Origin of the sequence: Dyadobacter jiangsuensis, from assembly GCF_003014695.1 — a bacterium.
Lineage (GTDB): Bacteria > Bacteroidota > Bacteroidia > Cytophagales > Spirosomataceae > Dyadobacter > Dyadobacter jiangsuensis.
This window is the reverse complement of sequence record NZ_PYAS01000003.1, coordinates 115,343-346,028: the sequence shown is the minus strand read 5'-3', so window position 1 is coordinate 346,028 and position 230,686 is coordinate 115,343. Positions and strand designations below refer to the sequence as shown.

The 230,686-nt window shown below is 52.3% G+C and carries 171 protein-coding genes (1 of these 171 only partly in view); 76 read left to right on the top strand and 95 right to left on the bottom strand.

Annotated features, from left to right (window positions below):
* From CLV60_RS07415 to CLV60_RS07405, 3 genes are all read left to right on the top strand, one after another.
* Positions 1-2,134 carry the 3' portion of an ABC transporter permease gene (locus tag CLV60_RS07415; RefSeq protein ID WP_106594735.1) on the top strand. The gene continues 278 nt to the left of window position 1, outside the view, so the window shows 2,134 of its 2,412 coding nt (coding positions 279-2,412); the start codon falls outside the window, past its left edge; its stop codon occupies positions 2,132-2,134.
* 50 nt (positions 2,135-2,184) lie between these two features.
* Positions 2,185-2,751: a Crp/Fnr family transcriptional regulator gene (locus tag CLV60_RS07410; protein ID WP_170118728.1), complete on the top strand. Its 567-nt coding sequence runs from the start codon at positions 2,185-2,187 to the stop codon at positions 2,749-2,751.
* Positions 2,752-2,813: 62 nt separating this feature from the next.
* Positions 2,814-3,182, top strand: coding sequence for a VOC family protein (locus CLV60_RS07405; RefSeq protein ID WP_106594733.1), 369 nt, complete (start codon positions 2,814-2,816; stop codon positions 3,180-3,182).
* 70 nt (positions 3,183-3,252) lie between these two features.
* Here the strand turns inward: CLV60_RS07405 and CLV60_RS07400 are convergent, their stop codons facing one another.
* The 5 genes from CLV60_RS07400 to CLV60_RS07375 all read right to left on the bottom strand — a co-directional run bounded on the left by CLV60_RS07400 (position 3,253) and on the right by CLV60_RS07375 (position 12,580).
* Positions 3,253-4,809, bottom strand: coding sequence for an alpha-amylase family glycosyl hydrolase (locus CLV60_RS07400; RefSeq protein WP_106594732.1), 1,557 nt, complete (start codon positions 4,807-4,809; stop codon positions 3,253-3,255).
* Positions 4,810-4,823: 14 nt separating this feature from the next.
* Positions 4,824-5,870: a SusE domain-containing protein gene (locus tag CLV60_RS07395; RefSeq protein ID WP_106594731.1), complete on the bottom strand. Its 1,047-nt coding sequence runs from the start codon at positions 5,868-5,870 to the stop codon at positions 4,824-4,826.
* The gene (locus CLV60_RS07390; protein WP_106594730.1) at positions 5,867-7,444 is read right to left on the bottom strand and encodes a RagB/SusD family nutrient uptake outer membrane protein; all 1,578 of its coding nucleotides are present in this window, start codon (positions 7,442-7,444) and stop codon (positions 5,867-5,869) included. The genes CLV60_RS07395 and CLV60_RS07390 overlap by 4 nt, the downstream gene beginning before the upstream one ends.
* 18 nt (positions 7,445-7,462) lie before the next feature.
* The gene (locus CLV60_RS07385) at positions 7,463-10,432 is read right to left on the bottom strand and encodes a SusC/RagA family TonB-linked outer membrane protein (protein WP_106594729.1); all 2,970 of its coding nucleotides are present in this window, start codon (positions 10,430-10,432) and stop codon (positions 7,463-7,465) included.
* Between the two features lie 267 nt (positions 10,433-10,699).
* Positions 10,700-12,580, bottom strand: a complete 1,881-nt coding sequence (locus tag CLV60_RS07375; protein ID WP_106594727.1) for a helix-turn-helix domain-containing protein — start codon at positions 12,578-12,580, stop codon at positions 10,700-10,702.
* 202 nt (positions 12,581-12,782) lie between these two features.
* On the opposite strand from CLV60_RS07375, the gene CLV60_RS07370 reads away from it, so the two are divergent.
* Positions 12,783-16,811, top strand: coding sequence for an ATP-binding protein (locus CLV60_RS07370; protein ID WP_106594955.1), 4,029 nt, complete (start codon positions 12,783-12,785; stop codon positions 16,809-16,811).
* On the opposite strand, the gene CLV60_RS07365 is transcribed toward CLV60_RS07370, so the two are convergent.
* Positions 16,812-17,435, bottom strand: coding sequence for a DUF3455 domain-containing protein (locus CLV60_RS07365; RefSeq protein WP_106594726.1), 624 nt, complete (start codon positions 17,433-17,435; stop codon positions 16,812-16,814). It lies immediately after the preceding gene.
* A 231-nt stretch (positions 17,436-17,666) separates the two neighbouring features.
* Here CLV60_RS07365 and CLV60_RS07360 point away from each other — a divergent pair, with 231 nt between their 5' ends.
* Both CLV60_RS07360 and CLV60_RS07355 read left to right on the top strand, forming a co-directional pair.
* Complete coding sequence (locus tag CLV60_RS07360; RefSeq protein ID WP_106594725.1) at positions 17,667-18,968, top strand: vanadium-dependent haloperoxidase; 1,302 nt, start codon at positions 17,667-17,669, stop codon at positions 18,966-18,968.
* A gap of 154 nt (positions 18,969-19,122) precedes the next feature.
* Positions 19,123-19,935, top strand: coding sequence for a class I SAM-dependent methyltransferase (locus tag CLV60_RS07355; RefSeq protein ID WP_229210863.1), 813 nt, complete (start codon positions 19,123-19,125; stop codon positions 19,933-19,935).
* A 67-nt stretch (positions 19,936-20,002) separates the two neighbouring features.
* On the opposite strand, the gene CLV60_RS07350 is transcribed toward CLV60_RS07355, so the two are convergent.
* The 15 genes from CLV60_RS07350 to CLV60_RS07280 form a co-directional block, all read right to left on the bottom strand.
* Complete coding sequence (locus CLV60_RS07350) at positions 20,003-21,439, bottom strand: NADH-quinone oxidoreductase subunit N (protein WP_106594723.1); 1,437 nt, start codon at positions 21,437-21,439, stop codon at positions 20,003-20,005.
* Positions 21,429-22,940: a complex I subunit 4 family protein gene (locus CLV60_RS07345; protein ID WP_106594722.1), complete on the bottom strand. Its 1,512-nt coding sequence runs from the start codon at positions 22,938-22,940 to the stop codon at positions 21,429-21,431. The genes CLV60_RS07350 and CLV60_RS07345 overlap by 11 nt, the downstream gene beginning before the upstream one ends.
* Positions 22,937-24,826, bottom strand: a complete 1,890-nt coding sequence (gene nuoL, locus CLV60_RS07340; protein ID WP_106594721.1) for an NADH-quinone oxidoreductase subunit L — start codon at positions 24,824-24,826, stop codon at positions 22,937-22,939. Before nuoL ends, CLV60_RS07345 begins: the two co-directional genes overlap by 4 nt.
* A gap of 22 nt (positions 24,827-24,848) precedes the next feature.
* Positions 24,849-25,160, bottom strand: coding sequence for an NADH-quinone oxidoreductase subunit NuoK (gene nuoK / locus CLV60_RS07335; RefSeq protein WP_106594720.1), 312 nt, complete (start codon positions 25,158-25,160; stop codon positions 24,849-24,851).
* A complete protein-coding gene (gene nuoJ / locus CLV60_RS07330; protein WP_106594719.1) occupies positions 25,157-25,717 on the bottom strand; it encodes an NADH-quinone oxidoreductase subunit J in 561 nt (186 codons plus the stop codon). The genes nuoK and nuoJ overlap by 4 nt, the downstream gene beginning before the upstream one ends.
* 3 nt (positions 25,718-25,720) lie before the next feature.
* Entirely contained in the window at positions 25,721-26,236 is a 516-nt protein-coding gene (nuoI, locus tag CLV60_RS07325; RefSeq protein ID WP_090383672.1) for an NADH-quinone oxidoreductase subunit NuoI, read from the bottom strand.
* Between the two features lie 18 nt (positions 26,237-26,254).
* Positions 26,255-27,208: an NADH-quinone oxidoreductase subunit NuoH gene (gene nuoH / locus CLV60_RS07320; RefSeq protein ID WP_106594718.1), complete on the bottom strand. Its 954-nt coding sequence runs from the start codon at positions 27,206-27,208 to the stop codon at positions 26,255-26,257.
* Entirely contained in the window at positions 27,205-29,901 is a 2,697-nt protein-coding gene (gene nuoG / locus CLV60_RS07315; RefSeq protein WP_106594717.1) for an NADH-quinone oxidoreductase subunit NuoG, read from the bottom strand. The genes nuoH and nuoG overlap by 4 nt, the downstream gene beginning before the upstream one ends.
* A 6-nt stretch (positions 29,902-29,907) precedes the next feature.
* Complete coding sequence (gene nuoF, locus CLV60_RS07310; protein ID WP_106594716.1) at positions 29,908-31,176, bottom strand: NADH-quinone oxidoreductase subunit NuoF; 1,269 nt, start codon at positions 31,174-31,176, stop codon at positions 29,908-29,910.
* A gap of 4 nt (positions 31,177-31,180) precedes the next feature.
* Positions 31,181-31,660: an NADH-quinone oxidoreductase subunit NuoE gene (gene nuoE / locus CLV60_RS07305; protein ID WP_106594715.1), complete on the bottom strand. Its 480-nt coding sequence runs from the start codon at positions 31,658-31,660 to the stop codon at positions 31,181-31,183.
* 18 nt (positions 31,661-31,678) lie between these two features.
* Positions 31,679-33,436, bottom strand: a complete 1,758-nt coding sequence (gene nuoC / locus CLV60_RS07300) for an NADH-quinone oxidoreductase subunit C/D (protein WP_106594954.1) — start codon at positions 33,434-33,436, stop codon at positions 31,679-31,681.
* A 1-nt stretch (position 33,437) separates the two neighbouring features.
* Complete coding sequence (locus CLV60_RS07295; RefSeq protein WP_106594714.1) at positions 33,438-34,076, bottom strand: NADH-quinone oxidoreductase subunit B; 639 nt, start codon at positions 34,074-34,076, stop codon at positions 33,438-33,440.
* On the bottom strand, positions 34,057-34,506 hold the full coding sequence (locus CLV60_RS07290; RefSeq protein WP_106594713.1) for an NADH-quinone oxidoreductase subunit A: 450 nt from the start codon (positions 34,504-34,506) through the stop codon (positions 34,057-34,059). Before CLV60_RS07290 ends, CLV60_RS07295 begins: the two co-directional genes overlap by 20 nt.
* A 95-nt stretch (positions 34,507-34,601) precedes the next feature.
* Positions 34,602-35,033, bottom strand: a complete 432-nt coding sequence (locus CLV60_RS07285) for a CBS domain-containing protein (protein ID WP_106594712.1) — start codon at positions 35,031-35,033, stop codon at positions 34,602-34,604.
* Positions 35,034-35,150: 117 nt separating this feature from the next.
* Positions 35,151-35,492, bottom strand: coding sequence for a VOC family protein (locus CLV60_RS07280; protein ID WP_106594711.1), 342 nt, complete (start codon positions 35,490-35,492; stop codon positions 35,151-35,153).
* A gap of 191 nt (positions 35,493-35,683) precedes the next feature.
* Between CLV60_RS07280 and CLV60_RS07275 the strand changes: the two genes are divergently transcribed.
* From CLV60_RS07275 to CLV60_RS07260, 4 genes are all read left to right on the top strand, one after another.
* Positions 35,684-37,006: a hypothetical protein gene (locus CLV60_RS07275; RefSeq protein WP_229210862.1), complete on the top strand. Its 1,323-nt coding sequence runs from the start codon at positions 35,684-35,686 to the stop codon at positions 37,004-37,006.
* Between the two features lie 307 nt (positions 37,007-37,313).
* Positions 37,314-37,574, top strand: a complete 261-nt coding sequence (locus CLV60_RS07270) for a hypothetical protein (RefSeq protein WP_106594710.1) — start codon at positions 37,314-37,316, stop codon at positions 37,572-37,574.
* A complete protein-coding gene (locus tag CLV60_RS07265; protein ID WP_211302207.1) occupies positions 37,571-37,846 on the top strand; it encodes a Txe/YoeB family addiction module toxin in 276 nt (91 codons plus the stop codon). The genes CLV60_RS07270 and CLV60_RS07265 overlap by 4 nt, the downstream gene beginning before the upstream one ends.
* A gap of 131 nt (positions 37,847-37,977) precedes the next feature.
* Positions 37,978-39,177, top strand: coding sequence for a dipeptidase (locus CLV60_RS07260; protein WP_229210861.1), 1,200 nt, complete (start codon positions 37,978-37,980; stop codon positions 39,175-39,177).
* Positions 39,178-39,245: 68 nt separating this feature from the next.
* Here the strand turns inward: CLV60_RS07260 and CLV60_RS07255 are convergent, their stop codons facing one another.
* A complete protein-coding gene (locus CLV60_RS07255; RefSeq protein ID WP_106594708.1) occupies positions 39,246-39,935 on the bottom strand; it encodes a DUF1345 domain-containing protein in 690 nt (229 codons plus the stop codon).
* Between the two features lie 179 nt (positions 39,936-40,114).
* On the opposite strand from CLV60_RS07255, the gene CLV60_RS07250 reads away from it, so the two are divergent.
* Both CLV60_RS07250 and CLV60_RS07245 read left to right on the top strand, forming a co-directional pair.
* Positions 40,115-41,947: a CHAT domain-containing protein gene (locus CLV60_RS07250; RefSeq protein WP_106594707.1), complete on the top strand. Its 1,833-nt coding sequence runs from the start codon at positions 40,115-40,117 to the stop codon at positions 41,945-41,947.
* Positions 41,948-41,953: 6 nt separating this feature from the next.
* Positions 41,954-44,899 (top strand): ATP-binding protein, encoded by a 2,946-nt coding sequence (locus CLV60_RS07245; protein WP_106594706.1) that lies wholly within the window; start codon positions 41,954-41,956, stop codon positions 44,897-44,899.
* On the opposite strand, the gene CLV60_RS07240 is transcribed toward CLV60_RS07245, so the two are convergent.
* Positions 44,851-48,030, bottom strand: coding sequence for a DUF7379 domain-containing protein (locus tag CLV60_RS07240; RefSeq protein WP_106594705.1), 3,180 nt, complete (start codon positions 48,028-48,030; stop codon positions 44,851-44,853). The genes CLV60_RS07245 and CLV60_RS07240 overlap by 49 nt on opposite strands.
* A 258-nt stretch (positions 48,031-48,288) precedes the next feature.
* Between CLV60_RS07240 and CLV60_RS07235 the strand changes: the two genes are divergently transcribed.
* The gene (locus CLV60_RS07235) at positions 48,289-52,344 is read left to right on the top strand and encodes a caspase family protein (RefSeq protein WP_106594704.1); all 4,056 of its coding nucleotides are present in this window, start codon (positions 48,289-48,291) and stop codon (positions 52,342-52,344) included.
* On the opposite strand, the gene CLV60_RS07230 is transcribed toward CLV60_RS07235, so the two are convergent.
* The gene (locus CLV60_RS07230) at positions 52,341-56,186 is read right to left on the bottom strand and encodes a caspase family protein (protein ID WP_170118727.1); all 3,846 of its coding nucleotides are present in this window, start codon (positions 56,184-56,186) and stop codon (positions 52,341-52,343) included. The two genes, CLV60_RS07235 and CLV60_RS07230, sit on opposite strands and share 4 nt — an antisense overlap.
* Before the next feature lie 172 nt (positions 56,187-56,358).
* Between CLV60_RS07230 and CLV60_RS07225 the strand changes: the two genes are divergently transcribed.
* Complete coding sequence (locus tag CLV60_RS07225) at positions 56,359-57,144, top strand: hypothetical protein (RefSeq protein WP_106594702.1); 786 nt, start codon at positions 56,359-56,361, stop codon at positions 57,142-57,144.
* Between the two features lie 64 nt (positions 57,145-57,208).
* Here CLV60_RS07225 and CLV60_RS07220 read toward each other — a convergent pair whose 3' ends face one another.
* On the bottom strand, positions 57,209-57,532 hold the full coding sequence (locus CLV60_RS07220) for a winged helix-turn-helix transcriptional regulator (protein WP_106594701.1): 324 nt from the start codon (positions 57,530-57,532) through the stop codon (positions 57,209-57,211).
* Positions 57,533-57,644: 112 nt separating this feature from the next.
* Between CLV60_RS07220 and CLV60_RS07215 the strand changes: the two genes are divergently transcribed.
* Positions 57,645-58,088, top strand: coding sequence for a DUF6194 family protein (locus CLV60_RS07215; RefSeq protein WP_106594700.1), 444 nt, complete (start codon positions 57,645-57,647; stop codon positions 58,086-58,088).
* Positions 58,089-58,090: 2 nt separating this feature from the next.
* Here CLV60_RS07215 and CLV60_RS07210 read toward each other — a convergent pair whose 3' ends face one another.
* The 6 genes from CLV60_RS07210 to CLV60_RS07185 form a co-directional block, all read right to left on the bottom strand.
* Positions 58,091-62,872, bottom strand: a complete 4,782-nt coding sequence (locus CLV60_RS07210; protein ID WP_106594699.1) for an SH3 domain-containing protein — start codon at positions 62,870-62,872, stop codon at positions 58,091-58,093.
* Positions 62,873-62,896: 24 nt separating this feature from the next.
* A complete protein-coding gene (locus tag CLV60_RS07205) occupies positions 62,897-64,216 on the bottom strand; it encodes a hypothetical protein (RefSeq protein ID WP_106594698.1) in 1,320 nt (439 codons plus the stop codon).
* Between the two features lie 36 nt (positions 64,217-64,252).
* Entirely contained in the window at positions 64,253-64,564 is a 312-nt protein-coding gene (locus tag CLV60_RS07200; RefSeq protein WP_106594697.1) for a hypothetical protein, read from the bottom strand.
* Positions 64,565-64,587: 23 nt separating this feature from the next.
* Positions 64,588-65,844 (bottom strand): hypothetical protein, encoded by a 1,257-nt coding sequence (locus tag CLV60_RS07195; protein WP_211302206.1) that lies wholly within the window; start codon positions 65,842-65,844, stop codon positions 64,588-64,590.
* A gap of 9 nt (positions 65,845-65,853) precedes the next feature.
* Positions 65,854-68,376: a hypothetical protein gene (locus tag CLV60_RS07190; RefSeq protein ID WP_146151527.1), complete on the bottom strand. Its 2,523-nt coding sequence runs from the start codon at positions 68,374-68,376 to the stop codon at positions 65,854-65,856.
* A gap of 85 nt (positions 68,377-68,461) precedes the next feature.
* On the bottom strand, positions 68,462-68,911 hold the full coding sequence (locus CLV60_RS07185; protein WP_106594695.1) for a response regulator transcription factor: 450 nt from the start codon (positions 68,909-68,911) through the stop codon (positions 68,462-68,464).
* Between the two features lie 173 nt (positions 68,912-69,084).
* Between CLV60_RS07185 and CLV60_RS07180 the strand changes: the two genes are divergently transcribed.
* The 3 genes from CLV60_RS07180 (at position 69,085) to CLV60_RS07170 (ending at position 74,580) form a co-directional block, all read left to right on the top strand.
* Positions 69,085-70,125 (top strand): methyltransferase, encoded by a 1,041-nt coding sequence (locus CLV60_RS07180; protein ID WP_106594694.1) that lies wholly within the window; start codon positions 69,085-69,087, stop codon positions 70,123-70,125.
* Between the two features lie 320 nt (positions 70,126-70,445).
* The gene (locus tag CLV60_RS07175) at positions 70,446-71,969 is read left to right on the top strand and encodes a sulfatase family protein (RefSeq protein ID WP_106594693.1); all 1,524 of its coding nucleotides are present in this window, start codon (positions 70,446-70,448) and stop codon (positions 71,967-71,969) included.
* 229 nt (positions 71,970-72,198) lie between these two features.
* Positions 72,199-74,580: an ABC transporter permease gene (locus CLV60_RS07170; RefSeq protein ID WP_106594692.1), complete on the top strand. Its 2,382-nt coding sequence runs from the start codon at positions 72,199-72,201 to the stop codon at positions 74,578-74,580.
* 17 nt (positions 74,581-74,597) lie between these two features.
* Here the strand turns inward: CLV60_RS07170 and CLV60_RS07165 are convergent, their stop codons facing one another.
* The gene (locus CLV60_RS07165) at positions 74,598-76,178 is read right to left on the bottom strand and encodes a Na+/H+ antiporter (RefSeq protein ID WP_106594691.1); all 1,581 of its coding nucleotides are present in this window, start codon (positions 76,176-76,178) and stop codon (positions 74,598-74,600) included.
* 151 nt (positions 76,179-76,329) lie between these two features.
* Here CLV60_RS07165 and CLV60_RS07160 point away from each other — a divergent pair, with 151 nt between their 5' ends.
* The 4 genes from CLV60_RS07160 to CLV60_RS07145 are packed head-to-tail and all read left to right on the top strand — an operon-like array spanning position 76,330 to position 81,071.
* Positions 76,330-77,280, top strand: coding sequence for a tyrosine-protein phosphatase (locus CLV60_RS07160; protein WP_106594690.1), 951 nt, complete (start codon positions 76,330-76,332; stop codon positions 77,278-77,280).
* Between the two features lie 55 nt (positions 77,281-77,335).
* On the top strand, positions 77,336-78,430 hold the full coding sequence (locus CLV60_RS07155; protein WP_106594689.1) for a PCMD domain-containing protein: 1,095 nt from the start codon (positions 77,336-77,338) through the stop codon (positions 78,428-78,430).
* Positions 78,431-78,447: 17 nt separating this feature from the next.
* Positions 78,448-79,191, top strand: coding sequence for a porin family protein (locus tag CLV60_RS07150; protein WP_106594688.1), 744 nt, complete (start codon positions 78,448-78,450; stop codon positions 79,189-79,191).
* Positions 79,192-79,208: 17 nt separating this feature from the next.
* Positions 79,209-81,071, top strand: coding sequence for a M61 family metallopeptidase (locus tag CLV60_RS07145; protein ID WP_106594687.1), 1,863 nt, complete (start codon positions 79,209-79,211; stop codon positions 81,069-81,071).
* 35 nt (positions 81,072-81,106) lie between these two features.
* On the opposite strand, the gene rph is transcribed toward CLV60_RS07145, so the two are convergent.
* From rph to CLV60_RS07130, 3 genes are all read right to left on the bottom strand, one after another.
* Positions 81,107-83,704 (bottom strand): rifamycin-inactivating phosphotransferase, encoded by a 2,598-nt coding sequence (rph, locus tag CLV60_RS07140; RefSeq protein ID WP_106594686.1) that lies wholly within the window; start codon positions 83,702-83,704, stop codon positions 81,107-81,109.
* A 1-nt stretch (position 83,705) separates the two neighbouring features.
* Positions 83,706-84,164: a MarR family winged helix-turn-helix transcriptional regulator gene (locus tag CLV60_RS07135; protein ID WP_106594685.1), complete on the bottom strand. Its 459-nt coding sequence runs from the start codon at positions 84,162-84,164 to the stop codon at positions 83,706-83,708.
* Between the two features lie 135 nt (positions 84,165-84,299).
* A complete protein-coding gene (locus CLV60_RS07130) occupies positions 84,300-86,708 on the bottom strand; it encodes an ABC transporter permease (protein ID WP_106594684.1) in 2,409 nt (802 codons plus the stop codon).
* A gap of 440 nt (positions 86,709-87,148) precedes the next feature.
* Here CLV60_RS07130 and CLV60_RS07125 point away from each other — a divergent pair, with 440 nt between their 5' ends.
* From CLV60_RS07125 to CLV60_RS07075, 12 genes are all read left to right on the top strand, one after another.
* Entirely contained in the window at positions 87,149-87,826 is a 678-nt protein-coding gene (locus CLV60_RS07125) for an RNA polymerase sigma-70 factor (protein WP_106594683.1), read from the top strand.
* 45 nt (positions 87,827-87,871) lie between these two features.
* A complete protein-coding gene (locus CLV60_RS07120) occupies positions 87,872-88,915 on the top strand; it encodes a FecR family protein (RefSeq protein WP_106594682.1) in 1,044 nt (347 codons plus the stop codon).
* Between the two features lie 20 nt (positions 88,916-88,935).
* Positions 88,936-90,498: a carboxypeptidase-like regulatory domain-containing protein gene (locus tag CLV60_RS34610; RefSeq protein WP_229210860.1), complete on the top strand. Its 1,563-nt coding sequence runs from the start codon at positions 88,936-88,938 to the stop codon at positions 90,496-90,498.
* Positions 90,495-92,312 (top strand): SusC/RagA family TonB-linked outer membrane protein, encoded by a 1,818-nt coding sequence (locus CLV60_RS34605; RefSeq protein ID WP_229210859.1) that lies wholly within the window; start codon positions 90,495-90,497, stop codon positions 92,310-92,312. The genes CLV60_RS34610 and CLV60_RS34605 overlap by 4 nt, the downstream gene beginning before the upstream one ends.
* Positions 92,313-92,343: 31 nt before the next feature.
* Positions 92,344-93,957: a RagB/SusD family nutrient uptake outer membrane protein gene (locus CLV60_RS07110; RefSeq protein WP_106594681.1), complete on the top strand. Its 1,614-nt coding sequence runs from the start codon at positions 92,344-92,346 to the stop codon at positions 93,955-93,957.
* Between the two features lie 5 nt (positions 93,958-93,962).
* On the top strand, positions 93,963-95,060 hold the full coding sequence (locus CLV60_RS07105) for a glycoside hydrolase family protein (protein ID WP_106594680.1): 1,098 nt from the start codon (positions 93,963-93,965) through the stop codon (positions 95,058-95,060).
* Between the two features lie 101 nt (positions 95,061-95,161).
* A complete protein-coding gene (locus CLV60_RS07100; protein WP_106594679.1) occupies positions 95,162-97,168 on the top strand; it encodes a beta-L-arabinofuranosidase domain-containing protein in 2,007 nt (668 codons plus the stop codon).
* A gap of 27 nt (positions 97,169-97,195) precedes the next feature.
* Positions 97,196-99,169, top strand: coding sequence for a glycoside hydrolase family 127 protein (locus tag CLV60_RS07095; protein ID WP_106594678.1), 1,974 nt, complete (start codon positions 97,196-97,198; stop codon positions 99,167-99,169).
* An 89-nt stretch (positions 99,170-99,258) separates the two neighbouring features.
* Positions 99,259-99,852, top strand: coding sequence for a Crp/Fnr family transcriptional regulator (locus CLV60_RS07090; protein WP_106594677.1), 594 nt, complete (start codon positions 99,259-99,261; stop codon positions 99,850-99,852).
* 112 nt (positions 99,853-99,964) lie between these two features.
* Positions 99,965-100,822, top strand: coding sequence for an SDR family oxidoreductase (locus CLV60_RS07085; protein WP_106594676.1), 858 nt, complete (start codon positions 99,965-99,967; stop codon positions 100,820-100,822).
* Between the two features lie 99 nt (positions 100,823-100,921).
* Positions 100,922-103,789 carry a DUF6493 family protein gene (locus CLV60_RS07080; protein ID WP_106594675.1) on the top strand — a complete coding sequence of 956 codons (2,868 nt, stop codon included), beginning with the start codon at positions 100,922-100,924 and terminating at the stop codon, positions 103,787-103,789.
* Entirely contained in the window at positions 103,786-105,126 is a 1,341-nt protein-coding gene (locus tag CLV60_RS07075; protein WP_106594674.1) for an SWIM zinc finger family protein, read from the top strand. The genes CLV60_RS07080 and CLV60_RS07075 overlap by 4 nt, the downstream gene beginning before the upstream one ends.
* Positions 105,127-105,177: 51 nt before the next feature.
* On the opposite strand, the gene CLV60_RS07070 is transcribed toward CLV60_RS07075, so the two are convergent.
* Complete coding sequence (locus CLV60_RS07070; RefSeq protein ID WP_106594673.1) at positions 105,178-107,616, bottom strand: ABC transporter permease; 2,439 nt, start codon at positions 107,614-107,616, stop codon at positions 105,178-105,180.
* Between the two features lie 294 nt (positions 107,617-107,910).
* Here CLV60_RS07070 and CLV60_RS07065 point away from each other — a divergent pair, with 294 nt between their 5' ends.
* Genes CLV60_RS07065 through CLV60_RS07055 form a run of 3 tightly spaced genes read left to right on the top strand, consistent with a single transcriptional unit; the run spans position 107,911 to position 111,332 of the window.
* A complete protein-coding gene (locus CLV60_RS07065) occupies positions 107,911-108,300 on the top strand; it encodes a YybH family protein (protein ID WP_106594672.1) in 390 nt (129 codons plus the stop codon).
* Positions 108,301-108,332: 32 nt separating this feature from the next.
* The gene (locus CLV60_RS07060; RefSeq protein WP_106594671.1) at positions 108,333-110,264 is read left to right on the top strand and encodes a hypothetical protein; all 1,932 of its coding nucleotides are present in this window, start codon (positions 108,333-108,335) and stop codon (positions 110,262-110,264) included.
* Positions 110,265-110,288: 24 nt separating this feature from the next.
* Entirely contained in the window at positions 110,289-111,332 is a 1,044-nt protein-coding gene (locus tag CLV60_RS07055) for a ferritin-like domain-containing protein (protein ID WP_106594670.1), read from the top strand.
* Between the two features lie 78 nt (positions 111,333-111,410).
* Here the strand turns inward: CLV60_RS07055 and CLV60_RS07050 are convergent, their stop codons facing one another.
* Both CLV60_RS07050 and CLV60_RS07045 read right to left on the bottom strand, forming a co-directional pair.
* Entirely contained in the window at positions 111,411-112,328 is a 918-nt protein-coding gene (locus tag CLV60_RS07050; RefSeq protein WP_106594669.1) for a VOC family protein, read from the bottom strand.
* A gap of 165 nt (positions 112,329-112,493) precedes the next feature.
* A complete protein-coding gene (locus tag CLV60_RS07045) occupies positions 112,494-113,072 on the bottom strand; it encodes a hypothetical protein (protein WP_106594668.1) in 579 nt (192 codons plus the stop codon).
* A 259-nt stretch (positions 113,073-113,331) separates the two neighbouring features.
* On the opposite strand from CLV60_RS07045, the gene CLV60_RS07040 reads away from it, so the two are divergent.
* On the top strand, positions 113,332-113,733 hold the full coding sequence (locus CLV60_RS07040) for a DUF3574 domain-containing protein (protein WP_229210858.1): 402 nt from the start codon (positions 113,332-113,334) through the stop codon (positions 113,731-113,733).
* Positions 113,734-113,754: 21 nt separating this feature from the next.
* Here the strand turns inward: CLV60_RS07040 and CLV60_RS07035 are convergent, their stop codons facing one another.
* Positions 113,755-115,035 (bottom strand): M14 family zinc carboxypeptidase, encoded by a 1,281-nt coding sequence (locus CLV60_RS07035; RefSeq protein ID WP_229210857.1) that lies wholly within the window; start codon positions 115,033-115,035, stop codon positions 113,755-113,757.
* 177 nt (positions 115,036-115,212) lie between these two features.
* Here CLV60_RS07035 and CLV60_RS07030 point away from each other — a divergent pair, with 177 nt between their 5' ends.
* Positions 115,213-115,686 carry a hypothetical protein gene (locus tag CLV60_RS07030; RefSeq protein WP_106594667.1) on the top strand — a complete coding sequence of 158 codons (474 nt, stop codon included), beginning with the start codon at positions 115,213-115,215 and terminating at the stop codon, positions 115,684-115,686.
* Positions 115,687-115,749: 63 nt separating this feature from the next.
* Here the strand turns inward: CLV60_RS07030 and CLV60_RS07025 are convergent, their stop codons facing one another.
* Both CLV60_RS07025 and CLV60_RS07020 read right to left on the bottom strand, forming a co-directional pair.
* Complete coding sequence (locus CLV60_RS07025; RefSeq protein ID WP_106594666.1) at positions 115,750-116,601, bottom strand: glycosyltransferase family 2 protein; 852 nt, start codon at positions 116,599-116,601, stop codon at positions 115,750-115,752.
* 39 nt (positions 116,602-116,640) lie between these two features.
* Complete coding sequence (locus CLV60_RS07020; protein WP_106594665.1) at positions 116,641-117,111, bottom strand: Lrp/AsnC family transcriptional regulator; 471 nt, start codon at positions 117,109-117,111, stop codon at positions 116,641-116,643.
* 107 nt (positions 117,112-117,218) lie between these two features.
* Here CLV60_RS07020 and CLV60_RS07015 point away from each other — a divergent pair, with 107 nt between their 5' ends.
* Entirely contained in the window at positions 117,219-118,133 is a 915-nt protein-coding gene (locus CLV60_RS07015; protein WP_106594664.1) for a DMT family transporter, read from the top strand.
* A 201-nt stretch (positions 118,134-118,334) separates the two neighbouring features.
* Positions 118,335-118,793 carry a hypothetical protein gene (locus CLV60_RS34120; protein WP_146151526.1) on the top strand — a complete coding sequence of 153 codons (459 nt, stop codon included), beginning with the start codon at positions 118,335-118,337 and terminating at the stop codon, positions 118,791-118,793.
* A gap of 237 nt (positions 118,794-119,030) precedes the next feature.
* Here CLV60_RS34120 and CLV60_RS07005 read toward each other — a convergent pair whose 3' ends face one another.
* The 4 genes from CLV60_RS07005 to CLV60_RS06990 form a co-directional block, all read right to left on the bottom strand.
* Positions 119,031-119,444 (bottom strand): rhodanese-like domain-containing protein, encoded by a 414-nt coding sequence (locus CLV60_RS07005; RefSeq protein WP_106594662.1) that lies wholly within the window; start codon positions 119,442-119,444, stop codon positions 119,031-119,033.
* Positions 119,445-119,670: 226 nt separating this feature from the next.
* Positions 119,671-120,258 carry a DUF6134 family protein gene (locus CLV60_RS07000; RefSeq protein WP_146151525.1) on the bottom strand — a complete coding sequence of 196 codons (588 nt, stop codon included), beginning with the start codon at positions 120,256-120,258 and terminating at the stop codon, positions 119,671-119,673.
* A 316-nt stretch (positions 120,259-120,574) separates the two neighbouring features.
* Positions 120,575-121,405 (bottom strand): sterol desaturase family protein, encoded by an 831-nt coding sequence (locus CLV60_RS06995; RefSeq protein WP_106594660.1) that lies wholly within the window; start codon positions 121,403-121,405, stop codon positions 120,575-120,577.
* Positions 121,406-121,759: 354 nt separating this feature from the next.
* Positions 121,760-122,596 (bottom strand): SDR family oxidoreductase, encoded by an 837-nt coding sequence (locus CLV60_RS06990; protein ID WP_106594659.1) that lies wholly within the window; start codon positions 122,594-122,596, stop codon positions 121,760-121,762.
* 241 nt (positions 122,597-122,837) lie between these two features.
* On the opposite strand from CLV60_RS06990, the gene CLV60_RS06985 reads away from it, so the two are divergent.
* The 4 genes from CLV60_RS06985 (at position 122,838) to katG (ending at position 128,836) form a co-directional block, all read left to right on the top strand.
* Positions 122,838-124,730 (top strand): hypothetical protein, encoded by a 1,893-nt coding sequence (locus tag CLV60_RS06985; RefSeq protein ID WP_106594658.1) that lies wholly within the window; start codon positions 122,838-122,840, stop codon positions 124,728-124,730.
* Between the two features lie 97 nt (positions 124,731-124,827).
* Positions 124,828-125,403 (top strand): Crp/Fnr family transcriptional regulator, encoded by a 576-nt coding sequence (locus tag CLV60_RS06980; RefSeq protein WP_229210856.1) that lies wholly within the window; start codon positions 124,828-124,830, stop codon positions 125,401-125,403.
* A gap of 123 nt (positions 125,404-125,526) precedes the next feature.
* Positions 125,527-126,348, top strand: coding sequence for an SDR family oxidoreductase (locus CLV60_RS06975; RefSeq protein WP_229210855.1), 822 nt, complete (start codon positions 125,527-125,529; stop codon positions 126,346-126,348).
* Between the two features lie 214 nt (positions 126,349-126,562).
* Complete coding sequence (gene katG / locus CLV60_RS06970) at positions 126,563-128,836, top strand: catalase/peroxidase HPI (protein ID WP_106594656.1); 2,274 nt, start codon at positions 126,563-126,565, stop codon at positions 128,834-128,836.
* Between the two features lie 55 nt (positions 128,837-128,891).
* On the opposite strand, the gene CLV60_RS06965 is transcribed toward katG, so the two are convergent.
* The 14 genes from CLV60_RS06965 to CLV60_RS06900 form a co-directional block, all read right to left on the bottom strand.
* Complete coding sequence (locus tag CLV60_RS06965; RefSeq protein ID WP_106594655.1) at positions 128,892-130,427, bottom strand: AMP-binding protein; 1,536 nt, start codon at positions 130,425-130,427, stop codon at positions 128,892-128,894.
* Positions 130,408-131,421: a hypothetical protein gene (locus CLV60_RS06960; protein ID WP_106594654.1), complete on the bottom strand. Its 1,014-nt coding sequence runs from the start codon at positions 131,419-131,421 to the stop codon at positions 130,408-130,410. Before CLV60_RS06960 ends, CLV60_RS06965 begins: the two co-directional genes overlap by 20 nt.
* The gene (locus CLV60_RS06955) at positions 131,418-132,071 is read right to left on the bottom strand and encodes a diacylglycerol/polyprenol kinase family protein (protein ID WP_106594653.1); all 654 of its coding nucleotides are present in this window, start codon (positions 132,069-132,071) and stop codon (positions 131,418-131,420) included. Before CLV60_RS06955 ends, CLV60_RS06960 begins: the two co-directional genes overlap by 4 nt.
* Before the next feature lie 19 nt (positions 132,072-132,090).
* Complete coding sequence (locus CLV60_RS06950; protein ID WP_106594652.1) at positions 132,091-133,188, bottom strand: DUF3419 family protein; 1,098 nt, start codon at positions 133,186-133,188, stop codon at positions 132,091-132,093.
* Positions 133,185-135,665 (bottom strand): PEP/pyruvate-binding domain-containing protein, encoded by a 2,481-nt coding sequence (locus tag CLV60_RS06945; protein ID WP_106594651.1) that lies wholly within the window; start codon positions 135,663-135,665, stop codon positions 133,185-133,187. Before CLV60_RS06945 ends, CLV60_RS06950 begins: the two co-directional genes overlap by 4 nt.
* Positions 135,665-136,636 carry a UbiA prenyltransferase family protein gene (locus tag CLV60_RS06940; protein ID WP_106594650.1) on the bottom strand — a complete coding sequence of 324 codons (972 nt, stop codon included), beginning with the start codon at positions 136,634-136,636 and terminating at the stop codon, positions 135,665-135,667. The genes CLV60_RS06945 and CLV60_RS06940 overlap by 1 nt, the downstream gene beginning before the upstream one ends.
* Positions 136,633-137,910: a hydroxymethylglutaryl-CoA reductase gene (locus CLV60_RS06935; protein WP_106594649.1), complete on the bottom strand. Its 1,278-nt coding sequence runs from the start codon at positions 137,908-137,910 to the stop codon at positions 136,633-136,635. Before CLV60_RS06935 ends, CLV60_RS06940 begins: the two co-directional genes overlap by 4 nt.
* Before the next feature lie 95 nt (positions 137,911-138,005).
* Positions 138,006-139,325: a serine hydrolase domain-containing protein gene (locus CLV60_RS06930; protein ID WP_229210854.1), complete on the bottom strand. Its 1,320-nt coding sequence runs from the start codon at positions 139,323-139,325 to the stop codon at positions 138,006-138,008.
* Positions 139,326-139,406: 81 nt separating this feature from the next.
* Positions 139,407-144,728: a S8 family serine peptidase gene (locus CLV60_RS06925; RefSeq protein WP_106594647.1), complete on the bottom strand. Its 5,322-nt coding sequence runs from the start codon at positions 144,726-144,728 to the stop codon at positions 139,407-139,409.
* 415 nt (positions 144,729-145,143) lie between these two features.
* Positions 145,144-146,307: an erythromycin esterase family protein gene (locus CLV60_RS06920; protein WP_170118726.1), complete on the bottom strand. Its 1,164-nt coding sequence runs from the start codon at positions 146,305-146,307 to the stop codon at positions 145,144-145,146.
* A gap of 186 nt (positions 146,308-146,493) precedes the next feature.
* Positions 146,494-147,390 (bottom strand): histone deacetylase family protein, encoded by an 897-nt coding sequence (locus CLV60_RS06915; RefSeq protein WP_106594645.1) that lies wholly within the window; start codon positions 147,388-147,390, stop codon positions 146,494-146,496.
* 226 nt (positions 147,391-147,616) lie between these two features.
* Entirely contained in the window at positions 147,617-149,329 is a 1,713-nt protein-coding gene (locus CLV60_RS06910) for a SusD/RagB family nutrient-binding outer membrane lipoprotein (RefSeq protein ID WP_106594644.1), read from the bottom strand.
* Between the two features lie 23 nt (positions 149,330-149,352).
* Entirely contained in the window at positions 149,353-152,664 is a 3,312-nt protein-coding gene (locus CLV60_RS06905) for a SusC/RagA family TonB-linked outer membrane protein (protein ID WP_229210853.1), read from the bottom strand.
* A gap of 90 nt (positions 152,665-152,754) precedes the next feature.
* Entirely contained in the window at positions 152,755-152,946 is a 192-nt protein-coding gene (locus CLV60_RS06900; protein ID WP_106594642.1) for a hypothetical protein, read from the bottom strand.
* A gap of 444 nt (positions 152,947-153,390) precedes the next feature.
* Between CLV60_RS06900 and CLV60_RS06895 the strand changes: the two genes are divergently transcribed.
* The 3 genes from CLV60_RS06895 (at position 153,391) to CLV60_RS06885 (ending at position 159,392) form a co-directional block, all read left to right on the top strand.
* Positions 153,391-156,570, top strand: coding sequence for a SusC/RagA family TonB-linked outer membrane protein (locus CLV60_RS06895; RefSeq protein ID WP_106594641.1), 3,180 nt, complete (start codon positions 153,391-153,393; stop codon positions 156,568-156,570).
* Between the two features lie 19 nt (positions 156,571-156,589).
* On the top strand, positions 156,590-158,137 hold the full coding sequence (locus CLV60_RS06890; RefSeq protein ID WP_106594948.1) for a SusD/RagB family nutrient-binding outer membrane lipoprotein: 1,548 nt from the start codon (positions 156,590-156,592) through the stop codon (positions 158,135-158,137).
* A gap of 217 nt (positions 158,138-158,354) precedes the next feature.
* Entirely contained in the window at positions 158,355-159,392 is a 1,038-nt protein-coding gene (locus CLV60_RS06885; protein WP_106594640.1) for an alpha/beta fold hydrolase, read from the top strand.
* A 6-nt stretch (positions 159,393-159,398) separates the two neighbouring features.
* Here CLV60_RS06885 and CLV60_RS06880 read toward each other — a convergent pair whose 3' ends face one another.
* Positions 159,399-160,979, bottom strand: coding sequence for a glycoside hydrolase family 28 protein (locus CLV60_RS06880; protein WP_229210852.1), 1,581 nt, complete (start codon positions 160,977-160,979; stop codon positions 159,399-159,401).
* A 133-nt stretch (positions 160,980-161,112) separates the two neighbouring features.
* Here CLV60_RS06880 and CLV60_RS06875 point away from each other — a divergent pair, with 133 nt between their 5' ends.
* A complete protein-coding gene (locus CLV60_RS06875; protein ID WP_106594639.1) occupies positions 161,113-161,931 on the top strand; it encodes a hypothetical protein in 819 nt (272 codons plus the stop codon).
* 1 nt (position 161,932) lies between these two features.
* On the opposite strand, the gene CLV60_RS06870 is transcribed toward CLV60_RS06875, so the two are convergent.
* A complete protein-coding gene (locus CLV60_RS06870; protein WP_106594638.1) occupies positions 161,933-162,853 on the bottom strand; it encodes a helix-turn-helix domain-containing protein in 921 nt (306 codons plus the stop codon).
* A gap of 171 nt (positions 162,854-163,024) precedes the next feature.
* On the opposite strand from CLV60_RS06870, the gene CLV60_RS06865 reads away from it, so the two are divergent.
* Positions 163,025-166,084 carry a sensor histidine kinase gene (locus tag CLV60_RS06865; protein ID WP_106594946.1) on the top strand — a complete coding sequence of 1,020 codons (3,060 nt, stop codon included), beginning with the start codon at positions 163,025-163,027 and terminating at the stop codon, positions 166,082-166,084.
* Positions 166,081-166,710, top strand: a complete 630-nt coding sequence (locus CLV60_RS06860; protein WP_106594637.1) for a response regulator — start codon at positions 166,081-166,083, stop codon at positions 166,708-166,710. Before CLV60_RS06865 ends, CLV60_RS06860 begins: the two co-directional genes overlap by 4 nt.
* Here the strand turns inward: CLV60_RS06860 and CLV60_RS06855 are convergent.
* Positions 166,703-167,059: a winged helix-turn-helix transcriptional regulator gene (locus CLV60_RS06855; protein ID WP_106594636.1), complete on the bottom strand. Its 357-nt coding sequence runs from the start codon at positions 167,057-167,059 to the stop codon at positions 166,703-166,705. The genes CLV60_RS06860 and CLV60_RS06855 overlap by 8 nt on opposite strands.
* Positions 167,060-167,163: 104 nt before the next feature.
* Here CLV60_RS06855 and CLV60_RS06850 point away from each other — a divergent pair, with 104 nt between their 5' ends.
* The 3 genes from CLV60_RS06850 (at position 167,164) to CLV60_RS34210 (ending at position 168,778) form a co-directional block, all read left to right on the top strand.
* Entirely contained in the window at positions 167,164-167,916 is a 753-nt protein-coding gene (locus CLV60_RS06850; protein WP_106594635.1) for an SDR family NAD(P)-dependent oxidoreductase, read from the top strand.
* Between the two features lie 123 nt (positions 167,917-168,039).
* Positions 168,040-168,591 (top strand): DUF6934 family protein, encoded by a 552-nt coding sequence (locus tag CLV60_RS06845; RefSeq protein ID WP_106594634.1) that lies wholly within the window; start codon positions 168,040-168,042, stop codon positions 168,589-168,591.
* A gap of 31 nt (positions 168,592-168,622) precedes the next feature.
* Complete coding sequence (locus CLV60_RS34210; RefSeq protein WP_170118725.1) at positions 168,623-168,778, top strand: hypothetical protein; 156 nt, start codon at positions 168,623-168,625, stop codon at positions 168,776-168,778.
* 29 nt (positions 168,779-168,807) lie between these two features.
* On the opposite strand, the gene CLV60_RS06840 is transcribed toward CLV60_RS34210, so the two are convergent.
* Positions 168,808-169,299, bottom strand: a complete 492-nt coding sequence (locus CLV60_RS06840; RefSeq protein WP_106594633.1) for an SRPBCC family protein — start codon at positions 169,297-169,299, stop codon at positions 168,808-168,810.
* A 118-nt stretch (positions 169,300-169,417) separates the two neighbouring features.
* Positions 169,418-170,032: an FISUMP domain-containing protein gene (locus tag CLV60_RS06835; RefSeq protein WP_106594632.1), complete on the bottom strand. Its 615-nt coding sequence runs from the start codon at positions 170,030-170,032 to the stop codon at positions 169,418-169,420.
* A gap of 147 nt (positions 170,033-170,179) precedes the next feature.
* Between CLV60_RS06835 and CLV60_RS34205 the strand changes: the two genes are divergently transcribed.
* Entirely contained in the window at positions 170,180-170,329 is a 150-nt protein-coding gene (locus CLV60_RS34205) for a hypothetical protein (RefSeq protein ID WP_170118724.1), read from the top strand.
* Positions 170,330-170,341: 12 nt separating this feature from the next.
* Here the strand turns inward: CLV60_RS34205 and CLV60_RS06830 are convergent, their stop codons facing one another.
* The 4 genes from CLV60_RS06830 to CLV60_RS06815 form a co-directional block, all read right to left on the bottom strand.
* Entirely contained in the window at positions 170,342-170,815 is a 474-nt protein-coding gene (locus CLV60_RS06830; RefSeq protein WP_106594631.1) for a GNAT family N-acetyltransferase, read from the bottom strand.
* 89 nt (positions 170,816-170,904) lie between these two features.
* Entirely contained in the window at positions 170,905-171,738 is an 834-nt protein-coding gene (locus tag CLV60_RS06825; protein ID WP_106594630.1) for a DUF2306 domain-containing protein, read from the bottom strand.
* Positions 171,739-171,822: 84 nt separating this feature from the next.
* The gene (locus tag CLV60_RS06820; protein WP_106594629.1) at positions 171,823-172,425 is read right to left on the bottom strand and encodes a Crp/Fnr family transcriptional regulator; all 603 of its coding nucleotides are present in this window, start codon (positions 172,423-172,425) and stop codon (positions 171,823-171,825) included.
* A 22-nt stretch (positions 172,426-172,447) separates the two neighbouring features.
* Complete coding sequence (locus tag CLV60_RS06815) at positions 172,448-173,452, bottom strand: virulence RhuM family protein (protein ID WP_106594628.1); 1,005 nt, start codon at positions 173,450-173,452, stop codon at positions 172,448-172,450.
* A gap of 241 nt (positions 173,453-173,693) precedes the next feature.
* Here CLV60_RS06815 and CLV60_RS06810 point away from each other — a divergent pair, with 241 nt between their 5' ends.
* From CLV60_RS06810 to CLV60_RS06800, 3 genes are all read left to right on the top strand, one after another.
* Positions 173,694-174,683, top strand: coding sequence for a TonB family protein (locus CLV60_RS06810; RefSeq protein ID WP_106594627.1), 990 nt, complete (start codon positions 173,694-173,696; stop codon positions 174,681-174,683).
* A gap of 102 nt (positions 174,684-174,785) precedes the next feature.
* On the top strand, positions 174,786-175,535 hold the full coding sequence (locus tag CLV60_RS06805; protein WP_106594626.1) for an OmpA family protein: 750 nt from the start codon (positions 174,786-174,788) through the stop codon (positions 175,533-175,535).
* A 132-nt stretch (positions 175,536-175,667) separates the two neighbouring features.
* Positions 175,668-176,657: a beta-ketoacyl-ACP synthase III gene (locus CLV60_RS06800; protein ID WP_106594625.1), complete on the top strand. Its 990-nt coding sequence runs from the start codon at positions 175,668-175,670 to the stop codon at positions 176,655-176,657.
* Between the two features lie 68 nt (positions 176,658-176,725).
* Here the strand turns inward: CLV60_RS06800 and CLV60_RS06795 are convergent, their stop codons facing one another.
* The gene (locus CLV60_RS06795) at positions 176,726-177,142 is read right to left on the bottom strand and encodes a LytR/AlgR family response regulator transcription factor (protein ID WP_229210851.1); all 417 of its coding nucleotides are present in this window, start codon (positions 177,140-177,142) and stop codon (positions 176,726-176,728) included.
* Between the two features lie 338 nt (positions 177,143-177,480).
* Between CLV60_RS06795 and CLV60_RS06790 the strand changes: the two genes are divergently transcribed.
* From CLV60_RS06790 to CLV60_RS06780, 3 genes are read left to right on the top strand one after another with little or no spacing between them, the layout of a single operon-like run.
* A complete protein-coding gene (locus CLV60_RS06790; protein ID WP_106594623.1) occupies positions 177,481-178,551 on the top strand; it encodes a sensor histidine kinase in 1,071 nt (356 codons plus the stop codon).
* Entirely contained in the window at positions 178,548-179,627 is a 1,080-nt protein-coding gene (locus CLV60_RS06785) for a sensor histidine kinase (protein WP_106594622.1), read from the top strand. Before CLV60_RS06790 ends, CLV60_RS06785 begins: the two co-directional genes overlap by 4 nt.
* Positions 179,624-180,421, top strand: a complete 798-nt coding sequence (locus CLV60_RS06780) for a LytR/AlgR family response regulator transcription factor (RefSeq protein WP_106594621.1) — start codon at positions 179,624-179,626, stop codon at positions 180,419-180,421. Before CLV60_RS06785 ends, CLV60_RS06780 begins: the two co-directional genes overlap by 4 nt.
* Positions 180,422-180,428: 7 nt before the next feature.
* Here the strand turns inward: CLV60_RS06780 and CLV60_RS06775 are convergent, their stop codons facing one another.
* Entirely contained in the window at positions 180,429-181,028 is a 600-nt protein-coding gene (locus CLV60_RS06775) for an RNA polymerase sigma factor (RefSeq protein ID WP_106594620.1), read from the bottom strand.
* A 332-nt stretch (positions 181,029-181,360) separates the two neighbouring features.
* Here CLV60_RS06775 and CLV60_RS06770 point away from each other — a divergent pair, with 332 nt between their 5' ends.
* The gene (locus CLV60_RS06770) at positions 181,361-182,434 is read left to right on the top strand and encodes a sensor histidine kinase (RefSeq protein WP_106594945.1); all 1,074 of its coding nucleotides are present in this window, start codon (positions 181,361-181,363) and stop codon (positions 182,432-182,434) included.
* Between the two features lie 12 nt (positions 182,435-182,446).
* Positions 182,447-183,175 carry a LytR/AlgR family response regulator transcription factor gene (locus CLV60_RS06765; protein ID WP_106594619.1) on the top strand — a complete coding sequence of 243 codons (729 nt, stop codon included), beginning with the start codon at positions 182,447-182,449 and terminating at the stop codon, positions 183,173-183,175.
* 203 nt (positions 183,176-183,378) lie between these two features.
* On the opposite strand, the gene CLV60_RS06760 is transcribed toward CLV60_RS06765, so the two are convergent.
* From CLV60_RS06760 to CLV60_RS06735, 6 genes are all read right to left on the bottom strand, one after another.
* Positions 183,379-184,503 (bottom strand): mannonate dehydratase, encoded by a 1,125-nt coding sequence (locus CLV60_RS06760; RefSeq protein ID WP_106594618.1) that lies wholly within the window; start codon positions 184,501-184,503, stop codon positions 183,379-183,381.
* A gap of 6 nt (positions 184,504-184,509) precedes the next feature.
* Entirely contained in the window at positions 184,510-186,045 is a 1,536-nt protein-coding gene (locus tag CLV60_RS06755; RefSeq protein WP_106594617.1) for a SusD/RagB family nutrient-binding outer membrane lipoprotein, read from the bottom strand.
* Positions 186,046-186,064: 19 nt separating this feature from the next.
* Complete coding sequence (locus CLV60_RS06750) at positions 186,065-189,517, bottom strand: SusC/RagA family TonB-linked outer membrane protein (RefSeq protein ID WP_229210850.1); 3,453 nt, start codon at positions 189,515-189,517, stop codon at positions 186,065-186,067.
* A gap of 32 nt (positions 189,518-189,549) precedes the next feature.
* Positions 189,550-190,569 carry a FecR family protein gene (locus CLV60_RS06745; RefSeq protein ID WP_106594615.1) on the bottom strand — a complete coding sequence of 340 codons (1,020 nt, stop codon included), beginning with the start codon at positions 190,567-190,569 and terminating at the stop codon, positions 189,550-189,552.
* A gap of 44 nt (positions 190,570-190,613) precedes the next feature.
* Positions 190,614-191,300, bottom strand: coding sequence for an RNA polymerase sigma-70 factor (locus CLV60_RS06740; RefSeq protein WP_106594614.1), 687 nt, complete (start codon positions 191,298-191,300; stop codon positions 190,614-190,616).
* 266 nt (positions 191,301-191,566) lie between these two features.
* Positions 191,567-192,247, bottom strand: coding sequence for an outer membrane beta-barrel protein (locus tag CLV60_RS06735; RefSeq protein ID WP_106594613.1), 681 nt, complete (start codon positions 192,245-192,247; stop codon positions 191,567-191,569).
* Between the two features lie 99 nt (positions 192,248-192,346).
* On the opposite strand from CLV60_RS06735, the gene CLV60_RS06730 reads away from it, so the two are divergent.
* Positions 192,347-192,715, top strand: coding sequence for a VOC family protein (locus tag CLV60_RS06730; protein WP_106594612.1), 369 nt, complete (start codon positions 192,347-192,349; stop codon positions 192,713-192,715).
* Position 192,716: 1 nt separating this feature from the next.
* Here the strand turns inward: CLV60_RS06730 and CLV60_RS06725 are convergent, their stop codons facing one another.
* The 3 genes from CLV60_RS06725 to CLV60_RS06715 form a co-directional block, all read right to left on the bottom strand.
* The gene (locus tag CLV60_RS06725; protein WP_106594611.1) at positions 192,717-193,397 is read right to left on the bottom strand and encodes an outer membrane beta-barrel protein; all 681 of its coding nucleotides are present in this window, start codon (positions 193,395-193,397) and stop codon (positions 192,717-192,719) included.
* 139 nt (positions 193,398-193,536) lie between these two features.
* Positions 193,537-194,421, bottom strand: a complete 885-nt coding sequence (locus CLV60_RS06720) for a dihydrodipicolinate synthase family protein (protein ID WP_106594610.1) — start codon at positions 194,419-194,421, stop codon at positions 193,537-193,539.
* A gap of 53 nt (positions 194,422-194,474) precedes the next feature.
* Positions 194,475-194,936 carry a cupin domain-containing protein gene (locus CLV60_RS06715; RefSeq protein ID WP_106594609.1) on the bottom strand — a complete coding sequence of 154 codons (462 nt, stop codon included), beginning with the start codon at positions 194,934-194,936 and terminating at the stop codon, positions 194,475-194,477.
* 101 nt (positions 194,937-195,037) lie between these two features.
* Between CLV60_RS06715 and pdxR the strand changes: the two genes are divergently transcribed.
* The gene (gene pdxR / locus CLV60_RS06710) at positions 195,038-196,468 is read left to right on the top strand and encodes a MocR-like pyridoxine biosynthesis transcription factor PdxR (RefSeq protein WP_106594608.1); all 1,431 of its coding nucleotides are present in this window, start codon (positions 195,038-195,040) and stop codon (positions 196,466-196,468) included.
* Positions 196,469-196,562: 94 nt separating this feature from the next.
* Entirely contained in the window at positions 196,563-197,606 is a 1,044-nt protein-coding gene (locus tag CLV60_RS06705) for an FUSC family protein (RefSeq protein WP_106594607.1), read from the top strand.
* Positions 197,607-197,738: 132 nt separating this feature from the next.
* On the opposite strand, the gene CLV60_RS06700 is transcribed toward CLV60_RS06705, so the two are convergent.
* Positions 197,739-198,752 carry a sugar phosphate isomerase/epimerase family protein gene (locus CLV60_RS06700; protein WP_106594606.1) on the bottom strand — a complete coding sequence of 338 codons (1,014 nt, stop codon included), beginning with the start codon at positions 198,750-198,752 and terminating at the stop codon, positions 197,739-197,741.
* Between the two features lie 24 nt (positions 198,753-198,776).
* A complete protein-coding gene (locus CLV60_RS06695; protein WP_106594944.1) occupies positions 198,777-201,515 on the bottom strand; it encodes a PQQ-dependent sugar dehydrogenase in 2,739 nt (912 codons plus the stop codon).
* A gap of 180 nt (positions 201,516-201,695) precedes the next feature.
* On the opposite strand from CLV60_RS06695, the gene CLV60_RS06690 reads away from it, so the two are divergent.
* On the top strand, positions 201,696-202,460 hold the full coding sequence (locus tag CLV60_RS06690) for an NUDIX hydrolase (protein WP_106594605.1): 765 nt from the start codon (positions 201,696-201,698) through the stop codon (positions 202,458-202,460).
* Between the two features lie 194 nt (positions 202,461-202,654).
* Here the strand turns inward: CLV60_RS06690 and CLV60_RS06685 are convergent, their stop codons facing one another.
* Positions 202,655-202,897, bottom strand: a complete 243-nt coding sequence (locus CLV60_RS06685; protein WP_106594943.1) for a hypothetical protein — start codon at positions 202,895-202,897, stop codon at positions 202,655-202,657.
* Positions 202,898-203,369: 472 nt separating this feature from the next.
* On the opposite strand from CLV60_RS06685, the gene CLV60_RS06680 reads away from it, so the two are divergent.
* From CLV60_RS06680 to dgoD, 4 genes are all read left to right on the top strand, one after another.
* Positions 203,370-204,653, top strand: a complete 1,284-nt coding sequence (locus CLV60_RS06680; RefSeq protein WP_106594604.1) for a Gfo/Idh/MocA family protein — start codon at positions 203,370-203,372, stop codon at positions 204,651-204,653.
* 53 nt (positions 204,654-204,706) lie between these two features.
* Entirely contained in the window at positions 204,707-205,384 is a 678-nt protein-coding gene (locus CLV60_RS06675; RefSeq protein WP_106594603.1) for a hypothetical protein, read from the top strand.
* A 161-nt stretch (positions 205,385-205,545) separates the two neighbouring features.
* Positions 205,546-206,184, top strand: coding sequence for an START domain-containing protein (locus tag CLV60_RS06670; protein ID WP_106594602.1), 639 nt, complete (start codon positions 205,546-205,548; stop codon positions 206,182-206,184).
* Between the two features lie 30 nt (positions 206,185-206,214).
* On the top strand, positions 206,215-207,363 hold the full coding sequence (gene dgoD / locus CLV60_RS06665; protein WP_106594601.1) for a galactonate dehydratase: 1,149 nt from the start codon (positions 206,215-206,217) through the stop codon (positions 207,361-207,363).
* A gap of 94 nt (positions 207,364-207,457) precedes the next feature.
* On the opposite strand, the gene CLV60_RS06660 is transcribed toward dgoD, so the two are convergent.
* Positions 207,458-208,225, bottom strand: a complete 768-nt coding sequence (locus tag CLV60_RS06660; protein WP_106594600.1) for a phytanoyl-CoA dioxygenase family protein — start codon at positions 208,223-208,225, stop codon at positions 207,458-207,460.
* Positions 208,226-208,486: 261 nt separating this feature from the next.
* Here CLV60_RS06660 and CLV60_RS06655 point away from each other — a divergent pair, with 261 nt between their 5' ends.
* From CLV60_RS06655 to CLV60_RS06645, 3 genes are read left to right on the top strand one after another with little or no spacing between them, the layout of a single operon-like run.
* On the top strand, positions 208,487-210,223 hold the full coding sequence (locus CLV60_RS06655) for a sensor histidine kinase (protein ID WP_106594599.1): 1,737 nt from the start codon (positions 208,487-208,489) through the stop codon (positions 210,221-210,223).
* Positions 210,220-210,972, top strand: coding sequence for a LytR/AlgR family response regulator transcription factor (locus tag CLV60_RS06650; RefSeq protein WP_229210849.1), 753 nt, complete (start codon positions 210,220-210,222; stop codon positions 210,970-210,972). The genes CLV60_RS06655 and CLV60_RS06650 overlap by 4 nt, the downstream gene beginning before the upstream one ends.
* A gap of 28 nt (positions 210,973-211,000) precedes the next feature.
* A complete protein-coding gene (locus tag CLV60_RS06645) occupies positions 211,001-214,099 on the top strand; it encodes a T9SS type A sorting domain-containing protein (protein ID WP_106594597.1) in 3,099 nt (1,032 codons plus the stop codon).
* Here CLV60_RS06645 and CLV60_RS06640 read toward each other — a convergent pair.
* The 7 genes from CLV60_RS06640 to CLV60_RS06610 are packed head-to-tail and all read right to left on the bottom strand — an operon-like array spanning position 214,096 to position 220,977.
* Complete coding sequence (locus CLV60_RS06640) at positions 214,096-215,145, bottom strand: hypothetical protein (RefSeq protein WP_106594596.1); 1,050 nt, start codon at positions 215,143-215,145, stop codon at positions 214,096-214,098. The genes CLV60_RS06645 and CLV60_RS06640 overlap by 4 nt on opposite strands.
* 5 nt (positions 215,146-215,150) lie before the next feature.
* The gene (locus tag CLV60_RS06635; RefSeq protein WP_106594595.1) at positions 215,151-216,758 is read right to left on the bottom strand and encodes a flavin monoamine oxidase family protein; all 1,608 of its coding nucleotides are present in this window, start codon (positions 216,756-216,758) and stop codon (positions 215,151-215,153) included.
* Complete coding sequence (locus CLV60_RS06630) at positions 216,755-218,287, bottom strand: polyamine aminopropyltransferase (RefSeq protein WP_106594594.1); 1,533 nt, start codon at positions 218,285-218,287, stop codon at positions 216,755-216,757. The genes CLV60_RS06635 and CLV60_RS06630 overlap by 4 nt, the downstream gene beginning before the upstream one ends.
* A complete protein-coding gene (locus CLV60_RS06625; protein WP_090387275.1) occupies positions 218,288-218,494 on the bottom strand; it encodes a DUF350 domain-containing protein in 207 nt (68 codons plus the stop codon).
* A gap of 24 nt (positions 218,495-218,518) precedes the next feature.
* Positions 218,519-218,701 (bottom strand): hypothetical protein, encoded by a 183-nt coding sequence (locus CLV60_RS06620; RefSeq protein ID WP_106594593.1) that lies wholly within the window; start codon positions 218,699-218,701, stop codon positions 218,519-218,521.
* A 12-nt stretch (positions 218,702-218,713) separates the two neighbouring features.
* The gene (locus tag CLV60_RS06615; protein WP_106594592.1) at positions 218,714-220,591 is read right to left on the bottom strand and encodes a DUF4178 domain-containing protein; all 1,878 of its coding nucleotides are present in this window, start codon (positions 220,589-220,591) and stop codon (positions 218,714-218,716) included.
* A 2-nt stretch (positions 220,592-220,593) separates the two neighbouring features.
* Positions 220,594-220,977 (bottom strand): S-adenosylmethionine decarboxylase family protein, encoded by a 384-nt coding sequence (locus tag CLV60_RS06610; RefSeq protein WP_229210848.1) that lies wholly within the window; start codon positions 220,975-220,977, stop codon positions 220,594-220,596.
* A gap of 127 nt (positions 220,978-221,104) precedes the next feature.
* Here CLV60_RS06610 and CLV60_RS06605 point away from each other — a divergent pair, with 127 nt between their 5' ends.
* Both CLV60_RS06605 and CLV60_RS06600 read left to right on the top strand, forming a co-directional pair.
* Complete coding sequence (locus CLV60_RS06605; protein WP_106594591.1) at positions 221,105-221,989, top strand: alpha/beta hydrolase; 885 nt, start codon at positions 221,105-221,107, stop codon at positions 221,987-221,989.
* Between the two features lie 45 nt (positions 221,990-222,034).
* Positions 222,035-222,967: an alpha/beta fold hydrolase gene (locus CLV60_RS06600; RefSeq protein ID WP_106594590.1), complete on the top strand. Its 933-nt coding sequence runs from the start codon at positions 222,035-222,037 to the stop codon at positions 222,965-222,967.
* Positions 222,968-223,071: 104 nt separating this feature from the next.
* Here the strand turns inward: CLV60_RS06600 and CLV60_RS06595 are convergent, their stop codons facing one another.
* The 5 genes from CLV60_RS06595 to CLV60_RS06575 all read right to left on the bottom strand — a co-directional run bounded on the left by CLV60_RS06595 (position 223,072) and on the right by CLV60_RS06575 (position 230,540).
* Positions 223,072-223,779 (bottom strand): hypothetical protein, encoded by a 708-nt coding sequence (locus CLV60_RS06595; protein WP_106594589.1) that lies wholly within the window; start codon positions 223,777-223,779, stop codon positions 223,072-223,074.
* A 158-nt stretch (positions 223,780-223,937) separates the two neighbouring features.
* Positions 223,938-227,057, bottom strand: coding sequence for an efflux RND transporter permease subunit (locus tag CLV60_RS06590; protein WP_106594588.1), 3,120 nt, complete (start codon positions 227,055-227,057; stop codon positions 223,938-223,940).
* Positions 227,058-227,321: 264 nt separating this feature from the next.
* Positions 227,322-228,410, bottom strand: coding sequence for an efflux RND transporter periplasmic adaptor subunit (locus CLV60_RS06585; protein WP_106594587.1), 1,089 nt, complete (start codon positions 228,408-228,410; stop codon positions 227,322-227,324).
* A 15-nt stretch (positions 228,411-228,425) separates the two neighbouring features.
* Positions 228,426-229,676 (bottom strand): TolC family protein, encoded by a 1,251-nt coding sequence (locus CLV60_RS06580; RefSeq protein ID WP_106594586.1) that lies wholly within the window; start codon positions 229,674-229,676, stop codon positions 228,426-228,428.
* Positions 229,677-229,844: 168 nt separating this feature from the next.
* Positions 229,845-230,540, bottom strand: coding sequence for a response regulator transcription factor (locus CLV60_RS06575; protein ID WP_229210847.1), 696 nt, complete (start codon positions 230,538-230,540; stop codon positions 229,845-229,847).
* Positions 230,541-230,686 lie beyond the last annotated feature (146 nt).

The following is a 230,686-nucleotide window of genomic DNA, read 5'->3' as shown; positions in this document are numbered from 1 at the left end:
GCACGTTGCCGTATCGTGGGACACGGAAGATTACTCACTGAGCTCAAACGGAAACAAGTTCAGAAAGAAAGGCCGGTTTATGGAGCCCGACGGCGCCAAAATCCTGTCGCTTCAAATGGTTGCCGGGAGTGTAGCCGCACTCAACAACCCGTCACAGATCTTGTTATCCGAATCTGCCGCGGCCTCGATATTTGGGTCAACCCAGCCCATTGGTCAACTTTTGAAAATAGACAATGAACTGGACGCAACGGTGGCCGGGATTTATAAGGATTTCCCTCAGAATTCAGATTACTACAATTTATCGTTCGTCGCTCCCTGGAAACTGTTCGCGTCGGCCCGCAGGAGACAATGGGTTGATAAGCTCAGAGACAACTGGAATGTCAACACTTTTGAAATACTCGTCCAAACGAGGAAAAATACCACCGTAGAGGCTGCCTCCGAAAAAATAAAGCAGGTATTGAATCAGCATTTAACCAACACAGCCGGCACTGTATCCCTCATTTCGTTACATCCCATGGATAAATGGCATTTGTATTCTTCCTGGGAAAATGGCGTGAACACCGGAGGGCACATTTATTACATTAAGCTGTTCTCAGCCATCGCCGCCTTTGTGCTGTTGCTGGCTTGCATCAACTTTATGAACCTGAGCACAGCCCGCTCCGAGCAACGAGCCAAAGAAATCGGTGTCAGAAAGGCCGTGGGATCCAGGAGGGTTCAACTCATTTTTCAATTCATCTTTGAATCACTCACGGTGGTGGTTCTGTCATTTGTGATCGCATTACTGCTTGTTGAGGTGACATTACCTGCATTTAATGCGATTACCTACAAGCAGATCGAATTCATTTCGCCAGGCGGACTGGCATTTAACCCCTATTTCCTGCTGGCCGGTCTCGCCTTTTGCCTATTGGTGAGTTTCGTTGCCGGTAGTTATCCCGCCCTTTTCCTGTCTTCTTTCAAGCCCGTCAAAGTATTGAAGGCTGGCGTGGCGGGTGTTGGCAAGCTTTCTTCACGGCCTAGAAAAGTGCTTGTAGTGCTCCAATTCACCATCTCGATTTCGCTGATCATTGCCGCAGCGGGCGTTTTTCGGCAAATGCAGTTCGGGCAAAGCAGGGCCACAGGTTACGACAAGGCCGGATTACTCTTTGTGAAGATTCCACCGGGAAGCCCTGGCTTGGATGCCTTGAAAAATGAGCTGCTACATTCCCGCATCGTGTCGTCCGTTGCCCAATCCTCAGGGCCGGTCACCGATGTGCTTTCCAATGCGGACGGCTTTACCTGGCAAGGCAAATCGCCGGGTGATCGCGAGGAGTTTGCCGTGATCGCGGCGTCGCATCAATATGGCAGGACAGTCGGTTGGGAGGTTGTGCAGGGACGTGATTTTTCGGAGGCCTTTGTTTCCGATTCGTCGGCAATTATTATCAACCAGTCGGCAGCGAAGTACATGGGACTCGATAACCCGGTCGGGAAAACCGTCAGATGGAAAGACGGGACCTTCAATGATTCGGAATATCACATTGTGGGCGTGATACGCGATATGGTCATGCAATCACCCTATGAGCCGGTGAAACAGACTATCTATTTCATGACCTACGCCCCTAATTATTTGTATATCAAACTAAAAGCCGGAAGAACCGAAGAGAATCCTGCTTCTAAACTGGGCGCGTTGTTCGATAAACATTTGCCCGGCCACGTGTTTGATTTTCAATTCGCGGATCAGCAATATGACTTAAAGTTTGAAAATGAGCAACGCATTGGCAAGCTTACGGTTCTGTTCGCGGCGATCGCCATTTTCACTTCCTGTTTGGGACTGTTCGGCCTTGCGGCGTTCACCGCCGAGCAGCGACGGAGTGAAATCGGCATACGAAAGGTACTCGGCGCTTCGGTTACAGGCGTATGGGCATTGATTGCCAAGGACTTCGTATACCTGACGGCTATCGCTGCTGCCGTTGCCACTCCGGTAAGTTATTATTTCCTGATGAAAATGCTGGAAAACTATCATTATCGCTCAACCATCCCCTGGTGGATCTTCGGCGGATCGGCGGCCCTGGCACTCCTGCTCTCCATGCTAACCGTGAGCTACCAGGCCGTAAAAGCCGCATTGACAGATCCGGCGAAAGTGCTCCGCTCGGAGTAACGCATAACGGCAAATCTCGTATTTTCGGGTATCGTAAACGACGAATGCCTATGTATGGAGATATTTTAAGAGCGACGGGAACCTACCGGGACAGTGAAGTTGAGCTCTTTGAGAAGGAGGTTCGATTGCGCGAGGTCGGGAAAAATGAATTGCTGCTTCGGAAGGGGGAAATAGCCAGAACCGTCTGTTACCTGCTGGAAGGGGCCGTCCGCCAGTACGATATCTTGCCCGAATTGGAACATAACATAATCGATCTCCACCTTGCCGGTGAATGGTTCTTCAACCATGAGAGCCTGATCTCGCAGCGTCCGTCCGCGTTGTTCATGGAGGCATACACCGATTGCCGTTTCATCGAAATCAGCCTGGAAACGATTCACTACCTAACGGGCAAGTCGCTCGCGTTTTTACAACTCAACAAGGTTTTGGAAAGCGCTTTTCAGCGAATGCATTTTTTTGATCAGTCCATGACGCCGGTGGAAAAGTACCGGCACCTACTCGATAACCGCCCGAGGTTAATACAGACATTTCCGCTCAAAATCATCGCGTCTTACCTTAAAATTACACCGGAAACCCTCAGCAGGGCCAGGAATGCGATAGCGAACGGTGTCATTTCTTGATTTCGATCAAGTGGCGGAGTCCTGCCTATGCCCTACTTTTGACTGGAAATATTGCATATCCTATGGAACACAAAGCATTGTCAATCCGCCCGTTCATCGGGGCTACCGATTTCGAAGTTTCACGCGCCTTTTACCGCGACCTTGGATTCCAGGAAGTGGTACTTTCTCCCGCTATGTCGCTGTTCAAAAGCGGCGACTATGGTTTTTATCTGCAAAATGCATTCAACAAGGACTGGATCGATAATACGATGGTCTTTCTCGAAGTAGAGAATGTCCAAATTTTCTGGGACGACCTTGTCAAGCTCGACCTTCCGGCGAAATACCAGAATGTGCGCCTAACCCCGATCCGGGTCGATTATTGGGGCCGCGAATGCTTCGTCCATGATCCCTCGGGGATACTGTGGCATTTCGGGGAGTTTTTTAAGAAATAAACAAAATCCCGGAACCAGTGGTTACCACCAATTCCGGGACTGCTTAGATTAACTTCACTCCTGCCCTGACTTATCGCAAAATCACCGAGCCATAGGCCGGAATTTTAACCGCCTTGCCGATCACTTCGATCTTTTCAGAAGACCCGAACAGCAGCTTCTTGCCCGAGGCGGATGCGGGCAGTTCTACGGTCTTTTCGCTCCCGCTCACATTGTGCACGATCAGCAGGTCCCCGCTCGTATGCGGGCGCGTGAATGCGATGATGTGCTCCTGCGCGATGCCCGCGTCACCCAGGTTCACGGGTGCTACCTGGCGCAATGCGGGATACTCGTGACGCAGTTGGAGGAGTTTTTTATAGTGATTGTAAATGGATGAAGGGGCCTTCATCTGGGCTTCCAGGTTGCGGACTTTATCGTCGGTGGAGTATGACGGTTTCATCCAGTGTGTGCGCAGCTTGTCTTCTGCGGGGGCCTTCCACAAAAACGGTTCTCGGATGTTCTCGTCAGGTTTGTTGCCGAGCATACCTATTTCTTCGCCGTAGTAGAGGTAGGGTTCACCAGGCAGCGTGAGCAGCAGGCTTGCGGCGAGTTTCATCTTCGGAATATCGCCATTCACAGTGGTCCCGATGCGAACATGGTCGTGGTTGTTGTTGAAGACAGCGTCGATGAAGTCCGGATTCGCTCTTTTGTAAACCGCATGCGTTTGTTGCAATTGCTTGATCAGGTCAATTGATTGTCCCGTTTTGAGCATTTGGTGAATAGCCAGTGCCGCGTCGATGTTGAAGTTGGCGGGAAGACCTTTGAAATAGGGCGCAACTTTCTCCGGCGTCGACCAAACCTCTCCTACCAGGTAAACATCCGGCTTGATGCTACTGACCTTTTTGCGGAACTCGATCCAGAATGCATGGCTTTTTTCAGCCTCCCAATCGGGATAAATGTGCTTGGCGGCGTCGAGCCTGAACCCGTCCACGCCGACTTCGTTCAGCCAGAACCGGGCCACGTCGTAAATCTCCGCACGCACTTTGGGATTATCAAAGTTCAGATCCGGCATACCGCTCCAAAAGAGACCGTAGTACTTTTCATCACCACCCTCTTTCACCGCATGCCAGGGATTCACCTCCCACGAATCACCCGATTTCTCGCGCGTCGCAATGCCCAGCGAATCGATCGTCTTTTGCGGAAGCCACACATAGTAATCGCGGTAAGGACTCTGCTTTCCCTGCCGTGCCTGCTGAAACCAGGGGTGCTGATCGCTGGTATGGTTCACGACCAGGTCTTTGATGATCCGGATGCCCCGCTTGTGCGCTTCCGAGAGCAGCCTTTCGAAATCAGCCATGGTACCATATTCGGGATCGATCTGCCGGTAGTCGGTCACATCATATTTGTGGTAAGTCGGCGATTTGCAGATGGGCGTGAGCCAGAGCGCATCTACACCCAGGTCTTTCAGGTAATCCAGTTTGGAAGTAATCCCGTTGATATCCCCTATTCCGTCTCCATTCGAATCGGCGAAGGAGCGGACGAATATTTCATAGCAAACGGCGGGAGGATTGCTTTGCTGCGCCTGTGCCGCGGCCCCTGTGAGGAGCCACAGCACGGCAAAACAGCATCTTTTGACCTGCTTAAAATCCATGAATCTGATGAGCGTTATTTTTTCGTGATAGAATAAGTATAGTTACCCGCATTGCCCAGGTTGAGGCTGATGATGTACGTGCCGGCCGCATCGACTTTGATATTCCCATTGTCGAGTGTATCGGGTACGCCGTCGGCATTACCGTCGCCATATGCCAGGGTCCAGTCGTCATTCGCCCGGAATTTGATTTCTCCCTGGGTAAGCGCTACCTCTGCAGTCCATGCGCCGGTTTTCGGGTCGTAGGTCAGGTCCTGGTCCTTATCCCAGCCGCCTTTGGTTGCCGAGCCCAGTACACCCCAAATGGTTTTGAGCGACGACCAGGTGCTATTGTTCAGATCCGCTTTGAGCAGGTAGTAGCCCGAGCCTTTCTGCGTCAGGTTTCCACTGGTTCCCAATTTCCCGGGGCCTCCGCTACCGTAGTCGCCCTCGTTCCAGTTCGGCGCATTGGTAAATTTAAACTCCGTCGTTTCATCCGGAAAGTAAACGTATCCTTCGAATTTTTTATCGTCCTTCACCGACACCAGCTTCGGCGCCTTGTCGGGTGCCCAGCCCTGGTGGCTGCCCGGCACGTAAATCGCGGGGTATACAATTACTACAAAATACGGCTTGATGGATAGCGCCTGGGTAGCCGAGACCGTATTCATGCGTTCGGCCGAGGTCCCCAGTGACGATATCACCCGCGCTTCCACGTCCGCCGCCTGCCCGGCTGTGAGTTTGAGTTTGTTGATCATCAGCCCGTTGATCTCGCTGGTTGTAAACCCTTTTTTCAAAGTGCTGCCGGCATTGATTTCCACCGGCTTCTGAAAATTGTTACCTTTTTTATCCAGCTGAATGGTGTAGCTGATCACACTGGCAAAACCGTAGTCCACGGGTGTCCAGGAGAAAACGACGGCTTCTTTCTCGGCATTGACGCTGTTCAGTTCCAGCACCGGCTGGTTCACGGAAAGCACCGCCGCGGAACCTGGCGTGGCAATGGTTTTGATTTCATCCTTTTCGCAGGCCGACATCACGGCGATTGCCATCAATGAGGCCAAAACTGATATGCTGCGGTACTTCATCATGGGTTCTGTTGGAGGTTAGGGTTTGCAATGAGGTCTGTGGCAGGGATCGGGAACAGGTTGAAACTTTCCGAAACCCCTCTCCCGTCTTTTACTCCCCCCTTCCAGGGCCAGAGATAGCTGCCGGAAGTCAGTAATCCGTACCGTACCAGATCGGTGCGGCGGTGCGCCTCCCAGTAGAATTCCCGGCCGCGCTCATCGAGAACATCACTAAGGGTAATGGCCGTCACATTGCCGCTCGCATTGCCGTAGGCGCGCTCGCGCAGTTTGTTATAATACGCAACGGCAGTGGCTTCGTTGCCTCCTGTTCCACCGCGCTTCACGGCTTCGGCGTAAGTCAGGTACATTTCGGCCAGGCGGAAAAGCGGGAAATCGACCGATGAAAACGAGTTGCCCGAGGATGGCACAATGGCGCCCGACCGGGTAATATTCCGGAATTTGGTAATGGCCAGGCCGTCGGTGAAAACGGAAGGATCGTCCATTTCGATTTTCTGCCCGAAAAACATCGCGCGCTTGTCTTTCTTGCCGCTGTAATCGCCGAAGCGCAACGGAAGGTTTTTGGTAGCGCGGTTACCACCCCAGCCGCCGTTGGGAATACCAAACGACGACGGGTTCATCGCCGCATTGATACCCGCATTGATGATAAAGGTCGTGCCGCCATTGTTCTGGGTTTTGATCCCGTCATAATTGATGGACAGCAACACTTCCGGATTATCTACATCATTATCGCCCAGGAATAAGTGCTTGTACTCCGGCATAAGTGAGTAACCCGATTTGATCACCTTTTCGGAATAGGCGATCGCATCATTGTACCGTCCCTGCCCTTTGCCCAGGTACACCTCCGCATTCAGGTACAGGCGTGCGAGCAACGCCCAGGACGCGGCTTTGTCCACACGGCCATATTCGTTTTTTCGCGGCTCTGCCAATGTGGCTTCCGCTGCTTTGAGCTCCGACTCCACGTAAGCAAACAAGTCGGCGCGTTTGATCTGCGGCGGAATGTATTTGCCGATGGGGTCTTTTTCTGTCACAAAAGGAGGATTACCGAAAAGGTCCATCAAAACCCAATACTGGAATGCTCTCAAAAACTGCGCTTCGGCACGGTACCGGCGAATCTCCTCCGCATCCTGCCCGCCAATGCCCCTGCCGGCCAGCTTCTCATCCGACGATTCGCGGATAAACTCGTTGCAGACCGTCACATGAAACAGGCTCCGGTTGTAAAGCGCGCTCAGCAATACGTTGCTCGCGGTCCAGTTCAGGTTATGGAAGTCGGGAATGCCGGGATCGTTCCATACACACGCCGCCTCATCGGTAGTAAGCTCCTGGGCGTTCCAGAAGAGCCTTAGAAAATCGGCCTGTCCCGGGTCGATACCCGCGAGGTCGGATGCATTGATCCCGTTGTTACCGGCCAGCGCGAAGCTCCCGTACACCTTGGCCAGTACTTGTTTGTAGTCCGCGGGCGTTTTGTAGGCAATGTCTGCTGTGATGGAGTTCGTCGGCGAAAGGTCGAGGTCTTTCGTACAGGATACGGCCCCTCCTACCAATGCCGAGCATAGTAATGTTTTATATAAGAATTTCATAATCAATACATTTAGCGATTAAAAGTCCAGATTCAGGCCCAACACAAAAGTCCTTGGCCGCGGATAGAGGTTGTAATCGATACCACCGTTGATCTCGGGATCGAGGCCTTTGTATTTGGTTACAACAAACACATTCTGGCAGGTGGCATTGATCCGCAGGTTCATGCGGTTGCCCAACACGCGGCCCGCATTGTAGCCGATGCCCACGTTGTCCATGCGCAGGAAAGACGCATTCTGCACATAGTAATCCGACTGGTAACGGTTGTTGAAGAAGTTGGTATTGTAAATGTCCGTGGTACTGTTGCCGAGGATGTTGTTCGGGTTCAGGATATTCCTTCTCACACCGAAGTTCGAGGCCACGTTGTTGTACATGTAGTTGCCGATGTTGGCGCGCAGAATGGTGCTCAGGCTCCATTTGTCGTAGGTAAGCTGCGTATTAAAGCCCAGCATGACCTTCGGGAATGGAGATTTGTAACGATACTGGTCTTTTTGGTTGATCGCCCCGTCCCCATTCAGATCTGCGTAAACACCTTCCAGCGGCTTTCCGTCCTGGTCGTACACCTGCTTGAAAACATAGTACGAAAAGGTATTATAGTTGACCGAATGAATCTGAATGCTCTGGCCCGTCCCGCCGGTGATGCCGCCGGTTTGGTTACCCGCAAATTCCGGATCGCTCACGGCCGTCAGGTTGGTAATCTTGTTGTTGTTGTAGGTAACATTGAACCCCACATTCCAGCTCAGTTTGCCAGTGGCGATCGGCGTGCCGTTCACCGCGAACTCCACACCCTTGTTTTCGATATTACCGACGTTGGTCAGGATCTGGTTGCTGAAATTCGAGCCGATTGGGATCGGTACGGTGTTCAGCAGGTTTTTCGTCTTTTTGTAATACACATCCAGGCTACCCGACAGGCGGTTGTTGAAGAACCCGAAATCCAGGCCCGCGTTGGCCGTTGCAGTCTGCTCCCATTTGATGTTCTGATCGTACGCGGCCGGAGCGGTCATGTTGTAAAAGGTATTTCCAAACTGGTATTGAGAAGCATTGGAGCTCACCGAGTAGATCCCGAGGTAGGAGTAGTTGGCGATGCCGTCCTGGTTACCGGTGATCCCGTAGCTGAGCCGCAGTTTGAGGTCGGTCAGGGCGCTTACAGGCTTCAAGAAATCCTCCCGGTTGATACGCCAGGTCAATGCTACCGACGGGAATACCCCCCAACGGTTTTCAGGCGAGAAGCGCGACGAACCGTCCGTCCGGATCGAACCCGCCAGGATGTATTTATCGTCGAACGTGTAAATCAGCCTTCCGTAGTACGAAATGAGCGTATTTTCGGGGATATCGTATTCAAACTTCGGTTGCGAGCCTTCCACAATTTCGCCATTGGCGCTGAAATTGGGATAGAAATAATTTTTAGTCGCATTGTTGTAGTAACCATAACCGGCCGTAGCGCTTACATTACTTTTAATACTTTTGAGATCCTTCGCGTAACTAAGGTAAAACTCGGCGACCTTGTTGTTCACTTTTTGCAAATACTTGTTATTCTGGCCTTTGGTAGTGAAATTCTGCGCAGCATATTCCGGTACGAATGTCGTCCCGCTGCCTTTCGAAATGTCGTAACCCAGGTTCAGGTTCGCGTGGAGATCGGGCAGGAAGTGGAATTTGTAGTCGAACTGCGCATTTCCGAAGCTGCGGTTGACCGTACCATTGTTGTCCTGCTGGCGGATCAGCGCCACAGGGTTTCTCGGCGCATTCGGGTTGAGTGTCGCTTTCCCGGCGTCGTCTTTCGTTACCCATTCGAAATAACCGCCAAACGGGCTCGATTCGTCCATAACCGCCTGCGTAGGATCAAACTGCACGGCATTGATGATCGCACCCTGATTCGCGAAATGCGACTTTGTTTGCGCCCCTTTCAGGTTCAGATCGATTTTAAGGTGCTTGTTGAAGAACCGCGGGCTGATGTTGATCGAAGCCGACGGGCGCTGCATTTTGTCGGTGATCAGGATACCGTTTTGCAGCAAATACCCCAGCGAAACGCGGTAAGGCATGCTTTTCAATGCGCCCGAAATACTGAGGTTATTGTCGGTGCTGATGCCGGTGCGGTAGATTTCGTCCTGCCAGTCGGTTTTGGCTGAACCCAGCAATGCTTTCTGGGCATCGGTACCGTTCGTTTCCACGTAAGTCCTGAACTCGTCGGCGCTGAGGGCATCCACCGTTTTGATAATTTTCGAGACCGCCAGTTGGCTATTGAAATTGACCACCGGCGTTCCGCTCTGACCTTTTTTGGTGGTGATCAGGATAACGCCATTGGATGCACGTGAGCCGTAAATGGCCGTTGCCGAGGCGTCTTTGAGCACGGTAAAAGTCTCAATATCGTTCGGGTTGATGAGGCTGAGCGGGTTCGGTGCGCCGCTGAGGCTGCTGCCGCTCAAAGGAACGCCGTCGATGACGATCAGCGGGTCGTTGCTCGCATTCAGCGATGCGCCCCCGCGGATGCGGATCGTACTTCCCGAGCCGGGCTGTCCGTTGTTGGACGTGATCGATACCCCGGCTACCTTTCCCACGATCAGCTGCTCGGGGCTTTGGATATTGCCTTGCTGGAAGTCCTTCGATGAAATGCTGGTGATCGAGCCCGTGAGCTCCTGCTTTTTCTGCGTACCGTACCCAATCACGACCACTTCCGACAGTTCTTTGGAATTATCTGCCAGCGTAACATTAACAACGGATTCGGTTCCAACAGGCACTTCCTTCACCAGCTTGCCTACGAAGCTGAATACAAGCGTTGCACCGGCCGGCACATTGGAGAGGGAGTACTTTCCTGTTTCGTCGGTCTGGGTGCCGAGCGCGCTGTTCTTGACCACGACCGTAACGCCGGGTAATACCGAGCCGTCGTGCTCGTCGGTAACTTTTCCGCTGACCGTGCCTTGCGCCATAAGCGCGACATTCCCGAGCAGGAGCAGAAGGGCAAAACAGACCGTCTTTTGGTAAAGCTGTTTCATCGTAAAGGGATAAAATGTGATTGATTGCTTTCGAACACTTCGAGGTACCAATCGGATAAATCCAATTATTTATCGAAATATTTCCTGGCAAAACTATCCCCTTTCGAAGCCGCTGTCGTTCCACTTCCGGTTTTCAGCGATATTTTTGAAAACAATGCATTATTACACCATAATAATCTCAATTACAGTTACTTAAATATATAACTACAAGCTCCACTTTATAAAATGGCACTTATTTTCCTGATAATTTAAACCCAAAAAAGTCAATTATTCCTCGGGACGGCTCGCATTATAGTAGTCGCGCGGGGTCTGTCCGGTGATTTTTTTGAACGACCGGTTGAATGCCGTTTTGGAGTTGAAGCCCACCTCGTAGGCAATGCTCAGCAGCGTGTAGTTTTTGAATTTGGGATTATCGACCCGCTTCTTGAAATCCTCAATGCGATAGGAATTGATGAAGTCGAAAAAGTTTTTTTCGAAGCCGTCGTTGATCACCCGCGACAGGGTGTGCTGCGACAATTTCAGCTTGCCGGCCAGTTCGCTCAGCGTCAGTTTCGGGTTGGTGAACGGCTTTTCTTTGGCCATATACTCCTCCACCAGCCGTTTCAGGTCGGTGATATCCTCGGACTGTTCCGGCTTCTTGTCGGCGACGCTCTCCTGATTTTCCGCTTCTTCCACGCTCACACCGGCATCAAAAATCGATCGTGGCTGTGGTGATATTTTAAAGATTTCGGGCTGGTGAATCGCGAAATACCCCACAAAATAGGTGATGGTAGAAAAAGCCAGCCAGATAGCATCCACGCTGCCCTCCACGATTTGCGTGACGTCGAAATCAAAGCAATAGCCCAGGCCCAGCATGATAAAAAGGAAATACCACAGTCCGAGGCAAAGCGCCTGGATAAACAGCACCGTATTGAGGTAATGCAGGTTTTGCTCGTACGAAAAATGGCTTTGGTACTGCTCCCGGTAAAAGCGGAAGGTCTTGCGGAAGAGGAACCAGAAATAGGTATTCCAGCCGAGCGCTAGCAGGCCGGTACCCAAAAACACCCCGAACAGGCTCCGGTCGCGCACGAGGAACAGCAAATGCAGCTCCCTGTCGCTGATCAGGAAAAACGGCAGGTACACAAAGCATTGCAGCAGCACCGGCAGAAAAAGCGCAACCTGCCGGAATGGCTTAACGGATTGGTTGAACAGCAGCCGTTGGAGGTAAAAATAGAATGCGGGCACATAGAGAAAGAGAATGAAGTCCGGCATGAGCAGGATTTTCCCGAATGCCTGCGCTGCCTCCCGGTAGCCGCCGATCGTCCGCAGCAGGATCATCAGCGAGGCCACCCCGATCGTGATCACCAGCCAGCGGTTGGCCGGCCGGTTGTAATTCTGCATGGAAGGGATCGCGATGATGAGCAGAATGCCCTGAAAAACCGAGAACAGCAGCAGCAGATCGTACAGCGAGTAGAAATGGAATGAGGCCGAAAGGTCTTCCCAGCCGTCTATTTCCACATTGATAGACATATGATCCACTTTCGAATCGCGGTAGATCGTCCGGTTCGGTCGCGCTTTGCCGCTCTCCCGCCCTTCGATCGACTTCCAGCTGCCGCGCGTGAACTTGTATTCGACCGGGTCCTTATCGGTGTAAATGGTAGTCCGGTAGGTGCCGTCCACGTTCCTATACACCTTGTAAAGCGGGTTCGCGGGTTCCCAGTCATTGAAATTCCCGGAAATGAATATCTCTGCGTCGTGCGGTGTATTTTCCGGAAGTTTGTTGATAATGAAGGTATATACGATCTTTTTTTCCCAGCCCGCAATGCGGATCCTGATCAAATGCGGATCGGCCTCTTTCGATGCGTCGTAAACCCGGTCAGCAAGCGGAGTCCCCGAAGAGTCGCCCTCTACCATGGTCCAGTTACCCTGCGTGATCTTGTACTCAAACCTGGCCGGGACTTTCGGAATATCGATGTAATACTTTCCTCCCTGATCTCTTCTGAATTTGTAGTTCGGGTCTCCCGGACTCCAGTTATTCAAATCCGAGGCAAGGAAAAGTGACGAGGACGGGGAAATCAGCGGCGGCGACTCAACAATTTCAATTCGAAGCTGAGCAAACGCAGCTCCGCATACGAGGGTCAGGATAGCGGCTAACAAAAGCTTATACATGCACAAATCAAAGCAAACATTTGCTAAAAAACTATCCGTACGCGTTTTGCGCCCGGACCCGTTAAGTAAGTTCCTGCGCGGGTCGATCCGCCGTACATTGCTCCTGCCTTCAAAATACAATACTTTTACCTCCTATTCACAACGTATCGTACTCATCAAGTGCAGGTTTGGGCTCGTTATGCCAGGCTTTACCATCCGACCTATGAAAAAAATACCCCTGCTTTTCGCCCTGGCGCTGGGCCTGAACGCAGCGGCACAAAAGCCCGGTTCTCCGCTTGCAAAGATCTGGCAGCAGAGCCTTCCATTCATTACCAACTATTCCACCGACGAGTACAAGGCCGCATTCCAGAACTGGGCGCTGGTGCAGGGAAACAATGGCATTATCTACGCTGCAAACAACTCCGGCGTGCTCGAATATGATGGCGTGACCTGGCAGCTCATCCCTACCACCGATGGCAATCCGGTACGGTCGCTGGCGAAGGACCCGAAAGGCCGTATTTACGTCGGCGGATCGGGAGAAGTGGGCTACCTGGCCGAAAACAGTCAGAATAAAATGGTTTTTCACTCCCTGAAAAACAAGCTCAGCCCCTCCGACCGGAACTTCGGGAATATATGGTTTACATTCGCCGGCAAGGGTTCTGTCTATTTCGTTTGCGACCTGCATATTCTTGAATTCACGGGTGGGAAATTCAAAGTATGGAAAAGCGACATCGGCACACTCGGGTTCGCCTGGCTGGTCAATGACGCCTTGTACGTGAGCGTGAGCGAGAAGGGCCTCTACAAAAAAGAAGGAAATTCGCTGAAACTCGTCGAAGGCGGCGAGGCATTCAAAGGAATGGGGCTGACAAGTTTATTGCCGTTCGAAGGCAAAAAACTGCTGGTAACCGGCCTCACCAAGGAGTTTTATATCTACGACGGGACAAAACTCGAACCGTTGATGAAGGACGGCCAAAGGGTTCGCATCAAAGATGCCGTGTACCACAGCGCACAGCTCAGTAATGGAGACTATGCTTTTGCTACTACCGGGTCGGGCTTTTACCTGATGCAACGCGACGGCACCATCCGCAACAACATCTGCCGCAAAGAAGGGCTGTCCAGCGATGCCGTATATGCCGTTTTCGAGGATGCCGAAAAGGATTTGTGGCTCGCCACCGACAATGGGATCAGCCGCCTGGAAATCAGTTCGCCGCTGCGGGTGCTGAACGAAAATCACGGCCTCGACGAGAATCCGATGGACATTGAAGTCTTTAACAATAAGTTATTTACCACCAACAGCAAAGGCCTTTTCGAGCTGAACAGCCCGCCTTCGCAAGGTATTTCCAAACCCTATTTCAAAAAAATCGCCGGAATAGACAACCTGACGATGCATTGCCAGACTTTTGGAAATGAACTGATCGTATCCAACTACGACGGCGTTTTTGTACTGAATCAAAACGGGAGCCGGTCGCAAATAGCGAAAGAGAATGTAGTACGCGTAGAAGAAGCGCGATCCCCGCAGGTCCCTCCGCATTTGCTCGTGGGCCTGGAAGGCAACGGACTTACGGAACTGCTTTTGAAGGATGGCAAATGGGTACAGGGCGGCCGGCGTGACGATATGAAATTCTATTCCGAAAGCTTCGCGCGCGGGGCCGACGGTACCATTTTCATCAACAGCCGGCGAAACGGAATTTATGAAATAGCCTGGCAAACGCCGGGCGCCATGCATTCGCTGGCCGATCCGTTCAAGCTCATCCACCACGGTCCCGAAAACGGATTGTCGTCCAACAAAATCCGCTGGCTGGAAAAGGTTGGCAATACAGTCTACGCCTCCACCGACGAGGCAATGCACCGCTTTAACCCTGCCAAACGCAGGTTTGAAGTCGACTCGGTACTTACCGCCGGTGTGGCGCCGTACAAGGGCGGGTGGATCAACGAAATCGTCGCGGGCCGCGATGGTACCATGTGGTTTACACTCTATCACAACTACCAGAGCCAGGTATTTGAATATGCCCAGGGCAGGCTCCAAAGGCTACCCGTTTCGGGACGGCTATCCGATGCGCTCATTTCCAAAATGCACGACAATGGCGACGGGTTCATGGTTTTCGGATCCAATAAATGGCTGGTACTCTTTGACAAAAGCCTTGAAACAGGCGTCAACAAGCCATTCAAAACGCTGATCCGCCGGATTTCGGTCGACCAGGATTCGTCGGTGAGTTTCCGGGGTGCTTCGCCTGAAATGGCTTACGGGCATCGGCTGCGATTCCAGTTTGCATTGCCTAGCTACGATCTTTCGACCAAAAACCAATTTCAATACTTCCTCGAAGGCTTTCACGAGAAATGGTCGGCCTGGTCGGGTGAATCGTTTGTTGACTTCACCAACCTGCCCGAAGGAAATTATGTATTCCGGGTGCGCGGCAGAGACGTATATGGTAATGCGGGAGGCGAAGATGTATTAGCCTTCAAGATTCTTCCGCCCTGGTACCGTACCTGGTGGGCATTCGCCATTTACGCGCTGCTCCTGGGCGGCATGGCGGTCGTGCTGGTTCGGTTCCGGGAAAGGAAGCTGAAAATGGAAAAACTCGTGCTCGAAAATACCGTCCGCGAACGCACCGAGAAAATCCTGCTCCAAACCGAAGAGCTGAAAGAAATGGACCGCATGAAATCCCGCTTTTTTGCGAATATTTCCCACGAATTCCGGACGCCGCTGACGCTGATTCTCGCCCCCCTCGAAGAAGAATTAAGCAAAAAGCCCCCCGCCGAGCAAGGTAAGCTCCTCACCATGAAGCGCTACGCCAACCGCCTGCTCGAACTCGTGAACCAGCTATTGAACCTCTCGAAGCTGGAAGCCGGTAAAATGGAGCTTCAAATACAAAAAGGAGAGCTCCGCCAGTTTCTGAGTGTGCTGTCGTCCTCCTTCGACTCGCTGGCGCAGCATAAGGAAATAGCCTTTGAAAAAGCGATTGCTGTGCCGGAAGGCCCCTTCTGGTTCGACCCCGACAAGCTGGAAAAGGTGATTATCAACCTGTTGTCTAATGCATTCAAATTCACGCCAGCCGGCGGCTCGGTAAAAATTGCTGCGCATATTACCGACAAGGCAGGGAAGCCGGTGCTCCAAGTCTCGGTGTCGGACACAGGCCGCGGCGTCGCGCCGGAAGAACAGAAAAGGGTGTTTGAATCATTTTACCAGGCCCGACAGACCGTCGAAAACCAGGATGGCGGCACCGGTCTGGGGTTAGCATTTGCCAAAGAGCTTGTTAAACTGCACAAAGGAAGTATCTCACTCCAGAGCGAAGTCGGCAAAGGTTCGGTTTTCTCCATTGAGGTACCAGTGCACAAGGAGGGTTACGAGGCCGGCCAGATCATTGAAAACGGGTCTCTCCCCTACACACTTCCTACTGCACATCCGGCCGACCAGGCTCCGGAAGTACCGATATTAAACGAAGCAAAACGCAAGGAGCGCCGCACAGCCGGCAGTGGAGCTACCGAGGAAACGGTACTGATCGTGGAGGATAATGCCGAATTACGCGATTACATGGCCTCTTTGCTGGAAGGCCAATACACCGTTTTCAAGGCACCCGACGGCGTGGAAGCGCTCGCGTGCGCACGTAAGGTGTTGCCAAGCCTGATCATTAGCGACCTGATGATGCCCCGCATGGATGGTATCGAGCTCACGGCCGCCGTCAAATCCGATGAACGGACGAGCCATATCCCGGTGATACTCCTTACCGCAAAGAGCGGCCAGGAATCCCGCATCGACGGATTAAAAACCGGGGCCGACGACTACCTCACCAAACCTTTCTCGGTGGAAGAACTGACTGTCCGGGTTGCAAACCTGATCGAACTCCGGAAAAAACTGGCTGAACGCTACCGCGAACGTATCCGGGTACACGTCACGGCCTCGGAGGAAATGTCGCTCGACGACAAGTTTCTGATGAAAGCCAAGGAGATTGTGGAGGCCAATATGGAGGATGTACTGTTCTCGGTTGAGAAAATGGCGGAGGAAATGAGTCTTAGCCGCACGCAGCTTTTGCGGAAACTGAAAGCGCTCACCGGTTTGGCCCCGAACGACTTTATCCGCGACATGCGCCTGCAAAAAGCAGCAGAAATGATCCGCCAAAAGGCTGACACGATCACGCAGATCGGTTATGCGGTGGGGTTCAATGACCAATCGTATTTCAGCAAAAGCTTTAAAAAGGAATTCGGGGAAACCCCCACGGAATATGCCGCGAGGGTTTCGCAAAAAGAAGCGTAATTAGGGAATGCGTTTGACGAACCGGTAAACCGCGGTGTAAGGCACATCGGCGGTGGCCGCCGCATCTGTCGGAGGGCTTACCGGCGCTCGCCCGCCGGTTGTCGCGATCCTGAATATATACCCTACTCCCTGAAAAATGCCCGTTGGCTCCTGGCCTGCTTTGTTGGTCAGCAGCAGCCAGTCGATGCTCTTCGGATCTTTGGAATAGGTTTTGGCAGGACTGAATGCCTGCCCTGCGATCATGTAGCCGGGGCCATTCAGTTTCCAGGTAGGACCGACGAAATGGCTGCCTATTTTCGCATTGGACGCATCGTACAGATCCGCCTCCGGCGCCACAAAAACCCATTGGTACTGCACCGGGCCTGCTCCATCCTTCACTTGCGCCTTGTATTTCTGCACGCCCACGGCAAAGTAAGTAGCCACGCGCTCATACCCTTTCGGATTCGAAGGAAGCGCAAATGACGCGGGCATCGTGAGGTTTTCACTAAGCATAATGTGGTCTGCGGGAGTGAGTACCGGCTTGGGGTGATCATCGTAATCCGAGCAGGCGATCGAAAAGGCCATCAGGATAACGCATGCGAGAATACGGCCGCCGGAGCCCCGGAAAATGTTACTGTTTTTCATAGCTGTTTTTAATGTAAATGATTGATATAAGGCCGGTTTGAATCAGCCGACGGCAAAACTATATGCCCTTAACGGGCCCGGATTGTAGGCAGGATGCAAATCCAGGTAGATATGAGCGGCTGTTTTCAGGGTCCTATGCAGCGACGCATAATTACCTGGATATGCGTCGCCATTACAAGTTTTGGCCCCTCTCACCGATGCAATTTTGCAGCCTCAATAATCTATTATCACATGAAAAATGTAACATTATTAAAACGCGTCAGACAATCGGCCTTCGGGCTGCTTGCCTGCACAATGCTCACCGTCTCGTGCACGGATCACGACGGTCCCCAGATTCCGGCCGAGCAGCCTGCTTCCTCCGAGGTAGTCACGTCGTGGCTCACCATGCAGTTGAAAATCGCGCAGGTCATGCCCGCCTCCCCGCCTGTGACAGCCCGCAGATGGGCGTACAGCGGTGTCGCATTGTGGGAATCATTGCAGCCTGGTTTGCCGGGGTACCAGTCGATCGCGCCGCAGCTCAATGGCCTTCCCGCATTGCCGAAGCCGTCGGGATCATTAACCTATTACTTCCCGGCCAGCGCCAATGCAGCCCTTGCCGCGATCAACCGCGTGATTCATCCGGGCATCTCAGCCGCTACGCTGGCACGCATCGATTCGCTGGAAGCGGCCAATCTGGCGAAGTACCAGGCGCACCAGCAACCCGACGTGCTGGCCAACTCCGTCGACTTCGGGAAGAAAATCGCGGCAGCCGTTTTTGAATGGGCCAAAACCGATGGCTATGACAACGCTACTCCGTATACGCCGCTCAGCGGACCGTCCTACTGGAAACCTACGCCGCCTGCATTCGCACCGGCTATTCTGTCCAACTGGGGCAAAGTACGCACGATTGTGCCCAACAGCGATGCAGGCGCGGAACAAGGTGCGCCCATACCTTATTCGGAAGATCCCGCATCAGCGTATTACAAACAAGTGGAGGAGCTGTACACCATTTCGCAGTCGCTCACGCAGGAGCAGCGCACCATCGCGACCTATTGGCCCGACAATTCATGGCATAACATCCTGAGCCAGGTCCTGGCCATCGAAAAACCGGGGCTGGCTGCGGCTGCCAAAGCTTTCGCGCAATTGGGCATCGCCATGTCCGACGGGGCCATCAGTCTTTGCAAAGGTAAATATGTGTATCACGGCGTGCGCCCGGTGACCTACATCCGCACAGTGATGAACCATCCTGATTGGAACACTGTGATTCCAACGCCTCCGCATCCGGAATATCCCTCGGGTCACTCGGTAATGTCGGCAGCCGCTGCGGAAGTTCTGAGCCAAATTTTCGGACAGAACTACCATTTCACCGACAAGCCGTACAACCTCCCCGCATTTGCGCCGAGAACTTTCAACTCATTTGAAGAGGCGGCTTCCGAAGCCGCGGTTTCGAGGGTGTATGCCGGCATTCATTTCCGTAAAACCTGTGAAGTAAGCCTGCTTCACGGAAAAATCGTGGGGCAGAATGTGATCGCCAAGTTGAAGTTCAAACCGTAAAGTATATCGGGTTGCGCCCGATATCGATTCAGCCATGAAAATTCTTAAATTAATGACAATTCTTCTCGCGCTTTTCCTCTCCTGCATGCACTATTGGAGAGTCGTTTAGCCAAAAATCAAAACAGTATCTATTTAATCTAAAATGAAAAATAAAATGAATGCAAACAAAGCACTTTGGGAAAAGGGTGACTTCACCCGTCTGGCAGAAACAATGCGTGAAAGCGGCACTGCGCTGGTAGCAAAATTAGGAATCACCAAAGGCCAGGAAGTCCTCGACCTCGGCTGCGGCGACGGCACTACCGCCATACCTGCCGCGCGGCTGGGCGCCAATGTCCAGGGCGTGGATATCGCCCGGAACCTCGTAGAAGCAGGTAATGCCCGCGTAAAGGCCGAAGGGCTGACCAATATCACCTTCCGCGAAGGCGACGCGATCAACCTCGAAGGCATCGAGGATCAGTCGTTCGATGTGGTGGTGAGCATTTTCGGGGCCATGTTCGCGCCCCAGCCGTTTGATGTGGCGAAGGAAATGTTTCGCGTAACGCGCCCCGGCGGGAAGATCGTGATGGGCAACTGGATCCCCGGCGACCCGACGCTCGTAGCCCAGATCCTGAAAGTAAGCTCTGCCTACACGCCCGCACCGCCGGAAGGGTTTGTGAGCCCGATGCTCTGGGGTGTGGAAAACAATGTAACCGAGCGCTTTGTAGCGGCGGGCGCATCGCAGGAAAATATCTCTTTCGAAAGGGAAACATTCACCTTCCGGACGCCCGTCCCTCCGGCAGCATTTCTTGAAACTTTCAGGAAATACTACGGGCCTACGATGAACGCATTTGAAGCAGCGGAAAAGAACGGCAAAGAGGCCGATTTGCACCAGGAGCTGGCAAATTTGTTCGAAAGCCAAAATCAAAGTCCAGACAAAAATGCCACTTCGATTCCCGCCACATTCCTGAAAGTGACGGTTCGTCGTTAAGATAACCATTTGCAGGGCCTGTTCTCATTTTGCGAAAGCAATCCGACGGACAGGCCCTTTTTCATGGCTATTTCAATTGAAGCCCCTGCACGACGCCGATCGCGGTATCAGGGTAAACGCCGAGCCAGATCAGCGCAAAAGTGAGAATGGAGAGAACTGCCATGCTGATTCCCAGAAAAACGGGATATCTGGCCGGAGGATCCGGCAGCAAGTCGCGTGTACCGGCAAACAGCATCGTAACCACCCGGAGGTAGTAGTACAGCCCCACCACGCTGCTCAGCACCAGCACCACGGCCAACAGCCAGAAACCCTGCCCGATACCGGTGGTGAGTACATAAAATTTCCCCGTAAAACCCGCCGTGAGCGGAATACCCGCCAGCGAAAACATGGCGACGGCCAATATACTCGCCAATGCGGGATGCTTCCAGAATAATGCCTTGTACCGGTCCAGATCATCGGCATCGGTTTCCGAATCGGAGAGAATAGTAATCACCCCGAAGGCGGCAAAAGTCGTGATAAAGTAAGTAAGCAAATAAAAACTGACGGCCTGCAGGACCACAGCGCTGCCGGGGATGAATGCAACCAGCAAATATCCCAAATGTGCAATCGACGAATACGCGAGCAGCCGCTTGATATTTTTCTGCCGCAGTGCCAGCAGGTTGCCCGCCACCATCGATGCAATGGCGATGGTAATCATGACCATCTGCAAGGGCTCCGATTGGAACCCGTCGATCGCGATGAAAAAGCGCAGCATTGCCGCCACGACCCCACCTTTGGAGGCAGTGGCAATAAATGCCGTAACCGGCACAGGCGCGCCTTGGTACACATCGGCGGTCCACATATGAAACGGCACTACCGCCAGCTTGAAGCCCAGCCCGACCAGCATCAGACCTAATCCGGTAAGCAGCAATGGCGGTACGCTTTCGGCCGCGACCACATCGGCCATTCCTGCAAACGACATCGTACCCGTTTCCAGATACACCAGGGCCATTCCAAAAAGCAGAAAAGCCGACGAAAACGCCGCCAGCACCAGGTATTTGATGCCCGCCTCAATGCTGTGGTTGCGCGTACGCAGGTAGGCAATGAGCGCGTACAAGCCTATGGTCAGGATTTCAAGCCCCAGAAAGACGGATACGAAATGCTCGCTCACCGCCAGCACGCAAGCGCCCAGCGTACACAGGAAAAGCAGCACATAATACTCTTTTGGTCCTTCTTCTTTTTCCTGAAAATAGATGTAGGAGAACACATTGACCACCAATCCCGAAAAGATGATCAGCCCGGTCATAAAAGCGCCGAAGCTATCCATCATAAACAGCGAACCCACCTCGTAGGGGAGCATTCCGCGGATATTTAGCAAACAAATGAATGCTATTACAAAAAGCAGCAGACTCACCAGCTGGATGATCCGATGGCTCAGCCGCGCCACGATCAGCAGCATCACCAGTACCGATGCGCCTGCCAGCACCATGAGCGGCATCAGCGCAGAGAAATCATTATTTGACATAAGACTGATGATCTGCGGCCATATGATGAACATCCATAAACCGAATAAGCTCCGTGATGGCAGGCTTGGCCGTGTCGATCACCGGCTGCGGAAACAGCCCGAGCCAAACTACCGAAACCGTGAGCGCCGCCATGATCAGCATTTCCCTCAATGAAAAATCGGGAACGGCTTCCATCGTCCTGCGCGGGCCCAGGAATATCTTCCCAACGATGCGCAGGGAATACACTGCCGAAAATATCAGCCCGGAGGCCGCGACAACGGTGACCCAGGGCTGCGCCTGAAAAACACCGAGCAGGATCAGAAATTCGGCGACGAAGTTTCCCAGGCCCGGCAATCCGAGCGAGGCCATCGCAAATACCAGCCCGATGGTACCCATCTGAGGCATTGGCCCCCAGAGCCCCCCCATTTGTTCGATATCGCGGGTATGCAGCCGCTCCTTGATCATCCCGGCCATTAAAAACAAAGCGCCGGTGCTCAGAGCATGGGTAACAAGCTGCATGACCACTCCTTGAAGCGCCAGTTCATTCAATGCGAAAATGCCGGTGATCACAAAACCCATATGGCTCACGCTCGTAAATGCGACCAGCCGTTTCAAATCGGTCTGCGAATAGGCCATGACTGCGCCATAAATGATACCCGCGACACCGAGCACCATAGCCGGCACGGCCACGTCCGTCACCACTTCGGGGAACATGGGTACCACAAAACGCAGCATACCATAGGCACCGGTTTTCAGCAGTAATCCGGCCAAAATGAGACTTCCTGCCGTAGGCGCCTCCCCGTGGGCGTCGGGCAGCCAGGTGTGAAATGGAAATACGGGCAGCTTGACGGCAAAGGCGATCATAAAGCCGGACATCAGCCAGAAAGCCGTTTTGAATGGGATTACAGTGTCAATCAGTTCAAAATACCCGAATGTGTAAACGCCGGTATCCTGCCCATGGATGAAATAGAGGCCCAATATGGCCAGGAACATCAGCAAACCGCTTGCCTGCGTGAAAATGAAGAATTTATAAGCTGCATATACCCTGTTTTCACTTCCCCATATACCAATCAGAAAATACATCGGAATGAGCATCACCTCCCAGAAGAAGTAGAACAGGAACATATCCATGGCCATAAATACCCCCGCCACGCCTGCCAGGATCCAGAGCAGGTTGAAATAGTAAAAGCCCCTTCGCTCGCGGATTTCATCCCAGGAACAGAGTACGGCGAGCACGCCCAGAAAAAAGGTCAGACCCAGTAAAAGCAAGCTCAGCCCGTCGACCGCCAGGTGGAAGGTTATGCCAAAAGAAGGAATCCACGCTTTGCGGTAGTCCATCAGCCATTGCCCGTCCGTCAGCGAATGCGGCGAGGTATTGGCCCACAGCAATATCACGAGTAACAGACCTGTGACGCTGGCCGCTAATGCGATCCACCGCGGAAGGTGCCTGTTCCATTCTCCTGCGATCACCGCCGCAACGGCGCCGACCATTAAAACCGTGATTAATAGGACCAGTATCATAGCATTATCTGAATACCCAGGATGAGAATTGCACCAACCACCAGCCCCATGATATACCACCGAAGCGAGCCGGATTGCGTTCGTGAAAGCAGCTTGTACATTTCACCGGTCGCCGCAGCGATGCCGGTGTACAGCCTGTCGGTAACATCCGACTTATTGACTTTGGAAATAAAAATGAATGGCTTCACCAGCACCCGATCGTACAGCGCGTCGAAACCCCAACCCGAAAACCAGAAGCGGTGGAGGCTTGCCAGCAAGCCGTTCCGGCGAAGGTTTTCGATGCGTGCAGGTTGCTGATAGTAGTAATGATAGCCAAGAAATATACCACTCAGGGTAGCCAGTGCCGCCAAAAGCTGAAACAGCCATTCCGATGGAATATTATCCCGCATAACCGTTTCCGGCAATACCGGATGCAACAAATCCGAGAAAAGCGTAAAATGCCCGAAATTATGCGGCAGCTCGATAAACCCGGCAAAAACAGAGAATACCGCGAGCACCACAAGCGGCATCGTCATGCGCCTGCCCGGCAAATGCCCGACCGGCGTGTGCGATTCTCCCCAGAATGTCAGGATCATCATGCGCGTGGTGTAGGCAGCGGTAATCAATGCACCGGAAAGGGCTACCATCCATAATACAGGGCTCCCGCCGTTGGCCGTCCAGGAGTACCAGAGTATCTGATCCTTGCTATAAAACCCTGCACTGATGAGCGGCACCGCCGCCAGGGACAGAGCACCGGCCAGGAATGTCCAGAAAACCACCGGCATTTTGTCTTTCAACCCACCCATTTTAAACATATTATGCTCATGATGAAGGGATTCAATGATGGCTCCCGCAGCGAGGAAGAGTAATGCTTTGAAAAATGCATGAACCATAAAATGGAATATCGCAGCCGTCCAGGCGCCCACGCCCAATGCGAGGAACATATAGCCGATCTGGCTGATAGTTGAATAGGCCAGTACGCGCTTGATGTCGTACTGGGTGAGGGCGGTAAGCCCGGCGAGCAGCAGGGTCGCGGCCCCGATGACGGCAATCACCAGACGAGCCGTTTCGGAGAGCGCGAAGATCGCATGCATACGCGCTACCAGGTACACGCCGGCGGTCACCATCGTGGCCGCGTGTATGAGCGCGCTCACGGGCGATGGCCCCGCCATGGCGTCGGGCAGCCAGGTTTGTAGCGGAAGCTGGGCCGATTTGCCGAGGCCTCCGGCCAGCAGCAATAGCGCAGTGATCGTTACAACGGTACTGTCAGGCTGCCAGATGGTTGTAGCATTGGCCCCGATATCGGAGATAACGAGGGTACCGGCCTGTTGGAAAACCATGAATAGACCAATGGCCATGGCCGCGTCGCCGATCCGGGTGACGGTAAATGCCTTTCGTGCCGCATTGCCGTTGGCGGGCTGCTCGTACCAGAAGCCGATCAGCAGGTAGCTGCACAGCCCTACCCCCTCCCAGCCCAGGTACATCAGCAACAGATTATCGGCCAGCACCAGTACCAGCATCGAGAACACAAACAGGTTCATGCTGGCAAAGAAACGGGCATAGTCCCGGTCCGCCTCCATGAATGCGGTGGAATAGATGTGGATCAGCGCGCCGATAAAGGTGATGACAAAAACAAAAACCAGGGAAAGGACATCGAGCGTGAGGGTAATTTTCGCACTGAACTCGCCCACCTCGAACCACGTCCATAAGGTCTGAGTGTATACGGCGTTCGCAGGCATACCGGCCAGAAACGCGCCCCCGACAATGATGGTTACCAACGCGGAAAGGCAAATGCTGCCCGCTCCGACAATCGCCACAGATGCTCGGGTGAGCTGTTTCCCCGCCAATGCGAGGATCAGGAATCCGCCGAGCGGAAGGGCGGGTATGAGCCATAGATACTTGTCCATGCGCTTTCAGGTTACGGGCTGCTCACCCATTCATTTCTCTCAGATTATCGATATCCAGCGATTTGTGCTGGTGGTAGATTTGCAGGATCAGCGCCAGGCCGATGGATACCTCGGCGGCGGCCATGGCCAGGATGAACACGAACATCACCTGGCCGTCGGGCTGCCCCCACCGCGAGCCTGCCGCCACAAATGCCAGCCCCGACGCATTGAGCATGATCTCGACTGACAAGAGCATGAAAATGATATTCTTCCGGATGATCACCCCGACGATCCCCAATGCAAACAGCAGGCCCGCCAGCAATACCACCACTTCGATTGAAACAGTTGTTTTCATAGCACCGCTTCTTCGTGTTTCTCCTCTTCTTTTTCCTTTTCTTCCTGCAAAAACCGGTGCAGTACCAGTTTTTTATGGCGGCCGATATGCGCAGCCCCCACCACCGCGGCCATGAGCAGCATCGCTGCCAGTTCAACCCCTAACAGGTATTCGTGGTACAACGACAGGGCCAGTTCACGCGGGCCTACCACAGCCGGGCTGTATGCCCCCTGCCCGGACGATAACACGAGCGCCAGAAATTCGGCAAACAATATCGCGGCTAATGCGGTTGGTCCCATCCACACTTTGGGTTTCAGCCACTTTCGTTCCTGCTCGGCGGTCTCCTTGCCAAGGTTCAGCAGCATCACCACGAATATGAAAAGGACCATAATCGCCCCCGCGTAAATGATGATTTCCAGCAGTGCAGCGAACGACGCGCCAAGCAGGTAAAAAAGCATAGCATGCGCCAGCAGCGACACATTCAGGTACAACAGCGCGTGAACGGGGTTATGCCGTGTGATAACCATTAAAGTGGCTACCAGGGCGACGGTACCGGCGATATAAAAAGCGATTTCCATAGTTCAGGGGATCAAACTGCGTATATCAACGGGCGGTTCTTCGTTGGCACCCTCGCCTTTGCCTTTTACACCCGCGGCGAGGCCGGCCACTTTGTAATAGTTGTAACCCGGGTACTTACCCTGGCTGTCGATCAGCAGATCTTCTTTTTCGTACACCAGGTTCTGCCGGTTGTATTCGCCCATTTCAAAATCGGGGGTGAGCTGAATCGCGTACGTCGGGCAGGCTTCCTCGCAGTAACCGCAGAAAATGCATCTCGAAAAATTGATCCTGAAAAATGCGGGGTACCGTCTGCCGTTTTCATCCTCGGTCGCTTGCAGGGAAATGCAATCGACCGGGCAGGCCGCGGCGCAGAGGTAGCAGCCTACGCAGCGCTCGCCCCCGTCCGGGTCACGCGTGAGCACGATCCGCCCCCGCCAGCGCGGGTGCAGCACTACTTTTTCTTCCGGATATTGAATCGTCTCGCGCTTCCTAAACATATGCAGGAAAATGAGGCCGATCGATCTGAGTAAGCTGATCATGACGCATTGGGTTAATGGTTAGTTTTTCAGCAGGGTAAATCCGCCGGTAATGAGCAGATTGAGCAAGGCAATGGGCAGGATAATTTTCCAGCCATATTCCATCAGCTGATCGTACCGGGGCCGTGGAAGCGAAGCGCGCAGCAGGATAAAGAATATAATAAAAACGAATGTTTTGAGGGTAAACCATACTACCGGCGGCAAAACCGGCCCGAGCCATCCTCCAAAGAAAATAGTGACCACCATGGCGGAAATCAGGATGATACCCAGGTATTCCCCAATGAAGAACATCCCGAATTTCATACCCGAATATTCGGAGTGGAAACCCGCCACGAGCTCGCTCTCCGCCTCGGGGATATCAAAAGGCAGCCTGTGCGTTTCGGCTATCCCGGCTGTCAGAAAGAGTACAAACGCAACCGGCTGCGTCACCACAAACCAGAAGTCCTTCTGCGCCATTACAATGTCCGTCAGCCGGAACGAGCCCGAAAGCATCACCACACCCATCAGAGAAAGACCCATAAAAACTTCATAGCTGATCATCTGCGAGGCCCCGCGCAAGGCGCCCAGCAGCGAGTATTTATTGTTGGAGGCCCAACCGCCAAGCACAATGCTGTAAACGCCCAGCGACGACATCGCGAGAAAGAACAACAATCCGATGTCCAGATCGGCCACCAGAATGTCCGGCGCGAACGGTACCACCACAAAACTCAGCAGCACAGCCGCCGCGACAATAGCCGGGGCAAAAACGAAAACGGCTTTCTCGGCAAACGGCGGAATCCAGTCTTCTTTAAAAAACAGCTTGATCGTGTCGGCCACGACGATAAACAAACCGAATGGGCCTGCCCGGTTGGGACCGTAACGGTCCTGCCAGAGCGCGAGCATCCGTCGTTCGAGCCAGATCAACCAGGCCGCGATCGTGGTCAGCGTAAAGAGGATGATGACGATCATCAGCGTATATTTCAGAATCTCGTTCATACGGTTGCATTGGTTAAGACACCTTTCGCAGGCCATGCGATACCCGATAGCGAGGGCAGGTTGTACGGCAACCCGGCCAGGCCTTCTGGCAATTCATTTTTCAGGGTTACCGGCAGGTCAAAAACCTGGTCACCTATCCGCATTTTTAAAATAGCTCCTTCCGAAACATGCAGGCGTTCGGCGTCCAGGCTGTTCAGAGCAATGTAGGGGCGAGGAGAACGGCCTTCCACGGATGGCGACAACACGCTAAGTTCGTCCGAACCGAAAATGTGCGTCAGCGGTACCAACGCCATTTCATCCATTTGTCGCTTAAATGCAGCTGGACTAGCGCTATGAAAACCGTTTGAAAAATGCACAGCATTGCCCAACAGCCGCACACCAGGATCGCCTCCGCGCAGCGGTCCGCCCGCTTCGCTTTGGTACTTGTGCACCGATTGGCCTGAGTTCCAGCCCGGCGACCAGTAAAAGGGTGTTAATGGTGCCGGCGGCATCCCGCGGTAGCCCTCCATCGTAAACGAGAGCGGCGAATCGGTGTCTACCGGTGGTTTGGGTTCACTCACGGCCACATTGGCAAGCATCGCGGTACGACCGCTGAACCGGTGCGGCTCCCGGGGAATGCGCTGGCCGTTAATCCGGAAATCGGATAGCGGCGCCGCCATTTCCGCTCCTTTGAATTGCGGCATGGCGTTCACGAGTTCTTCCAACAGATTGTCCAATTCCCGAAGTTCGTCGGGTTTCGTGCCTTCGCGGAATTGCCGGAACTCGTCGAGCCAGCGCCAGCTTTCGCGGATATGCTCGTTTTTAGGCATAAAAACCTGAAAAAACCGCTGTGCGCGTTCCTCGTTGTTGACGAGCGTTCCTTCTCCCTCGGCAAAAGTAGCGGTCGGAATCAGCACCGTTGCCTTGCGGGCGGTGTCGTTTTCAAGATGGTCGAGTACCAAGCTGTTTTTAAATGCATTGAAGAAACGGTCGATCTCAGACCGTTCCGCCCGGCGGTACAGATCATTTTCCAGAACGACCGCCGTGGCGAATTCCCCGGTCTCCGCAGCTCTCATCGCCATGGCCAGCGACGGTGCCTGCATCATGGCAAGCCCCGCGGAATTGCATTCGGGCAATACAAAGCACAGTCCGGCTTTTTTCTCCGCTTTTTCCAATGCCTGCCCGATTTGATAGGCGGCCTGGATAATGTCTTCATTGAAAAGTGATGTTCCCGATACAATCAGCGGCCTTTCCGCCTTTTGGAGCAGATCCGCCATGCGCCTGGCCGATTCCTTCGTTTGCGCAGGGAGTCCTTCCGGCTCGGGTACACTGCTTTCCATATAATGGGCAACAGCAAAGCCGAATCGTGCAATATCCTCCGGCGCCGCATGAAGCATACCGGACGCGACTTCATCAAGCTTGGTATTGACAGGATATGCCATGAAAAGTTCTCCCTTTTCATCCTGGATCATCTCCCTGATCGCGGCATCATTCCAGAGCGGGATGTTGGATCCTGCGATATTTTCGAGCGGTTTGGTGCGGACCGCCTGCCTTAATGCCAGTGCAAGCCGCGGAGCAGAATTAGTTGGGTCTTCACCCAGTACCAGCGTCACGTCGGCATATTCGGTTTCTTTCAGCGAGGGTGTATAAACGTGCCCGCTGTGCTGGATCGCCAGTATTTTACGGAGCAACCCGGCTTCGTTTTCGGAAATGCCCTGATAAAAATTCTCCTCACCCACCAGCCGCCGCAATGCGAAATTCGCTTCCAATGAGGCCCGCGGCGAGCCGATACCGAGCAGCTTACCTCCGGTCAGAATACCGCTGAGGCTTTCGAACAGATTCCGGCCTTCTTTTTCCCCACGGATTACCGGCTGCCTTACCCTTCCGGGGTCATTGACAAACTCATAGCCGTACCGGCCGCGGTCGCAAATGAAATAGCCGTTGACAGCGCCATTGAACCGGTTGGTAATCTGCCGGAGCGCTCCATACCGTTCACCGGCGATGATATTGCAACCCAGGCTGCAATGCTGGCAGATGGACGGGGCCATTGTCATATCCCATTTACGGGTATAATGCTCCCTCAGCGTTTTATCCGTAAACACGCCGGTAGGACAAACCTCCGCCAGGTTTCCGCTGAACTCGTTTTCCAGTACCCCATCTTTTTCTCTTCCAAAATACACGTGGTTATGCGCCGCAAATACGTCCAGGTCTTTTCCTCCCGCATAATCCTTATAAAACCGGACGCAGCGGTAACACTGGATACAGCGGTTCATTTCGTGGTGCAGGAATGGCCCGAGGTACTGGTTTTGGTAAGTCCTTTTCGGGAAACGGAAACGCCGGTAAGCATGGCCGGTCATGACGGTCATATCCTGTAAATGGCACGAACCGCCTTCATCGCACACCGCGCAGTCGTGCGGGTGGTTGCTCATGAGCCATTCGATGTTTTGCGACCGGAAATCGTGCGCAGCGGTGTCATTCAGGGACAGGTACATATTATCCCGCACCCCTTCCATACAGGCCATCACCAAACGCCCGGTCTTGTCATTTTCATCCTTGAAAAGCTTGACGGCGCACTGGCGACACGCTCCCACCGAGCCCATCGCCGGATGCCAGCAGAAATAAGGCAGGTCAAGACCCAGTGTGAGGCAGGTTTCGAGCAGGTTTTTACCCGGCTTTACGTCATAAGGCTTCTGATCGATGTAAATGCGTACCATGATAATTTACCGCCAGGGGCATTTTTTTTGATCGATATGCTTTTCGAAATCCTCTCTGAAATATTTCAGCGCGCTTTGCAGCGGCTCCATCGCGCCCGGTGCCAGCGCGCAGAACGTATTCCCCGGCCCCAAAAGCCGCGTGTGCGTTTCGAGCAGCTGCAAGTCTTCCGGCCTGCCTTCGCCGCGTTCGATGGATAGTAGTATTTTTTCCGTCCATGGTAGTCCCTCGCGGCAGGGCGTACACCATCCGCACGACTCCTGCGCGAAGAAATGTTCGAGGTTATGCACAAATCCCACGGGACAGGTGTGGTCGTCGAGGATGATCATCGTGCCGGTACCGAGCCTGCTTCCCGCAGCGGCCACGGATTTGTAGTCGAGGTTGATATCGAGATGTTCTTCAACGAGAAAGTCGGTGGAAGCTCCTCCCGGCAATGCCCCCCTGAAACGATATCCGTTAGCCATTCCACCGGCGCAATCCTCGATCAGCTCGCGCATGGAAACGCCCATCGGCAGTTCCCATAGACCTGGTCTTTTGACCCGCCCGCTCACGCCGTAAATCTTCGTACCGGCATCATTGCCTTTGCCCAGGCTTTTGAACCAATCCGGGCCATTGTTGATAATGTGCGGGATATTGCAAAGTGTTTCGACGTTATTGACGATCGTAGGCTTGCCAAACAGCCCGCTTACCTGGGGGAAAGGCGGCTTGGCCCTCGGCGTAGCCCTTTTTCCTTCCAATGCATTGAGCAAGGCGGTTTCCTCCCCGCAGATGTAACGGCCGACGCCGGTGTGCAGGTACATTTCCAGGTTGTAGCCCGTTCCCAGGATGTTTTTGCCCAGATAACCCGCCGCATAGGCTTCCTCCATAGCGTGCGTGAGCAGCCGACCAGCCTTTTTATAAGCCCAGCGCAAAAAGATGTACGAAATATTGGCCTGGATCGCGAAAGCCGAAATGATCATGCCCTCGATGAGCTGATGCGGGTTACCCTCCATCAGCATCCGGTCCTTGAATGTACCGGGCTCCATTTCGTCGGCGTTCGCGATCAGGTATTTGACCGGATAATGCCCGTTCATCGGTACAAAACTCCATTTCATGCCCGTGTTGAAGCCCGCTCCTCCCCTGCCTTTCAGATCCGACGCCTGCACCGTGTTCGTAATCGACTCCGGGGACAGCGAAAGTGCTTTCCTCAATGCCTGATAGCCCCCGTTCTTTTCATAATCGCGGAGATTATAGCAGGGGCGGTCGAAGCTGATATGCTGGGTGAGAGGCGTTTCCATGGCGTCAGTGGTATCGGTCCAGTATTTCGTCCAGGCTTTCTTCCGTCAGGTCGCGAAACAGCTCGTTGTTGATCATCAGCGCGGGCGCGTGGTCGCAGGTACCCAGGCAGGCATTAGGCAGGAGCGTGAAACGGCCGTCGGGGGTCGTTTGCCCGAAACTAATGCCCAGCCTTTCTCGGATTTGCCCGTATATTTTTTCATAACCCATCACATAGCAACTGATGCTGTCGCATAGCAGAATGACATTTCTGCCGACGGGCCGTCTGAAAACGAGGTTGTAAAACGTTGCCACGCTGTCGAGCTCTTCCGGCGATATTTCCAGGTAACCGGCAATGGCTTGCAGGCTGTCGTCGGAAATCCATCCGCGGTGGTGCTGCACGATTTTGAGCGCTTCGATAGCCGCCGCGCGCCGCATGGGTACGAGCGCGATCTCATGGTCAATCTCCGCCATTTCTTCGGGTGTGAGTGTCTCCTGGGCGATCATGACAAAATAGTTTGTTGATTATCGGTCTATATCAGCCAAAACATAATCGATACTGCCGAGAATGGACAGCAGGTCGGCTACCGTGTAACCCTTACTGATATACGGAAGCATTTGCATATGCGGAAACGACGGAGTCCGGATCCTGACGCGGTATGCCGACGTGCTTCCGTCGCTGGTCAGGTAATAACTGTTAGCGCCTTTGGTGGCTTCGATGCAGCTCATGGCTTCGCCAGCGGGAATTACCGGCCCCCAGCTCACATTGAGGAAATGGGTAATGAGCGTTTCGATATCCTGCATCGTGTTTTTCTTAATGGGCGGCGTCGTGAGCGGGTGATCCGATTTGTAGGGCCCCTCCGGCATGTTATTCAGGCATTGCTCGACGATTTTCAGGCTTTGCCACATCTCCTGCACTCTGACCACGGCACGGTCGTAACAATCCCCGTTCTGAGCGGTAGGAATGTCGAAATCAAAGTTTCCGTAACCCGAATAGGGTTGCTTTTTCCGGAAATCCCATTCAAACCCGCACGCCCGCAAGCCCGGGCCGGTTACGCCCCATTCAATCGCTTCTTCGAGTGTGTATATGCCAATACCCACGGTACGGGCCTGGAAAATGCTGTTACGCATCACCATCTGGTCGTATTCCCGGAGGCGTTTGGGAAAGTAATCGACAAAATCGCGCACCAGCTTGTCCCAGCCGGCGGGCAGGTCCTGTGCCACGCCCCCGATACGGAACCAGTTGGGGTGCATCCGCGCGCCGCAAACGGCTTCAATAATATCAAATATCTTTTCCCGGTCGGTGAACATATAGAATACCGGCGAGAGCTGCCCCAAATCCTGGGCGAATGTGCCGTACCATACCAGATGGCTGGCAATGCGGAACAGCTCACACAACATCACCCGTATCACTTCGACGCGTGGGGGTACCCGGATGCCCGCCAGCTTTTCCACCGCGAGCAGATAGGCCAGGTTGTTCATCACGCCACCCAGGTAATCCACCCGGTCGGTATAGGGTATGTAGGTGTGCCAGGACTGTCGTTCACCCATTTTCTCGGCCCCGCGATGGTGGAAGCCGATGTCGGGTACAGCGTCGACGATGTCCTCGCCGTCGAGCTGTAAAATAATGCGGAGCACGCCGTGCGTGCCGGGGTGTTGCGGTCCGAGGTTGAGGAACATGAAGTCGGCATCTTCGCTGTGCCTTTTCAAGCCCCATTCTTCGGGATTGAATTGCAATGCTTCCTGCTCACGGTCCTGCTTTTCCTCCCAAAGCCGGAAGGGCCCCATCTCGGTCGCGCGAGCGGGATGTTCTTTTCTCAAAGGATGGCCGTCCCAAGTTAACGGCATTAATATACGTCTCAGGTGCGGATGGCTTTCAAACCGTATTCCGAACATATCGAAGACCTCCCTTTCATACCAGTTTGCATTTGTCCACAGAGAGCAAATCGACGGAATGGAGGGGTACTCTCCGTGCAAGGCCACTTTAATGCGGATAAACCGGTTCCTACCGAACGAGAGCAGATGGTAAATAACTGTAAAATCCGGCGGTACAGACCCGTTCAGCGCCGCTTTTGCCCTGCTGCGCTCATCAATGGCGCTGAGGTCGAAAAGCATGCCGAATGGTCGGACAATCCCCGTTTTAAGGTGTGTGAGCAAAGCCACTACCTGCTCTTTCTTGACGCGCAGCGTAGTAACCCCGTCGGTGTTTATTTCAATTTTAAAAGCTGTGTCGCCCAACGCGGCCCTCAGCTCTTCTACGAGACCGGAATCGATATCTTCCATGTCAAACAGTGTCAGGCGTACGAAAATCAACGATCTTCTTCCTCTCCTCTTTCTTTTCCATGCGCATTACAGGCTTTTCGGGCCTGATAACGCCCTGGGGACCAATTGCCCAGCTGAGCGGCCTCTGCTCCTTTCCTACCGATTCGGACAGCAGCATGAGTCCTTGCATAAACGCGTCGGGCCGTGGCGGGCAGCCCGGTACATACACGTCCACGGGAAGGAATTTATCTACACCCTGCACCACACTGTAGATGTCGTACATCCCGCCCGAATTGGCACACGAACCCATGGAAATCACCCATTTGGGCTCCATCATCTGCTCGTGCAGCCTTTTGATGATCGGCGCCATTTTCACAAAAACAGTACCGGCGATCACCATCACATCGGCTTCCCGGGGAGTACCCCGGATTACCTCCGCGCCAAATCTTGCTACATCATATTTGCTCGTAATGCTGGTGGCCATCTCCACGAAACAGCATGAGAGGCCGAAATGGAACGGCCACATGGAGTTACGCCGGCCCCAGGCCAGCAGGTCCTGGACAGTCGTGAGCATAACACTCTGCCCCACAGCCTCTTCGAATGAACCCGTTCCCTGCGTTGCCGCCGTGGGATCGGACGGTTTACTTAGCCACCAGTTCATGGTACGCTTGCCCTTTGGGCATTTTACGGTAAGCTTTGAGTATTTTCTTCCCGTCGGGCCCGAAGTTCAACGCACCGATGCTCCATTCGTAGATCAGCACGGCGAACAGCAACCCTATAAAAACACAAATGCCGAGGTACCCTGGCCAGCCGAGTTCACGGAATGCCAGAGCCCACAGCACGATAAATACCACCTCGATATCGAATATGACAAACATCATCGCAATCAGATAGAACTGCGCCGAGAAGCGCAGCCGCGCGGAGCCGGTTTCGAGAATCCCCGATTCATAGGGCTGCTCGGACGCCGCTGTGCGATGCCGTTGACCGAGAAAGTAAGAAAGCGAAATTATCAATGTCAGTAATGCAAAAACCAGTAAAGTATATAGCCAAAAAGGCCATCCTGGCGTGCCAGACGCATTTAAACGATCCATAAGCAATCCAATTTAGAAAACGGGAACAGCAACAAAACTGTATTCTCTCAGATTGGCGTGATAAAATGGGTAAGATGTTGGAAATGAAGAAATGCTCAGATGCCCGTAATGTAATGTTTCAGGTTGTCGATCACGTATTCCTGATCCTCGATGATGAATTTGACTACGTCTCCAATGGAAATGATACCTGTGAGTTTTTCGTCGTCGATAACCGGAAGATGCCTGATAAATTTGTCGGTCATGCAAGCCATGCAGTCTTCAATAGATGTATCCGAGGATACCGTAAGGGGATTACTTGTCATGATTTCCCCCACCAATAAATCTTTAGAGGCCTTACCTCTCAGGATAACTTTACGTGCGTAATCCCTTTCTGTGAAGATTCCAACGACGTGCTCCCGTTCCATTACCAGCAACGCGCCGATGTTTTTTTCAGCCATCAGTTCCAGAGCTTCGAAAACAGTGTTGTCCGGCCGAATGGACACTGGTCCTGTCTTCTTTGTTTCGAGAATATTTCTGACTTTCCCCATAATTAGCTCCCGCCTCCAAACGGATTCAGCGATAAATTTTGGTTAACATAAATATATTTACCAAATCATTAAAAAGCTAATATTCAAGCATTTTTTTATATTTTTTCACGAATACCCTTACTCGCTCCAAACAGCCAGCACATTGCCGTCAGGGTCCGCGAAATGGAACCTTCTGCCTCCCGGGAAGGAGAAAATATCGACGGTGATGTTACCTCCGGCGACGATAACCTTATCTTTCACTCCTTCCAGATCTTTGGTATACAGTACTACCAGCGGATTTCCGCCAGCAGTCTCCTCCGGATTCCTGTGAAAGCCGCCGAATAGTGCGCCGTCTTCAAATGCGGTATAATCGTCGCCGTAATCGGTAAAAGTCCAGCCGAAGGCACTGCCGTAAAAAGCCTTGATGACGTCAATGTGCTTGCAATAAAATTCGATGTAGTTGATGGATATCCGGCTCATGGTTTTTGGAATAATTTGTTGATACCTTTTTTGCAAATGTATCATTGTGATCCCCTTGTTCAAACAGACTGCGCCAGTTATTGGATAGCGGGGAAAATTACCGGCCGATATCGATAATTTCTGCCTCAAAAGGGTATCCGGGACCACTTCCGGCCTCTTTAAGGTAATTCCTAAATACTGCAACCTTAAAAATGATGAAAAAGAAACAAACCGGTGCTTCACTCCTGACCAGGCGTGAAATGCTCGGCATTACCGGTATGGCAGGTCTGACGGCCTTCGCCGGCATTGCAACCGAAGCCGCCGTCCCACAAACCGCACAAGCCAAGCCGCGGATAGCCTGCCTGGTCACCTATTGGGGCGCTACCAGGTCCCATGCCGACTGGATCATTGCGAAACTCATGGACGGCTACTGGTGGCAGGGCGCCCACACACCTTCCGGAATCGAAGTGGTGTCGGTTTACATTCACCAGTTCGACAGCAGCCTGCTGGGCCAGAAAGTGTGTAAATCCAAAAACATTCCGATCTTCAAAACGGTCGGTGAGGCGGTTACGTTAGGCGGTAAGGAACTTGCTGTGGATGGCGTGGTGATCGTCGGCGAGCATGGCGATTACGCGACCACGCTCAAAGGCCAGTGGATGCTACCGCGTTGGTGGATTTACCAGCAGGTAATCCGGGTTTTCGAGCAGAGCAAGCGCTCGGTACCTGTGTTTAATGACAAACACCTCTCATACAGCTGGGACGAAGCCAAATGGATGTTCGACAAATCCCGCGAGTTGGGCTTCCCGCTGACCGGCGGCTCTTCCATACCCGTCCACTACCGCAAGCCCGACATAGAAATCGACGTCGAAACTCCTATCAAAGCCTCGGTGATGCTCGGCGGAGCGCCGGATGAGGGCGCGCTGTTCCATTGCGTGGATGTGTTGCAGGCTTTTGTAGAACGCCGGAAGGGTGGCGAAACGGGCGTCAAATCGGTACAATGCATCCGCGGACCGGAAACCTGGAAATGGACGGAAAAGAATCCCTGGGCGGCCAAACTCCTGGAATCCGTTCGGGCCAATATGAACCTCAAACCCGGACATTTTCAGGCGATCGAAAAACCGAACGTCTGCATCGTCGAATATAACGATGGCACGAAGGCTGCCATTTACAATGCCCGGGACGTCGGCTGGACCTACGCCGCCGAGATCGCAGGAAGCAAAGAACCGACGATCATTTCGATGCTCGAATGGCCGGGGCCGTTTTCCCAATACCACGCCTCCAACTCGCAGCCGCACTGGATCGTGGAAACGATGGTAACCAAAAAGGAGCCATTCAATGCGGAGCGGCTGCTTTTATCGACGGGGATTACCGCATTCAATATGGAATCCAACTGGCAGAACGGGGTATACGCTCCGGTCGGCCGCCGCATCGAAACGCCATTCATGAACATGACCTACCGCTCCACGCGCGGGGCGCAATTCAACAAAGGCGAGCGCCCACCGAATGTACCGTATATGCGGGGGTTCGCGGAGTAGTTTGGGATGATTGAATGATCCGCCGTGGAACGGGGAATGATCGAATAAAAATGCCGTCAGGCATGTAACATCGGTAGCAAATGCATGTTTTAGATGCTTTGAAATGCCCCTGGGCATGTAACAACCGGGCATATGGCTAGCGCTAATACTTTGCTGTTGCATCCCTGACGGGATTTTTACAACGCGTGGCCTATTGTTGCTACCGATGTTACATCGCTACGCGATTTGTACTTTAAGAATATGGTCGCTCATTATCCAAATAAATCAACCATAAAAACTTATATTTGTGTACCAAAAAAAGTACACAATGGCAATCATAGAAACGACTAGCAGGCAGTTCAGGGAAAGGCAAAAAGACTTCTTTGAGATGGCCGACAAAGGAGAGAAAATAGTCATCAGAAGAGGGCGCAAGCAAACTTATGTGCTTACCCCTGTCTCCGAAGATGATCTCTATTTCTCCCCTGAAATGATCCAACGCATAAAAGATGCGCAGCAAGAGATCCGGGAAGGCAAGTCCACCGTAATCAAGACTAAAGAAGAACTTGACGCATTTTTTGAAAATCTGTGATATACACCATCGTTTTTTCAGACAAAGCAAAAGAAGATTTGCAGTTCCTGAAAAGATCTGAACCACAGGCGTATAAAAAAGCAAAACTGTTAATAGAAGAACTTGCGGAGCATCCTAAAACAGGACGTGGAAAACCGCAACTCAAAAAGCATAACCTCGCAGGATTGTATGCAAGGAAGATAACCGATAAGCATAGACTCCTGTATTCAGTTGACGACCATACCGTCACAGTAGACATTATTTCATCCAGAGGTCATTACGACGATAAATAGTGCATGATGTTTTTGTACTTTCTTGCAATTCGACCCTGAGAAGACGAAAACGACATCAAATGAGACGCAGAGACGTTATTAAGACCTTGACCCTTTTGCCGACGGCCGGCAATGTTTTTCCCATAAAATCAATGCTACCCGTTCCCGGTAGCGAAAATAGTAACCCGGTGACCTCCCCGAAACCCATGCCCGACCTGCACCGCAGCGCATTCGTCATGGATGGGCATACGCATGTCATGAGCCGCGAGCTCATACTGAAAACCGACATCGGTCAGCGGTACCCGGATGGGACCGTCGACCTGCCAAGAGCCAAAGAAGGTGGGCTCGACGCGATGTTTTTCTCCGTTTACACGCCTGAAAACTATTACCCAGGCAGGTTCGAAACCAAGAATACGTTCAGGGTAGTGAACCTGGCATTGGATCAGATCAAAAAGAACAATGCGGTAATAGAGCTGGCATTGACCGCCTCGGACATCGAACGCATCAATAAAAAAGGTAAAATGGCCGCTTTTCTGGATCTGGAAGGCGGTTATGACCTGTACGGCGATCTCGACCTGCTGCGTGCGCTCTACAAGCTCGGCTTGCGTTCGATGCAGCTCACCGCGCACAGTACCACCAATGCATTCATCGATGCGTGTAATGACGTGTACACCTGGGGAGGCATTAACGATCACGGGAAAGCCGTGATCAGGGAAATGAACAATCTTGGCATGGTGATCAACGTGGCCCATGCATCCAACGACGCCATCCTGCAATCGGTAGCGGCCAGCCGTCACCCGGTGATTTACAGTCACGGTGGTTTTTACAAAATAGTGGACCATCCCCGCTGTATTTCCGACGAAGCGGCCAAAGCCATTGCCACAAAAGGCGGTGTAATCGGGGTGCATTTCGGCAGCCTGTTCAATAATCCGAAATACTGGGCGTGGCAGAAATCGAACAACCCGGTTAAGGTGCAGCCGAGCCCGCAGCCTAAAACACCGCGAATCCTGAGCTCCCAGGTTACGACGCAAACCATTGAGGACGTCGATAAGGAGTTCGCACGCGAGCTGCCATTCACTTACAATGGTACCATTCCCGACGAATACTGGATGCATGTAGACCAGCTAGCCAGGGTGATCGACTATGGCGTAAACCTCGTTGGCGAAGACCATATTGCCCTCGGTTCCGATCTGGACGGCGGCCCCGAGCTGCCCCGGGAGATCAAGGACATCAGTGATTATCCGCAGATAACCATCGCCATGCAAAAGCTGGGTTACAGCGATCAGCGAATCAAAAAGATCCTGGGCCTTAACTGGCTCCGGGTAATCAGACAGGTTACTGAGGGGAAATAATGCAAGTGAAAAGGAGTCATTCTTTACAGAGTGACTCCTTTTTAACAGTAGCCTCCGGGCGGCGTTCATTATCTGTTTTGGATCAATCCGGACACCACATTAATGGTCAGAGCTACCAGGAGTGTATTAAACACGAAAGACAAGAGGGCGTGAACGAGCGCGAGCCTTCGGATTTCCCTGGAAGAAATGGTCACATCAGAGACCTGAAAGGTCATCCCGATCACAAACGAGAAGTAGGTAAAATCGAGGTAATCGGGTTCTGTATCGCCGGGGAAGTCCAGCCCTTTCTTTTGCTGCTTCTTCCCGTCGCGCTCATCTTTGGAGGTGCGGTAGTAGAGGTGAGCGTAGCGCAACGTGAATATGGTGTGAACCAGAATCCACGAGCAAACAATGCAGGAGAACGAAAGGACAAAATGGAGGGTCAGCTCCGACCATGAGGCCGTTTTGCCTGCGGCGTAAAGCAAGTATAATATGGCAAAAAGACTCACAAACGAGGCGACCACGACAAAGAGGAAAATCACGACACGACTCGAATCCTGACCATCCACCTCCCGCCTCACCTCCGCCGGGTGCGAGCTGAGAATGGTTACCCAGGCCAGGCCCAGATGTACCGCACCGTACGCCAGCCAGCCGATCATCCAGTTGACGGGTTTTTCTACAACAGAACTGGTCAGCACCACAGCCAGCGAACCAACCAGCAACGCGATACCCAGCTTATGATGGGCATCCAGCCGGTTAATGAATGTAATGACTCGCATAGATTGTCGGGAATGCTTTTTCAAAAAGGGAAATATAATTTATTGTCAACAAAATTGCTCAAAATACGCAAGGAAGGCCAAAACCGCTTAATAACATTTCCCAGAAAAAGTAGAACTACTTTGGTATTGTTATTTACCTTATAGTTTTGTAGCTGATAAGCCTAAATCCTTCCCGATCAATGCGACCTCCTGTTATACTCTGCGCGTTTTCAAATTCCGGTGACGCATACCTCTCTCAGCTCGAAAAGGAAAAAGAAGCCATTTCGGATGCTTTGCGTGAGCGGCAGGGGAAGGGCCATCTGCTGCTGGATACCGACCCCAGGACGATCAAAAAGCTGCGCGACCGCTTGCTGCTGTACCAGCCGCAGGTTGAAATAATCCATTATGCAGGGCACGCCAGCGGCAGCCAGCTGCTGATGGAGGACGCCACCGTATACGGGGCAGGGTTGCTCCAATCGATCCGTCTGCAAAAGAACCTGCAACTTGTCTTTCTTAACGGATGCTCTACCCAAGAACAGGTAAACCAGCTCCTCGATGCCGGTGTGCGCGCCGTCATCGCGACCAGCGTCGATATCGGCGACGACACCGCCACCCGCTTCGCCGAAGATTTTTACCAGAAACTGGCCGGCGGGTATTCGATCGACGAAGCTTTCAAACTGGCAACAGAGGTAGTTACCGCCAAAAACAATGCGACATTGACTACCGAAGAACATCAGGACCGCGGCATTGCAAGAACAATCAAAGCACCGAATACTGGACCTGTGTGGGGGCTTTATCTCCACAAAAACCACCCGGACGCCGCCGGCCACCGGTTATCGGAAAAGAGCTTCTACGAACTGCATATCAAAAGCCAGATCGACTCCAATTTCAATACATCCGAGGACGCGATTCTCGCTTCGCTCTACAATGTACTGATGACGTTCAGCGATGAGCTTCCGATGTTCGAAGACCTGGAAAAAAAGTACGGTGAACAATGGGACCCGAAGAGGTTCGATGTCCGGGAGGTCAAAAACGCGATCATCAACAGCCTGCCCTCGCCTATCGCGGAACAGGTTCGCAAATTGCTCGTGACCGAAGACGAGCCCCTGGCCAGCGAACGCCTGCGGTTTTTGATCAACACCTACTCGGTGATGGCCGACCTGCTGCTGTTTATTATGTTCTCCCAACTTTGGGAAGCGCTGGTGCAGGGCAAGGTGCCGGTTCTGGAAGACCGGCTCAAAGAGCAAATCAGCGCATTCTTCCTGCTCGATCACCAGGACAGGCAAGCCTACGACGTAATTCCGCTTGTGCGGCTCATACACGACAAGTTGAAAGCCCACGACGTGCCGTTGTTTGTAAGCGAAATGTCGCACCTGGCCGACCTTATGGATGAGCGTGACAGCGAATTTTTCGGAGCTTACCTGAATATCACACGCATTAAAAGTAAATACCGGGACCTGGCCATCATGGAAGAGCTCGACGACCGCGAGTGCCGTGAGGATTGCCAGAAAGCGGAAGCCAGCCTTTGCATTATGTTTAAAGAGCTCGGTTTCTGTGCGCGCTACAAGTTTGCGACGATCAAGAATATTTACATTAATAAAAAGAAGAACCAACCGGCTGTGTACCAGCACAAGATGGTGAAGCTGGATTATGTGCTCGTAGGGTTTACCGACAAAATGGAGGATTTCGAGAATTTCACAGACTCCAACTCGGTCGTGATTTATAAAATCGAAGACAAGAAACTCTCCGCATTTAATCTGTACCCATTCGTGATCGACATGAATGCATTGATCAGCGAAAAGCTTTCCAAGATTTACTTCTTTTATAATTATGATAATAAAGCTACCGCCACTACCTGCACCTACAATTTCATCAAGAATATCAACGAAAAAAAAGACCGTCTGCAAATCCCGGCATTGCCCAGCTTTTTAAAGACCAAAACCGACCTGAAAATATCGCAGGAGGAGCTGGAAACGATCGGGCCGGATATTCTTCAGAGCGTGGAAGGTTTTATCTCCTATTTCAAATCCTGACAGACCATGACCCACTCACCATTCAAGCTGCTCGACTCGTTCGAGAAAAGCGAACGCAGCGCATTTTTTGAAAGAGAGGAAGAAATCAGGATCATTTACAACTACATCCACGAATCCAACATCGTGCTGGTGAACGGTCCGTTGGGAACCGGGAAATCCAGTATCATCAAATGCGGGCTCGCCAACTGCTTCGAAAAAACCGACTGGCTCGAAATATTCGTCAGGCGCTACGACGACATCAACATTTCCCTCAGAAAGGAGATTAACCTCAAAAACAAGCAGGATTTTCCGCTCGATTCCGATATTCTCGAATGCCTCCGCTCGCTTTACCTCGATTTTTTCAAACCGATATACCTGATCTTCGACCAGTTCGAGGAGATATTCATTTTAGGAAGTACGGAGGAGCAAGAAACGTTTTTCAACGAACTCAGACGGATACTCGATGCGGGCGACATTCCGTGCAAGGTGATTTTCATCATGCGCGAGCGCTACATTGCGCAATTGCAGAAATACGAGAGCATTGTACCGGAGCTATTCGACAAGCGCGTGCTGGTCGAGCGGATGACCGACAACGATATCAAGAATGTGATCCGGAAATCCTGCGAGCATTTCGATATTGAAACCGACGAGACCACCATCGATGCGATCGTCAGAAATCTCAAAATCGACGATAACCTGATTGAACTGCCGCACCTTCAAATTTACCTCGACCGCCTTTGGCACAAGGCGCCCGGCGCGCGCAAAAGTTTCAAAACGAGCTTGCTGACGGAAGTGGGTAATATCCAGAATGTCCTCAAACAATTTCTGGAAGAAAGAATAGAGAGTACGATATCGGAAGTATCCGCGGTGCATGCATCGGTAAATTACAACACGATCCGCGACGTGCTTTACTGCTTCGTGACCGACGAGGGTACCAAGCGCCCGCAAAAGATCGAGGATATTATTTCGCAAGCCGCTCCGTTGGATATCGCCACGGCGATTGTCAAGTCATTGGCTACCAAAAACATTCTCCGGCTCGACAAATACGGTGGTAACGGGACCGACAGCATCTATGAAATTGCACACGACAGCCTGGCCAAGATCATTTATGACAAATTCAGTCTGGAAAATTCGCACATCGCCCGCACCATCAAGACGATTAAAAATGCCTACCTGAAATACGAACAATCCAATAAAATATGGTTTCTGAGATCGTACCTCGACCGCAACGATTTGCGGGATATCCGTCGTTCGACCAAAGACATTAAGGAAAATGTAGCCCTGAGCAAGCAGCCTACGGCCGAAGAATGGAAATTCGTGGCCGACAGCAAACGCCGGCTCACGACCATCTACGCGCTCAGCTACGGCGCCGGTGCCTTGTTTCTATTAACCATACTGACCTTTTTGGCGGTGTGGAGCTCCGAGACCAGCACGCGCTACCGGCTGCTGATTAACCTGGCCCGTTCGAAAACTCAGCAATACATTCTCTACAAACAATACGAAGAAAACAGTATGCTCTCCGGCTTCTTCGGCGACGGCATGTTTAACGAAATTAAAAGGTATCCCGAACACGAAAACCTCTATTTCGCTTCCATATTCAATGTGGAACCTATTACGGATATGGCTTTTGCACACGTTGGTAAGGACAAAAAACTGCTGATTATCGCCGGTCCTAACACTGTGAGTTTGTATAACGAGCGTTTGGGCACGCTGGAAAACCGGTATAATGTGGTCAGGCACCGTTGGACCCGCGACCGCTACAACCACGGCATCACCGTAACCCTCAATAGCCACGATACCACGCTGGTCAGAATTTCCTTCGATAAAGGGAAAATGCTGCTCATGAAAAGGATCATCGATACGACGCGCATCGGGGAATCGTTCAGGCTGACGTCGGAAGGGATTTTAAGCGACAGCACGCAGTCGCTGTATGATATCGACAATGAATACAGCTACAACTCGCTCCGGCGCTTCCCGCACGACTCGGTGATTGCGATTTCCGATACGCGAATGGGCATTACGAGGTTGTTCTGGACGGGTACCAAAAAGATCGAACCCAGTACGCGCCTTTTGCCTGAAACCAAAGTGCGTTTCCTGCTGCCGCTGGATGCCGAAGACCTTGAATATTTGAAACGAAATTCGAGCATCGGGGCCAAGGAAGATTTGTGGACCTACCTGGAAAATGAATACCTCACGTCGATTGACCGGCTATCGAGCCATTTCTTCTCCTCCGAAAACTCGGGCTCGCTCGTTCATTTGAAAGGCGTATTGAGCGCATTGACGCGGCAGGTGGAGGGGCAAGATCACTATGGCCTCTGGATGGCGCTGTCCCGCAAAATAAGCGCCGATGGTAACCGACGCCTGAACGAGGTGTTCTGGGATGCACGCGTTGAACTCGAAACCAAGATCCAGAAAATGCGGGAGGACGAACGCAATGCACTTTTCACCTTCGTACGCACGCAATCCAAACGTTACGCGAGTGACGACCACATTCTGTTCCTGGAAGACATGCGGGAAAGGCTTCCGAATGATCGCTGCCTGAACCACTACCTGTCGATCGTCTACAACAATGCGTCCTGGTACCGGCTCTTCGATGGAGATTTCAAAAAGTCGATTGAATATGCCAAAAAAGGCATGGCTGTGGGCATCGCTGCCAAATCGCAGTTGCATTACATCTACGTGAACATGGCACATGCCTACCTGCTTTCCGGCAATGCAGCAGAGGCCAGGAAATACTACCGGCAATACGCGGCCAGCAAAAATTTCAGTGAGAAAAACTGCGCCTATGCCGATACTACCATCTATAACCGGGATGTAATGATCGCTGATTTGCAATCGTTTACCAGAAAGAAAATGATTCCCGACACGCTGCGTGATGACGTTATCTCGATCATCAACATGCTCAACACCATTGAGATACCCGGCTACAAGAGTCTGGCCAGCGCGTTAACCGATTCGTCGATGACAAAATAGTTGAGATGATGGCACGACACCTTTTGCGGTACGGCGGCGGCTTTCGCCTGAAAGATGCTGTCCGTGCTTACCGCAATATCATTGACCGTGTTCTTGTAAACCCACGTGCCTATTTGCGTTACTACCTTTTCCATCAGAGGCAGGCCGTTGCTGGCGTGCAAATAGGCGTCGAGATCGCCGCCGACGATGAAATAGGGAATCGGCGCCATATTTTTCCGGGCCAATTTTTTGATAAAATCGCTGCCGCTGTCCATTTGTGCCAAAGTGAGCAGCACCTGCTTGTTCCCTACTTTGAGCACGGACGACAGAAAGCCCGTAACTGCGCTTACCTGTGGAGGGAACAGCTTGGTACCCAGGGCCAGCGCCACCGACGCCCAGCTAACGTATCCGGGAATCTCTCCAAACTTGCTGCCGCCATTCGGGGTGCCTGCCATAATCAGCTTATCGACAAACTTGTCGCCGCCCAGCTCTTCGATCATGTATCGTGACACCAGTCCGCCCATTGAATGCGCGACCAATACCAGCTTTTTTCCATCATTTTCATGAAATCCGAGGGCGGCGAGCTTGCCTTTCAGGATCGCTGCGATTTCCTCGATCGGCGTATTGAGGTTTTCGTAGTCGTAGGTCATCACGAGGTCATAACCGCCATCGATCGCCATTTTGAAAGTCTTGGCCATGTCCTCGGTATCGCCGATAATCCCGTGCACCAGCAGTAACACCGATTTGGCCTGCTTCACCTTCCCTTCCAATCCTTCACTTTCGCGCACAGCATTATTGGCATAATTTACCCAGCGCAAACGGTTCGGGTCTGTCTGAATGCCTAGCTTACCCGCGAATTTCAGGAACACCATCCGGAAAGCCCCTCCCAGGCTGCGGGTCTTCTCCACCGCTTCTTCGGGAATGGTATCCACGCTGACCTGCATCACGCCCGGTTCGGTGATCGCCAATTCGCCCATCGGGAGAAAGTCCTCGCCGTCGAAAAAGAATGGTAATACCAGCTCATCCTCCCGCTCGGGGCGAATGTCGATAATCAGCGGCTTCTCTTTCAGGGCAGCGGCATTATTCAATTCCACCACCTCGGCAATACTGCGGTCCTCCCCTCTGGTGCCTTCGTCGAAGTTCACGATCTGGAACCATGGATTGCCCGCTGAATATGCCTCGTTGATGACCGGCCTGTCCACACTCCTGGTCTTGGAAACAAGCGGCGCCCAACCGAGCTTTCCACGAAATGAATCGTGCGGCCGAATCGTAATACCTTTGCCAATAGCCACTTCCTGCGCACCGAGTTGCTGCCCGGCCTTTTTAACCAGCCTGATACTGACGGCTTTCGTGATCCAGTCGGGCTTTCCTCCGCCAATCCCTTTCGATTGCCCCAACCCCCTGCTGCCCGACGGCGCGACGGTGGCCCCTATTTGCAGCGGTTCCTGTACAAACAGGCTGCTGTCAATGGCTTCGGAAGAAACAATCAGTTTCAGGGTGTCGATCTCCTCGTCGCTGTTGAGCGTAAAAACGTCACTCGTGAGCACGATGGATGTGTTGGGCGGCACGGGCTGCGAATCGTTGAAAATGACGGTCACACCGTAATCGGGAGAAAGATAAAGCAGAGAAGCGTACAACGTCCGGGCTGTGCCGTTACGAAAATTGACTTTGAATGGAATGTCCTCCCCATCATGATCGAGCGTGATCAGCGTATCCGAAAATACGCCGGTAGTCCCACCCTGTTCGACTTCCACATTGAAGGTGATTTGCCCCGGCTGAATGGCCGATTGCGCGTGCTGCAAAGCCAGCAGGCGTTGCCAGCGGGCAAGCGTTTGCAGGACGTTCAGCATATGAGTTGCCGCAAATTTATCGGTTCCCAGCACGGTTTGGATCATCACGTCGCTTCCGGCGTGGTAAACCGCGATATTCCCGTTTGCTATTTTCAGCTCAAATAAAGCGGCCGCGGGCACATCCGTCAAAACTACGCCCGATTCGGCGGCACCGGCCAATGTTTCCTGCATCACTTGTGCCACCGCGCCATCGCCATAAACGAAGAATGGCTGCAAGCGGAGCGATTCGGGCTCTCCCCAGTATACGCTGTTCGCGTCGAGGGATAATGCCCCGACTTGCAATGTACTTTCCGTCACGTTCAGCACATCCAGCACGGCATTGCCCACAGGCTCGCCGTCCGCCACCGTATCATATATTTTAATGCTGACAGGCTCTCCCACCCGCTGCTCGATGCCCATCCCCGCGCCCAGGTCGATCGTCCACTTGCCCGCCTTCATGTATACGCGGTAGCGCGTGAGGCGTCCGCTGTCGACATTTCTTCCGAGGAAACCCTGACTTACATTGAAAACGCCGATGGACTCCATCTGCGGTGTCTGGTTTTTCAAGGTATTCCGGATGAAGGCCCTCACCTGCACAAACAAGTCTGCGTAGGTAACCTGCCCGCCGCTTTTGCCCAATACAGAAATTAGCGATTGCGTAAACTGCCCGTGCCCGTTGTTCTCCCAGGCACGCTCCACACGGTCGCATGCGGCAAGCAGCAGGTGGTCGGAAGAAGGGATATTGACGTTACCCCGCTGCACATAAGCACCATCCAGGTAACTTTCAAGAGGCCGGACGTCGGAAGTACCCTTTTCAAACCGCGGCTGCATTTGCAGAAACTGTTCGAGCTCCCTCGTGACCGACCCGGAATGGCAGGAATCTGCGATCACGACGATCCGGGGTTTACGAGCGCCCACTTCTTCCAGCAAAAGCGCTATTTCCTTGTCAGCCAGGTCATATTTCCCCGGCTCTCGGCTATCATGCAGTACCCAGGTTTGCTCCTGGAGATCGGACGTCGCCGCCTGAAATTCATGGGCGGTAATGCCTGTGGAGCCGTGCCCCGAGTAATAGACTACCGCCATATCTTCCGGCCCCGCCTGGGTAAGGTGCTCCCGGAAGCCGGCGATCACCTTCGCACGCGATGCATTCGCGTCGGTAAGCACGAGTATTTGACGATCATCCGCGATCAGGTCGCCGTAATTTTCCTTCAAAAACTTCCCAAAATCGGAAACATCGTTCACACAGCCGTTCAGTGATCTGATCGGCGGATTCGAGGTGGTACTGTACTCATTAATGCCGATCAGCAATGCGAAGATTTTCATAAGACTAAAGGTTGGGTTGGGAAGATGGCCGTGTTGCAAGAATGAGCCGGTAATCAGCGGACGATGGCTCGAATTGCCTGAAATTACCTTCGCGATGAATTAAAATCAACACCGGCAATGCTTTATTATCGAACGGGAAAATAGTGTCTTGAAAATACCCCGGCTGTTACCGGGCCCGGTAAATAATTTCTTCGACAGCCACCCCGAACACCCCGGAAAAATACCGAAATTGAAAGTTTAGTAAGCGAAATTACCAACATGGGCATCGGGACAATTACCCCTCGACAGCATAAAACAAGACGGAACCGGCTGTTTTTCGTCGCGATCGACAAGTACGATCACTGGACACCGCTCCAATACCCGGTATCCGACTGCCAGCGTTTTTTTACGGTACTCAAAGATTTTTACGGCTTTTCCGACGAAAACTTCGTGATCCAGCCACTTTTCGACGACAATGCCAAAACAGACATTGTTTTCGATGAGATCTGTTACCTGGCCGACAAGGACGAAAACGGGGAGCTTCGCATCCGGCCCGACGAAAACCTGATCATCTATTTTTCGGGACACGGCCACTTCGACAAGAACAAAGAGGGCTACTGGGTCCCTTCCGATGCACCGGTACTTTCGGAAAGGCCGAGCGATCTGAAAAAACTGATTTCGGTGAGCGAGGTGATCAGGATACTCTCCAATATCAAAGCGCACCACATTGTCCTGATCGTCGACGCCTGCTTCTCGGAGGCTTTTGCAACGATGGAAATCGATGTGGCGCAGCAAAGCCAATCGGCCGAAGCGGAAGAAGTTCCCTCGCGGTGGGTGCTAACCGCCGGGCGCAATGGCGTGGTACCCGATAAAAGCCCGTTTGCGGATGCGCTCATTGATATTCTCCATGCTAATGCGGACGACAGCATGTCCATCAACTGGCTTGGGGCCCAAATCACCAAGCAGGTACGCGACCACGGGTTTGCGATAGAACCCCTATGCAAAAGCCTCGTCAACCAGAAATACAAACTGGGCGAATTTTTCTTCCACCGCACCGCCAAGGTGGTTGACCCAGCCACGCCATTCGACAATGCAAACCTGCAAAATACCTTGCGGGCAGGCTCCAAAGCACAATTCGAGCGGCTTCAAAAAGGACGTTACAAATACCTGAATATCGAGAGCATCCTGGTTTCGGAGATCAATCTGGGTAAATATCTCGATGTGCAGGTCAGAACCGACACGCAGGTTGCCTCGCTCGAACTGGCGGTGAATGCTTTATGGGAAAACAGAAAAACGCAGGCGCTGCTCGTGGGCGACGGCGGTATGGGCAAAACGGTGTCGTTGCTGTTGCTCTGGCGTGACCTCCTTTTTGAAGAAAACGGCCCCGTTCCCGTTTTCATTCCGCTGAACGAATACAACTCGGCATCCGAAGCCGAGCGCGGCGACTTTGTAGCGAGGTACATTTGTAAAAATCTGCTCAATATCCCCGAGCCGCCCGCCGAAACGACAAATGCGCTTTGGAAGCTGTTTGAAACACCCCGGGAAGGGAAACCGTCGATTATCCTGCTGCTCGACGGCCTCAACGAAGTTACCGTTCCGAAAGGCCGGTTGATGGCTACCGTGAACGACCTCGCAGCCCGGGCAGGCGGCACGCAAATGGTGATATCGTCCAGAAACAAGCAGATTGACAAACTGGATCTAGCCAGCGAGAATGCCGCGTTAATGCAAATCCTGCCCCTCACGCAGGAAACCGTGATCGCTTACCTGAAAGAGAAAGGACAGGAAATACCTGCGAACAAAGATCTGCTGGGACTCTTCGCGAACCCGATGATGCTTACGCTGTATTCCGGGGCCAATAATATTGCATTGCGTTTCAAAGACGACGACCGCTTCCATTTCAAAAAAGTGACCACCTATGGCGAGCTGCTCTGGAATTTCAATGAAGCCCAGCTGGCGCAGCTGACCGACGCCAACGACGAAGCCGACATCCGTTACCAGAATTTTCTACTGCGCGTGCTGGTGCCCTACATCGCGTACAGAATGGAAGATAAAGGCAAATACGCTATTACAATCCGCAAACTCAGCGATCCCACTTTCAATTTCAAAACGTTACTCGACGAAGCATTCGCCGAGCTCGACACTGAAGAATTGACCGAATTGTATCCCGAGTTCGAAGGCAAACGCAGGGAACTGGGCCTGGGAGTACTCACCGGATTGGACGAAAAAGAGCAACGCTCGGGCAAAGTAAAGCAGTTCCTCGTCGAACGCCTCCGCGTGCTGGTCATGGAAGGTGACGATCTCCGGTTTTTACACCAGAATTTCAGGGATTTTTTCGCGGTATGTCATATACGCAACATGACCGAGGCTGCTATGGTGCGGCGCGTCCTGCCGGATGTGTTTTTTAGGAATTACATTCCGGTATATCTGCGTCGATTGCTGGGGGAAATAGAAGGAGAGCATCAATCGGTACCTGCCTGGAGTGCCGCCAAAGGCCGCCTGGAACTGGTTGAGAAGGAAAACCTGCTGTCGCGCCTGATGGATTTATGCCGGACTGATTCGGGCATCACGGCAGGCGACGCAGAACGTGCATTTGTGATCCGGAATGTGATGACAATCTGGCTTGATTTGCGCCAGAGCCTCGCCGGTGCCAATCTCACCTGCCTCGACTTGCGCCAAATCCAGTTTAACGGCCTTCCGTTGACGCGCCATCAAGGCAACGCTTACCTTCCGGCGCGTTTTGAAGGCAGCATCCTCGATGGCGACAGCTTTCTTTTTAAAGGGCATTATGGGCAAATCAACCAGGTGCATTACAGCAATGATGGTAAAAAACTGCTGACAGCCTCGGACGATGGTGCCATTAAAGAATGGCTTACGGCTACGGGCAAACTTTTACAGACATTTTCCGGCCATACCGACAAGGTAGTCTCGGCCAGATACAGCGCCGACGGCCAGAAAGTGGTTTCAGCATCCTATGATACGTTCGTCAAAGAATGGTCGGTCAGCACAGGCACTGAACTGGCTAGCTACGAACATCTGCATTCGAAGGTCAATAATGCGGTGTACTCGCCGGACGGGGCCAAAATTCTCACCTGCGCCGACGATAAGCTGCTCAGGGAATGGAGTATTGCAACACGGGAATGCACAGCAACTTACACTGGCCATACCAAGAATGTGTCGGCAGTGTGTTACAGTCCGAAAGGGGATAAAATCCTGTCGGCTTCGGCGGATGCTACCGTCCGGGAATGGTCCGTCAAAACAGGAGAATGCCTGAGGATACTAAAAGGACATACCGAAAAGGTCAACAGTGTTTGCTACCATCCCGATGGATTGCAGGTATTGTCCGCCTCCGACGACCGTTCGATCATCGAATGGGCTGCGGAAAGCGAAACTCCTTCGCGCTTTTTCAAAGGACATACCGACCAGGTATATCATGCCGTTTACAGTGCCGACGGCGAAAGAATCCTTTCCACATCGAAAGACAAAACCATGCGGGAATGGTCGGTCAAAACCGGCCTGGAAAGCCGCAGTTATCCGGGGCATACGGATAAGGTTAATTTTGCCTGCTATTCTCCCGACAAACCAAGGGCCGTTTCCGCTTCCGACGACAAATCGATCCGTGAATGGAGCCTCGAAACCGGCGCTCAGCTCTTCGCGATCAGCGGGCAGTCCGACTGGGTGGTGAACAAATGCGTCGTTAGTCCGGACTCTCAAAAGCTGCTTACCGTTAACTACGACCGTACTTTCAGCGAAATACACATGGCGTCGGGCATTGCCTTGCAGGCATTTCGCGGGCATGAAAAGTGGCTGCACCGCGCAAGGTACAGCTCCGACGGAGCGAAAATCATCTCTACATCCGACGACCTCACGATCCGCGAATGGCTGGTTTCCACCGGCGAATGCATCCGCATTTACAAGGGGCATTCACTGGGCGTCGAGGATGCCGTTTACAATGCCGACGGTACGCAAATATTCTCGCGGGATTTCGGGCATAACTTCCGCATTTGGTCGGTAATTAGCGGTGAGTGCCTGGAAGTCGTGGACGACGAAGCGAAAAAAAAGCAGCTGCTATCGGATATGCAGCTGCTTGTATCGGAGGCCGCCAAGCCATTCAGTATCAAATGCAGGTACTCGGAGATTACCGTGAAAGACGCCGCTTCAAAGCCCCTGCTTTCATTTGTGAACGTTTCGGGACTCCTCGTGCAGGGCTGCGATTTCCGGAATGTTGACCCGGCCTCGAATTTCTCCGAGGCCGTCAGGAAAAACCTGAGAAGTTACGGCGCGATTTTCAGCGACGAAGGCGAGGCCGCGTGGAAGCGCGCGATATCGGCCGGTTAGTTGTCCACCAGCCCATCGATCACATTCAGAAAACTACCGGCAACCGCCTGAAAGCCATGCTTGTTCGGGTGGATTTCGTCATACCACTGGTCGTCGGCCACGAGTCCGCGTGCGTTGATGTAGTGCACGTTCGGGAACTCGGCTGCGACCGCACGCAGGCGATCGTTGAACTCGTTGAGAATGTAGCTGATCACCCCTTTGCGGTCGGTCTGGCTCGTCATACCCTTTTCAATCATGTAGCGTCCCAGCCAGCCTTTGTCGGTTTTATCCAAAGGGGTAATGTAGTCGTAGCCATGGCAAAGCGCGTGAATATCAGGTCGTAACGCAAACAGCTCGTTGAACATTTTACGGTAAATCACCTGTAAATTATCCAGTTCGGCAATGAGCGATGCTTCGAGGTAATCCTGTGGCTGCAATCCCGTCGCATGAGGCCCGGGCTTGATATGGCTTCGGAACTGCTCTCCCAGCACATCGTTTCCGCCACCACTGATCAGGAAGAACCGCGGAGATTTGTCTTCCACGGCTTCCAGCCATTCTCCTTCCCGGTCGTAATTCGCGAGCGTATCGCCCGCCGCCGCCACGCAAAAGATCGGATAGATTTTCGACAGGTGATCGATCGTGTCGACTACCAATGGATGCTGAAACCAGGAATCTCCCTCGGACACGATTTTGGGCGCTTTCGGAAATCTCAGGCGCATGATCCGGTATTTGGAGTTGCGGATCAGCCGCGCTGTTTTATTCGCCACGTCCAACAGTCCGTCACGGATGAAGCCCTTTTCATCCAAGTGCGCATCGCTTTGGCGCAGCTGTACATCGGGTTTCAGCTGATATTCCGGCTGCAAATCCGGGCGGGTTTTAACCTCAAAATAATTACCCAAAGCATACTCGGCCAGGTTCTCGTCTTCCAGCATTCTCGCAAGGTCTCTTTCAGCAATGATGTTGTATTCCGGGTTGGTATATTCCAACGTCAGCAGCTGCGTCGACCAGCTTGCCGCCACACTCTTGTCGGTTTCCCGCGCGCCTCCGCCAATGCCGCGTGTCGATCCCTTTTTGCCGACCGTGAAAGGTGCCGGCAGGCTTTCAAGGGTCAGTTCCTCGATATTCGAGAGGTCTTCCGCACTGACGATAAATTGCAGATATTCTGCATTTTTAGGCCAATTATACAACTGTACATAGGTATCCAGCGAAATAGGGATGGTCGTTTGCCCATTGTAACTCAGCTCTTTGGAAGCACCGGGATCCAGCGGGGTAACCATGGGATCCAGCAGGCCCAGTGAGGCACCGAATCCGGCATCCAGAAATACACAGCAGCAATACAGTTTGCGATTGCTCGTATTCGTGATTTTGATCCCGATGCTACCTTTCCATTCGCCGTCTACTTGCTGGTAATGCAGCCTTACTACACCATTATCGGCCCCGATAGGCTGCCCATCGCCATCGCTCACCTCGATCCGCAATGGCGTACCGACGGCAGCATCATTTTGAAGATTTTTCAGAAAATGCCAGTTGGAAATATGTTTGAGGTCCTTCACCAATTCGGACGCAAAAGCCTCCGAATCCAGCTCTATCTGCTCCACAACCGGACGAAAAGTATCAAAAGGCTTCGTCAAAACGGCACGCCCGTTCCGGAACGACAAGGTATAGTCGGCATCGGCCTCCTTCGCTTCCAGCCTGGCCTGAGCCGGGATTTCCGACATGAGCTTTTCCGTAAGCAAAAGACTATCCGTCAGGATATTATCCACATTATTGAGATGAATTTTGAGTTGCTGGCTCATCAAGCCTTCCACATAGCCCTGGTAAACCTTGGAGGTGTCGAGTTCCGACTCAACGGCATTGTCGAATGCCAGGATGGTGGTATCAGCACCGATCGACCTTACTTTGGCTTCATAAATTTTTTCATCGGCCCTTACGGTAATGCCTTTCGTGGAGCGTCCTATGCCGTGAATGGCGCCGCGTTGCAGCACCCAGTTTCCGGCACCGTCACGGATTACGTCGGCATAGGTAGTGTTGCCCGCTCCGCCGGGCTTGTTGAATACGTTGTTCAATGCAAGCTCACGGTGGTATGCCGGCGGGATATACATGACCGGCGTCTGCTCGAAGGCATTGTTGAGCATCTGTTTGACGCGCCCATGCAATGCCGAATACGACAGTTGCCCGCCGGTAGCTTCCAGCGATTTGAGCAGGTACTTGGTAAAAACCCCTTCGCCGCTTACTTCCACCGCCGATTCGTCCGACTCGCATGCCGAAAGGCTCACGTGCCTGGCCGGCGGAAGTACTGCATCGATATGTTTCCCGGCAAAATCGGCAGGAGAAAGTTCAGCACCGAAAATGAATTTTTCCCAGGTCCGCTGCGGAAAAACATAAGGTATCCTGCGTTCGATCACCTGTTCATAGGTCGATTTGATCAGTCCGGCATTGCGGGTATTGTCGCCGGAGTGGCAGCAATCCGAGATCACGGTGATGTGCGCGCCGGTTTTTGAAACCTCGTTGATTAGATACCGCAATTCCTTGTCTGATACGAGGTAGTCGTTGTCATGGTTCTCATCGTAATAGCTCACCAGGCATTCCAGTTTGCCATCCTGTTCGCTCGTCCAGACGGCCACATCTGCAACCTCCTGCGTGCCGTGGCCCGAATAGTAAAACACGATCACATCGTCTTTACCCGCCTTACCCAGTTCCCGGAAGGCCTTCACGATCTCCGTTTTCGTTGCCTGCTGATTGGTCAGAAACTGAATATGCTTTTGTTCAAACGACGTGTCATTGTCCAGATACCGCCGGACTTTTGTCGCGTCCGCGACGCAACCCCTCAGTTTTGGAAAAGCGACTTTCTGATTCAGTACCACCCGGTCTTCATAAGCATCAATTCCCACCACCAATGCGTACAGATTCGGCTTCACTACCGCGCCCTCGTCGTTGTTGAAATGCGACTCGAAATCCTCCGGCGGGGCTACTTCCACGCCTCTGGGCTCCGTCCATTGCGTTTCAAGCGCCGCCTCGTCGGTAATAAGCCCCTCTTCTGGCGCAACCACAGCCTCACGCGTAGCGCTCGCGGGCTGGTATGCCGGTGCCTGTACGCCCGAGATCACCTGCTGCCAGTCGAACGCCGGACCGAGGTCCCATTTTCCGCTGGTGCGGTAATTGACGTGGGACACAATGCCTTTAAAAGAAAGTACATCCTGCGTGCCCTGGTACCGCACCGGTTCATTGAGAAACTGGCGCGGAATATTGTATTTCTTGGTCAAAAAACGCAGCAGGATAATCAGGCTCTCGTATTGTTTCTGGGTATAGGACGCATAGTATCGCTGGTCGCGGAAGGGCTGGTTCAGTTTCTGGTATGCTTCGGTCTGCGTCAGCGGGCAGTACAAATCAATGCGGCCGGGATTTTCTTTGGGCCGCGAATAAATTGTTTCAAGGTTGGCGCCCCGTTCAACCAGATAACCATAATTGATGATCTCGATCGCGATGGTGACCTTGTCCTGCGCATTGCCCGTGCCCGCGTTGCCAATGCCCGCACCTATGTGCCCCGACCAGTCTTTGGACGGAAATAGCTGGTAAATGGTACCGTCCCGCGCAATCACAAACGGAACTGACACCCGGAAGTTCTGCGTGGTGAGCGTATTAATGCCGCCGCTGAGGTTACCGGCCGTGAAATGGAGCACAATGCGTTGCTTCGGATGCGGCGGCTCCGGCGTGTTGAAATATCCCGAACGGCCATTGGGTTTGCAGAACACTCCCTTCAATGAGAGGTTTTCACCTGCCACGGGCACCGTAAATGGCGTAAACGTATAATCGGTCCGGTTTTTGAATGCCGCCTCGTCGGCAGCGAGCGTATCATAGCGCATGGGAAAAGAGGAATAAGGTTGGGAAAAGCAGAGACGGGACGATTTACCAAAAACAGGAGGCATTATGAAACAATTTCCTCATGATTTATTCAATGGTTTCGTAGAAATAATCCTATCTTTCCACTCCGTGCGTAGCGCTGAAATACCGTAAACTTTTAACACTATCACCCAAATGGAATCCATCGATCCAAAGCAGTACATTAAAGAACTTGCACTTCAAAATTCCAGAGAATCGTTCATTACCGAAAGCGAACGCGAAATACTCTCGAGAGATCTCACCAGCACCGAAATCGACACGCAAACCAATGTCGAGCAGTCGTTTATGAACGACAAAAGCCTGGTATCGTTTGTATCGGAAGTGTCGGACCAGCGGCGGCAGGACGTCCTGCATTCCGTGCTCCTGGCGCAACTGGCGGCCAACAAGAAATTTCCTGAAGAAGACCAGATCAAAGACTGGTATGATGAATTCGTCAATGTGCTGAGCAACATCGGCTGGGCCTTCCAGTCCGCGAGTTTCACGCCATTCACCTCGGAGGGTTCCACCATCGAGGTCGACAAAGCCATCATCGACCTCGTGGCCAGTGCCGTCGGCGGCTCCGCGCTTGTACCGCTTGTGACCAAAACGCTGGATGCGATCAAAGGCCTGAGCGATACCAGCGGCAAATTCATCGCATTCGAAAAAAATACGCATACTGCCACCAAAGGCGCATTCCAGATCGGGATTGCCAAGGAAGTGAACGACACGGTCGCCCTTCAACTGGGCACGTTCCTGATCACCTCTTCGGACACGATCAAGCAGATCCTGTTTTTCAAATCATCCACCAGCCGGACGACCCTCGAATTCTGCTCACGCGTGGGTACCCTGGATGAAACCACGTACGCAACCGTCCGCGACGCGGTTCAGGCCAAACTGGGCTTGAAAGCGACTGATTTTATCGCTGGGATTGATTTGAGCTAAAACGGCATTTCAACAAACCGCATTTGTGCAGCGCTCCGGCACGAGCGTTGCACAAACAGTTACGTCACATCTGGCTGACCGACCATTGCTGTACCGCCACAATCACCGGCTGCAAAGCCCTGCCCTTCTCGGTAAGGCTGTATTCCACCGTTGGGGGAACTGTGGCATATGCCTGCCTGTGAACGAGTTCTTTGGATTCAAGGAGCTTCAATTCCTTTACCAGCATCCGCGTATTGATTCCCGTCACGGCCCTTTCCAACTGCTTGAACCGCATCGTTCCTCCCATCAGGGTATTGATGATCGACATCGTCCATTTACCTGAAATCAGGTCCATCGCCGCCTGGAACGGACATTCAGCGCCGGGCAATTCCGTTTTTTCTTCGATCATAAGAACCTGTAATTCAGCAAGACTTTACTTTTTGTACGCAAGGAACAAAAGGATAACTACTTGCAAAAGTAACCGTATGCCGGCAATTTCGCATTAAACAAACAACCAGGCTATGTTATTGACAACTATCCGAGACCGGATCAAAAGCGAATTTGAAAATGTACGCGATGTAGAGGCCGGCGGCGATTTTTTCTTCATGTATAAGGATGAAGAGAAATTCCCTTTTGCCACCATTGTGACGAGCGACAACGACTTTGACAGTGTATCTAATCTCAACCGGGATGGCTTTTACCGACTCAATATCGGTATCGACAAAGCCACGTTTCAACAGCTATTCGCTTCCATACCTGCCAAAGCGGGAATCGGCGGCTACGTGGATTCCGGGATTGATTTCACCGAAGTCAATACCCTCTTTCCCCATCCATTCTACGGAACAATGTATTGGGTAAGCATCGTCAATCCTGCTGAGGATTCGTACCCGCAGCTGAAAGGGTTCCTGGATTATGCTTATGAGAAAGCCAAAATGAATTACGAGAAGGGCCATCCTGCGGCCTAACCTCAACCAACCTGAATATGCAAATGATTATCATTATCAGGAAACACATACCCCAGCTGCGGCACAAGCGAACTTAGCCGGGGATCGATCAGCAGGGTACTGCTTACGCTGCTGAATTTTTTCAAGTTTTTCCGACCGAAGAAATCGCTTTGCAGCGGCAGGCCGAAGCCCAGCCCTTTTTTGTAGGCTGCCGGAAGAGTCGTCAGGTATGTGAGGATATTGACTACCATATCCACGGCCCCGCCGGATTCGAAGCTTCCTCCGCGGAAGTTGATGTCGATACACCTGCCGACGCAATGCCCGGTGCATTTGCCGTTGGAGGGCTGCCGGATAAAACTGCCGATCACGATGTCGCGGAAATTGGCGGCTTTGGCACATTCGCAAATGTGCGCGATGACGAGCAGCACTTTGACGACGGATGTTTTTGGATTGACCTGGTGTACTTGTGTACCGCTGGCGATCCGTTCGAGCTGGTCTTTCGAGCCGAATTGCCGGTTGGTTTGCACAAATCCCTCCGCCACGATATCCAGGATCTTTTGTGCATGTTGCCGGTTGGTATCGAATATGCTTCCTGGTGTTGCCGGCTGAGTTGGCTGAGCCGGAGCGTCGGTAATGCCTAGCGCGGCTTTCATGCGCGCCCATGTGAGGGGGCCAATAATGCCGTCGGCCCCGGACTCGGAAAAACCCTGCTGCAATTGCCATTGCGATACCGCTTCGGCAAAGGCTTCTTCGCCCAGACTGACATTCGAATTGCCGGTGAGCGGCAGCAGCAGCGCATTAATAGCGTCATAATGCGTTCCCCAGCCCAGCGAGTCGGCATAACGGCGGTTTTGGGCAATTGCTTTCGAAATGTCCCTTACCTGATTTTCAATATCACCGTAAAGATCTTCCGATTCAGGGCCGTCGGATTCGTAGTCCTCCGTTTGGGCATATTCACTTTCCATACCATAAAATGTCGCTTCATCCATGGCCTCCCGGTGCCGCATTTCATTGACGGGGATATCGTATTGTTCGCTTTCGACGTATTCGTGGGTAATGGTCGGGTGGCCGCTTACCGGGACGTACCCGCCGATATTTTCACAGATCACCTGCCCTATCCCGATCGTCCGGAGATCGAAGTGCATAATATCCCCGCTGGCTCTCGGGCCGAAATCGGTGGCGCCCCACGCGAGCCCGGCTACCTGCCTGAGCGCGTACACGAGGTCGGTATGGAGGTTCAGGAAACCGTTGAGCGCGACCTTACCGCTGAATGTCGCCGATGCGCGCCAATAGGCCAGTTCGGAGGCATTACGGCGAAGGTAATCGATGAACTCGTCGCTATGGGTTTTCAGCTGCCGGTGAACGGCCCGCGTATCATCGCCATGCGCCTGGGCAATCGAATGCAGGTATTCGAAAATATTGGCACCCGGTAGCGACTGATTGCCAGCCGCATTACGAAGCGCCTGGATCATCCTGACCCGTTCTTTCAGCAGCTCTTTGTCGTATTGAATCCAGCCCGCCCCGATCCAGGGATTGGCATAGGCATGAATATCGATCGCAAGGCCAAAGCCGTGCAGCGCCTCTTTCTCTTTCGAAAGCCTGGCACCGCTGTAACGGGTATCCGCCGTAAAACCGAGCGCCTTGCCCAGTGCGGCAGGAGTAAGTCCTTTGTATGCGGTTTGATTTAAAAGCCACTGTTCGGCTTCTTTCATTTTCCGGTACAGCAGCAAATGCACGCCGTCGGTGAGCTTTACGCCCAGCCAGGCCGGTTTAACAATATATTGAAACCAGTTGGCGGCGCTGAATTCGTTGTTCGTCAACGGACCTATCCGCGATTTGATCACCGCCCTGTTCAGCTGGCCCTGGCCGTAAAAACCGGCGCTATTGAGCGGGTACTTCAATTTATGTTCAAAAAACCCAAGCGTTTCAAATGTCGATGGCCCCAGAATACCATCCTGATCGACCTCGGCCAGGTAGTTGGCGATCTGGAACTGGTGGACGGCCTCGGTAAAAACAGCGTCGGCGACCGTCGCAGAGGTAATTATGTCGAACGCCCTGGCCGCATTGGAAGTATTGTAAGCGTCGAGCATCTCCCTTATGGCATTCAAATCGACGGTTTGGGCCAGCTTCGCTCTGATATCCGCGAACGGAATGCCCGCCTTGGTTATCTGTGAAGTATTCGTAGTCGTGCATTTCTTATTGGTAACGGGGTCGAGCACCGAATAGGTCTTGCCTGCGTGTGTGAGGCTCAATTTCGGTTTACGGCGTCCGGCTTCATCCTCTTCCGCCCAGGCCGGTGCATTGCCTGTCAGGTTGTCGAGCAGTTCGGCGGTTTCTTTCACGATCAGTTTCACCTTCCGCAGCCTATGGTTTTTCAATGCTTTCCGGAACGATTCGAGGACTTTCGGATCGATCGACTTCGATACGATCAGGCGCCGCTCGGCTCGGGTAAGGAGCAGCCGCTTGATGTCCGCCATCGTCCGGACATCCTTGTAGAATTTAAAATTTTCGATTAGCGCCTTTTTTAATGTGTCATTCTCAAATGCTTTGTCAATGGCATTTCCTATCCATTGCGCACTCATTTGCGGGCCGGATAGCGTCATGCCCAGTTTCGGACTTCTGCCCCCTTTCACTTCAATCACATAAATACGCACACGATCTCCGCTGACCGAAAATCCGATGAGGTCGATCCCGTGCCCGGAGCCATTGTACTGCCCGGGAATAACATGGTCCATTTGTACCTTCACTCCGCCGCCAAGGTCCATGCCGTCGTTGATCAGCATTTCCCGCACCAGTTCTTCGGCCTCTCCGCCGGTTTTCAAACCCAGGTCAACATCCTCCGCCTCAACCCAATCCTCAAATTCGTAATCAATTTCCTGGTCGGCTGCCGGTACGATCAGCTCCATTCCCGCAGCACTCACTTCCTTGATCGAATCAATAGTGCCGAATACGGCGTGGCTTAGCTCGATGTACGCATAGTAATCCTGGGCTTTACTGAAACCGTTGATAGCTTTTTTCAATGCCGGAGCGGACACCATCTTCCGGATCTTCATCAATGCGGCCGATTTGGAGAGCAACTCTTCTATTTTTCTGAATTTAGCCGCGAATCGTGCAGGAACACTTGCGCCGGAAGTCAGGATGAAAATGACTACTTCAAACAAAATCCAACCCACCAGTTTACCGATCGAATAGAGCTTTTTCCTCGGGTCGATGGCGTTGAGGTCGCTTCTGATTTCATCGACTTTCTCCCCGACTATGTCCTTGATAACCTGCCAAACGGCAGAAGCCGCGTCCGCGAGCGAGAGTTCCGAAAACTCCTTGTAGAGATCGTACAACTGCTCGAACAGCGCGCCTGTGAAAATACTTTTGATAAAATCCCATAGCCCTTTGACCGTATCGATCGCCGAGTCGATAAAACCGTCTGCGATCCCTTCCAGAAACCCGACAATGCTCTTTCCAACCACGATCGCCGCATTCTTCCAGTCGGGACGGACGCCTACGATCCGGCTGTCGCGGAGCATTTTAATGTAGGTCTCGTTAGGAAAGTAAATAAACCTGTTCTCTTTCAACCGGATGGTTTCATAAATCGTACGGGTTTCGGCCATGTCGCGGTCGAGCACGTGATTGCGCCACCAGGTGGTACTTTGTCCCTGGTAATCCAGCGCGTCGCCGTCCGCATTGAGGATACTGAATGCATGGATGATCGTGCGCCGGTCGTTACCGATCTCGATTTCATAATTGGGATAAAACCGTTTTACCAGCGTATCCAGCGCGTCGTTTTTCTTCACCAGGTAAGCGCCTGGCGGCGTTTTGATGGTTACGGACTCCGGCGCCTTGGAGGTATCCGGGGTGGCCAGGTAGTATTTCTGAATCCAGCCCGACTGCCCCTTTTGCGTAAGGATTTTTACCCAGTCCTGTTCAGATGCGATGGTCGAAAAGCCGATCACCGTCACACGCTCGCCGTGGGGATACACGACGTCATTCCGCTTGTGAGCCGTACTCGGCTTGTCGTGAAGGTAAATCCCAGGATTCCCTTTCACATAGGCAGTATAGTTAACGGCAGTCTCTGCAGGTGCATTAGCCTTTTTGGATTTTTCCGCTTCGGCCAGCACAAACGTCCTGATCGCCGCCCAGGTCTTTTCGCCCAGCCGTCCGTCGATCATATTACCCTTGAAACCCAGTTTGGGCTGCCACAATGCCACCGCCTTTGCAAACAGCTCCTGGTTCGGGGATTCGTTATGGAAACCCAGCACTTTCAGTATTTCCAGCTCAAATTTCTCCCATCCCAGTATTTTGGCCAGCTTTTCATTGGCTACCACAGCTGTTTTGAAATTGACACCGGAAAATGACGCCTGGCGGATGATCGTTTTCAGCATCGCCGTCCACGTCGAGGGCCCCAGCATTCCGTCCGCGGGGTGCAGGTCATTGCCGCTTTGCCATTCGGCCACCGCATAGGCGAAATTCTCCTGCGTCGGAGAGCTGTTGGGATAGCCCAGCAATACATTGATTTCGATCTCAAAATACGACCAGCGCAGCTCGGCGGCGTACCGGTCATTCCATTCGATCGCCTTCGGCAGATTTACCTCTTCGTCCAGGAGCGCCTCGCCAGAATACAGGTTCTGTAAATCCCAATCCTGCTCCTCGTCCACGATAATAGCCTCCGACGATTCACTTTGAAGGTCCTCGTCGTCGGTGAGCCAGAAATCCGCGATCGGCGCGCCGGCAAGCATTTGGTCGATGCTTTCATATTCGTTACCTGTTTCGCTCCCGGTTTCGGGAACAAAATCAATGAATGGAGATTGCATAAGATCGGAATTTACAGGTGGCTGTTAATTGAGCGCGGGGTTCACACGGGCACCGTTCGACTGCACGCGCACAGTACCGGTAATGTTGGCCTCCGGATTTTTGATTTTGTGCCCGGTGGCTTTCTCCCAGTTGTTGATCACCGTCAGGATATCCAGCAACGCGTCGCGTTCCGCCGGGTCGGGCGTCACGCCCGGTAGTCCCCGCTGGCTTTCGATCACATTTCGGATCCAAACCGACGGAGCGGTGAGTTCGAACGTCCCAAACTCGATATTCCTCAGTATAGTGGCCATAGGTGCCGCCATATCAAACAATGCCTGCGATTTCTTGTGCGCTTCGAGCCCTACTTTCTTACCAATATTGTCCAGCCGTTCGGAAGCCGTGTTGGCCTGGCAACCCAGGAAGTTCACCAGCGGGCTGTCGGTCGAGACGATGTACATCAGCCAGGTCATGAATCCTACGCTCGCATATTCCTGCCGCGACAAGTTCATATACCGGTAATTCGACAGCGTAAGCGTACCGTTACCGCCGCGGCGGGCCAGCAGGATTTGCCGGATTTTGGTAGCCATATCAATGATTCGCTGATAGTCGGTGGTATTGGCACCGCTGGTATTGTTGGCATTGATGTATGCCTGCCAAAGTTCCGCAAGAAGCTGTTCAAACAGCAGCACAAATTCCCTGTTCGCAGTTTTGGCTTTGTAGTAAGCAAACTCCGCATTGGAAGGATCGCCAAATGCCAGTTCCATCCCAAACATCCGCTGGTACGCGTTCCGGCGCTCCCCTTCCGGCCCGAAGCGCAGGTCGCCCGCAATGTTCCGGTAGCTGGTGTTGGACAGGGTCTTGAAGAAAAGGCTTTCCGTATTATTGATCCACTGGACGGCCTGTTGCTGCATGGGGTCTGTTGCGCTGGCCACACCTAATACTTCGTCATGCTGAAACAAGTGGATGAGTCGGCCGATGATCTGCGCGATACGCGTGTTCTCGATCATGTACGCGTATATGAGATGGTACGGGGGCGCATCGGTGCCCTCGAAAGCGGGCGTACCGTCCGCTGTCAGCAGGTTGATCGGGCCCCTGGTCATATCGAACCAATGTCGCTGGATGGCCTTGTCGATCACCGACGGATCTTCGTAAAAGATGTAGTTGTCCCGGGTAGCGGCATTGTATGAGCCTGTATCCGGAATCACCGGAAGCACTACAGGCGGCGTGATGAGCGGAACGGTATCCCTGCCGGGAATACCTGGTCCAACGGGTGCTGCCGCGGCGTAGTCGCTGAGCAGCGCCGGATAATTATCCCGCACATTCTCCCTATTCGTCGTGAAAATGAGATGATCTATGAAATCCATGTCTGATTTTTTTAAAGTGAATGAATACCTGAAATGCTAATTGTCACCCGGTTTGAGGTAATTGCTCCGCGTACTCAGGTACGTCTTGTTCCGCCGGTCGTACTCCTTGCGGGTGGCCGCGGTTGCCTTTCCCGTAGCATGCTGCTGCCGGCTGACGATATAAGCTTCCCGTTTCTTTTTTACATCTTCGAGCAAACTGGCATAGTCCATTTTGTTCCTCACCAGCTCGGCGTACACGGCCGGGTCGGTATTACAGTCCAGGGACAGCAGTGCCAACGCATTTTCGATGTTTTCGATGAAACCGGTCATGCTCTGGATGTCCCGGTCGAAGCTATCTAACTGATCCATAAAATATCCGTTTAAAGGTTTTTCTAATTCATTTCAACCGAGAAGCCCAGCTTGGTCATCCAGTCTTCCTGCTGCTTGTACAGCGCGGGCAGGTCGCCCGTACCCACCCCTATTTTGTAACCATTCAAGGCGAGCAACCGCAGGCATTCTTTCCAGATCCACGCATGAGAAGTAAATAGCGCCGGGCCGGCCAGGTATTCGAGCTTGGACAGTTCCAGCGGCCCTGCCCGGTTGGGGTTAATCAGTTGCGATAATGATTTGCCGTCAAATGCCCGGTGGCCGGACCTCAACAGGATATTCACCACGTCGGTGAGTGCTTCCATGCATTTCCGGATGAGCGGTACCGAAGCGAAACTGACGAGTTCGATGTCGTAGTCGTTTTTGAATGCATCGAGCAGCGCGTCCCACGGGCCACTGCCATAAAACTCCCGGCACATGGTAACGTTCAGCATTACACGCAGGTAAGAAATCGGGTGTGGGTCGTTGGCATGAAATGCGAACACGCTGGCCGGCGACCCGCTGACGACATCGCTCAGAGCTGCCACCGCCGCGAAGCCGGTATGCACAAAGGCAAATGCGTCGGCTGCCATTTCAGAAGCCCAGCTGCTGAATGCGTGGGCCACTTCTGGCGGATAACCCGAGAGCTTGTTCTGCAACGCCAGGGCCAGTTCTTCATTCCAGCCCAGGATATGCGCTACCTGGTGACCCGTCTCGTGGATAATCGCGGTAGGCCTGTACAAGTTATGCTGGGTAACTTTGATCGCCGCCACCGGGCTGATCCGGCCATCCCAGAGCCGCAAGCCCGCTTTGAGGATCGAGGCACCCACGCCTTTGTCCACGTAAGTCAGTACCAGCGGTGTTTTCCGGCCCAGCGGTTGCAGGAGATCCTGCATACTTTTGATACATAATATATCACATGCCCGTAAAAGCGCCGCCAGCCTGGGGTTCGTGCGCGAGTTGATCGCGACGGTATAAAACTGGATCGTTTCTTCCGCTTTCAGGTATTTGTCCCGCAGTTGCAGGACGCCCCGCCGCACACTGCGCTGGTTATCCGGTCCGCTGCCCGTTTCGAGCTGCTGTTTCAAACCATTTGCAAATGCAATTACCTCATCGATACTTTGCTTGAAGGATGCTCTCAACAGCTGTTCCATGGTATGATCAATGCCCTGCCAGGCGGCTGCGGATGCCAGGTTTTCCAGCACCGCCAGCCGGTTGGCTGCCATGAGCCAGTGGTTGATCTGCCGCGTCAGCGACCTGTTGATGGATTCGGTTGCGTACATGAGGCCCGATCAGTCAAACTTTTTATCCGCTACAATGCTTATCTCCGGCGCCGTCAGGTTCGGGAACGAGAGGTCGGAAAGGTTTCCCAGCGACAAATTGCCGCGAATGGCGCTGATGACCGCCTTAATCGCCGACATTCCCTGTACGTTCGTCCACACGAGCTTGATCGTCACGCCATCCTGCGGTGCCGCCTGGGCGGTTTTGAACTCCGCGGCACGGGCCTTGAAGAAGGCAGCTACCGCATCGTAAGCCTTTCCGCTTAGTTTCTCGGTCATGGCCTCCACGATTTTCCCGATCATATCTTTTCCGGCAAGCTTGCCCAGCACATCCAGCGGCGCAAATTGCTCCTGCTGGTCGCCGATATGCTCGAAGTAGAGCTCCGGCACGGCTTCGTGCACAATCTTGACCTTACTCCCGATATTTTTCTTCAAAATATCCCCCAGCACGCCTTTTACCGCATTGCGAACGTGCATTGCAGCAGTGAGAAAATCACTTTTATTGAGGTTTTCGACAATCCCGCTCGCATCCTCCTCGCTGAAATAGTAATTCAGCCGGATCTCCGATTTGACAAAATTGAGCACCACCTGCACATCCGCCGATCTGCTTTCGGTGCCGGCCACCGGCTGTCCGTTTTCGGTAGTCTGGTGGTCTGTCCTTTTCACTTGCGGAATGCGCAGGCGCGCCCCGTCGATTTCGAGGTAATAAAAGCGCTGGCCTGCGGTCGCCCGGAAGCGTGTTGCCGTTTTGCGCGTCGGTACGCTGCGCCCCAATGCCGGTTCTTTCAGCAGCATCGCCGACGCCTCCGTACTCAGGGGCAACAACTGCACCCAGGCCCTCGGCTGCCGGGCATTCAGCCCCGGCAGGTTCTCGAACCTGCTGATAGTCGACAGTTTCCCACCCGAAGCAATCTCGTAAATGTGCACTTTCGCCTTCACCGGTTTGGCAGTATCGATGCCGTATTTGTCTTTCAGGAAATTGCTCAGCGGCAGGTTCCGGTACGTTTTTACCGTGGCAGCGGCTTTGGGATCGATCATGATCTCATATACGTGCGTAAATTTTTTATACAATTTCACAGCTCCGGCCCTGGGCATGCTCACCCACAGCGCCTTTTGCCTGGTAGGCCGCAATTCCTCGCGGATGTATTGCGGCGGGAAATGGTCGGCCGCGGCCTGCTCGAACGCTTCCAGCAAATGCATCGTCAGCGCTTCCTGGTCATTCAGGGCTGCTTCGTCCAGGCCTGTCATATGCTGGATCGTACCTTCCACCGTGTTGGCAATGGCTTCATAGGCGAGGTCCGTTTTGCCGGTTTCAGCCGTTTCGAAACCGATCGCACTCATGCCCACATCAATAATGCTTGCCGCGAGCGGCTTGGCCACATTGGCGGGCACATATTTTTCCACCAGTTTGGCGAGTAACCCCGCCAGGAAATTGATCACCTTCTGGCGACCGATAATGGTCAGCGCCATCTTGATCACCGGCTGCAAGGCAATCAGCGCCGCGGGCAGGAACCGTTCGATCGCCGGCGCCGGGCTTTCTCCCGGTTGCAGCGATTTCAATTCGCCGATAAACTGCTCCCGCGCTGCTGGGTAGCTTTGTTTTTCTACATAACCGCCTGTTTCGTAGCTCGTGAGCCGTTCGATGTTATCAAAAGACAGTTCATATTCCGCAACGATATGGTCGGTTTCACTTTCATTTGAGGAAAAAACCAGCTGTGCGATGTGGTTGTCGAACTCCATTTGCACCGCTTCCAGGTCAGCCTCGTGCTGGCCGGCGTCGCCGGCTGCTTCCGCTTCCAGGTTCAGGTATTTTTTGGATAATGTCTGCGCATAAGGACGCAGGTTCTGTGGCAGCTTGCCGATCGCGAACTTCAATACCTTTTCCAGCAAAGGCTTAACCAGCCCTTTGATTTTATTCAGAATCACATTCACAGGCAATATCTTACCCACTGCCGCAACACCCTTCTTGGCCAGGTCGATGCCCGTTTTTACAGCAGATTTGACTTTATTAAAAATCTTGCCGAAAAACTGCTCCTGCACAGGACTGAATGCGCCATGATTGAATTCCATCCGGTCGAAATAACTTTCCAGTTCCGCCATCGAATGGTCGGCCAGATTGTTGCCCGTAAAATGCTCCGATACCTTGTCGATCATGCCGGTTGTCTCCCGCAGCAACGGTTCGAAATACTCGTTGGCCTGGCGCGTGACAAACGGAATGTAGTTGCTTCCCATGGCGAGCTCGTTGGAAACCTTGCTGCGCCACGTATCCTCCACCTCATTGGCGAGTTCGTATAATGTTTCGGTAAATTCCGCGTCGTTCAGTTCGGAGAGTAGACTGACATACCCGGCACTCAACGGCCCGGCCGCGTCGCGGTCGGTGGTTTCGTAGGTCCTGGAAAACGGGCTGTCGATCTCAAAAATATAATTGTTCCCCTGGGGGCCGGTTTCGGCCGGGGCTTCTTCCTGTTCCCTCACAAAGACATCCGCGAAAGGAGTTTCGTATTGGCTGAGTACGCCATTCATGTTTCGATCCATAATCAACAATTTTAGGGATGATGAAAGTCACCCTGTAAAATTGCCCGGATCGCCGACCGTTTTCAATCCCACTAAAGGGGGATTTTCAGTCCTTGTCCGAGAAGGTCTCATGGTAATGGTGAATCAGTGCGGCCGTATTTTTCGCTCCTGTTTTTTCAAGAATGTTCTTACGGTGCGATTTCACGGTTTCGTAGCTAATGAAGAGCTTTTCCGCGATTTCATTGTTGGTGAGACCCTGCATAATCAGGCTGAGCACCTCTATTTCGCGGATACTGAGGTTGGTCGGTTTTACCTCGGCTTTCTTTGCCGCCAGCTTCCCGATCGAGAAGAGAAACAGTTCGGGGTTGTTGGTTTGTATTTTAATGCCCAGCTCGAAGGAGGAAACCAGGCTTTTGCCTACGGTAAGGATTTCCTGAATTTTGGCGAGAAGCCTTCTTTCCGTATCGTTATTCCATTCCTCGGAAGAAAAGAAGGAGATTTCCTCGCTTTTCTCTTCCTTGAATGTGCATACGTTAAGACTGAGCCTGGCTGCCATTTCGAAGAAATTTTACTTTCGCAAACTATTTCGGCAGGTTAGGTAGAGACTAATTTAGCCATTTCATCCGCTTCATCCTCCATTGCAATCAAGTATCTATTTACCGGTGAAGGCACAGCAAACTCCTTGATTTATTTCATATTTTTATTAGATAAATCAAACCCCGCTCTATCATGAACACAGCACCTGAAACTCATCAGATTACCCCGTCGCGGATCATGGAGACCGCAACGGCTTTCTTTGCATCCAAAGCGCTACTCAGCGCTGTCAAACTGGGTGTTTTTACCGCGCTTGCAGGCAAATCGCTCTCCGGCAAGGAGATTCAGGACGCATTAAATTTGCACGATCGTGGCGTTTACGATTTCCTCGATGCGCTCGTAGCCCTCGACTTCTTAAACCGTGAAGGTTTGCTGGATACCGCCCGTTATACCAATGCCCCCGAAACCGAACTTTTTCTCGACCGGAACAAGCCAACTTACATCGGCGGATTCGTGGAAATGGCCAATGACCGTCTTTACCCTTTCTGGGGTTCGCTGGAAGAAGCATTGCTTACCGGCAAACCGCAGAACGAGATCAAACACACGGGCAGATCGGTATTTGAAGAATTGTACGCCAAACCCGAACGTCTGAAACAGTTCATAGATGCCATGTCGGGTATTTCGATCGGCAATTTCATGGCGCTCTCCCGGAAGTTTGATTTTTCGACCTACTCCACATTGTGTGATATCGGCGGGGCTGCCGGCATACTGTCGGTGGAAGTGGCGCGTCAGCATCCGAATATGTCCTGCACCTCGGCCGATCTGCCGGCTGTCGAGCCCATTGCAAAGGAATACATTGCCTCCAAGGGCCTGAACGGGCGGGTAAGCACGGTAAATATTGATTTTTTCAAAGATGAGTTTCCCAAAGCGGATGTAATCACCATGGGCATGATCCTGCACGACTGGGATTTGGCCAACAAAAAAATGCTGATCCGCAAAGCTTACAATGCCCTTCCGGAAGGCGGCGCATTCATCGCGATAGAGGCGCTGATCGACGACGACCGGCGAAAAAACGCATTCGGCCTGCTGATGTCGCTCAACATGCTGATCGAATTCGGGGTAGCATTCGATTTCACCGGCGCCGATTTCGAAAAATGGACGAAAGAGGCCGGTTTCCGGAGGGTCGAAGTGATCCCCCTCGCAGGGCCGTCCAGTGCGGCGATTGCTTATAAGTGAGGTGTTATGACGGCCGACCGGCCATGATTATGTCATGTGTAGTCATGTGTAGTCAGGTGTAGTCAAGAATAGTCAGGAATAGTCACTGAAATACAATACTTGACCACTCATGACAACACCTGACCACGCTTCACCACTACCGTCGCAAAAATGCAATCGGCGGTCGGTCGTCAGCCGTCGGCGGTCACCATTCCCCAACCGTTAACTAACAAACCCCTACTCCGCGGTTAACTTCTTCTACAATTTGACTTTGAAACTAAAATTAGTTCGATATTACTCGCACTAATGCCAACGTCATCTTCTATTCAACAACCGCAAAAATGACTTTTAAAGAACGCCTCAGTAACCTGTCCGGTAACCCGGATATTCTCATCATCCTGACAGACCAGGAAAGAGCCACACAACATTTTCCCGAAAACTGGGAACAGGACAATCTCAAAACACTCACATTCCTGAAAAAGAATGGTTTCAGCTTCGACAGGGCATTCTGCAACACCTGCATGTGCTCGCCCAGCCGCTCGACGCTGCTTACCGGCCTCTACCCTGCCCAGCATCATGTAACGCAAACCCTCACCGAAGGCGGCAGGTATTCACCGGCAGAAGTCGAGCTGGATAATACCCTGCCCAATATCGCCCGCATGCTATTTGAAGAGGGCTATGACGTGCAATACCGGGGGAAATGGCACGTCAGCAAAGGTTCGGATGGCGGCAGCCCGGCGGCTTCCGACATTGCGATGTACGGTTTCAGAGGCTGGATCGCGCCGGACGCAGGTGAGGACACTGCGCCCGAGAATTTCGGCGGCGGATTTGCCAATCACGACAAGGCCTATGTGCAGCAGGCCATTGCGTACCTGCAAAGCGTCCGCGCAAGAAGACAAAAAGGCGATAAGCAACCCTACTGCCTCGTGGTGTCGCTTGTGAACCCGCACGATGTGCTTTGTTATCCCAAAGGCTTCAATTACGGCTACGGCAACGATTTTCTGAATGGGCCTATCGGACTACCGGCGACCGTAAACGAAGACCTCGCCACCAACGGCAAGCCTTCCGCGCAAGCGCAGGTGAAAGCGACGGGCGCATTGAGCCTGGGCCCGCTCAATACGCAGGAAAAGCAAACCAATTACATCAATTTTTACGGAAACCTCCTGCGTGTAGTCGACACCGAGATCGGCTTCCTGATCAAGGAACTTTACCAGGAAGTGGAAGGCAGCAAACTCGCCGACCAGGCGCTGGTGATCCGGCTCGCCGATCACGGCGAAATGGGTATGGCGCACGGAGGCATGCGGCAGAAAGCATTTGTTGCGTACGAAGAGGCTACCCGGATCCCGATGGTTATTTCCAATCCGGTACTCTTCCCCGAAGATGCGAGCCATAAATCCACCGAACACCTGTCGTCGCTGATCGACATTCTGCCTACGATCGCTGCGATCGCCGGTGCTACCGCGCCGCAGGGAATCAGAGGCACGAGCCTGTTGCCGCTGCTGGAAGAAGATAAGCCGGTGCAGGAAGCGATCCTGTTTACTTTCGACGATACCAAGGCCAGTGCTTCCAACAAGCCCAGCGTGGTGAAAGCGGCCAACCGCATCCGCGCCGTGCGTACGAAAGACTGGAAATACACGCATTATTTCGACGCGCTCGGCGGCTATCCCGATGAATATGAACTCTACGACCTCCGCCAACCCGACGCCACGGAATACGAAAACCTCGCCCATAAACCTGAATTTGCCGACATACGGAAGAAAATGGCCGCATTGCTGGAAGAACAGGTAAGGCAGAAGCTCCTACTCAACCCCGAGCCATTCGATAAGGAGAAGTTTCTGGAATGGTATGAGCGGCAAGGGGAGTAACGAGGGGGCGGGCTGACCGCCGACGACCGACCGCCGACCATGGACCCTGGTGCATGAACTACCGACTGTCGTTTTGTGATCGGCCGTCGGTGGTCGGCCGTCGGCGGTCAACGCTCTCTACAAAACGTTCATTTTTGAACAGAAATACACATACACACCACTGCTAATCAATCACTTACTAATCAGGAACAACTTTTGCAAGGGCCATCCCGAACCCAATCCGGCCCCCATGCTTAAGAACTACCTCAAACTGGCTCTTCGTATCCTGGTTAAAGACAAATTTTACAGCCTGATCAACATCCTCGGGCTGACCATTGGTGTTACCTGCGGCATGCTGCTGTTCCTGTACGTCGTGGACGAGCTCAGTTATGACCGCTACCACGAAAAAGCTTCCCGGATTTACCGGATCGTTTCGTACATCCGCGAACCCGACAAAATCAACAAATGGGTCAGCACGCAGCCGCCGCTTGTGAAAACCCTGAAACAGGATTACCCCTTCGTCGAGAACTACGTACGATTTTTCTCCAATGGCCGGGTGGCGTTCCGACAAGGCGAGCGCCGGTTCTACGAGGAAGATATTTATGCCGTCGATTCCACGGTCTTCGACGTTTTTACCTACCGTTTTATAGAAGGTAATACCAAAGCGCTGCAACAGCCGGGCAGCGTGGTGCTGACGCGTCGCGTCGCGGAGCGCTTTTTCGGAAAATCTCCTGCACTCGGCCAGATACTCCAAACCAACGACAGCACTTCCTACAAGGTCACGGGCGTGATCGAAGACGTGCCGAAAAACTCGCATTTCACATTCAATGCCCTGGTGTCGCTGGATCAGAACCAGCGCAATGCCGATGGCTGGGGCGGGTTTTATATCAACAGTTATTTGCTCCTATCCAAAAACGCCGACCTGAAAAAACTGGAAGCGGGCTTCCCCGGCCTTTATGAGAAATATATGTCCGGGATTTTCAAACGGATGGGCATTCACATTACCTACCAGATGCAGCCGCTCACCAGCATTCATTTGTATTCCAAATTCGATGGCGAAGCCAACGGCGATATTGGTTATGTGTACACGTTCAGCGTGGTGGCATTTTTCATGCTTCTGATCGCCAGTATCAACTATATGAACCTCGCGACCGCACAGTCGGCGCGGCGGGCAAAGGAAGTGGGCTTACGGAAAGTAATGGGCTCGCTCAAAGGCGCGCTTATCCGCCAGTTCCTCACCGAATCCATCCTCATTACGCTCATATCCCTGGTAGCCAGCCTCATTCTGGTGGCGTTGCTGCTGCCGTTTTTCAATAATGTTTCCGGCAAGGCGATCAGCTACATGCAATTGCTAAGCCCCCAGTTTATGCTCATCGGCCTGGCCGTGGTGGTATTCACCGGGCTGGTCAGCGGCAGTTACCCGGCATTCTACCTGTCGTCGTTCGAACCTGCCAGCGTGTTGAAAGGCACATTTAAGGCACGGGGCGGGGGCTTTTTCAGGAAAGCACTGGTGGTTACGCAGTTTTCGATCTCGCTGATCATGCTCATCTGTACCTGGATCGTCTACCAGCAGCTCAATTATATGCGGAACAAGGATATGGGCTACGACCGCGAACAGGTGCTCACGATTGATTATCAGGACGGTCAACCCAAAGACAAATACAATGCATTCCGGAAAGAGCTGCTCGATAACCCGAATATCCAGAGCGTCGCATCCGCGTCGGCGCCCGTGAGCAACATCGGGGGCAGGATCATTTTCACCGTCGAATCCAATGCAGGAATGAAGGAAATGGGGTTCAAGCCGACGGCGATCGATCATGACTACCTCAAAACGATGGGCATGAAACTCGTAGCAGGCCGGAATTTTTCGGACGAACTGCCCGCCGATACCGCCAACAGTGTGCTGGTCAACGAAGCCGCGGTGAAGCGGATGAACTGGAAAGATCCGATCGGCAAGAAGATTATCCTCGGTACCGTCCCGGCCGACGGCAAGAACCCGCCGCCAACGACCCAGGTAGCGGGCGTTGTTCGGGACTTTCACCAACAATCACTCTATAACCCGATCGAGCCGATGATTATGGTTTACCGCCGGGCCAATGGGGTGATTCATGTGAAAATCAAGACCCAAAATACTGCCGAAACCCTGGAATACATTGGCAAGAAATGGCAGCAAACCTATCCCGACAAGCTGTTTGAATACCGCTTCCTCGACCAGGATTTCGAGAATGCCTACCATGCCGACGAACTGCGCGGAAAGATCTGCACGGCATTTTCCGGCCTCACGATCCTGATCGCCTGCCTCGGGCTTTTCGGTCTGGCGACATTTACGACCGAGCAGCGCGTGAAGGAAATAGGCGTCCGGAAGGTGCTTGGCGGATCGGTTTCCAGCGTGGTACTGCTCTTGTCCAGGGACTTTACACGGCTTGTGCTGCTCTCATTCCCGATCGCGATACCGGTAGCCTATTTTGCCATGGACCGCTGGTTGCAGAGCTTCCCCTACAAGGCGGACATGAGCATCTGGATTTTTATCGCTTCCTGCATTGCGACGCTGTTAATCTGCTGGCTAACCGTCATTTACCAATCCCTGAAAGCGGCATTGGCCAATCCGGTCAAATCGTTGCGTTCGGAGTAATACGTTCTGAAAGCGGGTCACTGCATTTTGAGCCGCTCTTCTTCGAGGTCGATCAGGAAAAGCTGCTCGCGGATGATTTCCTCGTCCATGGCAGCCTCCTTGTTCGCCTCAACCAGGTAGCCGCGCTGGCTTTCGAGCATTTCAAGGAATATCACTTTTGTTTTCTCGCTCATCCAATCGTCATCAACAGCTTTGAGTTTTTCTTCCCAATGGTGCAAAAGCTTTCGGATGCCGTCATGACCATCGAAATCCCGCTCGTACTTGCCTCGCAGGAACTTATAGGTATGCTCACGCAAGCTTTGTTTCAGCCGCTTTCGCATGGCTTCGGGTGATTCGTCCGTCAAGCGACCGAAAATATTCGCCCGCCGGATCATGTAAGGCAACGTAAGGCCCTGTACCAGCAAAGTAAGCAGTATCACCACGAAAGTAATGAACAGGATCAGGTTCCGGTAAGGGAATTCGATACCATTATCCAGCACGACCGGTATCGACAGTGCCGCAGCCAATGATACCACGCCGCGCATACCCGTCCATCCCAGGAAGATCGGAATGAGCCATCGCCTGCGCGGTGAACTGGTGCGCGGTACCACGCCTGGCCGGAAGATCATCGTCGCGATCATCGCCGCATAGGAGCTGATCAGCCTCGCAACCACCAGCACACCTGTTACCAATACGCCATAGCCGATGGCCGTATGCAGGGGAATGCCCTTTAAACGCAGCCCTTCCACAATTTCAGGGAGCTCCAAGCCGATCAGCAAAAACACAATGCCATTCAGGATAAACACAAAGCTTTCCCAAACGCTATATCCGCGAATGCGGCTGGAACTGCTCAGAAATTGCAGGCGCCTGTTAGCCATAAACAACCCTCCGCTTACCACCGCCAGTACGCCCGAGCTATGCAGCTGCTCGGCAATCCAGTAGAGAAAATAAGGCTCGATTAATGTAAAAGCAATGTCCGAAGGCGCATCGGTAGGTAAACGCTTGTGCGCCTGTACGAATAGCCAGGCCAATAACAACCCGATCCCCACTCCCCCGATGACCATCCACAGGAAACTCAGCGTCGTATCCTGCCACACGAACTGTCCCGAAGCGACCGCCAGCAATGCAAAACGAAAGATAATAAGCGAGGAAGCGTCGTTCAACAGGCTTTCCCCTTCCAGGATCGCGGAGGTCGAAGTCGGGATCTTCACAAACCGGGTAATGGCTCCGATGCTCACCGCGTCCGGCGGCGAAACAATGCCGCCCAGCAGAAAGCCCAATGCCAGTGTAAAACCAGGGATGAAATGGTTGGTTACAATCGCAACGGACATTGCCGTAAAGAAAACCACGAGAAACGCGAAGCTGCTGATAATCCGCCACCACTTCTTCATTTCCTTGAAGGAGATCGTCCAGGTCGCTTCAAAAAGCAGCGGCGGAAGCATGATAAAAAAGATCAGGTCAGGATCAATTTTAACCACAGGCAGACCCGGAACAAGGCTCGTCAGCAGCCCCGCCACGACCAGTAATATCGGATAGGCAACCCGCAGCTTGTTGGCCAGCATTCCGAGCAGGACAACCGCCGCGACCATTGCCAGTAAAAACGGTAAAATACTATGCATGAAAATCGGCGTTTCTTGATCATGCAAAATAGAAAAACGCGCCGAATCCGACAGTCTTTCTAAACCTAATTCCCGGGTATTCTGTTGCTGATTTGATACAATTACCTTGCAGAAAGTAAAATGCAGGGCATTCTTACATCAACAACCTGTCATGAACACCCATCCATACAGAAATCCCCTCCTCAAAAAACTACATTTCCGGGCCTGGTGGCTTTTCGCAGTACTCGGCCCCCTGATGTTTTCCTGCAAAGTGAGTGTGCCCGCAAAGCATGATGGGAAGGCGGCATACCACGACCTCCTTACCCACGGCGGTGATTCGGTTGCCGTAGCGCAGCGTTACCTGGGTTTGGAGAATACCGTCAATTTCAGAGACCTGGGCGGATTGAAGACGAAGGAAGGCAGAACGGTCCGGAAAGGGATGATTTACCGGTCGGACAATCTATCGAAGCTCGAAACGAAGCAATTCGATCAATTCAATGCGCTGCGCATCGCGAGCGTGTACGACCTGCGCACCGACCATGAAATCGAAGGAAAAGAAGATCATTTACCATCCAATGTGCGCTACCGGCACACGCCCGTAGTGGAAGATAACGCCGGGGAAATCAAAGGGCTGAAAAAACGGGTACTCAACGGAGAAATCACCGAGCAGCAGGCAATGGACATGACCGCCAAGTTCTATGCCGACGCGGTAACCGTGCATGTGGGAGCGGTGAAGGCGATATTAAATGACATTACAGCCTCCGACCAGCCGGTGCTCTACCACTGTTCGGCAGGGAAAGACCGGACAGGCATTGTCTCGGCTCTGATTTTATCCATTTTGAATGTCGACAGGCAGCTGATCGTCGACGATTACATGCTATCCAACTACTACCGTCGCAACCGGGCCGAAAAAACGCTGGGTAAGGCAAAACTCGGCCGGATTATCAAGCCAAAACTAAACATGGACGCTATCGAAATCCTTTCGACCGTCGACGAGAGCTTCATCCGGGCTACATTCAACGCGATCGACAGCGCTTATGGCGGGATCGATCCATTCATCGAAAATCAGCTCGGAATCGACCAGGCAACCCGGGTGAAATTGGTCGCCAAGTTTACCGAATGATCGATACCGGCGGTGATAAAATTCCCCCGGGTGAAAAAATTGTTTAGTATTGCGTATGAAAAGTACAGTACTATTGGCCATGCTGGGCACATTCCTGACCATATCCGGGTGTATCAAACCGGAAGCGGAAAACATGGAAGCGGACATCCTGGTGATGACCTTGCCCGACTCGGTGCTGATATCCCCGCCGTCCATTACCAATACCAGCATTACCGCGTTTGTTAATTTCTCGAAGCTCAATATCAAGGCCGTAGCCCCGCAGTTCTCCATCACGGAGGGTGCGGGCATTCAACCGGCCTCTGGCACGCCGCAGGATTTCTCCAAGCCTGTGACCTACACCGTCACTTCCCAGGATGGCCAATGGCAAAAACAATACAGGGTCAGCCTGCTGCAAAACCTGGCACCGGACAATTTCATGTTCGAAAACTGGACGATCAATCCCGATGGTAACTACTACGTCCCCTATGAAATAGTCGAAGGCGAGCACCAGAATATCTGGGCCTCCGGCAACAGCGGCTTTTCGCTGATCGCCCCAGAAAAGCAGCCGGAAGCCTACCCTACCCAACGCAGTACCGTTTCCGAACAAGGCCAGTATGCGGCTTATCTTGAAACCAAATCGACCGGCACGCTTGGCGCGCTCGTGGGTATGCCGATTGCACCGGGGAATCTCTTTTTGGGGAGTTTCGATGCCCCAAAAGCGCTTACAGCCCCATTGGAAGCGACTATTTTTGGTGTCCCTTTCAATAAAAAGCCGCTGCGGCTGACGGGTTTCTACAAATACATTTCGGGCGGGCCGGTCACCGATAAAACCGGCAAACCGGTAACGCCCGAGAGGCAGGATATTTGCGACATTTATGCCGTGCTTTTCAAAGCGACGCCTGAAAAGCCGTTCCTCAACGGTAGTAATGTACTGACGGATCCCAGCGTAGTGGGCGTTGCGCAACTGGCCTCCGGCACGCCTACACCGGGCACCGGCTACCAGGCATTCAACCTCACATTCAATTACAAATCGGAAGTAAACGAGGACGACCTGGCCGCATTTGCCTACAAAATTGCCATCGTCTTTTCTTCCAGCAAAAACGGCGCGGTTTTTGAGGGGGCCGTCGGCAGCAAACTGTATATCGACGACGTGAAGCTCGTTACGCAATAATAGCTTAAAACCACCCGATGAAACGACTTCCCTTGTTGCTCCTTTTCCTGATTATTACACTCGAAGCCACCGCTCAGAACGGGAAAAAGATCTCGTTCAATGCCCGGGCCGGATTTTCGATCGGGGCAGTGACGCCGGTGCGTATTCCGGCTTCGATCCGGAAAATAGAGTCTTACAATCCAGGATTCCTGCCAAGTGTGGAAGCCGGGCTGGATTACCGGTTTTCCGAAAAGTTCGGGGTAGCCACTGCATTGCGTTTTGAACAAAAAGGCATGACGACCGACGCTCGTGTGAAAGCTTACTATACCACCTTCAACGAGGCCGGCAACGAGGGAGACCAGTCGGTAACAGGCTATTTTACGGGACGAGTCACTACGAAAATCAAAAACAGCTACATTACAGTGCCGCTGCATTTAACTTATCATCCCGACAACGATTTCACTTTCAAGGCAGGCGGATTTCTCTCCGTACTGCTCGACGCCCGCTTCTCAGGCGATGCACGTGACGGATACATTCGCCACCAGACGCCCGTAGGCGAGCGGGAGGACATCGATGCCGCCTCCTATGATTTTGCATGGAATGTTAGGCGTTTCAATGCCGGGGTGGAAATCGGTGCCGACTATCGTTTCAGCCGGCACTTTTTTGCTTCTGCGAACCTGAACTACGCATTGTCGCCGCTGATGGATCCGGAATTCCAGAGCATCGCTTTCGGCATGCATAATATTTACCTTAACCTCGGAATCGGATACCGGTTTCACTGAACGCTATTAAAACCCCTATGAAATCACATTTTTTGCCCGGGCTCCTGCTCACCGCCATTTTGTACTCCTGCGCAGGCAGCAAACCCGGCCCCGCTTCGGGCTCCAAAGCCGTGGAAGTTGGCATTGACCTCGTCCATGTCGATGCCGACCGCGTGCGTGTAACCGTAACGCCCCCCGCGCAAACCGGCGATGTGGCCACCTACAATTTCCCCAAGATCATCCCCGGCACCTACGCCATTGCCGACTACGGCCGGTATGTACAGGATATCCAGGCTTTCGATAAAAAGGGCAAAGCGCTGCGCGTCACCCGCACCGACTCGAACACCGTCACCATCTCGCCCGCAAAGAAACTCGCCCGCATTTCGTACCTGGTTGGCGATACATTCGACACGGAAGTTGAAAGTGATCCTTTTGGCGAAAACAATAAGACTATTTTTTCTCCCGCCGGGACCAACATCGAGGCCGGAAAGCACTTCCTGCTGAATATGGCAGGATTTGTGGGTTATTTTTCAGGACAAACCGAGACTCCTTACCGGATCACTGTTTCTCACCCCGAGACGCTTTACGGTACCACGGCGCTGGTAGACACCGACAATGATGCCCGCAAGGACGTATTCCAGATCCCCCGCTACCCGGATGTGATCGATAATCCCGTGATGTACGCCGCGCCGGATACCTTTTCTTTCAAAGTGGACGGCATGGAGGTGCTTTTGGGAATTTACTCGCAAAGCGGCAAAACGCACGCCTCGGCATTGAAGCCCGACCTTGAAAAGATGATGCGCGCGCAGAAAAAATTCATGGGAAAAATCAATGACACTCCCAAATATGCCGTGCTCACCTACGTATCGTCGGGTGCCGCCAACGACGCCAAAGGCATTGGTGCGCTGGAACACAATGCCTCTACGACGGCGGTTTTCCGGGAGCCGATGAAAAGCAAGGACCTGATCCACGTGATCAGCCATGAGTTCTTCCATACCATCGCGCCATTGAAGGTGCATTCGAAGGAAATCCATTATTTCGACTTCAATGCGCCCAAAATGAGCCAGCATTTGTGGTTTTATGAAGGCGTCACCGAGTATTTCTCGAACCTTTTTCAGGTCAACCAGGGGCTCATCGGCGCGGATGCCTTTTATGATCTTATGGCTAAAAAGGTGGAGCAATCCCAGTCGTATTCCGACAGCCTTTCGTTCACCGAAATGAGCCGCAATATCCTGGATCCCAAGCTAAAACCCCAATACCCTAATGTGTACGAAAAGGGCGCGCTCATTGCCATGTGCCTCGATATCGTGATCCGCGAGAAAACGCAGGGCCAGCGCGGCCTGCTGTGGCTCATGGGTGAGTTGTCTCAAAAATACGGCCCTCAAAAACCATTCGACGACGCCGAACTGATCCCGGTCATCACGCAGATAGCCGGCCCCGAAGCCGGTGCGTTTCTGGACAAACACGTGGTCATGGGCGAGCCGATCCGCTATGAAGATTTCGTCGGCAAAGTGGGCCTTAAAAAACAGACCATCCCCTTCCCGGAACCGATCGTTTTTCTGCGCAACGACGTCATTTACATTAAACCCGACGCCTCGCGTACCCACGTACTCGCACACGCGGCCGATAACCAGAACGAGTTTTACAAAAGCCTGGGAATACAGGATAACGACATATTCGTGGAGTTCAACGGAATATCTGTCGACCCTAAAAACCTGATGGCGCTCGTTTACCTCGGCTACGACCTCGACGAAGGCAGTCCGATTACCGTGAAGGTGAACCGGAACGGCCAGGATATCGAACTGAAAGGCACCGTGAAACTCAATTACAAAGACGGCGACGGCTTCCGGTTCGGCGACGACTCGAAAAAGGCGCTGAACGAGGCCTGGCTGAAAAATTAGGCATTCATTTGCGCATAGCCCGTGTGCACGTAACGTTACAGGAGCTCGATGTATCCTTCCGTTCCGTGCACACGTATTTTTTGCCGGTCGGCAATCAGCCTTGTTGCATTGTCTACACCCACCACGGCCGGCAGCCCATACTCTCGTGCGATCACAGCTCCATGGGTCATTAATCCACCCACTTCCGTCACCAATCCTTTAATAGCCACAAACAGCGGCGTCCAGCTCGGGTCTGTAAACGCGGTTACCAGAATATCGCCTGGTTCGAGGTCGGCCTCTTCCATTTTCAGTACTACACGCGCCCGCCCCTCGATCACACCCGCGGATACGCCCAAACCTGCAATAGCCCCTTCCGGCAGGTTTTCATGGCTGTGCTTCCCGGTTACGACTTCGCCATCGGAAGTCATCACCCGTGGCGGTGTGAGCTTTTCGAAATGCCCGTATGCTTCCTTGCGGCGGTCGATAACCTGGTAATCTATTGTCCGGGACAGGATTACCCCGCGTATTTCTTCAAATTCCAGGTAATAAATATCCTCCGTTTCCCGAAGCACACCGGCATCGACGAGCCGGGCAGCCTCTTCCATCAATGCCTTTTTATATACAAAATACCTGCTCACAATGGCATATTTGGGGTACTCGCGGTAGCCCGCCAGGCTGCGCATGAGCGCGATCATCTGCCTGGTCTCTTCTGCCTTTTGCTCGCCGTCCGGCAACTCCCGGAGGCGGTTCAATAGCTCCGCTTCTTTCCGGGCGGCTTCCTGCCGGCCCTGCTCAAATTTCCGTTTTCCTGCGCCGGGCTCCTGGTTTCGGATATTACTAAGGATCAAAGGAATAAGAATGGCTGGCTTTTCGGCCCAACGTGTCCTCGTGATATCGATCTCGCCCGCGCAACGCATGCCGTATCTGGCCAGAAATCCGTTAATAGCATCCGCCGCCTCCGCTCCGCCATGCAGTGCCCGCATCCCGTCCATGAGGTGATCGTCGTTCACATCCCGCAGGTAGCTTACGACCTCCGGATACGGTCGGATAACATCGGCGACATCCAGCAATGACAAACCCATTTCGGAAGTAACATTATGCGGTACCGACTGCGAAAGCGTGTCTGCCACGTTTTTTTCACCGAGCCATTCGCTCATTTTTTCATTCAGCCATTGGGCTGCATTCATCGCCGTCACAATCACGCCAAAACTCTGCGGGTCGGCCTGGGTCTTTCTTTGCTGGAAATCGTCAAGGATAAAATCGATCAGCTCAGTCCCCGATCGCGTGCGGATGTTTTCGGTTAATGCTGCTATCGACGCCTCGCTGCGGCCGATCAGTTCGTGCACAATGGAAGGATCGTAGCTATTGAGTGCAAAAAAATCATGCGGCGGCGGTCCCTGAGCAGAGCCGGCCGGTGATTCATCCATATTAATATCCAGGAAATCCCCGCGTTCCAGAATTTCCATCACCGCTTGCCGTACCAGCGGATCGGATTTACCCAGCACATCGAGCACTACTTTCCTGCCCATAGGCGTAGCCAGGTCCTGCGCGACGTCCACAAAAATCCTTCCACCGGCAACGGCCATTTTCCGGGGCGATGTCAGCAGCCATGTCGACAAACCCAACGGCCTCATCGCGTCGGTCATCATCTGTTGGTGGCCTACCGATACGTAAAGATGATTCTGCCCGTCGATCGCTTCCGGGACCGGGTACAACGTAGTAATCGGCCTGCTTTGAACGACATAAAATTTACCATTGGCCAGGCACCATTCAATATCCTGCGGAGACCCGAAATGCGATTCTATCTGCCTGCCCAGACGTTCGAGCCGCAAAATCTGTTCGTCAGTGAGCGTAGGAAGCTCCTGGTTTTCCGGTTCAATCTCCTGTGCGCGCGTGCCACCCGCCTGCGAGGCATAAATCGCCACTTTCTTGGCAGCCACCTTCCTCTCGATGATCTCTCCTCCACGTACTTTATAAATATCCGCATTCACGAGACCGGAAACCAGCGCTTCACCCAGCCCAAAACTGGCGTCGATCGAAACTACTTTCCGGTTGGAATTCAGCGGATCCGCCGTAAACAGAATGCCCGATACCTCCGGAAAAACCATCCGCTGAACCACCACCGCCAGGCTCACTTTCCGGTGATCAAAGCCGTTTTGAATGCGGTAAATGATGGCACGGTCCGTAAACAGCGATGCCCAGCATTTACTGACATGCTCCAAAATGGCTTTGTGCCCCAATACATTCAGGTACGTATCCTGCTGGCCGGCAAACGAAGCATGCGGCAAATCCTCCGCAGTCGCGCTCGACCGGACGGCATAGGCATGGCCCTCTCCAAGCTTCGTCACCTGCTTCATAATTTCTTCCCGAACCATCTCCGGCATATCGGTGGCCTCGATCGTCCCGCGTAACTCTCGCCCCAGCGCGGCGATTTCCTGGCTCCTCCCTACTTCCAGACCTGCCAGCCTTTCCAGCAAGCGCCCGATTTCCGCACCCGAGGTAACCTCTTTGAATGCATCCGTAGTAATGCAAAAGCCGCCTGGCACCTCAATGCCGCTTATCCGGGCAAGCTCGCCCAGGTTCGCTCCCTTCCCACCGGCCACAGCAATGTGTGTGCCGCCAATTTCCTGAAAACCCAGCGTGTAAATTCCCATTTTACGATTGTTTAGCATTGAGTTGCGTGGTCGTTTCGTTCATCACATCAATCGCCTTCAAAAAGTAGGCTTCAATTACCGCAAGCTCCTGCTCCGAAAAAGAAGCCATTACCTGCTCCGACTTGCTGCGAAACTCCTTGTAAAGCGGCTCGAACACCGCCATAATTTTCTCTGTGTTGGGCTCCACGATCACCTTCCGCCTATCCCCCCCGAACCGGCGCTTGACCAGGTCTTTTTGTTCAAACCGGTCGATCAACCCCGTCACGGCGCCGGTGGTGAGGCCCGTCAGCGTTGAGAGCTCCCCGGCGGTCATCTGCCCTTTCTGAATGATAAATCCCAGGTACTTGTGGTCGGTACCCGAAAGACCTGCCTTCCGGCCTATCGCTTCATGCATCTGGATGGAATCGAATGCGTATTGCTGGCTGAGTTTTCTCAACCGGTCGAGCGTTTCCTGGTTCATATTTATCTTTGTTTCTAAATATCTTAGTTGTAAAGATATTCTATTTAAATTGAATGTCAAGCTTTTGCCTCTTTATTCCAGCAAAAACAAAAAAATCCCCACGGCGCGAACCATGGGGAATCTTGAAATAGCTACTTATTCCGCCCGCAACGACACTACCGGGTTAATCAGCGCCGCCCTGATGCTCTGAAAGCTGATCGTACAAAGCGTAATGACCATTGCGCCGAGCCCCGTGGCCGCGAAAATCCACCACGAAGGTTCGATACGGTAGGTGTATTTTTCCAGCCAATGGCTTAGCAGGTAATAGGCCACGGGCGTGGCGAGGCCAAAAGCGATGGTGACAAGCATGATAAACTCGTTCGATAGCAGCTTCCAGACGTTGAAAACCGAAGCACCGAGTACTTTCCGGACGCCGATTTCGCGGGTGCGCTGCTCGGCAATGAAGGACGACAGGCCGAAAAGCCCGAGGCAGGAGATCAAAATGGCCAGGACGGCGAAGAAATAGGCCAGCTTGCCGACGCGCTCTTCGGCTGCGAATTTCAGTGCATAGTCGTCGTCCGCGAACTGGTATTCGAAAGGAGCGAGCGGGATCACCTTCTTAAATACGGATTCAACGCGGGGCAGCGCTTCGCTGACGCTCATATTGGGGTTAATCCGGATGTGCATCCAATTGGGGCCGCCATGCGCTTTGATCATGAAGATCGTGGGAGCGATTGGCTCGTAGGGCGATTCCATCACCACATCGCTGATCACGCCCAATATGCGGTAATGCATGACGGGCCGGTCCTGGAATTTCCAGCTTACCGGCTCACCGACAGGGTCTTTCAACCCCATATACTTCGCGGCCGCTTCGTTGATCACAATACCCGAAGAGTCGGAAGCCAGCGTTTCGGAAAAGTCCCTGCCTTGTACAAACTTCCATCCGACAGTGCGGCCATATTCGGAACTCACCATAAGTGTGCCGAAACTCTCGTCGGCAGCCGGGCTTTTTCCTCGCCATTCGAACCCGTCGTTGCCGGACCACACTTCGGTGACTTTGCCCATCGATTCGGCGATGTCCGTAACGGCACCGGTACTCCGCAGTTCGTTTTTAAGCAATTCGTGTTTGCCGTAAAAATCCCCCGATTTCATCTCTACCATCAGCAATCCTTCCCGCGTGTAGCCTGCGGGGCGGTTTTTCGCATACTGTATCTGGCGGAACACGATAATGGTGCCGATCACCAGCGTGACCGAAACGGTGAACTGCAACACCACCAGCACTTTACGCGGAACCGATGCAAAACGTCCGACACGAAAGGTCCCTTTCAATACCTTTACAGGCTGGAACGACGAGAGGTACAAAGCAGGGTAACCTCCCGCAAGCATGCCCGTGCAAACGATAAAACCCACGCTCACAGCCCAGAAACCGCCATTCGTCCAGGGAATGGACATTTGCTTCGCCGCCAGCTCGTTGAACCAGGGCAATGCCAGCGACACAACCCAGAGCGCCAAAAGAAATGCAAAAATGACCACGACAAATGATTCGCTGAAAAACTGGTTGACGAGCTGCGCTTTCAACGATCCGATGGATTTACGTATACCGACTTCCCTGGCCCGTTTTTCGGAACGTGCAGTGGAAAGGTTCATGAAATTGATGCAGGCAAGCAGAAGCACAAACGCACCGATAATGCTGATCAGCCACACCATTTGCATCGGCCCCTCGTCCGGCAAGCCGCGTTTATAATTGTGCAAATGCCAGTCGCGCATCGGCAGCAGGAATACCTCCGGCTTGTTTTTGGCCTGCTCGGGGAAGCCGCCGAGGTTTTTCATTTCCGCCGGTTTGATATCCGCCGCAACCTGTTCCGGATCGGCGTCGGGACGGAGCTCGACGTAAATTTTCATGAAGTGGTTCTGCCAGTCGGTCATGGCCCGCTCCCTGATCCAGGGATTGTCGGCCTCCCAAAGTGCGAATGGGGCCAGGAACTTCATTTGACTGAACTGCGTGTTTTGCGGAAGGTCTTCGTACACACCGGTCACCTTTACATCCAGCTTATTGCTGATTTTTAAGGCACGGTTCACCGGGTCGATATCGCCAAACAATGCGAGCGCGGTGGACTTCGAGAGCATTACCGAATGCGGATCGCGCAAGCCCGCGCGTGTGCCGTACACCATGCGTAGTGTGAGCATCTCCGGCGCGGCGGGGTCCATGAACACCCCCGAACGGGAAATCTTGCTTTCCCCAGCCGAAAGTACATAATCAACATCCCAGGAAGCCGCTATAATATGTTTAAAATGCTCTTTGTAATTGGTTTTCAGCTCGGTCATGAGCGGATATTGCACCGACGAATTGATCCCTACCCCATGTTCGCCGAACTCCCGCGAGCGCACCTGCGCAATGCGCGCGTAGTTGTCGTGATAGGTATTGAATGAAAGCTCGTCGTAAACCCAAAGCCCGATAAGCATGGCCACCGCCATACCGGCAGCCAGCCCGCCGATATTAATGAAAGAATACACCCGGTTCCTCGCCAACTGGCGAAGCGCGATTTTCAGATAGTTACGTAACATAGTCCGAAGCAGTTTAGGGAAGTAAATGGTCAGGAATAGTCAGGTGTGGTCAGGAAATAGTCAAGTGTGGTCAGGTGTAGTCAGGAATAGTCAAGTGTGGTCAGGTGTAGTCAGGTGTGGTCAGGAAATAGTCAGGTATATTGGTGCTAGTCAAAAACCAGGCCGAAATTCAAAAACCTGTCCAGTCAGCCCCTGAGAACATTTTCCAATTTTCCTAAACCAAAAATCTGTCCAAATTCGGACACCACGCGTACGCGCATGGACTATGCGAACACTCATTCCCGACCACCCCTGACAACACCTGACAACACACAACACAGACTCCCCTCCCTCGCTCCGCAACACCCGTAGAGTCCCAAAAAAAATAAAAATTTCACAAAACGAACGAGGGTAGCGCCGGGGCAAAATACTCTTATCAATAACCTACTTACATGATTTGTATGAACCAGAAGTATTCCGTAGAAAATAAGACTGGTGCGAGCGAGCCGACGGAACCTGCATCCGATTTTCCGGGTATGAGAAAGCAGCCGGCGGAGTTTGTCGATTCGGAATTGTTTATCAAACAGGCATTTATCACCGATCCGGGCCGGGGTTACGAGCTGCTTTTCAAACGCTATTACAAGCAGCTGTGCAGCCATGCCGTGCGGTTTGTGTACGCTCGCGATGTCGCCGAGGATATTGTGGTGGAGGTATTCAGCCAGTTCTGGTCAAAACAGCTGCACACGGCAGTAACTACTTCCTACCGGTCCTACCTGTTCACAACGGTGCGGCATGCGGCGTTTCATCATATGCGTAAAAATTTCGGAAAGGAAACGGTCACCGAAGAGCTGGCCGACCTTCCGCTCGCTACACCGGCCAGTTCGCCCCAGCAGGAATTGCAATTCCAGGAGCTGGTATTGAAAATCGAGCAGGTGATCCGGTCGTTGTCGCCGCAGAACCAGAAGGTGTTCCTGATGAGCCGCTTTGAAGGCAAACGCAACACGACCATCGCCGAAGAACTTGGGATTTCAGTCAAAACCGTCGAGGGGCACATTACCAAAGGGCTGTCGATCCTGAGCAAAGCATTGCAGGACCACGGGTTGCTCTCACTGATCCAGATTTTACTCCTATTCGTCTGACGGCCTAACGCCTTCGGATATATGTCATACTGAATTTAACGAAGCATGAAGAAATCACTTCTCTCCAAACAGGTCATCCAGAACTTCTTCGAAGGGAAAACCACCCGGATGCAGAACATTCTGATCGAAGAATGGCTGGAAAATCCCGCCCACCGCGAGCTGTATTTTCAGTGGCTGGATGAATGGGAAACCGAAAACCCGCAGTTCACACCGGATGTTGAACAGGCTTATCGACGTTCATTGCATACCGTTCAAGGCAAAGCAGACCTTCCGAGGCTGGACAATGCCCCTGCCGATACGTTGGGCAGGACTAGTCGGAGCCTGTCAAATGGGCGCCTGTTTGCATTTAAATGGGTTGCCGCGGCTTCCGTTGCGCTCCTTATGGGCGCCTACCTGCTGTCCGATTTCTGGTTTTACAAACAATATGAAACCGGCTACGGCGAGATCCGAACGGTAGTCCTGCCCGATAGCAGCCGCGTCACCCTGAATGCCAATTCCGTACTCAGCGTCCCGCGTTTCGGGTTCGGTGGCGGCATGCGTGAGGTGAAGCTGAAAGGGGAAGCAGAATTTGCGGTGAAGCACACGGTCGACCACATCAAATTCATCGTCCGCACACCCGATAAGCTGGAAGTCAAAGTATTAGGAACGGAATTCATCGTATACAGCCGCGAACGGGGTTCCAAAGTAGTACTAAGCCAGGGAAGCGTACAGCTGCGTTCGCTGAAAGAGGTGAATCCCAAACCAATGCTGATGAAACCCGGGGACGTAGCCACGATGTCGATGCAAGGCACCCTCACCCTCAAACACAGCGAGAGCCTCTCGGCGCACCAGGCCTGGAAACAGCGCCTGTTCATGTTTGAGAATACGCCCGTTTCGGAAATCGCCTACCAGATCAGCGAGCATTTCGGCGTAAACGTGGTGGTGGCCGATTCCACATTGGCCCGGCGAACCATCGGCGGGACGTTCAATGCAAGCGATCCCGCCAATGTGCTGAAAGTCCTTTCCGATGTCCTCAATGCACGCGTAACCCACTCGCCTCCCGGCGACGACCGGGTCGAGACCTTCGTACTCGATACGAACCATTTGTAATTCCTTAATCATCCATAATCATGACGAAACTATTACACGTTAAAGTTCTGGTAACCTTAATGGTGGGATGCCTGTTGGATGGCGCCCCGATTAAAGCCCAGCTCATGGCACAAAACCGCCCACCCAAAAGCAGCTCGGCACCCGCGATCATCCCCGGCAGCCGGATAGCGCTGCGGGACGCGCTGATGCAGGTTAAAAGACAATACAAAGTCGATATCCTTTTTGAAGAAAAGCTGCTGGAAGGACTCTTCGTATCGCCGGCACAGGTGCAGGCCGGGCAGACGATCGAGAACAAGCTGAACAATATCCTGCCGTCGGGCCTGCGGTATAAGAAGGTCAGCAAACAAACTTACCTCATCCTGACAACCGTCGAAGAAAGCAAGCCGGGCGCACAGCAAATAGAACCGATAGCCCCGGAGGAAACCCCGCCAGCCACGCAGCAAACATTCACGATGGCGCTCCAAGGCAATCATTCATTATTGGAAATGGCCCGTAGAGCTGCCGACAGAACCGTATCCGGCGTCGTGAAAGGTGACGGCGGCGAGCTGCTCCCGGGTGTGAGCGTGCTCATCAAAGGTACCACGCGCGGAAGCACCACGGGGGTGGATGGCAAATACAGCATTGCCGTCAGCGACGATCCCAAGGCTGAAATCACGCTCGTTTTTTCCTATGTCGGTTACCAAAATCAGGAAGTAGCCGTCGGCAATCGCTCCACCATTGACATTTCCCTAGCGCCCGATCTGAAAAGTCTCGAAGAAGTGGTGGTAGTAGGTTATGGCACCCAAAAACGCGAGCAGATTACCAGCGCCGTTGCGAGTGTTAAATCCGAGGATTTTGTAAAAGGCCCGGTGCAGGATGCCGCCCAGCTCATTCGCGGGAAGGTGGCCGGATTGAGCGTCATCACGCCCAGCGGCGACCCAACCGCCATCGCGCAAATCACATTGCGGGGTAATGCCACCATCAATGCAAGCTCCGACCCGCTTATCCTCATCGACGGCGTGCCGGGGGGCCTGAACACCGTGGCACCAGAGGACATTGAATCCATCGACGTGCTGAAAGACGGCTCGGCTGCCGCCATCTACGGCACACGCGGGACCAACGGGGTAATCCTCATTACGACCCGGAAGGTTAAAGGAGAAACCCCTCCGACTTTGGAAGTGAACTCCTACTTCACCACGCAAAGGCTGACCCGCAAGCTCGATTTCATGGATGTGAACCAGTACCGCGCCCTGGCCGCCCAGGGTAAGCCCGGCGCGATCGACTATGGCCAGAGTACCGACTGGCTGAGCCAGGTTACCCAGAAGCCATTATCACAGGTACATAATATCAGCCTTCGCGGCGGCTCCCGCACCACCAATTACATCGTGAGTATGGAGTACCGCCGGCTGAACGGCATCATGAAGAAATCGGACAACACCACGGTGTTCCCGCGCATCGAGGTCAACCATTCGATGTTCAACGGATTGCTGAAAATCAATGCGAACCTGAGCGGTTACCAGCAGAAATACTTCTCCGTCGATGGCGGCTCGTATTCCGGCCTCGTCTACCGCAATGCGCTCACATTCAACCCACCGAGCCATTGAAGGATGCCAACGGCAAATGGACGGAGCGCACCGACAAAACGGATTACATGAACCCCGTCGCGCTGATCGAAGAAACGAACGGGCTGAACCGCAACAACAACCTCCGCACGTACGGCACCATTTCGCTCGCACCCGTGGAAGGGCTGGAAATCAAGGCGTTGTTTGCCCGGGATATGTTCAACAGCACGCGGGGGTATTATGAAACCAAAAACCACTATTCCACCAGCCGCAATGGCCGGAACGGATTCGCTTCTCGCGGAACCACGCGCACACAGGACGATTTGTTCGAATTCACTGCGAACTATAATAAATCCATTCAGGACCACAATTTCGTGATCCTGGCCGGCCATACCTGGCGGCGCTACAATACGGAAGAATACTGGATGCAGAACTGGGATTTCCCGACAGATAACTTTTCCTACAACAACATCGGCGCGGGTCTGGCGCTCCGCCGCGGACAGGCTCCGGAGTCGTCGGCACAGTCGGAGAACAAACTCATCAGCTACTTTTTCCGGGTGAATTACAGTTTTATGAATAAATACCTGCTCACCGCGAGCATCCGTCATGAAGGCTCCTCGCGCTTCGGGGCTAACCACAAATGGGGAAGTTTCCCGGCGTTCTCGGTAGGCTGGAATCTGAAAAGAGAGGCATTTCTGGAAAATGCCAACACCGTTTCGAATCTTAAACTCCGGGCAGGTTATGGGGTAACCGGTACCGAGCCAGGCAGCTCTTACATTTCTTTGAATAAAATCAATTTCAATACCAATGTACTCATCAACGGCCAGTGGGTACAGGCTATTAACCCGTCCAACAACGCCAACCCCGACCTCCGCTGGGAGCGCAAGGAAGAGGTGAACGTGGGTATCGACTACGGATTCCTGAATGAGCGGATTTCCGGTTCGATAGACCTCTACCGCCGCACGACCCGCGACCTGATCGCCAACTTCCCGGTGCCTACCCCGCCCTATTTGTACAGCACCATCACAGCCAATGCGGCTTCCATGGAAAACAAGGGAGTGGAAATCCAGGTGAATGCAATCCCGCTCCAAACCGCGGCATTCCGCTGGACCACGTCGGTCAATTTCTCGACCAACGCCAACAAAATCATCTCATTATCGGACGACAAGTTTGCATTAGCCAGCGGGTATTTCGATACCGGCAATACCGGTGAGCCCATCCAGCAAACCACGCACCGCGTGCAGGTTGGCCAGCCATTGGGTAACTTCTGGGGTTTCAAAACCATCGACATCGATGAAGCCGGCCACTGGATCATAGAAGGCAAAAACGGCGAGCCCAAACCCATTGCCCAGCAGCAGGCCGACGACAAGCAGATCATCGGAAATGGGCTACCGAAACGCTATTTGAATTGGAATAACACATTGACCTACAAAAACTTTGACCTGAACATTACCATGCGAGGCGCATTCGGTTTCCAGATTTTGAATATGACCGAGATGTTCTGGAGTGCGCCGGTGATGCTCACCCGCGGTAATCTCCGCTCCAACGCCTATGATCCTATTTACGGCAAACGTCCCCTCGCCGACGACCAGTCGCTGAATTACGTGAGCTACTACATCGAAAACGGCAATTACTGGAAGATCGATAACATTACGGCAGGCTATAATCTCCGGTTGAAAAACAAATACCTACGCCACGCCCGCGCTTACCTCGCAGTGGCCAATCTCTACACGATCACCGGCTACAAGGGGATCGATCCGGAAGTGGGTATCAGCGGGATGTCGCCCGGCATCGACGACAAAAACCGCTATCCCGCCACGACCAGCTTCACCGCGGGCGTCATGCTTACATTCTAGTTTTTACTTCATTCCCAAAAGACTATTTACAATGAAACCATTGAAACCATATATCGGGACCGCGCTCTTGCTCATGTTCGCTGCGAGCGGCTGCAACAACGACCTGACCGAAAAAATCTACTCCGAGGTAACGGAGGATACCTACAACTACTCCAATGCCTACCAGGCCATGAGCATCGGGTACGCCAATATGCGGAACCTCATTTCGCACACGCACTGGTACATGGCGCAGGAATCGACTGCCGATGGCATTGTGATGCCTGCCAATGCTTCGGGCTGGGATGATGGCGGGATTTACAAGCGCATGCACCTGCACACGTGGAATTCGGAAAATCCGCAGATCAGCAGCATGTGGAACACCTTCTATTCGGGGGTGATCAATGCCAACCGCCTTATCGACCAGCTATCGAATGACAAAATCACCATTCCGGCAGGTGTTACCAAGGAGGCTTTGATATCCGAAATGCGGACGGTACGGGCGTTTTTTTACTGGCTTATCTGCGACAATTTCGGCGATGCCCCGCTCATCACCGACCGCTCGGACGCGCTGCTCGAAAAGACCGGCAGAAAAGATATTTACCAATTCATTGTCAAGGAATTAACCGAATCAATCCCCAACCTCAGCGAAGACCGGAACACGCTGCTATATGCGCGGTTCAATAAATGGGCGGCTAAAACACTGCTCGCGAACGTGTACCTCAATGCGGGCGTGTACGCAGGCGAAACCAAGTGGGAGGAATGCCTTGCGCAATGCAACGACGTGATCGCTTCGGGTAAATATCAGTTAGAAACGGCCCTCGCCGCGCCTTTTGTTACCGAAAACCAAAATTCGCCCGAGATCGTGTTTGCAATCCCGTTTGAAGAAAACCTGGCCGGCGGGTTCAGCGCCCATATGTTTTCGTGGCATGCTTCGCTCAAAAACAAGGTCAATATGCTGGCAACACCCTGGGGAGCAGGTTCGGCGAAAGGCGTGCCGCAGTTTATCAATACCTACGACGCCGACGACCAGCGCCTGAAATCGACCTGGATGATCGGCCCGCAGTTTGCCGCGGATGGCGTTACGCCCTTGAAAGGCTCGTACGATCAGGCCGGCAAGAATGTGGTGCTCACCAACGAACTGCCCGACGGCCTGTATACCGGCGAGGCAGAAGGTTACAGGATGAATAAATTTGAAGTAAAAACGCAGGCGCAGGGAAGCCTGGGGAACGATTTCCCGGTGTTCCGCTACGCGCAGGTGCTGATGATGAAAGCGGAATGCCTCCTCCGCACGGGTAAGGCCAACGACGCGGCCATGCTGGTATCGCAGGTGCGTGCACGGGCATTCGCAGCCAAACCCGCCAAAGCGACGGTTACCGGTGCCGACCTTCAAAAAGGCAGCGGTTACCAATATGGCTATGTTGAAAATTACAAAGTAGTGGACCCGGGCAATGCGACCGCCGTGCAATACGGCAGGATGCTCGATGAACTCGGCTGGGAATTTGCATGGGAAGGCTTTCGCCGTCGCGACATGATCCGCTTCGGGGTTTACACCACCAAAAGCTGGCTGTCGCACAAGCCCACCGGCGCTTTCAGGGCCGTGTTCCCGATCCCGCAGATCGCCATCAACTCCAACCCGAAATTGACACAGAACCCGGATTATAAATAGCGGATATGAAAAAAGTGCTGATTGGATGTGTATTGTTTTTGACAGCGGGCTTTGGTTGGGTCGGCGGAGCGGTTGCCCAGTCGGGCGATAGCCACTCCGGCGACGGAACCAAAGTCTCGCAAGATGTAATGCAGCATGTTTTTGAGGAAGTAAAAACCCCTTTCAAATACGGCGTGGTGGTGCCGCAGCCCGATAAGGGGCGAATGGTCGACAGCCCGACGGTGTTCCGGAAAGGTGGCATCTGGTACATGACCTACATTATTTTTGATGGAAAAGGGTATGAAACCTGGCTTTCCAAAAGCGATAACCTGCTGCAATGGACTTCACTGGGCAAGATCATGTCGTTCACCGAAAATACCTGGGATGCCACACAAAAAGCAGGTTATGTGGCGCTGATCGACACCGAATGGGGCGGCAGCTATGAACCCGAAAAGTTCGGAGACAACTACTGGCTCTCCTACCTCGGTGGTTCTGAAAAAGGGTACGAGGCGGGCCGGCTCGGCATCGGCATCGCTACCACACCCGACCTCGCCCAGGCACGAGAATTGAATCGGCTCCCGCAGCCCGTACTGTCTGCAATAGATAAGGACGCCCGCTGGTACGACGACAAAACGATTTACAAAAGCCTCGTCATCCGCGACAAAGCCCGCAAAACCGGCCATCCGTTTGTGATGTATTACAATGCCAAAGGTGAAAAGGGCGACGTGAAAGGCAATGGTTTCGAAAGCATCGCCATGGCCGTCTCCGACGATATGAAGCAATGGAAACGTGTCGGCGACAAGCCGCTGATCACGCGCAACACCGGCATTTGCGGTGATGCCCAAATCGCGAAAATCGGGGATATGTACGTGATGTTCTACTTCGGGGCATTCTGGAAACCGGGCGCATTCGAACGCTTCGCATGCTCCTACGACCTGCAAAACTGGACCGACTGGACCGGCCCGGACCTCATCTCCCCGACCGAACCCTACGACAAAACCTACGCCCACAAACCCTGGGTCGTCAAATGGAACGGCGTGGTGTACCATTTTTATAATGCAGTGGGAGATCAGGGCCGCGTCATCGCATTAGCCACGTCCAGGGATGTGAAATCAAAACCGTGACAAATTGGTAAAATGTGACCATGGGCCATGGACCGCTGACCGCCGATTTCTTGATTCGACATCCCTGACAACACCTGACAATACCCAACTAAAACCGACCAATGAAAAAACTCCTATTCTCCCTTTTAGTCACATCTTGCTTGCAAGCCAATGCGCAAAAGGGAGCCACTTACACCCCTGCCAAAGCCCCGCTGAGATCAAACCCATACAGCGAGCTGCCTTTGGGCGCTATTAAGCCGCAAGGTTGGCTCAGGGAAATGCTCGTTCGCCAGAAAAACGGCTCTACCGGCAAGCTCGACGAGCTTTACCCCCTCGTAATGGGCAAACGCAATGGCTGGCTGGGCGGCGATGGCGACCAGTGGGAACGCGGCCCTTACTGGATAGACGGCCTGCTCCCGCTCGCCTACATCCTCGACGACAAAGAGCTCATTGCCAAAACCAAACCCTGGGTGGAATGGGCGATTGCCAGCCAGCAGCCCGACGGCTATTTCGGTCCATCCAAAGATTACGGCCACGAACCCGGCGTGCAGCGGGATAATAGCCGCGACTGGTGGCCCAAGATGGTGGTATTGAAAATTTTGAAACAATACTACTCCGCCACCGGCGACCAGCGGGTCGTTACCTTGATGACCAATTATTTCAAGTATCAACTCAAAGAACTCCCCGCAAAACCGCTGGATAACTGGACATTCTGGGCGAGATACCGCGGCGCTGACAACCTGGCCGTCGTGTACTGGCTCTATAACGTTACCGGCGACAAGTTTCTGCTCGACCTCGGCAACCTGATCCATTTACAGACTTTCGATTACACCAATGCTTTCCTGAATACCGATCTGCTTTCGACGCGCGGCAGTATCCACTGTGTGAATCTGGCGCAGGGCATCAAGGCACCGCTGATCTATTTCCAGCACCATCCCGAGCAGAAATACCTGGACGCGACCAAAAAGGGCTTCGCCGACCTCCGCAAGTTCAATGGCCTGGCGCACGGGCTGTATGGCGGCGACGAGGCATTGCATGGGAACGACCCTACCCAGGGCTCGGAACTTTGTTCGGCAGTGGAAATGATGTTCTCCCTGGAAAGCATTCTCGAAATCACCGGTGATGTAGGCTATGCCGATATGCTCGAAAAAGTGGCGTTCAACGCATTGCCGACGCAGGCTTCCGACGATTTTATGACCCGCCAGTATTTCCAGCAGGCCAACCAGGTGATGATGACCCGTCACCACCGGAATTTCGACGTAAACCACGGCGGCACCGACGTATGTATGGGATTGCTCACCGGCTACCCGTGCTGCACCTCCAATATGCACCAGGGCTGGCCGAAATTTGTACAGAACTTATGGTACGCCACGGCCGACAAAGGCATTGCGGCACTCACCTACTCGGCCAGCGAAGCGAACATCAAGCTGCCCGGCGGGATTAGCGTGGCGGTGAAAGAGGAGACCTCGTACCCTTTTGAAGAAACCATTAAATTCACCGTAAATCCTTCCGTCAAGGCGGTGTTTCCCTTCCATATGCGCATTCCGGCGTGGTGCAAAAAGGCGGCCATCCAAGTAAATGGCAAGCTATGGCTCGAACCGGACGGCAACCAGATCGTGAAACTTACACGCGAATGGGAAAAAGGCGATGTGGTAGAACTGACATTGCCGATGCATATCTTCAAAAATACCTGGGTTGAAAACTCCATTTCCGTCGAGCGCGGCCCGCTTACCTATGCTTTGAAAGTAGGAGAAACCTCCAAACTGGTGAAAAATGAGAAAGACCCGATTGATTACGGTACCAGCTATACGGAAGTGCGGCCAACCACACCCTGGAACTATGGATTGATCCTCACGCCCGACAGCAAACTGGAAGAGCAATACAAATGGGAAGTGGCGAAACCGGTTTCGAATTATCCCTGGAACCCCGAGAATGCCCCGTTGCAGATCAAAACAAAGGCCCGGCGCATTCCGTCGTGGGGATTGTACAATGAAATGGCGGGGCCGATTCCGTACAGTATGACGTATCAGCTCGAAACGGAAGACAAGGAAGAAGACATTGTGCTGATCCCGTACGGTTGTACCAATCTCCGGATTTCGCAGTTTCCGGTGATCCATAAGAAAAAGTAGGATTTTTGACTAAAACGAATTTTGAAAATGCATTCAGCTATTAAACTATATGTCAGCGCAGCGCTTGTCTGGTGTTTTCAGGCCGTGCCGGGCACTGCCCAGGCCCAGCAGCGCATTCAACCTGTGAAGTTCTCGGAGGTCAGCATTACCGATCAGTTCTGGAAACCCAAGCAGGAAAAAGTGGCTACGGCCACATTGAATGCCTGTATCATACAGACCGAAGAAAAATCGGGCCGCATCCGCAACTTTGAAAAGGTTGCCCGCAAGCAGAGTGAAAAGCACGAGGGTATTTACTACGACGACAGCGATGTGTACAAGGCCATCGAAGCCATAGCCTATTCGCTCAAAAACCGCCCCGACGCCGCACTGGAACGAAAGGCGGATGAATGGATCGACAAGATCGCCGCCGCCCAGCTTCCGGACGGTTACCTAAACACCTACTACACATTAACCGACCTCAAACAGCGCTGGACCGACATGGAACGCCACGAGGACTACTGCGCGGGCCATTTGATGGAGGCGGCGGTAGCCTATTACAACACCACCGGCAAACGCAAACTGCTCGACGTCGCCATCCGCTTCGCCGACCACATCGATTCCACGTTTCGTGTTGCCAACCGGCCGTGGGTATCGGGCCACCAGGAAATTGAACTGGCGCTGATGAAGTTGTATCACCTCACGAAGGAAGATCGCTATCTGAAACTCGCCGACTGGTTCCTCGACCAGCGCGGCCACGGTTATGGAAAAGGCAAGATCTGGGACGAATGGAAAGACCCCAAATACTGCCAGGACGACGTGCCCGTGAAGCAGCAGAAGGAAATCACCGGCCACGCCGTGCGCGCAATGTACCAGTACACGGGCGCGGCCGACGTTGCGTCCGTCACGCAGGACCCGGGCTATATGAACGCCATGACCGCTGTGTGGGAGGATGTCGTTTACCGCAATATGTACCTCACCGGCGGTATAGGCTCTTCGGGCCATAATGAAGGCTTCACCGACGATTACGACCTCCCCAACGGCGCCGCATACAGCGAAACCTGCGCCTCTGTGGGAATGGTGTTCTGGAACCAGCGCATGAACGCGCTTACCGGCGACGCCAAGTACATCGACGTCCTCGAACGCAGCCTGTACAATGGCGCACTGGACGGCCTCAGCCTGAACGGCGATACTTTCTTTTACGGAAACCCGCTTTCTTCGACGGGCAACAACGCCCGCAGCGCCTGGTTCGGAACGGCGTGCTGCCCTTCCAACATCGCGAGACTGGTAGCATCCGTCGGGGACTATATTTATGGTAAATCGGATGGGAAGATCTGGGTGAACCTGTTTGTCGGCAGCAACACCAGTTTTCAAATAGGTAAAATCGCCGTTCCCCTGAAAATGGATACCAATTATCCCTGGGACGGCAATGTAAAAATCAAGGTTTCGCCCGCGCAGAAGGTGAAGTACGCATTGAATATCCGCATTCCGGGCTGGGCGGCTGAAACGGCTGTTCCCGGCGGATTATACAACTTCGCGGGAGCCGGTAAGACCAAAGTCGAGATACTATTGAATGGCAAACCTGTCCCGTATCAAACCGACAAGGGTTACGCGGTGATCGATCGTACCTGGCAGAATGGCGATGAAATTGAAGTGAAGCTGCCTATGGAAGTACGGCAAATCAAGGCACGTAAAGAGGTAAAAGCGGATGCGGACCGCATTGCCCTCCAACGCGGCCCGATCGTGTATTGCGTGGAAGGTGCCGACAACGCGGGCGAAGTATGGAACCTGCTCGTTCCCGAAAATCCTTCATTCAATACCCAAAAGAGCCAGATACTAAACGAATCCGTCGTATCCATCCAGGCCAGCCTGCAAATGATTAAACCCACGCCCGACGGCCTGAATGTGAAGCCTGAGCCGCAGACCGTCACCGCCATTCCCTATTACACCTGGGCCAACCGCGGCCGCGGGCCGATGCAGGTATGGCTGCCGGTGAAGATGAAGCATATCCGGATTGCGGAGTAATTTCATTGCAGTTTGTCATGGCGGAGTGAACCTTCACTCCGTCATTTTTTTTATATGCGTATGTACCAGCCCGATTGATCAAACCGCATATGAGCCCAGGCACGGCAATAGACAAATTCATTCAATACCTTACCGATAAAATACCCCTTTCGGCCGAGGAAACGACCCAGATCAGGCAAGTATCCATCCAGAAGAAAATCCGTAAACGGCAACTGCTGTTACAGGAAGGCGATGTATGGAGATACAATGCATTCGTCGGTCACGGCTTTTTAAGGACTTATTCCATTGATAACAAAGGCAACGAGCATATTCTGAACTTTTCTCCCGAAAACTACTGGTCGGGCGACAGGGAAAGCCTGATGACCGGGAACCCTTCCAGGTTCAATATCGAGGCGATCGAGGACACGGATGTCGTTTTGATCACCAAAGAAAACTTCGACCTGCTTTGCCGCAACATTCCGCAACTGAACGATCTCGTCAACGCGATTTTGCATAAGAGCTTCGTCGTGTCACAGGACCGCATTCACGCGGGCATCAGCCTTTCCGCCGAAGAAAAGTACGAGAAATTTCTCAGCCAATACCCGCAGATAGCCAGCCGTGTACCGCAGCATATGATCGCCTCCTACATTGGTATCACCCCCGAAACACTCACGCGCATCAGGCGTAACAATGCCGGCAAATAGCCGTTTTTCGCATTTCCATTGACATTTGATTGTTATTTTTTCCAATAAATGTCAATGGAGACCGGCCCTTCCGGAGTGCAACTTTGCATCGTCAACTTTAACATTTACGACGATGAACAAGACCGTTTTTATTACCGGAACCAGTACCGGTTTTGGTAAACTCACAGCAATCACATTGGCCAACGCAGGCCTTACCGTCATAGCAGGCATGCGCAACACCGCAGATAAAAACCGCGCGGTGGCCGAAGAATTGGGCGCTATTCCCAACATTGAAGTAGTGGAAATAGACCTGACCGACGACGCGTCTGTCAACAAGGCCTTTGAACAAGTGCTGGCACGCCATGGCAAGATCGACGTCCTGGTGAACAATGCGGCGGTAAGCGGCTTCGGAGTGTTCGAATCATACACCGTGGACCGGATCCGTGAGATGTTCGAAATCAATTTTTATGGCGTGGTCAGGACATACCAGGCCGTGCTCCCTGCCATGCGTGCAGCTAAAAGCGGGCTGATCATCAACATTACCTCCGGCGCCAGCGGCCATACGCTGCCGTTCATGGTACCCTACCTGGCGTCCAAATTCGGCGTGGAGAGCATTACCGAAGGCTTGCAGGATGAGTTGAAGCAATTCGGAATCGACAACGTGTCGATACAGCCGGGCGTGTACCCAACCGAAATGAATACCGGCGCCAAAGCGGGCATTCACGGGAACAAACCCGAAATCGCGCAGCAATATGACCCGCTGGCAACCGAGCAATTCAATGCATTAGGCCAGGGACTCTTCGGCAAAATGGCGGCCTTCGACATGAACCCGCAAACCATTGCCGACGGCGTGCTGAAACTAATCCAGATGCCGGCAGGCCAACGGCCGCTGCGTTTCCCGCTCGACGCCATCGCACAGGGAACCGATGTGGAGTTCATCGAAGCCCGGGCGAATATCAAGGCTAAATGGGTGGCGGCTTATATGGCGTAATAGCGTAGCTGGTAGGTTTAACACGGCAGGTTATCGAATTGCGGGTGATAGGTTTTTGGCGTGATTGTTTAAATTGCCAAAAACCTATCCCTGTCCTTAATGAGTAAATCGAAAAGTGCCTCCGGCAATGCCATTGCGGAACTGTACACGTCGCTGATCCAAAAAGGTAATCCCCGGGATTTACTGCCGTTTCTCAGGCTGCATGCTCATGCCAATAAAGCCGTATTAAGACAGGAAATCAAAAAGGCAAAGAAATACTGGCTCGACTACATTGAGCTTCCAACGGGTTCGGTCGTGGACGCGTTCTTTCGTACGTCCAGGTGGGGCCAACGTGGCAACGGGCAACAGCAGGAAATGGTGATACTGAGCGCCATCGCAGTGCTAGACAAAACTGAAATCATGCGCTGGGATGAAGCTTTCCCCTATTTCAGCAGATTGGACGAACCATTCGTGCGGGAAGTCGTCATGTGGGCTAAGCCCACATGGACCAACGGATTCCTATTAGGCCAATTGAAAAAAAACGATTGGTCCACACTTGACTATTTTCATTTGAAGCTGCTCGAAGAGCATGGGCTGGTGGAATACGAACCGGAGTTGTTTGTTCTGTCGATGACCAAGTTCCCGTTCCGGTTTTATCGGGATAATAGCCTCCTGACTGCTTACATGGAGAAAATAGTGAATGATCCGCTGGCCTGGCAACGTGAACTTCCGCTATTGTTTCAATATGAAACGGGGATTCAGAACCAGAGCATGCCGATTGCGTCGAACGAGCCGTTCAAAAATGTTTGGGAAATGATACTGGGCTCCTGGCTGGACCAGGGAAGGTTCGACCGTGCCTGGTTTGTTGAAAACTGCATACTCGTACAAACGAAAGAATGGAATGGCGGCCTCCGGGCGTTTTTTCGGAAACGGCTGGCCGATGCCTTGCCCACTACCGCAGAGTTGCTGGCCGCACAATACCCGCTTTTTGCATGCCTTCATGCACCACTTAATACGGTGGTGAGTTTTGCTGTGGACCTGATCCGTAAAATATGGAATGATGTAAATTTCAAATTCCAATCGTTTATCGAGTTTGTAGAGCCGGTGATGATGCGCGCCGACTGCAAAGGGGCAATTCGTCATACTTTAACCATTCTTGACAAAGCAGCGCAGCAATCGCCCGACTACCGCCCGGCAGTCAGCTACCTCGCCGCCGATGTGCTGGTCATCCCCGACTTATCCTTGCAGGAACGGGCAGTTAAAACTTTGAAAAAGACAGGTAATCCTACCGACTCGGTGCTCACCGACAAACTGAACATGTATGCCCCTCAATTGCAGGGGAACATCATGGAAATGCTGGGACCATTGCTTACAGGCAATATTCCGGAGGTACCCAACCAGTACGAGGCATATGTAACCGAGACAAGTTCGCATTCCATCATCCATGACGCCTCCCGCTTTCCTGAATTCATGGATTGGAATGACCTGCTGTTCCATTTCGGAAAATTCATTCAATCCGAGGAGGTGATGCATGCCGAAATGCTGATCGACGCTTTCGTTACAAAGCGGCATTTGTTCCCCGTCGACGCATTGGAACAATTAAAAACTTATGCCGACCAGCTCAGTGGCCTTTACTTCAACGCTCCTTACCGACGCATGGTCGGCGGGTTATTGATCCACCTCATCCGTCAGGAGGAGGGATTTTACCAACCAGAACGCGACCATTTGGGACGGTCTGAGATAGGTAACCTTGCGAAGCACCTGGTTCATCAAATACAGGAAAAAATAGTATCCGGTTCTAAAAGGTCGCTTTTATGCTTCCCTACGCATACGCCGCATTGGATCGATCCCTCGATCCTTATTGACCGCCTGGTCGCATATGCTCATGCAGGCGAGGCTGTCGACCCGGTTGATTTTGCGATAGCTATCAGCAGGACCCGGCGCGAAAATATCCCCGAAGCTGTTGAAAAAGCCCATCGGCTGCCTCAGCAATACCAGCAGTTGATGGCTTTTGTTCTCGGAACTACCGCGGAAATCCCGGCGCCTGAAAAGCCATCGATCTGGAAAAAGCTGTTCGGTTCAGCCAAGAACATCGATTATGTTCCCTGGGCCGTAGCCGCTCGCACCTTTTATCCCAACCAGGAATTTCAGGAATTCGAACACACCGACTTGAAAGGTGTGGTTAATGTGGTGTCGCCTTTCGCGCCAGAGGTACGGATCGATGTGCGGAGGCATGAAACACGTCATGCATTCAGCAAAAAGGTTGACAAATCTACAACCCGTCGGCTGATAGCCACGCTACCGAAGTCAAGATGGACTGGTAAACAGCCCCTGCTGTATAGTATGGATATTCACGAGCACAAAGACAGTGTCTGGGGTATCAATTTATCCTTCGGGAGTGTGTTGTTCTGGCACAGCGTCATGCCTCAGAATGATCAGGCGCTGGCATCTTTCCTGCTGCGTTATTGCTGTGAATATTCCGAAGGCCTCGGCGAGGACGACCTGAGGGCATTTCTGCTTATAGTATCAGATACAAGTTTCGTTTTTACCGACACAATTTATTACGTGATAGCGTGCTGCTATTTATACAAGGACTCGGGGCTGCGCAACTACGCTGCGGAGGTATCATTATTACTCATCTGCGAAAGGAGAATCGACGTCCGGCAGTTGGGTGAGAAACTCGCCAGATTGATTTCCGAGGGCTATGCCCCGCTGCAACGTTTTCTGGACGTGGCGGCGGTGATCAGGGACCATTCGGCGTTGCATAATGGCGCGCTTCTGACCTTGCTCGAAACGATCCTCGAACGATTTGAGCTGAAAGAAAAGTTACCAGCCGGGTTTAAAAAACTGCTGGAGATATATTACGACCTGCTCACCAAAACCGGTCAGGCGCCAGGTGTTAGCACGTTGCAAAATCTGACCAAAATTCCGGAAAGTCCTTCGTTAAAACCAATCATCAAACAACTTCAAAGCATTCCCCACCAGTGAACTCAACCGATTTTCAATACCAATATGCTGCCAGTTCGACGCTCGCCCGGGAAGGCGCAGCGAGCCTGCTCAAACTCGCTCATCACTCGGAAATTAATGAGGTTAATAATGTGCCCTGCTTTTTCTGGGGATCATTGACCGAACCCTACCTGACTGCCAGATGTTGGATTACGCTCGCCAAGGTGGTCAGAAGCAGTTTTGGGCTAATGCCGGTGTCGCTTCGCGATCCTATCGTTTCAGTCGGTGCCGAAAAACTGCGCTTCGAGGGATTTTCTTCGTGCAACGGCGTATATGTACGCCTGGACATGCTACCGGAAGCCGTGGACGGTGAATACGTTGCCAGCGGCACCACCAACGTCGATTTCAACGAACCGATGATCCATGCGCTGAATTTGGTTCAAAAAAATGAGCGTGTCGTTCTGGGCGTTGGTCAACGCGACGTCAGTGTAACTACCGAAAAGGCGAAGGTGATCGAAAAGAAAGTGGCATTGCCAAATCGGTGGATCAAAGGCCTTACGAATGTGCAGGTCAGTCTGGCCCAAATGAACCAGCTGTTCGCACTGAACCGGGTACAATGCATCCAGCTCTTCCAGGCCGTGCCCAAGGGCAATGCGAAAGGAACATACTATATCATTTTCCGCGCCGGTAAATATAGCTTGTCTACGCTGGCCACACCAGAATCAGTAAGGATAGGCGGCATTCAAAGGCTAAGGTTGCTGGAAGGAATCCTGCCATGGGTGCAGCAAATGCATTTGTACGAATCAGAAGACCGCGAAACTTGCGCCGCGGTGGCCGATTTTGGTAAAATGCGGTTGATGATGGCTTTTTCACCGGATGCCACGCGCGGCTTTTCAGGCGAAGGGTCGGCGCTCGAAAGCCTCACCCAACAAGTTTCCGACGAATGGATTTATGGCCTGAACTACCTCCTCAAATCCAATGAAACATTTGACCCGACGCTGGTATCAATCGAAAACGATGTCGATTTCGGGACAATGGACAGCCTTGTCGCGCATTTGTCGGCCATGGGCCTGCTCGGCTACGATGTTTTTGAACGCCAACACTTCTATCGGCGCCTTCCCTTCAAAACCGAAAGGATACTCGGCCTGAATCCGCGATTGAAAAACGCGCAAAAGCTGGTCAGCAATGACGACATTGTCATTCTTGAAAACCGCGCTGGCCGTGTAGAGGCGCGTGTCAAAGGAACCGGGGTATTCCACACGGTGCTGCTGCACGGCAACGAAGCGAAATGCACCTGCCAATGGTTTACGAGCTACCAGGGAAAAAGAGGGCTTTGCAAACACGTGCTGGCCGTACAAATGGTACTTGATGCGGGGTAACCACTACTGCGTCTGCCGCGTGCCAAGTCCCTTTTCGGGCGGTATTCCACCCTATTCGCTTCGTAAACTCCGCACCGGATCCAGCATCGCCGCGCGGAGGCTCTGGAAGCTCACAGTGACCAATGCAATGACGGTCATCAGTGATCCTGCCACGGCGAAAAGCCACCAGGAAACTGAGATTTTAAATTCGAAATTCTGCAACCACTGGTTCATTAGGTACCAGGCAATGGGTGAAGCGATGAGGATCGCCAGCACGACGGGTTTCAGAAAATCGCGGGAAAGTAACGCTACCACGCTGCCGACGGAAGCGCCAAGCACTTTTCTCACCCCTATCTCCTTGGTCCGTTGCTCCGCGGTGAACGTGGCCAGACCGAAAAGTCCCATACTCGCGATCAATACCGCCAGGATAGTCGCTGCCTCGATCAGCCTTGCCGTGCGGGTTTCGGACTGGTACGCCTGCGCAAGCGTTTCGTCCAGGAAGCTGTATTCAAAAACCTGGTCGGGGAATGCCCCGGTCCAGGCTTTTTCAATATCTGCCAATGCGCTTTGGATAGACGCCGATGTTGGCTTTTCGCTTTGCAGCTTGATGCCTGCCTGATAAAAATTATTGGGGACAACTTGAATGATGGTCGGGTCGATTTTCTGATGCAGCGAGTTGACGTGGAAATTGCGGACGACACCCACAATCGTGGCAAACTCGTTTCCATCGCCGTAATACACCCTTTGCCCGACAGCCGCTCGCGGATTGGCGATGCCGATCCGCCCGAGGAATATTTCATTGACAACAATCCTGAAATTCCGGGTGGTATCGCTGTCTTTCAACGGCTCGCCGGCCAGCATCCGGATGCCATAGGTATCGAAATAGTGTGAGTCGCCCATTTTCATCTGGGTTTTCACCTGAACCACCTTCGGTCCCTCCCGGTATTCCATCGCCTGCATCCAGTTGCTTTCCGCGGAGGCGCTGTTGAATGAAAAGCTCACGCCCCTGATTTGCGCGGAACGGATCAGTTGCTCGCGGAGCGTGTGCAGTTTTTCAGGTTTATTGTCGGGTAAACCTACGGTAATGATGGCCGATTTGTCGAAACCCAGGTCCGCATTGCGGAAGAAATCCAGCTGCCGGTCGATCAGCATGGCGCAGCATATCAGCACGAGCGAAACAGCGAATTGCACCACTACCAACCCTTCCCGCATAGAAAACCACTGCCCGGCGCGCACTGTCGCATTGCTTTTGAGTGCCCAGATCGGCGCCATACCCGACAACCGTAAAGCAGGGTAAATACCGGCTAATAAGGTAGTCATCAACAACAAAAAACCTGTAAAAATCGCTGTTGAGCCGGTAAACAGGTCGTCGACCGCAAGCGGAATGGCAAGTGCCGCCGCCAGAACCGGCAACAACAATACACTGAGTACCAGGGCCACCGTGCCCGCGAAAAACGTGATAAGCCCGGCTTCTGTCAGAAACTGGTATATCAGCGCTTTGCGGTTGCTGCCTATTGCCTTGCGTATGCCCACTTCTTTAGCGCGCTTGAATGCGCGCGCTGTGCTGAGGTTGATGAAATTGAAGCAGGCGATCAACAGAACGAGCGCGCCGATTACGGAGAGTGTTTTCAGCAAGCCTACATTCGCGCTCCTGCCGCCAAAGTTTCCTGCATAGTGGATTTCAGACAGGTGATTGAGCTTGAAACGCTTGTCCGAAAGCGCCTCCTTACCCATATATTTCACTACTACGGATTCCAAACGCCCGATGAGTTGCTCCGGGGCAACATCATTTTTCAATACGACAAACACCTGAAAATTGTCATTCCAGCCATTCCATTTGTTCTCCTCAAAACCGGGGTCAACCTGCTTCACCGTCGCGAACGATACAAGCATATTGAACGGGAAGCTCGTGGTAGCCGGGTAGTCCTCCACAACGCCGGTAACTGTCAAATCCTGTTTGTTATCCATCCGAATCGTATTTCCGAGCACATCCACAGTCCCGAAATACTTTTCCGCGTAACCGCGCGTGAGCACGATCGCGTTCGGCTGCGACAATGCGCGTGCGGGATCGCCCGCTACCCAGGTATAGTCGAGCGTGCGGAAGAGGGCATTATCCGCAAACACGACCGATTCCCTGAACGCCGGAACGCCGGCCGCCGGAACGCCGGTGGCCGGCATTCCGGTGGCCGGCATTCCGGCGACCATGGTCTTGCCTCCCCTTTGCATAATGGGTGCGACGGTTTCGGCTTCGGGCAGATCGGCACGTAATGCATTGGCCATGCCGGTGTAGGTGCCCGGATAGGTGTGATTTTCCTTGATATTCTCAGTTTCGACCCGGTAAATGCGGTCCAGCCGCGATTGAGCAAGGTCGTAGCTCGTCTCGTGCCGTATCACCAGAAAGAGCAGTATCGCACAGGCCATACCCACAGCGAGACCTGTCACATTGATGAACGAATAGCCTTTGCCATTTAAAAAACTCCTGAAAGCGATGGTTAAGTGGTTTTTGATCATGACCGGGTGCGAAGTTTAGATTCGCCTCGCGCAACACTAATGGCGTGCCGGTTTTGACAAAACCTTCAAATGAGCCTTACAGCCTTCTTTTCATCAAAAAAACCTTCACAAAACTGTCCGCTTCCGAACGCCGAACGTACCAAAACGGACAGGAATGCCTGCATCCAAAAAAGCGGAACACATCATCGGAACGAGCTTTTTTTGACCGTTTAATAACTAATTCTACAAACAACTAGAACTAATAAGTAAAAATAAAAGACGCGGTTACTTCCCCTTCAAACAAGCTTTATTCCCATGAATTCAGACAACGACAGACAACAAATTGAAAAACTGCGGCTGATCGTCCAGGAAGCGGAAAACACCGGCAACCTGGAAATGATGACCGCCATCCTCGCCGATGACATCACGGTCATCGCTCCCGGCTCGCCGGTTATTAACACCAAAGCCGGCGGCGTCGACTTCCTGCGCTCCTGGTTCGATGCCTTTTACATTGAGATATCCTACGAATCACAGGATATCGAGATCCGGGAAGACCTTGCCTATGAATGGGCGATCTACCAGCAGACAACCACCGACAAACAAACCGGTGAAAAAGCATCGGAAACCGGCAGGATGCTCTGGATTTACAAAAAGTACAATGGAACATGGCTGCAACATTTTATCATCTGGAATACAGCCGCTTAAAGAATATTATCCTCACAATAAATTAAAACACCATGTCTTATCTTCATGCCCCAAGGCTCGTGTTCACGGGCGACTTTTTGTCCGATGTCAGCACAGTCAACAACGACACGGCCCATTACAACAATGCCACTTTCCAACCCAATTTCCAGGATCCCGGCCAGGGAGCTACCAACGGCTGGTGGAATCCTGAGGGAGGTGCGGTTTTCGATTTTCAGAACTGCGCGGTGAAGCAGATTTTCCTGCCCGACGGCACCACGCAGAGCTCCCCAGCCGACGATATTATCATTGGCCAGGCCGTAGTGGGCGCCGAAGGCCGTCCGACGGGTAAAATGGTGGACCTCGACCCCGACGCGCAGATGTTTTCCGCATTGTGGTGCGTCCAGCTCCGTATTTGTACAGCCAATGGCGACCTGCTTTTTAAAGGTGATATTACCACCACCTCCTTCCGCGATCTTCAAATGCGACAGCTCGATGGCGGCAAAAGCAACGGGCAGCCGCTGGGCGCCAGCTGGACGTCGGTGATTACCAATGTCGAATGGGGTGCGCTGGCGGAGCAATCTGCTTTCCTGAAAACACTGCGTACGACCACACAGAACAACACCCTGGCCATTAACATGAACCCGTTCGGCTATTATTACAGCCACAACGACGGTCGGTTTTCGCTGGGAAGGATCATCGGTTCCATCGGTCCGTATTTCGAAAACGAGCCGTTCACGTTCGCAGCCGCGCGCAGGCTGTACGGTATCAACTATACCCCGAGCGCCCGTGGTACCTTTTTCAGCATCTCGAATTTCCTGGTGGAGCCCGACGCCAAACGGGTAAGTGTCGATTTCGGGGCGAGCTTTCCGGTGGCCGACTCTATCGGTACGGTCAACTACAAACAGGATCTTCGCCTGGCCGTCAGTAAAATACCACAAGCGGGCGTAGCGAGTCGTCAGACACCGACTTTCTACATTAATCCGAATGATTTTATCGAAATTGGGGCATTGGATTACCAATCCGACCCCAATTGGCTGAACCAGACAGGCGGGATCGTTTCTTTCAACAATTTGCCTGACACAACCGTGTCGGCGTTGGCTGCCAACCAGTTGATCCTGGTATCGCCATCGACAAGCCAGCCGGGTCAGTTTGCGATCATCGCACGTGAAGCCATCGACGGGCTCGTGGCGCGGGCCGATAATTTCATCCAGCGCCTGGACGACGGTCAGTCGGTGAACATCGATTTTTATGCCTACCAGTGGGGAAAACTGCTTCCGAATGCCAGCATCAGTGTAACGCTTGACCCACCTACCCCGGATACGCCGGTCGGTCCGCAGAACCCGATCTCGGAAATTTACGGCAACAATTTCCCTGCGGAAGGACTGACATTCAACGGGCAGATCTCGACCAACCCGCAAGGCAAAGCACAAATGCAGCTCACCGGCAACGCCATTTACAGCCCAAGGGTTTACATCGACGGGCAGATCTACTTCATTACTTACCAAACCCCGACGGTCGATCAGGCATTCGGTACGGAACAAGTTGTGGTGCACCTGCGCGACTATTTCGAGGAAATCGCCAACCCTGTTTGGGGAGATATTTCGGAGATGATGATCCAGTACAGCAACCTGTACCCCATCATGAGCAAGTACGTGGTGAACCTGGCCGATCCGGAGGCGCTCGCGGAGAAAAAGAAGATCCTGATTTTTGCCTTCTCCCGTGATATGAACGACACGATGCACATGCCTGTGACGCGCGATCTGTCTTCTACCAAGCGTAATACCATCCTGAACTGGCTTCACAACCCGCAAATCGCTCCGAAACCCGTGGTAAGGTCCGAAGCCCGGGAGGCTAAGGCTGCCAATCCGGTTGCACCCGGCACTGCGCTGACCGACAAACAAGCCAGTTACAAGGAAGCGGTGAAAGCCAAAAACGGGTCTTTTCCGGGCTTCGCCGCCACCAACGATTTGTTTGAAAATCTGTGATTTACGATCTAAAATTCCTTCACCATGTTACAAATAGATTCAAGATATATTGAGAAGGCATTGACCGCCAATGCCCTGGAAGAACTCTATCCGCTTCTTCAAAATGCTATCGAACTGGAACATTCGACAATTCCGCCCTACCTCACCGCGATGTTCTCCCTGAACCCCGGCACCAACCCCGTGCAGCGGCAGATCATTCATTCGATCGTGATCGAGGAAATGCTGCACATGACTATCGCGGCGAATATCCTGAATGCCCTTGGCGGGAAGCCGGTGATCAACAGCGCCGATTTTGTACCGGAATACCCTGGTCCATTGCCGATGGGCATTGGCAACGGCCTCATCGTCGGATTGGAAAAATACTCGACGGATGTCGTCAAAAATGTGTTTATGGAGATTGAAGAACCCGAGAATCCAATCGTTTTCAAATCGGTGAGTCTGGCTGAAATGCCTACATACAGTACCATCGGGGCTTTTTACCAGGCTATTCAGCAAAAGATAGAAGAACTGGCACCGGACGAGCTGCCGGGCGACAAAAGCAAACAGGTCACCTCGTCGTTTTTCCCAGCCGACGAGCTTTTTCCTATTTATACCAAACAAAACGCGATCGACGCGATTAACATCATCATCGAACAGGGCGAAGGAACTTCCACCTCCCCGCTCGACCAGGAAGATGAACTCGCACATTACTACCGTTTTGAAGAACTTTACAAGGGAAAAAGACTGGTAAAAGACGATACCGCGCCTAACGGCTATTCTTTCTCGGGACCGCCAATACCATTTTCTCCCGACGGCGTTTTTCCCTTGTTTCCCAATACCAAAACCAGCATGCTTCCGGTCGGCAGCGAAGAATGGAACCGGATGAACGAGTTCAACACGAGCTATTACTCATTGCTGTCGGGACTTCATACGACATTCAACGGCCAGCCCGGAATGCTCGACAATACCGTGGGTGTGATGTATGACCTCAAACTGACCGCCCAGAAATTGTGCGCCACGCCTTTCCCCGGCAAACCCGGCTATAACATCGGGCCATCGTTCGAATTTATCGTTCCCGCGGGAAGTTAGGTAGGTCTGTCACGCTGAGCGAAGTCGAAGCGCATGCAAGATGCGCTTCGACTTCGCTCAGCGTGACAACAAAATGCCTCACTTTCCTTCAAATGCACGTTTCAGCGCGGCAATTTCAAGCCTTTTCATAGGCAGTAATGCCTGCGTAACCCGGTTGAGCTGCTCCCGGGTACCATTCACCATCATGTCTTCCAGCTCTATGGGCGAGATTTGCCACGACACGCCGAATTTGTCTTTAATCCAGCCGCATTGCTCCGCTTCGGGTACCGCCGATAATTTTTGGGTAAAATAATCGAGCTCCTCCTGGTCTTCACAGTTCACAACAATTGAAATGCCTTCATTGAAACCGAATTTGTGTTCATGGGCGCTATCCATTGCTGTGAACCAGGAATCTTCCAGCTTGAAGTCCGCAAACATGACGCTACCGGGCTTGTCGGGTGCGTGGCCTTCGGGATAGCGATGCAGAGATCCCAGTTTGGAATGCTCGAAAACAGAACAGTAAAAATTAATCGCCTCCTCGGCCCTGCCGCATTGGTCGCCGACAAAGAGTAACGACGTGATAATCGGCGGCCTGGGCTCTCCTTCCGGATTGGTGAGGATCAGCTGCCAGGAAACGCCGTACCTATCCTGCACCCAGCCATACCGTTTGCTGAACGGGTATTCGTCGATCGGCATCAGGGCGTTTCCGCCGTCGGCCAGTTTGTTCCATACCTCATCCATTTTCGCGCGGGCCGACTCTTCCGAACCACCGAACAGCAGCGGGTCGAAATTGACCATGAAAGAAATGGAGGGATTGGGCTTGAAAATCGGGCCGGCACTAATGGCCATGAATTTCTGGCCCCAGAGCTCGAATATGACCATATCGGCGTCGCCCGAGGGAGTATCTTCCATACGCGTGACGCTCGTAACCCGGGATTCCGGAAACACCGATGCGTAAAACTCCGCCGCTTCCGCAGCTTCCTTGTCAAACCATAAATGCGGGACGATTTTCTGCATGACCTTTTCGTTTTTGATGGATACCTTAACGAGCGTACTGACAGCGGTTGCTAAAAATAGCTAATTTCCGTGCCACACGGCTACATGCGCCCGCACAAAAAAACGCTGTTCCCCAACCGGAAAGGTCGGAGAACAGCGTTTTTCGAATGCCTGCAAATTCCGGAATCAGACCGCTTCCAGTGCTTTCTGCGCAGCCTGGATCGCCAGCTTCGCCAATTCGGGCGCTAGCTCTTCGAAGAAATCCTTCAACTTTTGCCCGAACACATAAGCCTGCCATTCCGACGATGTCTTGGCCTCTTTAATGTCGAGGTAAATACCGTCCGCGTCGATCCTGAGGATAATGTTCTGTTCCATGCCGCGCGGGAAGATGATCTCGGCGAGCTGTTTGGTCGTATAATGGTCGCGGTACACGATCTTGTCCTGATCGTTGTCGCCCATTACCCGGTTGATCCGCAAGCCCGCGCCCGGGTCGCCGCTATGACGCTGTGCCGCCGAATAGGCGCAAATCACACGGGCTTTCGGTTTCCCGTCCTTGTCGCCGCCGTCGGGAATCCCGCAGCCACCCGCCACAAGATGCGCGCCGGCCTTGATAATGACCTGCTTTCCACCGTCATTTTTGCCTACCGGCTCGTCGGTAACGAAATCCCGGTACTCACCCTCGTTATCCGTATCGTGGCACCAGATAATGTAGTCTTCCTCGGTGTTGTTCTTGATTTCATTGATCCAAGAAATGTCCCTGCTCATAAGTTTGATGGTTTAAAGTTGTGGAATTTTGTAACCGCTAACGGAGGTAAAAGTGAATTTTGATTTGAGGAAACTCAAAAAAATGGGACGGACGCCGCCGTGCAGGGATGAATGCAAGGAAGTTTGGGAAACAAAGGTGAAGTCAAAGTACTACATTTAATCAATTTATTTCTACAATTTGAGCAACCTGGGTAACTTGTGGGATATCGATGGGTGCACTAAATTTCCGCATCCAATGGCAAATCTGACTACCTGAACGATGATCAACTTGAAACGCATGCAAAAATGGGCGATGGTCGGCTGCTTCGGCCTTGCATCCTGCGCCGGTTACCAGCGCACCGACCTCTATTTCGGGAGAGACATCCCAGGCGGCGGCACCGTGAGCGAGCAGCAATGGAAGAATTTCAGCGATAGCGTCATCAGCAGCTACTTCCCCGAAGGCTACACCGAATGGGACGCCAACGGCCGCTGGAAAGATACCGACACCAAACAAACTATCACCGAGCCAACCAAAGTGGTGACGTTTTTCGGCAAGAAAACCAAAGAAAGAAGCGCCTCGCTCGACAGCATTGCCCAGCGCTACCTGCGCCGTTTCCGCCAGCAAAGTGTACTCCGGACTGATATTAAATCCAAAGTGAAGTTTATCAATAAAAAGCCCTGATGGGGCAACTGTTTCAGCCTGTTACTCAAAATAATGGTAAAAAACCTCCGGCAGCTTGTTTCCGAGTGAAATCCAGTCGGCGGCAAGAGGCGCTTTATTAAGGCCTTTGATCCACTCGTAGTTCAATTCGTAGACGGCGGCATAAATACCGAACCGCGTCAGGAATCCCTCTCCCAATGTGCCCGGGTTTCTGAAACTCGCCTTGGTAGCACCTTCCGTAAACCAGGTATGCTTACGCAGGAGCGATTCCAGCTTGTCCATACTGGCCAGGTAATCGGCAATGTCGCCGTCGGGTCGGCTTATATGGAGGTTTCCGCCGGCATCGTTGTGAATGTCCAGTGCAAGATCTGGCTTCTTGTTTGCCCTGATCATCTGTTGCAGCCACTGTTCGAGGTAGTAGTTTTCAGGCGCAATGAGCTCGTCTGCGGGCTTGTCCCACTTACGGTTCAGGTCGTAACCGTTGGCGTTGAACCGCGTTTTGCCCCGCGCCACACCGTCCTTATTGGCCATGGGCAGGATGTACACGCAGTACCGCTTCAAATGCCGTTTGACATCATCGTCGTTGCTGAGGAGTTTTTGCACCAGCCCCTCCACGGTCCAGTTTCCGCCAGCCTCGAACGCATGAGCCCTCGCACGCAGAAAGAGCCGTTTGGGGGCATTTTCGTGACCGATCCGGATGATTTCCAGCGACCTCCCTTCCGAAGTTTTCCCGATGGTGGTAATGCCCACCAGTTTGTTCGTCCTGATCTTGGCCAGCATTTTATCCAGATCGCTGATCCGGTACGGTTCCACGCTCGCAATGTACGCAAATGGCGCCTCCATCCTAAACTTGAACTGCATCCTTCGCCCCGGCGATGCCGCACCGCCCGACGGCCCGCCGCCCGGCAATACCTGTATGGAGCGGCTTTCCCATTTTTGGTTATCAAAAGAAATCACGAACCGGGATCGCTCGGAAAGGTCGCTGGCGAACCGGTTGTTCCAGATATTGTCAAAATTTTCCAGGATCACGGTCACCTCGGTGCCCGTCGCCGCCTCCACCCTGAAATGGAAGTGGTTCACAGCCCTGTTCCGCGAGAAGCGTTCGTGATCGTACACCAGGCTACCCACCACCCTGCCTGCCGAATCGATCCGCCAGTTCATGGGCGAGGCATTCTCAAATCCGGTATGAACAAAGATTCTGGATGCGGCGATGCTGTCGGCCTTCTCGCCGGAGCTTTGCGCACGTACATCCATGCCCAGGCTGATGCCTGCAAGCAGCCAGCCGGCCATCAGTCCCATCAAATGCATTCTTGATTTCATCATTCGGTCGAATCTCTGATTTTATTATCTCAAAGCACTCCTGTGCACGTGCACGTTCCCACAAAAGCGACTTGTAACCTTGTTCTACTTTCAAAAAGCTGGCCTGCTCCGAGACCGCAATCGCTGGCACAGTTTTTGGCCTTTTTAACTGTACGAAATCAACAAATAACACATATGACTATGAAGAAGATAATGATCACAGCTGCTATGGTATTACTGTGCGCGACAACGGCAGCATTTGCACAAAGTACTACCAGTTCTACCGACAAGTCGAAAACAACGAAGGCTACGGGCCAAGGCCTGAAAACGCCCGCGCCGGAGAACGAGCAAAAGAGTGCCGACCAATCGGGCAAGCCTATTCCCACCGACCAGGTAGCCCAGAAAAGCAGCGAAAACGACGGCAGTAACCGCCCCGGCGGTGCCACCCATGAAAACGCGAACGATGTAGGCAGGTACTCCGATCGTGAGGACAACAATTCGATGTTGTTTTCCAGAGAAGCAATCGCAACACGCCGTAAAAATCTTACAGAACCGGATGTGACCGTGAAGGAAGGCAGCGGCTCAGCCCCAAAGAACACGAAAAACCACACAGGCACCACCGGCAACTACCGGAACCTGGCCACACAAACCAGCGGCGTGCCGTCCCGGGAATAGAACCGCGGTTATCGGCACAAAGCAAAGCCCCGAGATATCTCCCGGGGCTTTGCTTTGACAAATTCAGTTGCTTTGCTGCGCTTTCAATTTGTCTAAAATCTTTAAAATCGTCGTGTCCTCCACCGCATTGGACTCGCTGTCGTGGTAATGGAATTCTTCCATTTTTCGTTTGCGTTTCGTGTCACTGATACCCCTCTCCACTTTTTGCCGGTATTCTTCCAGCGACCGGCAATAGTAATGATTTAGTTGAATGGTGTCTACACTCACATCTGCAAACGCCCCGTCAATAGGCACAAAATGCTCATTCACACAGGAATATCCTGACTTGAATTTGAAACAATGCGATTTGAAAGCCGATTGCACAAACCGTGGCTGGACAATACTTTTAATATGGCGGTTGGGCGGGAAAGAAACCTCCGATCGTCTGGTAAAATTTTCCAGTTGGCTACCGGCCGGTTTTTCAATGTGGTTATTCGAGCCAAATATCAACCACGACAGTCCAAGGCCACCGTAACCCTCGTATTTTTCAAGCAATTGGGGCAGGTTTGCATCTTCATTTTTGGGTACGATAAACTCGTCCATATCAATGAATCCGATCCACCTGGAATTATAACCGAAGTTATCAATGCAATGCTGATACGCCTTCACGTGCATATTCTGCCCGGGAATACGCGTAACCGTTACCCACTCGCTGTATCCAATGGCAGCCATGACATCCTTAACCGGACGCTTACTGCCATTATCATAAATATAAAAATGCTCCACCCCGATTTTCCGGTGATAATCCAGCCATTCGGCCAGGTAATCATTTTCATCTTTGACAATACAGCAAATGGATAAATAATACTGAGATTCAACAGATTGATCCGTACGGGAGCTGCGGAATTTGGAAAGCAGATTTTTGAAAGAAAACATAAATGGCTAATAAGATTTTGTCGATGACATGCGCCAAAGTTATGGCTTATTGATGGGAATACTCAGCCCGGCTTTTACAATATCCAGCACGATACTGGTTTTAAAGCTTTTAACATTGTTATTCCCAAAAAACAATTGCTGGGTCAGTTCTTCATACTCTTTCATACTGTAAACGACCAGTATCAGAATGAAATCCACGTCACCCGTCACGTAATAGCATTGCTGCACCTGCGGGGTGCTGCTGAAAATCGCCTTGGCCTGTTTGATGATCTCCACCTTTTCCACTTCCATCTTCACCTCGGCAAAGACAGTGATCGGTCGGCCCAGTTTTTCGGGGTCGAGTACGGAAATATCCGCTCTGATCACCCCCGTTTCCCGAAGCCTTTTGATACGCCGCTGCACCGCGGGCGCCGACAGGCCGATCTGCTCCCCGATATCGCGCTGGGGCGTGGTATTATCGGCTTGGAGGATCGCCAGAATGGAAATGTCGAATGCGTCGAGTGGTATCATAAGGTCAGTGCAACGAAACAAAATTGCAAATTTGCCCTCAAAATCGAGGAAAAATTACGCCTGACCAAAATTAATTTTGCGCAACAATTTAATTCGATCAAAGTCAAATGCAGAATCAGGCGGGGAAGGGAATCGCTATGGTGCTGATGGCCGCCAGTTTGTGGGGTGTATCAGGCACATTCAGTCAGTTTTTATTTCAACAACAGCACATCAGCGTCGAATGGCTGATGTCGGTGCGGATGCTCATTTCCGGGATAGTCCTTGTGGCCATCAGCAGAGCCCGCAAAAATGCGGACACATTCGCACCGTGGAAGGACAAACGCGATGCGATCCGTCTGCTGTCATTCGGTATCCTGGGCATGCTCACCGTCCAGTATACCTATTTCGCGGCCATTAAACATTCCAATGCCGCCACCGCAACCATATTGCAGTTTACGAGCCCCATTATCATCGCCGTTTACCTGGCCGTGAAGTTCAAAAAGCCGTTGCGACCGCTCAATCTGGTGGCTATTGCCGTCGCCATGCTGGGCACATTCCTGCTGGTCACACACGGCAAACCGGGCGAACTGGCCATTTCGGGCACGGCGCTGGCCTGGGGCCTCGCCTCCGCCGTGAGCCTGGCGATGTACACCATCCAACCGGAATCGCTGCTCAAAAGATACCACGAAACCACCATCATCGGCTGGGGCCTCCTCATCGGCGGCATCGGCATCTCACTCGTTCGCGCGCCCTGGCACACCGACGGCATCTGGGACATGCACACCTACGCCTACACCACATTCGTAGTCCTTTTCGGCACGCTCATCCCCTTTTACGCCTACCTCACCGGCGTAAAGCTGATCGGCGGCCAGAAAGCCAGCCTCCTCACCTCCGCAGAACCACTCTCCGCCGCGCTGCTATCCGTAAGCTGGCTCGGCGTGCCCTTTCTTTTGATGGACTACATCGGCGCGGGGCTGATTATCTCGACCGTGTTTTTGCTCGCCATGGAGCGGGGTGTGGCATTGGAACCGCCTGCGGTGTGAGGATTGAGCAGTATTATCGCATCCTAATGAAAGGGAATATCAAGTAATTGAAGAGACGATAACTGTCTATGTCATCGCTGCAAAAGGGCATTACGACGATAAGTGAAATGTTATTGGTAGACCATCGCCAAAATTATCTTTTTCACAATTGCAGTGCGATTAGTAATCCTTTGGCGATTCATTATCGATAATCTATCACCCATGGCAATGATGGTCACTTTATATCCCGCACTTAATAGCAAGTATAGGGACTATATTAAAATAAATTACGGCAATATCTTCCTCAGAGATCCGGTCATTTTTACATTACCATCCTACCTTTACAGCTACTGGCTCTGCAAAAGGAAGGTAAAAATCAAAGGCGCCAGGAAAATATCCATGGAATTATCAGAGTTTGAAGAACGGCTAATGCCTATTCCGCGGATTGTTTCCACCAGCATAGTTGGATATAATTGTAAGTTCGACTTCGAAAAGCTGATTTCAATTGAAGATAAAATGGATCAGCAATTGATGGTATTAGATAAAATGCATTTGTCCGTGCTTAACATCGCAAAAGAATATGGTTGGGATAAGCGTGTTTTTGAAGATGTTTACAGCCAGACCTATGAAAATATCAAAAATGGGTCAATACCGGAGGAATTTTGGAATGTAAAAATATAATAGGGAAAACTGACGGTTAGATAGCCGGTGTCAATACCTACTTCACTCAATTTGCAAGGCAGTTTCCCCACATCAGCCCACAACACCCTACCCTTCAAACGCCCTCCGCCCACACCATCGGCCACAAGGTAATGCTGCGCGGAGGTCTGCACGTAAAGAAGCAGCAGTGCCACGAATATCACAAAGTTCTCGACCGGGGTCTGTTTCATCGATTTTCAGGTGAGAATAATGCCGGGATTATTTTCTGGATGCGCTGGTTTGCAGCTGTTCCGTCGGGAAGCCGTCGGCTTTCAGCTGCTCAAAACCGCCGATGTTGTAATAGGAATGAAAACCCAGTGTTTTCAGGGTATCGGCCGCCTTCCCGCTGCGGTTGCCCGAACGGCAGTAGAGGTATACCGGTTTGCTTTTATCGAGTTTGGCAATCTGCGCCTTAAAGTCGGGGCTGTTGAAATTGATATTGTGCGAGTATTGCAAATGCCCTCCGTCAAATTCCTCGGGCGTGCGTACATCCACGAGGTAGGCCTTTCCGGCCTTGATTTGCGCCAACGCTTGTGGGTCGGGTTTGACAATGTTTTTAGGTGCAGGTTGCTGCGCCTGCACGGCGGCGATTGTTACCAGGAACAAGATGATCAGGAATGACAGCTTTCTCATTGGAATATAAAAGTCTATTATTTTCATAGATTTAATATACAAAACTAGGACGTTAAAGCACCTAAAAACACCCTTTGCCCGCGACACACCCGGAAAATCCGGCATTGTACCACAAGCGTATCATCCGACGAAGACGACGATCAACTATCAAGTGGCTAACTTGGGTGGACAAAAGCATAGCGAACGATCATCAATATACGAAACCTGTTATTCCAAAACTCATGCATCAGAGCGGCCGCTGTTTTCGCACAATGTTGAGCTTGACGCCTGCCAGTTCCGTCACCACACGCACGCAATGCCCGTGCTCGTAGCTGTAAACACTCTCCTTCCCGTTGGGTAGCTCCACGCTGTAACTACCGTTCCCCAGTTTTCTGACCTTACACATGGCCCCGAACTTCTCGGAATACACGGCCTGTACCTGCGCCGGCTCCTTGTAATACAGGCCCGTGATCGTGTGTGCAATGGGCGCCACAACCTCCCATTTACGGTTACGGTCGGCCTTTTCCGACAAATCGAAACGGTAATGCTGTGCTGCGAGCTTCGTGGTAACGGTCTGCTCGCGCCGTTTGCCATTCACCGTTTGTTCGGTCAGTGAACTGTGCAGAGTACCCTCCGAAAACTGGTTTTCAGCCACAAAACTACCCGAGTAAAACGGTACGCTGAATTCCGCTTCGATCCGCTTACGCAGCCGTGCGCCGTCATCCTGCGGCAATACCCTCACCGAACCGATGGTATGCCCGGCCATGACCACATCAAACGTCGCCATTTGCGCATGCGCGACGAGCGAAGCCGACAGCAATAGTATTAGTAACATTTTTAGCATAACGGTCAATTTTAAAAATATAGAATGACCTACTCGCGTGGCGGTGTAATGTCGTTAGTAATCAAGAGACTGTGTATCGAAAATCCCTTCTGGGATGCAACAACCGAATACGCGATGCACTGTTGTTACATGCCCAAGGGCATTTTGAAACAGGTCCACCCGGCATTAAGCTACCAATATTACATGCCTCACGGCATTTAAACCGCGGCTCATCGCGACGCCCGTTCTCTATTCCGCAGAAATACATCTCCCGGATCAGTCATTCGGTCATTCACTCATTCACTCATTCACTCATTCACTCATTCACTCATTTAGACAGCTCGCTCCTCGCATCCTTCGACTTAAACAACGGATACCCCAGCTGCACATACCATGGCTCTTCCTGGTAATCTTCGAGGCCGATGTGCTCGGAAAACCGCCGGGTGATTTTGGCCGTACCAAAGAGCATATCCCAGATAAAGAACATGTTACCATAGTTTCCGTTAATCACGCCGATGCCATCGGCGTCGGTGGCGGCGTGGTGTGCGTGGTGCGTCGCAGGGGTGGAAATGGTGCGTTCGAGTACCCACATGACCGGGTGCAGCCATTTGATCGCGTAAAGCGGTTTGTCCCAGCGGACGCTCGAATGCGCCGAAATACCGATTAATGCTTTGAAAAAATAACCTATCAAAAACGCCTGGCCGAAACCGAGGAATATCAGGATCGTCGAAACAATGCGCGGCGGGAACAGCAGCAGGTACACCCACGAGTTGCGGCCGGTGAGGAACACGCTCATTTCGGGTGCGCTATGGTGCACGCGATGGCCCTTCCATAGCCACGTATACGTATGCGCGGCACGATGCCACCAGTATTGCGTGAAGTCTTCGAGCAATGCAGTAATGAGTACGCCTGCCCATAGCGGCACGTTTTCAAATACATTATAATAGTCGGCGAAGAAATAGTTGAGCACGTAGGCCGAGAGCAGGAAACTGAGCGGCCGCGTGATAACGCTCGACAGAAAGAGTCCCGCGAAATTGATATACCACTCATTTTTAGACCATTTCTCACTTTTATAAAGGCCTGTAAATGCTTCCGCAAAGCTGATCACCGCGAAAAGAATGAGGATTTCGTAATAAATATGGCTGTCTGTGAATTTCATGTTGCATAGAAAGTCTACGTCGCCTGGCTGACGGGCGACAAATGGAAAATGAAAAAAAGGGGAGCTTACCGGAGCTCTCCGGCATGTAGGGACTTAGCTAGCAACAACAACAACCTGCTCCATAAGAAGCAAACGACACAGCGACAGGCGCCGCTGCGGCGCGATGGCCGGATAAAGGGATACTATGGGTAGTTTTAATCGAACGCATATGCGATGTCGTTAATAAAATGGACACAGCTTCGGGTGGTTCTCAGCTCGATTGAATATCAGATTGCGTGCAAAGTTAATGCAACAGCCACTTAACTTCCAAGCATTTGAATAAAAAAGCATTTAAACTCTATGGACTTAATAGATTTATATCAGAACCGTCTCCGTCAGCGCCTCCGAAAATGCCCATAACTCACGTGCGAGTGCGCGGTTTTTCGCTTTGGCGGAAGATCTCGCCGGCTTTCCATTGGCGAAGTACTGCCCGGTTACGTCGTTCAGCTCCGGTGCCGTGGCCACGTGTACAATGCCTGCGGCGGCCTGTTCCGGCGTGCGGAAAAACGGTTTGAAAACCTTCATAAACCACGCGGTAGCCCCGTTGCCATTGCCGCCGAAACTGCTTGAAACCGTACCAGGGTGCACGGCGTTGGAAGTGATGCCGAATGGCGCCAGCCGCTCCGAAAGCTCATTGGAAAAGAGGATATTGGCCAGTTTGGAGCGCCCGTAAATCACCAGATCGTGGTAATGCGGCGGGTTGGCCAGCTTGGCCGTCTGGTACCTGAATGCGAAGAAATGCGCCTCGGACGCCAGGTTCACGACTTTCGCGGATTCTGCCGCTTTAAGCAAATCGATCAGCCCGGTTGTGAGCACAAAAGGCCCGATGTGATTGGTAGCAAAGGTCATTTCGATACCATCCTCAGTCGTTTGGCGGTGCTGGACAATGAGCCCGGCGTTGTTGATCAACAAATCAATCTGCTGATAATTGGCCCGGATCTCTTCCACGGCTTGCTTGACGGACGCAATGCTGGAAAGGTCGCATGGCACAAAGCCGGTGCTCACCGTATAGCCTATCTCCCGTTGCAGCTCACGGGCCTTTGCCTCGTTCCGGGCTACTAATATCAGATCATAGCCCCGTCGTGCGAGTTCGAGGGCGGTAAAGCGGCCGATGCCCGAAGTGGGCCCGGTAATCAGTGCTGTTTTACGCATTGAATTAAATGAAAATGTAGCAACTAATGCAATCGGGAATAACGGTGGCTCTGGCGCCTAAGGTAAGAAGGGAACCGGAGCAAAACCACAAATACCAGCCGCTTTATTTTAAAATAGAGCGCTTTCGACCGTTAAATCATTCGCATTCAGGCACGAAGGTAGGTTTTAGCACTAAACTACTTGTACAAATAATTTCTACAAATCTTTCCTTTCTATTTCAACATTTCAAACAAACTTTACAATGGACTTTATTCTTTGGAACAACAATAACGAGGGCGGCGGCAGCGATTCATACGCCGGTGCCCAGGGCCAGGAAAACATCGACGCCAACAATGATTCGCTGCAAACTTCCAGCGGTACATGGGTGATCGTCTTTGACGGAACGGAATACACCGGCAATGTCTGGAAAATAAATCCCGGTACGACCGAGGACGATCTCAACCATGTCAACCGGTACGATTCCTCCGGTAACAAGGTGGGCGTCTGGAAAAATGCGATCCAGAGCTTCATTATCTATAAACAAGAGCCGGCTTTCTGGAACAATTCGGCGTGGCCGAGTAAAAGTCAACTGATCCAGTTGCAGGAATACCAGGCGCTGTTTACCGAAAATGAAGATTTTGAAGGCGACAATCGCGTCTTTAACGGTCCGGACAACGAGGGATCACTCAGCGACATCGGCTATGCGAACGACAGCGACAAGATGAGCGGTACCGGAAGTGTGTCAGCGCTCAGAACGGGTAGCGGATCCTGGCTGATCATTTTCGACGACACCGATTTCAACGGGGATTTCCTCAAAATACCGCCGAGTATTACCTACTCCAATCTGAACGACGTGGAACGCTGCGACATCAACGGCACGAAGGATGGCGATTGGCAGGACCAGATCCGCTCCTTCCTCCTCTACAACTACCAGCCGGAATTCTGGAATACCCCCTACTCCCGCGCCTATGTCGACTTTTCGACGTTCTACGGCCTTTACCCCTACCCGACAAGCAGCGAGTCGGATAACAAGGTCGTTTACATGGTCGAAGACTCGACCTACACCGTGGATTGTCCTGACTTCACCGAGCAATCGGCCAAGCAGTCGCTTTCCAGCTATGACGACGACAATACGGCGAACCTGCCGGTCACCGGCTGGACAAAATACGGCATGAGCCTGACCCACGAAAACCCGGCACTAACCAGTGACGATACCTGCACATTCGATGCCTATTTTGACAACACGGGTACGCTTGTGTCCATCCAGCACTTCGATATGCAGCTGAACGGAGCCTACCAGATTTCCCAGGCGGTGATCGACACCGTCGATTTTGTGGCCTGGTACTACGGCACCACAGGAGCCCTGGAAACACTCGGCATCTCGGAGGAAGCCGCCGATGCATTTGTGGATGTGTTCGATTTTGTGACGGCCGCATTCAACAAGTTCTCGGCCGCTATTTATAAAGTATCCGACAACGGAGGCCAGTTCTACTTCCTGCCGGTGGTTTGCCACACGCTCAACCGTTTGTGTACGACCGTAGCCAAGCCATTCAATGCTTCCGTCTACACCAATTCGAACGATTCGCGCAAAAACTACTCGATGGCCTTCGACAATGACAGCTTCCCGGGCAGCCTGAGTTCCGTCATTTCGGGGTACGGCTCGGTACAAGGCTGGCAGCAGGAAAACAGCCTGGACGGCGGCACCTATCCGTTCGACCAGGCGGCAGAATACACCTACGAGTCGTACCCGTTCCGCACATGGTACCAGGAATCCTCCGTTTCGGCCCAGCTAGGCATATTCGTTTCCTGCAAACTCGACTACGAGATCGGGGACAATTCCAAAGACGACCACGTGATCCTGCTTCTCGGCTTCAAAATACCGGACACCACCGGCGACAAGCCGACGCTGACGTTCGCGCAAGCCACCGTTCAGTTCACCGACGGTTCCAACACGAACATCATGACACCGCCCTATAATAATGTTTCGTCGGGCACATCCTATTATACCTCGGATGTGATCGACTCCGTGTATAACTATATCCAGGGCCAGCTCTCGGGCGTGACCATGAGCAGCTCGCAGCAGGGCCGAAAATACCTTGCCGATGTTACCAAAGCCAATATGCAGGCGATCTGTGATTGCGTAAGTTTTAACTGATCATACCTCAATGCAGGAACCGGTCCCGGTTCGACCATGTCGAATCAGGACCGGTTTTTTCTATATTTGGTATATGCATACCGATTTTGAACATTACATGGCCTCCCAATCCGGCCTGCCGGGCGAAACGATCAGGCATATCAGCAGCCTGGCCACTTTGCGGCGCCTGCGCAAAGGAGAGGCCCTGCATTCCGCCGGGGACATATGCCGGCATAAGACTTTCATCGTCAACGGGCTGCTCCGGACCTATCATATCAAGCCGGACGGCAACGAGCATATTCTCCATTTCTCCCCGCAGCACACCTGGACGCTGGATGTGGAAAGTTACGACAAGCAGGCGCCGTCGCTGGTGAATATCGAAGCCGTGGAACGAAGCGAAGTATTGCTCTGGGCCAAGCCTGATTTTGACAAATTATTAAAAGACATTCCCGAGCTCAAAAGGTTTTCGGAACGACTCATTGCCGGCACGATTTACCATAACCGTAACCGCATCCTCACCATCCTGAGTGCCACGCCCGAAGAACGCTACGCCGATTTTATAAATACCCATCCCGATTACCTCGGGCGCCTGCCGCTACGGATGGTGGCTGCGTACCTCGGCATTTCCCTGAAAACCCTCACACGCATACGCCACGCACAGCTGCAACGCGAGGCAGGAAGTATGGTCAAATGACCTTGTTTGCCCATTAGCGGTATGTCAATTTTGCATCAAACAAAATTGAAACCAACATGCGTGTATTTGTAACAGGGGCCTCCGGATTTGTAGGCTCCGCCATTGTCAGGAAATGGTCATGAAGTGCTAGGGCTTGTACGCTCTGAAAAATCGGCCGAGTTACTGGCCGCCGCCGGCGCGACGCCGCTCCTCGGCGATGTGAATGATCCTGAAATGCTCCGCCGCGGCGTGGCGGAATCCGAGGCTATCATCCACACTGCCTTCAATCACGATTTTTCGCAGTTCAAAGCGAGCTGCGAGGCCGACCGGAAGGTCATTGAAACGCTGGGCCAGGCTTTGGCCGGTTCGGGAAAGCCGCTCGTTATCACTACCGGCATGGGTCTTTTGCGCTACGACCGGCCCGTCACCGAGGACGATGTACTGAATGCAAAGTCGGACGAAATCCCGCGTGCCGCCACCGACGAGGCGGCGAACGCCGTAGCTGCCCAGAGCGTGGATGTGTACCTCGTGCGCCTGCCTCCGAGCGTGCATGGCGCAGGCGACCATGGCTTTGTACCGATGATTATTGACATTACCAAAGAAAAAGGCGAGTCGGCCTACATCGGGGATGGCAGCAACCGATGGCCGGCTGTGCACAGACACGACGCCGCGGTGCTATACCGGCTGGTTGTGGAGCAGCGCCCGGCATTGAAAGTGCTGCATGCGGTGGCCGAAGAGGGCATTCTGTTCCGCGAAATCGCCGGGGCGATCGGTACCGGCCTGGACCTGCCCGTGGTAAGCAAAACGGGTGATGCCGCAGCAGCCCATTTTGGCTGGTTCCAGCATTTTGCAGGCATCGGTTGCATCGCATCCAGTGAAAAAACCCGCGCGGTGCTGGGCTGGAAACCCGGCGCACCAGGGCTACTGGAAGACATTGCTGTTGCCGGCTACCTGACCGTTTCGTAACGCCGCGCACATTCCGGAAATAGCTTTCGAAAAGTTCATGTGTGATCCGCCGCCTGCCTGGCAACCGCAACGGGCTGACACTGCGACGAAATAGATTTTCACTATCGAATCATAGAATTAATCGATTTTGACAATCAATTTCAGTATTATACCTTTATCCCGCTGCACAAATACCAGAGGCAGGCAATATGGTTTAACACATGAACTTATCGTAATGGAAAACGGATCAAACGACATTAGCAAATGTCCATTTCACAACGGGACACTGAATCACAATGTAGGCGGCGGCGGTACCAGGAACCGCGACTGGTGGCCAAACCAGTTGAAACTGAACATCCTGCGCCAGCATTCGTCCCTCTCCAATCCGATGGGAGAACAATTTGACTACGCCGAAGCGTTCAAAAGCCTCGATCTGGAAGCAGTTAAAGCAGACCTTCATGCACTGATGACCGATTCGCAGGATTGGTGGCCGGCCGACTTCGGCCATTACGGGCCGCTGTTTATCCGCATGGCATGGCATAGCGCAGGTACATACCGCGTATTCGACGGCCGGGGCGGCGGCGGCTCGGGCCAGCAGCGCTTCGCACCGCTGAACAGCTGGCCGGACAACGTCAGCCTCGACAAGGCCCGTCGATTGCTTTGGCCTATCAAACAAAAATATGGCAACAAAATTTCCTGGGCCGATTTGCTGATCCTCGCGGGGAACATCGCACTCGAATCCATGGGCTTCAAGACATTCGGTTTCGCCGGTGGACGTGCGGACGTTTGGGAAGCCGACGAAGACGTATATTGGGGATCGGAAAATACCTGGCTCGGCAACGACCGCCGTTATGCGCATGGCAAACCAGGCCTGGATGAGCAGGGCGTGGTATCAAGCGACGAGAATGCGAATGGCCAGACCCACTCGCGCCACCTCGAAGAGCCGCTTGGTGCGGCACATATGGGTTTGATTTATGTTAACCCGGAAGGCCCCGATGGTAACCCCGACCCGATTGCCGCTGCACATGACATCCGCGACACGTTCGGACGGATGGCGATGAACGACGAAGAAACCGTCGCATTGATCGCCGGTGGCCACAGTTTCGGTAAAACCCACGGTGCGGCTCCTTCCGATCACGTTGGAGCGGAGCCAGAAGGTGCCGATTTGGAACACCAGGGATTGGGTTGGAACAACAGCTTCGGTTCCGGAAAAGGTGCCGACACCATCACCAGCGGTCTGGAAGTGATCTGGACCACCACGCCTACCCAATGGAGCAACAATTTCTTCGAAAACCTGTTTGCATTCGAATGGGAGCTTACCAAAAGCCCCGGCGGCGCGCACCAATGGGTAGCCAAAGACGCTGGCGACATTATCCCGGATGCGTACGACAGCGCCAAAAAGCACCGTCCTACCATGCTGACCACCGACCTTTCGCTCCGCCTCGACCCTGCTTATGAGAAAATTTCAAGACATTTCCTTGAAAACCCGGACGCGTTCGCCGACGCATTTGCACGTGCGTGGTTCAAACTCACGCACCGTGATATGGGCCCGCGTGCCCGCTACCTGGGTGCGGACGTACCTGCGGAAGTGCTGATCTGGCAAGATCCGATCCCGGCGGTAGACCACGAACTGGTAAACGACAGCGATATCGCCGGCCTGAAAGCCAACATCCTGGCATCCGGCCTGAGCGTATCCGAGCTGGTTTCCACAGCCTGGGCCTCGGCATCGACATTCCGCGGATCCGACAAACGCGGTGGTGCAAACGGCGCACGTATTCGCCTAGCTCCGCAAAAAGACTGGAAAGTGAACAACCCCGCACAACTGCAAAAGGTACTCGGCACGCTGGAAAGCATTCAGCAGGAGTTCAACAGCACGCAGGCAACGGGTAAGAAGATTTCACTCGCCGACCTGATCGTGTTGGCTGGCGCAGCTGGCGTAGAGAAGGCCGCACAAGATGCCGGCCATGCCATTACCGTTCCATTCACGCCTGGCCGGGCGGATGCAACGCAGGAGCAAACCGACGTTGAATCAGTAGGTTACCTCGAACCGATCGCCGATGGCTTCCGCAGCTACCGCGGTGCGAAATTCAGCGCGATGACCGAAGAGTTACTGGTAGATAAAGCCCAGTTGCTGACGCTTACCGCCCCTGAAATGACAGTACTGCTGGGAGGTTTGCGGGTATTGAACACGAACTTTGACGGTTCCAAAAACGGGGTATTCACGCAGCGTCCGGGTGTGCTCACCAACGATTTCTTCGTGAACCTGCTGGATATGAACACGTCATGGAAAGCGATGGGGCAAGACAGAGAAACCTACCTGGGAACCGACCGCGCCAGCGGCCAACCCAAATGGACAGCAACCCGTGCCGACCTCGTATTCGGATCGCACGCCGAGCTCCGGGCAATCGCCGAAATATACGGCAGCTCCGATTCCGGCGAGAAGTTCGTGAAAGACTTCGTGACGGCATGGAACAAGGTCATGAATCTGGACCGGTTCGATCCGGCCTGATTGATTAATTCACCGTGAACAAAAAGCCGGCTGGGAGGTATCTCAGTCGGCTTTTTTAATGCCTGTGCGACAGAGAAAGTCTCAGCTTTTCGTAATCAATTTTAGAATTGTGCCGCGGGTCTCTCGGAATTTTAGGAATAAAAATAACATCCCCGAATGCCTCCGGCAACGACTTGATCGCTGACGCGACAGCATCCCGCTGAGTGTTGTCATTGAGCTCAACAACCGCTGTAAGCTCGCCGTCGACCTGCATCACCGTCCCCATTTCCACTCCATTGATCGACTGAAAGTGGTTTTCAAACAAAAATGTGGATAGCAGCCCGTTCGGTGTGCGGATAAGTGACGCGCACCTGCCGGTAAGGAACAGGTTGCCATCCAGGAAACCGCTGTCGCCCGTGCGGTGCCAGCATTGGTTTCCCACGAAAATCTTGTTACGCTTTAATGCCTCCGCGTTATTCAGGTAATCCCGCAGCACATGCTTTCCCGCAACGATAATCTCCCCGATCTCGCCCAGTGCAACTTCCAGCCTCGAAAGCGCTTCCTCATCGGTCGCGGTAATGCGATCATCGGTGATCGCGATGATTTTCACCGTCGCCGCCGACTCTACTTTCCCTACATTCAATCCCCTGGCTGTTTCGGAGGCAATCAGCTCGTCGACAGCTATCATGCTCATCGGTTCCGCTTCGGTTGAACCGTACACAATGCCGATATGTGCCTGCGGGAATGCCTCCCGGTAAGCGCGGGCCTCGGCTGGAAATACCGGCGCACCGCCAGTGAGTATTTTTTGTATTGTATTTAAAAACAATGCATTACCCTTTAAATACCGCGACAGTTGCTTGACAAAAAATGGCGATGCAATGATAGACGTGACGCCTAATCGGCTGATCTGGCCCGCGATGCGCTCCGGCTTCATGGTGTCGGGCTTACGCGGATTAAAATCGGCGATTACCGACGTAATGCCGGCGCCGAGGTTAATCAGTAAGACAATCGGTAAAACCGGCATGCAAATATCTGCCGGAGCGGGATCGATGAGCGGGATCAGCGCCTGGAATTGCTCAAAAAGCAAACCATGCGTCCGGATAGCCGCTTTGGGCGTGCCTGTGCTGCCGGTTGTAAAGGTAATGAGGGCAGTGTCCTCCCGAACGGTCTCAGGAAACGGCGGAAGAGCCTGGTCTGTATCGTATTTCAAACCCAAATGCAGCGGAATTGACCGCAGACCAGGCAAAAGCCGGGCCAGTACACGCCCCTTGAACGTCCCGATAAATGCAGCGCATTGCGCCAGCCGGCAGCATTCGACGAGTCGCTTCACGCTCACCCATTCGTCCAGGAAAACCGCCACCGCACCGATCCGGAACAGTGCCAGTACGGTCCGGTATAGGTCGTCGCTCATGGGCACGAATACGAGCACGCGGTCGCCCTTGCGGATACCCTTGCGCAGGAAATGGGCGGCGGTCTGCGTTACGGCCGTTTCGAGCTCGCCGAATGCGATACGCTTTTCACGGTAAATGATCGCGGGTTTACCGGCGTTTACACGCGCCGCCAGATGAAAAAGATCGACGATATTGAACCGGTCAGGCGAGGTGTTTTCCATACAAAACGTAGTTCCTGTAATGGGTACCGGAGAAATGCGTAGATAATTTCGTGGAAGTACCCTGCTCATAAATGAACGAATGAATGGCACTGGTATAGCCCAATTCCACGGCTTTGTGGTAAATCAGATTACCGATCACATGCCCCAGCCCTTTCCATTCCGGTGCCGGATGCCGGGCAAGCGTCTTGACAATCAGCGTTTTGTTCTGTGTGTTGCAAAAATCGTGGATACAGAAAAAGTAGCCGACCAGGTTACCCGCTTTATCCTCGGCCAGCAGCGTGAGGTCGGGATTGATATAGGCTTTCGTTTGCAGATATTTCTTCAAAAAGGTCTCCCGGCTGATGGGTGTGTAAAGAAAATTAGTCTTGAAAGCCAGCAGATTAAACTCATAAACCCGGCTGATTTCCGCCTCAAAATCGGACAGGTCAATCGATCGGATCGTCACCCCCTCGGCCATTAGCTCCTCCGCACGGGCTACGATTTCCGGATTATCCAGCTCCATTCCGCGGTCGATGTTGCTGTAATACTGCGCTATCGGCGCTAAACCAGCATCTTTGAATTGCTGGTTGTAATATAAATGATGGTGCGGCTCCGTAAAGAACAAAGGATTTTCATGATCGGCCAGGAAGCGGTAACCCTCCCAGGTACTGCCGTTCATGGGGCCTATCACGTACGTACCGCCCCAATTTTTGACGGAATCCATAATATGCGTCAGCAACGCCGAAGCATACTCGTCACGATCAGCACATTCGTAATTCCCGACAGAAAACGCACGCTGCCCGGCATACTGCATCAGCGGATTATCGTAAATACTCGCCCGTGCAACGACATTCCCGCCATCTTTTACCAAAAAACAGGCTCTCAGGAAGTCGGTCGGAATAGTTTCGGGTATTTTGAGTCGGATGCTGTCGGGCGGATAAATGCGTCCGGGCAGATCCGTAAACAAATGAAAATCGGGACGGCCGGGGCCGGTTTCTGTGATCGCGATCGTCATAACAGGCAAAGGGTTGATACTACACTTGCGGGAATCGTGAGGTTATCCATTCCTTTGACACCCAGCGCTTCCGCGACCGTTGCGATGGCAGGCACCAGCAGAATCAGCAGCATGCCGGAATGTGCATCGTTGAATGCCGAAACGGTAAGGGCCGTTACCAGCAACGCCGTCGCAAAAAATGCCAGCGAACCAGCTACCGATTTACCGCCCCCCATCACCTGGTATTTCCCAAAAGGAAACCGCTTCCCGACCAGCGCCGCAACCGGATCGCAAATGGCGAGGACCAGGATAGGCAGGTAGAAAACGATGAGGCCCCTGCTCGCCATTTGAAATACCCAAAAAAGCAGGTAAACGATAATGGGAAACAGAATGCTGCCGTACGAAAAACGATCAATGGCATTGATGGATGGCAGCCAGCCGAACTTCAAACTGGCCAGCAGAATCACGAGAAAACTGGCGCACAGAAACAACACCTGCCAATGACTGACCAGTACCACGGGAAAAAGCAATGTGAGCAGCCCGGTACCAATGTGTACGATCTTGCGCGTCCATTCAGCCCGGACCTTCCCGAAATGATACAGTAATTCGGCCAGGCCAAAGAGTGCGAGGAAACAGCATGCGAGAATAAGCGGAGGAATGATTTCTTTCATAGCTATGCATTGGGGCACATTACCGAACAACCTGGTCAACAATGAAGCCCTTGTAAAAGAAGCCTTTATCCATGGCCGTCAGGCGTTCGGATTCGGTGTGTAAGTATTCGACGTTTTCAGGTAAAATCTGCGAAATCCGGCGCGGTACCATCAGGTTCCAGTAGCCCAGCCTGCCGTCCTGTTCCGTGCCGGCGATGAGTGTACGTGCCGTTTCCCGGAACAAACCGGCATCCATATATTCAAAAATATCGGATAGGTTCATGCAGTGAAACTTCCCGTAATGCGCAATGGCCCCCTGGGCGTAGCATTCCTTCAAATGCAGGCGGTCGATGTTCGCACGTACCCTCGGATAATGCTCTTTTTGCAGGTAATGCGGTAAAAGGCCGTCAAAGCCGCCGGTAAGCGTGTATCTCAAAATGTAATTGTCCTGCGCGGCCACCGAGGCAAGCTGGGCCGCGGCCTTCTCAAAAATAAACTTCGAAACCGACCCCTGAACCTGTTTCTGAAACTCGGGATCACGCCCGTATTTCCCCATCACATACCTGCTGAAAAAAATACGGAACAGCAGCCGCCAGCGCCAGGTATTCCATTTGTTTTGATAAAAATAAACCTGTTCCTCTGCCGTTTTGGCTTCAAAAAGCGCTTCCACCACGCGCCGTGAATGGATCCAGGGCAATATCCGCCCGCTGAAAAGTTGAAAATACCGTTCGAACTTCCCCTGGTGAATGACGCCGTTGGCAATCAGCGCCAGATTCGACTCCCAATAGGCCCGGGTGGCGCTGCTCAGTTGACTTTTCAAACCCTGAAAGTATTGCAAACGCCTCTCCGACGGCCTGAATCCGAGAAAGCCCAGCACCTCCTCCCATTCCAGGTTTTGAATGCAAACCTTCTTCAATTCAATCAAAAACAGCTGCGTGGGGTTAATATCGACCGCCGCGACCAGTTCGGGATCCGTAACCAGGAAAGAAAAGCTGTTGTCCCCCGCTGAACCGATCGAAAGCACCTTGCTGCCGGGCGCGGGCGAAAGGCCAGCCAGCAGAATGTCCGCATCCTCCCAGCAGTTGGCGTACCGGATAATATCAAAATTGACCCTCTTTGTTAAATCCTCTTTCGTCATCGGGAAATAGTCCTGATTATGCCCGTACTACCATCCATTTCAATTTCATCTCCTGTTTTAAGGCTTTTTAAAAGGCCGGTTACCCCCACAATGCACGGCTTGCCCATTTCGCGGGAAACGATCGCCGAATGGCTCAGCAGGCTTCCCCGCTCCACGATAATGCCCGATGCGCCCGGAAAGAGGGTAACCCAGCCGGGGTCGGTACTGGTGGTCACCAGGATGTCGCCGTTCAGTGAAGGCACTTCCGCGGGATCGGCCACTACCCTCACCCGCCCTGTTACCCGCCCAGGGGAACATCCTATGCCTTTCAAATCGCCCTCGGGCATTTCGACCCGGTCGATGTTGAAAAAATCGTTGCCGTTGTACGGCACGCCATAAGTGGCAAACCGTTCCGAAAGCGGGCCCAGCTCCCGATAACCCTGAAAAGCCTTTTGCCGCAATGCCACGAGCGCTTTGACGTCCTGCGTCACCGCCGTGCCTTCGATCTGGCTGAAAATCTCTTCTTTCGTGAGGTAAAAAACGTCCCTCGCATTGGTGAGGAGCCCATCGGCATAAAACCGCTTCCCTATGAAGGTAAAAATCTCCCGCACGATCCCGAATGCGCGCGTACGCTCGTAGCGTAGGTTTTCGCGGGCGCTCACGAGCTCGCGCGTGTAGTGGAGCGTGAGCCGCATTTTCAACCTGCCTATGGTTTTACCTTTCAAATGCGTGGCTATTTCCCGCTGGGCGTTCGTGCGGATCATGCCTTCCCGCTCACCTGAAAACTGTGCGTTGGTAATGCCCGTTTCCACGTAGGATTTCAGCACTTTTATAAACCGAGCCGGCTCCTGACCGTACGAGATTGTTTCTAGTTTCAACTCCCCTACGCAGCGCTCGCCGAAATCGGCGATGTAGCGGTCGATATCGGCTCTTAGGCCAACGAACTCCGGATCGTTGCTCAGGCTCAGCATTTCGTGGATAGCCTGCTCATTTTTTGTCATAAACAAATCCTTCAACGCCGGAACCGCTGCAATGCGGGCCGCAATGGCAATGCTCCGATGCACAGGCTGCACGGAAATAATGTCGTTGCTGCCGCACAGGAGGTCGTTATGGAGATTCGGGTTGGCACTGCCGGAAAGCTGCCCGCATTGCTTTTGCAGCATTCCGAACCAGATCATCGCAAAAAAGTCGTTCAGCAGGGGCGCCTTCCATTCGAGCAGGAGTTTGCGTTCGAAGTTGAGGTACAAATGCATGAGTTCATCGGCGCTTTTCTCCGCGAAAGGGATTGCCTTGTATTCGTTGATCGTCCCCTCGACGAGCTGCATAAACTCCCGTCGCTTCCCGGGCAAGGCTCTGAACCGGAATAGCATTTGTACCGCCATTTTCAAAATGCTCCACCAGGCCTTCCCTTTTGGCAAGCGGTAGGAATCCGGGATATCGAATTGCTCCTTCACCCCCATCATTTTCTCCATGTACCGGGCATTGATACTGTAACCCGGCAGCATGGCCAGCATATGATACCAGGTTTTGAGGTTATAGTAAACCCGGCCGTTCAGAAAACCGAGCGTATTGGCAAACACCCTTTCATTTTTTTTGATAACCAACTCACTAACACCCAGATAGGCACTAAAAAGCTTATAGGCCGTTTCGTAGGATTTGCTGATAAAAGAAAAGGTCAGCGGAGTGGTTACGCCTGGATACGATTCGATGATATTACTGTTATCCCAAAGAATGTAGTTCCCCTCGGGCTTTGCTTTCAATGTCGTAATGGGCCTGGTTTGAAGCAAAAATATCTGATCATTTCTAACTGCAAACTCGATGTCCTGCGGGTGGCCCAGCTCCTTTTCGAGCGATTCCAGTATCTGACCGAGCCGGTAAATCTGCTCATTGGTAAGCGCTGGCCCGGCTTGCTTTCCATCCGCCAGATTAGACTGTATTTCAGCACCTTCCAACAAAAACTCATCGGCATTCACCTCACCTGAAACCAGGCGATCGCCCAGGCCGGGCACCGCATTAATGACCTTCTGCTGCCGGTTGCCGGTCAGTGGATTAGCCCCGAATGCCACACCGGCCGCATCCGCGTCGACCATCTCCTGCACAATCACCGCCACGCCACCGGCATCGGAAAGCCCATGATGCTTCCGGTAGGCCATTACCCGTTTCGAAAATGCCGATTGCCGGACATCCGCAATCCGCGCAGCCAGTTCATCCGGCGTCACGCCGAGGTAACTTTCAAACTGCCCCGCAAACGAAAACGCCGCACCGTCTTCCCCGGCCGCTGACGAGCGCACCGCGAAATAGCGCGTTCCTTCAAAGGCGCTCAGCAGCCCGGTAACCAGTTCAGGCCCGGAAATATCCGCCCGCAAAGTTTCCCACGGGATCACCACAAAGTGCGGTACCGGCAAGCCGAGTTGCTTCAAACGAAACAGGTTTCCTGCCTTGCCGCCAATGGTGACGCCGGTCGTTTTGTGGGGTTCTGTGTCAGAAATGAAATGCATCAATGGAATAGCAATTTTGAGATCATCGGCCCGGCACCCAGCGTAAGGTACATAGCGATCGTCCAAAGCGCCGACGCATATTCGATCATTTTTGATTGTTTTGTCGTCCTGGCCTTCCAAAACAGTATGGCCGGCAAGGCGCAAACGAGAAATACAACACCCAAAACCGCCAGCACCACGTACCCATAACCTGCAAATACCGAAGCGGCCATGCTGAGCAACAGGGTTACCGCTAACACGGCAAGCCACAAACCAATGGCCCTGGGCACCCCCAGCATGGAAGTGTAGGTAAGCACTCCTTCCGATTCCTGTTGCGGGGCGCGGATCTTGCGGCCTACTTCCAGCACAATACCATTCATATAAGATACGGCAAAAAAGAAAAACAGGCCTTCGGGCGCCTTCTGGCCGGCCAGGAGCCAATCGAGGCCGCTGGCATAAATATCAACGAGCGGGATAATGAACATATGGGATGTGACATACCAGAACTGATGCTTTTTGAGCCACTCGGCCACAAAAAACTCTTTCCCCATCAGCGACAGGTACCCGATGACCACCGCATAGATCCAAAGCATTTTGGGGAAGAAAACCAGGTTCACGAGGATTTGCGCAATAGCGACCACGATACCCGTTACCGCCAACTCGCGGAATGTGACGAGTCCGCGGGGAATGGGCAGCTCTTTACGGAAACGGGCGTCATCTTCCGCGTCCTTGAACTCGTCGAATATCCTGACCAGCAGGAAAAGGGATATGGTCGTAAAAATCCCGACTGCGAATGTTTTAATATCTACAAATCCCTCAGCGCCCCGGCATATCCGCGAATAGGAAATCGCCGAGAAGCTGAATGCCGCCACGAGCAAGCCATGCCCCAGCAGCGGAAACCGCTCTTTTTGGTAAATATAAAACCGGCGGAAAAACGGTGCGTTGTTCTCCCCGGCATTGCTGAATGCATTTCCCTGGGCCGGTAGATTCATCTTTTACGGCCGAATTTCTGGTGTGCGGCTGTGAACCGGCCCGCCGAAAGCGCCGCCGCAATGGATATTTCGCCCGCGAGTACCAATGCGCCGCATATTTCGGCAAACTTCCGGGTTTTGCCGGCACCGGCGCAGCCGATCAGTTCGAGGCATTCTTTTTGAGTGGGGAGTGCAGTTCCGCCGCCGACCGTCCCGACGATCAGATTGGGCAGCGTGACCGACACATACAGGTCGCCGTCTGCCGTAAGTTCCATGCGTGTAATGCCGACCGAAGCCTCCGAAACGCAGGCCACATCCTGACCGGTGGCAATGAACAATGCCGTGAGGCCGTTGGCATAATGCCCCTGCGCACCGATGGAGCCGCTTTGAATGGTGCCGATCGTCGACGATCGCCAGTATTCCGCCATGTGTTCCGGACTCGTTTTGAGTACGTCGTGTACGATTTTTTGCGAGAGTGTGATTTCGGCAGTGACCTTCTTGCCCCGCACATTTGCGAACGACTGCGAAGTCGCCTTTTTATCGCCTGAAAAATTGCTTTCGATAAACCAGAACTTCGGCTGTACCGGTGCATTTTGAATGATGTACCGGCAAATGGCGTCGGTACAGATCGTCACCATGTTCTGCCCGGATGCATCGCCCGTATGATATTCGAATGTGAGAATAAGGTGGTTGCCTTCAATATTGGATTTCATGTCGATCAGCTTCGCGTAGCGGCTGGCCGACTCGGTAATGCGGCGGAATTCTTCGAGCTGACTAATGATCCAGACCAGAAAAGTGCCGAGGTTGCCCAGGTTATCAAACTTAAAAACCGGCGAGCGCTGCACTCCGTCGATCAGACACACCGACGTTGCGCCTCCTGCCAGGTAACATGCGCGCGCACCGCGGTGGTACGACGCGAGCAAGCTGCCCTCGCTCGTTGCCAGCGGTATGTAAAAGTCGCCTTTCGCCATGGACCCGAGCACCGACACCGGGCCGATCACTCCAGTGGGTACCATCGACATTCCGATATAGTTCTCGATATTCCCTTCCAGCCTTGAAACATCCGAAAACTGCTGCTTTCCGCTCAGATAGGGGAAATCATGGTCCGTTTTTTCCAGAAGAAATGCCAGCCGCTTCCTGATCCCCTCGACCGATACCGGTATTTCGGAGGGTAAAGTTTCGGGCAGCGATTTACTTAACGGCTTATTTTTGATCTCGTCCAGAAGCTGTTCAAGGTCTTGCAGGGCGCTCATTGCGTGGAGCGCCTTTTTCGTAGTTTCACTGGTTGAAGACATAGGATAGACAAGTAATTGATAGCAAAGGGCTTGCACCAACAGGCATATCCATTGGCAACCGCTAACATACTAAATTTCACATACCTATCATACCCTCACTTAGTAAACAGATACGCTTGTCCAGCCTGTGTAATAGTCGCTTCTTTTTGCTCCGGCCGAAACTCCATCGTTACACCGACCGCATCGATCTTAAATGTATCCTTTTTGACGGGCGACAGGAGAAATGTAGGCTGACCGGTGGGTTGAAAGAACAGCTTATTGTCCTTATGGGTGATCGTCACTTTCAACGGGATCTGCTTGCTCTCGTAAACGCCCAGGTACTGCTCGGCCTCCTCCGCGCTCACCTGCATGGCATTGAAGTCGGGGATAACAACCGGTACTTTATAATAGGCGCTAAGCATGGCGATCAGGATATCGTTTAATGGATAATCAACCCCATTCGAGAAAACAGCACCCGCCAGGCTATCACCGGGAAAGTAAGCCACAACTGTCTGAAAACCGTCCAGGCCGCCGGTATGGCCATATCCCTTTTTCTGATAAAAAGGGGTCGGAACCAGTCCTATTCCAAATATGTCGACGATCTTCGTCATCTGGATCAGGCTCTGCTGCGACACCAGCTTACCATTGAAAAGTGCATCCATGAACGTTAACACATCGCCTGGGGTAGAAACAATGGCCCCTGCACCTGCCGGTTGACTCAAATCGGTTTCTTCCCGCTTTTCCCAGCGCTTCGCAAACGAATAGGAATAGGCATCGCCACGGGCCGGGTCGACCTTCCCACCAAAACTGGTGTTTTTCAAGCCAATACGTGAAAGAATCCGCTCCTGAAGGTTCTTTTCGTAGGACTTTTTAGTCACATCCTCAATGATGTATCCCAGAAGAATATAACCGGTATTGCTGTACTTTGCCTCTGCGTCGGGAACGAAGTCGGGTTTATATTTGCCAAAAACAGCCAGCATTTCAGCTCGCGTCCTGGGCTGTGTCTGCTGTTTCCAGTAAGCCTCGTCATCGGTAAAATTGTGGATGCCGCTCCGGTGGCGCAGCATCATTTCGATCGTGATCTGGCTTGCATTCGGGATGGTTGGGAAATATTTATCCAAATGCGTATCCAGCGCAAGCTTTTTCTCTTCGACCAACTGCATGATCATTGTTGCGGTGAAGGTCTTGGTAATGGAGCCGATCCGGTAGCGGGTTTGTGGTGTCGCATTGATGCTCCGTGTGCTATCGACCACCGCATAACCGATCGCCCGCTCGTACACTTTCTGCCCCTTGTGCGTCAGCAGCACGCTCGCCATCGATTTATTGTGCGTAGCGAGGGTGTCAAAAAGCCGGTCGAGATCGGTGGTATTAATTTGCTGGGCCGATGCGGAAAATGCGAAAAGTAATGCGACGATCGGGATCAGTTTGATTTTCATGAGAGGATATGGTCTTTTTTGCAAATAAACCATATGCCGGGAATCTCAGGTAACCGATCGTCACATTTTTGTTAATCTATCTTAATGCACGATCACAATCTTGTGGCTGCTTTGCGAACCATCGGCATAATGAATGGTAACCCAATGCACTCCGGAAGTCAGCCTGCCGACATCCACCACCGACTGATTTTCAGCGGAAGTATACAGCTGCACTCCTGAAAGTGAATGCAATTGAACTTTCGAAAATCGCCTGTTGCCGCTCCGGATGTACAGCTTATCCGTCACAGGATTTGGGAACAGCACCACCGGATTGTTTCCCGTGCCGGCAAAATCGACCGAAACGATCTGACTGTAAGCGAAAGTCTGGTCCAGGTCGACCATTTTCAGCCGGTAGTAAGCGACTCCTGCCAATGGCGAGGCGTCGATGGCCTCGTAAATGTGTCCGCCCTCGCCTATCGCCGGCGTGTTCACGGGCAGCGAAGTCCAGGCGCGCGCGTCCGGGCTTCTTTGTATTTCAAAATGGCTTACATTTTCCTCTTCCGCTGTACGCCATTCGAGATGCGTGCTATTTTCGACCTGTGTGGCCGAAAAGCTGGCAAGCCGCACCGGCAACGGTGTCCCGAACCCGATAAAATCCTTCGCAAACCAGAACTCGGAAAAGCTTTTCACCGTAAATTCCAGATAGTACCCCTGCGCATAAGGCACTTTTCTCACGGCGTTTTTAGGATAGAAAGTCCAGGCCACACTACCGTCATTCGTCAAATCGCCGTCCTCATTGCTCCCCGAGTACTTGGTTACCGTCAGGTCATAGGCCGAAGCAGGTTTGACAATGCCTTCTTTCCCGGGTGCCGAAATGAGCCTTTCACTTTCTTCATCCGTAATGTAAAGGCGTACGCCCACCGGCCGGGCAAAGTCGGGCTGAGATGCCGAAATTGTAAAACTCCTGCCCAGATAGTAAAGCTTGTTTTCAATTCGCATGGGCCCATTGTCCTGGTAAGCCTTCACCGAAACCTGCCCGAGCGACTGTCCGTGTGGATGAACCGCCGCCACCAGAGAATTATGCAGCTTGAAGGGGACCCAATCATCTCCCTGCACATTTGCAGATGCGTCCGGGTTATCCTGCAACGCATTGACATATACGATTGCCTGCGAATCATAAATATGAATATCGTCAATCGCGATACCAGCCCGGCCGGCAGCCGATTTGCTCTTGATCACAAAGCGGAAACGGACATAGCCGCCCGGAAAATAATTCGGTATCGGCACTGTGGCTACATGCCATCTGGTATAGTCCTGCACGTTCCACACGTCCGAACCCTCCGGCTGCACGTTATACCAGTTGGTACCGCTATTGATCGCCCCCAGGCGCATCCAGGTATTTCCGCTTACATTGTATTCCACATAGGCCACGTCACAAGCACCGCCCGCACAAGCTGCAAGATCGATCGACGTGCTGAAACTCAACGAAGGCTGGCCCATGCCGCTCATGGCAAAGCAAGGCGAATACAAATAGGATATGGTCTCGCCGGAACGCGCACCGCCGAGGTTAGTCGTCCACGCATTGCTGCCACTCGCGGCGGCCGTCACCTTGCCGGAATTAGGCGTACCGAATACCCACAAGGGGCTCGTTTCGGTCAGGTACCACCCGCCAGCGCCATTTTCAAAATCTTCGAGGTAGGGAAAGCTGGAAATAACCTGGGCAGCTTTCGCTGTTGTGCCCGCAATATCATTCCCTGCATTCTTGTCAAATGCCTTTCTGGCTCTGACTTTTATATTCCGGTCGGTGTTCATGAACAGCGTCGAAGAAAAATTGAAGGTAAAAAGCGTATCGGCGCCAGCCCTCACCACCGGCACATATCCCTGATAGGCCAACTGGTCGTTGATCAATGCATCGAAAGGCACCCGGTAGCTATCTTCGCTGCCGTTGTTTTTGATGAGCATGCTATATTCCTGATACCCATTGGCATCGCAGGAAGGGATAGCCAATGCACTCACCCGCGTGACCTGCATATCGCTGTTGGTCGTGTAGAGGCGGATATCGTCGATCGTCGAACCGTCTGTCTGCGCGGGATACCTGAAACTCTGCTCCCACCTCACCTGAAAACTGGTACTGAAATCCTTTGCATTCCTTTTCAACAAATCGCTCACCCCGATCGACATGAGCCAGTAGTTGTTGTTTTTGGTGAAATACGGAACAACCGTGCTTTCCAGCGCCTCTATCCAGGGATCGGTATCTTTCGCACGAATGAATACGCGCAAAGGCCAGGCGGGCCAGGTAGCGGCGTAGAGCCGATACCGGAACGACAACATGATTTCATCGCTTTCGGCGTGGTAACCCGCAAGGTTATAGGTCGCGTCCAGGTAAGTCGGATATTGGGAATTGTTGCCGCTGTTCGCATCAACCGTAAATGCTTTGGTACCCGAGTAGGCCAAACCGGGATCGACCATTGTCCGTAACCGCCCCAGATCGCGCTCCTGCGAGAAATCGTAGCGATCGGCTCCGCCGATCCCCATTGCAGCTACATTCATTTCTGCGCTTTGCAGCGATTCAAGATCATCCGTGAACGGCAGACTTACCGGCGCATTGGCCAACTGCCTGATCAATACCGATTTCTGATTGTTGCCCGCGACCTGGTCTCCATCCATCTTCACCGTCACCGTCAGCGGATACGAGCCTGCATTACGCATATCGATGGATTCAATAAAAGTGTAATCCAGGTAGCCATTGGCGGTAACGTCCAAGGAGACCGTCTCCCAATGAACCGCTCCGCTGCCCACCGCATACCCTACCTGAAACGATTGTATCACGGGTTGATCGTCGAAGTTCCTGAGCCGTATTTTCACCAGCTGGAACTCGCCAAGGCTGGTGGAAGTGAGCATTCTGCCCGATCCGGAAGGTGAAACGATGGCATCCACCGCCAGATCGCCATCCGAAATGATCCCCTCGCACGTTCCCGAATCCGGCTTTCGACTGATAGCAACCGCCCTTCGACCAGGTACACCGTTCTTGCGGGCCCTTACAGAAATATAATAGGTAGAATCGCGGGAAAGGCCACTCAGTACATATTTGAGTTCAGTAGTTGTGGCCACCGGCCGCATTTCATTTCCCCGCAAGCGCATGACTTCGTAATCGGTCGCACCGCTTACGGCCGTCCATTGCACGGCCGCGTAACTTTCGCACTGGTTCGTCGATAACGTGATTACCGGAATACCCATAATCGTAAACGCGGCACTCTCTTTAACGACCCCGGTGCTGTTTTGGGTAATGCGTACTTTGGCGGTAGTGGTGAATGCATCGGGCACGGTCCAGCTGAGCTGGTTGGTACCTGCCGGTACGGATGTGTTCAGATTCGTCCACGACGCGCCGTCGTTGAGCGAATAGGCTACCGAAAATGTGCTGCCTGCATGACCATAGCTATCCCAATAGATATCGATCACATCGCCTTTGGTAAAGCGCTCGCCACCGACGGGATACGTCAGAACAGCGGAAGTTTCGATGATGTCGTAAACGACGAAGTACTCTTGCGGGCCGCTGGGCACCTTTCTTCCCGCCACATTCACTACGTAAGTTCCTGCTGCCGGTCCTTCGAGGACGATCTGCTCTACATTATTAACGCTATCCACACCGGGCTCCGCCGCCGCGTTTGGATTGGCCGCCCTGGGAAATGACGGCTGTATGTCTTTGCCGCCCGACAGCGCTACTGTCAAATCGAGGTCATTGACCAGCGTTTTCCCGGTGAACACTGCCGGAGCAGGGTCATTCCAGTACAGCATGATTTTAACCAGCGCCGTGTTCGACGGCACCGATATTTCATAACCATTCTTGCCCTGGTTGACTACCGAGCCATTAAAATATTGCCCTTTTTCCAGCATTGAAACCGATCGGAGCAAGTTCATCATGCCAAAGCCGTAGGTAAAATCGGGCCCGGCCAATCCCTTTTCGGTGGCGCCATTGCACAGTAGCGCCTTCATGAGCGCATTTCTGGGATTATTTCCGCCATTCAGCTGCCGGTATCGCTGGTACAGCAATGCCAGCCCTCCGGTCACTGCCGGTGCTGCCATGCTCGTGCCGGAAGCTGCCTGATAGGCGTTTCCGGGAAGCGTTGACACAATGGACGTTCCCGGAGCAACGATCTCCGGCTTGATGCGCCCGTCCCTGGTAGGCCCTTTGCTTGAACTGGCAATGATAAGGCTGCCCACCCCCGTCCGCCCAATACTCAGCACATTTTTGGATGAAGCACTGCCTCCTATCACATTCCCAAAACCCGCGACAACTCCCTCGCAGGGAGCTTCCAACCCGCTGTTCCCTGCTGCGAATACATGCTGCAAGCTGGGTAAATCGGCCGCCTGGCGGTCGAGAATGTAGGAATCGAAGGTGTAGGAACCATAATCGGGGCAGACGCTCCCGCCATACGAGTTATTGGTCACCACCAAACCAAAATCCCTGACCAGATTAGACGCCTGCTTCCAGATTTCAGAGTTGCTGCGTTTAATCAGCGACGCCCCGGGCGCATATCCCTTATATTTTTCATTCATAATACCACCTCCCGCCGCGGTACCCGCCACGTGGACGCCATGCCAGTAGCTGCTCTCGGGGTTGTAACTAATGAGCTTTGTGGCCACGTCAATATGCTCCAACAGGTACCCGCTATCCCCTATCCCGATCACCACGCCCTCGCCGGTAAGCTGCCTCTGGCCGGGCAGCAATGAGGCCAGCACATTCGCCCGCGTCCCTGCTTCACTCTTGTCGTTCAGCGGCTCGTCCGGCGGCGGCACCACTTCTATATATTGTACCCACGGCTGCCCAGCCAATGCAAGCAGTCCATCCGCAGGCACCCTTGCCTCCACGATCTGGTAGGAGCTCAAAGCATCAGACAATAACGAGCTCCCCTGCTTGTCAAGGGCTGCCCGGACACTGTCGACACTCCACGTTCTTACATAGCTGATCCGCACATCCACTTTCCCACCCTCGTGAACCGCGTGAGGCGGCAGATTTGGCCCCAGCAATGCCGGCTGAACCTTCTGTTCGGGCTGCAATTCGAGGAGCGCCCTTACCCCGGCCGCCTGCAATACGTCGCGAGCGGGATCTCCGTGTACAAGGGCCGCATAGGCATTCTCGGGAATGTAGTCGAGCAAGGTGATCCCTACGTTCTTCAACTGGTCGATTACCGGATCAGAAGGAATTCCGAAAAATTGGATTATTACAAATTTATCCTCCTCATCAGCCGCAGCCCGAAGTACACTACTCGGTTGCTTTCGTACAAGCTCAATGACGGGCACCGGTGTGATTGTACCACTTTTGAGGTAAAGGTTGTAAGCCCTATTTTCCTGGGCCGTAACGTTAGTTAGGTGCTGTACCAGTAGTACTACTACGAGGACGCAGCGATACTTCAACGAACACATATAGAGGAGTATTGAAAGGGTCAATTTTCACTTCTGAACATTGAATGTAACCCTTTTTTCAATATTTCATACAATATGTAACTATTTGTTTTTCAATAGAAAAACTTTAAAAATTCGATTCAGAACCCAAAGTATTTATTGTTCTCTACAAACGAACCGGGGGACTATTCCGGGAATGCCGCCACGCTCTCTGGCTGCATCCCGGGAAAGCAAATCAACGGTTGAACAGCCCATCAGCAGAAGCCCATGCGCATCGATATCCGAACGCATTTTCCAAAAGGTGTTTTACTAAAATCGGGATGAAAATTTTGGCTAGCCATGCGGTCATCTTATCAGACGGCCCCCGAATTCACAAATCAGAATCCGGCAAAGTGAAGATTCAAAATATCAAATAAATACAATTTTACAAATTGAACTATTTAAGATAGACACTTTGATTTCCGGATGTCTGGCGGATGTGAAGAATATAATCGAAATCATTGATAAGAGCGCCGTCGAAAAACTGGTTATCGGCCAGACCGTAAGCCAGCAGCCTGTACCGGCCGGGCAAAAGAGTACCCTGTATTTGTTGCTTCAAAGCTCCGGTACCGAAAAAGAATACCGGCTGCGCGAGTTTCGAGAAATGATATTCCCAGGTGGTACTGTCACCGGCGAAGACATTGTTTTTATCCGTGATATGGCCCGCTTTCGGGTTAAATGCCGTGTAAAAACCATAGGAGGTTGTCAGCCCCACGCATTGATAGGAACCCGCCAATTTCCTAGCCAGATACGAGCCGGTACTTTTTGAAAAGATGTTGGGTGTGCGCTGCAAATGCGCATTATGCGCGAGAATCACCATCTTTTTGCCTGGCTCCATTTCCGCCAATACGTTCTCGGCCATCAGCGAATCCCTTATTTCCGATTGTACGTCCATCGCGTGGGCATATCGTGAATCGTTGAGCAGCAGGAATTGCCGGTAGTTACGAATGCTTTTCCTAACCAGCTCGCTGCCCTCAGCTTTGCCTGACATTTTGACCAGTACCTGATCGCTTAATGTTTTCAATTCAGCAAAATCTGTCGCACTGAAACTATGATTATAAACCTCATTATTAAGCAATTCATAATAATGCATGAGGTTTTTCAGCGAGTCTGAAATGTCGCTGGCAACGCCGGAATCCCGCAGGTTTTGTAGCGACCGAAACGGGCTTTGCATATCAAAACCAAAGAAACGAATGGCTTTTCCGCGTGCTTTACCGATACGACCGACGCTCTCCACCAAATCCACAAACTCCGTGCATTCATAGCTATACAACCTGAACGACCGCAAAATCACTTTCAAGTCCCCACGGCCTTCCAGCAGGTAGTCATTCAATTGATCGACTTCGGCCATCGGTGCTTCCAAACCGATTTTCGTAAATGCGGGATCAGCAGCCAGCGCCTTGATCAGCAGCAACCGGGCCGCGAAGAACTCCGAGGTACCATGCGACTGCTCCCCTATTCCCAAAACCTGAAATTTCGATGGCAATGCTTTGCTGATGGCATTTACATTATTTTCCCCTGCAAGGCTGACCGAATCCAGCGCCACAACCTGGCGCTTCAATTGGTTGATCAGTCGATCGCTCTGACCGTTGACCAAAACCGGAGTGCAGCAAATGCATAAGAAGAAAAAAATCAGTGCAGAAAATGACCAGTTTGACTTCATCACGAACAAGTTAAATTAAATTATATAATTAACTTTTATATAAAGAATAAATAACCTGCCGTTTACTTCTTCCTTTTCTGAAAATTACAGCTGCTTCGCAACCCGGTAAGTATTCGCGTGGGCTTCGATGATCGTTTTGATATGAGGGGAGTAACCGCCACCCATGCTGCACTGGACCGGTATACCCAGCCGGTACGCGGTTTGAAGGACGATTTCGTCGCGTTGGCGGCAGCCATCGATCGTGCATGAGAGCCTTCCAAGTTTGTCGGTTGCCAGGATATCGACACCGGCCTGGTAGAAGATAAAATCCGGCTTGACGCGTTCTATGAGATTGGGAAATGTTTCGCGGAGCAGGGCAAGGTAGGCATTGTCATCAATGCGATCCGGCAGCTCCACGTCGAGATCGCTCTTTTTCTTGCGGAATGGATAATTGTTCTTCGCGTGCATCGAGAATGTAAAAACACGCGGCTCGTTGGCAAAAATATCGGCCGTACCATTCCCCTGGTGCACATCCAGATCTGCGATGAGCACTTTTCCAGCCTTTCCATGATCCACCAGGTATTGAGCAGCAACAGCCTGATCGTTGATCATGCAAAAACCCTCGCCTGCGTCACGGGAAGCGTGGTGCGTGCCGCCGGCGATATTGAAGGCAATACCCGCTTCAAATGCTTTGAGTGCGCCATCCAGGGTCCCGCGGGCAATGCGCAGCTCCCGCTCCACGAGCGTGGGAGTCTGCTCGAATCCGATACGGCGCATCTCCTGACGACTGAGCATACCGGCCACGAAGCGGTCGGCGTATGCGCGATCGTGCGCAGCGTACACGGGGGGCATATCAATGGGTTCGGGGCTAAAAAAGTCGGACTCCTCCGCAATGCCCTCACGCAGGAGCTGCAAAGGCAGCAATTCATATTTATCCATCGGAAAGCGATGACCTTCCGGCACGGGGTATTTGAAAACGGGATGAAAAGCAATCGGGAACATTCAAAACGGCTTTGCTGACACGCAAATTAGCAAAAAAGAAAGCGACCCTCCGAAAAGGGCCGCTTTCAAAAACGGGTGCTGGATTATTCATTGTCACCGGCAATTACGCCAAACTCCGCGAATTCAGCATAATTAATTCGATAGTATGGGGCAAATAACCCTAGCCTTGGGGCGAACATCAGGAAACGTGGGATGAAATGTTTCACCCCACGTCCGAAAATTCATTCTACCACGGTTTGCCCGTTCCCTGCACTAGCCAGGGCTTCGACCATTGGCTGTTTTTCTTGCGCGGGCCGGAGAAATTGGTCTCTTCCAGCTTCTCGATCGCACTCCGGACGTTGTCGCCGTTGTTGTTCAATTCATTATTACTGTAAATGAAACGGAGCGGCAATGCGCGGGAAACCGGCGCAAGACCCGGCACGAGCACCGGCAGTGCGGTACGGCGATAATCGAACCATGCTTCGGTGGCCGTTGTCCAGCTGGCGATCCATTTCTGCTCCATAATCTGGGCCAATGTGCCCTTGTAAGCCACTGCTTTCACATAGGCATCGTATTGATCGGCCACACCCCAGGTTTGGAGCGATTGTTTGATACCATTATTATAATGTACTTCGGCACCGCCAGTAGCCCACCCCTTTTGCGCCGCTTCGGCGAGGATGAATGCGCTTTCCGCCGCAGACGCCAGGCGGGCTTTTAACAAACCACCTTTCGAGCCCTGGTAGGCATAGCTCAGCTGCGAAGCGTGCTGGTTCTGTACCTGCTGACCGGTCGTCGGGTTTTCATTATAGTAGGTCGGATCGATCATACCGGCCGGGACACCCACATATTCGCCGGTATTGAGCGGGCCGTTGAACAAATCGGGGCGGGCAGGCTTGTAAGTAGTAGGATTGAAATGGCGGGTAAACTTATGGCCAGCCGTAATTTCGGCACGCAGCTCCTGCTCCGTAAGCGACTTCACACCGGTCTGGATCACGCCATCTTTGCGGATGAACTCATCCACACCGGTTTTCAGGGTAGCATCGGATACCCAGCGTACGTGCACCGGCTGGAACCACACTTTCAGGCGCGGGTCACTGCTGGCCACCATAGTGTTCAGTAATGCAGCGGCAGGGCGTCTTCTACGCCAGTTCGACTGGCTTACGTCGAATGCAGTGGCAGTAGGCCATGAATCACCGGAAGCCGTGCCGATATAGTCCATTACCGCGTCGTCGGATGCCTCTTTCAGATAAATACCCGAAGTATAGATCTGCTCGATACCGGCTTTGGCAACGTCGGGCAACTTGGCCGACACCCGCATGTAGTAGCGCAGCAGCAGCGAGTTGGCAAACTTCTGCCATTTCAGCTTATCGCCATTGTAATACACATCATAACCCGGCGCGTACGTAGAAACGTCGGCGGTAGCGAGCAGTGACGAAGCCTGTTTCAAGTCCTCGATAATGCCTTTGTAAATCACCTCCTGGCTATCGAATGCAGGCAGCATTTCACCCGCATCGCCTTTCAATGCATTGGTATAGGGCGCATCACCCCACAAATCGGCAATGGTTCCGAAAATGAATGCTTTCATCGTGAGCGCCACACCCTGGTGGAAGGTATAACCCATTTCGACCGAGCGTTTGTAGAGCAGGTTGTTGTTTCGCAGGAAACCGTACCATGCTTTCCACTCATCATCCTCCTCGGTCCAGTTGTAATCATTGAAACCATCTTTCCAGGCGTCCTCCTGCGTGTGCTGCACCACACCCGCGATACGGCCGTAACCCAGTTTCAGGTATTGCGTACCCACACCCGACATGACGGTCGGCATGAGCAAATTAGGATTGGCGGTGTTCGGGTCGACGCCATTCGGGTTTTCATTGATTTCCGTGAGGCTTTCCTTACAGGACGAAGCAACCAGCACGGCCAACACGAAAACGACTTTGGGGATATATTTAAAAATTTTCATCGCTTTGAATTTTCAGGAATGAATCAGAAATCGAAATTGAGCTTGAAACCGAATGGAATCGTCCATGGCATCACGTTCTGACGTTCGATACCCTGGCGGAAACCACCTTTGCTGGGATCTGCCCAGAATGCACGCTCCGGATCGATACCGATCTTGGCCGCATTCCAGAGCATGATGTTCCGGGTGTACAGCGACAAGCTCGCATTGCGGATCGAATTGAAAAGCGTCGGGATCCGGTAGGTCAATGTAATTTCACGCAGCTTGACGAACGACGCGTCGAAAGTCACCTGCTGGTTGAAGCTCCAAGGGTACATGGCCGTGATCGGCATGTATTTGGTACCGGCACCGCCCAACCACTCGTGGTAGTTACCATCCTTATCTTCCCAAACACCCGGGATGAATGCACCGTCGCCGTCAGCTCCGAAACCACCGGTAGCGGCCGTGTGCCCTCCTACCCGCGGGAAGTTTCCATTTTGCGGGATAATGTATTTTTCAGGATCCGATTTTAGCAATGCCACCAGCTGATCAGGTGAATAAAGGCTGCCCGGGATCAGATTATCGATCTGGCGCTGCGATTTCCAGTCGGATTCGCCATAGCGGTAAGTGAACGACATGAATTCACCACCCTGGCGCCAGTCGAGGCTCAAACCGAGCGAGAAGCGCTTGTAAGAAAGGTTAACCTGACCGCCCACCATAAAATCGGGGTTATAGTTACCTACCTTCACGTTGTTATCACGGCCGCCGAGCGACTGCCAGTCCATATCGCCGCCTTCGCCATCATAGGCGATGATTGGCCAGCGGTAATAAGGCGAGTTCGGGTCGGTAACGGTTGCGAAGCCGCGGCTGTAAATGTTACCGATCTGCTCGCCCACGTAGGTATATGCACCCGCACCGTTTTCACCCCATTGTTCGAAATACGGGAAGTTAGGCGCCAGCTCTTTTACAGTCACTCGGTTGCGGCTGAAATTCGCATTCACATCGAGCGTCCAGCCGTTGAGATTACTGATTGGCGTACCACCGAGGCCAATCTCCCAGCCACGGCTTACAAGTTTACCGGCATTGATATTCTTGGACTCATAGCCCGTTGAAGGAGCCATTGGAACAGTGAAGATCTGGTTCGTGTTGGCGCGGTCGTAGTAAGTCAGGTCAAAGCGCAGGCGGTTGTTGAACATATTAAGGTCAACACCCCCTTCGCTGGAAGTAGCGATCTCGGGAAGCAATGTCGGGTTGAGCAGCGTTCCGCCCAGGTTCGCAGTCACGACGTTACCCCAGCTGCCGGTTCCCAGGTTTGGATACAGCTGATAAGGATCCGTATCATTACCCACCTGTGCCCAGCCTCCGCGGAATTTCAGCATGGTAATATACGACGGCATATTGAAGGTAGTACTAGCCAGCCAGCTGAGGGATGCCGAAGGATAGAAGTACGAACGGTTCGATTCAGGCAAAGTACTCGACCAGTCGTTACGCGCGGTAAGATCCAGGTAAAGCTGGTTCTTGAAACCGATAGAACCCGTCGCGTACAAGCTGTAAATCGACTTTTTATAGCTGCTGTTACCCACGAGGCGGTTGGCGACAGGAATGTTGGAGATGTTGTACAAACCAGGCACAGAAAGGTCGCGGCCTCCCAGGTTGGAGCTGTTTCCTTTTTGCTGCATGATGTTACCACCGCCCGAGATGCTGATGTCAAAATCACGTGTCTTGATCGTCTTCGTCACGAGGAAGTCGGCATTACCTTCGTTCCGGCCTACGTTTTCGAGGTAATATCCGCCTTTGGCCATGCTTTTGTAGCTCCATGGAATTTTGGTCTCACGGTCTTCGTCGTACATATCATGCGCATAGCGCACAAATGCCGTCAGGCCCGGAGCGATCGTCCAGTCGAGTTTAATGTTCCCGTACAGGCGGTCACGCGTGTAGGCATTCGTGAGGTGCTTTGCCAGAAAATAGGGGTTGTCGGTTTCACCCGGCGCCACAGTCAGCTGCTCGATTTCCTCGCGGCCGGGCTTCCATACGCCTTTCAGGTCGCGGACGTCGTAGCTTGGCGAGTAATACACCGCTTGCAACGGGTTACCGTCGCGCTCCGAGGTCTGCGGACGGCTGTTGGAGTTCGAACGAACGAAGTTGATGTTAGAGCTCAGTTTGAGGTTCTTTGACATATCGAACGTCAATGCCGAACTCAACGCATTCCGGTAAAGGTCCGAGTTCGGGATCAGGCCGCGGTTACTCATATTATTGTATGAAATCCGGTAGGTAGCCTTGTCGGTAGAACCCGAAACGGTCAGGTTATTGGTAGAAGTGATTCCTGTTTGAAGGAAGTTCTTCATATTATTCTTATACGATTTCAGCTCGGTGGGAATCTGCTTGCCATCGGCACCGACGGGCGAATTCCACTGCACTTCCTTGTTGCCGGCATCCAGCGGCAGACCGCCCCAGTAAGCCGACGACTCATCCAACTGGAACGGACGCTCGCCATTGGCATATTTATAATGCAGATCGAGGAAGCGGTAAGGCGTTTCGAACACGTTCGATGTCGAAAACGATACGCCGAGGCCCTTGCCCTTCTTGCCCGACTTGGTGGTGATCAGGATCACCCCGTTACCGGCGCGCGAGCCGTACAATGCCGCCGCGCTCGGGCCTTTCAATACCGACATGCTTTCAATATCGTCGGGGTTAATATCGGAAATCGCGTTACCGTAATCGACCTTGTTGCCGCTTCCTTTTTCACTGACGTTCGCCAGGCTGTTGGCCAGCGGCACGCCATCGACTACGAACAACGGCTGGTTGTTCTTCAAAGAAGCCGCACCGCGGATGACGATGCTGATCGACGAACCTACACCGCTGGTCTGGTTAATGGAAACACCCGAAACACGGCCGGAGAGCGACGTCAATACGTTTTCGTTGGCCACGTTAGCCACCTCGCGGCCTTCGATTTTACCCACATTGTAACCCAGCGAGCGGGTGTCACGCTTGATACCCAACGCGGTTACCACAGCTTCCTGCAAAGTGGCCACGTTTTCGGACAAGGTCACATCCACCACACTTTTGCCACCCACTGTCACCTCGGTAGTATTGAAGCCGATATAGGAGAATACGAGCACTGCGTTTTTAGCATCCACATCGAGTGAAAAATCGCCCGATGCATCGGTAGTAGTACCAATCTGGGTACCCTTCACGAGCACGTTCACGCCCGGAATCGGCGAACCGTCGACAGCCGAAGTAACTTTTCCTTTAATCCTGTCGGCCACAGGAAGGAGTGCATTTTTGCCCGGAACTTCTGCCCGGGCTGCCATATCCGGGGAGCCGGCCGCCGGGACGGACAGACAGAGTGCGGCCAACATACATCGTGCCGCCGTTTTCAGGGTAGCCTTTGATCTCATAGTATTAGTATTAGGCGAGTAGGTAATAAATACAGTTCTTTTATACCGCTTCTAGTCAGGCAGGCTGCGCCGTTTGTCCGACTCCTCAGCAAGCAATCGATTGAAGTACATTTCCAGCGCATCCGAATAGGCCTGCTGCACAGCCTCATCGTGTGTGCCGGCGAGCAATTCAGACAGTTCCTCCGCCGAAAGACGGTTGCTGATCAGCTTTTCAATCAATATTTGAGCCCTTGAAACTGACATCCTGTATGACTGTCGCGGTATGTAGAGGATACTTTACCACTGGCGTAACGGACTACTATGCCGATTATCTTTCGTGTTAAATAAATGTTACGGGGCAGTTGACGAACCGTATTTCCAAGGGAATGAATGGGTTCCGGAGCAAACACTCCGCCTTGGCTGCACCTATTCACCAGAAAAATCACCAGACTTGGAACAATCCAATTTTTACCTTTCTAATATTTTAATCTATTATTCCGATAGATATTAAGTGTTTTAATTCATTTTTAATACATTTACAAAATATTTAATAATACAAACTTTACAATAACTTCATTTTGATGGATTTTACGGAATTTAATTTCACAAAATCAGGTTTACAGAAAATCAATTTTAATATTATTTAGCCAAAAACAGGAGAAAATTTCAAAACAGCAAAATCAACGAATCCTCACCAAAATACAATTCATGAAAACGAGATTTATCTACTTCATCCTGGTGACTTTACTTGCGACCGGGCTCGCGCATGCGCAGCAGCGGACCGTCACCGGCACTGTCACCGACGCCAATGACGCAAGCGGTCTTCCCGGCGCGTCCGTCACCATCAAAGGATCATCCACCGGCACATTGACCGACGCGAACGGCACTTTCAGCCTCGACGTCAACGGCGAATCGCCTGTGCTCGTGATTTCATTTATCGGCTACGTTACCCAGGAAGTGGCCGTAGGTAACAGCGACAAAATCGCTATCGCCCTGAAACAGGACGCGAAGATCCTGAACGAAGTGGTGGTAACGGCATTGGGCATCTCACGCGAGAAGCGCGCGCTCGGATATGCGGTGCAGGAAGTAAAAGGCGAGGCATTGCAGACACGCCCTACCAATGCGCTGAGCGCATTATCCGGAAAAGTAGCCGGCTTGCAGGTGGTTACCTCGGGTGGTAACATGGGCGGTTCGTCGCGTGTGTTGCTGCGCGGGATCAACTCCATTTCGGGTAATAACCAGCCTTTGTACGTGATCGACGGCACGCCGATCGACAATGCCGACCTGAACAGCGCGGCAACCAGCGCAGGAAGCGGCGGGAAGGACGTGGGTAACATGATCCAGGACCTGAACCCCGATGATATCGAGAACATCTCCGTACTGAAAGGGCCATCCGCGGCCGCATTGTACGGTACCCGCGCTGCCAACGGTGTGATTTTGATCACCACCAAAAAGGGCAAGGAAAACAGCAAAGTGAATATCACGCTCAATACCGGCGTAGAGTTCGAAAACATCGTGCGCCTGCCGAAGCGTCAGAAGCTGTACGGCGGTGGCTTTTCGAGCACTTTCCAGAAAGCGACCATCAATGGCTCGGAGTATAACATCGCGGAATATGCGGTGGACGAAAGCTGGGGCCCGAAACTGGACGGTACACCCGTATTGCATTGGTATAACCTCGATCCCGAGAACACCGCCGAATACCTGAAACCGCAGCCGTGGGCTTATCCCAAAAACGACGTACATACTTTCTTCGAAACCGGCGTTTCCAATACCAACAGCCTGGCGGTGAGCGGCGGCAATGCGAACTCGACCTACCGCATTTCGTTTACCAATAAAAATGTAAAAGGTACTGTACCCAACTCGTCGCTGAAACGTAACTCGATCAACTTCTCGGGTTCGACGACAGCAGGCAAGTTCAAGTTTTACAATAACTTCAATTATATCAAAAACCAGTCGACCGGCCGGCCATGGACGGGTGCTACCAACCGGAATATCATCCTGGAAGCATTCCAGTGGGGACAGGTGCAGGTGGATTACGAGAAGCTGAAAAACTACAAACGTGCCGACGGCAGCCAGATCCTCTGGAACCGCTCGGGCTACCAGGACACCCCTGCCGGTGAGGCCGCGAAATTCATCGATAACCCGTACTGGTCGGCATACCAAAGCTATTTGGAAGAAAACCGCGACCGTTTCTACGGCAACGTGGGTGTAGTGTACGACGTGAACAGCTGGCTCAAACTGAGCGGAAAAGTCAATGCGGATGTGTACCAGTACCAATACCAGGACCGCATTGCCGTCTATTCGCGGACGCAGTCTCAGTACCAGGAATACAACAACAATTTCAGCGAATTCAACTACGAATTGCTCGCATCGGCGACCAAGAGCTGGGGAGATATTTCGTTGAATGTGAATGCGGGTGGGAACATCATGAGCCAGCGCCGCCGCATCAGCGACGCCGTTACGCAAGGCGGATTGATCATTCCTGAATACTACAACCTGAAAAATGCGAGCTCGGTGCTCGTGAACTCGAACGCTTACCGGAAGCAGATCAGCTCCATTTTCGGTAGCTTCTCGCTGGGCTGGAAAAGCCTGCTCTTCCTCGATGGAACGCTGCGTAATGACTGGTCCTCAACATTACCCTTGAACCGGAATTCATTTGCATATCCTTCATTGACAACAAGTTTGATCCTCAGCGAACTGAACGGCGTGAAGGACATCAGCTGGCTGGATTTTGCGAAAGTACGCCTCGGCTGGGCACAAGTGGGTAACGACACCGATCCTTACCAGCTGCAACGCGCCTACGAAGCGAGCCAGTCGTTCGACGGCCTGCCTTCCTACAAACTGCCGGCACAGCTGAACAACCAGTTCCTGAAACCGGAGATTACCAGCTCATGGGAAGCGGGTTTGAATATCCAGGCACTGAAAAACCGCGTCGGCCTCGACATTACCTATTATGACAACGTGAGCCGCAACCAGATCATCAATATTCCGGTGTCGTCGGCATTTGGTTATGATTCGAAAGTGATCAATGCAGGTAAGATCAATAATAAGGGTATCGAAATAACGCTTACCGGAACGCCGGTCCGCTCGAATGGTTTTGAATGGAATTCGAGCCTCAACTGGTCGAGAAACCGCAACAAGGTGATCGAGCTGGCGCCGGGTATCAACACGTTCCAGCTCGCCAACAGCCTTGTGACGCTCGTGGCGCGCGAGGGCCAACCTTACGGGCAAATCCTCGGCAATGACTTCGTATACGCGGCCGACGGCCAGAAGGTGATCAAAGCCGACGGAACTTACGAACGGGCTCAGCAGCTTACCCCGCTGGGAAGCGTGTTGCCGAAATACCTCTTTGGTTTCCAGAACAACTTTACTTACAAGCATTTCAACCTCGGCTTCCTCGTCGACGGACGCGTAGGCGGCAAGTTCTTCTCACAAACCTACAAAGTGGCGATGTATGCAGGTGTTTTGGACAAAACCGCCGCCAACAACGTGCGTGAAACCGGCGTGGTGCTCGACGGTGTGAAAGGAACCGTTACCTACAATGCCGATGGCACTTACCAGGTAACCAACACCACGCAGAACGACACCCGCATTACCGCGCAGGCATGGTCACGCGGGGAATACAGCGGCCCTACCCCGCAGACGATCTTCGACGCGACATTTGTGAAGCTCCGCGAAATCACATTCGGATATAACCTGGCGCTGAACAGCAAGGCGGTGAAGCAGGTGTACTTCGGCGTTTACGGTCGTAACCTGGCCAACATTTACACCGCCAGCAAGTACATCGACCCCGAGTTCACCAATGGCGGCGGTAACATCCAGGGCCTCGAAGGCGGTAACATTCCGGTGCCTGCCACGTATGGCCTGAATGTAAATGTGAAGTTCTAACCACCTCAAAATGAAAATCATGCAAAAGTTCATATATCAAAAAGGCATTCTGACCCTCGGCATCGGCGCATTGCTCGCCAGCTGCTCCGACAGCCATTTCGAGGACATCAATAAGGACCCGAACCGTCCTACCGCGGTCACTACGACCACCATCCTGCTCTCGGCCGAGAAACAGGTGATCGACAACATCCGCAACGAGAACAGCTCCCTGCGCGGCTCGCAGCTTTTTGCGCAGTATTACAGCCAGAACATTTACAGCGATCAGTCGCGGTATGACATTCCGCGTTCGTATTCGGATACTTATTGGAGCAATGCCTACAAGGCGCTGAACAATCTCAACGAGATCATCAAACTGAATACCGATCCTGCGACCAAAAGCATCGCTACCGCCGGAACAGCGGGTACCAATGCGAACCAGATCGCGATTGCGCGCATTCTGAAAGCCTATGCGTTCCAAAACCTGACCGATGTTTTTGGCAATATCCCCTACCAGTCGTACGGCAGCCAGGACCCTGATTTTCAGGCATTGCAGCAGGAACCGGAGAATCTGAGCCCTGCTTACGCGAGCCAGCAAAAGATTTACCTCGACATTCTGAACGAGCTGAAAGCGGCGGGTGACACGCTCACCAAATACAAAACCGCCACGACGTTCGGCACGTACGATGTGATCTACAAAGGCAAAAACGAGCTTTGGGCCAAATTTGCAAACTCCCTGCGCCTGCGTATCGCGACGCGCATCCGCAAGCAACAGCCTGCCGAATCGAAAACGCATTTCGACGATGCCCTGGCAAAAGGTGTTTTCACTTCGAATGCGGATAATGCAGTATTTAAATACCAGTCGCTTGCGCCCAACGAAGCGCCGCTCTACCGTGCCACGGTGACGGCCAACCGCAAAGATTTCGCCGTCTCGCACGTGATCGTCAACGTACTGAAAGGCGATTTGGGAACCGTGGAAGTGCAAGACCCTCGCTTGGCGGTGTATGCTTCCAAAAATGCGGCGGGTAATTATGTAGGTCAACCATACGGACTTCCGGTAGCAGCAGCGGGGCTGCTCACCGCCACTGACGTGAGCCTTCCAGGAACCGTGGTGAATGCGGCCAATTATGGAGAGGTTTTGCAGGAATATGCCGAGGTAGCATTCCTGATTTCGGAATACAAAAACTGGGACCAGCAGGAGTACATCAATGGCGTGACCGCATCTTTGCAAAAATGGGGCATTGCACAAGCTGATATCACTACCTACCTCGCCGCGCTCCCGAAAGCCGACAAGGCCAATGTATTGAACCAGAAATACCTGGCGCTATACACCCAGGGCGACGAAGCCTGGGCCGAAATCCGTCGCACCGGCTACCCTACTTTCCTCGTGAAGCCCGGCGATATCGTTTGGAGCCGCACAGCGGATGGCAAAACGACCGACTACAAGTTTCAGCCGTTGTTCGGCGAAGGCGTGCCGCAGCGCCTGTATTACCCGCCGAAAGAACAGAGTGTGAACCTGGCCAACTACCAGAACGCTGTGAAGGCGCAGGGCAACGACGATATTACCACTGCTTTGTGGTGGAATAAGTAAGTTCGAAGCATTAAATAGTGAAAAAAGCTGCTCATTTAACCGTGAGCAGCTTTTTTCGTGCCCAACACAGCGCCGGGGCTGTCCAGCCCGCCTGCGGATTTGTCCGGTTCGGCCAATTTCCCGTTCCTGCCCGGCGGAAGCGCAGCTAATTTTGAATCATCCAAACGGGAAATCGCCCGCCGGACATTCAAACCATCAATCTTAAACAGCACATAAAATGGAAATTAGCAATAAATACAGCCGCCGCAACTTCCTTGGCCTCGCCGCACTTACTTTCGCCGCCTCACAACTACTCCCTTCAAAAGCCCTGGCGAATGCGAAAGCCAATCCGCGGCCGGACAGCATCACCTACGCATTCGGGGAAATCAAACAAATAGAAGCGGGCGTGCTGAACGTCGGTTACGCAGAAACCGGTCCGGCAAACGGGCAGCCGGTGATATTGCTGCACGGCTGGCCTTACGACATCCACAGCTATGCCGAAACAGCAACATTGCTCGCCCAGGCCGGCTACCGGGTCATCGTACCGCACTTGCGCGGGCATGGCACTACCCGTTTCCTGTCCGACAAGACCTTCCGGAATGGACAGCAGGCGGCCGTAGCGCTGGACATTATCGCCCTTATGGACGCACTCCAAATCAAGCAGGCTATCCTCGGCGGCTTCGATTGGGGCGCACGTACGGCGAACATTATCGCCGCGCTCTGGCCTGAACGCGTGAAAGGAATGGTGTCCGTGAATGGGTACCTCATCAATAACCTCGAAAGAAACCAGCAGCCGTTGTCGCCCGCCGCCGAATGGGGCTGGTGGTACCAATACTATTTCGCCACCGACCGCGGCCAGAAAGGCTACACGGCCAACTGGTACGACTTCAACAAACTGATCTGGAAAAATGTATCGCCCAAATGGGCCTTCGACCAGGCTACTTACGACCGCTCGGCCGAATCGTTCAAAAATCCCGATTATGCGGATATCGTGATCCACAACTACCGCTGGCGGTTAAGTATCGAGCCAGGCGAGAAACAATACGATGATATCGAGCAAAAACTGGCAGCCGGACCGGCCATTTCAGTTCCGACGGTAACCCTCGACGGCGATTCGGACGGTGTGGTACCGGCAGGCGACGGTTCGGCATTCGCCCGCAAGTCTACCGGCAAGCATGTACACCACGTGGTGAAAGGTGCGGGGCATAACCTGCCGCAGGAAGCGCCGCGGGCATTCGCCGATGCCATTATCGAGGTGAACGGCCTGGCGAATTGACCAGGCTCAGTTCAATCCCTCGGGCTTATCCGGTACGCACCCGATGAACCGGATATTTCCGGAATTACGGCCCTGAATATCCATTGCCAGTTTTCTTCCCGGAATGTTGAAATACACTTTTTGAAAAAGCACATTCCGAACATCCAGCGCACGCATGAGGGTGTCCGTCACGGTAATCGACGCCGCGCGGATCGTGATCCCCTCGGCGTCGCTCGCCTTAAAAGCCGTTTTCGCATTGACCAATGCATTTTCGATCAATAGGTTCGAGGCCGGCGACTCGGGAATGCCGGTGATATCGATAAAAGTTCTGGCTTTCTCGACGATAATGAACCGGGCTGTGATATTGCGGTATGCCGGTGTGAGCTTGTCCACCGGCCGTGCAGGCAAGCGCTCGGCAAGCTCGCCCACATATTGCCGGCTGCCGAGCATATCGAATTTCACCGCATCGCCGCGCAGGATCATGCGGATGCGCTCGTACGTGAGGTTATCGCCGCCGCCAGCGCGCGAGCGGCGGGTTTTGAACCGCAGACCCGTGTCGGTATCATCAAAAACACAATCGTGCACATAGACATTGCGGATCATCCCGGCCGTTTCGCTCCCGCACGTAATGCCCCCGTGTCCCTCGCGTGCGAGGCAATGGCGGATCACGACATTCTCGGTCGGCTTGTTCACCCGGATACCGTCATCCCCACGCCCGGCTTTGATCGTAAAGCAATCGTCGCCGCAGCTGAGCGTACAGTACTCAATGAGCACATTCCGCGAAGATTCGATATCGATCCCGTCGCCGCGCGGAATACCTACCGAACGCACGGTAATGCCCCGGATAATCACATGGTCGCAATACACCGGCACCACATTCCAGAATGGCGTATTTTCGAGAGTAATGCCTTCTATATATACCTTTTTGCAATTAATGGGCGAGATAAACATCGGCGGAAATATAAAACCGCCGTCCTTCCCTTCATAAACACGCTCGTGAACAGGCTTATCGGCCGGTACCACTTTTTCGATCACATCCACATTCATATACCGCTTCCTGAGCGGACCATCGGGCGGCCCCACGAGCTTGCCCTTCCCGGTAACCGCGATATTCTCCTGCCCGTTGGCATATATAAGCGCCCCGAGCGACATCAGCTCCACGCCTTCGTTCCGCGTGAACACAGCGGGCAGGTAATCCTCGATTTCCGCACTGAAATGCAGCTCCGCTCCTTCGCTCAAATGCAGATTCACATTACTTTTCAAACTAATGCGGCCGGTTTTCCATACACCAGGCGGGACGATCACCGTCCCTCCCTTTTTCCGCGCAGCCTCATCAATTGCGGCTTGTATCGCCTTCGTCACCATAGCTCCCTGACGGGCACCTTTGTCGATAATGCTGATAGTTAATGCCGGAAAAACAGGCTTGCTGAACTCCGGCATCGGGAACGGCGCTTTTATCCGCGCTATCGTGTCCGGCAGGTTGGCGGCGCCCACGTCAGCCGCTTTCGGAATGGTCCCCGGGAGATTACCCGTGTCATTTTGCCCGCTCGCAATCCCCCAATGCAAGACTACCAAAAGAAAAACCCAGAATTTTAAATGCTTCATCATAGCTACGTACCAATGCCAAAATCTTCACCGGGAAGACGACGGCCCGATGTAACTACTCTTAAAAAGGAGCCATTTTATTGATCTGAAAATTGGCGGCGCATTGATATATTAGCTGACCAGCAAATTAATAACCATGGAAAAGGAGGAAATCAGATTTGTTCAGGCAAGATATCATCAGCTCAATCTCAGTCCCGAACAGGCGGAGAAGGTACTCAGCTACGAAAACATGAGAGATTCGTGCTCGCACACGCATATATTCTCGGCCTGGGAAGAGTGGGATTTTGAATATAGTGTGTTTCAAGATCTCCTGAATGAAGACCAAATGCTGCAATACCGGCTGCGAATGGAAGAAATGCGGAAGACGCATATCGAAAGTCTTGTTGAGCAAGATAATTCGAATAAAACCTGGCTCGAACGAACTCAGGAAAAAGTCGACTATCTGAAAGCGACGCTGATTCCCTCTATTGTGTTCGATCAGTCGCATATGATATTGTCAATCATGGCTGATCGCACCAAAATCGATTATCTCAGAGTCAATTACAGGGCTTTTTTACATGATCAAAGAAAGAGGATACTCGTTGACCATTTCCGCCACAAAAAAACCTACGCTCCCATTCAACTAAAATACAGATTATTAGAACATTACACCTCCTGTATCATTCCTGACTATATCGCGTTTGAGAACTGGATGGACGAACCCACGCGGGCCGTGGCAGCGTTTGTAAAGGCAAAGCTGCCCCAAAGGAGTTCCGAAGTCTACGAGTTTTATCGGGGCAAACTCCACGAATCCAAAGCGTTTTCTGAGCAAATTTTCGCGAAGTACTACCGGCATATCGACGGATGGTCGGTATGGACACGCGATCCATTGCCGGAAGAAGAGGAACGTACAAACTGGCTTATGTCAATGCTCCTGCTGGATAACAATGCATTTGGATTCGAAGAAATCCGCTGAGTCAACCAACATGCAGCTTCCGATATTCCGCCGGGCTTTGCGAGGTGTGCTTTTTGAAATAATTACTAAAATGGGGCGCTTCGAGAAAGCCTAACCGAATGGCGATTTCCTTGATGCTCAGGGCCGGGTTCTGCAACATCACCCTGGCTTCGGCGACGGTTTTATCGGCAATCCATGCGCTGACTGATTTGCCGGTTTTGTTGCTGATTACGCTCGACAAATAGTTGACGTGTAAGGATTGCAGGTCGGCATAATCCTGTACCCGTAACGGGATGTCGACTTTGCCGTTCACGAGGTCCCTGAAATGCAGTTCAAGATTTCGCTTGAATGTCTTCACGATCTGCGAGCTGCGGTTTCCTTCATAAATAGGGTTATAATCCTGAAAGAAGTGTTCCTTGATCTTTAAAAGCAATGCGACCATCAGGCTCCCGATGATCCTGTTCTTGTAAGGCGACACTCCGCGGTGCTCGCTGTGAATTTGCTGGTAAAGCTGCCTGACGACGGTAAACTGCTCGTCGGACAGGACACGCGGCTCGACCGTTTCGGTCAGCAGGAAGGAAAAATCGCGGTAAACATCTTCGTGCACGTTTTCCTTCAAATAAGCCTCATTAAAAGTGATCAGGCAGGTGTTGGTAATGCTATACCATTCGAAAATGCGGTAGTTGCCCGGGTTGGTGAAGTACACGGTGCCAGGCCGCACTTCGAAACACTGGTCGTCGATCGTGTACTTACCAAATGCTTCCTGAATAAACAGAAAGCTGAAATAATTCGGCCGGAATGGTACCGATGTAAACGGGAATTCGGTGAAGGTCTGTTGCAGGTAATGGACGGTCAGGCCCGACGACGCATCCACCGGGTCGACCGGCAGTCCCATCGTTTCATACAGTTCGGGAAGATCCTTGACAATCAGATTGCGCGCCATGCGTCAAAAATAGCGAAAACCGCTTAATAAGTTGAAGCATTAATAACAGGCACCCCGGCTAGAAATGTTTACACAACACGTAGAATTTATTACAAAACTAAGCTATTATTGCACCCTTGAATCCGACCTCACTTTGTCATTTTAATGACGGCACTTTCTCTTGACCCGGCTATGAAACTTGTGAAGATTATAACCCTTCTCATTTCTCTCACGGCCGTACTGCATACGTCGGGGCAGGATATCTCCGATTTCACGGCACAACATTATACGAGCGACAACGGCCTGCCGCAAAACAGCGTCATGCAGCTCCGGAAGGACAAAAACGGGTTCGTGTGGATGACCACTCAGGGCGGGCTCGTGCGATTTGACGGGACGCATTTTGCCACTTATAACCTCAGGAACATACCGCAGCTGGTCACCAACCGCATCATCGAGCTCGGGCACACGGGCGATAGCTCGATCTACTTCAAGGATACCAGTTTTAAAGTCATTTCTTTTGATCAGAACAACCAGCCCTATGTCCTGCATCCGCGACTCCGAAACACATCGGTGATCTTGCGATCGCTGAACGACCAGGTTGACGTGATCAAAAACCTGATACCGGCAGACCGCCGGGCCGTCGAATCGCTGTTTGGAACTTTCGCAGCGGACTCGAAATACTATCAGGTCGGAGCCCCGGGGGATGGCTTTTTATGTGTGGGCGATATCTTTGTGATGTACCTGCATCAAAAGAAGTTAAGATTTCGGAAAACCTTCGATACCGCCACCCTGGCCTACGACAAAGCGGGGATGCTGGACAACAGCATGTATTTTGTCGAGCCGAACGGGCATATCCTCCGCATTGATTCCACAGGAAAAGAGTCCACCGTGGTTACCAGAATAGCCGGCGGCGGCATCATCGATTTTGGGAAAGATGCGCATTTGTACCAGCAGGGCAAGCGCCTTTTCCTCCGCAACGCCTACACCTTTTATGAGTTGAGGGCAGACGAAAGTAAGGAATTGATATGCAAACCGATCCTGAAAACGGAAGATATTGGCGATATCACCAGCTACCTGAACATTCCCGAATCGGGTATTCAGGTGGTGGGCACGCACACCAACGGTGTATACATTTTCAGAAAGAAACAGTTTAAAACAGTAGGCATACCCGGGACGAGCAACAATTTTTACAGCCAGCATTTGTACAAAAATAATGGCATCCTCACCGACCATGGGGCCATTCTGACCACGGGCACCATCACGGGCGATCCGTTTCCGCTGTTTTCGAGAGCGGGCATTCTTGTGGACAGGGACGGTAATGTGTGGCTGCACAGAGCTTCCCGGTACGTAGAGCAGCATAGCCCCGATTTGAAATTGATCCGCAAATTTTACCTGGATATTCCATTTGGAAAATTCGCGCAAACCGCTGACGGGACTATCTGGCTCAATTCATCGTCCGGAAAACTGGGAAAAATCGACGGTGATTCGATCCGCTGGCTCAATCTACCTCCAAAGCAAGCCCAGACTTTCTTCCCTGCAAACAACACGGAGTTCTGGACTTCGGACGGGAAAGGTTTGTTTCTCACGAATGTAGCAAAACTCACCTCCCGGGAAATCCCGGGAACGGCAGGGAAGGAAGTAAGAGCCTATTACCTGGATAAAAGGAAGACACTCTGGGCCGGGACCTACGGCCAGGGTTTCTACGCAGTCCGCAATGGCAAAGCCACTGCCCTTCCGCTCGACCGCAACGGCTACCTGCTCGCCGTTCACACCTTTCTCGAAGATCGGAAGGGTTTCCTGTGGATGACCACCAATCACGGGCTTTTCAAATGCAAGGTCCAGGATTTGTACGACTTCCTCGACGGAAAAGCCAGGAGCGTGTTCTACTATTATTATGATAAAAGCAATGGCTTCGCCAACAATGAATTCAACGGAGGCTGCGACCCGCCTTCCGTGGCATTCCCGGATGGGAAATTCTCTTTTCCCTCGATGGAAGGCCTGGTGCAAGTATATCCCGACAGCGTCATCGATATCCTTCCCAATTCGCGGATATTGATCGATCAATTTGTTGTCGACGGCAAACAACAGCCATTCAGCAGCGATCTGCGGCTTCCGCCTTCTTTCAATCGCATTGAGGTCACGCTGGCCTCCCCTTATTTCGGGTTGCCGGAGAATCAGTATCTGGAATACAATATCAAAGGGCTGGACGATGAATGGTACCCGCTAAACAGCAACCTGACCATTACGCTCAACCGGCTGAGTTACGGCAACTATGCACTTCAAGTTAGAAAAAAGGCCGGTTTTGGACGTAACAACGTCAATCTGCTCGTCAAGAATTTAACAGTGAATCCATTCTGGTATCAGACGTGGTACGCCATACTTTTCGCAGTTTGCCTGCTGGCATTCTCCTTTTATGTGGTGGTAAAACTGCGTTACCATTACCTGACGCAACGAAAAAGACAGTTGGAAGCCCAGGTCCTCGAACGCACCCGCCAACTTGAATACAGCAACAAGCTGAAAGAGAAGATTACCCTGCTCCTCGCCCACGACCTGCAATCGCCGCTGCATTTTCTGAACCTGCTGTCCGATCACGTAACCGCCGCACTGGACAAAGAACGGTTCGAAGACGTGCGGAACGGAACCGCGGAAATCAAAAAGGCGGCTACCAACATCCACGCATTTGTGAAGGAGATTAACCTGTGGACCAAATCGCAGCAGGAAGGTTTCTTCCTGAGCAAGCGGCCGTTCCCGTTCGATGGCCTGGCGGACGAGCTGAGGGAATTCTTCAAAGAAATGCTCCTGTTAAAAAACAATACGCTGGAATTCGTCAATCCCGGCAACTGGGAGCTTTTTACCAACCGTGAGATCCTGAAAGCGGTGATCCGCAACCTGATCGACAATTCCAATAAATACACAACCGGGGGGCATATCAGGGTGGAACTCGATAAGCTTGACGAAAAACACCTGCGGCTTTCGGTGTCGGACAACGGGCGTGGTATGTCGCCGGCCGACCTGAGCAAGATCAACCGGCGCATCGAAAATGTACTCACGACCGAGGGTATCGAACAAAGCGGCCGCCTTGGCTACCAGATCATCATCGATTTCGTAGCGCGGCTTGAATGCGAACTGGAAGTAAACAGCATGGTCGGACAGGGTACCACTGTGACGATTTCCGGACTTTTACAAGGCCAACCTAACACAACAGACGCTATTTTGACGGACACCGCTCCGACGGACTTTACTACGTTATGAAAAAGATATTGATTGCCGACGACCATTCACTGGTTCGCTACGGACTGAAAGTTGCACTCATCAACCACCTCACCGACGTGGAGATCGACGAAAGCTGGGACGGCCAGTCGACGATGAGCCAGCTCAAAGGCAACACTTACGACCTGGTGCTGCTGGATTTGAGCATGCCGGACACCGACATCAGCACGATCCTGCACTGGATCAGAAATTTTCACCCTGATACGAAAGTGCTGATCGTTTCCATGAACAACGAAGTGGTTTTCGGAAAAAGGGCGCTGCAAATGGGTGCGCACGGCTACATTGAGAAGGACGCCTCGCCCGAGGAGCTGATCAAGGCTGTGGATGTCGTGCTCTCCGGAAAGAAATACATGAGTACCGATCTGGCCGATGCCATTGTAAACGATACGCTGAACGGGAAAGCATCGAACCCGTTCGACCAGCTGACGCCCCGGGAGTTTCAGGTAGCGATGTACATCGTTCAGGATTATAGCATTACGCAAATCAGCGAGCTTATGCAGCTTCAATACACCTCTGTAAGCACATTCCGGCGGCGTATCTTCGAAAAACTGAATATCGCCGACCGGAAAGGGCTCATGCAACTGGCCGACGCCTACAAACTCAATTGAAAAGCTTCCGGTGCTTTCCGCCCCATTCGCTGAGCTGCTGGAAGATCGGACCAAAGGCCGCTGCCATTTCGGTGAGCTCGTACTCCACGCGGGGCGGCACCTCCGCATACACCGTGCGCTTGACCAGCCCATCCTGTTCGAGCGCGCGCAATTGCAGTGTCAGCATGCGCTCTGTAATGTAGGGAAATTCCTTTTTCAGCTCTCCAAACCGCATTTTCCCTTTTTCCAGTTTACTGATTATCAAAATTTTCCACCTGCCTCCGATCTTGTTAACGGCATAGGTAAGGTCACATTCCACAATGTATTTCTCATTGCTGGTATAGGTCGAACTCTGTTTTCTGGCACCCATTACTTACACTTTTGTTAGTACCCCACAATTGGTTGTATAGCATCCAAAATTAGATGCTTCCCGTTACGTTTGCAACCAGTTTTTAACACATTCGAAACACAGTCATGGATTTGCATTTGAAAGGAAAAACAGCCGTAGTAACCGGGGCCAGCCAGGGAATCGGCCGGGCCATTGTAAAAGAACTGGCCAGAGAAGGCGTGCGTGTATTCGCCACCGCGCGGAATGAAGCGCTCCTGAATAACCTCAGGGAGGAAGTAGCCGCGGAAACAGGCATTGCACCGGTTGTTTTCGTGCAGGATTTTACCGCTCCGGACGGCCCGCAGCGCATCGCGCAAGCTGCTTTGGCTGCTTTGGGTGAAGTGGATATCCTCATCAACAATGCCGGACAAAGTCGCCCGGTAGCCATCACCGGCCCGGAGCAGCCCTGGAATGACTCGATGGCGCTGGACTTCGACCGGCCCCGCCAGCTCACGCAGGAATTACTTCCGCATATGATCGGGCGGCGGCAAGGTGCCATCCTAAACCTCACCAGCACTTATGAGCTGCGGAGCATTAACGTATCTGCCGTCGCCAAGGCCAGTATGGCAGTGTGGTCGAAACAACTGGCTGCGCAGGTTGGGAAGTACAACATCCGGGTGAATACGCTGCAACCCGGCCTGATCGACACCGCGAATATCCGCCCGTATTTTTCCGACGCAGAGCGCAAGACATTTGCTGAAACAGAAATCCCGCTGGGTGATTTCGGCCACCCGCAGGACATGGCCGATATGGCCGTGTTCCTTGTTTCTCCCCGTGCGAGTTACGTCACCGGGGCTTCGGTTGTTGTTGACGGGGGAATGCGGCATTATCCGTTTTAAAGTTACCACACGCCTCGCAGTTACTCCTTATCGACGGCTGCGGATCAGTCACAGGAAAATTAATCTGCCGTTTGAAAATTGGTTTGCATTACAATTTGGAATAAACACCAAATCATTTAAATATTGGTCATCAACCCGTTGGCCAATCCGAACGGATTGGCTACAACAGGTATCGATAACTGTATGACCCTTCCCAAATATCAAACCCAACAACTGAAAACTTCCGATTACGAAGCATACCTCCCATTTCTAGATGTCGCTTATGCCTGCAAATTTTTCAGTGCGGGCCGAAGCGGAAATTTTCAGCTAAGAGTTTTCATTACCCGGCCGAAGGATTACCCGGGCACCTATTACAATTTAGGATTTGGTGTCTGGGATTCTGACAAGCATATTATTGATGATGTCGCTGAGCTTAGAAATGGCGATTTTCAACATATACTCGCAACAATAGCCAATGTGTCACTGGATTTTCTCAAAACAAACCCCTCAGCTTCATTGTACGCCGAAGGAAGTACGCCCGCCAGGACACGTTTGTATCAACGTGAAATTGCCCGGCATCACCACCTGATTCCTGAAAATCTGCAAATATATGGGTTGATCAGAGACAATGAGGTTGGATTTATTGAATTCCGGCCAGGTATCAACTTTGATGCTTTTTTGTTGTCGGTGAAATAATCGATAAATTTGAATTTAACGCACTCAGTTTATGTCTTCGATTGTAACAAAACCCGCATCAAAAGACGCTTCTCTCCGCACAAAACGCGAGGGGGATCATGACGTCCCACAAAAGACGGATAGCATCGTTTTGAAGACGCTCCGCATGGCTGAAACCCTGAAAAAATATCCCAAGCCTGCTAAATAACGACGCCTTCGGCCCCAGAACCCCTTGTGCTACTCTTCCGCACCCACGATCGCCTTCTCATTCTTGGTCTGAGGCTTGCCCGTGGCATTCGGTTTGCCGGTACCGGTGGTGATGAGGTTGTAGAGACTGTCTTTAATGTAGAAGCTCCACGCGTCGCGGCAGATGTTGAAGCATTCGACCTCCGGAACGAGTCCCTGGTGCGTCATACGCAGCTGTGTTTGGCTGCCCTTGCGGGTAATCTCGAAAATAACATGCGTGCCGGTCCATTCCTTTTCATCTTCGGTGAATTTGAAGTAGTTGTCCAGAATGAGCCATAGCACTTTTTCCGAGGGAACGACTTCGACCAAACGGGCATGGCAGCGGTGCACATCCTCATAGTGGTATTTGAATTCGTCGTTCAGGGCTGCCGTATTTCCTTCAATTTCTTCGGACCACCATCCGCGAACGTTGGTCACTGCTTCGAAAACTGCTTCCGGTGTCTGATCCACGACGATCGTCGCGCTGAAATCTTGTGCTGACATAATCTGGTGACTTTAATTGTTGATTACTGACATTCAATGAACAACACAAATTTAAAGGCTCCATTTCCATCAAAGACGGTGTGAAACGGACATTATCGCGGGGGAATCCGGACAGATATCAATGCTTCGCCGTCGCTCTGATACAACGGACCGACGCCCCCTCTCGCTTTTCCATCCCGTCCTGGCAATGCAGCGCTTTGCCCCCGGCGCCGAAATTGAAATTCCAGGCCGTCAACACATCGATTTCCGTGCTTGTCCAATAGAAACCATGGGCGTTTAACCGGGCATACTTTCCTTCTGCCAGCTCCCGATTGCCCCCGAGCGTAGCATTGAAGCCCGATTCTCCTCCCGTTTGCAATGCTTTGTAGGCTGTTTTACCGCCGTCTTTCGATTTATTGCTGGCCCCTCCGTAATGGTCTGACAGAACTTCCCAATCCTTGCGTGATGGCAAATGCCATCCATTACCCAGCATCTCGCAGGCCTTCGCTGCCGAGGCATAGGTATACAACCGTCCGTACACCTTGCAATTGACAGGATCGTCCGCAAAGCACCAGGAACTATCCACTTGCACATTCAAATCCTGCGTCATCCATTGGTTTCCATCGGGCATGATCTTGACGGAATAGGTATTTCCGTCACTATCCGATATCGTTTCGCCCGTCTGGCATTTTGCCCCCTGGCTCACCAGGTGAATGCAGACACTCAACAGCAAAGTCAAAAACTTGTTTTGCATAGCAGAAGACGTTTTGAATGGAAAATTTAAACAAATGCCGGGGTCAAGCCCTTCCGTCCGGCTCAGTTTGCCGCCGGTACGAATATTTTAGCTACCCCTGGATAATATATTAATTTACAACATATTATCAATCAAACTTCAAAAAGTATGGCTGGTGCACTGATCATTTCGCTGTTCATTCTGACCTGGTACTGTGTGAAAGCATGCCGGGAAAACCCCGAACGCCCGAATTGGAGCAAGGCGCTCGTTACCGCCATTTTCTGGCCGTTATCATTGCTGATGAAGCGTTATCGCTGAATCCACTGCTGCTCAAAGCGTCTTTTCCATATAAATGGCATCTTCGTGCGGGTTATCGTAGTAAGCCGGTATGATTTCAAACCCAAATGATTCATACAGCTTGCGTGCACCCGTCATGCTCGCGAGCGTATCGAGCCGGAGTTTTTGATATCCCAAATCCGTTGCGATGGCAATGGAACGTTCCAGCAGCAACCTTCCCAACCGATGTCCGCGAAATTCCGGTTGGACGTACATCCGTTTCAGTTCAGCGATCCGCGCGCCCTTGCTGCGCACACCCGCGCAGCCCACGGCACGCTCGCCCGCATACGCAAGCACCAGCCCGCCCGACGGCGGCCCATACTGCTCCCGCACGGTATCGAGTTCTTCCTCGAAACGCTGGAAAGCGAGGTCAATCGGCAACGACGCGGCGTATTCGCGGAACAACTTCTTCCCGTCTTCGAAATGTGCTTCGCTGTTGGCGATAATCAATTCAATAGGCTCATTCATAACAAATAGTTGATTGCATTTCCGGCAAAGCTCATAAAATATGATCAATACAAACAGATACAGATACCGGATTATTATTGGGAACAGCCCTACCCGATCCTCGGCAACCACATCCCGGCTATCGCTCCGAAAATGCCGACGGCCATCAGGGCGGTCAGGATGAATATCAGCAGCGCAACGACTGTTATGACGCCCCGTTTCGCCGCTTTTTGCGCGTAGAAATACAATTCAAGGATTCCGAGCGAAGCTGGTAAAGCATAAGTGAACACCGCGAGCGCGGTGAGAAAAGGCCCGCTGAAAGTTTGGGGATCAAAGCCCACAGGGCCGCCGTTCAGTACCAGCCAGCACATCAGCCCAATCCTGAAAAACCATACACCGCTCACGACCATAAACAACCGTAATGCCCATTTACGGTGCTGATCAAACTGCCTCGCACGTGCACAACGCCACGCGAGCAAGGCAAAAAGTATAATGTAGATCGTCTGAATGCTGATACTGATATGCTGCACAAAGTCACCAACGGCTCCACGCGTCCATACCATAACAAAGCCGCCTGTGGCCACGATCAAGGCGGTAGTTACATAAATTCGCCCCAGCCACCGGTGAATCCGTGGCACTCTTCTTCGGATGAACGGCAGCAATTGCAACGGCCCGCCCAGCACGAGAATCGCTGCTAACAAAACATGCAGCCCCACAACGAGGTTACCCATCCAATCTCCCTTCACATAGCCGTGCGGCAGCACCTGGTTCCATTTTGCCAGGTCACCCGAGGCGGTACTTTTACCGTAAAACCCGATGACGTAGATGCCAAACGCCCATTGCCCGATCGTCGTCACCACATACCAGGTGGTTGCGGCCAGATTCAGTAGTTTTTGAGGGCGGAATTGAGCTTGAATGGAAGGAGTAGAAAGCTGTTCGGTCATGATATCGGACGTTTAAGTTTTGTCAAACTTAAAGCCGGTCATGCCCCGCCGCGTTAGACAAATGTCCAATGCGGATAAGCGGTTTTATTTTTGTGTGGAAGTATCCGGGGGGCTATCGCTCCGGAGCCGGCTGAGATGCCGCTGGGTAATGCCAAGGTAGGAAGCTATGTATTTCAAGGGCACATTCCGGATAATATTGGGGTTCTCCCTGACAAACTTCGCATAACGCGCTTCCGCCGTCAGATTGGCCATGTCGGTGATCCGCTCTTTATCTTTCTGCAAATGCTCCTGCAAAATGCGGATGGTATAATCCTTCTGTGTAGAACTGCGCGCCGCCGTCATATCGACATCGTCCCGGCTGATCCGCAAGAGCTCACAATCCGTAATACAATGCAGATTTTCGTTCGAAACCGTGCGGTTCATAAAATGGAAATAGGATGTAAAGAACCGAGGCCCGTCGTTCAGATCCGTCGTGATTTCATTGTTATCCTCGTCCAAATGGAAATTCCGGAGAAATCCGGACACAATAAAATTATGATAACCAGGCACTTCACCCGCTTTTTCTATCACCGTATCCTTCGGAAAGAACACCGGTTTGAAAGACCTGCGTACCGACTGCTGGTCAGCCTCCGGCAATGTTATCATGCGGGAAATGTATTCGAAAAGCGTTTTGTAGTAATGTTCCATATCTGCTTAATTTCCGAAAACGCTACATCAACTTCCACTTTTTCAACTCCTTATCAAAGTCACTTTCAAAATTTTTGTCCTGATCCACGCGGAATTTTTCAAACTGCTCTTCCGCAAGCCGCATAGCTACTTCATGACTCACCTTCCCCGCGTCTTTCAGGATCTCGTACTCATTAAACTGCAAAAATGCGTCCAGCTTACCCGCCCAATCAGCCATTTTCATGGGAATCTGCCTTGCCGCCTGATTTTCGGCATAATCCAGGTACATCGAAACAATTCTTTCCAATTCCTTTATCTCCTTTTCAATGAGATAGTTTTTGGCGATACCGATATCCACTCTCTGCACCTTACCATAGGGCGCATTTTTGAAAGTTTGCAAACCCATATTGGGCTTTTCCGCGTCCGCCCTTTCCGCAATAATGGCCGCGGCTGTCTTTCCGGAAATGGCGTAGTGCAGCTTATTCTGAACGATTTTGAAGAATTTTTGAGTATCGGGCGAGTCCTTGACATAGTCGATACTGCATTGCTCGAAAATATCCGTGATTTTAAGGTAGAAACGTCGCTCGCTTGCCCTGATTTCCCGGATGCGAGCAAGCAGTTCGTCGAAATAGTCTTTCCCAAACTTTTTCCCTTGTTTCAAGCGCTCGTCATCGAGCACAAACCCTTTGATAATGAATTCTTTTATAGTCCGGGTCGCCCATATGCGAAACTGCGTCGCCTGGAAGCTGTTGACACGGTAACCCACCGCAATGGCGGCGTCAAGATTGTAGAAATCGACTTCGCGAGCCACGTTCCGGCTCCCTTCTTTTTGAACTATCCGGATTTTCCGGATAGTTGGGTCCCGTTCCAATTCACCGGAACTGAAAATATTTTGAAGATGCTCGTTTATCGTTCGAACGTCCACGCCAAAAAGCTCTGCCAACCGCTTTTGGTTTAGCCAAAAAGTCTCATCACTAAAAATAACCTCAACCTTAACGTTCCCCGCAGGTGAGTTGTAGAACAGGATGTTCGCTTGCAGATTTTCCATAGAAGGCGTGCGTGAATAGTGTTGTTGATGGATGATTGAATTACTAGTCGGCCGAATGTAAAAGGTTTTTGCAAAATAAGCCCATTCCAATGATCCACCGGCTGACACGTCAACCATCGATTTTTTTTGAAAAAATTACGCATTCTGCTGCTATTTGCGTATCCTATATTTGAAATACAATCGTTTATGAAAAAAAGGTATAGTTGAGTGAATATCGGCCATTTCAAACACCTGGAAACTCATGCTGCAAAGAATACCTCCACCGCTGTTTCCCCAATACATCACCCTCGCGATGCTCGCCGTTGCTGCAACCTGGGGTACGGTAGCAACCGCACACCCGGTTTCCGACAGCCTGGATATCCGGTCCGCTTTTTTCCAAACCGCCCGGATTACCGGCAAAATCACCGATGAATTGTCGCGCCCGGTTGCCAATGCAGCCATCCTGATTGCGGGATCAGAACGCGGTACCGTCACCAACCTCGCGGGCAGCTTCGAAATTGCCGACGCACCGTTGAACGGGACACTGGTTATCCAGCATCCGGATTTTGAATCGCGGCAAATTCCCATTGTAAAATCCACTACCGAATACCTCATTGCGCTGAAAACACGGCCGCAAGTGTTGGCCATGCGCTTGAAAGGGCAGTCGAAACTTTCGAAAAAAGAAGTGGAAACAAACCCGTCGAGCGAAAGCGGCTCTTCCCTGCGCCTCGACCGCTGGCCGTATTTCAGAGGCCTGACGAAATTTCTTGCCAACAATCTGAAATACCCCGAAGACGCACTGCAATCGGGTGTGCAGGGGCCAGTGCAGGTTTCTTTCCTGATCGACGAAGACGGTAATGTCAGTAGCGGGCGGATCATCAAAAGCCCCGGCATTGAGCTGGACGACGAAGCGCTGCGGCTCATCCGCATGATGCCTAAATGGACACCAGCCCAAAAAGACGGTAAACCGATTGCCGTCTGGTACACGATCAGCATTCAGTTTGACCCGGAACTGGACAAGCTCCCGCTCAAAGTGAAGGAGGAAGTGCCGAGGCTTTTCAGCAGGAAAATGAAACTGGAACCCTGGAAGGCGCCCGTCCTGATCAAAGACGAGCTCGAAAAGTTATTCCGGAACCGCAAAGTGAACTTGTCAGCTCACGAGCCGCCGCAAACGAAACTGTCGGTATACGGCTATGGCGTCAGCCCGGCCCCATTGTATGTTCCCCGTGCCAATTTCAAGGTGCTGCCCTGAAAAAACCGGCTGCATATTGTATTACCTATAAATAACCTTCATATATTTATAAAAATAATTCCTGCTTGTAAAATACGATTGTTCAACCTAACCGGAGATTGAATGAAAACTTTTACAACCATCCTGCTTTTATCCGTCATCTCGGGTTTTGCCGCGCACGGACAGCAACGGCCGGACCTCGCCCCGGACCAGCAAAAAATCATCCCGCAACGCTCGCGCGTATCCGTACGTGTTCTCGACAAATATACCCTGCGCCCCATCGAGGCCACGATCATGGTGGTGGGACAACGGCCGGAAGACCTCGTTGTTCCGCTTTACGAGGATGGCGCCTATCAATTTAAAATGTCGGCCAAGGATATGGGGGTTATCTCGATCCACGCCGATGGCTATGAAACGCATTCGGAAGTGATAGCAGCCCGTACGCTTCGCCCAACGAAGATTTTTTATTTAACACCGATAGAAAACAGCGATTCCTGCAAAGCGGAGCCAGTCGCCGTCTCAGAACTGGATTTAAAGGAGGAAATCGAAACCGTACTCCTTTTTACGCAAAGCGAGCCGGCGATGCTGCCTGAGAGCAACCAGGAACTGGAAATCCTGGCCGACTACCTCGTCAGGAACACCGCGCCGCGGATCGAACTATCCGGGCATACCGACGACGTGGGGGATCCCCGCAAAAACCTCCTGCTTTCGTACGACCGTGTGGACGAGGTCAAAAAGTTCCTGCTCTCGAAGCGCATTGAGCTGGGACGGATCCGCGGAAGGGCTTTCGGCAGCGGGCTGCCCGCCGCGCCGAACGATTGCGAAGCGAACCGCAGGCTCAACCGGCGTGTCGAAATACGCATTGTTCCGTAGAACTTCCTTTTCAAATTAACTTCCCAAAAAATCCATTGAAAGGTGGAGAAATGCGCACTTTTGTGATGCATATTTGTTGTTTAGGGCAAAAGAATCCCCAAACAGCGAAATTTACCAGTATTAGAATCGAATATGAAACAAGTAAAAGCCTCCATTTCAGGCATTGAAGGATATGTACCCGACTATATTCTCACAAACGCCGAATTGGAGACACTCGTTGATACCAGCGACGAATGGATCGTGAGCAGGACCGGCATCAAAGAACGCCGCATCCTGAAAGAACCCGGACTCGGAAGCTCGCATATGGGAGCCCGCGCCGTGAAGGGCCTCCTCGAAAAAACCAACACCGATCCCGCTGAAATAGACCTCCTCATTTGCGCTACCATTACCCCCGATTTCGTTTTCCCGAGTACCGCCAACCTCATTTGTGATCAGTTAGGCATCCGCAACATCGGTAGTTTTGATGTGAATGCCGCCTGTTCCGGCTTCGTTTACGGCCTCGAACTTGGGGCGCAGTTCATTGAAACCGGCAAATACAAAAAGGTGGTGGTGGTAGGAACCGACAAAATGTCGGCCGTGATGGATTACACCGACCGCCGTACCTGCATTCTCTTCGGCGACGGAGCCGGCGCGGTGTTGCTCGAACCGAACACCGAAGGCTACGGAGTGATTGATACGCTCATCCGGGCCGATGGCGTGGGTTACAACAACCTCATGCAGCGCGGAGGCGGAAGCAGGTTCCCGGCAACCCACGAAACCGTGGATGCCCGCATGCATTACCTGCACCAGGACGGCCAGCAGGTTTTCAAATCGGCTGTTCGCAATATGGCCGACGTTTCAGCGGAAATGATGGAAAGAAACAACCTTACCCACGACGACGTGGCGTGGCTGGTACCGCACCAGGCCAACCGCCGCATTATCGAGGCCACGGCCAACCGCATGGGTGTAGGAATGGACAAAGTGATGATGAACATCGCGCATTACGGCAATACCACCGCAGCTACGATTCCGCTTTGCTTGTGGGATTATGAAAAACAGCTCAAAAAAGGGGATAACCTGATATTCTCTGCCTTCGGAGCCGGTTTTACCTGGGCTTCGGCTTATGTAAAATGGGCGTATTAAGCAAAAACCGTCAGGATTTACGAGCGTTCATAAATCCTGACGGTGAATTATCTGCATAAATTGGTCTGCTACGCTGAAAGCGCCATTCTTCCCAATATCTCGTGTGTCTCACGAATGCGCCTGCGCGCAATAGGAATCACTTTGCCGCAGCTCAGGTGAATATAATCAGGCCAGCGGGACGTAATGTGGCGGGCGTTGATGCTGTATGATTTGTGAATGCGTAAGAAATCGCTGCTCAGCTCATCCTGAACCTCTTTCAGACACTTCGAAACCAGGTGCTTTTCGTGCCGGGTGTACACAAATGTGTAGTTACCAACACCTTCCAGGCAAGTAATATCGCTGGACTTCACGGAGATCGCTTTCCCAAACTTGTAAACGGTAATCGTAGGGACGTGTTTCATTTCGCCGGTGCTGCCCGACGGAGCGCCGCCCGACGACATGATGGACAGGTTCTGCATGGGTGAAAGGACGGATTGATTTTTCATGGATTGATCTGGCAATTGGTTATTTACTTTCATGGCTAAAATTTGATTGACTTTTATGGCTAACAGATGCTTGGCCTTGCTGTGATACAAAAGTGGTATAAGAAGAGGCGGCAGAAAACAGCGACCCGGTTGAATTGTAACTTTTACCTCATGAATACGCCAAATCGGGGGGTAAACTGAAACAGCCATTTACTCAATTAACAATGCCTTTTGCTGGATAAAATCAGATTAGGCAATGTTTTGCGACGATTTGGGCCGGAAATACGACGGTTAATTCGCACCTGCTTCCGAATGGACACTACCCGCTTTATTTTTGCATGAAATGAAAACGCGTGCAAATGATCCCTGAAAGTTATCTGGCAAAACTCGGCCGAAAGCCGGTTGGCATTACCACATCGCTGCTGGTATGGGTCGGGGTGACGTTGCTGGCCGGAATGGGACTTTGGCAGGAGCGCTATTTTTCCGATTCACACCTGTTTATCACCGGCAGCGCCATCAATATGGCTATCATAGGGGCGGCTTACCGGATTGATGTCGCACTTTCGCCGAAGGTGACCAGCCTGCTGCCCGATACCGACCAGTCCATTTACCGCGTTGCGCTGTGGTTCGGGGTTTATGGTGTGGTGAACGTGGCGTTTTTCTGGGTTGCATTGCCGGCATACCACCAAACCGGTCTTGTCGGCGCCGGTTTTGATCTCTTCTGGGCGCTGCGCGTGAGCTTTTTTATCCTGAGCGGGTCGCTCATCGCGGCGGGGCTTACCGAATTGACCTACGCCTTCCGGCAATGGCGGACCAACCAGAACGAAGTCGAGCAAATGCAGGAAAAGCAGCTGCAAACGGAACTGGAAGCCGTCAAACAGCAGGTTAACCCCCATTTCCTGTTCAATTGCCTCAATTCGCTCTCGGTTTTGATCACCGACGCGCCCGGTACAGCGGAAAAATTCGTGGATGAAATGGCGAAAGTGTATCGCTATCAACTGAGTGTGAACGGTCCCGACAAGGAGGATATTCTCGTGACGCTCGATTCGGAGCTGCGTTTTATCAAATCCTACATATACCTCCTCGAAACGCGGTTCGAGGCCGGGATCAGTATTTCACTGGATATGAAGGAAGTATTCCTGAGCGGGCAAATGGTACCGCTCACCTTCCAGATCCTGATCGACCATGCCATTCACTATAATATGGTGTCCTCCACCCGTCCGCTGCACATCAGCATTGCCACCACGGAAACCGGCCAGCTGGAATTCCGGCACAACCGCCAGGCTAAAACACTCACTATGCCGCCGGACACGCCGGGAATTCCGATGCTGATCAACCGGTACAAATTTCTCTTCAACCGCGCCGGCGCAGTCCAGCTGAAAGAAGACGACCACGAATTTGCGATCATCCTGCCCCTGATATTCACATGATCCCGAACGTCATTTACAACGGAATCGGCCGTCAGATATGGCTGAGCCTTTTCGGCAGGTGGATTTTCGCATTGCTCGTGCCGTGGTTTGTCCCTACAATCAGCTATCTGCTCATCGGCGAGCCGTATCTGGCCAGTCTGTACAACTTTATCGGCGGCACGCTGATGATCTTCCTCATGACGATCCTCGCATTCGTGCCGCACGACTGGGCAGCGCGGTACATTGCCATGAAATACCCCTCGTTCGACTCGTCGGTTAAACGGAGCGCGCTTACAGCCGTTGCATTCTGGATCCTAACGTTCGTCTTCGTGACTTCCTACATGGTTTTCATCATGCATTTCAGGCCGTTCGAAGCGCAGCTCGATGCCCGGATGATGGTCAATGTCTATATTTTCGAATTCGTGGCCGTGCTTCTGCTGACGGGCCTCTACGAAATCAATTACTCATTAAACAAATGGAAAACGCTGCAAATCAATAAGGAAGCGCTTCGCCGCGCGGGTATGCAGGGGCAGTTGCAGAGTTTAAAAAGCCAGGTTAACCCGCATTTTTTGTTCAACAGCCTCAATACCCTTTCCGCATTGATCGCGGATGAGCCCAAACGCGCCGAGCAGTTTGTGGATGAAATGGCCAAAGTTTACCGCTATCTGCTTCAAACCAACCAGAACGAACTAACGTCGCTTTCCGCCGAAATCCGTTTTATCAGCTCCTATTACCACCTGCTCCGTACCCGGTACGACATCGGTTTCGACCTCTTGATCGATGTCAATGATGAGGATTTGGATAAAAAAATACCGCCGCTCACCTTGCAGCTGCTGCTGGAAAACGCCGTCAAACACAACAGTATCCTCGAATCCAACCCGCTGCGGGTATCTATTCGCTCGGTGGGCGAAGACCTGCTCGAAATCAGCAACAACCGCCGCATCAAATCGACGCCGGTGAAGTCAACGCGCCTTGGGCTGGCCAACATTATGGCGAAATACGAACTGCTTTCCGAACGCGCACCCGTGATCGACGACGGCCCGCAGTTCTTTAAAGTCACCCTGCCGCTGATCACGCCGAAAACCACAAATGCATGAATATATTAATTGTTGAAGATGAAAAACTGGCCGTGCGCAAGCTGACCAAGCTGTTGGAAGAAACCGCACCGGAGTTCGAAGTACGCGGCATTACACCCAGCATTGCGGCGACCGTGGAATGGATTACCGAAAACCGGGCGAACGGCCAGCCGGAGCCGGATATCATCTTTATGGACATCGAGCTTGCCGACGGGCAGAGTTTCGAGATATTCAACCGTGTTCAGATCCAGAGCACGGTCATTTTCACCACTTCCTATGATGAATATGCCTTGCAGGCATTCAAAGTGAACAGCATCGACTACTTGTTGAAACCCGTGCAGCAGGAAGACCTCCAACGGGCGGTCCGCAAGTATTACGACCTTGTAGCTCCCGGTAAAGCCAATCCGGCGGCCACTCCGCAGCTCAACCTGGAAGCCATTTTGAAGAGCCTGCATCTGCAATCACCCGTACCTGGATACCGCAAGCGGTTCCTGGTTAAACAAGGCGCCCGCCTGCTATCGATCGAAACATCGGAAATAGCCTATTTCTATATAGACAATGGCCTGACATTCTTCAAAAACCACCTGGGGCACAAATTTGTAGTGGATTACAAAATGGATGAGCTCGACGAGTTCCTGGATCCCGACCGGTTTTTCCGGGTCAACCGCGCGCTGATCGTGACACACCAGGCTGTGGCCCAAATGCAGGCATATTATAACCACCGGCTGGCGCTTACGCTGCAACCGGCGCTCGATAAGGAAACAATCGTAAGCCGCGAACGCGCCCACGACTTCAAGGTTTGGATGGGGAAATAGGGAAATTTTAGAACGACAGCATCGCGTACTGGCCTGCGAGCTCCGGGTAATGTACCGTGATCACCTCCTGCAACTGCGCTCTCGCACGTGCGTACTGCGAGCGCACGGTAGCTTCGTTGATTTCCAGCATGGTGGCAATTTCCTTATGGCTGTAACCGTCCACAGCATACATCAGGAATACCGTTTTGTAGATTGGCTTCAACTCGTGAATGAGCTGCATGATCTCGCCCGCGGTGATTTCCGAAACCGCATCGTCGGCAATGCCCGGCTCGGGGATTTCGTCGAACGCCGTGCGTGCAGCATAGTGCTTTTTATTCCTGCGGAAATAGCTGATCGCGTTGTTGACCATCACCGTCCGCAGCCACGCCTTGAAGGGCTGCTCGGGGTCATATCTTTCCAGGTTATTAAAAACCTTGAAAAACCCCTCATTAAGCACTTCCTCCGCCTCTTCCGGCGAATAGGTATACCGGAGGCAAATGCTTTTGGCGTAACCAAAGTACTTTTTAAACAAAATATGCTGAGCCTGACTGTTCCCCGCAATGCACGCCGCGATGACCGAACGGAAGTCGTTCGGGTCGAAAATGATTTTATTCAGGAATTTGAGCATAGTTTCTTACTTTTCAATGGATCATTCAGCGGGTCTACCAATCACTTCCGGGACTGCCCGTCTGGGACTGCCCGTCCGGGACTGCCCGTCGGGGATTACCTAATACAAAGAGAATTAATGTAACCCGCGAATAAAAACCGGCTGGACGGAGAGCCCGAAAGTGTAGCTGAATGGGCTGTTTTACCCGACAAACCGGTCGGACAGAAAGGTATTCGGGCGGGTTTGTCGGCCTGTCGCCAAAGAGTGGCCCTTTAACCGGCAAAAACCGCGATACGTCGAAACACCCTTTCAGTATTGTCAAATACCGCGGTTTGCCTGCTATTTTTACGTCAATGACCAGAGAAAACACAAAAGGCGGCGTAGTGGTCGCGATGCATTTGCTTGCATGGGCTTTGCTCGGCTTTGTACTTGTATTTTACCAGCCGTTATCATGGGGTGTGAGTCTGCCCGCTGTATTTTGGGTAAAACAATTCCTGAATTTCGGGTTGCTCGTAGCCCTGTTCTATTTCAACTCCCACTATCTCGTCCCGAATTATCTGCTGAAAAACAGGATTTTCGTATTCATCCTGTGGGTGATTGCATTGGTTGTATTAATGCTGGCGGTTAGTAAAATAGCCGATCAGCAGCTGGAAATCCGTCGGCACATGGAGCATATTATGCCCCGTCCAAGGCACCGCGGAGGTCCTCCCAAGCCCCGGCACATCATTGATGGTATCCTCCTCATGACCACATTGCTGGTGATAGGCGTAAGTACCAGCATGGCTGTGATCCAGCGGTGGCAGGCCGACGCACGCCTGCGCGACGCCGTTGAAAAACAGAACATTACGTCGGAACTAGCACTTTTGAAGGCGCAGATCAACCCGCATTTCTTTTTTAACACACTCAACAATATATACGCGCTGTCGTACACCAATGTCGAGGAGTCGCGCGAGGCTACGCTTACGCTCTCGCGCATGATGCGCTATTTGCTCTATGAAACGCAGCAGGACGTCGCCCCGCTCAGCCGCGAATTCGCGTTCATCGACGACTACATCGAATTAATGAAACTGCGCGTGCAAAGCAGCAGCCATGTGCAATACACCCGCGACGAGCCTGTGCCCGATTTCCCCATCGCGCCGATGCTGCTGCTGCCTTTCATTGAAAATGCATTTAAACACGGCATTAACGCCTCCCAAGAGTCCGAAATCAGGATTCACGCGGGTTTACTAAATGGCGCATTGAAGCTCCATGTAGCAAACCATATTTTCCCGGCGCAGAATGTGGCTGGAACCGAAAGCGGCGGCATCGGCCTTACCAACACGCGCCGACGTCTCGACCTTTTGTACCCTGAAAAGCACCGCCTGGAAATCCATACCGACGAACGCGCGAACACTTATACCGTAGACCTGACCATCAACCTGACGTAAACCATACCAAGCATGACCCTGAATTGCATTACCGTTGACGACGAGCCGCTCGCATTGGGCCTGGTGAGCTCATTTGTGGAGCAAACGCCATTCCTGCATTTGCACGGCCGGTACATCAATGCGCTGGACGCGCTGGAAGTGATCACGAAGGAAAACATCCATTTGGTTTACCTGGATATTCAAATGCCTGAACTAACGGGCATGGAACTGGCCAAGGTGCTCAGCCAGAGCCCTGAGACCAAAACGCGGATTGTGTTTACGACGGCCTACAACCAGTTTGCCGTGCAAGGATATGAGGTCGACGCGCTGGGGTATCTGCTCAAACCGTTCGGTTATAACCAGTTCCTGGCGACGGCTATGAAAGCCAAAAAGTACTTCGAGAACCAGCGCGAAGGCTCCAACGAACCCGAATTGGATTCGAGCGAAAATTACCTGTTCGTCAAATCGGATTACAAGCTGGTGCGCATCGACTTCGACGCCATTCTCTTCATTGAGTCATTCAAGGATTACGTCAAAATCCACCAGGCCAACGGCAGCCCGGTGGTTTCGCACAGCAGTCTGAAAGCCATCGAAGAAAAGCTGCCGTCCGCCAAGTTCATCCGCATTCACCGCTCATTCGTCGTGGCCGTCGGCAAGGTAGACTCGATCAGCAAAAGTGCGGTACATATCGGCAGCGTGGATATTCCGGTGGGGGATTTGTATAAGGATGCGTTTAAGGAATTGCTGGCTAAATGGCAATGAAATTTTGAATGATTGAATGAGTGAATGAGCGAATGATTGAATGAGTGAATAGTCAAAAAATGGTCAGGGGTAGTCATGGGTTGCTTTAATATGTAATCAAACAACACCTGACTAAAAATGACCTCCTGACCGAGCTCCATTCAGTCATTCAAAATTCACTCATTCAGTCATTCACACATTCAGTCATTCAATCATTCAATCATTCAATCATTCTTCGCCACCGCCTCCACCAGCCCCCGCATGTACCCTATCGCGAACAGCGCGCCGTAGTTGCTGTAACCGGCATTCTGGTTGCTGTCGCCGGCGACGGTAGGAACGTGGTCGGGGCGCATGGGGCCGCGGAAGCCTATTTCGTAATAGGTTTTCATGGCCTCGTACATGTCGGTTTTGCCGTCGTCGTGGAAGGTTTCCTCGAAATTCGTTTTCGTGCCGCGAACGTCACGAAAGTGCACGAAGTGGATTTTTTTACGGCTGCCGAAGTATTTGATCACCGACGGGATGTCCTCTCCCATGGTTGCGAATGTGCCCTGGCATAACGTAATGCCATTGCTCGGGCTGGGGACGATCTCGATCAGGCGTTTGAATGCATTCGCGGAAGTCATAATACGTGGGATGCCCTGTATTTTGTCCACCGGCGGGTCGTCCGGGTGTAATGCGAGCTTCACGCCTACTTTTTCGGCTTCCGGCACCACGGCTTTGAGGAAGTATTCGAGGTTCTTCCACATGGTTTCATGGGTGAAGTCGCCGTATTTCGTGAGCGGCTTATCCTTTACGTCTTCGTAGTCGAACGAGCTCACGAGTGCGCCCCCGCGTGAGGGCTTATCGAGCTTTGTGCGCGCCCAGCTGATGACCGGCATCCAGTTGTAGCAAACCGTGTCGATACCGGCTTTCGCAAGGTTTTGGATAAACTTGATAAAAGTCTCTATCTCCTCGTCTTTGCCGTCGAGCCCCAGCTTGGTTTTTTCATACAGCGACGGCGGGCCTTCAACTACGCGGTAGATAATGCCGTGCTGCTTCCAGAAATCGCGCACGGCCACAATGGCCTCGTACTCCCAGTTTTTCACATTGCTGAGGCCCACGCTTTGCGGGTTGATCCCCCCTACCGCTCCCATTACCTGCATTTGCTTCGAAAGCGCGATGCGGGTGGGATCGATACCGAAGAAATGCGCCAGGCAGAACTGCATACCGCCGTCTTTGGCAAATGCGGCGGCCGCCGTCTGCGACGCTTGCGCGGCCAGGGCTTGCGCCCCCGTTCCAACGATCGGGGCGGCAAGGGCAGCTGTGACTGCCGCGCTATTTTTAATAAACTTCCTGCGTGAATTTTCCATCTGATCCTATTGCTTGTCCCACCAGATACGCGTCATAAACACATCCGCCCCCTGCCGTTCGATCGCCGTTTTGAAGTTCGGGTTAATACCCTCTTCGCTGAGCGGGTAGCGCAGGCGGCGAGGGATCTGGCCGTTGGTATCGTTGCCGAGGTAATTCACCGGCGTCAGCACCGGGTAACCCGTTCTGCGCCAGTTGGCCCAGCCCTCAATATGGTTAAAAGTACTGGCCGACAGCAAATATACCTCCGTGTGGATCGCATTCATTTTCGCAGCCAGTGTTCCGGCTTCCGGATAAGGATTTTTGGCCGCATAGGCAGCGATATCCGTACCCGAAATAGTCGCATTAGCCCATGACATTTGCCCCAGTGCGGCCGACTGCCCTTCCTGAAAAGCAGCTTTGGCATTGCCCGTCACCCAGCCACGCTCGATCGCCTCCGCTTTGAGCAGCTGCGTTTCGGCATAGCTCATGTAAATCCACGGCAATGCGATACCGATCACGCCGGTTGCGGGACGCGAGTAGTTATCGAGGTTCTTTTCATCGAGTTTTGATAATCCGGTTGCATCGGTCGCATTCGGCAGGCCGCGCTGTTTGGCAATGCTGTTATCACCGCCTTTGATCATCGAGATCACGGGCAGACGCGGGTCCTGCCGCTCCTTCATCATATCGATCAGCGTTTTGGCCCATTGCACACCCGCGTTCGGGATATTGGTAATGTTCGAACCGCTTGGGCCGAGGATCCACGAGTTCGGATTCGAGTTGATCTCCGCGCCGGTGTTCGCAAATTTCACCGCGATGGTTTCCGTATTGCCGGCGATCAGCCCGCCATCGATGGCCCTTTTGGCCCAAAGTTCCGCATTCGCCGGATCCACCTTTTGCATCCGCATCGCCAGGCGCAGCATGAGCGAGTTGGCCGCACGTTTCCATTTGTCGAGGTCGCCGCCGTAGATGTAGTCGGCCGCTTTGGGAATGTACTGGGCCGCATCGAATGCCTTGCCCGCTTCTTCGAGCTCTTTCAGCATATCCATGTAAATAGCCTGCTGAGCATCGTACTTTGGAGAGAAATTGCCGTCTATAAAGCCTTTACCCGCTTCGAAATAAGGGATATCACCATACAAATCGGTGGTGCGGGAGAACTCCATTACTTTAATAATGCGCGCCATTGAAAGCACATTCACATTCTTAGGGTCCTGCTTAGCAACCTCGATCAGGTTCACCATGCTTTTTACAGCATAGGTATAGGAGTTATCAAAAAACGCGGAGTTGATTTCTCCCAAAAATGTATAAAAACTGCCTTTATAAAACGTCGCGTCGATGGACGACATTTGCTGGATCAGGCAAGCCGCGTACCCGAAATTGGCCCGCCAAGCTTTCGACGCAGGGCCGCTCGCGGAGCCTGTCAGCAGCAATTGCGACTGCCCCAGCAAGTAATCCACCGGCACATTGCTCGGTGCATTCGGGTTGACATTGATTTCCTCAAAATCATTGGTACAAGCACCCGCTCCGGCAAGCAATGCGAGGCATATGGTTAATTTTTTAAGCATGATTTCTCTTTTTGAAGGATCAGAATTTCAGGTTCAGGTTAACACCATAAGAGCGCGTCGGCGGCGTTCCGGCAAACTCTACACCCTGCGCGTTGCCGTTGTTGTAAGTCGCTTCCGGGTCGATGACCGGCACTTTCTTCATCAGCACGGCCAGGTTGCGTCCCACAATCGAAACCGAAGCGCCTTTGAATGGCAGCTTGCCCAGGTAGCGGCTTGGAATCGAGTATTGAAGGATGATCTGGCGGAGTTTGATAAAGTCTGATTTATACACAAATGGCGTGGCAATGGCCGAGTACCAGTTGCTGTAATACGCCTGCGCAGGCGCTTTGGCGGTGTTGGGTTCGCCGCTTTCGGTCACGCCCACGCCCGTAACGCCGCCCTCGCGGCCCACGAGCGTAGCCTCATGCAGACCAAAACGGTAAGCCAATGCATTGGTACCGGAATAAATGTATCCGCCGAACTTACCATCCACCAACACGCTCAGACTGATGCCCTTGTAGTTAAATGTATTATTCAAACCCAATGTGTAAGGCGACACGCCTGAGCCGAAGGTCTTGATATCTCCCGCCATAGCCAATCCCTGCGAATTATACACGATACTACCGTTTGCATCGCGTTTAAAATCGTAGCCCTTGATCTGGCTGTAAGGCTTGCCCACGTCCTGGTGAATGAATGCCGAGCCCGGCCGCGACTGGTCTACACGCAGCGTCTGGAGATCACCGTAAAGGCTCAGCACCTCGCTCGCATTGTACCCCATATTGAAAGAGGCATCCCAGGTAAATTGCTTGCCATTGACAATAGTTGCCCCTAAAAGCAACTCGATCCCGCGGTTGCGGATCGCTCCCACGTTGAACAACGCGCTGGTATAGCCGGATGTCTCCGAGATCGTAGCACTGACAATATCGTCTGTCGTTTTACGATCGTACACAGCAAAATCGACGTTCAAGAGGTTATTGAACAATTTAGCTTCCAAACCCAATTCCGACACCGTCGAGGTCAATGGCTGCAAACCGCCATTCGGTACGCGGGTACCGTTGATCTGCGCCAATGCAGAGCCCAAATGCGCGCCGCTCAGCGAGTAGTACAGCGACAAATTGTAGGGGTCGGTATCCCCACCGGCTTGCGCCCACGATCCGCGGAATTTCAGGTAATTGATCGCCGAGGGCATTTTCAAAGCCTCCGAAGCCACGAAACTTACACCAAACGATGGATAGAAAATGCTGTTTTTGCCCTTCGCCAGCGTTGAAAACCAGTCGTTGCGGGCGGTAGCCGTCACGAAAAGGTAATTGTTATACGAAAACTCCGCCGATCCATACACCGAGTTAATGCGTTTTTCGATGTATGCCTCAGTGACGGTGCGCGCTGCCGGATCGATGTTCGACACGTCGTAGAAAAACGGGATATTGAAGCTGTTGTTGGCGGAAACCTCGTTCAGGTTCGTTACCTGCTTCATCATATTCCCTCCGAAAAGACCATTGAATGCAAACTTCTCCCCGATCTTCCGGTTCACACCCACCAGAAGCTCCTTGTTGGTTTCGGTAAACTCGCGCAGTGACGACGTGTAGCTTCCTCTTAGCACATAGCCCGTTCCGTAAGGCTCGATACTCTTGTAACGATAATTGAAATTATCGAAACCAATGCGGCCTTTCACATAAAGCCAGTCGGTAACCGTGTATTTCGGTTCAAAAGAGGCGATTACCCGCTTTTTGTTATCATCCTGCTGGTATTGCTCCGTGGCGAAATACGGGTTCTGGGTGTACTGGTTGTCAGACCATACCTTTTCGTTCCCATTCGCATCGAACTGGGCATTTTTGAGTACATCCACATCGAGCGAAGTCGGCAGCACGTACATGGCGAAGTTCGCATTCCCGGGCGAGTCGTTCACACGCGGGCGGTTGTGGTTTTTCTCGATGATGTATTTCGCATTTGCCACGAACGAAATGCGCTTGCCAAGGTTACCATTGGTATTCAGGGCAAAGTTGTTGCGGCGGAGCGTGTTGTTCGGCAGCACACCCTTGTTGTTCAGATCATTCATCGAAAGGCGGTAGGTTACCTTTTCGGTAGCGCCGGTCAATGCCACCGAGTTGGTAAATGTGGTCCCGACGTTGTAAAACTTGTGCAGGTTATCTTTCGCGGCCACGTACGGGCGCTCGACGCCGTCGTAGTTCATCGAATTGCTCCCATCCAGGCGTCCGCCCCAGCTGTTGCGCGTGGCAGTTTCGGCTACGGTAGTCGGTTTAACACCATTACTTCCGAGGCCGTATTCGTATTGATAATCTTTGTAGGATTTAAACAAAAGATCCTCCGCGAGGAAGTTGCTATTCACTTCCACGCCGATGCCCTTATCGGCCTTGCCGCCTTTGGTCGTAACCAAAATAGCACCATTTGAAGCCCTCGAACCGTACAATGCGGCGGCGGTAGCACCTTTCAATACACTAATGCTCTCGATTTCGTCGGGGTTCAGACTCGAAATACCGTCACCGCGGTCGGAACCGGTCCAGGAGCCTTCCCGGTTGGCTCCGATGGCCACCGATCCGAGGTTATCGTTGTTGATCGGGATACCATCGACGATGATCAAAGGCTGGTTGTTGCCCGAAATGGAGCCGTTACCGCGTATCACTATACGCGACGATCCGCTTGGGCCGGTAGCCGTGCTGGAAATATTCAGGCCTGCAACCTTACCCACGAGGCTGTTCGCAATGTTGGTCGATCGCGCTTGCGTGAGGTCCTCGCCTTTCACTTCTGAAATGGCGTAACCCAATGCCTTCTTTTCCTTCTTAATACCCAAAGCGGTCACCACTACTTCATCGAGCGTCTGCGTTTCCACCGCCATTTTCACATCCACAACCGAGCGCTGGCCCACCGCAATTTCCTGTTTCTGAAAACCGATTGAAGTAAATACCAGCACCGATTCCGCGGAAGGCACATCCAGCTCATATTTCCCGTTCACGTCGGTGTTGGTACCATTGATCGTCCCCTTCACCAGCACGTTCACCCCGGGCAAACCTTCCCCATTCGCATCCGTAACCGTTCCGCTGACTTTGATTTCGGCTACCACCGACCGACTTCCCGCCAGCACCTGCACAGCGCCCGTCGAAGGCCGGCTGCCGATAGCCGAAGTTTCGATCCTGCGCGGCAAAATCATGTATGCGTTTTTCCGCACCTTTTTCAGCGTCAGGTTCGTCGATTTCAGCAATGCTTCCATGTTCTTTTCGGCCGACAGGTTCTTGTCGAACACGAAATCGGGCACGGTAATGCCGCTCATTTGGCTCTCTTCGAAGAGGATATCGGCATTGTAATATTTTTTGAGTTGCAAAAGCACGTCGAGCAGCTTCACCTGGTTGGTGGTTTGCTCCGGTGGGAGCATGCGGTTTTTATGGACATTGAAGGCCAGCACCTGGGCGTCCAAAGGCGGCGCGGCGGTGAGCATCAGGCCACAGCAAACAAATGACAGTAATGATCTTTGTTTCATACGGGGATCTGGATAGGGATATATTAAGGTCTTTATTTCTGCAAAATCAGGTAGGCCTCGCCATCGCGTGCCAGTCGGAAATCGAAAAGTTCGGAAAGCAATGTGAGCAGCTCCTCCCCGCTCTCGGGCTGAAATGTGCCGCTCACGGTGCGGTTGGCAAACCGGTTATCCTTGATTTCCACCCGGATACCATAATGCTCCTGCAACTGGGCGGCTACTTCCGACAATGGAGTCTTGTCGAAAACGAAGCGGTTACCGGTCCAGGCGATCAGCTTCTGCGTATCGGCATTGGGTTTCACAATCGGTTTGGCAGCGGATTTTGCCATGGTAACCAGGTCGCCTGGCTTCATCACGAGCTCTTTTTTCTGGCTACCTTCCGAAAACAGCACATGCACTTTGCCTTTTTTCAGCAATACCTTCCCGCCTTTCCGCCGCGTGTACACCGAAAATTCCGTCCCGAGCACCATTACTTCGAAATTATCCTCGGTTTTAACCATAAACCGCTTGTTATCAATGGTGTGGGTTACGTTAAAAAACGCCTCGCCGTTCAACTTTACCTCGCGGGTATCTTCTCCGAAACCAAACCGCGGGACTTTCATCGACGTGTTGGCATTCAGTATCACTTTGGTACCGTCCGATAGCTCCACTGAACGCGTCTCGCCAAACTCGGTTGCATAGGTTTTGTACAAAATCTGCTCACGGCCCAGCCAGGCGGTCATACCCAGCACGAGTACCGACGCCGCGGCCATTAACCACGAGCGACGCCCGATTCGCCTGCCTTCCACCACCGGAAACTGCCCCTGTGCTTTGTTTTCGGCCGTCGCTTCCGCATTCGCATTCTCACGCATGTAGCGCACGTAAGCCTCGTAACGCTCCTGGCCATCCGGGAGAAACTGCGGCGACTGCGATTGCCATTCGGCGAGCCATTCAAAATACAATTCCTGATGGTCGGCATGGGCGAGCCATTCGGCGATCAGCCGCTTTTGAGCCGGGCTTGCATTACCGGCAAAATACTGGAACAGGAGTGCTTTGTTTACTGACAATGTGTTCATATCAGTGATTTTAAATATCGAATAGTGTTAAGGATGTTTCAGGATCAGCAGAAAAGGGACGACAACGCCAGCAGCCACGTCCAATGGTCTTTCAAACCCTGCCGTAATGCGCTCAATGCCTTGCTGATATGTCCCTCGACCGTCCGGCTCGACAGGTTCATCTCGGCAGCGATCTCCTGTATTTTTTTGTTTTCAAACCGGTTGAGCATGAATACCTTCTGGCATTGCGGCGGCAGCTGTTCGACGAGCTGGTCGATGCGGCTGGCCAGTTCTTCAAAATACATCAGGGCTTCCGGGCGCTCGGGCGAAGCGACGTCGTAATGCGGCATTACTTCAAAAGAATCGGTGTTTTTCAACTCGCTGGCGAGATAGTTATAGGCCCTGTTCTGCACCGATTTAAAAAGGTAAGCCCTGTACGACGACTTCACCGATTCATACGACCGGTTTTTCCAGAATGCATAAAACATTTCGGAAACCAAGTCCGCAGCCGCGTCTTTGGAATACAGAAAACGCACAGCATAAGAACACAACGGGCTGTAATACAGCCTGAAAAGCAGTGCACATCCTTCCTCGGGGCTTTGCTCAAATGTCTTACGGATAAAGAGCTCACGGTCGGCCGAGACCCGGTCTGGCGAGACCCCGTCCGCACCCGGCCCCTCCTTGGACTTCTCCCCGCCTATTTCCCAGGAAGCACCCTTCTCATTATACTCCGAACCCGGCGATGAAAGCATTGGTAAACTTTAAAAATAAATGGGTATACTTCTAAAACAGGCTTTTAGTAGTAAGACAGGAAAGGAAGGGAGGACACGCGGTCGATTGATCTATTATTTTAAAAAATTGCATTATTCGATACTGTTTGTGTCGGAGCGACAGGATTCCATAGGCATGATTGCCAGTATCTTATAATGTCCGGTTTGACGGTTGGGATAACCGAAAAAAGTGCAGAAAATTTTGAAGTGGTACAAATTGACCGCCGACAACTGACCGCCGACCGCCGTCAGAAAGTCACGCCGGCCGTCAGTTGTAACACCCGCGCTTTGGGGAACTTATAGTCTACGCCCGCGATGTTGTAAGTTTCGAGCTTCTTTACGTTCTCGATCAGGCGAACCGTGATGGGAATAGTGACTTTCCCTGCATCTATCACTACACCGGCACTTGCCAATGCAGTCACACGGGGAGCGCCTGTTTTCTGATTACTCTGTTCATCGCTGACCGGGTCGCAGGGTACGCCTTCCGGGCACATCAGGCCTGATATTTTGTATGAGCCCCTGCTGCTCACCATGAATTGCGCTCCCAGCTCGGCAAACGGCCGTATTTTACCATCGGAGAAAGTGTACCTTGCCAATAAGGGCGCGTTGACCGACCGTAGTTTCGACGTTAATTTTAAATAGAAATTGGTGTTTTCAGCACCGGACGTGCCTTTGCTGCGGGACCCGGCGAAGTAGGGTTGCAAATGCACGGACCAGCCTTTTGCAGCGTCCTGAAAGCGATACCCGACGTCCAACCCTGTTACAATACCCTTTACCGGCTTCGCCCAGCCCTCCCTTGGTACAGAGAAAGAAAGCTGCGTGCCCAGGATCGCGCCAAATTCCCAGCGCCGAGGCTCCATCGACGACTGCGCAAAGGCGACCGTTTCGGCCATCGTTATGATCATCATCAGGGTAAAGAAATGCTTCATGGCGATGCAGGGCTAAGTTGTAACCTATTGATACATAAATGTAAATATTTACTCCATTAGAACAGAGCATATTATACTTTATTAATAAAAAATATCATTATGAATTTTAGAATCAATCAAATCACCCCGCTTCTCCTCGTCTCGAACCTCGAACATGCTATTGCATTCTATGTGCGGCAACTAGGTTTCGCGCTCGCGTTTACTTACGAAGGTTTTTATGCAGGAATCGAAAAGGACGGACATTCGATCCATTTAAAAACGGACTATAATGCGGCGAGAGGCGGCGCCCAAAAAAGCAACGACGAAGAGCTCGACCTCTTGTTTTCCGTCGATAATGTGGCGATGCTGTTCGAAGAAATTTCGAAAAAGGATATTGAAATCGTCCAGCCGCTGCGGGAAATGCCTTATGGGAGCGAGTTTTACATCACCGACCCGGACGGGCATTTGATTGCGTTTGTAGGTGTATGAGTCAGAAAGTAATCCCGGCTGTCACCTGGATCAGCTTCGTCTTCGCGCTGAGTTGAGGCGTTCCGGGAGCCAGGTCGTCGTATTTCTTTTTAATGATGCTGTCGACAAGCCGGATAGTTAACGGGACCGTGAATTTTCCAGCGTCCACTTCCACACCCGCGCTTGCGAGAACCCCCAACTTGTCTTTATCGGTGACATTCTGAATACTTCCGCCGGAAGACACCGGGGTACATCCGGCAATGCCACACATGGAACCGGATCCGCAGAGGGTAAAGGCGGTTCTAACCCTGAAATTAACCCCCAATTCTACAAACGGCCGCACCACACCCATGGGCAACGTGTACCGGAAAAACAAAGGCAAATGAACTGCTTCCCATTTCCACCGTGATTCAACATAGTACTGGCTATTTTTTTCACCGGTCACTTCTGTCTTTTTAAACGTGACAAAAGCCGGTTGAAAATGAATGGATGCCCTGGATTTTACCTTTTCAAAATCATAGCTAAAATCAAGCCCGGCAATCACTCCGGAAGCCCACTCCGTATTGCCGCCCTCATATATTCTCCCTGCAACCGGACTGCCCGCCAATATTCCGAATCGCCACTGCCTATCTTCGGAAGGCTGCTGCGCATAGGCTAAATGGCTAAGGAGTACCAAAACGAAAATACTGACAAATGCCTTCATAGGAAGAATGCTTTTTTTGTAACCAAATGACTTCTAAATATAAATTTTAGTTTGGTACATTTAAACAAATTGGAAAAGTGCAACGGGGCGATTTTTCGAAAAATCGCCCCGTTTAAATCCTTGATTTTCCAAGTACCGACTAACCTACTTCGCCCAACAAGGATTTCAATTTAAGATAATCACCCGCACCCAGCGGCGCCAGCGGACTCCTGAGCAAACCGCTCTCAATCCCCTGAATCTGTAACCCGGCGGCAATGGTGCGGGGCAATCCGTTGGCGGTGATAAAAGTGAGCAACTCCGACTGAGCATCAAAGACTTCGCGGGCGCCGGCGAGGTCGTTCGCCAGGATAGCGTCGTAGAGGCGGTGGTTCAGCTCCGGGATCAGGTTCGGGGCGGCGGTGCACCAGCCCACAGCACCAGCAGAGAACGCTGCAAGGGCCAGCGGATTGGAACCGTTGAAAAACGCGACCTCCTCCCCCAGCACGCGGCGCAGGTAATGCATCCGCTGCACGTCGCCCGTACTTTCCTTGATCATCGTTACATTCGGGATTTCAAGCAGGCGTTTCAGCAATGCCGGCGACATGTCGATACCGCCCGTGGCCGGGTTGTTATAGGCCATAATCGGAATAGAAATGGCTTCGGCCACTTTGCGGTAATGTGCGAAGATCTCGTCGTCGGTCAGTTTCCAGTAGCTCATCGGGATGATCATCACCGCAGCCGCTCCGGCAGTTTCGGCGAAGCGTGCGTGGTAAATGGTACGTTCGGTGGTGAGATTGGAGACACCTGCCACGATGGGTACCCGGCCGGCTACCACTTCAACCGTCGCTTCAACGACAGCTTCTTTCTCCTGGTCGTTCAGGTATGGCAGCACACCGGTGCTTCCCAGAGGGGCTATGGCATGTGACCCGGATGTTACGAGCCTGTCCGTAAGTTTTTTAAACAAATGAATATCCACTTTTTCTTCCGCATCGAACGGGGTAATGGGATAAGCAATGATGCCTCTTAAAGTTTTCAATTTGCTCATTCAGTTTATAATAATTTGTATTTCAAATATTTAAGGCAAATACATTAAACTACTTAAAGGTCTCGCCCCTCCTCCTCACGAAGTGCTACGCCCAGATTTTGAAGTTGCGGCGCATTCTCGCAAGCCAGGTAGCGGGCGGGCTCGGCGTCGCTCAGGTTCTGGTGACGGTGCCATGCCCAGCTCGGAATGTAAACCGCGTCGCCAGCCTGCCATTCCACGCGTTCGCCTTCCACTTCGGTGTAGCCCTTTCCTTCGAGCACGTACAAAACCGTCTCATAGGTATGGCGGTGACGATTGGTAAGCTGGCCGGGCAGCAGACCGCCGACGGTCATGCTGACATTTTTGGTAGGCAGGTCGACGAAGAATACCGGGTGCTTTCTTTCGGTCGAAAACTGGCTGTGCTCGCCTGCCTGCTCCACATTGCGGTGAATGAGTTTTTCGGGCTTCACATACACGGGACGTGCGAAGGTCTGGTGAAAATCTTTGGAACTGAATTGTTGCTTTGTTACTTCCATGGTTCAATGAATTTTGAGTGTTGCTGCATGATTGCGATACAAAACAATCGTATCTTTGGACCAGCTTACTGGTTCAGAATTTACAAAAACAAGTAGTCCAGATGTTGAGACCCTGGGAGCTCGTCATACCGCTCGACCGCGGGGAGGAAAAGGCTGTTTACATGCAGATTGCCGATGCCGTGATTGCCGCCATTCAGAGCGGAAAGCTCGTTGCGGGCAGCATTTTGCCCGGCAGCCGCCAACTCGCAGCGCAACTCAATGTGAATCGCAATACGATCGTTGAGGCGCTGGATGTGCTGACGGCGGAAGGCTGGCTGGTGTCGAAAGAACGGCGCGGGATATTCGTGGCAGATGTGAAACCGGCGGCTTCTCTTGCGACGTCATTGGTCAGGGGGGCAGGTGTGGTCAGAGAGTTGGATGTGAAGCCTTCGGTTGTATTCGATGACGGCCTGCCCGATAGCGCTTTGGCGCCGATCGACGAGCTGGCGCGGGCTTACCGGCAGATTTTCGCGCGAAAAGGGCGCTGGCAAATGATGGGTTACCGGCACGAAGCGGGTGATCCCGAATTCCGGGAGGCTATTGCGCAAATGCTGAACTACAAAAGGAGCATGCGCCTCTCCGCCGACCAGGTATTCATCACCCGCGGCAGCCAGATGGCCATGTTCCTGACCGCCCATGCGTTGCTGAAACCAGGAGATCACGTATTGATCGAAAATCCGGGATACAAGCCAGCCTGGGATGCCTTCACACACGCAGGTGCGAGCCTGTTGCCCGTGAATGTGGATGCACACGGGATCGTGATCGATGAAATCCGTGATTACCTGAAACAATACCCCGGCATCAAGGCGGTGTACATCACTCCGCACCACCAGTTTCCCACGACGGTCACGCTCAGCTTGCGGAGGCGCATGGAGCTCGTTGCATTGTCCAACGAGCATGGTTTCACGATCATCGAGGACGATTACGACCATGAATTCCATTTCAGTCCGCGGCCGGTCATGCCCGTAAGCAGCCTCGAACAGGCGCGGAACTACGTGTACATCGGCACGATGAGCAAGATTGTCGCGCCTGCACTGCGGATCGGCTACCTGGCATCCTGTGTCTCGGTGGTGGATAAGGTCACCAATCTCCGCAAGATCATCGACGTGCAAGGCGATTATATGATGGAACAAGCTGTTTTTCAACTCATTCAGGAAGGAGAAATCCGCCGGCATTTGAAACGGACTACGTCGCTTTACAAATCCAAAAGGGATAACTTTGAGAAACTGCTCCTGCAATATCTGGCTGATAAAGTGGATTTCACGAAACCGGAAGGCGGGCTGGCATTCTGGGTCACGCCTAAACAACCGGTTGATCTGGTAGAACTTGCAGCGGTATTGAAACAAAAAGGCATTGCATTGATTTCACCCGACACATTTTGTTACAAAGGCTTTGCCAATGGGTTCCGGCTCGGATACGCGTCGCTTTCGGAAGAACAAATGCAGGAAGGCATCCAGGCCATCGCCACCAACTGGCCCCCCGACCAAGCTTGACCAAAGACTATCTCTGACCACCTGACAACACCTGACCACACTTGACCATTTCCAACAAACAGCTACGATCCTCAAAACTCCAACACACGCCAATATGATCAGACAAATATTCGAATTCAAGAAGACAGACCGCAAATGGCACATCCCCGTACTGGCGGGCCTGTGTGTGGGCATCCCGATCCTGGGCGGGTACTTCACGGGTACGATGGCGGGCGGAAAACTGGCATCGATGTCGGCGCTGGTGATCCTTTACGTGCACACTTTCAGCATATCGGGCGGGATGGTAACGCTCATGACCTGCTCGTTCGGCATGATGCTTTCATTTCTGGTAGGCGCAATTTTCGGGTTCAATCCGTACGTCGGCGCTTTGGCGCTGGGGCTGTTCGCGATGGGTGTTCACCTGGCGTTGTTCTACCTGAAAATGAACCGACCGCCCGGCAATTTCTTCTTTATCATGATTGCGTCCGTGGCACTGTGTATGCCCTTTGACTGGCAGAAAATCCCTGCCAATATCGGCTATATCGGTATCGGAACCGTTATTTCCTGCCTTTTGGGCCTGGGTTACACCTTGTTGGTAGTCAGGAACAATACCGACGCCCCGTCGCATTCGAAAAGCAAATATGTGAACCTGGTCGAATCGGCTACATTCGGGTTTATGGTCGGATTTTCGTTGCTGATCGCCCATTTGCTGAAACTGGAAAACCCTTATTGGGTTCCTACCTCGTGCGCGGCGGTGATGCAGGGCGCGAGTACCCAGCACGTGTGGCAAAGGGGCTTGCAGCGCGTGCTGGGTACATTAATCGGCCTTGGGGTGGCATGGATGCTGCTTTTAATGCACCCTACCCCGCTGATGATGTGCGTGAGCATCATCATTTTGCAGGTAATCGTTGAATTTCTCGTGGTCAGGAACTACGCGGTAGCAGCCATTTTCATCACGGTACTCACCATTTTCCTCGCCGAATCGGGCAGCAACCTGTCCGTAAGCCCCACCGGGCTCATTGCTGCCCGTTTCGTCGACATCCTGATCGGAAGCGTCATCGGCGGGCTCGGCGGCTGGATCCTGTACAACGAACACGTTCACTGGATGGCTACCCGGCAGATACGGAAAACGAAGATCGCTATTTTGAAAAGGAAGTAGTTTTGACGGCCGACCGCTGACCGCCGATCTTTTGCTGCAACAGTCCCGGATAGTCTTCGGACCACCCGAAAAAAATCCGTGGTCCATGGTCGGCGGTCAGCCGTCGGCGGTCAGCCGTCAGCCGCAGGCCCCCTACCCCAACTCCTCCAACACCTTCTCCAACAACGCCTTCGTCTGGCGGATGCCTTCGTCGTTGGTGGGCTTTGTCGTATCCCCGCCCATTTCGCGCATGAGCCCTCCTTCGTATTCAATGCCGACGATGCCATTGTTCCAGCCGGAATCTTTAATGATTTTGAAGATCTTGATGAAATCCGTCTCCGGATCATTGCCATTCGCGTCGAACTGGTGCGTTTTGGCGCTGATACCTCTGGCATAAGGCATCATTTTACGCACACCATCGTATTTATCGTGCTCTTTCACGCATTTGGTAGCCATAAAACCCTTGATATCCAGCGTTTCGGGCTTGCTTCTTTCCGCGCAGAAATTTCCAAAATCGGGCAATAATCCCTTGTTTGGCGCTTTCAGCTGTTTCATCACGCCTACCAGCCAGTCGGGATCGGTAGAAACGCCGAAGTGGTTCTCGACAATCACATTCAAACCGGCCTTACCGGCATATTCAAGCAGCTTGCCATAGCCATCGACAGCCGCGGTAGCAAGTTGCGCGGGCGTTCCTTCCTCCTTTTTGCCCGAAAGCATGGCCATCGCATCGCCCAGGTTAACGCGTATCGCCGAGCAACCCAGAAATTTGGCCGCATCCACCCAGGGATAATGCGCCTCGACGGCCTTCATACGTGCCGCATCGTCCAGGGCGGTCAGATTCTCGCCATCGACCATAATGAGGTGGTTTTTCATCCCAAGGTCATCGCAGCGCTTTTTCAATTCATTGAGGTAAGCCTGATCCTTCTGTTTGTTATTGAAAAAACCGGAGACATATTCCAATATCGTAATGTCGTAATCATTCTTCGCGCGGGCTGGGAAATCCATATTGGTCATCTTTCCGCTGAAAAGCTCGGACGCGAACGAAAATTCAGCCAGCGAGATGTCAAAACTAAATTTTGCGGCCATTAAAGTATCCATTGAAACAAGGCCCAAACCGGCGGAAGCAAACCCCAGCTGACCCAAAAATTGACGACGTGAATGATTCATGAGTAGATTAGTTAGAATGGGAAATCATTTTGAAACAAATGTGACCGAGAACGGGACAAACAAAGCCCCTTTGGCATTGTCGTTTTTAAAAACAAAATACAGATCACGGGCACCGCTTTGAGGAGAGATAGGTACGCGGAATGGCTTGGGTGGGGTTTTGGAGGAAAATGCGCTGGCATCGTCAGTGGGCGGTATCCATTCGGTTTTCCCGAGCAATGCACCGTCGGGCGAGCCGTCGTGTACTTCCACCATGCCGCCTTGCGCATTCAACTGGTCCTTCGGTGCGGCGACTACCATATCCAACGCGGTAATGTCGGTCAGATCCACACTTTTGAAAATAGCATGGGTATTAGGCTGTGTGACGATCAGCAGGTTATTCTCACCCATTTTGAAACGCATAATGTTCTTGGAAGCATCGTCGGCATTGCCGAAAAGTAGCGTGGGGTTCTTTAAAACGAGCGTTTTCTCCGTAGTCTGGGCGGGCATTCCGTTAGCTCCTTTGTCGGTGTAGCTGGCTATGAATTTGTAAATACCCTTGGCCGCATCGCCGCCCTCGGGGATCTTCGCAACCACCTCACCGGCCGGCGGCAGCATTTGCGTCGCTTGTTTTTCATTCGCAAGGCTTAGAATATACTTCACCATCTGCCCCGCCTCCGGCAAGCCGATCGACGGGTGGGCCGACATCGCCGTCTCGCCCCAAACGCCCGCGCCGCCTTTGATGATCTTGTCTGAAAGCGACGCCACCGCATTGGCATCGGCACGGTATTTGGCTGCAACGTCTTTAAATGCAGGGCCTATCGACTTTTTATCCGTGAAATGGCAGGCCTTGCAATCACTTTTTTCGATCAATGTCTTTCCGGCTGTGAAAGTAACCGGCGCTTCCTGATGCCCTCCCGCATTGGACGGTTGTTTATCCTCGGAATCCTGGTATGCGGCGGTAATCCTCACTTTCGAGGCAGCGATCGTATTTTTCTCCAAACTTCCATCCTCATGGTCCGACACACCGACTTTGTAATGAATAGGTTTGTCCGGGAAGAAAAATGTCTTGTTTCCGCCCGTAAGTTCCAGCGAAACCTGGGGCGGTTCATTGCCCGCCTGGACCGTCAGCGTTTGCGAATCTTTAAGGCCCTTGGAATCGGTCACTGTGAGCAAAACTTTGTAAATACCTTTCTTTTTGAATGTATATGCGGGGTTTGGCTCATTTAAAACTACCGGTGCGCCGCCGCTCGCCGACGTAATTTTCCATTGATATTGTAAGGAATCTCTATCAAAATCTTCGGTGCCCGCCGACGAGAACTGCGCCTGGAATGGCACCGCACCCGCCTTTTTATCGACTGACGCTACCACTGCCGGTTTACGGTTACCGCCATTGTATTCGATCCGCACCAGCTTCGACTCCGGATTACCCATAAACCAGCCCCGACCATATTCGAGGATGTACAAATCGCCATTCGGCCCGAACGCCATATCGATCGGATGTTCCAGTTTCAGGTTCGGCAGGAAGCGCTCCATTTTTACATAATCTCCTTTCGGACTGAGCGTTACAGCCATAATCCAGTCACGCATCCACTCGTAGATGAACAACTTCTTGTCATAATAGGCAGGAAACGCCCGCTTTGCTTCTTTGAACTGGTCTGCGTAATACACCGGCCCGGCCATAGCACTGCGCCCGCCCGAACCGAGCAATGGAAAGCGCTTCGTCTCCGCAGCAGTGTACCAGATCAGCGCCTTCTGTGCGGGAGGCAGCTCCGTCAGCCCCGTATTGTTCGGTGAGTTGTTGACCGGCTTTTCCGGGTTGAACTTCTCTCCTGACTGCTTCGTCTCGAAATTGAAGTCCCAGTAAGCCTTGTTATCGCCCACGAAATAGGGCCAGCCATAATTTCCCGCCTTTCGCGCCTGCCCGAACTCATCCTCCGCAGCGGGCCCCAAGCCGGTGGAATCCTTGCCCGCATCCGGCCCCACATCACCCCAGTACAGGTAGCCATTCTTTTTATCCACCGAAATGCGGTAGGGATTGCGGTGCCCCATCGTGTAAATCTCCGGCCTTGTTTTCGGATCATATGCCCCCGAAGCATTCTTCGGAAAGAGGTTACCTTGCGGGATTGTGTAGGTACCATCCGCCTCCGGGTGAATGCGAATGATCTTCCCGCGTAAATCGGCCGTATTCGCCGACGACTTTTGCGCGTCGAACGGGCTCCTTCCCGGCCGCTCGTCAATAGGCGCATACCCGTCCGATGCGCGCGGACTGGTATTGTCGCCGGTCGAGAGGTACAGGTTACCCTGCGCATCCCAGTCGATCGAGCCGCCGGTATGGCAGCAATTATCACGCTGCACGGGAATGCGCAGGATCACCTTTTTGGAAGCAAGGTCGAGCGCATTGCCTTTCAGTTCGTAACGTGCCAGGATGTTCTCAGGCGTGCTACCGGCGGGGGAATAGTAGAAGTATATCCAATGATTGCGGGCAAAATCGGGATCGATATTAACACCCAGCAGCCCATCCTCGGCCTCGGAATCATCGTTATACTTCGTGCTCACGGGTATGGTGGCGATCACCGTCGACTTTTTAGACACAGGACTGTACAACTTCACCGTACCGTGCCGCTCGATAAACAGCACGCGCTCATCGGGAAGTACCGTCAGTTCCAGTGGTTCGTTGAGGTTCTCCGTCAGGACGACCTTCCGGAACCGGTTTTCCTCCGGCACCTGCGCGTGAGCGAGTGTAGCGCAAAAGAGCAGGGAGAAAAGTGTAGAGGTTTTGTTCATGAAGCAGTTGTTGTTAATTAGGTTTGTTATGTTAAAAGCGTCAGCCTCGGCCGACAGTTGGTAATTATTTTCTAAAAAATTGAATTTTATCAATCCAAAATATGGATACAATGATAAAGAAAATTTTCTTTGTGTAAAATTTACGCATTGAAAATTTTTCTCATTGTCAGCTTATTACCGATGGAGCACAATTTGAAGGAGTTTTTTGACAAGGCATTGAAAGAGGTTTCACTCGACTGCACCGTGTTCGGGTTTCACGAGGGCGAGCTGAAAGTGCTATTGCTCCGCTGGAAAGGCACCGACGGGTGGAGCCTGCCAGGGGGGCATATCCTGCTCGACGAGTCGGCCGACGACGCCGCGAACCGCATTCTCACCCAACGCACGGGCCTGAGCGATGTGTACCTGCAACAGTTCCACACATTCGGAAATGTGAACCGCTATATATACCATCCTGAAAAAGAGCTGCTTGAAAAACTGGAAGCGACATTTGGAAAAGGCTTTTTCGATGGCATTATCTTCCGTCGGGTCGTTTCCATCGGCTATTTCGCCCTGGTGGAATTCGATCAGGTACAGCCTACGCCCGACTGGTTCACCGACGAATGCCGCTGGTGGTCGCTCGCCGAGGTTCCCAACCTCCTTTTCGACCACAACGAAATGATCGAACGCGCATTAAAGGCCCTCCGCCAGCGCGCCCGCAACTACCCGATCGGCTACAATCTGCTTCCCGAGAAATTCACCATGCCGGAACTTCAACGGCTATACGAAACCATCCTCGACCGGCAATTCGACCGACGCAATTTCCAGAAACTGATCATGAGCTACGACATCCTCGAACGCCTGGACGAAAAGCGCATCGGGGCCGCCAACAAATCGCCGTATTTGTATCGGTTTGTGAAAGAGAAATATGACGAGGCCGGGGCGACGGGGATTTCGTTTTCGATGTGAGTTTTTTTTTTTTGGAGAAAGGAGGATGGAGGAAAGGGCGGCCCGCGTAGGGCGGCCCGCGCAGGGACCAGCCAAATCCCGTTAGGGATGCAATATTGGTAGAACAGAATCCAAAAACTCCGTCCGCAAGTGCCGTAGGTACGCAACTCGATAAACGCCACTTCCTCCCAACTCCCCACGCGGGCCGCCCTTTCCTACCTACTGCCAATCTCCAACTTCTGAAAGAAAAACACCAACTCCCGGAACGAGAGAAAGATTTCGCCGATGCGGGGATTGCAACCTGCTTCTTTTTGAAATGCCATGTGGTCACTGTAAATGATCCAAAGGTCCTCGATCCACTCGGATGCGGTGCTTTGGCTTAATAGTTCTTTGACGCCCCGGCCATAGGCGAGGCAGATGGCTTCGTCGGACTCGACGTTTTTAATTGAAGCATTCATAATATGATTGATGGAAGTGTAATGCCTTGTCTTAGGTGTCCAAACGTTCATAGTGACGTTTAGGGGGCTTTCGCCTACCCTCACCATAACAAGGCAGTTCCTGAATTTCTTTAATACTATGTTTTTGGAATCCGCAAATTTGAAACATGCTTTAATTATTCCAAGGAGTCGAACGCAACGATGCACGAACGGCAACCAATGAATTATCAAGCGCCTGAAATTCCTCCATTTCTCTGTTGTTTCGTACCTACGGCACTCCCGAATATGCCCGCCATTTATCTTCTACCAATATTACGTCCCTAACGGGACTTGTTTTCCTCCCTACGCGGGCCGCCCTACGCGGGCCACCCCTTCCTCCTTCCTCCCTTTCCTCCCTTTCCTCCCTTTCCTCCCCTTCCTCCCTCCCACAAAAACCAGTAACATTCCCCCATCCCCACCTTTTAAAAACAACAACTTCCTAAACCAACCACCAATGACCCAATCTACTAACCGCCGCGATTTCCTAAAAACTGCCGGGCTTACGACACTCGGCCTTACGGTTTTACCCAATCTGATCACGCGTGCTACGCCGAGCGATCGGGTGCGTATAGCGCATATCGGCTTGGGCGGGATGGGGAATAACCATATGAAATGGTTTGCAGATCTGCCTGATGCAGAGATCGTAGCGCTTTGCGATGTGGATGAGCTGCATCTCGGCGAAACGAAGCAGCGGCTGGAAGCGATGAAACCGGGCATCAAGGTGGATACCTATGGCGATTTCCGCCGCATTCTCGAAAGAAAGGATATCGATGCCATTACCGTGGCGACGCCCGACCATTGGCACGCGCAGATAGCCACGCTGGCGTTTCAGGCGGGTAAGGATGTGTATGGCGAGAAGCCGCTATCCTATTGTTTGAAAGAGGGTAAAATGATGCTCAAACAGCTCGAAAAGCATGATCGTGTGTTCCAGATGGGCAATCAGATCCATGCGGGCGATAACTTCCACCGGGTGGTGGAGCTGATCCAGTCGGGGTCCATCGGCAAGGTGCATACGGTGCGGCTTTGGAAAAAACCGAGTACCAAAGAGCTCGGCTCGCCGACGGTCCAGCCGGTTCCCAAGACACTGAACTGGGATATGTGGCTTGGCCCCGCGCCATTTACCGAATATATCCCGGAGAAATGCCACTTCACTTACCGCTATTTTCTCGACTATTCGGGCGGTGAATTTGCGGATTTCTGGTGCCATATCGCCGATGTGATGTATTCGGCGATCCATCCGACGGGTTTAAGGAAAATCAACGCACGGGGTACTGCATACGCAGGCATCGCTGACGCGCCGAAAACGCTGGACGTGGATTATGAATTCGACGGCTTAAAAGTGTATTGGTCGTCCAACCCGCCCGACGTACCCGGCGCCGCCGACCGCGGCATCGGAGCATTCTTCGAGGGCGATAAAGGAACGCTTATCTGCGATTACAACACCCGCGAACTGACTATTAACGGCGAAAAAATGACCGATATCGCATCGGTACCGATTACCAACCCGCGCTCACCCGGGCATCAGCAGAACTTCATCGACTGCGTCAAATCCCGCAAACAGCCCGAATCCAACCTCGCCTATGCACGCGAGATGACCATCCCTATGCATTTGGGGTTGATTTCCTATCGATTGAAACGCGAACTGACCTGGAATGCCAAAAAGGAGAAGTTCAGCGGCGATAAGGAAGCGAACCGGCTGCTATCCCGCAAGCCGAGAAAAGAATGGGATTTGACCTGATGTAACCATAGTTAGCTTTTTTGTATATTCACAAGAAACAACCAGCTAACGCCATGAAACACATCTTGTTGACAACACTCATTGCCGGCAGTTTGCTGCCCGGCTGCAAGGATTCGCCCGCCCCAATGAGCGACGTGCCTGCCATTCGAAGCATTGCCTTCGAGGGCCTGCCCGATGAAAATGTGACTTTCGACGATGCCAATTCGGTGATTACCGTCAGAATGCCTGCGGTGCTGGAAGGTGGTTTGAAACCTGTTTTGAAACTCACGGAAGGAGCGGAGCCAATCGGCCTGCTTCCGGACGGGACGATTGATATTTCTGCTTTTTGCTATTGTAGTAAACCGGCGCAAGACGTCTTTTTCAGGATTGGTAACAAAACGAAAACCGCCACCTACCGGTTAAACATTGTTGCTACCGGCCTGCTTGCGCCGCAGGATGTTTATGAGGAAACAACTTTTTCGCTCAAAACCGGCGTCTTAAAACTGAGCCTGCCGGTTCAAAATCTCTACGACAACCACCGGATCGATCAAATTTCTTTCAAGGGTGAGGATGGCAAAAGCGGCGCCTGGGTGTATGCCGACGGTGCCTGCCTCACGGGTTGCCGTGGCGAAGAGCCCAATCGCATCGCTATTACATTGTATTCTCCCATTGACCGGGAACTCAAACCCGGAAAGTACCAAATAGAGATGAAGGGTTTGAAATTTCCGCAGAAATTGATTGTCGTGGAATAGCCGCTTCTGCCTTTCATATGATGATGAGTGCTCAGGATTGGCCCGAATATGCATTTATTTAATGCGTTAACAGGAATTTAATGCTTTTGGTAGGGGTTGTAGAAGTCTGGTTGTCATGCTTAAAATCAAGCTGTACGACCGATCCCTACTTCATCCAACAAATGCAGAAATTCATCCTATTGCTCGTTATCATTGGAACGTCCCTTTCCGCATCAGCCCAGGTCAAATGGAAGCTGATCGCCGAAGAGGAGCAAATCCGTATTTTTTCTTCCGCAGTACCTGAGTCTAAAATCAAAGCGATTAAAGTCGATTGCGTGGTGGACGCGTCACTTGCCCAAATGGTATCGCTCGTGCTGGATGTGGAGGCCGGGACGGAATGGGTTTACAAAACCAAGTCGTGCACGCTTGTCAGGCGGGTTTCTCCTACCGACCTGTATTATCATTCCGAAATAAGCCTGCCATGGCCGCTCGATAACCGCGATTTCGTGGCACATCTTGTGGCACGGCAAGATCCGGCCACCAAAGCCGTGACGATCGACGGTCCGGTAGTAGGCGGTATGGTACCTAAAAAGAAGAACGTGGTCAGGGTAAGCGATTCGAAAGGCCGGTGGGTACTTACACCGATCGCGGGCAAGGTACGTATCGAGTACATGCTGCATACGGACCCGGGCGGGTATCTCCCGGCCTGGGCAGTGAATGCATTTGCGGCGGAAGGGCCTATGGAGACATTTAAAAGTATGAAACAGCAGCTCAAATTGCCGAAATATAGGAATGCCTCCCTTACATTTATAGCCAATTAGCAGGGTTATACAATGTAAAAGAAAAATAGAATGAAAATCAGAAGTTACGAGCTGTTCCAGGTACCTCCCAGATGGTTGTTTTTGAAGATTGAAACCGATGAAGGCATTGTCGGATGGGGCGAGCCGGTAATCGAGGGCAAAGCTGCGACGGTAGCCGCCGCGGTGCACGAATTGATGGAAGCATTGATCGGCAAAGATCCCCTCGACATTGAAGGACACTGGAATACGATGTACCGCGGTGGTTTTTACCGCGGAGGACCGATTCTGATGAGCGCTATTGCCGGTATCGACCAGGCATTATGGGATATCAAAGGCAAGTTCTTCAATGCGCCCGTTTATCAACTGCTTGGCGGTAAATGCCGCGACAAGATCAAGGTATACTCATGGATCGGCGGCGACAGGCCGGATGAAGTGGCCGGAGCAGCGAAAGAATGCTTCGAGCGCGGTTTCAAGGCCATTAAAATGAATGCGACCAATGAAGTGCAATACATCGATTCTTTTGAAAAAATCGATCTCGCGGTGAAACGGGTGGCCTCCATCCGCGAGGCACTCGGCTACGGACTCGAAATCGGCGTAGATTTCCACGGACGGCTGCATAAACCGATGGCCAAAGTGCTCGCCAAAGAATTGGAGCCGTTCCGCCCGATGTTCATCGAGGAACCGGTATTGTCCGAAAACAATGAGGCATTACGTGAAATCGCCGCGCATACCTCCATCCCTATCGCAACCGGCGAGCGGATGTTCAGCCGCTGGGATTTCAAAAACCTGCTCATGGATGGGTATGTAGACATTATCCAGCCCGATCTATCCCACGCAGGCGGTATCACCGAATGCAAGAAAATACTTTCCATGGCAGAGGCATTCGACGTAGCTGCGGCACCGCATTGCCCGCTGGGCCCTATTGCGCTGGCGGCGTGTTTGCAGGTGGATGCCACTGCCCATAATGCGTTCATCCAGGAACAAAGCCTGGGCATCCACTACAACCAGGGCAGCGACCTGATGGATTACCTGAGCGACAGAACGGTGTTTGACTACAAGGACGGTTACGTCAATATCCCATCCGGTCCCGGCCTGGGCATTGAAATAGACGAAGAGCAGGTCCGGAGAATGGCCGCAATCGGCCACAACTGGAAAAACCCGCTCTGGTCGCACGAAGACGGCAGCGCTGCGGAGTGGTAGGAATTAGGGAAGAAAGGGAGGAAAGGGAGGAAGGAGGAAAGGACTCTCCATCCTCCCTTTCCTCCCTTTCCTCCCCTTCCTCCCTTTCCTCCCTCTAACCCAACGCTGCTTTAATAGCCCTCTCCACAGGCGAAGCGCCGTCCATAGATAAATCTTCCCGCAGCAACAACGGCGGCTGGGCCATGAATTTCGGTTTGGTACCGTGGTGTGCTTGCGCCGCGTGGACGATGAACGGATGACAGAGATAAACGGTGCCTGCCTTGCCGGTTGCGTATACGACCTCCCTTTCCGGCATGGCATCCAGCTTGCCCGCGATTTCCATAAATGAAAGCCCGGTTTCTCCTTCGTGTGCCAGCGCACGCGCCACATCCGCGTGCGACCCTGCACGTATACGCGTGGGCGCGTCATGCTCGCTGACGTCCGAGTGCAGGAAGAGCATCAGCAGTCCGCGACCCTTTGAATGGATATTCACACGCCAGTCGAGATAGTTGGCCGGGTCGTTGCCGGGAAAGCTGGCATCCACGTGCCAACCCGCGTCGCCGGGATCCTCGTTGGAGGGGAATCGTACGGGAAACGTGCCCATGCTGCGGCAAGGCAGCCATTTGCCGGCACCTACCAACTGATCGAAAGCGGCATGCAACGCGGGCGTGTTCGCCGATGTGATGAATGGTTCCTGGTGGTACATTCCGAGTCGGATTACAGGCTTCGTCCAGGTTGAGGGATCGTATCGGTCGAGACCGAGATCATTCCACAAAATATCCCTTACCTGTACCGCTATTTCGGCCGAAAACGCGTGGTCTATGCGAATGAAGCCATGAGTAATGAATTGATCTATCTGCTGAGAATTCAGTATTCCTTCCATGAGATTTCAATAATTAAGGATTGAAAAAATCGGGATAATAAAATCCTGGTCCCCGAAAACCGGGGACGATGTGCAACGGCTGCACGGGAAGGAGTGTCAGAGTGTTGGTGCGAATCTCATGGTTACAAATTTAGGCATTTTGCATTCTGTTTTGCCAGATATTGTCCCGAATTCAAATCAAAAAGCACCATATTCAGTTTTGGCCGGGTTGCTGTCGAGCGTGGTCGCGTATTTGCGGCAGAATCAGACCATTTCACAAATATGAAAAACCTAGCCGTGTTTCTCCTTTTGCTCGTTTCCGTGACCTGCGCGCGCGGACAATATGCCGCGAACAGCCTTCTCGCCATCAAGGAAATACACGATGGTGTCGTGTGTGACTCCTGCATTGTTACCATGGCGGGCAACATTACGGCCATGGCGGACAAAATTTCATTCCTCACACCCAACTATGACAACCAGTTTCTTTACACCGATGCCTCATTGACAAGAGAGCTTTCGACCGTCGATCCCTCCAAATTCTTCGTTTCCATGGGCCGGTTTTCGCTAGACTTTTATCCATTTGGCGAAGTACTGGCCCGGAAAGGGGAGCAAATTCCGTATATCGATTTCAAAGACCTGCAATTTCGAACGGCCACTAACGGGGTATTGAAAAATGACTGGACCGATGTGATGTCACTCAAAAATGACCCGGATTTTTACATTGGGCACGCGAGCGTCGATGTTCGTCACGAGATCAAGGATGTGGAAACGACGCCAGCCGAACATTATCACGCGGGAAAATTCGAGCTGCGGCTTGGCGATTCACTGAATGTTGCTTTCAGGAACAAAAACACTTTGGCCAATGTGTACCACTTCTCTGTCACCCGCGTACGAAGTGTGCCCGACTATTTCAATTTCGTCGAGTTTTCATCGGAAAAGAACTTTCAGGACATTCTGAATACCGAAATCAACAAAGTCAGGAAAGAACAGGGACCGCAGGCTAACCATTTCGAAATCGAAGGAGGGCATTCTGCTTTTCTACGGTTTTCGAATCATGACCAATACTATTTCTTTGGCAAAATGCCTCGCACCAGCGGTATTGAATATGCGATCGGAAAACCGGAAAACTGGCAGCGGCTGGGCGGCCAGGAGGATATTAAGTTTAGCCAGGGCTATTCCTACATTTACCTCGACAAGCCCGAGCCCGGCGAAACCGTAAAGGTATTCCTCCGGTACAGGCACCAGCCCGAGAGCATTCACCAGGTAACGATTGACGTCAAGCCGCTCCCTAAGCGTCCGGGGTGGATCGACGTGGCACAGCTGATATTGACCGTAATTATCCTCGCCCTACTAGCCATTTTCATCCAAAAACGACGCCACAAAAGGCAACTTGCACGCCTCGATCGCAAGAAAAACGAGATCGAAAACCAGCTTCAATTGCTCAGCGGCCAGTTGAACCCGCATTTTCTCTTCAATTCGCTGAATGCCGTGCAATCGCTGATCCGCCAGAACGCCCCGGAAGCGGCCAATCAATACATTACCGAAGTGGCTACTTTCATGCGTACGATCATGGACAACAGCCGTAAGGAGTTCGTTTCGCTCGCCGAGGAAATCGGTATCGAGGACAAGTATATCGCGTTGGAACAAAAACGAAAAGCATTTACGTACACCTTCCGGATCGAGTGCGGAAATGAGCTCTCTTCGATCGATTTCCCGCCACTTCTCTTGCAGCCCATTATCGAAAACAGCATCCGCCACGGGCTGGCCGAAACGGTAAGCAATCCTACACTGACGATTACGATCCGCTGTGACGCCACCGACCTCGTGGTCGCCATCGCCGACAACGGCATCGGATACGACCCATCGGCAAAAGTGCCGGGGCACGGCCTTTCACTAACCGGCAAACGCATTACGCTGATCAACGAAAAGCTGCCGGCGATGCGCATTGTCCTTCAAACCAAATCCAGCCCGGGCGCCGGGACTACCACCGAAATCAGACTTTTGAAATGGCTCTCATGAACCCCATCCGCTGCTTTATACTCGACGACGAGATCCAGGCGGTGCATAACCTGCGCCTCGCGCTGGAAATGCATTGCCCGCAGGTGGAAGTCGCGGGTTATGCGCATAACGTAGGCGACGCGTACGATTTTCTGACCAAAGAGCAAACCGATATCCTTTTCCTGGATATCCGTTTGCAGAATGAAACGGGTTTCGACTTGTTAAAACGGATCCATCATTTTCAGGGGAGCATCATTTTCACGACGGCCTACGACCTGTACGGTATTCAGGCCATTAAATTTTCGGCAACCGATTACCTGCTCAAACCGCTCGACCACCTGGAACTCATCGGGGCCGTCAGAAAAGCGGCCGACAAAAAGAAGGAACGCGACCAAAGCGCACAGATTTCGATGCTGATCCAGTCGTTTGAAAACCTGCCGGCTCAACGACAAAAAAAGATCGCATTGGCCGAGGCTAATGAAATTCATTATGTATTGATTGATGATATTATTTTCTGCAAGTCGGACAACAGTTATACGACCTTTTATTTAACAGGAAACAAAAATATAACCGTCAGCAAATCCATTTCAGAATACGAAAATATACTTGAATCGTACGGTTTTGTTAGGACCCATCAATCCTATTTGATTAACAAAAACAGGATCGTATCTTTCAGAAAGGAAGAAGGCGGATATTTACTGATGGAGGAAAATCACCAGGCCATTGTCAGTAAGCAGCGAAAACACCTTTTAAAGAAATTGTTTACCTAAATATTAAATCAAACATCAACAATTAGCCATGAAAAATCATCTCTACTTCCTGTATTTCCTGCTATTAAGTGCTGGCTGCTGTATTGCACAAAAGCAAATTACCCAATTCAATAACAGCGAAGACAAACAAGCCTTAAATCCGGTCTACTGGTCGCAGATCGGCAACAAGATGATCTTTTCGTCTTTTGCCCCCGCTACGGGAAATGAACTTTGGGTTTCGGAAGGTGCAAAGTCCAATACGAAGCTGCTGAAAGATATTACGCCGGGGTATCAGGGCACTTATCCTTCCGATTTCAGCCAATATGGTAACCTGGTTTATTTCGTTGTAAATGGATATGAAATCTGGAAAACCGATGGCACTCCTGCTGGTACGCAAAAGCTGCTGCATTCCGATAGTACACTGAATCTGAATATTGTTGCGGGAAAGCCGCTCGTCACGTTTCGAAATGTGCAAACCCAGCGGTACGTTTTCGCCTGGCTCGACGCAAATGGAAAAACCGATTTTCTGCGCGATGAAGCGACCACTTTCAAGTATGCGGGCGGAAATCTCTATTATGGCTCTTACGATTCGACGTCAAAAAAATGGACATTGAAAGTGCAGGACAGCGGATTACACACCCTGGCCAGCGAGTTGGGGCCAGCGCTGAACGATATTGTTGTGGAGCAACAAAACGGATATGAATACATAGCCGTCGACGCGGGCTATATTGAAAAGAAACTGGTAGTAGCCGCATCTAAACGGACTGAACCTGCCAAAACCTATCCATGGAATCGGGGTGCCGCACCGGTGATGCTGAGGGATAAGGCGGGATCACTTTTTTTAATTGATGACGCTATTTATTCCGGCAAAGACATCACATTGAAAATATTCAAAGTGATTGAAGGTCAGAATTGGGAAACAATAGCCGATGCGAAAACGAGCATGTTATATGCCGACACGCCAACGGGATCTACCGAAGGTCCATTCCATACCAATTTTATTATAGAAGGAGATCAGCTTACATTCACCTCAATTTTTGGATACGAAACCGTTCACACGGCATACCTGGGTGTATTTGATTTTAAAAAGAATACCAAACGTATTTCTGCACGCCTTCCGAAAGAGGTAACGGGACGCCAGGTAAAGCTTGCTTCGCAGTCGCGCGATGTATTTGAAATCCGGTACGGCTACAACAAATGCGTCTACAATATCGCTGAAAACAAACCCATTTCAGTGGAGCAACTCCCTTATCAGGTTCAGAAAGTGAAAGTTGGGAATACAGAATATGAACTCTCGGATAATGTGTATGCTGCTGGCAACACGCTCCGTTTGCCACTGATAAACCGCCGGACTGTTTACAGAGAAAACGCGCTCGCTTTCAGAACTGTCCTCAACAATAAGTTACTGTTCTGGACCTATGATGACCAGGACAAAGGAAAGCTTTGGGCAAGCGACGGCAAAACAACCTCCGAATTGTTGTCGTTCAGCGGCACAGTAATATCGTGGAGAATGAGCATCGATTCGCTCAGGGTTGGTAACCAGATCGTGTTTACCTCGACCAGTCAGCAGGGGGTCAGGATATTCAAAACAGATGGTACCGGGGCCGGAACCCGCGAGCTGTATCACTACCCTACCACCGATTGGGCCTACGTGGACAAGGTCCTCACCAACAACCGACTGGCTTCATTTGACCTGAACATGCCCGGGAAGAAGGTAACCCTTGTTACCGACCTGGAACAGGTTTGGGAAATCGATGATTCCCAATTCGCGCAACGGGAGTTTCGTGCCACTTCCAATGATCTTTTCATGATTCATTCGTCGGTCAAAAACGGATTCGGTTACAATACGGTTTACAAATTTGAGAACGGGGACCTGAAACTAATTGACCTGAACAAGGGTGGCGAAGACGCAATCGAGCATCAGATTTATGACAACCGGGTCTACTATATGCTCCGCAGCAGCGCCGGTCATCTCCATGATATTTGCTACACCGATATGGGTTCGGACAAGGTCAACCGGCTTTTCTCCGGCCCCATGAGTTACCTGCTCCGCCGTGGCGATTACCTCATTGCGGGCACCATGAGCGGACCGGATGTAAAAATCTACAAGGCCAGCACGGCAGAGCTGCTTGGCGAGTTCACAGATATACACCCTGTCGACGCCACGACATCCAATGCGGTGGGGCTTTGGGGCAATAGGGAGGCGGTAATCATACACAACGACCGCATTGTCAGCCAGAAATTTACAGAGGACATCGAACTTTCAATCCCGGTTCCCCAGGGAATTTTGATCAAGGTCAAAAGCAATGCGGGCAGCTCCTGGTACATCTATGAATTGAAACGCGGGCAGATCACCGAGCTTACCAAAGACCAGACGATCGATTTCACCAGCGCCGGAGCAGGAGATCAGCTGTTGTTCTACGGCGGTGGAAATGACCGGCACCAGGTTCTGTTGGATTTGGGCAAACAGAAACGGTTGGATTTTCCAGTCGGACTCCAGGTGGTTAAAACGATGTCTGGCGACCTCGCCGTAGCGTACGACATTTTCAAAAACACGGCTCCGGCCGTTTATGCGCTGGACGGAACCGCTCCGGTCAAAATGTACGACCTCACCAATTGGTATGACTCACCGTCCTTCGGTCAGGTAAATTATACGCCGTTCAGCACAACCACGAGGGGCTTCGAGCTTGCCAGGATCGATCGTGACTCATTATACCATTTCCCCGAAATCATCAAAGGCCCCGAAGGCGCCACAATTCACGAGGTTTTCCATTTCAAAGGCAGTGTGTATGCGACGGCATTAACGTACTCGAAAGGTTTGCAGGTGTGGAAAATGGACGAACTGAACCTCATTCCGGACGATGACGACGAACTGATGGTTACCCGCCCCGAAATCCCCGACCGCATAGGCAACCTGCCCGACAACATGCAATTGAATGTGTATCCGAATCCGGTGACCAGCGAACTTAACATCGATTTGAAAGAAGGCGGCGTGATACGCATCCTGGATCCGAGGGGTTACGAGCAGCTCAAAGTCACCGTCGGAAAAAGTAAGCAACTGGACATGAGGAACTTTCCCCCTGGTCAGTACATGATCATCTATTCCGGCGCCAACGGGCAATCCGTGAAGAAAGTCGTGAAATTCTAATGCTGCCCTTTCTTCCAGATGAAGCCGTCGATCACATAATGCGTGATTTGCGGCACGGCCAGCAGGGGTACAATCAATGCGAGCGCCGGCTTGCCTAATGCGACCGGAAATTGATGAAACAGAGAGAAGAGGTTCGGGTGCTCTTGCCAGACGGTCCAGTCCCACAAGCCTTCTTCGAACCAGGCCAGCAGAAAGATCAGCCCCAGGAAGAGCACGACCCCGTATTGCCCGAAGAAAAGCGGCAGCCACCTCCCCGATTCCGGGCGCGCCGATTCCTTTTGCCCGAATATCCAGATCAGCGCCATGTAGGGGATACCGTGACTGACGACGTTCAACAGCGTAAATGCGAGGTCGCCATTGAAATACACAATCCCAAAATACCACGATACCAGCGTGCCGGTAATCACGCCCACACGGGGAACGTTGATACTTCTGAAATGCAGCCAGTAGTGAACCTCTTTGAATACATAAACCACGAGCATAGCGCAGTACACGGCCGTGGCTACGTTCAGGGCTGGCCGGGAGGCAGTAATCAGGAATTCGTTTTCGACAAACCAGTTGAAATTACGACCGCCGTGCAGGTGCCAGTACAACAGCGGATAAATGGCCGCATAGTAAATCACGAACTGATCGACCTGCCGGTACCAGGCGGGCGTTTTTTCAAAACGGCTGTATAGCCGCATGAATCCATATTGCTGCCGCACAAAATGGTACACTGCCAGGTAAGCAAGCACCCGCCAGAACCACAGCCCGCTTAGTAAATAAATACCCGACCCGACCATCAGCGCCAGCACCGGTATGCCGATTAATAACGGCTTGAAACGGTTGTAGAGTTGCTTGTTCAGGTAGGTGCGGTAGAGCGTGCTATACACATGCGCGACATCGATGAGCAATATCAACACAACCCACCAGGCGTCGGGCATATGCGCATTGTTCTGGAAGATAGCGGGGAAACATACCACCACCGCCAGGCTCAGGAACGGCGGAGCGAGTATGAAAAAAATATCGGTTAGCGGCTTGCCCAGCCACGGCTGCGGTTTTTCCATGGCTGTCAGGTTTGCAGAATCTTTTGGGCGGCTTTGAGACCCTGGTAGAAGCCTTCTTCGAATATGCTCACGCCGGCCAGGTCGGTGTGCGCGAAGTGAATAGCCCCGCCAATGCTTTCGGAAAGGGATTTTCGCGCTTCGCCATGAACCATACCAGGCCGCGGCTGCACCATGGCATGCCCCCAGAGCATGATATCGATCTGTTCCGTCTGCTCCCGGATGTCGGGATGCACGCGTTGCAGGTCGGCAAGCACTTTTTCCGCCCAAAATGCATGCTCGGCGCGGTATGCTTCCTTGCGCGCGGCTTCGGGCGACGTATGCGTGAGGGGGAGATAATAGGTAAGGTTTCTCCGATCCTTACGCTGCTGCACCTGCTGGTGGGTAGCATCCACATAGCCCAGCGAAGCACTTCCGTAAATCACATTATCCCAGCTGGTCGGCTGCCCGCCACGTTCATGCAGGTCTTTGACGGTGAGATTGGCCACCATCCAGGGCACGTAATGGAAATGATCCGTTACCACTTTTCCGCGTTCGGTATCTCCCAAAAGTCGGGCAGCTACAAATTGCGGCACCGCCACAATGCAATGCTTTGCTTCCAGACCTTTGAGCTGGCGCGAAGCGACATCGAGATAACTGATCTTCACGCCATTGCCGGTCGCTTTGATGGACGTCGCCAGCGCGCCGGTAGCGATTTTGCCGTCGAGCTGCTTCCGCAATGCTTCGATGAGGAAGCCGTTTCCCTGCTCCCAGGTAAGCACGTCGTTGTGTGCCGCATTAGCGGCTTTTCCTTTTCGGGAGGCAAAGTAATGGATGCCCGCCCAGGCGCTCACCATGTCGTAAGGGGTACCAAAATCGTCGCGGGTGCAGTAATCGACATACCAGCGGATGTATTCGCTGGTGAGGTGCTGGCTGTCCATCCAGGCTTTCATCGTGATACGGTCGAGCGCGCGCAGCGATTCGTCATGGCTCGAAGTATCCACCGGAATATTGAATGCGTCCAGGCCATCGGAGCCTTTCAGTTTTTTGAAATGATCAATGAGCGTAAAAAACTGCTTGAATTCTGCCAGCTCAGCTGCATTCAGCCCAAAATTGGGCACCAGCCCTTCCTGCCAATGACCATTGATATACAACCGTTCTTCGGGATCGTGGCAGAGGTGAAACTCGTTGTACACCGGCAACCCTGCCTGATCATAACCCGTTATCACCCCGGCTTCCTCCAAAAACGAGAGATATTCAGAAAGGTTATTGTTCGGTACAGGTACATAGTGCGCCCCCCAGGGGTATTTGGAAAACGCATTACCGCCCGAAGCCGCATTACCGCCGGGCTGCTGTTCCAAATCGAGCACGATAATGTCCTTTACACCGTGCTGTACCAGATGCCTCGCGGCCGACAATCCACTTACGCCGGCACCGACAATCACCACTTCTTTCGCTTCAAATGCGGCAGGCGGGTTAAAAGTGTGGTCGCGCAGCAAATGCCCGGTCGCCGCGGACGCGCCCACGATCTTTCCGGGAATAGCTGCGGCACCGGTCTTTTTCTCCCCGCAAGCGTGTAGGAGCGGCGCGGCAACGGCCATTCCAGTCGTTAATCTGATGAATTCGCCTCTTTTCATTGATCCAGGAATTTACCCCACTCCTTTTCGAAATAATTCACCAAAGCCTGGTTATTCAGCTTGTTCACTTCCAACGGCTCATGGGCCAGCATATCCTCGGGGAATTGCAGCATTTGCTCCATCACCGCGTGGCTGATGTACTTTTTCTCGATTGCGAAGGTATCAGGCAACTGATAACCGCCGGATTTCCGGGCCATCACATATCCCCACTCCCCGAATGACGGCACGTAATTATGATAAGGGATTGTCTGAAAACCAGATGCTTTCAGCGTTTCGTTGACACACCAGTAACTCTTCGGCGCCACATAGGGCGACGTGCTCTGCACCACCGCCACCGCTTGCGGCGCCATGGCAGTTTTCAGCAGGCGGTAAAAAGCGGTTGTATAAAGTTTCCCGACCGAAAAGCCGGATGGATCCGGGAAATCGATGATCACGCAATCAAACTGCTTTCTGTTCTCTTTCAGCCAGATAAATGCATCTGCATTGGTAACAGTCACGCGGGGATCTTTCAGCGAATGCCGGTTGATTTCGGCCAGAATGTCCTGCCCTGTAAACAGTTTGGTCATGACCGGGTCGAGGTCCACGAGCTGAATATGCCGCACTGATGGGTATTTCAATATCTCTCTGGCTGCCAGTCCGTCGCCCCCGCCGAGAATGAGCACATTGCGCGGCTCTGCGGCGGCCGTCATTGCCGGATGCACAAGCGCCTCGTGGTAGCGGTATTCGTCGGCCGAGCTGAATTGAAGATTATTGTTCAGATAAAGCCGCAGGTCGTGCTTGTTCTTCGTGATCACGATCCGCTGGTAAGGTGTGGAGGTGGAATAAACGACGTGATCGTTGTAAGCGAGCGTCTCGCTGAAACTCATGATCTGCTCGGAGAAAATGAAGGCTGCCACCTCTGCCAGCAGGATCACAATGCCCCCGAAACGGATCGCCGCCACGCCTCTCACCTCCCCCGCGAAATACCGGCACAAATACAGCCCGACGCCCACATTGAGCAATCCGAAGAACAGACTTGTACGGATCAGCCCAAGGTAAGGCACAAAAATCAACGGAAAAATGAGCGACGCCAGCAATGCGCCGATGTAATCATAGGTAAAAACCCTGCTCACCAGCTCGGCGAATTCCACTTTGTCCTTCAAAATCCGAAGTAAAAGCGGTATTTCGATCCCTACCAGAATACCGGTCACTCCTACGAGCGCATACAGCACAGGCTGGAAGCTGACCGCCAGCGGAAACACGAGAAACAGCAGAATCGCGCTGAAACCGCCCACGAGCCCCACCAGCAGCTCAATCCGGATAAACCATTCGAGCAGATGGTCGTTGAAAAACCGGGAGAGGTACGACCCTATCCCCATTGAAAAAAGGTACACGCCGATGATGATACTGAACTGCGTGACGCTGTCGCCCAGCAGGTAACTCGCCAGCGTGCCCGCAACCAGCTCGTAAATCAACCCGCACGTAGCGATGATGAACACCGCCACGAGCAGCACCCACTGCGCACTGTTCCTGCCTGCCGTGTTTTTCATTTACCCGTGAATTGCCGACGCTATGATAATGGCGATCGCCAGCATGAAAAAACCCGCGAAAATGGCCAGGGCCACATTCTTGTTTTCCATGATTTCGCGCCGCAGGTTGTGCTTCGGAGTAAGTATTTCAATGGCCGCAAATGTGACAAACAGGACCAATATCCCAATGCCCGAGTACACGAGCGAACTGATGATGTATTGTTGCATCGATATGTGTTTAGGTTTTAATGACTATTTATGGTGCATGATGCCGCTTCTGTGCGATGACCTTCCATCGGAATGCCATTGTTCCTGGTTATCAAACGATAAAATCCGGTCGCCGTACAGGTTGGCATATGCCAGCCAGGCCAACAGTGCCGCCACGTACACAAAGTACCATTTCATCGGCAGGAGTTCTTTCAAAAGTTCTTTCATGTCCGTAATGTTTCAGGAATTGGCAAACTCGCTGTTGCCCCAGCGCACTTTTTCGGTATAATATCTAATAATTCCCATGATCGTCGGCCATATCAAAAGCAATATGACCACAATCCAGATGTTCCGGTAGGTGCTGGCGTCGTACACCAGCTTCCCGGTGAACAGCCCCGCCCGGGTATACATATTCGAATCCCGGCTGGCCGTCATTTGCAGGAAGTAAGTCCCGGCCGGTATTTTGGTAAAATGGATGGTTTGGCTTTGGGAACCTTCCGTCCAGCGTTCCCCGTCGTCGGTACCCGAGTAATATTCGATCCCTTCTTCGGCGCTGTATTCATTGCCATTCACCGCATTAATCAGTGTCGCATTAAGCTCCAACCAGGTATTATCCAACGGCGCGTTAAAGTCCAGTTCCAGGTTACTGCTCTTCTTTTCGAGATCGAATTTGGGAGAAATAAATAGCTGGGTATTAAGCGAATCCGAAAAAATATAATTTGAATCAAAAATAAGACGGTTGGTATGCATGCTACCCGTCAGGATCTGTATCAGCATTGCGAGCAACAGTGCAATTCCACCCGATTTCACGATCGCCTCTGTACTGACACTGATGCGCGACGGCTGTGCAGGCGCAACGCCCTCTACCTGCGGGAGCGAGGCGGTGGTTTGTTCGGCAATCACTCCGCGCGGCACATATTTTCCCCTGAACCAAGTGACCCGCTTTTTGTGATCTTTCTCGATGCTCAGTATTTCCGGTGGAGCAATGTAGTCCATCGACTCCGTCTTCTCATGGTTCGAAAATGCATTCCCCGGAAACTCGCCCAATGCGTAGAGAATGCGGTAATGGTATTTGGAATAGCGCCTGAACTCCCGCTTATCAAAAATAATGCGGTGTAGCCTTGCGTCTGTCGGCTTTAGAGCGTTTCGGGTTTCTTTCAGGTAAGTCCAATGCCCGGCCGATTCCGTCAGAAACATAAATCCGCGCAGCCTGCTGTACAGGGTATATTCATGCCAGTAATCGGTCCGCGAATCGGTATCGTATTTATGGGCAAGGCCCACCACCTGGTAGTCTCCGCATTCAATGGTAATGCTGTCGCCGATATCGAAGCAAAATTCCTGCTCATAGGTATGCTGGGCTCCGTGCGTGGCATATTTTCCGTCGGCGTACGAATGCCGCGTTTCGCATTTGCCACAAACCCAGCTCTGAGCGTACGGATAGGTGAGCACACGGTTTTCAGCATTGCAAGTGCGACATTGAAAAACCTTCCCCTCCGGCTCGGCCTCCCGTGTATTGGTCAGGAAAAGTAATTCCGGTTCTACGTCGTGACAAGCGAACGCCACGGCTACCTCTCCATTATATGCCACCAGCTCTACGCCTTCAGTGTCGGAAGCTGCTTCAATGCTGTTATGCCGATCGGGCAAACCATGCACAAATACAGTGCCCTCCACCTCAATCCGGCTACTTTCGTTCCGGGCCGTTATCCAAAACTCGCGGTCGTCGGGCAGGGTCAGCATCTGCGCGTCCGACCTGAATTTCCGGGCGATCGTCGCGTCGTTGAATGGCAATGCCTCGCAGACCGTGTACAAGCCGTAGCCCTCCGCCAAATGGCGCGTCATGCCATCGTTACAATCGAGCGTCCAGTAATTGTAAGCCTGATCTTCGAAAAGCACCCGCAGCCTGCCGGTAACGGTAAACGCAACGTCCTTCCAGTTCCCGGTGGTGCCTGGCTGAATCAGGTCTGCCGGGCCCTGTATCAGCTCCATTTTCACTTCCGCCAACGCCTCTCCCGTGCGGTGCCACACCTTCCCGCAGGCACACGCCGCCAGGTTATTACCGCCCTGAAAATACACCGGTTTGCCGCAGGACGGGCAAATAGCCAATTTGCTGGTTCCCATGGTTATCGGATAATTTGATTTTCAGAAATAACATTTGCCTCGAAATAGGCCGTAATCCGGTCGAAAATTGCCCGCACGGTGCCATTATTCACCCGCTGGAAATTGCTGAGGTAAATATCCAGATTAACTTTGCCAAACTCCGGCCAGGTATGCACCGACAGGTGGCTTTCGCTGAGACAGATCATGCCTGTGAAACCGCCCGGTTCGAAATCATGGTAAACTTCGCCCAATTTTTGCAGGTTAAACGTGCCGGTAAGGTCGTCGGCAAGGTCCTTAAAACCCGCATAACCGGCCAGTAGCGCCGTATTATCGGAATGGAGGGTGGCAATAAGGTGCAGTCCGGGGGTATAAGTTTCCAATAGCGTCAGGTCTTTGATAACAAGCAATTTTATAAAAAACCCGGCAATGCGCAAGGTGTAATTTATTTAAATGGTTACTTGCGTGAAACCATCGGATACATAGCGTGACGGGATCATTCGGCGTCCCCTATACGGGCATTCGCAACATTGGCATATGAAACAACACATTACGCATTTCAACCGAGTGATTTGGGGCTGGTTTATAGCCCTTCTGTTTGTAGCAGCCACCGCAACCGCCCAAACGGCCACCTATGCCGATGCAAAGGAACTGGCGCTCTTCGATGAACCCTATGGACCACACACCCTGCACAAAATGGATGTGTACCTGCATCCGAAGCGCACACGCGAAACACCGCTGGTGATCCTCGTGCACGGCGGCGGCTGGATGAATGGCGACAAGGAAGCGTGCAATTTCATGAAGGACTTTCTTTATCCGCAGGGCTTCAACATCATCAATATCAACTATCGCCTCGCGAATCAAACCGACCTGCATTACCAGGAAATCATGGACGATATTGACCTGGCCATATCGCATATTCTTACCAACGCCGATGAATGGCTCGTGCGCAAGGACAAATACATTCTCTGGGGCGGCAGTGCCGGCGGCCATCTGGCAATGCTGTACGCCTACAAATACGACCGCAACGATGTTGTCGGCGCTGTGACCACGCTGGGTGGCCCCACCCGGCTGGACGATCCCGAAACGCTCAAAGGAGCCAGGCAGTCCGACCTCGAAGGCTTGCTGCCCATTATCACCGGTGATCCGTGGAAGCCCGGCGCATTCGCTCCCTCGTACCGCGCTGCGAGCCCATATTACGCAAAAACCTTCAAACCCACCCTGCTCATGCACGGCGAAGCCGACGTAATCGTACCCGTGGCGCAAGCCCGCACGATGTATGCGCATTTGCAGGAATTGAAAGTCCCCTCCGAGCTCATCACCCTCCCCAACGGCGGTCACGGCGGCGAAGGTACCCCGCCAGATATGGCCCGGCACATGGCAGGAAGGATTCTCGAATGGGTGAAGAAGTACGGGAAGTAAGTGTCTTGTTAGATTGAAGGCATATCTTTACGATTTTTGAGTCAAATGCGCACATTCCTGAAATTACTTGTTATCACGCTTACGTTTTTGCCCGGTTTTACTGTCCAAGGGCAATCCTTATATTCCCGGGCTTTCGGAAATGCGGGTAACGAGCCGATCATATTTCTGCACGGCGGCCCCGGTAGCAGCGCCGTATACTTTGAAGCCACGACCGCTCAAAAACTCGCGGATGTCGGGTTTTATGTAATTATTTACGACCGACGGGGTGAAGGCAGGTCCAGGGATAGCACGGCCAGCATGAACTATGAAGAATTTTTTGAAGATTTAAACAGCATTTATGAAAAGTACCACCTTAGCCGCGCGCATTTAATCGGTTTCAGTTTCGGCGGACTTGTTACTACACTTTACGCCGAAAAACATCCGGAAAAAGTCAAATCCATTATCCTCGCAAGTGCATTGGTTTCCCAGCAGGCATCGTACAACACCATTCTACGATCCGTCGAACGTATTTACGAAGATCAAAAAGACCCGGCAAATCTGGTACAGATCCGTGCCATCAGGGAAATGGATACCAATTCCCTTCTCTACCGAACGGCCGTTTTTGCCCATGCTTCCAAAAATGGTTTTTTCAGCCTTCCAAAACCCGATTGGGAAGCCCGGCAAATCTACTCGACCTATCCAACCGACACATTGATTACCCGATACGTAAAAAACGACCGGGCCGTAGAAACGCTTTGGAGAAATGAAAAAAGCAAAAACATCGATGTCACGCCGGTCTTGAAAAAACTGAGAAACAAGAAGATCCCGGTATACGCTATTTACGGAAAACAGGATGGACTCTACTCAAAGGAACAGATAGCAGATTTGTCTCATATAACAGGTAAGTCGAGATTGGTTTACCTCGATAACTGCTCGCACACCTGCTTTGTGGATCAGCAAGCAAAGTTTATTAAAGCATTGAAGTTCTGGCTTCAATGAATTTCCGATTGGGCACTCCTGTCCTTTCCTGTTCCGGCCCAAAAGCAAAAGGAGGCAACTATCTGGGTATTTGCCTCCTTGTTGAACGTTGGATAAAACGAATGCTATTTCGTCGTCGTTTCCGTCAGTTTCACTTTCACGGAAGTGTAATACAAGGTAGTGGTTGCCTCGAAGCCGGAATCGGTTCCGAAGATGAGCCACAGGTTGCCGCTGGCGTCGGTTTTTCCCTTGAATGCGCCGGTTTTCGTGAGCAACTTGTAGCCGACCTTATCCGTGCCGTTCCCGACGTCGCCGATGATTTTCATATCCTTACCGTCGTTTTTCTGCTGGATCTTATCGATGTTCATACGGTAATGATCCAGGTTGTCGACCGTCGTTTTCGGCTCGACAGGCACCGCGCCGATGCCCACGCTTACCGCATTAGGCGCACCGCCCACGCCCGCCCAGCCTTCCGAAGGCGCGTCCGAAGCGAATTCCAACGTAAAAGCCGCATTGTATTCCTGGTTCGGTTTTAGTCCTGTAACTTTCTTTTTGAAATACATAAACAGGTCGTCGCTATGGTTGTTGCCCGAAATGCGGAAGCCCTTTTTCTGCGTGTCGAGCGGTGCGGGCAGATTCGCGATCCCCTCTTCGAGTTTCCAATCCGTTTCCATCTTCACCGGGTAATCGGCAAAGCCTGCGGTCCATCCCTTTTTGTCACCGTTGAACTGGTCGTTAATCTCCACTTCCGGAGGCAATCCCGGGCCGCTGTCATCATCATTGCAAGCAAGGAACAGGAATGGCAGGCCGAGCATTAAAACTAACTTTTTCATGAGCTGTTATTTGGTTTTTAAATCAGCTAAGTGATGCAAAACCGCGTCGGTTTGGTTGGAACAAATGCACAAAAGTTATTCCCGCCCGGCCATGTCTTCCTGAAAATGAGCGACCTGAATCATATTAAATTTTTAAGTAACCCAATCCAAATGCCGGGTTACGAAGCCGCGTACCGGGATGTCCTGCCCTGTTTTTTGCGATTGAAAAACGTGTAAATAATCGGGAAAACGAGCAGCGTGAGGATCGTCGCCGTGATGAGCCCGCCGATGACCACAATGGCCAGGGGCTTCTGTGTTTCGGAGCCGATACCGGTCGACATGGCCGCTGGCAGCAAACCTATGGCTGCCATCAGTGCGGTCATCACCACCGGCCTGATCCTCGATTTCACCCCTTGCCGCACCGCTTCTTCCAGCGGCATCCGGGCCGCCAGGTTTTTGTTGAATACCGAAATCAATATCACCCCATTCTGCACGCATAACCCGAACAAGGCAATGAAGCCCACACCGGCCGAAATACCGAAGTTCATATGCGTAACGTGCAGCGCGAGGATCCCCCCAACCAATGCAAAAGGTACATTGGCAAGCACGAGCCCGGCATCTTTGGCATTGCTGAACATGATAAAGAGCAGAATGAAAATACCAATGAGGCTCACCGGCACCACTTGGGCCAGGCGGTCGGTGGCGCGCACCTGGTTTTCGAATTCCCCCACCCATTCCACCGAATAACCTTTCGGCAAATCGGTCAGTTTTTCCTTCACGCGCTGCTGCGCCTCCGCGATGGTCCCGCCCAGATCCCTGCCGCGGACAGAAAACTTAACACCGATAAATCGCTTGTTATTATCCCTGTAAACGAAGGCCGGACCGGTAATTTTGCGGATCGTGGCGATCTCCTTCAATGGTATTTTGCTGCCTGTGAGCGTCGGTACCATCAGCTGCTGAATGCTTTGCTCGTCGGCGCGGTATTCCTCTTTGTAGCGCAGGCGGATATCGAATTTGCGCTCGCCTTCGTACAAAATAGAGGCAGTCTTCCCACCGATCGCCATTTCGATCACGGCCTGCGCATCGGCAGTACTCACGCCGTATTGCGCCATTTTGTGGTCATGCAGGATCACGCTGATCTCCGGCTGGCCGATGTTACGGATCAGGCCGAGGTCTTTGATACCATCCACATTCCGCACGGCGTCCATGGCGATGTTGGCGTACTTTTCCAGTTCCTGCAAATCGGAACCGAAGATCTTGATACCGTTGCTCGCCTTGTAACCGGCCACGGCCTCAGCCACGTTGTCGACGATCGGCTGCGAGTAGTTGTACAAAACACCCGGATAGTTGCTCAGGAGCTTGTTCATTTCATCGGTCAGCTGCTCGACGTTGATCTTCCGTTTCCATTCTTTCTGAGGCACCAGATCCACCTGAAACTGACAGAAATAGAAGCCGTTAGGATCCGTACCGTCATTGGAGCGGCCCACCTGGGACAGTACCTGCTTCACTTCCGGGAAGGTTTTCAGGTCGCGGCGGATCTTTTGCGACATTTTCACGCTTTCGGGCAGAGACATGCTCATAGGCAGTTCGGCCGTAACCCAAAGCGCACCCTCATTTAATTGAGGTAAAAACTCGGTCCCCAGCATCGTGGCGGAGAAAAGCGATATGCCCAGGAATGCCGTCGCGGCGATCATACTGATCTTTTTATGCCCGTAACACCATTCAAAACCCCTCGAAACCGTCTTATCAAAGAAATTAACTACCGGGTTATTCTTCTCCCGTACATTCTTGTTCAGCAAAAACGAGCACAGCACCGGCACGAGCGTGAGCGTGTAAAACAATGCCCCAAGCAATGCAAAGCCAAGCGTGTAGGCCAGCGGGCTGAACATTTTACCTTCCACTTTCTGGAAACTGAAAATGGGGATCAACGCCGTGATAATGATGAGTTTGGAAAAGAAAATAGCCTTACCGAGCTCACCGCCCGTCTTTTTGATCAAACCCAGTTTCGACAACCGGTTGAACCGGTCCATCCCCCGCTTGTGCGCCATATGATCGAGCGCAACGAACACCCCCTCGACCATTACCACGGCCCCGTCGATGATGATACCGAAGTCTATCGCCCCCATCGATAGCAAGTTGGCCGACATGCCTTTCAAATACAAACACATGAATGCAAAAAGCAATGCGAGCGGGATAATGATCGACACGATAACCGTAGTGCGCCAATCGGCCATGAACAAAAACACGATAACCGTCACAAACACAATACCTTCCACCAGGTTATGCTTTACCGTATCGGCGCAGAACTCGATCAGGTTGTCGCGGTCGTAGAAGGTCACCATCTTCACATCCGGCGGCAATATCTTGGTATTCAGCTCCGTGATTTTCTCCTTGATACGCGCCAGTACCTCGCTGGGATTCTCGCCCTTCCGCTGCACCACAATGCCTTCCACGACGTCGTCCTTACCGTCGAGTCCAACCTGTCCCACGCGCGGTAAATCCGACTCTTTCACATCCGCCACATGCTTCACCAGTACCGGGTAATCCTTCACATACTCGACAATGATATTCTCGATATCCTGCGCCGATTCCAGCAGTCCGATCCCGCGTACAACGTACGCCTGACCATTTTTCTCGATCACATCGCCGCCCACATTGATATTGCTCTTGGTAACGGCCTCATAGACATCCGCCGGGGTAATATTGTATTTTGCCAAAGCGGTAGGATTCACCTGCACTTCGTAGATCTTCTCTCTCCCGCCAAAAGCCACCACATCGGCCACACCCGGCACACTGCGTAACTGACGGTCGATCACCCAGTTCTGTAATGTAAGCAGCTCGCGGCTGTCGCGGTCCTTACTTTCGAGGGTGTACCGGAAAATCTCTCCCGTGGGGCCATATGGCGGCTGCACTTCGGGATCCACGCCATCCGGTAACGACACCGTCCGGAGCTGGTTGTTCACCTGTTGCCTGGCAAAGAAGTCCTCGACCCCGTCGTCGAATATGATTTTGATAACCGATAGCCCGAACATCGTCACGCTCCGCACATTGGCCTTCTTCTGCACAGAGTTCATCGCGATCTCGATCGGCTGCGTCACAAACCGCTCGATCTCCTCGGCGCTGCGGCCGTTCCATTGCGAAACGATGATGATCTGCGTATTGGTAATGTCCGGAAATGCTTCCAGCGGCGTCGCGCGATAACTCGCAACGCCCGCCACCACAAGCAGCCCGGTCAGGAAAAATATAAAAAAGCGGTTCCTGAGCGAGAAGCCCACGATTCCCCGAATGAATTTGTTCATGGTTCAATTTTGAATGATTGAATGATTGAATGAGCCGCCGTGGAACGGGGAATGAATGAGTGAATGAGTGAATGAGTGAATGAGTGAATGAGTGAATGAGTGAATGAATGAATGGGTAAATGGGTAAGTTATGTTCTCAGGTAAATGTTTTCTGGCTCACTATCGGGTCATATCTGGCCACATCTTACTATTCTTGACTATCCCTGACTATTCATTCAGTCATTCAATCATTCGGTCATTCAAAATTTATCCAAATTCATTCACTCATTGATTCAGCGCATTATAGATAAGCAACTGGTTCTTAGACACGACCGCCTCTCCATCTGCCAGTCCGCTGCTGATGTACGCACGTTTGGAAAGATTACGGAAAACCTCAACAGGCCTCGCCTCTATTTTGCTTTTGCTCGTGAAAACCAGTACCCAGTTCTTGCTTCTGTCAAAAATCACCGCCTTGGACGGTATCGACTGCATCCGGGTGTTTTCCTCGAAATTGAGGCCCACGGTGGCGTGCATTTCGGGTTTCAGCCGGTAACCGGCGTTCGAAAGCTGAATGCGGATCTTCATCGCCCGCGTTTCCGGGTCAAGAACATTGTAAATTTTATCCACCTTGCCTTTAAAAACCTCGTCGGGAAAGCTGATGGTCTTGATATCGGCTGGCATACCGAGCTGAATTTTGGGAATATCGCTCTCGTTTACATTCGCCATCACCCACACGTCCGAGATCTGGCCTACTGTGAAGAGGCTTTCCGCATTATCCGAACGGAGTTGCGTGCCGCGGTTTACATTCTTGTCCACGATAAACCCGTCGATCGGCGAACGCACGATGTAACTGGCTGATTTTGAAATACCGTAAATAGCGAATACTGCCTTTACCCGGTCCAGCTCCGCCTGCGATTTATCGACCATCTGCCGGGCCGTAATCACCTCGCGCTCGGGTACTAGCTTGCTTTCAAAGAGGTCTTCGGTCGACGACAGGTTTTTCCGCGCAATGAGCAAATCCGACTGTGCTTCAATCATTTGCCGTTCCAGGTCGGCCACTTCGCCCGAGCGGATCGTTGCCAGCTCCTGCCCTTTGCGCACGTGGTCGCCAAGCTCCACTTTCACATCCTCCACATTCCCCCCTACCAGCGGAAACACCCTGATCACCCGGTTTTCGTCCGGTACGACCTTCCCTACCAGCGTCAGCTCATTGCGCACGGTTTCCGTCCTTACGGTGTCGAGCACGATCTGCCGCATCATCGAATCCGACAACATGAATGCCTTGGATTCTTCCTGAGGGCTGTTTTGATTCCGACAGGACACAGCCGAGACGGCCACCATTCCGCCCAGAATGGCAATAGCTATTTTTTGCATTGTGTTTTTGATGGTTTAAAAGGCAAATAATTCCTCCCCTACGATAAAATTCAGCTCTTCATACACTTTGATACGGTCGGATTGCAGCCGGTTAAACTCCCGGACGCTCTCGTTATAAGTTTCGATGAAATCAATGAATTCGAGGAGGGTTATATTTCTTTTTTGAAAATTATCGTACATGCCCCGGCTGAGCTGCGAAAACTGGTCGGTAAAGCGGTCTTCCACGCTTCGAAACGTGTTTTCCGCCACAATCACCTTGTTCCATGCCGCATTCACTTCGTTGGCAATGCTGTTTCTCTTCGCAGTTTCCTGGGTTTTGAAATAGCTGATCCCGCTTTTGGCAGCCCGGATATTGCCCTGATTTCGGTTGAAAAACGGCAGATCCATGGCGGCCGAGATACCGAAATAGTGGTTCTGGTAGTTACTCGCCTGATCATACACCGCGCCTAGCTGCACATTGGGTTTTGCCAATGCCTTTTGTAGGTTATAGTTCAATTCCGCCTGTTTCACCGACGATTCAGCCACTTTCAGGTCGGTACGGCGCATTAATGCAAGTTCCCGCAGCTGTTCCGACGTCTGGGCGTCGATATGGTACCGCGCCATTTCCAGGCTATCGACCACCGGCACTACATAGGCTTCGGTATTGCAGTAAATCCGCATATCGCGCTGGTTTTCTGTTAATTCAAAAAGAATGTCCGCCCTGTTGTTCCGCAATTGAAAAAGCAGCGCCTTCAAGCGTACCACTTCTTTGAGCGACACGTTATTCCGGCCATACTCCTTATCGAATGCCTCCACGGTCGTTGCCAGCGTACCGATCTGATTATCCAGCAACTGTAATGTCTGCCGCAGGAAATAGGTTTCGAAAAAGAGCTGCCGCAGGTCGAATTTCAGCGTCCGGGCCAGGTCGAAAAATTCCAGTTCGGTTTTCCGCGTCGTTTCCACGTCGAGCGCCACTTGCTTCGTGCGCTTGCCGGCGCGGGTGATGACCTGTTGCAGGCTGATGAACTTCTGCCCTCCCTTGCCCACATCCAGCCAGCCCCGCGAAGGATTATAGGCGCTCAGTTCCACATTCAGATTGGGATTATCCCAGAGTTTGTCCTGGATTTCAGCCGCCTTGGCGATGTCTATCTGGTAACGCTCCGCGAGCAGGGTCAGGTTGTTTTTCAAAAAGAGACTGTCCGCCTGCCGAACGGTCACTTTCAGGGTATCCTGGGCCCGCGCAGCAAAGCACACACAGGCCAGTAACCCGATCAGGTAAAATCGCATAACTCTTGTTTTTGACAATGCAAAGATTGGGAAACGGTATGTTCCTGTCACCATTTTTGCATTTAGAAAATCCTTAAAAGTAAATTAGAAGAAAATTAAAAACGGCACTTGGAAGCAACCAGGGCGCATTTTACCATTAAACCAGCCATGGTACCGCGGCATAATACCTTACTCCGCCATCAATATATAGCCCAGTCCCGGCCTGGTCTGGATCAGCTTTACATCATAGTCCTTGTCTATCTTCTTGCGCAGGTAATTGATATACACCTCCACAAAATTGGTACCGGGGTCGAAAGTCAGATGCCAGATGTTCTTCGCCAGGTCCATCTTCGAAATGATCGTGCCCGGATGCAGCAGGAAGTATTCGAGCAAAGCAAACTCCTTGGCTGTCAGCCCGATAAACTTACCGGCCCGCGTCACGACCTTCGTATCCACATTCAGCTGTAAATCCGCGATGCCGAGTACCCGCTTACCCCCATCGGATTTCCCGAGGCCCGAAAGCCGCAACGCCGCATTCACCCTGGCTATCAACTCCCTGAAATCAAACGGCTTAACAATGTAGTCCGTAGCGCCGCGCCCCAGGCCTTCGACCTTGTCCTCCACCTCTCCATAGGCTGTGAGCATAATGACAGGCATCACCGGCTTGAACTGCCTGATTTGCCGGCACACGTCGAAACCATTCATCCCCGGCAGGTTAATATCCAGCAGAACAAGGTCATAACGCCCTTCCAACGCCATTTTTTTACCGACCAGCCCATCGCGGGCGATCTCGGCGTCGAAATCTTCCGATTGTAAAACCCTGTAAATATTCTGCGCAATCCGCAGGTCGTCCTCGATAATGAGTATCGTTTTCTTCATCTTCATACATATTCCGATCAGGTTTGCGTCAAAAAGAAGAGTCAGGAGTGATGCAAAGATCATAGTCGGGATTTGGAACGCCCGCTGAAAGTGATTAGATTTTAATTAAATATCGCGCAAATACCTATTACCACATTGACCGTCAGACGATA

Bases quoted from the DNA above. Each gene is read 5' to 3' on its own strand.
- CLV60_RS07410 (WP_170118728.1), top strand. From the start codon at position 2,185: ATGTATGGAGATATTTTAAGAGCGACGGGAACCTACCGGGACAGTGAA.
- CLV60_RS07405 (WP_106594733.1), top strand. From the start codon at position 2,814: ATGGAACACAAAGCATTGTCAATCCGCCCGTTCATCGGGGCTACCGAT.
- CLV60_RS07400 (WP_106594732.1), bottom strand. From the start codon at position 4,809: ATGGATTTTAAGCAGGTCAAAAGATGCTGTTTTGCCGTGCTGTGGCTC.
- CLV60_RS07395 (WP_106594731.1), bottom strand. From the start codon at position 5,870: ATGATGAAGTACCGCAGCATATCAGTTTTGGCCTCATTGATGGCAATC.
- CLV60_RS07390 (WP_106594730.1), bottom strand. From the start codon at position 7,444: ATGAAATTCTTATATAAAACATTACTATGCTCGGCATTGGTAGGAGGG.
- CLV60_RS07385 (WP_106594729.1), bottom strand. From the start codon at position 10,432: ATGAAACAGCTTTACCAAAAGACGGTCTGTTTTGCCCTTCTGCTCCTG.
- CLV60_RS07375 (WP_106594727.1), bottom strand. From the start codon at position 12,580: ATGTATAAGCTTTTGTTAGCCGCTATCCTGACCCTCGTATGCGGAGCT.
- CLV60_RS07370 (WP_106594955.1), top strand. From the start codon at position 12,783: ATGAAAAAAATACCCCTGCTTTTCGCCCTGGCGCTGGGCCTGAACGCA.
- CLV60_RS07365 (WP_106594726.1), bottom strand. From the start codon at position 17,435: ATGAAAAACAGTAACATTTTCCGGGGCTCCGGCGGCCGTATTCTCGCA.
- CLV60_RS07360 (WP_106594725.1), top strand. From the start codon at position 17,667: ATGAAAAATGTAACATTATTAAAACGCGTCAGACAATCGGCCTTCGGG.
- CLV60_RS07355 (WP_229210863.1), top strand. From the start codon at position 19,123: ATGAATGCAAACAAAGCACTTTGGGAAAAGGGTGACTTCACCCGTCTG.
- CLV60_RS07350 (WP_106594723.1), bottom strand. From the start codon at position 21,439: ATGTCAAATAATGATTTCTCTGCGCTGATGCCGCTCATGGTGCTGGCA.
- CLV60_RS07345 (WP_106594722.1), bottom strand. From the start codon at position 22,940: ATGATACTGGTCCTATTAATCACGGTTTTAATGGTCGGCGCCGTTGCG.
- nuoL (WP_106594721.1), bottom strand. From the start codon at position 24,826: ATGGACAAGTATCTATGGCTCATACCCGCCCTTCCGCTCGGCGGATTC.
- nuoK (WP_106594720.1), bottom strand. From the start codon at position 25,160: ATGAAAACAACTGTTTCAATCGAAGTGGTGGTATTGCTGGCGGGCCTG.
- nuoJ (WP_106594719.1), bottom strand. From the start codon at position 25,717: ATGGAAATCGCTTTTTATATCGCCGGTACCGTCGCCCTGGTAGCCACT.
- nuoI (WP_090383672.1), bottom strand. From the start codon at position 26,236: ATGATCAGCTTACTCAGATCGATCGGCCTCATTTTCCTGCATATGTTT.
- nuoH (WP_106594718.1), bottom strand. From the start codon at position 27,208: ATGAACGAGATTCTGAAATATACGCTGATGATCGTCATCATCCTCTTT.
- nuoG (WP_106594717.1), bottom strand. From the start codon at position 29,901: ATGGTACGCATTTACATCGATCAGAAGCCTTATGACGTAAAGCCGGGT.
- nuoF (WP_106594716.1), bottom strand. From the start codon at position 31,176: ATGGAAACGCCTCTCACCCAGCATATCAGCTTCGACCGCCCCTGCTAT.
- nuoE (WP_106594715.1), bottom strand. From the start codon at position 31,660: ATGATCGCCCAGGAGACACTCACACCCGAAGAAATGGCGGAGATTGAC.
- nuoC (WP_106594954.1), bottom strand. From the start codon at position 33,436: ATGGAAGATATCGATTCCGGTCTCGTAGAAGAGCTGAGGGCCGCGTTG.
- CLV60_RS07295 (WP_106594714.1), bottom strand. From the start codon at position 34,076: ATGAACTGGTGGCTAAGTAAACCGTCCGATCCCACGGCGGCAACGCAG.
- CLV60_RS07290 (WP_106594713.1), bottom strand. From the start codon at position 34,506: ATGGATCGTTTAAATGCGTCTGGCACGCCAGGATGGCCTTTTTGGCTA.
- CLV60_RS07285 (WP_106594712.1), bottom strand. From the start codon at position 35,033: ATGGGGAAAGTCAGAAATATTCTCGAAACAAAGAAGACAGGACCAGTG.
- CLV60_RS07280 (WP_106594711.1), bottom strand. From the start codon at position 35,492: ATGAGCCGGATATCCATCAACTACATCGAATTTTATTGCAAGCACATT.
- CLV60_RS07275 (WP_229210862.1), top strand. From the start codon at position 35,684: ATGATGAAAAAGAAACAAACCGGTGCTTCACTCCTGACCAGGCGTGAA.
- CLV60_RS07270 (WP_106594710.1), top strand. From the start codon at position 37,314: ATGGCAATCATAGAAACGACTAGCAGGCAGTTCAGGGAAAGGCAAAAA.
- CLV60_RS07260 (WP_229210861.1), top strand. From the start codon at position 37,978: ATGCTACCCGTTCCCGGTAGCGAAAATAGTAACCCGGTGACCTCCCCG.
- CLV60_RS07255 (WP_106594708.1), bottom strand. From the start codon at position 39,935: ATGCGAGTCATTACATTCATTAACCGGCTGGATGCCCATCATAAGCTG.
- CLV60_RS07250 (WP_106594707.1), top strand. From the start codon at position 40,115: ATGCGACCTCCTGTTATACTCTGCGCGTTTTCAAATTCCGGTGACGCA.
- CLV60_RS07245 (WP_106594706.1), top strand. From the start codon at position 41,954: ATGACCCACTCACCATTCAAGCTGCTCGACTCGTTCGAGAAAAGCGAA.
- CLV60_RS07240 (WP_106594705.1), bottom strand. From the start codon at position 48,030: ATGAAAATCTTCGCATTGCTGATCGGCATTAATGAGTACAGTACCACC.
- CLV60_RS07235 (WP_106594704.1), top strand. From the start codon at position 48,289: ATGGGCATCGGGACAATTACCCCTCGACAGCATAAAACAAGACGGAAC.
- CLV60_RS07230 (WP_170118727.1), bottom strand. From the start codon at position 56,186: ATGCGCTATGATACGCTCGCTGCCGACGAGGCGGCATTCAAAAACCGG.
- CLV60_RS07225 (WP_106594702.1), top strand. From the start codon at position 56,359: ATGGAATCCATCGATCCAAAGCAGTACATTAAAGAACTTGCACTTCAA.
- CLV60_RS07220 (WP_106594701.1), bottom strand. From the start codon at position 57,532: ATGATCGAAGAAAAAACGGAATTGCCCGGCGCTGAATGTCCGTTCCAG.
- CLV60_RS07215 (WP_106594700.1), top strand. From the start codon at position 57,645: ATGTTATTGACAACTATCCGAGACCGGATCAAAAGCGAATTTGAAAAT.
- CLV60_RS07210 (WP_106594699.1), bottom strand. From the start codon at position 62,872: ATGCAATCTCCATTCATTGATTTTGTTCCCGAAACCGGGAGCGAAACA.
- CLV60_RS07205 (WP_106594698.1), bottom strand. From the start codon at position 64,216: ATGGATTTCATAGATCATCTCATTTTCACGACGAATAGGGAGAATGTG.
- CLV60_RS07200 (WP_106594697.1), bottom strand. From the start codon at position 64,564: ATGGATCAGTTAGATAGCTTCGACCGGGACATCCAGAGCATGACCGGT.
- CLV60_RS07195 (WP_211302206.1), bottom strand. From the start codon at position 65,844: ATGTACGCAACCGAATCCATCAACAGGTCGCTGACGCGGCAGATCAAC.
- CLV60_RS07190 (WP_146151527.1), bottom strand. From the start codon at position 68,376: ATGGATCGAAACATGAATGGCGTACTCAGCCAATACGAAACTCCTTTC.
- CLV60_RS07185 (WP_106594695.1), bottom strand. From the start codon at position 68,911: ATGGCAGCCAGGCTCAGTCTTAACGTATGCACATTCAAGGAAGAGAAA.
- CLV60_RS07180 (WP_106594694.1), top strand. From the start codon at position 69,085: ATGAACACAGCACCTGAAACTCATCAGATTACCCCGTCGCGGATCATG.
- CLV60_RS07175 (WP_106594693.1), top strand. From the start codon at position 70,446: ATGACTTTTAAAGAACGCCTCAGTAACCTGTCCGGTAACCCGGATATT.
- CLV60_RS07170 (WP_106594692.1), top strand. From the start codon at position 72,199: ATGCTTAAGAACTACCTCAAACTGGCTCTTCGTATCCTGGTTAAAGAC.
- CLV60_RS07165 (WP_106594691.1), bottom strand. From the start codon at position 76,178: ATGCATAGTATTTTACCGTTTTTACTGGCAATGGTCGCGGCGGTTGTC.
- CLV60_RS07160 (WP_106594690.1), top strand. From the start codon at position 76,330: ATGAACACCCATCCATACAGAAATCCCCTCCTCAAAAAACTACATTTC.
- CLV60_RS07155 (WP_106594689.1), top strand. From the start codon at position 77,336: ATGAAAAGTACAGTACTATTGGCCATGCTGGGCACATTCCTGACCATA.
- CLV60_RS07150 (WP_106594688.1), top strand. From the start codon at position 78,448: ATGAAACGACTTCCCTTGTTGCTCCTTTTCCTGATTATTACACTCGAA.
- CLV60_RS07145 (WP_106594687.1), top strand. From the start codon at position 79,209: ATGAAATCACATTTTTTGCCCGGGCTCCTGCTCACCGCCATTTTGTAC.
- rph (WP_106594686.1), bottom strand. From the start codon at position 83,704: ATGGGAATTTACACGCTGGGTTTTCAGGAAATTGGCGGCACACACATT.
- CLV60_RS07135 (WP_106594685.1), bottom strand. From the start codon at position 84,164: ATGAACCAGGAAACGCTCGACCGGTTGAGAAAACTCAGCCAGCAATAC.
- CLV60_RS07130 (WP_106594684.1), bottom strand. From the start codon at position 86,708: ATGTTACGTAACTATCTGAAAATCGCGCTTCGCCAGTTGGCGAGGAAC.
- CLV60_RS07125 (WP_106594683.1), top strand. From the start codon at position 87,149: ATGAACCAGAAGTATTCCGTAGAAAATAAGACTGGTGCGAGCGAGCCG.
- CLV60_RS07120 (WP_106594682.1), top strand. From the start codon at position 87,872: ATGAAGAAATCACTTCTCTCCAAACAGGTCATCCAGAACTTCTTCGAA.
- CLV60_RS34610 (WP_229210860.1), top strand. From the start codon at position 88,936: ATGACGAAACTATTACACGTTAAAGTTCTGGTAACCTTAATGGTGGGA.
- CLV60_RS07110 (WP_106594681.1), top strand. From the start codon at position 92,344: ATGAAACCATTGAAACCATATATCGGGACCGCGCTCTTGCTCATGTTC.
- CLV60_RS07105 (WP_106594680.1), top strand. From the start codon at position 93,963: ATGAAAAAAGTGCTGATTGGATGTGTATTGTTTTTGACAGCGGGCTTT.
- CLV60_RS07100 (WP_106594679.1), top strand. From the start codon at position 95,162: ATGAAAAAACTCCTATTCTCCCTTTTAGTCACATCTTGCTTGCAAGCC.
- CLV60_RS07095 (WP_106594678.1), top strand. From the start codon at position 97,196: ATGCATTCAGCTATTAAACTATATGTCAGCGCAGCGCTTGTCTGGTGT.
- CLV60_RS07090 (WP_106594677.1), top strand. From the start codon at position 99,259: ATGAGCCCAGGCACGGCAATAGACAAATTCATTCAATACCTTACCGAT.
- CLV60_RS07085 (WP_106594676.1), top strand. From the start codon at position 99,965: ATGAACAAGACCGTTTTTATTACCGGAACCAGTACCGGTTTTGGTAAA.
- CLV60_RS07080 (WP_106594675.1), top strand. From the start codon at position 100,922: ATGAGTAAATCGAAAAGTGCCTCCGGCAATGCCATTGCGGAACTGTAC.
- CLV60_RS07070 (WP_106594673.1), bottom strand. From the start codon at position 107,616: ATGATCAAAAACCACTTAACCATCGCTTTCAGGAGTTTTTTAAATGGC.
- CLV60_RS07065 (WP_106594672.1), top strand. From the start codon at position 107,911: ATGAATTCAGACAACGACAGACAACAAATTGAAAAACTGCGGCTGATC.
- CLV60_RS07060 (WP_106594671.1), top strand. From the start codon at position 108,333: ATGTCTTATCTTCATGCCCCAAGGCTCGTGTTCACGGGCGACTTTTTG.
- CLV60_RS07055 (WP_106594670.1), top strand. From the start codon at position 110,289: ATGTTACAAATAGATTCAAGATATATTGAGAAGGCATTGACCGCCAAT.
- CLV60_RS07050 (WP_106594669.1), bottom strand. From the start codon at position 112,328: ATGCAGAAAATCGTCCCGCATTTATGGTTTGACAAGGAAGCTGCGGAA.
- CLV60_RS07045 (WP_106594668.1), bottom strand. From the start codon at position 113,072: ATGAGCAGGGACATTTCTTGGATCAATGAAATCAAGAACAACACCGAG.
- CLV60_RS07040 (WP_229210858.1), top strand. From the start codon at position 113,332: ATGATCAACTTGAAACGCATGCAAAAATGGGCGATGGTCGGCTGCTTC.
- CLV60_RS07035 (WP_229210857.1), bottom strand. From the start codon at position 115,035: ATGATGAAATCAAGAATGCATTTGATGGGACTGATGGCCGGCTGGCTG.
- CLV60_RS07030 (WP_106594667.1), top strand. From the start codon at position 115,213: ATGAAGAAGATAATGATCACAGCTGCTATGGTATTACTGTGCGCGACA.
- CLV60_RS07025 (WP_106594666.1), bottom strand. From the start codon at position 116,601: ATGTTTTCTTTCAAAAATCTGCTTTCCAAATTCCGCAGCTCCCGTACG.
- CLV60_RS07020 (WP_106594665.1), bottom strand. From the start codon at position 117,111: ATGATACCACTCGACGCATTCGACATTTCCATTCTGGCGATCCTCCAA.
- CLV60_RS07015 (WP_106594664.1), top strand. From the start codon at position 117,219: ATGCAGAATCAGGCGGGGAAGGGAATCGCTATGGTGCTGATGGCCGCC.
- CLV60_RS34120 (WP_146151526.1), top strand. From the start codon at position 118,335: ATGGCAATGATGGTCACTTTATATCCCGCACTTAATAGCAAGTATAGG.
- CLV60_RS07005 (WP_106594662.1), bottom strand. From the start codon at position 119,444: ATGAGAAAGCTGTCATTCCTGATCATCTTGTTCCTGGTAACAATCGCC.
- CLV60_RS07000 (WP_146151525.1), bottom strand. From the start codon at position 120,258: ATGTTACTAATACTATTGCTGTCGGCTTCGCTCGTCGCGCATGCGCAA.
- CLV60_RS06995 (WP_106594660.1), bottom strand. From the start codon at position 121,405: ATGAAATTCACAGACAGCCATATTTATTACGAAATCCTCATTCTTTTC.
- CLV60_RS06990 (WP_106594659.1), bottom strand. From the start codon at position 122,596: ATGCGTAAAACAGCACTGATTACCGGGCCCACTTCGGGCATCGGCCGC.
- CLV60_RS06985 (WP_106594658.1), top strand. From the start codon at position 122,838: ATGGACTTTATTCTTTGGAACAACAATAACGAGGGCGGCGGCAGCGAT.
- CLV60_RS06980 (WP_229210856.1), top strand. From the start codon at position 124,828: ATGGCCTCCCAATCCGGCCTGCCGGGCGAAACGATCAGGCATATCAGC.
- katG (WP_106594656.1), top strand. From the start codon at position 126,563: ATGGAAAACGGATCAAACGACATTAGCAAATGTCCATTTCACAACGGG.
- CLV60_RS06965 (WP_106594655.1), bottom strand. From the start codon at position 130,427: ATGGAAAACACCTCGCCTGACCGGTTCAATATCGTCGATCTTTTTCAT.
- CLV60_RS06960 (WP_106594654.1), bottom strand. From the start codon at position 131,421: ATGACGATCGCGATCACAGAAACCGGCCCCGGCCGTCCCGATTTTCAT.
- CLV60_RS06955 (WP_106594653.1), bottom strand. From the start codon at position 132,071: ATGAAAGAAATCATTCCTCCGCTTATTCTCGCATGCTGTTTCCTCGCA.
- CLV60_RS06950 (WP_106594652.1), bottom strand. From the start codon at position 133,188: ATGACGAAAGAGGATTTAACAAAGAGGGTCAATTTTGATATTATCCGG.
- CLV60_RS06945 (WP_106594651.1), bottom strand. From the start codon at position 135,665: ATGCATTTCATTTCTGACACAGAACCCCACAAAACGACCGGCGTCACC.
- CLV60_RS06940 (WP_106594650.1), bottom strand. From the start codon at position 136,636: ATGAATCTACCGGCCCAGGGAAATGCATTCAGCAATGCCGGGGAGAAC.
- CLV60_RS06935 (WP_106594649.1), bottom strand. From the start codon at position 137,910: ATGTCTTCAACCAGTGAAACTACGAAAAAGGCGCTCCACGCAATGAGC.
- CLV60_RS06930 (WP_229210854.1), bottom strand. From the start codon at position 139,325: ATGAAAATCAAACTGATCCCGATCGTCGCATTACTTTTCGCATTTTCC.
- CLV60_RS06925 (WP_106594647.1), bottom strand. From the start codon at position 144,728: ATGTGTTCGTTGAAGTATCGCTGCGTCCTCGTAGTAGTACTACTGGTA.
- CLV60_RS06915 (WP_106594645.1), bottom strand. From the start codon at position 147,390: ATGTTCCCGATTGCTTTTCATCCCGTTTTCAAATACCCCGTGCCGGAA.
- CLV60_RS06910 (WP_106594644.1), bottom strand. From the start codon at position 149,329: ATGAAAATTTTTAAATATATCCCCAAAGTCGTTTTCGTGTTGGCCGTG.
- CLV60_RS06905 (WP_229210853.1), bottom strand. From the start codon at position 152,664: ATGTTGGCCGCACTCTGTCTGTCCGTCCCGGCGGCCGGCTCCCCGGAT.
- CLV60_RS06900 (WP_106594642.1), bottom strand. From the start codon at position 152,946: ATGTCAGTTTCAAGGGCTCAAATATTGATTGAAAAGCTGATCAGCAAC.
- CLV60_RS06895 (WP_106594641.1), top strand. From the start codon at position 153,391: ATGAAAACGAGATTTATCTACTTCATCCTGGTGACTTTACTTGCGACC.
- CLV60_RS06890 (WP_106594948.1), top strand. From the start codon at position 156,590: ATGCAAAAGTTCATATATCAAAAAGGCATTCTGACCCTCGGCATCGGC.
- CLV60_RS06885 (WP_106594640.1), top strand. From the start codon at position 158,355: ATGGAAATTAGCAATAAATACAGCCGCCGCAACTTCCTTGGCCTCGCC.
- CLV60_RS06880 (WP_229210852.1), bottom strand. From the start codon at position 160,979: ATGATGAAGCATTTAAAATTCTGGGTTTTTCTTTTGGTAGTCTTGCAT.
- CLV60_RS06875 (WP_106594639.1), top strand. From the start codon at position 161,113: ATGGAAAAGGAGGAAATCAGATTTGTTCAGGCAAGATATCATCAGCTC.
- CLV60_RS06870 (WP_106594638.1), bottom strand. From the start codon at position 162,853: ATGGCGCGCAATCTGATTGTCAAGGATCTTCCCGAACTGTATGAAACG.
- CLV60_RS06865 (WP_106594946.1), top strand. From the start codon at position 163,025: ATGAAACTTGTGAAGATTATAACCCTTCTCATTTCTCTCACGGCCGTA.
- CLV60_RS06860 (WP_106594637.1), top strand. From the start codon at position 166,081: ATGAAAAAGATATTGATTGCCGACGACCATTCACTGGTTCGCTACGGA.
- CLV60_RS06855 (WP_106594636.1), bottom strand. From the start codon at position 167,059: ATGGGTGCCAGAAAACAGAGTTCGACCTATACCAGCAATGAGAAATAC.
- CLV60_RS06850 (WP_106594635.1), top strand. From the start codon at position 167,164: ATGGATTTGCATTTGAAAGGAAAAACAGCCGTAGTAACCGGGGCCAGC.
- CLV60_RS34210 (WP_170118725.1), top strand. From the start codon at position 168,623: ATGTCTTCGATTGTAACAAAACCCGCATCAAAAGACGCTTCTCTCCGC.
- CLV60_RS06840 (WP_106594633.1), bottom strand. From the start codon at position 169,299: ATGTCAGCACAAGATTTCAGCGCGACGATCGTCGTGGATCAGACACCG.
- CLV60_RS06835 (WP_106594632.1), bottom strand. From the start codon at position 170,032: ATGCAAAACAAGTTTTTGACTTTGCTGTTGAGTGTCTGCATTCACCTG.
- CLV60_RS34205 (WP_170118724.1), top strand. From the start codon at position 170,180: ATGGCTGGTGCACTGATCATTTCGCTGTTCATTCTGACCTGGTACTGT.
- CLV60_RS06830 (WP_106594631.1), bottom strand. From the start codon at position 170,815: ATGAATGAGCCTATTGAATTGATTATCGCCAACAGCGAAGCACATTTC.
- CLV60_RS06825 (WP_106594630.1), bottom strand. From the start codon at position 171,738: ATGACCGAACAGCTTTCTACTCCTTCCATTCAAGCTCAATTCCGCCCT.
- CLV60_RS06820 (WP_106594629.1), bottom strand. From the start codon at position 172,425: ATGGAACATTACTACAAAACGCTTTTCGAATACATTTCCCGCATGATA.
- CLV60_RS06815 (WP_106594628.1), bottom strand. From the start codon at position 173,452: ATGGAAAATCTGCAAGCGAACATCCTGTTCTACAACTCACCTGCGGGG.
- CLV60_RS06810 (WP_106594627.1), top strand. From the start codon at position 173,694: ATGCTGCAAAGAATACCTCCACCGCTGTTTCCCCAATACATCACCCTC.
- CLV60_RS06805 (WP_106594626.1), top strand. From the start codon at position 174,786: ATGAAAACTTTTACAACCATCCTGCTTTTATCCGTCATCTCGGGTTTT.
- CLV60_RS06800 (WP_106594625.1), top strand. From the start codon at position 175,668: ATGAAACAAGTAAAAGCCTCCATTTCAGGCATTGAAGGATATGTACCC.
- CLV60_RS06795 (WP_229210851.1), bottom strand. From the start codon at position 177,142: ATGAAAAATCAATCCGTCCTTTCACCCATGCAGAACCTGTCCATCATG.
- CLV60_RS06790 (WP_106594623.1), top strand. From the start codon at position 177,481: ATGATCCCTGAAAGTTATCTGGCAAAACTCGGCCGAAAGCCGGTTGGC.
- CLV60_RS06785 (WP_106594622.1), top strand. From the start codon at position 178,548: ATGATCCCGAACGTCATTTACAACGGAATCGGCCGTCAGATATGGCTG.
- CLV60_RS06780 (WP_106594621.1), top strand. From the start codon at position 179,624: ATGAATATATTAATTGTTGAAGATGAAAAACTGGCCGTGCGCAAGCTG.
- CLV60_RS06775 (WP_106594620.1), bottom strand. From the start codon at position 181,028: ATGCTCAAATTCCTGAATAAAATCATTTTCGACCCGAACGACTTCCGT.
- CLV60_RS06770 (WP_106594945.1), top strand. From the start codon at position 181,361: ATGACCAGAGAAAACACAAAAGGCGGCGTAGTGGTCGCGATGCATTTG.
- CLV60_RS06765 (WP_106594619.1), top strand. From the start codon at position 182,447: ATGACCCTGAATTGCATTACCGTTGACGACGAGCCGCTCGCATTGGGC.
- CLV60_RS06760 (WP_106594618.1), bottom strand. From the start codon at position 184,503: ATGGAAAATTCACGCAGGAAGTTTATTAAAAATAGCGCGGCAGTCACA.
- CLV60_RS06755 (WP_106594617.1), bottom strand. From the start codon at position 186,045: ATGCTTAAAAAATTAACCATATGCCTCGCATTGCTTGCCGGAGCGGGT.
- CLV60_RS06750 (WP_229210850.1), bottom strand. From the start codon at position 189,517: ATGAAACAAAGATCATTACTGTCATTTGTTTGCTGTGGCCTGATGCTC.
- CLV60_RS06745 (WP_106594615.1), bottom strand. From the start codon at position 190,569: ATGAACACATTGTCAGTAAACAAAGCACTCCTGTTCCAGTATTTTGCC.
- CLV60_RS06740 (WP_106594614.1), bottom strand. From the start codon at position 191,300: ATGCTTTCATCGCCGGGTTCGGAGTATAATGAGAAGGGTGCTTCCTGG.
- CLV60_RS06735 (WP_106594613.1), bottom strand. From the start codon at position 192,247: ATGAAGCATTTCTTTACCCTGATGATGATCATAACGATGGCCGAAACG.
- CLV60_RS06730 (WP_106594612.1), top strand. From the start codon at position 192,347: ATGAATTTTAGAATCAATCAAATCACCCCGCTTCTCCTCGTCTCGAAC.
- CLV60_RS06725 (WP_106594611.1), bottom strand. From the start codon at position 193,397: ATGAAGGCATTTGTCAGTATTTTCGTTTTGGTACTCCTTAGCCATTTA.
- CLV60_RS06720 (WP_106594610.1), bottom strand. From the start codon at position 194,421: ATGAGCAAATTGAAAACTTTAAGAGGCATCATTGCTTATCCCATTACC.
- CLV60_RS06715 (WP_106594609.1), bottom strand. From the start codon at position 194,936: ATGGAAGTAACAAAGCAACAATTCAGTTCCAAAGATTTTCACCAGACC.
- pdxR (WP_106594608.1), top strand. From the start codon at position 195,038: ATGTTGAGACCCTGGGAGCTCGTCATACCGCTCGACCGCGGGGAGGAA.
- CLV60_RS06705 (WP_106594607.1), top strand. From the start codon at position 196,563: ATGATCAGACAAATATTCGAATTCAAGAAGACAGACCGCAAATGGCAC.
- CLV60_RS06700 (WP_106594606.1), bottom strand. From the start codon at position 198,752: ATGAATCATTCACGTCGTCAATTTTTGGGTCAGCTGGGGTTTGCTTCC.
- CLV60_RS06695 (WP_106594944.1), bottom strand. From the start codon at position 201,515: ATGAACAAAACCTCTACACTTTTCTCCCTGCTCTTTTGCGCTACACTC.
- CLV60_RS06690 (WP_106594605.1), top strand. From the start codon at position 201,696: ATGGAGCACAATTTGAAGGAGTTTTTTGACAAGGCATTGAAAGAGGTT.
- CLV60_RS06685 (WP_106594943.1), bottom strand. From the start codon at position 202,897: ATGAATGCTTCAATTAAAAACGTCGAGTCCGACGAAGCCATCTGCCTC.
- CLV60_RS06680 (WP_106594604.1), top strand. From the start codon at position 203,370: ATGACCCAATCTACTAACCGCCGCGATTTCCTAAAAACTGCCGGGCTT.
- CLV60_RS06675 (WP_106594603.1), top strand. From the start codon at position 204,707: ATGAAACACATCTTGTTGACAACACTCATTGCCGGCAGTTTGCTGCCC.
- CLV60_RS06670 (WP_106594602.1), top strand. From the start codon at position 205,546: ATGCAGAAATTCATCCTATTGCTCGTTATCATTGGAACGTCCCTTTCC.
- dgoD (WP_106594601.1), top strand. From the start codon at position 206,215: ATGAAAATCAGAAGTTACGAGCTGTTCCAGGTACCTCCCAGATGGTTG.
- CLV60_RS06660 (WP_106594600.1), bottom strand. From the start codon at position 208,225: ATGGAAGGAATACTGAATTCTCAGCAGATAGATCAATTCATTACTCAT.
- CLV60_RS06655 (WP_106594599.1), top strand. From the start codon at position 208,487: ATGAAAAACCTAGCCGTGTTTCTCCTTTTGCTCGTTTCCGTGACCTGC.
- CLV60_RS06650 (WP_229210849.1), top strand. From the start codon at position 210,220: ATGAACCCCATCCGCTGCTTTATACTCGACGACGAGATCCAGGCGGTG.
- CLV60_RS06645 (WP_106594597.1), top strand. From the start codon at position 211,001: ATGAAAAATCATCTCTACTTCCTGTATTTCCTGCTATTAAGTGCTGGC.
- CLV60_RS06640 (WP_106594596.1), bottom strand. From the start codon at position 215,145: ATGGAAAAACCGCAGCCGTGGCTGGGCAAGCCGCTAACCGATATTTTT.
- CLV60_RS06635 (WP_106594595.1), bottom strand. From the start codon at position 216,758: ATGAAAAGAGGCGAATTCATCAGATTAACGACTGGAATGGCCGTTGCC.
- CLV60_RS06630 (WP_106594594.1), bottom strand. From the start codon at position 218,287: ATGAAAAACACGGCAGGCAGGAACAGTGCGCAGTGGGTGCTGCTCGTG.
- CLV60_RS06625 (WP_090387275.1), bottom strand. From the start codon at position 218,494: ATGCAACAATACATCATCAGTTCGCTCGTGTACTCGGGCATTGGGATA.
- CLV60_RS06620 (WP_106594593.1), bottom strand. From the start codon at position 218,701: ATGAAAGAACTTTTGAAAGAACTCCTGCCGATGAAATGGTACTTTGTG.
- CLV60_RS06615 (WP_106594592.1), bottom strand. From the start codon at position 220,591: ATGGGAACCAGCAAATTGGCTATTTGCCCGTCCTGCGGCAAACCGGTG.
- CLV60_RS06605 (WP_106594591.1), top strand. From the start codon at position 221,105: ATGAAACAACACATTACGCATTTCAACCGAGTGATTTGGGGCTGGTTT.
- CLV60_RS06600 (WP_106594590.1), top strand. From the start codon at position 222,035: ATGCGCACATTCCTGAAATTACTTGTTATCACGCTTACGTTTTTGCCC.
- CLV60_RS06595 (WP_106594589.1), bottom strand. From the start codon at position 223,779: ATGAAAAAGTTAGTTTTAATGCTCGGCCTGCCATTCCTGTTCCTTGCT.
- CLV60_RS06590 (WP_106594588.1), bottom strand. From the start codon at position 227,057: ATGAACAAATTCATTCGGGGAATCGTGGGCTTCTCGCTCAGGAACCGC.
- CLV60_RS06585 (WP_106594587.1), bottom strand. From the start codon at position 228,410: ATGCAAAAAATAGCTATTGCCATTCTGGGCGGAATGGTGGCCGTCTCG.
- CLV60_RS06580 (WP_106594586.1), bottom strand. From the start codon at position 229,676: ATGCGATTTTACCTGATCGGGTTACTGGCCTGTGTGTGCTTTGCTGCG.
- CLV60_RS06575 (WP_229210847.1), bottom strand. From the start codon at position 230,540: ATGAAGATGAAGAAAACGATACTCATTATCGAGGACGACCTGCGGATT.